The 230,686-nt window shown below is 40.4% G+C and carries 213 protein-coding genes, 3 tRNA genes and 2 pseudogenes (2 of these 218 only partly in view); 113 read left to right on the top strand and 105 right to left on the bottom strand.

Features of this window, described 5'->3' with window-relative positions; translation table 11 throughout:
* Positions 1-242, top strand: partial view of a sensor histidine kinase gene (locus IT970_RS08695; protein WP_206770745.1) — the end only. 730 nt of this gene lie to the left of the window's left edge; 242 of the gene's 972 nt are visible here — the last part of the coding sequence; its start codon lies beyond the left edge, outside the window; the stop codon is at positions 240-242.
* A complete protein-coding gene (locus tag IT970_RS08690; RefSeq protein WP_180310873.1) occupies positions 239-1,030 on the top strand; it encodes a LytR/AlgR family response regulator transcription factor in 792 nt (263 codons plus the stop codon). The genes IT970_RS08695 and IT970_RS08690 overlap by 4 nt, the downstream gene beginning before the upstream one ends.
* 69 nt (positions 1,031-1,099) lie before the next feature.
* Here the strand turns inward: IT970_RS08690 and IT970_RS08685 are convergent, their stop codons facing one another.
* The 15 genes and pseudogenes from IT970_RS08685 to IT970_RS08615 form a co-directional block, all read right to left on the bottom strand.
* On the bottom strand, positions 1,100-1,756 hold the full coding sequence (locus IT970_RS08685; protein ID WP_074989381.1) for a LysE family translocator: 657 nt from the start codon (positions 1,754-1,756) through the stop codon (positions 1,100-1,102).
* A gap of 32 nt (positions 1,757-1,788) precedes the next feature.
* Positions 1,789-2,559, bottom strand: a complete 771-nt coding sequence (locus IT970_RS08680; protein ID WP_196857787.1) for a class I SAM-dependent methyltransferase — start codon at positions 2,557-2,559, stop codon at positions 1,789-1,791.
* Between the two features lie 191 nt (positions 2,560-2,750).
* On the bottom strand, positions 2,751-3,092 hold the full coding sequence (locus IT970_RS08675) for an NAD(P)H-dependent oxidoreductase (protein ID WP_196857212.1): 342 nt from the start codon (positions 3,090-3,092) through the stop codon (positions 2,751-2,753).
* A 166-nt stretch (positions 3,093-3,258) separates the two neighbouring features.
* Positions 3,259-3,954: a DUF4336 domain-containing protein gene (locus IT970_RS08670; protein ID WP_075593515.1), complete on the bottom strand. Its 696-nt coding sequence runs from the start codon at positions 3,952-3,954 to the stop codon at positions 3,259-3,261.
* Positions 3,955-4,106: 152 nt separating this feature from the next.
* Positions 4,107-4,511 (bottom strand): MerR family transcriptional regulator, encoded by a 405-nt coding sequence (locus IT970_RS08665; protein ID WP_196857211.1) that lies wholly within the window; start codon positions 4,509-4,511, stop codon positions 4,107-4,109.
* A 110-nt stretch (positions 4,512-4,621) separates the two neighbouring features.
* The gene (locus IT970_RS08660; protein WP_196857210.1) at positions 4,622-5,623 is read right to left on the bottom strand and encodes a LacI family DNA-binding transcriptional regulator; all 1,002 of its coding nucleotides are present in this window, start codon (positions 5,621-5,623) and stop codon (positions 4,622-4,624) included.
* 34 nt (positions 5,624-5,657) lie between these two features.
* Positions 5,658-7,190, bottom strand: a complete 1,533-nt coding sequence (locus IT970_RS08655; protein ID WP_196857209.1) for an MFS transporter — start codon at positions 7,188-7,190, stop codon at positions 5,658-5,660.
* Between the two features lie 17 nt (positions 7,191-7,207).
* A complete protein-coding gene (locus IT970_RS08650; protein ID WP_196857208.1) occupies positions 7,208-8,536 on the bottom strand; it encodes a GH1 family beta-glucosidase in 1,329 nt (442 codons plus the stop codon).
* A 409-nt stretch (positions 8,537-8,945) separates the two neighbouring features.
* A pseudogene (locus IT970_RS08645) lies at positions 8,946-10,431 on the bottom strand (tryptophan halogenase family protein).
* Positions 10,432-10,440: 9 nt separating this feature from the next.
* Positions 10,441-11,967, bottom strand: a complete 1,527-nt coding sequence (locus IT970_RS08640) for a tryptophan halogenase family protein (RefSeq protein WP_196857207.1) — start codon at positions 11,965-11,967, stop codon at positions 10,441-10,443.
* Between the two features lie 201 nt (positions 11,968-12,168).
* Positions 12,169-15,141 carry a TonB-dependent receptor gene (locus tag IT970_RS08635; RefSeq protein WP_196857206.1) on the bottom strand — a complete coding sequence of 991 codons (2,973 nt, stop codon included), beginning with the start codon at positions 15,139-15,141 and terminating at the stop codon, positions 12,169-12,171.
* A gap of 578 nt (positions 15,142-15,719) precedes the next feature.
* A tRNA-Val gene (locus IT970_RS08630) sits at positions 15,720-15,796 on the bottom strand.
* 26 nt (positions 15,797-15,822) lie between these two features.
* Positions 15,823-15,899 (bottom strand) — tRNA-Val (locus IT970_RS08625).
* Positions 15,900-16,012: 113 nt separating this feature from the next.
* The gene (locus IT970_RS08620) at positions 16,013-17,032 is read right to left on the bottom strand and encodes a DUF3080 family protein (RefSeq protein WP_196857205.1); all 1,020 of its coding nucleotides are present in this window, start codon (positions 17,030-17,032) and stop codon (positions 16,013-16,015) included.
* Positions 17,010-18,365, bottom strand: a complete 1,356-nt coding sequence (locus IT970_RS08615) for an MATE family efflux transporter (RefSeq protein ID WP_196857204.1) — start codon at positions 18,363-18,365, stop codon at positions 17,010-17,012. The genes IT970_RS08620 and IT970_RS08615 overlap by 23 nt, the downstream gene beginning before the upstream one ends.
* 97 nt (positions 18,366-18,462) lie before the next feature.
* On the opposite strand from IT970_RS08615, the gene IT970_RS08610 reads away from it, so the two are divergent.
* On the top strand, positions 18,463-19,092 hold the full coding sequence (locus IT970_RS08610) for a riboflavin synthase subunit alpha (protein WP_074989372.1): 630 nt from the start codon (positions 18,463-18,465) through the stop codon (positions 19,090-19,092).
* On the opposite strand, the gene IT970_RS08605 is transcribed toward IT970_RS08610, so the two are convergent.
* Positions 19,089-19,292, bottom strand: a complete 204-nt coding sequence (locus IT970_RS08605; protein WP_036968072.1) for a CPXCG motif-containing cysteine-rich protein — start codon at positions 19,290-19,292, stop codon at positions 19,089-19,091. The genes IT970_RS08610 and IT970_RS08605 overlap by 4 nt on opposite strands.
* A gap of 212 nt (positions 19,293-19,504) precedes the next feature.
* Positions 19,505-20,365, bottom strand: a complete 861-nt coding sequence (locus tag IT970_RS08600; RefSeq protein WP_118844343.1) for a fructosamine kinase family protein — start codon at positions 20,363-20,365, stop codon at positions 19,505-19,507.
* A 111-nt stretch (positions 20,366-20,476) separates the two neighbouring features.
* Here IT970_RS08600 and IT970_RS08595 point away from each other — a divergent pair, with 111 nt between their 5' ends.
* The gene (locus IT970_RS08595) at positions 20,477-21,172 is read left to right on the top strand and encodes a hypothetical protein (protein ID WP_036968078.1); all 696 of its coding nucleotides are present in this window, start codon (positions 20,477-20,479) and stop codon (positions 21,170-21,172) included.
* Between the two features lie 47 nt (positions 21,173-21,219).
* Here IT970_RS08595 and IT970_RS08590 read toward each other — a convergent pair whose 3' ends face one another.
* Positions 21,220-21,582, bottom strand: a complete 363-nt coding sequence (locus IT970_RS08590) for a DUF3718 domain-containing protein (protein WP_036968081.1) — start codon at positions 21,580-21,582, stop codon at positions 21,220-21,222.
* 364 nt (positions 21,583-21,946) lie between these two features.
* Between IT970_RS08590 and IT970_RS08585 the strand changes: the two genes are divergently transcribed.
* From IT970_RS08585 to IT970_RS08575, 3 genes are all read left to right on the top strand, one after another.
* Positions 21,947-22,732, top strand: a complete 786-nt coding sequence (locus IT970_RS08585; protein WP_036968084.1) for a hypothetical protein — start codon at positions 21,947-21,949, stop codon at positions 22,730-22,732.
* A 113-nt stretch (positions 22,733-22,845) separates the two neighbouring features.
* Positions 22,846-24,228: an amidohydrolase gene (locus IT970_RS08580; protein ID WP_036968087.1), complete on the top strand. Its 1,383-nt coding sequence runs from the start codon at positions 22,846-22,848 to the stop codon at positions 24,226-24,228.
* A gap of 11 nt (positions 24,229-24,239) precedes the next feature.
* Positions 24,240-25,466, top strand: a complete 1,227-nt coding sequence (locus IT970_RS08575; protein ID WP_036968090.1) for an amidohydrolase family protein — start codon at positions 24,240-24,242, stop codon at positions 25,464-25,466.
* A 301-nt stretch (positions 25,467-25,767) separates the two neighbouring features.
* On the opposite strand, the gene IT970_RS08570 is transcribed toward IT970_RS08575, so the two are convergent.
* Positions 25,768-27,990 carry an NADP-dependent isocitrate dehydrogenase gene (locus IT970_RS08570; protein WP_196857203.1) on the bottom strand — a complete coding sequence of 741 codons (2,223 nt, stop codon included), beginning with the start codon at positions 27,988-27,990 and terminating at the stop codon, positions 25,768-25,770.
* Between the two features lie 560 nt (positions 27,991-28,550).
* Positions 28,551-28,766, bottom strand: coding sequence for a cold shock domain-containing protein CspD (cspD, locus tag IT970_RS08565; protein ID WP_036968098.1), 216 nt, complete (start codon positions 28,764-28,766; stop codon positions 28,551-28,553).
* Positions 28,767-28,975: 209 nt separating this feature from the next.
* Between cspD and clpS the strand changes: the two genes are divergently transcribed.
* Entirely contained in the window at positions 28,976-29,284 is a 309-nt protein-coding gene (gene clpS, locus IT970_RS08560; protein WP_174403847.1) for an ATP-dependent Clp protease adapter ClpS, read from the top strand.
* 70 nt (positions 29,285-29,354) lie between these two features.
* Positions 29,355-31,619, top strand: a complete 2,265-nt coding sequence (clpA, locus tag IT970_RS08555) for an ATP-dependent Clp protease ATP-binding subunit ClpA (protein ID WP_036968105.1) — start codon at positions 29,355-29,357, stop codon at positions 31,617-31,619.
* A gap of 174 nt (positions 31,620-31,793) precedes the next feature.
* On the opposite strand, the gene infA is transcribed toward clpA, so the two are convergent.
* The 4 genes from infA to trxB all read right to left on the bottom strand — a co-directional run bounded on the left by infA (position 31,794) and on the right by trxB (position 34,572).
* On the bottom strand, positions 31,794-32,012 hold the full coding sequence (gene infA / locus IT970_RS08550; RefSeq protein WP_002962494.1) for a translation initiation factor IF-1: 219 nt from the start codon (positions 32,010-32,012) through the stop codon (positions 31,794-31,796).
* Positions 32,013-32,102: 90 nt separating this feature from the next.
* Complete coding sequence (locus IT970_RS08545; RefSeq protein ID WP_036968108.1) at positions 32,103-32,807, bottom strand: arginyltransferase; 705 nt, start codon at positions 32,805-32,807, stop codon at positions 32,103-32,105.
* A complete protein-coding gene (gene aat / locus IT970_RS08540; RefSeq protein WP_036968111.1) occupies positions 32,800-33,516 on the bottom strand; it encodes a leucyl/phenylalanyl-tRNA--protein transferase in 717 nt (238 codons plus the stop codon). The genes IT970_RS08545 and aat overlap by 8 nt, the downstream gene beginning before the upstream one ends.
* Before the next feature lie 105 nt (positions 33,517-33,621).
* The gene (gene trxB, locus IT970_RS08535; RefSeq protein ID WP_036968114.1) at positions 33,622-34,572 is read right to left on the bottom strand and encodes a thioredoxin-disulfide reductase; all 951 of its coding nucleotides are present in this window, start codon (positions 34,570-34,572) and stop codon (positions 33,622-33,624) included.
* 288 nt (positions 34,573-34,860) lie between these two features.
* On the opposite strand from trxB, the gene pssA reads away from it, so the two are divergent.
* A complete protein-coding gene (pssA, locus tag IT970_RS08530) occupies positions 34,861-36,186 on the top strand; it encodes a CDP-diacylglycerol--serine O-phosphatidyltransferase (RefSeq protein WP_196857202.1) in 1,326 nt (441 codons plus the stop codon).
* 85 nt (positions 36,187-36,271) lie between these two features.
* Here the strand turns inward: pssA and ald are convergent, their stop codons facing one another.
* A complete protein-coding gene (ald, locus tag IT970_RS08525; RefSeq protein ID WP_036968120.1) occupies positions 36,272-37,393 on the bottom strand; it encodes an alanine dehydrogenase in 1,122 nt (373 codons plus the stop codon).
* A 142-nt stretch (positions 37,394-37,535) separates the two neighbouring features.
* Here ald and lrp point away from each other — a divergent pair, with 142 nt between their 5' ends.
* The 7 genes from lrp (at position 37,536) to IT970_RS08490 (ending at position 46,055) form a co-directional block, all read left to right on the top strand.
* Complete coding sequence (gene lrp / locus IT970_RS08520; RefSeq protein ID WP_036968123.1) at positions 37,536-38,015, top strand: leucine-responsive transcriptional regulator Lrp; 480 nt, start codon at positions 37,536-37,538, stop codon at positions 38,013-38,015.
* 141 nt (positions 38,016-38,156) lie between these two features.
* A complete protein-coding gene (locus IT970_RS08515; protein WP_036968127.1) occupies positions 38,157-40,649 on the top strand; it encodes a DNA translocase FtsK in 2,493 nt (830 codons plus the stop codon).
* Entirely contained in the window at positions 40,649-41,275 is a 627-nt protein-coding gene (gene lolA / locus IT970_RS08510; RefSeq protein WP_036968132.1) for an outer membrane lipoprotein chaperone LolA, read from the top strand. The genes IT970_RS08515 and lolA overlap by 1 nt, the downstream gene beginning before the upstream one ends.
* A 3-nt stretch (positions 41,276-41,278) precedes the next feature.
* Positions 41,279-42,616, top strand: a complete 1,338-nt coding sequence (locus tag IT970_RS08505; protein ID WP_065979978.1) for a replication-associated recombination protein A — start codon at positions 41,279-41,281, stop codon at positions 42,614-42,616.
* On the top strand, positions 42,609-42,995 hold the full coding sequence (gene crcB, locus IT970_RS08500) for a fluoride efflux transporter CrcB (protein ID WP_074989576.1): 387 nt from the start codon (positions 42,609-42,611) through the stop codon (positions 42,993-42,995). Before IT970_RS08505 ends, crcB begins: the two co-directional genes overlap by 8 nt.
* Positions 42,996-43,003: 8 nt before the next feature.
* On the top strand, positions 43,004-44,308 hold the full coding sequence (gene serS / locus IT970_RS08495; RefSeq protein WP_196857201.1) for a serine--tRNA ligase: 1,305 nt from the start codon (positions 43,004-43,006) through the stop codon (positions 44,306-44,308).
* Between the two features lie 202 nt (positions 44,309-44,510).
* A complete protein-coding gene (locus IT970_RS08490) occupies positions 44,511-46,055 on the top strand; it encodes an arylsulfatase (RefSeq protein ID WP_196857200.1) in 1,545 nt (514 codons plus the stop codon).
* Positions 46,056-46,194: 139 nt separating this feature from the next.
* Here the strand turns inward: IT970_RS08490 and IT970_RS08485 are convergent, their stop codons facing one another.
* A complete protein-coding gene (locus IT970_RS08485) occupies positions 46,195-47,394 on the bottom strand; it encodes an Nramp family divalent metal transporter (RefSeq protein WP_065979976.1) in 1,200 nt (399 codons plus the stop codon).
* Between the two features lie 1,112 nt (positions 47,395-48,506).
* On the opposite strand from IT970_RS08485, the gene IT970_RS08480 reads away from it, so the two are divergent.
* A complete protein-coding gene (locus IT970_RS08480) occupies positions 48,507-48,923 on the top strand; it encodes an MAPEG family protein (protein ID WP_036968147.1) in 417 nt (138 codons plus the stop codon).
* Positions 48,924-49,039: 116 nt separating this feature from the next.
* On the opposite strand, the gene IT970_RS08475 is transcribed toward IT970_RS08480, so the two are convergent.
* Positions 49,040-50,887 carry an ABC transporter ATP-binding protein gene (locus tag IT970_RS08475; RefSeq protein WP_075593678.1) on the bottom strand — a complete coding sequence of 616 codons (1,848 nt, stop codon included), beginning with the start codon at positions 50,885-50,887 and terminating at the stop codon, positions 49,040-49,042.
* Positions 50,888-51,045: 158 nt separating this feature from the next.
* Here IT970_RS08475 and IT970_RS08470 point away from each other — a divergent pair, with 158 nt between their 5' ends.
* The 6 genes from IT970_RS08470 to IT970_RS08445 all read left to right on the top strand — a co-directional run bounded on the left by IT970_RS08470 (position 51,046) and on the right by IT970_RS08445 (position 56,765).
* Positions 51,046-51,873, top strand: coding sequence for an alpha/beta hydrolase (locus IT970_RS08470; RefSeq protein WP_196857199.1), 828 nt, complete (start codon positions 51,046-51,048; stop codon positions 51,871-51,873).
* Between the two features lie 4 nt (positions 51,874-51,877).
* Positions 51,878-52,273: a VanZ family protein gene (locus IT970_RS08465; protein WP_182394912.1), complete on the top strand. Its 396-nt coding sequence runs from the start codon at positions 51,878-51,880 to the stop codon at positions 52,271-52,273.
* Positions 52,274-52,340: 67 nt separating this feature from the next.
* Complete coding sequence (locus IT970_RS08460; RefSeq protein WP_196857198.1) at positions 52,341-53,252, top strand: diguanylate cyclase domain-containing protein; 912 nt, start codon at positions 52,341-52,343, stop codon at positions 53,250-53,252.
* Between the two features lie 208 nt (positions 53,253-53,460).
* A complete protein-coding gene (locus tag IT970_RS08455; RefSeq protein ID WP_196857197.1) occupies positions 53,461-54,855 on the top strand; it encodes a M28 family metallopeptidase in 1,395 nt (464 codons plus the stop codon).
* A gap of 97 nt (positions 54,856-54,952) precedes the next feature.
* On the top strand, positions 54,953-56,305 hold the full coding sequence (gene gdhA, locus IT970_RS08450; protein ID WP_196857196.1) for an NADP-specific glutamate dehydrogenase: 1,353 nt from the start codon (positions 54,953-54,955) through the stop codon (positions 56,303-56,305).
* Between the two features lie 106 nt (positions 56,306-56,411).
* Complete coding sequence (locus IT970_RS08445; RefSeq protein WP_196857195.1) at positions 56,412-56,765, top strand: DUF1428 domain-containing protein; 354 nt, start codon at positions 56,412-56,414, stop codon at positions 56,763-56,765.
* Between the two features lie 97 nt (positions 56,766-56,862).
* Here IT970_RS08445 and IT970_RS08440 read toward each other — a convergent pair whose 3' ends face one another.
* The 3 genes from IT970_RS08440 to IT970_RS08430 all read right to left on the bottom strand — a co-directional run bounded on the left by IT970_RS08440 (position 56,863) and on the right by IT970_RS08430 (position 60,336).
* Entirely contained in the window at positions 56,863-58,578 is a 1,716-nt protein-coding gene (locus tag IT970_RS08440) for an AMP-binding protein (protein ID WP_196857194.1), read from the bottom strand.
* 236 nt (positions 58,579-58,814) lie between these two features.
* Complete coding sequence (locus IT970_RS08435; protein ID WP_036968178.1) at positions 58,815-59,261, bottom strand: DUF3010 family protein; 447 nt, start codon at positions 59,259-59,261, stop codon at positions 58,815-58,817.
* A 64-nt stretch (positions 59,262-59,325) separates the two neighbouring features.
* On the bottom strand, positions 59,326-60,336 hold the full coding sequence (locus IT970_RS08430) for an endonuclease/exonuclease/phosphatase family protein (protein ID WP_196857193.1): 1,011 nt from the start codon (positions 60,334-60,336) through the stop codon (positions 59,326-59,328).
* Between the two features lie 257 nt (positions 60,337-60,593).
* Between IT970_RS08430 and thrS the strand changes: the two genes are divergently transcribed.
* The 10 genes from thrS to IT970_RS08380 all read left to right on the top strand — a co-directional run bounded on the left by thrS (position 60,594) and on the right by IT970_RS08380 (position 70,871).
* Positions 60,594-62,504: a threonine--tRNA ligase gene (gene thrS, locus IT970_RS08425; RefSeq protein WP_036968184.1), complete on the top strand. Its 1,911-nt coding sequence runs from the start codon at positions 60,594-60,596 to the stop codon at positions 62,502-62,504.
* Between the two features lie 57 nt (positions 62,505-62,561).
* Complete coding sequence (gene infC / locus IT970_RS08420; protein ID WP_074989585.1) at positions 62,562-63,125, top strand: translation initiation factor IF-3; 564 nt, start codon at positions 62,562-62,564, stop codon at positions 63,123-63,125.
* 206 nt (positions 63,126-63,331) lie between these two features.
* Positions 63,332-63,532 (top strand): 50S ribosomal protein L35, encoded by a 201-nt coding sequence (gene rpmI / locus IT970_RS08415; RefSeq protein WP_004587840.1) that lies wholly within the window; start codon positions 63,332-63,334, stop codon positions 63,530-63,532.
* A gap of 15 nt (positions 63,533-63,547) precedes the next feature.
* Complete coding sequence (gene rplT, locus IT970_RS08410) at positions 63,548-63,907, top strand: 50S ribosomal protein L20 (RefSeq protein ID WP_036968189.1); 360 nt, start codon at positions 63,548-63,550, stop codon at positions 63,905-63,907.
* A 199-nt stretch (positions 63,908-64,106) separates the two neighbouring features.
* Positions 64,107-65,897, top strand: a complete 1,791-nt coding sequence (locus tag IT970_RS08405; RefSeq protein ID WP_118844334.1) for a M14 family metallopeptidase — start codon at positions 64,107-64,109, stop codon at positions 65,895-65,897.
* A gap of 5 nt (positions 65,898-65,902) precedes the next feature.
* Positions 65,903-66,544 carry an MBL fold metallo-hydrolase gene (locus tag IT970_RS08400; RefSeq protein ID WP_036968195.1) on the top strand — a complete coding sequence of 214 codons (642 nt, stop codon included), beginning with the start codon at positions 65,903-65,905 and terminating at the stop codon, positions 66,542-66,544.
* Positions 66,545-66,641: 97 nt separating this feature from the next.
* The gene (locus IT970_RS08395) at positions 66,642-67,100 is read left to right on the top strand and encodes an Lrp/AsnC family transcriptional regulator (protein ID WP_036968198.1); all 459 of its coding nucleotides are present in this window, start codon (positions 66,642-66,644) and stop codon (positions 67,098-67,100) included.
* A 164-nt stretch (positions 67,101-67,264) separates the two neighbouring features.
* Positions 67,265-68,821 (top strand): SulP family inorganic anion transporter, encoded by a 1,557-nt coding sequence (locus tag IT970_RS08390; protein WP_036968200.1) that lies wholly within the window; start codon positions 67,265-67,267, stop codon positions 68,819-68,821.
* A gap of 155 nt (positions 68,822-68,976) precedes the next feature.
* A complete protein-coding gene (locus IT970_RS08385; protein ID WP_036968201.1) occupies positions 68,977-70,050 on the top strand; it encodes a sensor histidine kinase in 1,074 nt (357 codons plus the stop codon).
* Positions 70,047-70,871 carry a LytR/AlgR family response regulator transcription factor gene (locus tag IT970_RS08380; RefSeq protein ID WP_036968204.1) on the top strand — a complete coding sequence of 275 codons (825 nt, stop codon included), beginning with the start codon at positions 70,047-70,049 and terminating at the stop codon, positions 70,869-70,871. Before IT970_RS08385 ends, IT970_RS08380 begins: the two co-directional genes overlap by 4 nt.
* A 63-nt stretch (positions 70,872-70,934) precedes the next feature.
* On the opposite strand, the gene pyk is transcribed toward IT970_RS08380, so the two are convergent.
* Positions 70,935-72,368 (bottom strand): pyruvate kinase, encoded by a 1,434-nt coding sequence (gene pyk, locus IT970_RS08375; protein ID WP_036968210.1) that lies wholly within the window; start codon positions 72,366-72,368, stop codon positions 70,935-70,937.
* A 421-nt stretch (positions 72,369-72,789) separates the two neighbouring features.
* Between pyk and gndA the strand changes: the two genes are divergently transcribed.
* Positions 72,790-74,163, top strand: coding sequence for an NADP-dependent phosphogluconate dehydrogenase (gndA, locus tag IT970_RS08370; protein ID WP_075593539.1), 1,374 nt, complete (start codon positions 72,790-72,792; stop codon positions 74,161-74,163).
* Positions 74,164-74,233: 70 nt separating this feature from the next.
* Here gndA and ansA read toward each other — a convergent pair whose 3' ends face one another.
* A complete protein-coding gene (gene ansA / locus IT970_RS08365) occupies positions 74,234-75,244 on the bottom strand; it encodes an asparaginase (RefSeq protein WP_036968216.1) in 1,011 nt (336 codons plus the stop codon).
* Positions 75,245-75,302: 58 nt separating this feature from the next.
* Positions 75,303-77,168, bottom strand: a complete 1,866-nt coding sequence (gene sppA, locus IT970_RS08360; RefSeq protein WP_196857192.1) for a signal peptide peptidase SppA — start codon at positions 77,166-77,168, stop codon at positions 75,303-75,305.
* 198 nt (positions 77,169-77,366) lie between these two features.
* Between sppA and IT970_RS08355 the strand changes: the two genes are divergently transcribed.
* The 7 genes from IT970_RS08355 to IT970_RS08325 all read left to right on the top strand — a co-directional run bounded on the left by IT970_RS08355 (position 77,367) and on the right by IT970_RS08325 (position 82,588).
* Positions 77,367-79,328 carry an oxidoreductase gene (locus IT970_RS08355; protein ID WP_196857191.1) on the top strand — a complete coding sequence of 654 codons (1,962 nt, stop codon included), beginning with the start codon at positions 77,367-77,369 and terminating at the stop codon, positions 79,326-79,328.
* 62 nt (positions 79,329-79,390) lie between these two features.
* Positions 79,391-80,092 (top strand): HvfX family Cu-binding RiPP maturation protein, encoded by a 702-nt coding sequence (locus IT970_RS08350; protein ID WP_196857190.1) that lies wholly within the window; start codon positions 79,391-79,393, stop codon positions 80,090-80,092.
* 61 nt (positions 80,093-80,153) lie between these two features.
* The gene (locus IT970_RS08345) at positions 80,154-80,702 is read left to right on the top strand and encodes an NAD(P)H nitroreductase (RefSeq protein WP_074989591.1); all 549 of its coding nucleotides are present in this window, start codon (positions 80,154-80,156) and stop codon (positions 80,700-80,702) included.
* Positions 80,703-80,902: 200 nt separating this feature from the next.
* Positions 80,903-81,280, top strand: a complete 378-nt coding sequence (locus IT970_RS08340) for a hypothetical protein (protein ID WP_036968230.1) — start codon at positions 80,903-80,905, stop codon at positions 81,278-81,280.
* 73 nt (positions 81,281-81,353) lie between these two features.
* Positions 81,354-81,444 (top strand) — tRNA-Ser (locus tag IT970_RS08335).
* Between the two features lie 53 nt (positions 81,445-81,497).
* On the top strand, positions 81,498-81,899 hold the full coding sequence (locus IT970_RS08330) for a hypothetical protein (protein WP_051501762.1): 402 nt from the start codon (positions 81,498-81,500) through the stop codon (positions 81,897-81,899).
* Positions 81,900-81,970: 71 nt separating this feature from the next.
* On the top strand, positions 81,971-82,588 hold the full coding sequence (locus IT970_RS08325) for an FKBP-type peptidyl-prolyl cis-trans isomerase (RefSeq protein WP_036968233.1): 618 nt from the start codon (positions 81,971-81,973) through the stop codon (positions 82,586-82,588).
* Between the two features lie 62 nt (positions 82,589-82,650).
* On the opposite strand, the gene fur is transcribed toward IT970_RS08325, so the two are convergent.
* The 5 genes from fur to IT970_RS08300 all read right to left on the bottom strand — a co-directional run bounded on the left by fur (position 82,651) and on the right by IT970_RS08300 (position 85,193).
* Positions 82,651-83,094: a ferric iron uptake transcriptional regulator gene (gene fur / locus IT970_RS08320; protein WP_036968236.1), complete on the bottom strand. Its 444-nt coding sequence runs from the start codon at positions 83,092-83,094 to the stop codon at positions 82,651-82,653.
* A gap of 190 nt (positions 83,095-83,284) precedes the next feature.
* Positions 83,285-83,812 (bottom strand): flavodoxin FldA, encoded by a 528-nt coding sequence (fldA, locus tag IT970_RS08315; RefSeq protein ID WP_036968238.1) that lies wholly within the window; start codon positions 83,810-83,812, stop codon positions 83,285-83,287.
* A 14-nt stretch (positions 83,813-83,826) separates the two neighbouring features.
* Positions 83,827-84,105: a LexA regulated protein gene (gene ybfE, locus IT970_RS08310; protein WP_004586673.1), complete on the bottom strand. Its 279-nt coding sequence runs from the start codon at positions 84,103-84,105 to the stop codon at positions 83,827-83,829.
* A 2-nt stretch (positions 84,106-84,107) separates the two neighbouring features.
* Positions 84,108-84,329, bottom strand: a complete 222-nt coding sequence (locus tag IT970_RS08305) for a DUF2788 domain-containing protein (RefSeq protein WP_036968243.1) — start codon at positions 84,327-84,329, stop codon at positions 84,108-84,110.
* 96 nt (positions 84,330-84,425) lie between these two features.
* Positions 84,426-85,193, bottom strand: a complete 768-nt coding sequence (locus tag IT970_RS08300; RefSeq protein ID WP_065979962.1) for an alpha/beta fold hydrolase — start codon at positions 85,191-85,193, stop codon at positions 84,426-84,428.
* A gap of 131 nt (positions 85,194-85,324) precedes the next feature.
* Here IT970_RS08300 and seqA point away from each other — a divergent pair, with 131 nt between their 5' ends.
* The 7 genes from seqA (at position 85,325) to IT970_RS08265 (ending at position 93,186) form a co-directional block, all read left to right on the top strand.
* Entirely contained in the window at positions 85,325-85,921 is a 597-nt protein-coding gene (seqA, locus tag IT970_RS08295) for a replication initiation negative regulator SeqA (RefSeq protein WP_036968250.1), read from the top strand.
* Positions 85,922-85,937: 16 nt separating this feature from the next.
* The gene (gene pgm / locus IT970_RS08290; RefSeq protein WP_036968253.1) at positions 85,938-87,575 is read left to right on the top strand and encodes a phosphoglucomutase (alpha-D-glucose-1,6-bisphosphate-dependent); all 1,638 of its coding nucleotides are present in this window, start codon (positions 85,938-85,940) and stop codon (positions 87,573-87,575) included.
* An 81-nt stretch (positions 87,576-87,656) separates the two neighbouring features.
* Positions 87,657-88,712 (top strand): succinylglutamate desuccinylase, encoded by a 1,056-nt coding sequence (gene astE, locus IT970_RS08285; protein WP_065979960.1) that lies wholly within the window; start codon positions 87,657-87,659, stop codon positions 88,710-88,712.
* Between the two features lie 269 nt (positions 88,713-88,981).
* On the top strand, positions 88,982-90,196 hold the full coding sequence (locus IT970_RS08280; RefSeq protein ID WP_036968259.1) for a thiamine pyrophosphate-dependent dehydrogenase E1 component subunit alpha: 1,215 nt from the start codon (positions 88,982-88,984) through the stop codon (positions 90,194-90,196).
* Positions 90,196-91,173, top strand: coding sequence for an alpha-ketoacid dehydrogenase subunit beta (locus IT970_RS08275; protein ID WP_036968262.1), 978 nt, complete (start codon positions 90,196-90,198; stop codon positions 91,171-91,173). The genes IT970_RS08280 and IT970_RS08275 overlap by 1 nt, the downstream gene beginning before the upstream one ends.
* Before the next feature lie 8 nt (positions 91,174-91,181).
* On the top strand, positions 91,182-92,753 hold the full coding sequence (locus IT970_RS08270; RefSeq protein ID WP_196857189.1) for a dihydrolipoyllysine-residue acetyltransferase: 1,572 nt from the start codon (positions 91,182-91,184) through the stop codon (positions 92,751-92,753).
* Positions 92,754-92,847: 94 nt separating this feature from the next.
* The gene (locus tag IT970_RS08265) at positions 92,848-93,186 is read left to right on the top strand and encodes a DUF805 domain-containing protein (RefSeq protein WP_065979958.1); all 339 of its coding nucleotides are present in this window, start codon (positions 92,848-92,850) and stop codon (positions 93,184-93,186) included.
* Positions 93,187-93,240: 54 nt separating this feature from the next.
* Here the strand turns inward: IT970_RS08265 and IT970_RS08260 are convergent, their stop codons facing one another.
* Together IT970_RS08260 and IT970_RS08255 are read right to left on the bottom strand one after the other, a co-directional pair.
* Positions 93,241-94,413 carry a putative manganese transporter gene (locus IT970_RS08260; RefSeq protein ID WP_196857188.1) on the bottom strand — a complete coding sequence of 391 codons (1,173 nt, stop codon included), beginning with the start codon at positions 94,411-94,413 and terminating at the stop codon, positions 93,241-93,243.
* A 71-nt stretch (positions 94,414-94,484) separates the two neighbouring features.
* Positions 94,485-96,111 (bottom strand): annotated as a pseudogene (locus IT970_RS08255) (M28 family peptidase).
* A gap of 111 nt (positions 96,112-96,222) precedes the next feature.
* Here IT970_RS08255 and IT970_RS08250 point away from each other — a divergent pair.
* The 4 genes from IT970_RS08250 (at position 96,223) to IT970_RS08235 (ending at position 102,232) form a co-directional block, all read left to right on the top strand.
* Positions 96,223-97,035: a DUF3025 domain-containing protein gene (locus IT970_RS08250; RefSeq protein WP_036968279.1), complete on the top strand. Its 813-nt coding sequence runs from the start codon at positions 96,223-96,225 to the stop codon at positions 97,033-97,035.
* Positions 97,032-97,820 carry an ABC transporter ATP-binding protein gene (locus IT970_RS08245; RefSeq protein ID WP_036968282.1) on the top strand — a complete coding sequence of 263 codons (789 nt, stop codon included), beginning with the start codon at positions 97,032-97,034 and terminating at the stop codon, positions 97,818-97,820. The genes IT970_RS08250 and IT970_RS08245 overlap by 4 nt, the downstream gene beginning before the upstream one ends.
* Positions 97,813-99,021 (top strand): ABC transporter permease, encoded by a 1,209-nt coding sequence (locus tag IT970_RS08240; RefSeq protein ID WP_182394876.1) that lies wholly within the window; start codon positions 97,813-97,815, stop codon positions 99,019-99,021. Before IT970_RS08245 ends, IT970_RS08240 begins: the two co-directional genes overlap by 8 nt.
* A 172-nt stretch (positions 99,022-99,193) precedes the next feature.
* A complete protein-coding gene (locus IT970_RS08235) occupies positions 99,194-102,232 on the top strand; it encodes an ATP-binding protein (RefSeq protein ID WP_196857187.1) in 3,039 nt (1,012 codons plus the stop codon).
* Positions 102,233-102,237: 5 nt separating this feature from the next.
* On the opposite strand, the gene IT970_RS08230 is transcribed toward IT970_RS08235, so the two are convergent.
* The 6 genes from IT970_RS08230 to IT970_RS08205 all read right to left on the bottom strand — a co-directional run bounded on the left by IT970_RS08230 (position 102,238) and on the right by IT970_RS08205 (position 109,115).
* Positions 102,238-103,071, bottom strand: coding sequence for a UDP-2,3-diacylglucosamine diphosphatase (locus IT970_RS08230; RefSeq protein ID WP_036968287.1), 834 nt, complete (start codon positions 103,069-103,071; stop codon positions 102,238-102,240).
* Positions 103,072-103,215: 144 nt separating this feature from the next.
* Positions 103,216-104,940, bottom strand: coding sequence for a proline--tRNA ligase (locus IT970_RS08225; protein ID WP_036968292.1), 1,725 nt, complete (start codon positions 104,938-104,940; stop codon positions 103,216-103,218).
* 113 nt (positions 104,941-105,053) lie between these two features.
* Positions 105,054-105,758, bottom strand: coding sequence for a tRNA (N6-threonylcarbamoyladenosine(37)-N6)-methyltransferase TrmO (tsaA, locus tag IT970_RS08220; protein ID WP_036968295.1), 705 nt, complete (start codon positions 105,756-105,758; stop codon positions 105,054-105,056).
* A gap of 98 nt (positions 105,759-105,856) precedes the next feature.
* Positions 105,857-106,429 (bottom strand): outer membrane beta-barrel protein, encoded by a 573-nt coding sequence (locus IT970_RS08215; protein ID WP_036968298.1) that lies wholly within the window; start codon positions 106,427-106,429, stop codon positions 105,857-105,859.
* A gap of 207 nt (positions 106,430-106,636) precedes the next feature.
* Complete coding sequence (locus tag IT970_RS08210; protein ID WP_036968300.1) at positions 106,637-107,101, bottom strand: acyl-CoA thioesterase; 465 nt, start codon at positions 107,099-107,101, stop codon at positions 106,637-106,639.
* A gap of 367 nt (positions 107,102-107,468) precedes the next feature.
* Entirely contained in the window at positions 107,469-109,115 is a 1,647-nt protein-coding gene (locus IT970_RS08205) for an electron transfer flavoprotein-ubiquinone oxidoreductase (protein ID WP_036968302.1), read from the bottom strand.
* A gap of 194 nt (positions 109,116-109,309) precedes the next feature.
* Here IT970_RS08205 and IT970_RS08200 point away from each other — a divergent pair, with 194 nt between their 5' ends.
* Positions 109,310-110,059: an electron transfer flavoprotein subunit beta/FixA family protein gene (locus tag IT970_RS08200; RefSeq protein ID WP_036968304.1), complete on the top strand. Its 750-nt coding sequence runs from the start codon at positions 109,310-109,312 to the stop codon at positions 110,057-110,059.
* Positions 110,060-110,986 carry an FAD-binding protein gene (locus tag IT970_RS08195; RefSeq protein ID WP_182396384.1) on the top strand — a complete coding sequence of 309 codons (927 nt, stop codon included), beginning with the start codon at positions 110,060-110,062 and terminating at the stop codon, positions 110,984-110,986.
* 318 nt (positions 110,987-111,304) lie between these two features.
* Here the strand turns inward: IT970_RS08195 and IT970_RS08190 are convergent, their stop codons facing one another.
* Both IT970_RS08190 and asnS read right to left on the bottom strand, forming a co-directional pair.
* Positions 111,305-112,234 carry a PstS family phosphate ABC transporter substrate-binding protein gene (locus tag IT970_RS08190; protein WP_065979950.1) on the bottom strand — a complete coding sequence of 310 codons (930 nt, stop codon included), beginning with the start codon at positions 112,232-112,234 and terminating at the stop codon, positions 111,305-111,307.
* 160 nt (positions 112,235-112,394) lie between these two features.
* On the bottom strand, positions 112,395-113,792 hold the full coding sequence (gene asnS, locus IT970_RS08185; protein ID WP_036968310.1) for an asparagine--tRNA ligase: 1,398 nt from the start codon (positions 113,790-113,792) through the stop codon (positions 112,395-112,397).
* 272 nt (positions 113,793-114,064) lie between these two features.
* Here asnS and IT970_RS08180 point away from each other — a divergent pair, with 272 nt between their 5' ends.
* Positions 114,065-114,499 carry an ATP-binding protein gene (locus tag IT970_RS08180; protein ID WP_036968312.1) on the top strand — a complete coding sequence of 145 codons (435 nt, stop codon included), beginning with the start codon at positions 114,065-114,067 and terminating at the stop codon, positions 114,497-114,499.
* Positions 114,500-114,527: 28 nt separating this feature from the next.
* On the opposite strand, the gene bioA is transcribed toward IT970_RS08180, so the two are convergent.
* Complete coding sequence (gene bioA / locus IT970_RS08175) at positions 114,528-115,820, bottom strand: adenosylmethionine--8-amino-7-oxononanoate transaminase (RefSeq protein ID WP_196857767.1); 1,293 nt, start codon at positions 115,818-115,820, stop codon at positions 114,528-114,530.
* Positions 115,821-115,917: 97 nt separating this feature from the next.
* Here bioA and bioB point away from each other — a divergent pair, with 97 nt between their 5' ends.
* From bioB to htpX, 5 genes are all read left to right on the top strand, one after another.
* Positions 115,918-116,958, top strand: coding sequence for a biotin synthase BioB (bioB, locus tag IT970_RS08170; protein ID WP_196857766.1), 1,041 nt, complete (start codon positions 115,918-115,920; stop codon positions 116,956-116,958).
* A 7-nt stretch (positions 116,959-116,965) separates the two neighbouring features.
* Positions 116,966-118,099 carry an aminotransferase class I/II-fold pyridoxal phosphate-dependent enzyme gene (locus IT970_RS08165; protein ID WP_196857765.1) on the top strand — a complete coding sequence of 378 codons (1,134 nt, stop codon included), beginning with the start codon at positions 116,966-116,968 and terminating at the stop codon, positions 118,097-118,099.
* Positions 118,096-118,890: a methyltransferase domain-containing protein gene (locus tag IT970_RS08160; RefSeq protein WP_036968326.1), complete on the top strand. Its 795-nt coding sequence runs from the start codon at positions 118,096-118,098 to the stop codon at positions 118,888-118,890. The genes IT970_RS08165 and IT970_RS08160 overlap by 4 nt, the downstream gene beginning before the upstream one ends.
* Entirely contained in the window at positions 118,887-119,570 is a 684-nt protein-coding gene (gene bioD / locus IT970_RS08155) for a dethiobiotin synthase (protein WP_196857764.1), read from the top strand. The genes IT970_RS08160 and bioD overlap by 4 nt, the downstream gene beginning before the upstream one ends.
* A gap of 175 nt (positions 119,571-119,745) precedes the next feature.
* Positions 119,746-120,606 (top strand): protease HtpX, encoded by an 861-nt coding sequence (gene htpX / locus IT970_RS08150; protein WP_036968332.1) that lies wholly within the window; start codon positions 119,746-119,748, stop codon positions 120,604-120,606.
* Positions 120,607-120,672: 66 nt separating this feature from the next.
* On the opposite strand, the gene IT970_RS08145 is transcribed toward htpX, so the two are convergent.
* The gene (locus IT970_RS08145; protein ID WP_036968335.1) at positions 120,673-120,879 is read right to left on the bottom strand and encodes a hypothetical protein; all 207 of its coding nucleotides are present in this window, start codon (positions 120,877-120,879) and stop codon (positions 120,673-120,675) included.
* An 80-nt stretch (positions 120,880-120,959) separates the two neighbouring features.
* Here IT970_RS08145 and IT970_RS08140 point away from each other — a divergent pair, with 80 nt between their 5' ends.
* From IT970_RS08140 to IT970_RS08125, 4 genes are all read left to right on the top strand, one after another.
* The gene (locus IT970_RS08140) at positions 120,960-121,439 is read left to right on the top strand and encodes a GNAT family N-acetyltransferase (protein ID WP_196857763.1); all 480 of its coding nucleotides are present in this window, start codon (positions 120,960-120,962) and stop codon (positions 121,437-121,439) included.
* Between the two features lie 84 nt (positions 121,440-121,523).
* Complete coding sequence (locus IT970_RS08135) at positions 121,524-121,955, top strand: DUF3859 domain-containing protein (RefSeq protein WP_196857762.1); 432 nt, start codon at positions 121,524-121,526, stop codon at positions 121,953-121,955.
* A gap of 17 nt (positions 121,956-121,972) precedes the next feature.
* Positions 121,973-122,383: a GFA family protein gene (locus IT970_RS08130; protein ID WP_180310836.1), complete on the top strand. Its 411-nt coding sequence runs from the start codon at positions 121,973-121,975 to the stop codon at positions 122,381-122,383.
* A 5-nt stretch (positions 122,384-122,388) separates the two neighbouring features.
* Positions 122,389-122,700 carry an antibiotic biosynthesis monooxygenase family protein gene (locus IT970_RS08125; protein WP_196857761.1) on the top strand — a complete coding sequence of 104 codons (312 nt, stop codon included), beginning with the start codon at positions 122,389-122,391 and terminating at the stop codon, positions 122,698-122,700.
* Positions 122,701-123,236: 536 nt separating this feature from the next.
* Here IT970_RS08125 and IT970_RS08120 read toward each other — a convergent pair.
* Both IT970_RS08120 and IT970_RS08115 read right to left on the bottom strand, forming a co-directional pair.
* The gene (locus tag IT970_RS08120) at positions 123,237-124,445 is read right to left on the bottom strand and encodes a porin (RefSeq protein WP_196857760.1); all 1,209 of its coding nucleotides are present in this window, start codon (positions 124,443-124,445) and stop codon (positions 123,237-123,239) included.
* Between the two features lie 171 nt (positions 124,446-124,616).
* Positions 124,617-125,138, bottom strand: a complete 522-nt coding sequence (locus IT970_RS08115) for a TetR/AcrR family transcriptional regulator (protein WP_196857759.1) — start codon at positions 125,136-125,138, stop codon at positions 124,617-124,619.
* A 205-nt stretch (positions 125,139-125,343) separates the two neighbouring features.
* Here IT970_RS08115 and IT970_RS08110 point away from each other — a divergent pair, with 205 nt between their 5' ends.
* The 7 genes from IT970_RS08110 to IT970_RS08080 all read left to right on the top strand — a co-directional run bounded on the left by IT970_RS08110 (position 125,344) and on the right by IT970_RS08080 (position 133,813).
* Positions 125,344-126,930: an ABC-F family ATPase gene (locus IT970_RS08110; RefSeq protein ID WP_196857786.1), complete on the top strand. Its 1,587-nt coding sequence runs from the start codon at positions 125,344-125,346 to the stop codon at positions 126,928-126,930.
* Between the two features lie 195 nt (positions 126,931-127,125).
* Complete coding sequence (purE, locus tag IT970_RS08105; protein WP_065979940.1) at positions 127,126-127,608, top strand: 5-(carboxyamino)imidazole ribonucleotide mutase; 483 nt, start codon at positions 127,126-127,128, stop codon at positions 127,606-127,608.
* 1 nt (position 127,609) lies between these two features.
* Positions 127,610-128,758, top strand: coding sequence for a 5-(carboxyamino)imidazole ribonucleotide synthase (locus IT970_RS08100; RefSeq protein WP_196857758.1), 1,149 nt, complete (start codon positions 127,610-127,612; stop codon positions 128,756-128,758).
* Between the two features lie 137 nt (positions 128,759-128,895).
* Positions 128,896-129,126 carry a DUF2798 domain-containing protein gene (locus IT970_RS08095; protein ID WP_036968356.1) on the top strand — a complete coding sequence of 77 codons (231 nt, stop codon included), beginning with the start codon at positions 128,896-128,898 and terminating at the stop codon, positions 129,124-129,126.
* Entirely contained in the window at positions 129,123-130,055 is a 933-nt protein-coding gene (locus tag IT970_RS08090; protein WP_036968358.1) for a YeiH family protein, read from the top strand. Before IT970_RS08095 ends, IT970_RS08090 begins: the two co-directional genes overlap by 4 nt.
* Complete coding sequence (locus IT970_RS08085; protein WP_036968360.1) at positions 130,052-131,215, top strand: endonuclease/exonuclease/phosphatase family protein; 1,164 nt, start codon at positions 130,052-130,054, stop codon at positions 131,213-131,215. Before IT970_RS08090 ends, IT970_RS08085 begins: the two co-directional genes overlap by 4 nt.
* A gap of 105 nt (positions 131,216-131,320) precedes the next feature.
* Positions 131,321-133,813, top strand: a complete 2,493-nt coding sequence (locus IT970_RS08080; protein WP_196857757.1) for a prolyl oligopeptidase family serine peptidase — start codon at positions 131,321-131,323, stop codon at positions 133,811-133,813.
* A 72-nt stretch (positions 133,814-133,885) separates the two neighbouring features.
* On the opposite strand, the gene IT970_RS08075 is transcribed toward IT970_RS08080, so the two are convergent.
* Together IT970_RS08075 and rrtA are read right to left on the bottom strand one after the other, a co-directional pair.
* Positions 133,886-134,479, bottom strand: coding sequence for a hypothetical protein (locus IT970_RS08075; RefSeq protein WP_118844321.1), 594 nt, complete (start codon positions 134,477-134,479; stop codon positions 133,886-133,888).
* 78 nt (positions 134,480-134,557) lie between these two features.
* Positions 134,558-135,172 carry a rhombosortase gene (gene rrtA, locus IT970_RS08070; protein ID WP_374027194.1) on the bottom strand — a complete coding sequence of 205 codons (615 nt, stop codon included), beginning with the start codon at positions 135,170-135,172 and terminating at the stop codon, positions 134,558-134,560.
* A 54-nt stretch (positions 135,173-135,226) separates the two neighbouring features.
* Here rrtA and ggt point away from each other — a divergent pair, with 54 nt between their 5' ends.
* The 5 genes from ggt (at position 135,227) to IT970_RS08045 (ending at position 141,405) form a co-directional block, all read left to right on the top strand.
* Positions 135,227-136,984: a gamma-glutamyltransferase gene (gene ggt / locus IT970_RS08065; protein ID WP_196857756.1), complete on the top strand. Its 1,758-nt coding sequence runs from the start codon at positions 135,227-135,229 to the stop codon at positions 136,982-136,984.
* A gap of 175 nt (positions 136,985-137,159) precedes the next feature.
* Positions 137,160-138,854 carry an NAD-dependent malic enzyme gene (locus IT970_RS08060; protein WP_036968366.1) on the top strand — a complete coding sequence of 565 codons (1,695 nt, stop codon included), beginning with the start codon at positions 137,160-137,162 and terminating at the stop codon, positions 138,852-138,854.
* Positions 138,855-139,741: 887 nt separating this feature from the next.
* Positions 139,742-139,975: a hypothetical protein gene (locus IT970_RS08055; RefSeq protein ID WP_036968368.1), complete on the top strand. Its 234-nt coding sequence runs from the start codon at positions 139,742-139,744 to the stop codon at positions 139,973-139,975.
* Between the two features lie 71 nt (positions 139,976-140,046).
* Positions 140,047-140,541, top strand: a complete 495-nt coding sequence (locus IT970_RS08050) for a nuclear transport factor 2 family protein (protein ID WP_196857755.1) — start codon at positions 140,047-140,049, stop codon at positions 140,539-140,541.
* A 147-nt stretch (positions 140,542-140,688) separates the two neighbouring features.
* Positions 140,689-141,405, top strand: a complete 717-nt coding sequence (locus tag IT970_RS08045; protein WP_036968370.1) for an SIMPL domain-containing protein — start codon at positions 140,689-140,691, stop codon at positions 141,403-141,405.
* Positions 141,406-141,409: 4 nt separating this feature from the next.
* Here the strand turns inward: IT970_RS08045 and IT970_RS08040 are convergent, their stop codons facing one another.
* Complete coding sequence (locus tag IT970_RS08040; protein WP_065979934.1) at positions 141,410-142,759, bottom strand: DUF2254 domain-containing protein; 1,350 nt, start codon at positions 142,757-142,759, stop codon at positions 141,410-141,412.
* A gap of 131 nt (positions 142,760-142,890) precedes the next feature.
* Between IT970_RS08040 and IT970_RS08035 the strand changes: the two genes are divergently transcribed.
* The 4 genes from IT970_RS08035 (at position 142,891) to IT970_RS08020 (ending at position 145,178) form a co-directional block, all read left to right on the top strand.
* Positions 142,891-143,265 (top strand): MAPEG family protein, encoded by a 375-nt coding sequence (locus IT970_RS08035; protein ID WP_196857754.1) that lies wholly within the window; start codon positions 142,891-142,893, stop codon positions 143,263-143,265.
* A gap of 112 nt (positions 143,266-143,377) precedes the next feature.
* Positions 143,378-144,016, top strand: coding sequence for a sulfotransferase (locus IT970_RS08030; protein ID WP_075593563.1), 639 nt, complete (start codon positions 143,378-143,380; stop codon positions 144,014-144,016).
* 49 nt (positions 144,017-144,065) lie between these two features.
* The gene (locus tag IT970_RS08025; RefSeq protein WP_075593564.1) at positions 144,066-144,638 is read left to right on the top strand and encodes a tRNA-(ms[2]io[6]A)-hydroxylase; all 573 of its coding nucleotides are present in this window, start codon (positions 144,066-144,068) and stop codon (positions 144,636-144,638) included.
* A gap of 168 nt (positions 144,639-144,806) precedes the next feature.
* Positions 144,807-145,178: a hypothetical protein gene (locus tag IT970_RS08020; RefSeq protein ID WP_036968379.1), complete on the top strand. Its 372-nt coding sequence runs from the start codon at positions 144,807-144,809 to the stop codon at positions 145,176-145,178.
* On the opposite strand, the gene IT970_RS08015 is transcribed toward IT970_RS08020, so the two are convergent.
* Positions 145,167-145,886 carry a metallophosphoesterase gene (locus IT970_RS08015; RefSeq protein WP_075593565.1) on the bottom strand — a complete coding sequence of 240 codons (720 nt, stop codon included), beginning with the start codon at positions 145,884-145,886 and terminating at the stop codon, positions 145,167-145,169. The two genes, IT970_RS08020 and IT970_RS08015, sit on opposite strands and share 12 nt — an antisense overlap.
* Positions 145,887-146,131: 245 nt before the next feature.
* Here IT970_RS08015 and IT970_RS08010 point away from each other — a divergent pair, with 245 nt between their 5' ends.
* On the top strand, positions 146,132-147,703 hold the full coding sequence (locus IT970_RS08010) for an ABC-F family ATP-binding cassette domain-containing protein (RefSeq protein ID WP_196857753.1): 1,572 nt from the start codon (positions 146,132-146,134) through the stop codon (positions 147,701-147,703).
* A 216-nt stretch (positions 147,704-147,919) separates the two neighbouring features.
* Positions 147,920-148,075 (top strand): hypothetical protein, encoded by a 156-nt coding sequence (locus IT970_RS08005; protein WP_196857752.1) that lies wholly within the window; start codon positions 147,920-147,922, stop codon positions 148,073-148,075.
* Between the two features lie 35 nt (positions 148,076-148,110).
* Here the strand turns inward: IT970_RS08005 and IT970_RS08000 are convergent, their stop codons facing one another.
* Together IT970_RS08000 and IT970_RS07995 are read right to left on the bottom strand one after the other, a co-directional pair.
* Positions 148,111-148,950 carry a DUF2971 domain-containing protein gene (locus IT970_RS08000; RefSeq protein ID WP_196857751.1) on the bottom strand — a complete coding sequence of 280 codons (840 nt, stop codon included), beginning with the start codon at positions 148,948-148,950 and terminating at the stop codon, positions 148,111-148,113.
* Positions 148,951-149,012: 62 nt separating this feature from the next.
* Positions 149,013-149,231, bottom strand: coding sequence for a hypothetical protein (locus IT970_RS07995; protein WP_196857750.1), 219 nt, complete (start codon positions 149,229-149,231; stop codon positions 149,013-149,015).
* A gap of 510 nt (positions 149,232-149,741) precedes the next feature.
* On the opposite strand from IT970_RS07995, the gene IT970_RS07990 reads away from it, so the two are divergent.
* The 5 genes from IT970_RS07990 to IT970_RS07970 all read left to right on the top strand — a co-directional run bounded on the left by IT970_RS07990 (position 149,742) and on the right by IT970_RS07970 (position 155,290).
* Positions 149,742-150,122: a response regulator gene (locus IT970_RS07990; RefSeq protein WP_036968390.1), complete on the top strand. Its 381-nt coding sequence runs from the start codon at positions 149,742-149,744 to the stop codon at positions 150,120-150,122.
* A 22-nt stretch (positions 150,123-150,144) separates the two neighbouring features.
* The gene (locus tag IT970_RS07985) at positions 150,145-151,038 is read left to right on the top strand and encodes an AAA family ATPase (protein WP_180311563.1); all 894 of its coding nucleotides are present in this window, start codon (positions 150,145-150,147) and stop codon (positions 151,036-151,038) included.
* A 150-nt stretch (positions 151,039-151,188) separates the two neighbouring features.
* Positions 151,189-152,001, top strand: a complete 813-nt coding sequence (locus tag IT970_RS07980) for a DUF58 domain-containing protein (protein ID WP_196857749.1) — start codon at positions 151,189-151,191, stop codon at positions 151,999-152,001.
* A 2-nt stretch (positions 152,002-152,003) separates the two neighbouring features.
* Positions 152,004-153,959 (top strand): transglutaminase family protein, encoded by a 1,956-nt coding sequence (locus IT970_RS07975; RefSeq protein ID WP_196857748.1) that lies wholly within the window; start codon positions 152,004-152,006, stop codon positions 153,957-153,959.
* Between the two features lie 8 nt (positions 153,960-153,967).
* Entirely contained in the window at positions 153,968-155,290 is a 1,323-nt protein-coding gene (locus IT970_RS07970) for a Na+/H+ antiporter family protein (protein ID WP_196857747.1), read from the top strand.
* Positions 155,291-155,568: 278 nt separating this feature from the next.
* Here IT970_RS07970 and IT970_RS07965 read toward each other — a convergent pair whose 3' ends face one another.
* The 3 genes from IT970_RS07965 to IT970_RS07955 are packed head-to-tail and all read right to left on the bottom strand — an operon-like array spanning position 155,569 to position 157,680.
* On the bottom strand, positions 155,569-156,006 hold the full coding sequence (locus IT970_RS07965) for an acyl-CoA thioesterase (RefSeq protein ID WP_036968399.1): 438 nt from the start codon (positions 156,004-156,006) through the stop codon (positions 155,569-155,571).
* Between the two features lie 5 nt (positions 156,007-156,011).
* Complete coding sequence (locus IT970_RS07960; RefSeq protein ID WP_180311559.1) at positions 156,012-156,830, bottom strand: M23 family metallopeptidase; 819 nt, start codon at positions 156,828-156,830, stop codon at positions 156,012-156,014.
* Positions 156,823-157,680, bottom strand: a complete 858-nt coding sequence (locus IT970_RS07955; RefSeq protein ID WP_196857746.1) for a 6-carboxytetrahydropterin synthase — start codon at positions 157,678-157,680, stop codon at positions 156,823-156,825. The genes IT970_RS07960 and IT970_RS07955 overlap by 8 nt, the downstream gene beginning before the upstream one ends.
* 207 nt (positions 157,681-157,887) lie before the next feature.
* On the opposite strand from IT970_RS07955, the gene fabA reads away from it, so the two are divergent.
* Complete coding sequence (gene fabA, locus IT970_RS07950; protein ID WP_036968405.1) at positions 157,888-158,403, top strand: bifunctional 3-hydroxydecanoyl-ACP dehydratase/trans-2-decenoyl-ACP isomerase; 516 nt, start codon at positions 157,888-157,890, stop codon at positions 158,401-158,403.
* A 65-nt stretch (positions 158,404-158,468) separates the two neighbouring features.
* Here the strand turns inward: fabA and rmf are convergent, their stop codons facing one another.
* Positions 158,469-158,639 (bottom strand): ribosome modulation factor, encoded by a 171-nt coding sequence (gene rmf / locus IT970_RS07945; protein WP_036968408.1) that lies wholly within the window; start codon positions 158,637-158,639, stop codon positions 158,469-158,471.
* Between the two features lie 360 nt (positions 158,640-158,999).
* Between rmf and acuR the strand changes: the two genes are divergently transcribed.
* The 4 genes from acuR to gloA all read left to right on the top strand — a co-directional run bounded on the left by acuR (position 159,000) and on the right by gloA (position 162,142).
* Positions 159,000-159,632, top strand: coding sequence for an acrylate utilization transcriptional regulator AcuR (gene acuR, locus IT970_RS07940; protein WP_180311557.1), 633 nt, complete (start codon positions 159,000-159,002; stop codon positions 159,630-159,632).
* Between the two features lie 69 nt (positions 159,633-159,701).
* On the top strand, positions 159,702-160,694 hold the full coding sequence (gene acuI, locus IT970_RS07935; RefSeq protein ID WP_196857745.1) for an acrylyl-CoA reductase (NADPH): 993 nt from the start codon (positions 159,702-159,704) through the stop codon (positions 160,692-160,694).
* Positions 160,695-160,787: 93 nt separating this feature from the next.
* Positions 160,788-161,204, top strand: coding sequence for a VF530 family DNA-binding protein (locus IT970_RS07930; protein ID WP_196857744.1), 417 nt, complete (start codon positions 160,788-160,790; stop codon positions 161,202-161,204).
* Positions 161,205-161,608: 404 nt separating this feature from the next.
* Positions 161,609-162,142 (top strand): lactoylglutathione lyase, encoded by a 534-nt coding sequence (gloA, locus tag IT970_RS07925; RefSeq protein ID WP_036968417.1) that lies wholly within the window; start codon positions 161,609-161,611, stop codon positions 162,140-162,142.
* 82 nt (positions 162,143-162,224) lie between these two features.
* Here the strand turns inward: gloA and IT970_RS07920 are convergent, their stop codons facing one another.
* The 15 genes from IT970_RS07920 to IT970_RS07855 form a co-directional block, all read right to left on the bottom strand.
* Positions 162,225-162,437 carry a CPXCG motif-containing cysteine-rich protein gene (locus IT970_RS07920; protein WP_196857743.1) on the bottom strand — a complete coding sequence of 71 codons (213 nt, stop codon included), beginning with the start codon at positions 162,435-162,437 and terminating at the stop codon, positions 162,225-162,227.
* Between the two features lie 121 nt (positions 162,438-162,558).
* Positions 162,559-163,665, bottom strand: a complete 1,107-nt coding sequence (locus tag IT970_RS07915; protein ID WP_075593574.1) for a serine hydrolase domain-containing protein — start codon at positions 163,663-163,665, stop codon at positions 162,559-162,561.
* A 121-nt stretch (positions 163,666-163,786) separates the two neighbouring features.
* Complete coding sequence (locus tag IT970_RS07910) at positions 163,787-164,131, bottom strand: lipoprotein (protein ID WP_227006818.1); 345 nt, start codon at positions 164,129-164,131, stop codon at positions 163,787-163,789.
* A 56-nt stretch (positions 164,132-164,187) separates the two neighbouring features.
* Positions 164,188-164,658: a DUF6624 domain-containing protein gene (locus tag IT970_RS07905; protein ID WP_231387326.1), complete on the bottom strand. Its 471-nt coding sequence runs from the start codon at positions 164,656-164,658 to the stop codon at positions 164,188-164,190.
* Positions 164,603-164,785, bottom strand: coding sequence for a hypothetical protein (locus IT970_RS16030; protein WP_231387325.1), 183 nt, complete (start codon positions 164,783-164,785; stop codon positions 164,603-164,605). Before IT970_RS16030 ends, IT970_RS07905 begins: the two co-directional genes overlap by 56 nt.
* 186 nt (positions 164,786-164,971) lie before the next feature.
* Complete coding sequence (locus tag IT970_RS07900) at positions 164,972-165,517, bottom strand: DUF7010 family protein (RefSeq protein WP_196857742.1); 546 nt, start codon at positions 165,515-165,517, stop codon at positions 164,972-164,974.
* A gap of 513 nt (positions 165,518-166,030) precedes the next feature.
* On the bottom strand, positions 166,031-167,851 hold the full coding sequence (locus IT970_RS07895) for a protein kinase domain-containing protein (protein ID WP_036968435.1): 1,821 nt from the start codon (positions 167,849-167,851) through the stop codon (positions 166,031-166,033).
* A gap of 58 nt (positions 167,852-167,909) precedes the next feature.
* Positions 167,910-168,398 carry a hypothetical protein gene (locus IT970_RS07890; RefSeq protein ID WP_196857741.1) on the bottom strand — a complete coding sequence of 163 codons (489 nt, stop codon included), beginning with the start codon at positions 168,396-168,398 and terminating at the stop codon, positions 167,910-167,912.
* Between the two features lie 95 nt (positions 168,399-168,493).
* Positions 168,494-169,255, bottom strand: coding sequence for an SDR family oxidoreductase (locus tag IT970_RS07885; protein ID WP_065979917.1), 762 nt, complete (start codon positions 169,253-169,255; stop codon positions 168,494-168,496).
* Positions 169,256-169,264: 9 nt separating this feature from the next.
* On the bottom strand, positions 169,265-170,155 hold the full coding sequence (gene mmsB, locus IT970_RS07880) for a 3-hydroxyisobutyrate dehydrogenase (RefSeq protein WP_075593580.1): 891 nt from the start codon (positions 170,153-170,155) through the stop codon (positions 169,265-169,267).
* A 5-nt stretch (positions 170,156-170,160) separates the two neighbouring features.
* Positions 170,161-171,303: an enoyl-CoA hydratase/isomerase family protein gene (locus IT970_RS07875; RefSeq protein WP_196857740.1), complete on the bottom strand. Its 1,143-nt coding sequence runs from the start codon at positions 171,301-171,303 to the stop codon at positions 170,161-170,163.
* Complete coding sequence (locus IT970_RS07870; protein ID WP_065979914.1) at positions 171,303-172,082, bottom strand: enoyl-CoA hydratase; 780 nt, start codon at positions 172,080-172,082, stop codon at positions 171,303-171,305. Before IT970_RS07870 ends, IT970_RS07875 begins: the two co-directional genes overlap by 1 nt.
* A gap of 10 nt (positions 172,083-172,092) precedes the next feature.
* Positions 172,093-173,250 carry an acyl-CoA dehydrogenase family protein gene (locus IT970_RS07865; RefSeq protein WP_036968447.1) on the bottom strand — a complete coding sequence of 386 codons (1,158 nt, stop codon included), beginning with the start codon at positions 173,248-173,250 and terminating at the stop codon, positions 172,093-172,095.
* 99 nt (positions 173,251-173,349) lie between these two features.
* Positions 173,350-174,840, bottom strand: coding sequence for a CoA-acylating methylmalonate-semialdehyde dehydrogenase (locus tag IT970_RS07860; RefSeq protein WP_065979912.1), 1,491 nt, complete (start codon positions 174,838-174,840; stop codon positions 173,350-173,352).
* Positions 174,841-174,925: 85 nt separating this feature from the next.
* The gene (locus tag IT970_RS07855; protein ID WP_036968453.1) at positions 174,926-176,107 is read right to left on the bottom strand and encodes a thiolase family protein; all 1,182 of its coding nucleotides are present in this window, start codon (positions 176,105-176,107) and stop codon (positions 174,926-174,928) included.
* A gap of 341 nt (positions 176,108-176,448) precedes the next feature.
* Between IT970_RS07855 and IT970_RS07850 the strand changes: the two genes are divergently transcribed.
* From IT970_RS07850 to IT970_RS07810, 9 genes are all read left to right on the top strand, one after another.
* A complete protein-coding gene (locus IT970_RS07850) occupies positions 176,449-176,883 on the top strand; it encodes a MerR family transcriptional regulator (protein ID WP_036968456.1) in 435 nt (144 codons plus the stop codon).
* 50 nt (positions 176,884-176,933) lie between these two features.
* Positions 176,934-178,109 carry an isovaleryl-CoA dehydrogenase gene (locus IT970_RS07845; protein WP_036968459.1) on the top strand — a complete coding sequence of 392 codons (1,176 nt, stop codon included), beginning with the start codon at positions 176,934-176,936 and terminating at the stop codon, positions 178,107-178,109.
* A gap of 11 nt (positions 178,110-178,120) precedes the next feature.
* Positions 178,121-179,728: a carboxyl transferase domain-containing protein gene (locus IT970_RS07840; protein ID WP_036968463.1), complete on the top strand. Its 1,608-nt coding sequence runs from the start codon at positions 178,121-178,123 to the stop codon at positions 179,726-179,728.
* A 10-nt stretch (positions 179,729-179,738) separates the two neighbouring features.
* Complete coding sequence (locus IT970_RS07835) at positions 179,739-180,509, top strand: enoyl-CoA hydratase/isomerase family protein (protein WP_036968466.1); 771 nt, start codon at positions 179,739-179,741, stop codon at positions 180,507-180,509.
* Positions 180,510-180,517: 8 nt separating this feature from the next.
* Complete coding sequence (locus tag IT970_RS07830) at positions 180,518-182,485, top strand: acetyl/propionyl/methylcrotonyl-CoA carboxylase subunit alpha (protein WP_180311550.1); 1,968 nt, start codon at positions 180,518-180,520, stop codon at positions 182,483-182,485.
* Positions 182,482-183,387: a hydroxymethylglutaryl-CoA lyase gene (locus IT970_RS07825; protein ID WP_196857739.1), complete on the top strand. Its 906-nt coding sequence runs from the start codon at positions 182,482-182,484 to the stop codon at positions 183,385-183,387. Before IT970_RS07830 ends, IT970_RS07825 begins: the two co-directional genes overlap by 4 nt.
* 11 nt (positions 183,388-183,398) lie before the next feature.
* Entirely contained in the window at positions 183,399-184,097 is a 699-nt protein-coding gene (locus IT970_RS07820; RefSeq protein WP_036968475.1) for a CoA transferase subunit A, read from the top strand.
* Between the two features lie 11 nt (positions 184,098-184,108).
* Positions 184,109-184,765 (top strand): 3-oxoacid CoA-transferase subunit B, encoded by a 657-nt coding sequence (locus IT970_RS07815; RefSeq protein ID WP_065979908.1) that lies wholly within the window; start codon positions 184,109-184,111, stop codon positions 184,763-184,765.
* A 388-nt stretch (positions 184,766-185,153) separates the two neighbouring features.
* Positions 185,154-186,032: a LysR family transcriptional regulator gene (locus IT970_RS07810; protein ID WP_036968484.1), complete on the top strand. Its 879-nt coding sequence runs from the start codon at positions 185,154-185,156 to the stop codon at positions 186,030-186,032.
* Positions 186,033-186,096: 64 nt separating this feature from the next.
* On the opposite strand, the gene IT970_RS07805 is transcribed toward IT970_RS07810, so the two are convergent.
* The 4 genes from IT970_RS07805 to IT970_RS07790 form a co-directional block, all read right to left on the bottom strand.
* The gene (locus IT970_RS07805; RefSeq protein ID WP_196857738.1) at positions 186,097-189,564 is read right to left on the bottom strand and encodes an ATP-binding protein; all 3,468 of its coding nucleotides are present in this window, start codon (positions 189,562-189,564) and stop codon (positions 186,097-186,099) included.
* Between the two features lie 10 nt (positions 189,565-189,574).
* Positions 189,575-191,857 carry an ATP-binding protein gene (locus tag IT970_RS07800; protein ID WP_083202821.1) on the bottom strand — a complete coding sequence of 761 codons (2,283 nt, stop codon included), beginning with the start codon at positions 191,855-191,857 and terminating at the stop codon, positions 189,575-189,577.
* A gap of 9 nt (positions 191,858-191,866) precedes the next feature.
* Positions 191,867-193,135 (bottom strand): ABC transporter substrate-binding protein, encoded by a 1,269-nt coding sequence (locus IT970_RS07795; RefSeq protein ID WP_196857737.1) that lies wholly within the window; start codon positions 193,133-193,135, stop codon positions 191,867-191,869.
* A 71-nt stretch (positions 193,136-193,206) separates the two neighbouring features.
* Positions 193,207-194,130 carry a GGDEF domain-containing response regulator gene (locus IT970_RS07790; protein ID WP_065979906.1) on the bottom strand — a complete coding sequence of 308 codons (924 nt, stop codon included), beginning with the start codon at positions 194,128-194,130 and terminating at the stop codon, positions 193,207-193,209.
* Positions 194,131-194,999: 869 nt separating this feature from the next.
* Between IT970_RS07790 and IT970_RS07785 the strand changes: the two genes are divergently transcribed.
* Positions 195,000-195,419, top strand: a complete 420-nt coding sequence (locus IT970_RS07785) for a hypothetical protein (protein ID WP_036968496.1) — start codon at positions 195,000-195,002, stop codon at positions 195,417-195,419.
* A gap of 386 nt (positions 195,420-195,805) precedes the next feature.
* Here IT970_RS07785 and IT970_RS07780 read toward each other — a convergent pair whose 3' ends face one another.
* The 12 genes from IT970_RS07780 to IT970_RS07725 form a co-directional block, all read right to left on the bottom strand.
* On the bottom strand, positions 195,806-196,111 hold the full coding sequence (locus IT970_RS07780) for a hypothetical protein (protein ID WP_196857736.1): 306 nt from the start codon (positions 196,109-196,111) through the stop codon (positions 195,806-195,808).
* Between the two features lie 129 nt (positions 196,112-196,240).
* The gene (locus IT970_RS07775; RefSeq protein WP_196857735.1) at positions 196,241-196,642 is read right to left on the bottom strand and encodes a hypothetical protein; all 402 of its coding nucleotides are present in this window, start codon (positions 196,640-196,642) and stop codon (positions 196,241-196,243) included.
* Between the two features lie 106 nt (positions 196,643-196,748).
* Positions 196,749-197,195 (bottom strand): hypothetical protein, encoded by a 447-nt coding sequence (locus IT970_RS07770; RefSeq protein WP_196857734.1) that lies wholly within the window; start codon positions 197,193-197,195, stop codon positions 196,749-196,751.
* Positions 197,196-197,274: 79 nt separating this feature from the next.
* A complete protein-coding gene (locus tag IT970_RS07765; RefSeq protein WP_196857733.1) occupies positions 197,275-197,520 on the bottom strand; it encodes a hypothetical protein in 246 nt (81 codons plus the stop codon).
* 145 nt (positions 197,521-197,665) lie between these two features.
* Positions 197,666-197,929, bottom strand: coding sequence for a hypothetical protein (locus IT970_RS07760; RefSeq protein WP_196857732.1), 264 nt, complete (start codon positions 197,927-197,929; stop codon positions 197,666-197,668).
* A 97-nt stretch (positions 197,930-198,026) separates the two neighbouring features.
* Positions 198,027-199,349: a hypothetical protein gene (locus IT970_RS07755; RefSeq protein ID WP_196857731.1), complete on the bottom strand. Its 1,323-nt coding sequence runs from the start codon at positions 199,347-199,349 to the stop codon at positions 198,027-198,029.
* A gap of 87 nt (positions 199,350-199,436) precedes the next feature.
* Positions 199,437-199,895: a hypothetical protein gene (locus IT970_RS07750; protein WP_196857730.1), complete on the bottom strand. Its 459-nt coding sequence runs from the start codon at positions 199,893-199,895 to the stop codon at positions 199,437-199,439.
* A 73-nt stretch (positions 199,896-199,968) separates the two neighbouring features.
* Positions 199,969-201,168, bottom strand: a complete 1,200-nt coding sequence (locus tag IT970_RS07745; protein ID WP_196857729.1) for a HEPN domain-containing protein — start codon at positions 201,166-201,168, stop codon at positions 199,969-199,971.
* Between the two features lie 121 nt (positions 201,169-201,289).
* Positions 201,290-201,739, bottom strand: a complete 450-nt coding sequence (locus tag IT970_RS07740; protein WP_196857728.1) for a hypothetical protein — start codon at positions 201,737-201,739, stop codon at positions 201,290-201,292.
* Between the two features lie 478 nt (positions 201,740-202,217).
* Positions 202,218-202,607 (bottom strand): hypothetical protein, encoded by a 390-nt coding sequence (locus IT970_RS07735; protein ID WP_196857727.1) that lies wholly within the window; start codon positions 202,605-202,607, stop codon positions 202,218-202,220.
* Positions 202,608-202,814: 207 nt separating this feature from the next.
* A complete protein-coding gene (locus IT970_RS07730) occupies positions 202,815-202,958 on the bottom strand; it encodes a hypothetical protein (RefSeq protein WP_196857726.1) in 144 nt (47 codons plus the stop codon).
* A 108-nt stretch (positions 202,959-203,066) separates the two neighbouring features.
* Positions 203,067-203,453, bottom strand: a complete 387-nt coding sequence (locus IT970_RS07725) for a hypothetical protein (protein ID WP_231387324.1) — start codon at positions 203,451-203,453, stop codon at positions 203,067-203,069.
* Between the two features lie 397 nt (positions 203,454-203,850).
* Here IT970_RS07725 and IT970_RS07720 point away from each other — a divergent pair, with 397 nt between their 5' ends.
* Positions 203,851-204,270 (top strand): hypothetical protein, encoded by a 420-nt coding sequence (locus IT970_RS07720; protein WP_036968511.1) that lies wholly within the window; start codon positions 203,851-203,853, stop codon positions 204,268-204,270.
* Between the two features lie 106 nt (positions 204,271-204,376).
* Here the strand turns inward: IT970_RS07720 and IT970_RS07715 are convergent, their stop codons facing one another.
* Both IT970_RS07715 and msrA read right to left on the bottom strand, forming a co-directional pair.
* Positions 204,377-205,147 carry a substrate-binding periplasmic protein gene (locus tag IT970_RS07715; RefSeq protein ID WP_065979904.1) on the bottom strand — a complete coding sequence of 257 codons (771 nt, stop codon included), beginning with the start codon at positions 205,145-205,147 and terminating at the stop codon, positions 204,377-204,379.
* 76 nt (positions 205,148-205,223) lie between these two features.
* Positions 205,224-206,450 carry a peptide-methionine (S)-S-oxide reductase MsrA gene (gene msrA / locus IT970_RS07710; protein ID WP_231387329.1) on the bottom strand — a complete coding sequence of 409 codons (1,227 nt, stop codon included), beginning with the start codon at positions 206,448-206,450 and terminating at the stop codon, positions 205,224-205,226.
* A 199-nt stretch (positions 206,451-206,649) separates the two neighbouring features.
* Between msrA and IT970_RS07705 the strand changes: the two genes are divergently transcribed.
* The 5 genes from IT970_RS07705 (at position 206,650) to IT970_RS07685 (ending at position 213,896) form a co-directional block, all read left to right on the top strand.
* Positions 206,650-208,173, top strand: a complete 1,524-nt coding sequence (locus IT970_RS07705; protein WP_036968514.1) for a leucyl aminopeptidase — start codon at positions 206,650-206,652, stop codon at positions 208,171-208,173.
* A 153-nt stretch (positions 208,174-208,326) separates the two neighbouring features.
* Positions 208,327-208,992, top strand: a complete 666-nt coding sequence (pxpB, locus tag IT970_RS07700; RefSeq protein WP_196857724.1) for a 5-oxoprolinase subunit PxpB — start codon at positions 208,327-208,329, stop codon at positions 208,990-208,992.
* Positions 208,989-209,930, top strand: a complete 942-nt coding sequence (locus tag IT970_RS07695; RefSeq protein ID WP_196857723.1) for a biotin-dependent carboxyltransferase family protein — start codon at positions 208,989-208,991, stop codon at positions 209,928-209,930. The genes pxpB and IT970_RS07695 overlap by 4 nt, the downstream gene beginning before the upstream one ends.
* Before the next feature lie 391 nt (positions 209,931-210,321).
* Entirely contained in the window at positions 210,322-211,989 is a 1,668-nt protein-coding gene (gene asnB, locus IT970_RS07690; RefSeq protein ID WP_196857722.1) for an asparagine synthase B, read from the top strand.
* Positions 211,990-212,318: 329 nt separating this feature from the next.
* Entirely contained in the window at positions 212,319-213,896 is a 1,578-nt protein-coding gene (locus IT970_RS07685) for a BCCT family transporter (RefSeq protein ID WP_036968526.1), read from the top strand.
* A gap of 63 nt (positions 213,897-213,959) precedes the next feature.
* On the opposite strand, the gene IT970_RS07680 is transcribed toward IT970_RS07685, so the two are convergent.
* From IT970_RS07680 to trhO, 5 genes are all read right to left on the bottom strand, one after another.
* Positions 213,960-214,667, bottom strand: a complete 708-nt coding sequence (locus tag IT970_RS07680; protein WP_196857721.1) for a 3'-5' exonuclease — start codon at positions 214,665-214,667, stop codon at positions 213,960-213,962.
* The gene (locus tag IT970_RS07675; RefSeq protein ID WP_118844240.1) at positions 214,667-216,565 is read right to left on the bottom strand and encodes a DUF294 nucleotidyltransferase-like domain-containing protein; all 1,899 of its coding nucleotides are present in this window, start codon (positions 216,563-216,565) and stop codon (positions 214,667-214,669) included. The genes IT970_RS07680 and IT970_RS07675 overlap by 1 nt, the downstream gene beginning before the upstream one ends.
* An 82-nt stretch (positions 216,566-216,647) precedes the next feature.
* The gene (locus IT970_RS07670) at positions 216,648-219,725 is read right to left on the bottom strand and encodes an efflux RND transporter permease subunit (RefSeq protein ID WP_081759716.1); all 3,078 of its coding nucleotides are present in this window, start codon (positions 219,723-219,725) and stop codon (positions 216,648-216,650) included.
* Between the two features lie 2 nt (positions 219,726-219,727).
* Entirely contained in the window at positions 219,728-220,744 is a 1,017-nt protein-coding gene (locus IT970_RS07665; protein ID WP_036968538.1) for an efflux RND transporter periplasmic adaptor subunit, read from the bottom strand.
* Positions 220,745-221,075: 331 nt separating this feature from the next.
* Positions 221,076-222,083 (bottom strand): oxygen-dependent tRNA uridine(34) hydroxylase TrhO, encoded by a 1,008-nt coding sequence (trhO, locus tag IT970_RS07660; protein ID WP_118844238.1) that lies wholly within the window; start codon positions 222,081-222,083, stop codon positions 221,076-221,078.
* Between the two features lie 197 nt (positions 222,084-222,280).
* On the opposite strand from trhO, the gene IT970_RS07655 reads away from it, so the two are divergent.
* A complete protein-coding gene (locus tag IT970_RS07655; RefSeq protein WP_065979896.1) occupies positions 222,281-223,606 on the top strand; it encodes a DEAD/DEAH box helicase in 1,326 nt (441 codons plus the stop codon).
* Positions 223,607-223,608: 2 nt separating this feature from the next.
* Positions 223,609-224,439: a CvfB family protein gene (locus IT970_RS07650; protein ID WP_036968547.1), complete on the top strand. Its 831-nt coding sequence runs from the start codon at positions 223,609-223,611 to the stop codon at positions 224,437-224,439.
* A gap of 444 nt (positions 224,440-224,883) precedes the next feature.
* On the opposite strand, the gene IT970_RS07645 is transcribed toward IT970_RS07650, so the two are convergent.
* Together IT970_RS07645 and dkgB are read right to left on the bottom strand one after the other, a co-directional pair.
* The gene (locus IT970_RS07645) at positions 224,884-225,468 is read right to left on the bottom strand and encodes an NAD(P)H-dependent oxidoreductase (RefSeq protein ID WP_065979895.1); all 585 of its coding nucleotides are present in this window, start codon (positions 225,466-225,468) and stop codon (positions 224,884-224,886) included.
* 1 nt (position 225,469) lies between these two features.
* Entirely contained in the window at positions 225,470-226,270 is an 801-nt protein-coding gene (dkgB, locus tag IT970_RS07640; protein ID WP_118844237.1) for a 2,5-didehydrogluconate reductase DkgB, read from the bottom strand.
* Between the two features lie 107 nt (positions 226,271-226,377).
* Between dkgB and IT970_RS07635 the strand changes: the two genes are divergently transcribed.
* Complete coding sequence (locus tag IT970_RS07635) at positions 226,378-227,283, top strand: LysR family transcriptional regulator (RefSeq protein WP_065979893.1); 906 nt, start codon at positions 226,378-226,380, stop codon at positions 227,281-227,283.
* A gap of 193 nt (positions 227,284-227,476) precedes the next feature.
* On the opposite strand, the gene IT970_RS07630 is transcribed toward IT970_RS07635, so the two are convergent.
* Complete coding sequence (locus tag IT970_RS07630; RefSeq protein ID WP_118844236.1) at positions 227,477-228,364, bottom strand: LysR family transcriptional regulator; 888 nt, start codon at positions 228,362-228,364, stop codon at positions 227,477-227,479.
* A 125-nt stretch (positions 228,365-228,489) separates the two neighbouring features.
* On the opposite strand from IT970_RS07630, the gene IT970_RS07625 reads away from it, so the two are divergent.
* On the top strand, positions 228,490-228,981 hold the full coding sequence (locus tag IT970_RS07625; RefSeq protein ID WP_118844235.1) for a VOC family protein: 492 nt from the start codon (positions 228,490-228,492) through the stop codon (positions 228,979-228,981).
* Between the two features lie 421 nt (positions 228,982-229,402).
* Here the strand turns inward: IT970_RS07625 and pyrF are convergent, their stop codons facing one another.
* Both pyrF and lapB read right to left on the bottom strand, forming a co-directional pair.
* The gene (gene pyrF / locus IT970_RS07620) at positions 229,403-230,107 is read right to left on the bottom strand and encodes an orotidine-5'-phosphate decarboxylase (protein WP_036968566.1); all 705 of its coding nucleotides are present in this window, start codon (positions 230,105-230,107) and stop codon (positions 229,403-229,405) included.
* A 33-nt stretch (positions 230,108-230,140) separates the two neighbouring features.
* Positions 230,141-230,686, bottom strand: the final stretch of a protein-coding gene (gene lapB / locus IT970_RS07615; RefSeq protein ID WP_065979890.1) for a lipopolysaccharide assembly protein LapB. It continues 591 nt past the right edge of the window; 546 of the gene's 1,137 nt are visible here — the last part of the coding sequence; its start codon lies off the right edge, out of view — the gene reads right to left on this strand; the stop codon is at positions 230,141-230,143.

Raw genomic sequence — 230,686 nt, 5'->3', positions numbered from 1 at the left:
ATAAAACAATGGCTATAACAATCGTAATTGAAAAGAGTAAAAACACCCTAATAATAAAGGTTTCAGACACCGGCAAAGGCTTCACACATAATGAGAGTACTAAACGTGGAATAGGCTTGGCAAACTGCGAGCAACGTTTGAAATTAATTTATGGTAAAGCTCAGCGGATAGAAAAAGGCAATCATTCATCTGGTGGAGCTTGGGTATGTATGACATTGCCAATTAATGGTCTTATTAAATGATTCAGTTAAAAACGTTATTAGTTGACGACGAGTATAGTGCAATTGAAGGCCTACGTATTAGGTTAGAAGAATTTGCTGAGATTAACGTCATAGGCAGTGCAAGCAGTGTGGATGACGCAATTCAGTTTCTGAATGAACATGAAGTAGATTTAATTTTCTTAGATATTGAAATGCCATCAAAGTCTGGCTTTGAATTAATAAAACATTTTCAACCTGAAACCTGTCCTGCTGTTATTTTTGTCACTGCATTTCATCAACATGCAGTGCGGGCTTTTGAAGTCAGGGCAATTGATTACTTATTAAAACCAGTCAAACTCACTAGGCTAGCAGAGGCCATAGACAGAGTGGTTAATAATGTAAAGCTATACCAAAAAAGTGAATTAATAGAAGTACAACAAGAAATAGACAAAGCAGAAGAATCAACATTTGAAAAATCAGCGCAGTCAGATTATAAGTTTGACGATGAAAACTTGGTTATTAGAGATGCAAAAAGCCCAATTCAAATAATACCTTTTGCAGATATTCTATGGATTGATGCGGCGGGTGACTACATGTGTGTCCACACAGAAACGGAAACCTATGTAATGCGAGCCAGACTAAAAGAGCTTGAAAGCAATACCTTGCCAGAGGCATTTTTGAGAATTCATAAATCGACGATCATCAATCTAGAGTATGTAAAACAGCTTGATCCCTTGCGTAACTCTGAGTACATGGCAACACTACACAACGGGAAAACACTAAAAGTAAGCCGTACTTATAGTAAACATCTAAAGGGCTTATTTAAATAATGACGTGATAATAGTTGCTGACACTGCGTAGATTGCGAGTGGCAGCAACGATGATTAATACTTATCACATTACTGTTTTGACCATACTGATTTTACAATATTAAAACCAATCACACCGAGAACAGCACCTGTAACTTTATCTATAAAATAAGACGCTTTAACAAATTTTTCCCTGACTCTTTGTTTGGATAGCATGTAAATAATGGCAACATCCCATATAAAAACAATCAGGGTCATCCACACACCTAAAATCACCTTAAAGGTAATGCTAACCTCAGGAGTGAGCGCGACCGTAAACAAGCTCAGATAAAATAAGAGATTTTTTGGATTAAGAATACCTGAGAGGAATCCAGTCGCAAACTCTTTACAAAAGCAGGTGAACGAAAACGCAACCGAGCTGTGAGCTGCGATAACAACATTATTGTAAGCGCTCTTAGGTGCTTTCAACGCGTGAAAAGCGATATACATTAAAAACAGCCCACCAATCACTTTAAGTGCGATCATTAAGCCAACAGACGTTGATAAAATTGCCCCAACACCAATCAAACATAACCCTATATAAACTGCATTTGCTATCGCAATTCCGAGGGCGACGCCAATAGCGTTCTTTTGGTTTCCTTTTAGTGCACTTTTCACTACCAGCACGAAATCTGGCCCTGGGCTGAGTAAAGCAAGGAAATGAGCTAGTGCCACAGAAATAAAAATACTCAGTAAACTTATATCCATATATACCTCTGTTAAAAATTATCTAGATTTAATTAGCGCTTAAGGGCTTTGATTGAAAAAACCAATGGAACCTGTTGCCCGTTATGTAATAGTTGATAACCAGCGTGGGGAATATATTCTAGGCCATCAAAGCAATCATAAGGGCTGAAAGGGTATTCATCGCATGCTTCTATACTTAATCCCGCTTTTAGTAATGAGCTGATTACTTCACTTATTGAATGACTCCAACTGACTGTTTTGGATTTCGTGCCATCGCAGTTTTCGGTGTATGTTCCTTCCTCTTCAATATCAGGTGCTGATTTAGGAAAGTAACTGTAGCCATCAAAAAGTCCTTGAAAAGGATGAAATTCAATTAAGTAGAATTCACCACCAGCCTTCAAAGCATCGGCAATAACCTGTGCCCAGTTATCTAAATTTGGCAGCCAGCTAAGCACCCCATAAGACGTGAATACAATATCGTATTGTGTATCATTGAACTGACCGAACTGGTAAATATCACTTTCAATGAAATGCGCATTTAAAGCAAGAGAGTCTTTGAGTTTATTTGCCTGTTCGATAGCCGTTGATGATAAGTCAACGCCAGTTACATTAGCCCCCAATCTTGCCCAAGACAAAGTATCTTGGCCAAAGTGACATTGTAAATGCAGAAGTGACTTCCCTTTAACATCACCCAAAAGTGAAAGTTCTATGGGATTTAGTGACGTTTGGCCTTCTATAAATGCGGGGAGATTGTAAAATTTTGATGCAATGTGCAATGAGGTCTTGTTGTTCCACGCCTCTTTATTAATTTTAATATAATCCATCATTATTCCGTTTAAATATATGCGAATATTTAGCGGGGCTCCCTCATAAGAGCAACGCTAAGCATAGAGTATAATAGCCTGTACTTTTTAATATAAGCCTTTAGTCACAGTGTGAACCCCGTTTTATAATATCATTAAGCCAGTGTTGTTTTTGGGTATCGTCACATAATATGACTGAGCGTATTCTGCAGCTAGCTCTGCGGGTGTGTCCATTGTAAGAATGACTCTTGCAGTTTTCCCTTTGAGGAGTTGAGTCGCGAGTAAGTTGCTATTTTAAAATTTAAAAGTTGAGCACGGTAAAAATGCGCTATCAAATAAGCCCAATGAAGAGATTTGCTAAATTCCTTTAAACATGGCGCAAGCGGTTGGTCATCATCATAACCACACATTAAATTTGGATCAAAATCCATTTCGGGTAGATTAACAATACGAATGTTCGCGGACTTGCGTGCTGCCTGTGCATATTTATCAGTAATACTCGATGAAAAGCTGTTCTTTTTAGGATTGCCATTTACTAATATAATATTTTTCACAATTACCTCTCATGGATAGAAAATAATTGTTATTTTAAAGTCTCCCCTGTGGTGGAGAGTCAATAGGCTTTCATTATAAAGAGTGTTTATTAGCAAATATTTATAATGTGAAATATTAATGTACTTGTATGGGGTCTTGGCAAAATTGCATTACGGGTAGCTGCGGCTATTTATTTTTTACCAACCAGTTAAAAGATTGTCGCAAAAAGTCTGTTGCGTCTTTCTTAATTATTTCACCATGCGCCATAATTAGCATATCTGCCTCCCAGGCAAATATCTTTCTAATATGTTTACTCGCTTGTGTTTTATTAAACATAAAGCTTAAGCGCCAGTCTATCGGCGTTTTTCCCTTTGGCGCTAAAATACCTGCGCCTTTAGCCAGCCATTTTTGCCAAAAGTTAAAATCGTTACCCGAAAAGTTTTCAACCAAATCGGTGACTATTAGGGTGTTAGATTGCTTATGAAAGAAGACACATTCCTCCATTAATGCTGAACCGGTGAATAATATCTGTGCAATGTCGTGTGACCAAGGGTATGACGTTTCATTATTTAATGATGCGTTGAATGAAATGTCATTGCGTTTCTTTATAAGCTCTTGCGTGCCATAAACTTTAGCGTCGCTGTATGCATCTATCCATTGTGGTAAAAACAAATGATGAAGGTGGTTAGGTGCAATTAAAAACGTTACTTTTCCTAAGCTATCTACTTGCTGCTGCAAAGCCTCTGTTAATTCGATAGGACTGTGTACCCACAACTCATTATTTGAAAGCTTGATTATGGTCATACGCGTAGAAAAGGGTAAGCCTAAAAACGTGACACTTTTGCCATTAAAGATCCAAAGGTTTTTTGCTAAATTTTCCATGTCATTCCTTACAGTTAGAAATCACTTATAAACAACGCAGGCAAGGGCCTGAAAGAGTGGACTACAAAGCGAATTTATCTATTCAAAAACATACCAATTCAAAAACTAACCGATTAGTAAACGGATAAGCAGTTTGTTTAAAATGGTTTGATTTATTTCGTTATCGCGACCTTTTGTCCATCATACACTCTCTCGTTAAGGGGAGAGTCAAGAGGTGTTTGCTGATTGATTATACTGATACATGAATCTATTTTGGCAATTTTTGCTGCGGTTGCGTTTATTTGCTCTGTTAGACGTTCTTTTAGTATCACTAAAAACTCACTAATTTCTGACCAGTTAGCCTTTGAATCCTTAAATTTAATTAATCCATTAAGTTCAGACAATGTGACGCCTAGGGTTTTAGCTTCAGAAATTAGCTTTAATATTTCAACGTGATCGTCTGTGTAGACACGGTACTTTCCTTGTCTTAGAGGTACTGGTATTAGACCTTTTTCTTCATAAAATCGGATTGTTTTGACAGTTAATTGTGTCTTCTTTGATACTTCACCAATAAACACCAACATCTCCTTTATCATATTTAGATATTAGTTGAATGTAACAAGTAGAAACGAAGACGTTGTCAACGCTCTACTTATTTATATTAGATAATACTCTCAAGGGGTTACCGTTAATTTGACCTTGGCGTTGAGTCTCGCATTATAAGATTGGGCGAAAAGATATGTTCTATATCGGCACGATTTTGTTTATAAATATCTTTTAAAACTAAATTAGCGGCCATTTTCCCCATTTGTTCAACGGGATTGTCAATCGTCGTGAGAGTAGGGTACAAATAACTTGTAAAATGAACATTATCGAAGCCAATAATTGCGAGATCTTTAGGAAGTTCAAAATTATGTTCTCGCGCACATTTCATCACGCCCGACGCCATTTCGTCATTAGCACACACGATGGCAGTAAATTGCTTTTTGTTTTCAAAAAAATGCTTTAAGCCATTGTATCCGCCCGTTTCCTTAAAATCGCCAACGTACAGAGATTGCTCATCAAAATGGATATTGTATTCGTTGAGAGCCTTTTTATGCCCTGTCAGACGGTCCGCTGCATCTGGCTTAAACAAGGGCCCTGCTATGTAAGTTATATCGCGGTGCCCTAAGTCTAGTAGGTGCTTGGTTGCTAAATAACCTCCCATGACATTATCAAGGCTGATGCAGTTTTCTTTCATTTGCTCAACATATCGGCTGATTAAGAAAATAGGGGTTTTTCCTTTATTTAGCTCAACTAAATAATCATCAGTAACAGCCTCAACATGGGCAATAATGGCGTCACAGTTTCGAGAGATCAAAAATTCTAAACCATTTTTTTCTTTGTCTTCTTCACTGTGCCCCGGCGTGATTATGACATGCTTACCTGCCGCTCTTAGTTGGGCTTCAATGGCAGACATCATTTCTCCAAAGAACGGACCGTCGAGCTCTGAGACTAACACGCCAACACTATTTGAACAGTTTGAAGCAAGAGAACGAGCAATAGAGTTAGGCTGATAGCCTAGCTGTTTCATTGCATCAAGCACTTTTTGTTTTGTTTTTTTACTTACATAGTCGTTTTCATTCAACACGCGAGAGACGGTTGAAAGAGAAACACCTGCAAGCTCAGAGACCTGATAAATAGTTGCCATAATGATAATTTAATAAATACCTTTGTAGATTAATTTACAGACTTGCACGTCTAATTGCCAAGTCTTCTGTAATTTTTTCTTTCATCTCAGTGGTTAATGGATATAAGAGCATGAGTGCGGCCGCTAAAAGTGCAAACGCTGCGGGTAACCAGCTCATAAGCAATTTCATACCTTCTAAAGATTGAGCGATTGTTGTTTCATCCATACCGTTATAGCCGTAGCCCGCGAGTACGACTAAAACAAGCGCACCGGCGAATCCACCGCCTGTCTTTTGCACAAATGTACCTGCAGAATAAATAAGGCCAGTAGCACGGCGGTTATTTTTCCACTCAGAATAATCAGCACTATCACCGAGCATCGAGAAAAACAGGGTAGGCATCATGGCTGCAAAGAACTCGGCACTACAACCAAGAGCAAAGATCAGCGGGATGTTGTCACTTGGTAGCCAGAAAAAGGCAATTGTAAACAGGGCGCTTAGAATTAATGAAAGAATAAATAAAGTGCGTTTTCCAAATATTTCAGCCAGCTTCCCCGTTAGTAAAGCCCCAAAGATAGAGACAACTAACAAGGCAATAAAATATTGTCCGGCCATCAGCTCATTACCCACATAATATTTAAAGTAATAGGCAATCACACCGTACTTTATGCCATTAAACATCATGGTTAAAAAGCCCATGCCTAATAATATAAGCCACGGTTTATTGGTTAATAAGTCCACCATATCCTGCTGAGAGCCACTGAGTTTACTGTGATCTTGAGACAGCAATTTACGAATGACAATTGTCATTAAGCCCATTGTTACTGCAAAGAAAAGGCCTGAATAAAGTTCACGATAATAAAAAAACAACGTAGTTGCTAATAATGGAAGCACTATAAAAGGTAAGCTCTTACTTAAATCTAATAACTCATATTTTAATGAGGTCTGTTTTTTTAAAGCGGGTTGAACGCGCTCTTTCGTACTGGCAAAGGTGATCAGCATGAGTATTGTGAGTAAAGCAGCGAATAAATACATAGTGTATTGATAACCTTGCGCACTGTTTCCTTGGCCAAAGTAAGCAACTAAATCCGGCAAAAAACCCATTACTAATAGTCCACCAGTGAATGCTCCAGCAAAACGGAATCCAGAGAGTTTTGCCCGCTCTAGGTCATCCCCTGTCATGACTCCCATTAAAGCTGAATAAGGGACATTACTTACTGTGTAAGCTAATGTGAGTCCGATATAAGTAAAGTAGGCGTATATTAGTTTTGCGACTGGGCTAATGTTGGGGGTGGTAAAGCACAGTACCATGAATAACGCTAAAAAAGGCGTCGACCACAAAATCCAAGGACGAAATTTTCCTAGTCGCGTTTGCGTGCGGTCAGCTATCATTCCCATAATGATATCGGTGACACCATCGGATAAACGTACGACTAGAAAAAGGAGGGCAGCGGCAGACGCTGAAATACCAAACGTGTCAGTATAAAAAACGGCTAAGTAGGCTAATGCGCCACGCCACACTAAGTTGGCGCCCGCATCACCCATTGCGTAGCCTATTTTTTCATGTAAGGGCAGAGTGTTTTTTATCATTATTGGTATCTTTATTATTAGCGGTTTTTAATTAAGTGACTGTATGCGTTGCCACTGTCTTTAATAACACGTTGCTGGGTTACATAGTCGACATAAACAATACCGAAACGTTTTGAGTATCCTTCTGCCCATTCAAAATTATCCATTAAGCTCCATGCAAAATACCCCGAGACAGTAACACCTTGCTCCATTGCGTCGTTTACAGCATTTAAGTGGCTATTATAATAATCAATTCTATCTTGATCATGAACCTCTGAATTAATCATCTTGTCATCCATAGCTGCCCCATTTTCAGTAATAAAAACAGGAGGTAGCTGGTATTTTTCATGCAGCGATACTAATAATTCAGTGAGCGCTTTTGGGTATATCTCCCAGCCAATATCGGTCATTGGTGCTTGGTGAGGCATTTCTTCATAATAATCAGTTTCGCTCGCTTGATAGTGTAATCGCGTGTAAAAATTGACACCTAAAAAATCAAGTGGTTGAGCAATTGTTTCCATATCCCCTGGTAATATGTCAGGTTTATGAGCCTCAGGTAACTGCTCTATAATGTCAGGGTACGCTCCGGTCATTACCGGTTTCATGTACCATTGATTTATATAGTCATCAGCAAATGCTGTGGCAGCTAAATCGGCATCACTATGAGTAACCGGGTAACAAGGGGTGAAGTTAAGTACAATTCCATTGAGCGCGTGTGGGCTATTTTTATTCAGAACCTTCATGGCTAATCCATGGGCAAGTAATAGGTGATGCGCTGCTTTTCGGCCAAATTCACGGCCTTTTATTCCAGGAGCATGAACACCAATTTCATAGCCTAAGTATGAACTACAGAAAGGTTCATTCAATGTCGCATATGAATAAACCTTATTACCAAATGCTTTACTTATTAAATCAACATAGCGTTCAAATTCAAAGGCGGTTTCTCGATTTAACCATCCCCCTTTGTCTTCCAAGTGTTGCGGTAAATCCCAATGGTAAAGCGTCACAAAGGCTTTTATATTACGACGTGCTAACTCATCTAGTATATCGGTATAAAACTTTACACCATCATGATTTAAAGTGCCGTCTAAGGTTATGACTCGTGGCCAAGAAATTGAGAGGCGATAAGCATCCACTCCCAAAGAGTCAATGAGAGCAATATCTTCACGCCATTTTATGACATGTTCACACGCACGTTCACCATTCGAATTATCGGCGATTTTCCCCGGGGTTGCGCAAAAAGTGTCCCAGATGCAGGGGAGGCGCTTATCCGCAGAACCTTCAATTTGAAACGAAGCCGTAGCGACGCCATAGATAAAGTCTTTGCTAAGCATAGGTGAGTTTTTTGGTAACGTGAGCTGAGTCATTTAAAGAAACCTTTGGTGAACAATTGCAAGTTAAATGGTGACTAATTCTTTTCTACTGAAAGCGCTTCCATGTTTTTTCAAAAAAAACACGCAAAATATTGGGTGTTTATGGTAGCGCTTCCATATTTAGGTTAGAGACTAATTTGGTTATGGTCAATAGTTTATTTTAATAACGGGTTTAATACGGTGTTTTTTGCATTTTAAAAAACAATAAAGCAAGTGTTACTGCTTGCTTTATAAAAGAAAAAACGATTAATAATTCCACATCTCTGTTGACACTCGCTGTAATAGTATGACCTTATAAAACGCGTATACTTACCAAACATATTTAACGAGGTATGAGTACTGACACAGCATACAGACTCTATGCGATATGAGCCTAAAAAGTGCATGGCAATCAGTCAATACACTAATTGTTCTGTGAGCAATACTTACTTACAAACTCTTTATGGTTAGGCAATTGCGCAAGGCGATGTGCTATTTGCTGTTTAATACCGTGTAAAAACTGCATTAATTCTTGTTCACTCATTAAGCTGGCTACATGATGATATTGCTGTGGCTTTATTCCTTGACCAAGCATTACCTGCACCCATGAATCAACGCGAAATATGTCACCGTCATCTAAAAAAACGCGCCCTGTTTGTTTAAATAATGCAATTTTATGGCTGAGTGTTTGAGTGATCTCCATTGTTTTGCAATGACGCCAAAATTCACTATCGTCGCGGTCGGTTACCCTGTAGTGCAGCACGATAAAATCACGAATGCTCTCGAGTTCAGATTTTAATTGTTTGTTGTATTCATCAATTGCATGTTGGCTGATATGGGTGAACGGGAATAATCGTATAAAGCGGATTATACCGGTCATAATAAGGTGAATACTGGTTGACTCGAGAGGCTCTAAAAAGCCACTTGCGAGACCCAAAGCGAGGCAGTTTTTATTCCAGCCTTTTAGACGACGCCCCGTTTTAAATTTTATGACTTTTGGGTCTGTTAAAATCTCGCCACTAATATTGTTGAGTAATAGGTGTGTGGCATCCGCATCAGTCAAATAGCGACTGCAATACACTAAGCCATTACCTGTACGGTTTTGTAATGGTATTTGCCACTGCCAGCCCGATTGGTGTGCGATTGAGCGTGTATACGGGAGAATTTCATCTGAGCCTGTTGTTTGTACAGCGACAGCGCTATCACACGGTAATAAGTGTGACCAGTCTTCAAAGCCTGTATGCAAGGCTTGCTCTATAAGTAAGCCTTTAAAGCCAGTGCAATCAATAAAAAAATCCCCCGAAACGATGGTGCCATTTTTTAACGTGACTCTTTCAATGAAGCCATTCGTTGCAGATTTGTTGATGTGCTCTATCTTTCCTTCTATGCGTTTTACGCTGTGTTGTTCAGCAAAATCTCGTAAAAATAATGCATAGCGATTGGCATCCAAATGAAAGGCATAGTTGATTGGGTTTTGCTTGTTGAAGCCAAATTTTCCGTGTTTTGCAGCCTGCAATTCGTAACAATAGTCGCCAAAATCATCTTTAACACCTTGATTTTGAGCATGTAACAAGTGATGGAATTCGCCAGCCCAGCATTCTTTGCCTGTCATGCCAAACGAGTGAATATAGTCACTGTTTGGTTTGTGCCAATTTTCAAAACTGATCCCGAGTTTAAAAGTCGCCTGTGTTTGTGTCATGAAGCGCTGTTCATCTATACCCAGTAACTTATGAAAGGTGCGAATAGGGGGGATTGTTGCCTCGCCGACACCGACAGTCCCCAATTTCATCAGATTCAATTAAAGTGATGGTTATTTCATTGCCTAATAATTTAGCTAACGCAGCTGCGGCCATCCAACCGGCGGTACCGCCCCCAGCAATAACGACATGTTTGGTAAAGTGATTTGTCATTCTTAACCCTTACTTAGCTAATAGTTGTTGGAGTAATAAGCGGTTGCTAGGTAAATTTTTTAAGTAGTGCCCAATCCGCTCTCGATTTAGCTTACACAGTTGCTGCGCAAATTCTTGCTGTTTTGTGCTCATATGAGCGGGTAAACGGGTGTGAAAACCCATGCCATAAAGCACATATTGATAACTAGCCGAAGGGAATACTTCTTCATTTTCAATTAAGTCAAACCGACTTGGCGGTTGATAACACCATAATTCGAGTAATTTCTGTAACGCGGTTGGAATTGTATTCGTTTGGCGGTTATCGAGCCAGTATGGGCTATCATTGCGTTTGCTAAGCACATAATGGAGTTTTAAGAACTCGATGACTTTTTGCCAGCGGTAGTTAAAGCGCTCATTAAAACGTGCGCTTAATAAAGTCATATGTTGGCGGTTTGACGGCATTTGCTCGCTTAGCATACTAATACTTAGCTCCACCATCGCTAAAGCTGACGCTTCCAAGGGCTCAATAAAGCCTTGTGACATACCAACAGCGACACAGTTTTTATGCCAAAACTCTTTTCTGTATCCTGGTGTAAAGCGCAGCGTTCGAGTATCAAGTTGCTCCGCTAGTTTGGAGCCAATAGATTGCTCTGCATAGTGTTTTAAGGTCTTTATTGCCGTTGCTTCGTCACAATATTTATCACTGAATGTGTATCCTATGCCCCGTCGAGTAGGTAATCCAATATCCCATATCCAGCCTGCTTGTTGCGCAGTGGATAACGTTGCTGACGCGATATTATCGTGTGGATCCTGATAGGGAAGGTGGGTCGTGACGGCGCAATTATTGAATAAAATGTGATTATGATTTAAGTACTCTATTTGGTAGTGCTTTGCAATTAATAAGCCTGCACTACCTGAGCAATCAATAAATAAATCCCCAGAAATAGCTGCGTTACTGAGCGTATTTACGCTTTGAATATAGCCATGACTATCATTATTTGCATTCAGTACATCATCAACAATGTGTTTTACATTAAGCTTGTTAACACAATGATGCGCTAAAAAGTGAGCAAACTTATGTGCATCAAGGTGGTATCCATAATTTGTAACAGCTGCATAATCAGGTGTTTGGGCTTGCTTTGGGGCGAGAGCGGCCTGACAAACAAAGCTTTGCATGTTTACAGTGTCAGCGTATTTATGCTCTGGGGATAGGTATTGCCATGCCGCATGAATATCACATTCGGTATAGCCTTGAGGCACCATAAAAGGGTGATAGTAATTATCGCCTTCTAATTCTGTTTGCCAGTTAATAAATTTAGAACCTTGTTTAAACGAGGCGTCGCAATGACGTAAAAAGTCAGTTTCTTTAATACCGATGCGTTGCAGTGTGTTTCGCATCGACGGCCATGTGCCTTCTCCAACCCCAGAGATCCCAATATTAACTGACTCGATTAACGTTATGTTTTTATCAGGGTGTTCGCTTGCCAGTAATCCCGCTGTTAACCAACCTGCGGCGCCACCACCCACGATGACTATGTTATTTATGTGTGTATTCATAGCATTACTTTAAATAATAAAAGCCGCTCCAAACAAGGAACGGCTTGCGGGCATAAAAAGGGTTCAGCTAAATATGCCTCTGACAACAAAGCTAATTCTCATTACCATGAGCAATAATTAACCAGTGGTTCACACTGAAACACGTACGGTGTTTGTGCATCAAGAGACTGGCTAAAAATGCATCACGATAAGAGATAGTATCTAGAAGTTATAGCGCATACCGACATTATAACGCGCGCCATTTTGTTCTAAATTCCATAACTGTGCTTTGTAGCGACCATGCTGGCGGCTATTTTGTTCTGTGATGTTAATCCCTTCTATAAAGAAAGACATTTTTTCACTGTAGTTATATGCCACATTAAAATCGACTTGATAATATTCTTCTGTGAATGCTGGTTCGTTAACATATCGTGCAGCACTGTTTAAGAACTTATCTCGCCAGTTATAGGCAATACGCGCTTGGAATTTATCATTTTCGTACATGGCTATGATATTTGCTGTATCACTTAAACCGACTAATGCAAATTGTGTTGTTGTGGGATCTGCTGCAACGTTAAAATCAATATCGCCATTTACAATGGTGTAGTTGGCTTGAACACCAAACCCAGAGTCACCGAAGAAGTGCTGAATCGCTAATTCATACCCGTCTATTTTGGCGTCTTTATTGTTGGTTGGCACTTGAGCTGTAAATTCCATTAACGGATCGTCACCATTAGGCAATATATCATATGCGGCTTCGAATTCTTCGTAGCTCATTGAGTCAAATTCAACCCCATTTTCCATTGCAGCCACCATTTGGAATAGGTTTGAATCTGTTATTGCAAGTCCTCTGGCTTGTAATTCAGCAATGGCCGCTTGTGCACGAGGGCCAGCTGAGACATCACGTAAGTCATAGTAGTTTTGTGTCATGGGTGTTAAACCAATAAAGTTGTCGACTTTTTTATTGTAATAACCAACAGATACATAACTGACATCACTGTAATACCATTCAACAGACACATCAAAATTGTCAGACTCAAGCGGGACTAACCCCGGGTTACCTGTTGATGCTGGTGCATTCGTTGTTCCCGGAATAAGTTTTGGACCTGTAGGTACGCCGACAGTCGCTGCAGAACTTAAATTATCATAAGTAGGGCGGGCGATCGTGGTGCTGTATGATGCTCTCACTTTTACATCATCAACCACGTTTATATCGAAATCGATACTCGGTAAAAAATGGTTGTAGTCAGAACTGAGAGAGTAATCTTGTTTATCTGTACCATAACGCACATTGAAGTCATTATTGCCTTCCCATGCAACAGCATTAGGTAAATCAATATTAGCAGTTGATGTGACATCTGTGGTTTCGTAACGCGCACCCACTAATAGGTTGAATGGCATATCACCTATTTCACCTTGATGTTTATATTGTACAAAGGCTGCTTTAATTTCTTCTTTTATTGTTCGGTTGGTCGCGAATGCACCGTCAGCAGCAAAGTTAAAACCGTACTGTTGTGCAGCCCAATAACCAATTTCAGATGCACTGCCAGTAAACCCTTGATCAAATGATCCTGAGGTATCGTAGTCATCAAATTCATTTAAAAAATTAGTCGGGTTTAAATAACCATCAGGAAGTTCCCCTGGGTTTTCGATACCCCAGTTACCCATTGTGTTTCGAGTAAGAGATTGTAATGAATGACTTTCCATTGAACGAGACTCAATACCAAAGTCAATCACGCCCGTTTCTATTTCATATTTACCGAGTAATCGGAATTCATCGACCGTTGATTCTTGACGAGCAAAGTTACTATCAAGAATAGAAGTACCTACATCGCTTTGTTCCAAAGCACCACTGCAGTTTAGGTTAGTTCGCGAGCAATCATCAAAATTGATAACCATCGAAGGAAGATCGCGGCTAAAGTCAACTTGCTGGCCTGCAACTATATTGGCACCTAACCCCGCATTTACCCAGCTGCCGTAGGGGGCATCGGGTTCACTTGTTGCTTTTGAGCTATGTGCGTCAAAAACAAAGCTGAGTTGATCATTAAAAAAGTACTCAAGGTTTAGGCCGATAGAGTCATTTTTATTTACTTGATTTAACTCTTGTAGAGCCAAACCTATATCTCGAGTTGATAAATCACGACGCTCTTCTTGGTAATAAATAGGCGTTTTTACGGCATTATCGTCAAATATTAGGTGGGTTTTATAGTTATCCATCCATATTGACTGCTCTGCGCGTGCTTCATATAAGTCTTGTTGCGAATAGGTATAATCAAGTGTTGCTGTTAATGATTCGACGGGACTATATTGTAAAGTTAATTGAGCGTTCGTACGTGTTCTTTCGCGGTCCGCAATTGTATAGCGAAGATCAGATGGCATTGAATAATACTGGCCCATAGCAGGGGCGTTCTCAACAATAATGTCATCAGCTGCTTGTGGAATTGTTCCATCGTATGCTGTTGTGCGCCATTCGTTGACAAATGCACCCGTTGCAGAGCTATCACGTTTTTGCATACTCGCGGTGAGTGATACGCCAAATTTGGCATCGGCATCAGTCCAACTAAAAATACCTGATATCTCTGGAGTGATATCATCAGCAACACGATTTGTTGTATCGTGCATTGCTTTTACACCCACGTTTGCAATTAAACCAGGGTTATCTAATGGGCGAGTTGTATTAATGTTGATTGCTGCACCAATTCCACCTGAAGCAATGCTTGCTTTACCTGTTTTATAAACTTCGACTGATTTAACACTTTCAGAGGCTAAGTTTGCAAAGTCATAAGCTCTTGAGTTAGGTGTTCCTCCTCCCGCTGGTAAGGAAGCTGCTGGCATAGTACGGCCATTGAGGGTAACCATATTATAATCAGGACCAAAACCACGCACAGTAACCTTCGAGCCTTCACCATTACTTCTATCAATTGATACACCCGTAATGCGTTGTAATGATTCTGCTAGATTCGTGTCTGGGAATTTACCAATATCTTCAGACGATATTGCATCCACAACACCGGAAGAGTAGCGTTTTAGTTGCGTTGATTCTTTTATACTACCTTTAAAACCAGTAACTTGAATAACTTCAATGTCGCTGTTGTGTTCATTTTGTTCTGCGAAGGCCGGTAAACAGGTACTTGCACCTAAGAGCAAAGATAAGCTAGTTGCTAACTTTGTTCTTTTAAAGTTATGGCTTGACATTAGGTTTCCCTCGTTCTTTATCATTGTTATTCACGCAGCAAGTGCATGCTATTGTTGTCTAAATATGCCTTTTCATAAATATGGAAGCGCTACCATAAATAACGAAAAAGAAAACGCTTCTGAAAGCGCTTCCAGAAAAGGGTAGTGCTAATTTTCGTTTACGTCAACAGTTGATTTAAAAAATTGATTAAAAAATAACACAAGCCATTTACCGTTATTTATTAATTCGTTTTCATTATTACCGTTTACTTCATGTAGTAATTAAATGATAAATAAGTGCGGTAACTAACAGAGTCATTGCGATTTTTAATTATTCTACGACTCGCTTAAAGCTTGCAGTATCTGGCGTGGGCTAGGAGCAGTGACCGTGATATAACCAACAGTGCTAAGGGAGATATAATTAAGAGTGGGTGTGTTTTAAGTAACTGGGCTAATTATTTTTATGAAAAAATTTTGGAGAGAATTAATTGATACGACCGAGTGGATACGCACCACAGACCACTGGACCGGGTCATTAAGAGTGGGTGTGCTTTAAGTAACTGGGCTAATTATTTTTATGTAAAAATTTTGGAGAGAATTGGTACGACCGAGTGGATTCGAACCACCGACCCCTACCATGTCAAGGTAGTGCTCTAACCAACTGAGCTACGGTCGTACAATAAAGAAATATCCAATAAATCGTGGTACAACCGAGTGGATTCGAACCACCGACCCCTACCATGTCAAGGTAGTGCTCTAACCAACTGAGCTACGGTTGTATTTTGATTTAAGCGGTTGTTTAATTGGCTAAACAACGGTGGCTAATATATAGCGACTGGTTACTTGAATCAAGCTGCTTTAGCTATTTTTGTGTTAAGTGCTGTTTTTTTATTCATAATGGACTAATTTCACACTGCTTATAAAAGTTTTGCCACCAAATAACGTGTTGTTTTGCTGAAAATTTAAGCTGTGTAAGAATGTTGCCTTCATGGCTGCTATCAACATAATGACCTAACGTTGGGTCTTGCCATATTTTTTCGTACAAAGGTAGCAGTGACTCGAGTTTACCTGTTAAGAATGATTGATAGGGTTGTAACTGCTCTAAATAAAACTTTTTAAAAATATTACTGAGCTTTTGTGCTTTCTGTTTATTTTTGTTAGCAGGGCAGAGTGCGTCTATTTCATATTGCTGCAATAACGTTGTGAGTTGCTCATTATAATGAATTTGTGTTCTTACGGCAGACACTAATAAGGTGTTGTATTTAAACTTATTTAATACTTCTAACGCGTTTATAAGCGACGCTGTATCAATTTCACTAATGTCACCGGTTTTAATTTGTTCGTTTAACATCGCGAACATGCTCATAGCTTGCTCGGTTTCTGTGAAGCCTGCCGTGTGTTCATCTAAGTTAGATGACGTAAGTTGCCAAATAACTTTGAATTCTCTTTCGTTCGTTATCATTGCTTCAAAATACTGCGGGAGCGTTTGTTGTTTTTGCTCAGAAGCTTGGGCAATTTTTGTATACAGTGGATTGTCAGGCGATAGGGTATCTAAGCACTTTTCAGCGGCTTGAATAAATTCAATTTGATAGCTAAGCACACCCGCAGCAGTGGCTGTTTTACCTAATTGATTATTATGCTCTGCAATTAACGTTGCGAGTTCACATTGACGTAACTGCGCAAGTTCTAACATGCCAATGGTGTGAGCGCTGCCTGAAACGATATCAAAATGAACGGGCTCAATGCGCGCGGGTTTAGTGAGTTCAAATTCTTTAAATGCAAGAACATTATTGAGCCTTTCGGCATATGTTTTGTTTATATCACTGGCTGAGGGTGAGCAACCAAATAGCACAAGGCTCACAGCACACACTGTGAGCTTAAATAAAGACTTAGTTTTGCTGAAAAGGTGCATAGTTAAATCGCCTATGAACTGTGTACATCAACATGATGGCCGCAGCACTGAGGCCAACGATAATACCTATCCAAAACCCATGAGGCCCCATCGCTGGCACAATTAAATCTGTACGAGCAAGTACGAACCCAAGTGCAAAACCGATCAACCAATACGACACGAAGGTAATATAACCAATTGGGGCGGTATACTTTAAACCACGTAAAATTCCATTGGCAGAAACTTGTAATGCATCAGGTAATTGGTAAATACAGGCAAGTACCATGATTGATGAGGCAAGCGCTAAAACCTCAGGATTATCTGAGTACAGTTGGCTAATAATATCTCGCGCAAAGAAAGTCACACTCGCCAATAAAAAGGCAATAATAGCGGCTAAAATATAGCTTGTACTCACCGCACTTCTTAATTGTTTGAAATGCTGTTGTCCAAACAAATTACCAATACGAATACTAATAGCTATAGATAAACTCAACGGCATCATGAAAAGTAAAGTGGTTACACTTGCCGCTATTTGATGGCCTGCGACAGCAACAGCACCTAAATGTGCAATAAACAGCGGAATACAAGCAAACAGTGTCACTTCGAAAAATGTGGCCAATGAAATAGGAATGCCGACTTTAGTGATTGCCCACATAGTGGCAGGCTGTGGTAACGAGAAATTCGCTAATAACGCCTTCGCATTAATTTTTTTATCAAAATGGCAGTATATCATTTGTGTGATAGCCATCGCCGTAAAGACTAACGCGGTTGCAATACCACAGCCTGCACCGCCATACGCATTAAAACCTAAATGACCGTGTATAAACACGTAGTTAGCAGGAATATTAACGGCTAAGCCAATTAAGCTTATGTAAAAAGCAGGTTTGGTCATGCCCATACCCTCAGTGATATTGCGATAAACACTAAAGAGTAAAAAGCCAAAAATGCCCCATTTTACAAAATGTATATACTGTTCAGCGAGCGTTGTAATCGCCGCTGTTGTATTTAAATGAGAGAGAATACTGTCTGCTATAGTAGCAAGCCCTAAGCCAATGACACTAAGCACCAGCGCTAAATATAGGCCTTGTTGAAAATAATGGCTTATGCCGTGTTTGTCATTTGAGCCCGAAAACTGCGCAATAATTCCCGTCAGTGCAAGCAGGATACCTTGAAGCGCTAACATTAAGGGGTTCCAAATACCTGTTGCGATTGATAAAGCAGCCAGATCTGTTGCACTCACTTGTCCTGCCATTACGGTATCAACAACCGTCATTAATATCAGGGTCACTTGCGCCAAAAATACAGGGATGGCTAAAGAAATTAACCGTTTGGCTTCCCAACTACAAAAAGACATAAAATACACAACTAAAAAAACAGGTTGTCATTGTAATCTATTCAAAGATCAATAAAAATCGCAGATATGTATTTTGCGAATAAAAGAAGACGCCAAGATGTTTACTGGAATTATACAAACTCAAGCCATTGTCGAACACACAAAGCTCGAGGGTGGGGTACTAAGGTTAACCTTAAAAGTCGCTAATGAGTATGCGCAAAAACTGACTATGGGTGCCAGCATTGCAATTAATGGCTGTTGTTTGACTGTTGTCGAATTTAAAGCACTTCAGGACAGTGATTTTACACTTATTCATTTTGATGTGATTGATGAGACATTAAAGTTGACTAACCTTGGTCAATTGCAAAACGGACAGTGGGCCAACTTTGAGCGCTCCGTAACGGTAGGCACTGAGCTTGGGGGGCATATTGTATCGGGCCATATTCACTGTATGGCAAACATAACGTCTATTATACATGAACAAAATAACTGCAAAATGCATCTTGCAATCGATCCAAAGTGGCAAAAATATGTATTGTACAAAGGGTTTGTCAGCGTAAATGGTGCAAGTTTAACCGTGGGTGAGGTTGATGAGCGTGGTTTTTGGTTACACCTCATACCTGAAACTCTCGCGATTACTAATTTAGATAAACAACGCGAAGGCAATCTACTCAATATTGAGGTTGACCAACAAACTTACACAATTATAAACACGGTTGAAAACTATTTGGCACGACAAGCAAATTAAAAAATTTGCTCGTCGTCACTGTCAACATGTAATTCTAATTTGTTGTGTGCGTAGTCAATGTGCATGTTTAAATGAATAGGGTTACAGCATGCGCTACATTCTTCGTAATAATCTTGGTCGCCTTCGCTGGCATCTAATGCCACGAATATATGATGTCCACAATGAGGGCAGGATATACGTTGAGAAAAGTTATCTTTCATCAGCTTTTACCTTAATCAGGCATGCCTGAATTCGTTAAATTGCAATCTTATAAAATCGTAATCTAATGGTGATGAACGCAAATTTAATAAGATTGATATAACTTACACACTAACCGCTAAACAAGCGGCTAGCACCCGTATATAAACGTGTTCTATTTACACTATAGTCCTGTTCTTGCGTTTATGACATTCGTTTTACAGCAATTTAAAGTTTATTTAAGCAGCAAATCAATTTGTTGTTTAGCTTCAGTCAGATAGTGTCCGGCAAAAATATTAGCGTGATTTAAAATAGGGTATAGCTGATAGATCAATTTACGCTGTTCATAGCCATTTTGCAGGGGGTATTGTTGATTGTATGCAGTATAAAAAGCATCAGGAAGCGGTGCGAAAAGTTCGCTCATAGCGATATCGCATTCCCGGTCACCATAATAGCAAGCAGGGTCATACAGACTAGGAACCGCTTGTATAAAGCCCATATTTCGTCGCCAAAAGTCGCCATGCAGTAATGAAGGTTCGACATTATGGCCGTGCAAGGTGTCTTTAATAAAAGCGATAAACATATCTTGATCAACGAGTTCAATGCCTTTTTCTTGCAAGAGTTGAAGTTGCCAACCAATCCGTTCTTCTGCAAAAAAAACATCCCATTTTTTGTGCCATCGGTTTGGCTGGACTGTGGGGCCTAAAAAGTTGTCATGATCAAAACCAAACATGGCTTGCGTATGCTTTTGATGAAGTGTGGCTAAATGTTCGCCCATCGTATGCCAATTTGAGTGAGGAAGTTTGTCCAGTTCTAACCACTCTAAAATGATGAATGAAAATTCAATATTGCACCCTGTGGCAATGCAGTCGGGGATCATAAATAAGCTTTCTTGCGTTAAAAGCTTTAAATTAAAGGATTCGCACTCTAATCTTTCTAAATCACTTAAGTGAGCCACCTTGACAAAAAATCGGTGATTTTCATCGCGCAGTTCAAAGTATTTATCGCTGTTGGGCGATTGCAGTTGGCGTTTAAAGGTATGCTTAAAATCAAAGTGCATAGCTTGGCTTATCTGTTCATTCACTGAATTCCACATAATATCGCTCACCTTTTAACCATGTAGTTAAACTATGGCAAAAAGTCGGTGAATTAACAATCTCATAGCGTTAATATTATTAAATATTTTGCTGTGTGCGTGAGGATTTAAATGAATAAAAGTCTTGTTACTAATTTAGTGGCTTTGGCCTTCGTGTTAGTTGGATTTTTGTTTGATCAGGCGATTGTATTATCTGTGGGATTATTTGCTTTGTCTGGCGCTGTAACAAACTGGTTAGCGATACATATGCTGTTTGAAAAAGTACCTTTCTTGTATGGCTCAGGTGTCATTACGCTAAAGTTTGAGTCGTTTAAAGCATCCATCAGGCAGTTAGTCATGACGGAATTTTTCGCGGCAGAGAAAATAGATCAAGTGATGGCTCTTGCGAAACCTCAAATAGAATTAGAGCCTGTTATTGCTGAAGTAAACCTAAGCCCAGCCTATGACTCATTAATCGAAGTTATTGAGCAATCGCAATTTGGCAGTATGTTAGGAATGTTTGGTGGACGTGATGCCTTAGAGCCAATGCGTGAGCCGTTCATAAATAAAATGAAACAGGCCGTCATTGATATTTCTCACAGTGACGAATTTAAAACAATACTCGATGAAAAGCTGTTTGCAAACTCGCACATTGGTGGCTCGTTACATAACACGGTAGAAAGGTTAGTGGATGAGCGTTTAAACGAACTAACTCCCGTCATGGTAAAAGATATCATTCAAACAATGATTAAAGAACATTTAGGCTGGCTGGTTATTTGGGGTGGCGTGTTTGGTGGTGTATTTGGCTTAATTGCTGCGCTTTTATAAAAAGTGTGTAGCAGACCTATACAAGGTCTGCTACATCAAATCTGTCATTATTTAGAACCCGAAATGACGTAGACGGTGTTATCACTGACTTTAGCGATATCTTGAATACTTGTTTTTGTTTGTTGCTCTAAATTTAAGTAGCTTGCTGATTTATTAAAGCCATAGGTGCTGGCAAACTGTGCCGTAGACATATCATTGCACTGTAACTTGTCTGAGATGACGCGTTTGTTTAAGCGTAAATCACGCATTGTTTGAGCAAGGTTTATGGGTTTATTTGACACAATAGCCATACATGCTTGTGTCCCAGCAGAATTATCTGCAGCTACAAACTGTGCGGCGTTTGCATCTGTTGCTGCCATTGAAGAACCGACAATAAGTGCTGTACCAAATGCTAATGTTAATGTATTCATCTTTCTCTCCAGTTGTTTGTCCATGTGACATGAAAGTCGTGCAACCTCGCGTGGGATACTTCACAATTCCTATTTGCTAGGCACCATTAAAGTATTACCCTAAATTTGATTGATTGCTGTTAATGAAAACGGACAAGATGTAAGCAAGTATGTAGATGTGTACCCCAATATATAACCGTTTGATTAGACATATTTTAAAGTATGAATTTTGACACAAATAACGAGAAAATAATTTCATTTTAGAGCAAACTGAGCAGGTTTAGAGAGCGTATTTTCTATTTGTTTTACGGTATTGCTACATTTACGTTTTAACTCTAATTTAAATGTTCACTATTAGACACTGAATAAAGTGTAAGGAGTTTAAGTGACCACAAAATTATCAGGCTATTATCAACAAGCCTATGCCTCACATTCTAAGCATTTTAATCAATGCTTTTATTGTGGTTGTGAGGCAACTGAGCGCGACTATTGCCCCCCTCTTCATATGATGCAAAGTATTATTGATTTAGGTGAAGACGCTGAATTTATTTCAATACCAGCGTGTTATGAATGTTTTGCGCTACTTCATAATGAGCGAGTGTTAACGATTGATGGCCGATTCACCAAAGTAAAAAAGAAAATAGCCAATAAATATGCCAAAGCGCTGCGAGTATTTCACATGTGGCACGAAAATGAGCTTGATGATATGAGTGATGAATTTGTTCATAGCATTAAAGCGGGAATGAAATTGGGCGAAGAAGCTGCACAGCGGCTTGATTTTCAGGGCTACAGTTATTCGACTGAAGATGCCCGCGTTACTATTCGCGAAAAACGCACTGAATTTGATGTGCAAGGAATAGTCTTTTACGACTTTAAAGAGGCGCTAAATTACTGTATCAACGAGCTTAGCGTCGATAAAAGTGACTTTTATAAATTAGTCGTTGAAGATTATAACGGCGATTTTAATCGTGCCTTGAGTCAATATCGCCACCGTCATGAAAAAGTAACGGCAGCCACTGATGCCAATACTTTAATCAAAAGCTTTGCTAAACAACATAAACAAAACTCTGATTTCGTAACCCGTACCGTGACGCATTTTATTAATAAAGATCCTAGCCTCACGACCGAAGGTGCATTAGAGAAGCTCTATACGAATTACATTAAAAAATAAGTAACGGAAGAAATAACGTAATTCGTCTTACTTAAACGTCACTTACCTCGTTTGTTAGCATTGCTATTAACATTTGATTAAAGTTATATAATAAAAAAAGGAGAAACAACAAAATGCATAAATTTGCACCATCCTTGATGGTTATTTCACTTGGTATCGCGCTTGCGGGTTGCCAAGATAATGGCCCACAAGATCCAAAAGTAACGATTGATAAAAACCCATACCCAAGTACTTATAAGCCACTGGCATCAACAAGTACTCTTATTACCAATGCAACGGTACTAACAGGCACCGGTGAGCGTTTAGATGAGGCTGATGTTTATTTTGTTGATGGTAAAGTACAACAAGTAGGCAAGGACTTATCTGTACAAGCAGATAACACCATTGATGCACAAGGCAAGTGGGTCACGCCCGGTATCATCGATGTGCATTCGCATTTAGGCGCATACCCAACACCGTCTGTGGCATCGCATCAAGATGGTAACGAAATGACAAGCCCAGTGACTGCTGAAGTATGGGTTGAACACTCTATTTGGCCGCAAGACCCTGGTTTTAACCGTGCTCGTGAAGGCGGCATTACGTCATTACAAATTTTACCAGGCTCAGCAAATTTAATTGGTGGCCGTGGTGTTACTTTAAAAAATGTTCCTTCACATACAATGCAAGGTATGAAATTCCCTGATGCACCCTATGGCTTAAAAATGGCTTGTGGTGAAAACCCAAAACGTGTTTATGGAAGCAAAGGGGTATTACCTTCAACACGTATGGGTAATATGGCGGGCTACAGAACAGCATGGATTGATGCAACGGAATATAAGCGTCAGTGGGAAAAATATGACAGCGATTACGCGGCAGGTAAAAATCCTGAAATTCCTCACCGTGATATTAAGCTAGACACGCTAGCGGGTGTCCTTGATGGCGATATTCTTATTCATAACCACTGTTATAAAGCAGAAGAAATGGCGATGATGATCGACCTAGGCAAAGAATTTGGTTATCACTCAGGCACTTTCCACCACGGTATTGAAGCGTACAAGATTGCCGATTTACTCGCTGAAAACGGCAACTGTGCAGCACTGTGGCCAGATTGGTGGGGCTTTAAAATGGAAGCCTATGACATGGTTCAAGAAAACGTGGCTATTGTCGATGCGGTTAAAAACTCATGCGCGATTGTCCACTCAGATTCTGATACAACTATTCAACGCTTAAACCAAGAAGCAGGTAAAGTGATGTACCGTGCAAACGATGTTGGTTTTAATATTTCAGAACAACACGCTATTAAGTGGATCACAGCAAACGCTGCTAAATCACTGGGTATCGATGATAAAACAGGCTCACTTGAATCGGGTAAACAAGCCGATGTTGTTATCTGGAATCAAAACCCTTTTAGTGTGTACGCAAAAGCTGAGCAAGTATTTATTGATGGTGCCAAGGTATACGATCGTCATGATGAAAAATATCAAGCACAAAGCGATTTCATGCTTGGTCAACAGTAGGAGTAACATTGATGACAAAATTAACTAAAACATTTTCGCTCTCTTTAGTTGCTGCTGGTTTATTTTCGTCGGTAGCGAGCGCACAATCGATTGCAATTATTAATGCAACCATTCACACATCAACAGAACAAGGTGTATTAGAAGGTGCTAGTGTCGTTATTGACGAGGGAAAAATTGTTGCAATTAATCCAGAATCAATAAATGCAGACACCACTGTTGATGCTCAAGGTCAAATCGTGACCGCAGGGTTTATCGGTACGATGAACCAACTTGGCTTAGTTGAAGTAGGGGCTGTTGCGGGTTCTCGTGACGGCGGTGATGATAAAGCGAGTATTGATTTCGATCCTAGTCTTGCTTTTAACCCACGCAGTAGCTTAATTCCTTATGCTCGAAAAGGCGGGATTACTCAAGACGTAATCGTGCCAAATGGTGGTGAAAGTATTTTTGCAGGTCTTGCCTCTGTTGTTGATTTATCGGGTTCATTCGATAGTGTAAATCAAAAACAAGTTGCCCTTGTGGTTCATTTAGGTGAAAAGCGTAAAGGCTCACGTGCAATGTCGATGAAAACACTGATCGACAAGCTTGAAGGGCACAAGTCAGCTAAAAAAGATGATAAAAAAGACCCCACCACAGAGCAAAAGATCCTTGATAAAGTACTCTCAGGTGAAATGCCACTGATTGCCAGTGTACAACGCGCGTCAGATATCTATGAATTAGTGAAATTAAAAGACACGTTTGGAATTAATTTAGTAATTCATGGTGGTGATGATGCCGTTGTTGTTGCGGATACTTTAGCAAAAGCTAATGTGCCGGTGATTATCAGTTCTATGGCAAATTTACCGGGTAGCTTTGATTCAATGCATGCTAACTTAGCCAATGCAGGCAAACTCGAAAAAGCCGGTGTTAAAGTGATTATTGGTGTTGCAGGGGACTCGAGTCACAATGTTTACCAGTTACGTTTTGATGCGGGTAACGCTGTGTCGTATGGTATGACACAACAAGGTGCATTGAATGCGGTGACCAGTAATATTGCGGATGTTTTTGGCTTGAACTCAGGAGCAATAGCAACAGGCAAACGTGCGAACTTAGTAATGTGGTCTAATGATCCATTTGAATTGAAATCACACGTAAGTAAAATGTGGATCAATGGTGAAGAGGTTTCAACTGAAGCGCGTCAAGATAAATTGCGCGAACGTTACACAACCGAATCAGCGATGCCAAGAGCGTACACAAAGTAATTTTAATAAGAAAGGCCGCCTATGCGGCCTTTTATACCAATTAGCTTAATTAACTGGTCTTTTTTTCACGCAATAAAACCCCGTTTATACCAAGGCAAAAATGTCGTTAGCTAGTTGTTCTCGGCAATTGCTCCTGCATTGCTCTATCTCCTGCATCCATGCTGTCGTAAATTAGACATTTTTAACGCAGGTAGCGGCAGGTTTAATCACTCAAAATAATTAAGTCGTATTGCGGATTGGTATTATCGCATTCATAAAAAAAGCGCTCAATGAGCGCTTTTTTAACAGATTTCAATAACAATTAAACTAATTTAGCTAAAATGTCATTGAATGTTGTGCTTGGACGCATTGCTTTAAATGCTGCATCGTCATTTGGTTGGTAATAACCACCTACATTCATTGCTGGACCTTGTGCATCGTTCAACTCAGTAACGATTTGCTCTTTTTGTGATTCAAGGTCAGAAGCGATTTGCGTGAACTGTGCTTTTAACTCAGCGTCATCGTTTTGAGCAGCAAGTTCTTGTGCCCAGAATAATGCTAAGAAGAAGTGAGAACCACGGTTATCAATCTCTTTCACTTTACGTGAAGGTGATTTGTTTTCAGCAAGGAAAGTACCTGTTGCTTTATCTAGCGTATCAGCAAGTACTTGTGCTTTCTTATTACCAGTATTAACGCTTAAGTGCTCTAAAGAAGCCGCAAGTGCTAAAAACTCACCCAGAGAATCCCAACGTAAGTGGTTTTCTTTTTCGAATTGCTGTACATGCTTAGGAGCAGAACCACCCGCACCCGTTTCGAATAAACCACCACCATTCATAAGTGGTACGATTGACAGCATTTTAGCGCTTGTACCTAGCTCAAGAATAGGGAATAAGTCAGTTAGGTAATCACGCAGTACGTTACCTGTTACAGAAATCGTATCTTTACCTTCTTTAATACGCTCAAGTGAGAACTTAGTCGCTTCAAGGGGTGCTAAAATACGGATATCTAAACCATCAGTATCGTGATGTGGTAAATACGCATTTACTTTTTTGATTAGCTCGGCATCGTGCGCACGATTTTCATCTAACCAGAATACCGCGGGTGTATTTGTTGCGCGAGCACGATTAACAGCAAGTTTAACCCAATCTTGAATTGGTGCATCTTTTACCTGACACATACGCCAGATGTCACCTTGGTCAACAGCGTGCTCAAGTAATGTTGTGCCGTTTGTATCTACCACGCGAACAGTACCTGCTGCTGATACTTCAAACGTTTTATCGTGTGAGCCGTATTCTTCCGCTTTTTGTGCCATAAGGCCTACGTTAGGTACGCTACCCATGGTTGTAGGATCGAATGCACCATTTTCTTTACAGAAATCAATAGTTGCTTGGTATACACCAGAATAACAACGATCTGGAATGACAAAACTTGTGTCTTGTAATTTACCTTCGCTGTTCCACATTTGACCGCTTGAACGGATTGCAGCAGGCATTGATGCATCAATGATCACATCGCTTGGTACGTGAAGATTAGTAATACCACGGTCTGAGTCAACCATCGCGATAGCAGGGTTGTTGTCATAAACAGCTTGGATATCGGCTTCGATTTCAGCTTTTTTAGCAGCATCTAGTTTTTCGATTTTAGCAAATACGTCACCAAAACCGTTATTCACATCAACATCTAACTCTTTGAAAAGGTCAGCGTGTTTGGTAAATACATCTTTAAAGAATACTTTTACTGCATGACCAAAGATGATTGGGTCAGATACCTTCATCATCGTTGCTTTCATGTGTAGTGAGAACAATACACCTTTTTCTTTAGCAGTCTGAATTTCTTTCGCTAAGAAATCTTGTAATTTTGCAACGCTTAGACGAGATGCGTCAATCACTTCGCCTGCTAGAAGCGGTGTGCTTGCTTTAAGTACTGTAACGTCGCCATTTTCTGCAACGTGCTCAATACGCACATCAGTCGCTTCTGCAACAGTCACTGATTGCTCAGAACCAAAGAAATCACCTTCTTCCATACTTGCAACATACGACTCAGAATCTTTGCTCCAAGCACCCATGGAATGTGGGTTATTACGAGCATACTCTTTTACAGAGCTAGGTGCACGACGGTCAGAGTTACCTTCACGAAGTACAGGGTTTACAGCACTGCCTTTGATTTTGTCGTAAGTCGCTTTAATTTTTTGCTCTTCATCAGTTTTTGGCTCTGATGGGTAGTCAGGTAGTGCGTAACCTTTTTCTTGTAGCTCTTTGATTACAGCGCGTAGCTGTGGAACCGACGCACTGATATTAGGAAGCTTGATAATATTTGCTTCAGGCGTTTTAGCCATTTGGCCTAGTTCAGCAAGTGCATCATCAATACGTTGCTCTTCTGTAAGGTACTCAGGGAAGTTAGCAATTACACGACCTGCTAATGAAATGTCGCGAGTTTCAACTTCAACACCTGCCGCGTTAGTATACGCCTGGATGATTGGTAACAATGAATACGTTGCCAGTGCTGGCGCTTCATCTGTTTTAGTGTAGATAATTTTTGATGTCATCATCATTCCTAGATAGTTGGCGTAATGTTTGGCAGTTACTGCAAGCAGCCACCCTTAATTAGCCATATTCAACAATGCAATTATATTGCTATCGAATAATACCAACTCGCCATAACATTTGCTTTATTCGAGAATAAACCGCACCTAACAGCATTGCAGCGCTTATTTAGAATCACTAAATAACGACTTTTGCTGAGTTATCGGCAAGATTTTCCTCAATATCGCTCATTTAATTAACTGAATTGGTATCATAGCAATCAGTCTGTTAGCTGTTGCAACTTAATACGGGGTATCAAAATAACCACAGCTGACAGACTGTAAAATTCTTATAGCCTAAATAGGCATAAAATGAAATTAGCCATAAGCCTTAGGTCAAAATGACGAAAAAGCTAAATTTAAGCAACAAGAGTGTAACAAGCTTGGCTCTAAAGGGCTAATAACAATTAAACAATTGGGATGAAGAAAAGGAATTTCAAGGATAAATATAAGATATATTAGTGGGAAGAGAGTAAGCGAGGAACTTAACAAGGTCGCTCGCTTGATACTCGAATAGGTAATACCTAAGAAATTTCATCGTTAGGCGCAATATTCGTTGCGTGTAACCCTTTTGGACCTTGTTGCAATTCGAATGTTACATCTTGACCAGCTTTAAGTGTTTTATAACCGTCCATTACAATCGTTGAGTAATGAGCGAATATATCAGTCTCGCTACCGTCTTCTACGATGAAACCAAAACCTTTGGCATTGTTGAACCATTTGACTTTACCACAAGCCATACTTCTACATCCTTCTATAAGTTGACTAATTTAGTTATTCTAAACCGTGTAATTTGCTAGACTGACTAAGGTTTAATCAATCTATAATTGACTGTAGTTTATTTAGGCAGTCAGTCAAGTGTTTTGAACTATTTTTTAACAATTTATTTATTTTTTTATTCAAGTTTGCTTGAGTTCTAAAGACAAGACTATATTTAATTATGAGTGGTATGAAAGATTCTGGTGTTATTGAAACGGTTCGCGATAGTGAAAAGCAAAAACTGCAACCACCGCGAAAATATAAGGTCATTTTAAATAATGATGATTACACGCCAATGGACTTTGTGATAGAAGTACTAATGACGTTTTTTAATATGGATAGCGATAGAGCAACAGATGTGATGCTTCAAGTTCATCATAATGGCAAAGCAATATGCGGCATTTATAGCGCTGATGTTGCTTACACCAAAGTTGAGCAAGTTAATCGTTACGCACGAGACAACGAGCATCCACTGCTATGTAGTTGTGAGCAGGAATAAATACCAAGGTAGGGTGAACATTTAGCCCATCACAACGGTATATAAATATTATCTCAGTAAGGGGTTGCCAATGCTAAACAAAGACTTAGAACTAACCTTGAATGCGGCGTTTCGCGAAGCAAGAACGCGCCGACATGAATTTATGACCGTCGAGCATCTTTTACTCGCGCTGCTCGATAACCCTTCTGCTGGAGAAGCGCTTAACGCCTGTGGTGTAGATATGAGCGCGTTAAAAGTTGAGTTATCAGATTTTATCGACGAAACAACGCCGGTTATTCCTGACTTAGAAGAAGACAGAGAAACACAGCCTACATTGGGTTTTCAACGTGTGCTTCAACGCGCGGTGTTTCATGTGCAATCGTCAGGTAAGAACGAAGTAACAGGCGTAAATGTACTTGTGGCTATTTTCTCTGAACAAGAAAGCCAAGCTGTTTATTTACTTAAAAAAGCGGATGTAAATCGTTTAGACATCGTTAACTTCATTTCGCATGGTATTTCGAAAGCCGATGATGATATCGGTGGCGATGACCATGATGATATTCATGAAGAAGTACAAGAGGTGCAAGGCGAAGAGCCGACTAAACTTGAAAACTTTACAACAAACCTCAATCAGCAAGCGATTGAAGGAAATATCGATCCGCTTGTTGGCCGTGATAATGAAGTCGAGCGTACGGTACAAGTATTATGCCGTCGTAAGAAAAATAATCCATTGTTGGTTGGTGAAGCAGGGGTAGGTAAAACAGCCATTGCTGAAGGCCTTGCTTATCGTATTGTGAAAAACGAAGTGCCTGATGTAATAGCCGATGCGGTTGTTTATTCACTTGATATGGGCGCATTATTAGCCGGTACAAAATACCGCGGCGACTTTGAAAAACGTTTTAAATCGTTACTAAAAGAGCTGCAAGCTAAACCGCATTCAATTTTATTTATCGATGAGATACATACCATTATTGGTGCGGGTGCTGCGTCTGGTGGTGTAATGGATGCGTCTAACTTAATTAAGCCGTTACTTTCAAGTGGTAAATTACGTTGTATGGGCTCGACCACTTACAACGAGTATAAAAATATTTTTGAGAAAGACCGTGCTCTGGTACGTCGTTTCCAAAAAATTGATGTACTTGAACCAAGTGTGGCTGATACAACGAAAATCCTCAATGGCTTAAAAGAGCGTTACGAAGAGCATCATGGTATTCGTTACACGCAAAAAGCCCTTAAGGCAGCTGCTGAGCTGAGCGCAAAATACATTAATGAGCGTCATTTACCTGACAAAGCGATTGATGTGATTGACGAAGCCGGTGCAAATCAGCGCCTACAACCGATATCAAAACGCAAAAAAACCATTGGTGTAGCTGATATCGAGTTAATTGTGTCAAAAATGGCGCGTATACCACAGCAAAGCGTTTCTTCAAGTGATAAAGAAACATTGAAGAACCTTGATCGTAACTTGAAGATGCTTGTATTTGGTCAAGATCAATCAATTGATGCATTAACTTCGGCTATTCGTTTATCTCGCTCTGGACTCGCAAATGAAGATAAACCTGTGGGGTCGTTCTTATTTGCAGGCCCAACGGGTGTTGGTAAAACAGAGGTCACTAAGCAGTTAGCTAAGTGCATGGGGGTTGAGTTTATTCGCTTTGATATGTCTGAATACGTTGAACGTCACGCAGTAAGCCGTTTGATTGGTGCGCCTCCAGGCTATGTTGGCTTTGAGCAAGGTGGATTATTAACCGAAGCCGTTATCAAAAACCCGCACGCGGTGGTGTTGCTTGATGAAATTGAAAAAGCGCATCCAGATATCTACAACATTTTATTACAAGTGATGGATCACGGCACCTTAACGGATAATAACGGCCGTAAAGCCGACTTTAGAAATGTGGTAGTGGTAATGACAACCAACGCCGGTGTACAAGAGACTGTGCGTAAATCGATAGGCTTTACAGAGCAAGATCATTCTCACGATGCCATGACTGAGATTAACAAGGTCTTTTCACCTGAATTTAGAAACCGCTTAGATAACATTATTTGGTTTAATCACCTTGAAAAAGACGTTATTTTGCAGGTTGTTGATAAATTCATTGTTGAGCTTCAAGCTCAGCTAGATAAGAAGTCTGTTAATCTTGAACTGACATCTAAAGCACGTGAATGGTTGGCTGATAAAGGTTACGACAAAGCAATGGGCGCACGGCCAATGGCGCGTGTGATTCAAGACGAGCTCAAAAAGCCGTTGGCCAATGAAATTCTATTTGGTGAGCTGGCCGCGGGTGGTTCAGTGAAAGTGTCGGTTAAGGACAAGAAAATTCACTTTGAATATGAAACAAACCTCGAAACAGCGTAAGGTTTAAAAGGCAGAAAACAAAAAGCCCAGCTAATGCTGGGCTTTTTGTTTATTAAATGGAATTGAAACTAGGGTAGTTTGAACACCATTTAATAAACGCTTTTAGCTCTTTGTAATAAACACACCTGCCCATTCAAAGCAGCAAAAAGCTAAATCTCTCGTTATCGCACTAACTTAGCGAGCACGGAATACGATGCGACCTTTCGATAAATCGTAAGGAGTCATTTCTACGGTTACTTTGTCGCCAGTTAAGATGCGGATATAGTTTTTGCGCATTTTTCCAGAGATATGAGCCACAACTACGTGACCATTTTCTAGCTCAACTCGGAACATTGTATTTGGTAAAGTATCAAGGACCGTACCTTGCATTTCGATTACGTCTTCTTTCGCCATGTTTAGCGTAACACCTCTTTAATAGTTAAACGCTGCAGATTTTGCCGAAAATACAGCAATAAGTAAAGCTACAGGGCTCAAATTTGTAAATTAAATCGCCAACCAGTGATCGCCAAGATGCTTTTCTGCGGGCAAAAATTGGGTTTTGTATTTCATTTTGTCACATTCGTCGATTTGATAGCCCAAATAGACAAATTGTTTTGCTTGTTGTTTAGCAAACTTAATTTGCTGCATGATCATGATACTACCAATGCTGTACTTCTCATAATCGGGATCAAAAAATGTGTAAATTGCGGAAACTGCATTGTGCATGCAGTCGGTGACTGCTACAGCAACGAGCTTGTCACCTTCTCGCAGTTCAATAAATGTCACAGGCAACCATTGGCAAAATAAAAAGCTTTCATATTGGTTCTGATCAGGCGGAAACATAGAGCCATCTTGATGTCGTTGCGTAATGTACTTGCAATAAAGAGGGTAATATTCTGCGCGTTCATATTCACTGTAACTAACCGTAAAAAGTTTGTCTGCTTTGTTTAGTTTACGTTTTTGTGATTTAGAAGGCGTAAATTGTTGCGCTAAGACACGCACTGAATTACAGGCGTTACAAACAGGGCAGTGAGGACGATATATTTGGTCACCACTGCGCCTAAACCCCAATGCTAACAATTGTTCAAATTTATCAGGGCAATAGCAACTTGGGTCCAATATAACGAGGAGCTGCTCTTGGCGATCCGGTAAATAACTGCAATCAAATTGCTGGCTCAAACCAAGCCTAGCGGGTAAATGCTCAGTCATAAATATTTATCAACTCTTGTGGTTGCCACATGTCTGCTGTGGGAACATAGTTTTTTGCTAACTTAAGTCTAGTTAAAAATTCACTACGTGGGATAACTTTTGCACCTAAAGTTAGCAAATAAGGGTTCTCTAACTGACAATCAATAAAATGAGCATTGTGTTTCTTTAGCCAGTTAACGAGTGCCCACATCGCTAGTTTTGAGCCGTTTGATACTTGGTGAAACATCGACTCTCCACAAAATACGCCATGTTGCATAATGCCATAGAGACCGGCGACTAACTCATTGTCATGCCAAATCTCGACACTGTGTGCAAGACCTTGTTGATGGGCTTGAATGTAAGCATCCATCATTTGCTCAGTGATCCACGTACCTTCTGCGTCTAAGCGTTGTTCACGGCAAGCTGAAATCACGTGAGAAAAAGCATGATTAATCGTGACGCGAAACGCAGAGCGCTTTAAATATTTTTTTAAGCTACGACTAACATGAAACTCGTCAAGTTCAATGATGCCTCGCAGGCTAGGTGACCACCACATAATCGGCTCATAATCACTAAACCAAGGGAATATACCGGATTGATAGGCGTTCTTTAAGCGCGCAACAGATAACCCACCGCCAATTGCTAAAAGGCCATCAGGCTCGTCAAGGGCATGCTCAGGGTTGGGGAAATCAACACCTGATTCAGGAAGTTGATAAATTTGCTTTGTCATTGCAGCGGATTCATTATTATTTTTGATAATTTTAGCAAAATTTTTGCCTAAAAAAAGGGGCTGTATAGCCCCTTGGTATTTTAAAAAGGTGTTTTAAATCGCTGGTTACAGATTGTCTAGGAAGCGCTCTGCATCAAGTGCTGCCATACAGCCTGTACCGGCTGATGTGATGGCTTGGCGATAAATATGGTCACATACATCACCCGCAGCAAAAACACCCGGTACGCTTGTTTGTGTTGCGTTACCGTTTAAGCCAGATTCAACCACTAAGTAGCCGTCTTTCATTTCAAGCTGACCTGCAAACATATCCGTGTTTGGCTTATGACCAATTGCAATGAATACACCGGCAAGATCTAAATTCTCAGTCTCATCAGAATCCGTGGCTTTAATGCGAATACCGGTTACACCCATTTCATCACCTAATACTTCGTCTAGGGTACGGTTATAGTGTAAGACAACATTACCATTTTCAGCTTTTTCTTTAAGGCGGTCTGCTAAGATTTTTTCACTGCGGAAGCTATCACGGCGATGAACCACGTGAACTTCTGCTGCAATATTTGATAAATATAACGCTTCTTCAACAGCCGTATTACCACCGCCTACAACAGCAACCTTTTGACCACGATAAAAGAAACCATCGCACGTTGCACAGGCTGAAACACCACGACCTTGGAAGTTTGTTTCAGACTCTAAGCCTAAGTATTTAGCTGATGCGCCTGTTGCGATAATAAGTGCATCACACGTATACGTACCAGAATCACCTGTTAGAGTGAAAGGACGCTTAGATACATCTACTTTGTTAATGTGGTCGAACACAATTTCAGTTTCAAAACGTTCAGCGTGTTCTTTCATACGTTCCATTAATGCTGGGCCTGTTAGGCCGTGAGCATCACCCGGCCAGTTTTCAACTTCAGTTGTCGTTGTTAATTGACCACCTTGTTGAATACCCGTGATAAGAACAGGGTTAAGGTTTGCACGTGCAGCATATACAGCAGCAGTGTAGCCAGCAGGGCCAGAACCTAAAATTAGTAATTTACAGTGTTTTGCGTCACTCATGGTTTTTCCTAAAAACGTTTTGATACGATGTCTATGCGCCCGATTCTAAGAAAAACAAGGCGGAAGTAAACAAAAGGGCGGATTATTTTTTTAAGTAAATCGCGAAGCTGTCAAATAATCCTTACTTAATAAAATTTAAATGCCTCTTTTTGCTTATAAAACGAGCTAATAGTGAAGTATTAGCGTAGCAAAGTGCGTTAATTCATGACCAAGCAATATTTTTTTGGTATGTTTTAGCTAATTTTGATATTAGCTTAGACTTTAGGCTAGATAAATGAACAGGCAATTATGGTATTTTGGCAGGAAAAGCCCGCATTTGGGCTGACTACAGAAGACGTCCAAGTCTTAACCAATGCGAGAGAGTATCGCACTGAACTATTGCGTCTAATTCGTTCGGCGACGAAAAGAATTTATATTACTGCTTTATATTTGCAAGACGATGAAGCAGGTCAAGAGGTTTTAACAGCCTTACATGAGGCGTCTTTAGCGAATCCTGAGTTGGAAGTAAACGTGTTAGTAGACTTTCATCGTGCTCAACGGGGCTTAATTGGTGCTGCCAAGTCTGATGGCAATGCCAGCATGTATTGTGATTTTCAAGAAAAATATCAGTCAAACGTTAAAGTGTATGGTGTACCTGTAAAAGCGAAAGAGCTTTTTGGGGTATTACATTTAAAAGGCTTCGTAATTGACGACACCTTACTTTACAGCGGTGCGAGCTTAAATAATGTTTATTTACAACAGGATGATCGTTATCGTCTTGACCGTTATTTTTTAGTTCACCAAGCAGGCTTGTGTAATTCGGTCATCGAATTTATTAACACACATTTATTGAGCTCTGCAGCTGTTCCACGCATTGATACGCGTCCGTTAACTCAATTCAATGATATCAAAGTTGCTCAAAAGCAATTAATGAGAGATCTAAAATCAGCAAGTTATGACAGTGCGGCTGAGGCAAGTGCAGGTGAGTTAGGGGTGCGTTTGTTTTTGGGTTTAGGTCGGCGTAGCAATAAGCTAAATCGCTTAATCAAATCATTATTTGATACAACAGAGCACGAACTCATTCTTTACACGCCGTATTTTAATTTCCCTGCACCGTTGATGCGCTCGTTACGTCGCCTATTAAAACAAGGTAAAAACGTGACCATTGTGGTGGGAGATAAAACAGCAAACGACTTTTACTTACCGCCATCTGAGCCGTTTAGTAAAATTGGTGCGCTGCCATATTTATACGAAACCATTTTGTATAAATTTTTAAAATCGCAAAAGCGTCATATCGCCAATGGTAACCTTAACGTTTATCTGTGGAAACACAAGAGCAACTCATTCCATTTAAAAGGGATTTGCTCTGACAAGCGTTTGCATCTGTTAAGCGGGCATAATTTAAATCCGCGTGCATGGGGGCTTGATATTGAAAATGGTATTTTAATTGACGATCCGCAGCAGCATATACTAAAGCAAATAGAGCAAGAAAAGCAGGCGATATTAACTCATTGCCGACGCTTATCAGGCCCGCAAGATTTAGAAACGATGGATGACTACCCAGCGCCTGTAAAAAAATTACTGGGTCAGGCCAAACGTGTGAAAGTTGATTTTATAATCAAACGATTTATCTAACTATCAACCAGATAAACAGAGTCTTGTGTTTTTTGAGACGAAAAAAAAGCAGCGATATCGCTGCTTTTTTTTTTCACAATGCTAATTAAGCATTTTCAACTGCTGTACGTGGGTCAACATATTCCATGTTGAATGCTTCAGCTACTTCTTTGTAAGTAACTTGGCCTTTAATCACGTTTAAGCCTTTTAAGAAGTGTGCATCGTCAAGAAGCGCTTTCTTATAGCCTTTGTTAGCAAGGTTGATGATAAACGGTAATGTTGCGTTATTAAGTGCGAACGTAGAAGTACGTGGAACAGCACCTGGCATGTTTGCAACACAGTAGTGAACAACGTCATCAACAATGTAAGTAGGATCAGCGTGTGTCGTCGCTTTTGAAGTCGCGATACAACCACCTTGGTCGATTGCAACGTCAACGATTGCAGAACCAGGCTTCATTGCTTTGATGTGTTCAGCTGTCACTAATTTAGGCGCTGCAGCACCTGGGATTAGTACGCCACCGATCACAAGGTCAGCTTCTAGTACGTGTTTCTCTAGCGCATCAGCGGTTGAGTAAATCGCTTTCACTTTGTTACCAAACTGAGCGTCTAGTGCACGTAATACATCAATGTTACGGTCTAAAACAACCACATCTGCACCTAGGCCAACTGCCATTTGTGCTGCACTACGACCAACCATGCCGCCGCCGATAACAACAACTTTAGCTGGCTCAACACCTGGTACACCACCAAGTAACATACCACGGCCGTGGTTCGACTTTTCTAGCGCTTGTGCACCAGCTTGGATTGACATACGACCAGCAACTTCACTCATCGGTGCTAGAAGTGGTAAACCGCCACGAGCGTCTGTTACTGTTTCGTAAGCGATACAGATTGCGCCACTCTTAACAAGGTCTTCAGTTTGTGGAAGATCGGGTGCTAGGTGAAGGTAAGTAAATAGAATTTGGTCTTCGCGTAACATTGCACGCTCAACCGCTTGTGGCTCTTTTACTTTTACGATCATTTCAGCTTTTGCAAAAACGTCAGCTGGGGTAGGTAAAATTTCAGCGCCTGCTGCAATATAATCTTCGTTAGTGAAGCCAATGCCCATACCTGCATCAGTTTCAACGAACACTTGGTGGCCATGGTTTACTAGTTCACGAACACTCGCAGGAACCATACCTACACGGTATTCATGGTTTTTAATTTCTTTTGGTACACCAATAATCATAGTTTTTCGCCTTAATAGAACGGGATAAAATTTTCGACTATTATATTCATGACATGGTAGTGTGTCTCACCTTTTTTAAGTTCATTTGCAGTGATATAATCTAAAAAATATATTTTAACAGTGTAAAACTCTGGTTTGGCGTATGCATCAATTACTTGACAGAATAGACCGAAAAATTTTAATGGAATTACAGCTTGATGGAAGGCTCTCTAACGTAGAGTTAGCAAGGCGTGTAGGCTTAAGTGCGACTCCGTGTTTAGAGCGTGTAAAGAAGCTTGAAAGAGAAGGCTATATACTCGGGTACAAAGCAGTTGTTGATCCTGCAAAATTGGGTCAGGGGTTGTCGGTGTACGTTGAGGTCACGATTACGAAAACCTCACCTGATGTATTTGAAGAATTTAATGCGGCGGTAAAAAAGCACGATGAAATAATTGAGTGTCACCTTGTTTCGGGTAATTTCGACTTTTTATTGAAGACCCGCGTTAATGACATGTCAGAATACCGTAACGTACTGGGTGATATCTTACTTAAGTTACCTAATGTAAGTGAGAGCCGTACCTACGTCGTGATGGAAGAAGTAAAAGGTGAGCAAGGGGTGATTATTCGTCCTTATATTGCATAAACTGTTAAAATAAACAAAGAGTAACAAAAACTTGTTCATTATCAGTCCATCATGGTTAAGATAAAGTGCAACAAACGGCATTTCCTGCTAAGGTATTTCACTGCTAATCGATGAGTAAAGAATAATAAGGAATAGGGAGCTATGCGCCTAAATGGTGTTCAAAGACTGTTAGAGACTGGGCTAATTATCAGCACCTTTGCTGCAGTATTTATTTTATGTGCATTAATCAGTTTTGATCCTGCCGACCCATCATGGTCGCAAACCGGTGAATTTGTTAATGTAAAGAATATTACCGGCACAGCAGGTGCGTGGATAGCAGATATCTTATTGCTTACATTTGGCTGGCTTGCCTATTTGGTGCCAGCGGCTATTCAGTTATTTGGTTACTTATTATTTAAGCAGCCCCATCGCATATTCCAACTTGATTACACCACGCTGGCTTTAAGAATCATTGGTTTTGCTTTATTTATTACCTCTGCAACCGCGATTAGCAGCATCAATTTTGACGATATTTATAATTTTTCATCGGGCGGGGTAGTAGGGGACGTTATTGCCTCGGCGATGATGCCGACCTTTAATTTTACTGGCACATCTATTTTATTACTGTGTTTCTTTTTCGCAGGCTTAACGCTTTTAACGGGTGTGTCATGGGTGCAATTTGTTGACTTCTTAGGTGATTGGGTAATGCGTGCCTTTTATTTTACACGCAAGCACTTGTCGGCCTGGCTTCAACGCGAAAAAGACGCAAATAAAGCTGTTCTTTCATCAGAACCCGATGCGAATTTTGTCGAGCCTGATAGTGAGCCTTCAATTGGTTTTACCGAACCCGATGTAAACCAACCTGCTCAAGAAAAAGCGGCTGCAAAACCAGCTAAAAAAACAGAGTCTGAATTTAATGGTTTTGATGAACTTGACGATATTTTAGATCAAGAAATCGGTTTTAGTGCGCTTGATGATGAATCGTTTGACACTGTATCAGCTCTCAATGCGCTTGATCAAAGCCCCGTTGTTGAACCTGAAAAGCCAACGACAACGGTTGTCTCTCCTGCACGCCCAATGCCAAAGGCAAAGCCTGCGTATCAGCCACCTCCTACTGCAAAAGAAAAATTTGAGGCCTTATTAGAAGAGCAACCGCCAGCAACCCCGTTACCGTCGCTGGAGCTGTTAGACCGCCCAGATAAAGCGAAGAACCCATTATCGCAAGAAGAGCTTGATGGCATTTCACGTTTAGTTGAAACCAAATTGCTTGATTTTAATATTCAAGCCACGGTTGTCGGCGTATACCCAGGCCCTGTTGTTACGCGTTTTGAACTCGATTTAGCACCGGGTATTAAAGTGGCGAAAATCACCGGTCTTGCAAAAGATTTAGCGCGCTCGCTGTCTGCTGTCAGTGTGCGTGTTGTTGAGGTTATTCCGGGTAAAACCTATGTAGGTATTGAGTTGCCGAATAAACACCGCGAAATCGTGCGTTTAAGCGAAGTAATCAATGCCCCTAAGTTTGAGTCAAACCCATCACCATTAACCATGGTATTAGGAAAAGATATTGCCGGTGAGCCTGTGTGTGCTGACTTGGGTAAAATGCCTCATTTACTTGTCGCTGGTACCACTGGTTCAGGTAAGTCAGTGGGCGTTAATGTAATGATATTAAGCTTACTGTACAAATCAGGGCCTGATGATGTACGTATGATTATGATAGACCCTAAAATGCTTGAACTTTCTGTGTACGAAGGTATTCCGCATTTATTGTGTGAAGTGGTCACAGACATGAAAGAAGCGGCTAATGCACTGCGTTGGTGTGTGGGGGAAATGGAGCGTCGTTATAAGCTGATGTCGGCACTGGGTGTGCGTAACTTAAAAGGTTACAACCAAAAAGTATTGGATGCGAAAGAGGCCGGTCAACCGATCCTTGATCCACTTTTTAAAGACACTGACGGCATGGCTGATGGCCCTGAAGAGCTGGGTAAACTGCCTAGTATTGTCGTGGTGATTGATGAATTTGCTGACATGATGATGATTGTCGGTAAAAAAGTAGAAGAGCTAATTGCACGTATTGCACAAAAAGCCCGTGCAGCAGGTATTCACTTAGTGCTTGCAACACAGCGCCCGTCGGTTGATGTTATAACGGGTTTAATTAAAGCGAATATTCCAACGCGTATGGCGTTCCAAGTATCAAGTAAGATTGACTCGCGCACCATTTTAGACCAACAAGGTGCTGAAAACTTACTGGGTATGGGTGATATGCTTTACTTACCGCCTGGCACCAGCGTGCCTGTGCGTGTTCACGGTGCATTTGTTGATGATCATGAAGTTCATGCCGTGGTCGACGATTGGAAGAAACGGGGCAAGCCAAATTACATTGATGAAATTTTAAATGGTGATGCCACAGAAGAAATTTTACTACCAGGAGAAACCAGTGAAGACGGTGATGAAGAGTCAGATCCGCTTTATGATGAAGCAGTATCATTTGTGATAGAAACCGGCAAAGTGTCGGTATCGAGTGTACAACGTAAGCTTCGCGTTGGTTATAACCGCGCAGCACGTTTAGTGGAACAAATGGAAACGTCAGGCATTGTCAGTGCGCCAGGTCATAATGGTGCCCGAGAAGTATTAGTGCCCAATGGTGGAGCAAATTAATGAAAAAAATTACAGTGTTAACCCTAATAGTAGGGTGTTTATTAAGCGGTCAGAGTCGTGCTGACGACAGCCAAGCATTGCAACAGCAACTTGGCACAATTAACAGTTTTAAAGCGCAATTTATACAAAAAGTAACCGATGCACAGGGCGAAGCCATTATGCAAGGTGAGGGCAATATTGCGCTCCAGCAACCTATGATGATTCGCTGGCAACAGCAAAGTCCAGATGAAACGTTATTTGTTTCTAACGGCGAAAAAACCTATTATTTTGATAGCTTCGCTGAGCAAGTTACCATAATGAATACCCATAGTCTGATAGATTCAACCCCGTTTGTGCTACTTACATCAAAAGACCCTGAGCAGTGGGCTAAATACCAAGTATTGGCCACCGATACAGGCTTTAGTGTTACACCAAATAAAGGCATAGAAAGCCAAGTTGAGCAACTTGATATTGCATTCAGTGATGATAAACAGGCTTTATCTTCATTGACCGTGATGGATACCTCGGGTCAGCAATCGTTATTTACCTTTAAAGATGCTCAGGTTAATCAACCATTGGCTACGACGACCTTTGAATTTATCATTCCTGAAGGTGTTGAAGTTGATGATCAAAGCCAAGGTGAATAGGGCTTGAGTAATCTAGGATTTAATTTTGGTCCTGATGTGCGCCCACTTGCGGCGCGCATGCGACCTGAAACATTGAATGACTACATTGGTCAGCAACATCTTTTAAGCCCTGATAAACCGCTATACCAAGCAATTTTAGCTGGGCGCTGCCACAGCCTGATTTTGTGGGGCCCGCCGGGGGTTGGCAAAACCACTCTTGCGCAAATTATTGCTAATCATGCAGATGCAAGTCTTATTCAAATGTCTGCTGTCACCGCTGGCGTAAAAGACATCCGTGAAGCGGTCAATGAAGCCAAAGCTAACCTTGCTGGGCGAGGTCAGCGTACGCTATTATTTGTCGACGAAGTACACCGTTTTAATAAATCACAACAAGATGCCTTCTTGCCTCACATAGAAGACGGCACGTTTATTTTTGTTGGCGCCACCACAGAAAATCCTTCGTTTGCACTCAATAACGCCATACTTTCACGTGCGCGTGTTTATGTACTTAAAGCGTTAGAGCAAACCGATTTACACAATGTGATTGAGCGCGCATTACGTGATGATGTAGAGCTAAGTGAAAAAAACATCGTCATTGCCGATAACGCAAAGCAGGCACTTTGCCAAGCCAGCGACGGTGATGCCCGTAAAGTACTCAATTTACTTGAACAAGCCGTTGATTTAACCACTGAAAAACAAGGTAATTACCTAATTGATCAGCATGTTTTAAGTCAAGTGCTGCCAACGCATTTAGCGAAATATGACAAAGGGGGCGATGAGTTTTACGATCTAATCTCTGCGTTTCATAAGTCTGTACGAGGCAGCTCACCCGATGGTGCTTTATATTGGTATTGCCGTATTTTAGCGGGGGGGGGCGACCCGTTATATGTTGCAAGACGTTTATTAGCCATCGCGACAGAAGATATCGGCAATGCAGACCCTCGCGCTATGGAAGTTGCACTCAATGCATGGGATATTTATCAGCGAGTGGGGCCAAGTGAAGGTGAACGTGCCATAGCGCAAGCCACGCTCTATTTAGCCAGTGCGCCTAAGAGCAATGCTGTGTATATGGCTTTTAATCAGGCCAAGCACGATGCGCAAAATGAACCTAGTTACCCTGTACCAGAGCACCTGCGTAATGCACCTACCAGCCTAATGAAAGATTTGGGCTATGGTGCTGAGTATCGTTATGCGCATAACGAAGAAGGCGCATTTGCCGCAGGCGAAAAATATTTTCCTGAAGCTATTAGCGATAGGCAGTATTACTTTCCTACGGATCGCGGGCTTGAGCAAAAAATAAAACAAAAGCTGGATTATTTAACGCAGCGAAATGAGCAAAGTGATTTTAAACGTTATGAATAGTTTAAAACTTTACATGATGATTGCATTGGGTGGCGCATCAGGCGCTTGCTTACGCTATTTTCTTAGCGAAACAATGCTAAAACTGCTGGGTAGGGGATTCCCTTTTGGCACGTTGACAGTTAATATTCTTGGTTCATTGTTAATGGGCATTTTATACGGCTTGATTGAAAAAGAAATAATCGCTGTTAGCCCTGCTAAGACCTTAATTGGTATTGGCTTTTTAGGTGCATTGACCACCTTTTCAACATTCTCAATGGATTCGTTGTTGCTGTTGCAACAAGGTCACTTTTTTAAAATGGCCCTCAATATCACCTTAAACGTGGTGGTGTGTATATTTATGGCTTGGCTGGGCCTTCAGCTGGTAATGCAAAAAGGTTAAAAACTAACATGTTAGATTCTAAATATTTACGTCAAGATATTGAACAAGCGGCTGCGCGTTTAGCAACACGCGGCTTTGAACTTGATATCGATGCAGTGACTGCACTTGAAGAAAAACGCAAAACATTACAAGTAAAAACGCAAGAACTTCAAAGCGAACGTAACGCAAGTTCCAAAGCTATCGGCCAAGCTAAAGCCAAAGGCGAGCACGATAAAGCACAAGCTTTGCTTGATTCGGTCAGTACCCTTGGTGATGAACTAGACAGCGTAAAAGCAGAACAAGACGCAGTGCTTGAAGAGCTTAAGCAAATTTCCCTTGCCATTCCAAACTTACCAGATGAGTCAGTTCCTGTTGGTGAAGATGAAGAGCAAAACGTTGAAATATCAACGTGGGGTACACCAAAATCATTTGACTTTGAAGTAAAAGATCACGTTGATGTAGGTCAAGACGTAAAGGGTCTTGATTTTGAAATGGGCGTGAAGATCAGTGGTGCACGTTTTACTGTGATGCGTGGCCAAGTTGCGCGTATGCACCGTGCATTAACTCAATTCATGCTTGATACGCACACCGATAAAAACGGTTACACAGAAATGTACGTACCTTACCTTGTTAATAGCGCAAGTTTGTACGGTACAAGCCAACTGCCTAAGTTCGCAGGTGATTTATTCCACACATTAGGTTTAGTGGATGACGAAGGTCAACAACAACCTGGTTTTAGCTTAATTCCAACAGCTGAAGTACCCCTTACGAACTGTGCCCGCGATGAAATTTATGACGAAAGTGACTTGCCAATTCGTTTAACCGCGCATACTCCATGTTTCCGCAGTGAGGCCGGCAGCTATGGTCGTGATACACGTGGTCTTATTCGTCAGCACCAATTCGACAAAGTTGAATTAGTACAGCTAGTAAAACCAGAAGACTCAATGCAAGCGCTAGAAGAGCTAACAGGTCACGCAGAGCAAATCTTACAAGCATTAGAGCTTCCTTACCGTAAAGTGATTCTTTGTACCGGCGATATGGGCTTTGGTGCTGCGAAAACTTACGATTTAGAAGTATGGTTACCTGCACAAAATACCTACCGTGAAATTTCATCGTGTTCAAACATGGTTGATTTCCAAGCACGTCGCATGCAAGCGCGTTTCCGTCGTCAAGGTGAGAAAAAACCAGAACTATTGCATACACTTAATGGTTCAGGTTTGGCTGTAGGTCGTACATTGGTTGCCATTTTAGAAAACTATCAACAAGCTGATGGTTCAATTGTTGTGCCAGAGGTATTACGCCCATACATGGGAGGCTTAGAGGTTATTAAATAAGTTTTATTAGCCTAATAAGTTAAAAATGCCGCATAGGGAAACCATGCGGCATTTTTGTTTGTTTTTTAACTAATTAATTTGCGGAAGTGTAAACATTTAGTAGACTAAAAAGGTACCTTTAGTACTCAATACCAATCTACATTAATACTTAATCATTTAGTTAAGTGGATTGTGATACTCCAAAACACGAAGGATTGCTGTTATGAAAAGATTTCTCGCCGTCGCATCTGCTGCTTTGTATTTAGTAAGCTCAGTGGCGTTCGCTAAAGATAAACCCAATATTCTTATAATATTCCCTGATGATGTAGGGTGGCAGAATATAAGTGCCTATGGTTTGGGTACAATGGGCTATAAAACCCCAAATATTGATAAACTCGCCCATGAAGGCACGATGTTCACTGATCATTATGCTCAACCGTCATGTACTGCTGGTCGCGCGGCCCTTATTACCGGACAGTACCCAATCCGTAGTGGCATGACAACTGTTGGCAGACCCGGCGCAGAGCTTGGTTTAAAAGCGGGCTCCTATACTCTTGCTGAAGTTCTTAAAGAGCAAGGTTACGCTACGGGTCAATTCGGTAAAAACCATTTAGGTGATCGCAACGAGCACTTACCAACCGTTCATGGTTTTGATGAATTCTTTGGAAACTTATATCACTTAAATACCCAAGAAGAGTTTGAGCAAGTTGATTACCCTAAAGATCCTGAATTCTTCAAAAAATACGGTACACGCGGGGTTTTACACACTTATGCAACTAATGTAGATGACAAAACAGTTGATCTACGATTTGGTAAAGTTGGTAAGCAAAAAATTAAAGACACAGGCCAGCTTTCTCGCGAGCGAATGAAAACGGTTGATAAAGAATTCATGGATGCAAGTTTAGACTTTATCAAGCGAGCACAAAAAGAGAATAAGCCGTTCTTTGTGTGGTTTAATCCAAGCCGTATGCACATGTATACCCGTTTAAGTGATGAAAGTCGTTATTTAGCTGCCAAGCACACTACAGAGCACGATTTGTATGGTAGTGGCTTAATTGAGCATGATCAACAAGTGGGTGAATTGATGGCTGCACTTCAAGACATGGGTGTGCTAGATAATACGATCGTTGTTTACTCGACAGATAATGGTCCAGAACACAGTGCGCGTCTTCATGGTGGTACAACGCCATTCCGTGGAGAAAAAATGACAACCTACGAAGGCGGTGTACGTGTACCAATGATTGTTCGTTGGCCAGGTAAAGTACCCGCAGATAGAATTTTAAACGGTATTCAAACACACATGGATATTTACACCACTTTGGCAGCTGCTGCGGGTGAGCCTAATGTGGCCAAAAAAGCACTCAAAGAGCATAAACAGCCACTTGATGGTGTAAATAACTTAGATTACTGGTTAGGAAAAACAGATGACAGTGCACGTGACCACTTTTTCTATTATTACGAATCAAGCATTAAAGCGATTCGCTATAAACAATGGAAGCTGCATTTTGAAACAAGCGAAAACTACTATGCGCAGTATGAAAAACAAAAGTTCCCCATTTTCTACAACCTTCGCATGGATCCGTTTGAAAGCTTTGATGGTTTGACTGACCGCTCTGATATAGTTCAGGCTAAACAATGGCTTAACGAACCTGTACAACACTTATTAGGTGAGCATATTAAGTCGCTTACTGAATACCCACCGCTACAAAAAGCGGCAAGCTTTGACTTTAGCCAGCTTATGGAACAGTTAATGTCAGGTAAGCAATAAGATAAAGCGCATATACTTGAGCGCATAAAATTTAAGCCGCATAGGGAAACCATGCGGCTTTTGATTAAGTAATATTGCGCTGGTATAGACGACTAACCTGTTATAAATGGTTTTTATTTTACCATTTCGCACTATCACTCTAGAAAATCAAACTGAATAATTTATAAATACTTAAACTAAAAATGAGTAACAAGACAGGGAAAACAACAACATTAACAAAAACAGAGTTAGTGTATTCTCCCATAATTGATTTTTGATTCACCAACCAAACAAGGTAGCAAGTCACAATCGGCAGGAGTAAGCCATTGGCTGCTTGCGCAAAGATGATCACCGCAACAGGGTCAAGTCCGAGAGACGCCACAACCGCACCAAACGCTAGGATAATAATTGCCACACCTTTAAAGCGTGTATTACTCATTTTTGTTGACCAACCCAACATACCACACACGGCATATGCACCCGCTAGAGGAGCCGTTATTGCACTGGTGAGGCCCGCAGCACATAAGCCAATAGCAAAAAAGTAGTGAGCCATTCCACCCAACAAAGGCTCTAGTTGTACGGCCATATTGGCTGCAGAAATTTTACCCGCATCGGTGCCATAAAATGCCACGGAAGCTGTTGATAAAATTGCTAAGGTAATAATACCGCCAAGGGTTATTGAGATACTGGTATCTACATTAGTTTCTTTAATTACCTTTTCAATATCTTTATTTTTGTCATGTTTTTGGGCAAGAACGCCTGAATGTAAAAACAGATTATAAGGAACAATGGTGGTGCCGATTAAGGCTAATACCGTGGTAATGGAGTTATCAGGTAAACTTGGTATAAAGCCCTTTAAAACGAGAGTTAAGGGCGGCGCAGCCATTATTAATGTCGAAATAAAGACCAAGCTCATCAGCACAACTAAAACGATCAATGCACCTTCAATTACTTTATGCTTTCCGGTATACAACAGCACGGCACTTAAAATTGCAATCAAAGGTGTCCAAATCAAAGGATTAAACGAGGGCAATATTTCTTGTAAACCCAGGCTTGCTCCAGAGAGGTTGCCTGCTTCATAGGCTGCACTGCCAATTCCTATTGCGCTGATCACTAAAAACGCGGCTAATAACTTAAACACAGGCGTTTTGATGGTTGTTCTCAGTGCCGTTGCTAAGTCTTGTCCCGTTGTAACACCGAGTCTAGCAGCCATAGATTGCAGCAAAATAGTGGCGATAACCGAAAATAAGAGTGTCCAAATTAAAGCAAAACCAAAGTTTGCCCCTGCAACGCTTGCGGTGGTAATGGTGCCTGGGCCTATAAAGGCAGCAGTGACAAGAAGTCCGGGTCCTAAACGCATGTAAAACCTTTTTATTATTAGAATAGTGAATTTTAGCTAATCAACTCATCGCTAGGCAGCAAAGCCACCGTGTGAGAAGTGCTGTCTGTAGATGCTCACGATATAATGTGTGGTTCTGAGGGTAAAGTAAAAACGGTGAGATTTGAGGGGGCAAAACGAAAACTACTTCAAAAGTGCAAGTAAATTGATAGTTAGTATACTTAATTATGATTATTTGAATGAATTTATTTACTCTTTTTTAGTGTTTTAACGTTCTTTAATTAAATCAATATAGTAAAAATGAGCACAATAAAAAATATTCTTGTTTATTTTGCGACGCTGTTTGCGGTATTACGTCATACACACATTCATTTAGCGCAGTGAGATAAATGGCAGTGTTTGTTGAGTGAGTTAATTTTATCAAAGCGTGTTCAGCGCATTCTCTGGTCATGTTAATTACGCACAGTCATTTGGTTTTGCAACTAAAGAACAGAACTTTAATGTCACCAACAACACATTGTAAACTGGGTTCAATCTCTAATGAATGCAAAGCAACAGTGATTGCCCGAGTTGCAGCACAAGCAAAGCTTACGGTGCACTACTAATATCGGACTTTTCAATTCAGTGACCGCTGACAAGCGTATAATAGTATATAGCGCATCCGCTTGGTGACATAGGCAGCAAGTAGCCAGCCTGTTGGTCATTCATTACAGCAGCAAAGCGCGCTCGGCCCGCGTTGGTACATCGCAGGAGCTGGGGCATTTTATCGACAAAAAATGATATGTCTGATTTTACTTTATTTAGCTCTTCGAGAAAGCAAAATACTCTTTAAACAGTCTTGATAAGAATGTTCGCGCCTTGAATAAATGAAACAGCGGGTTATCAGTGTTTTTATGGCAATGCTAGGGTACTTTATATTTTAGGGCATAAGGTTGGGCACTTAATGAAGTGGTCGCGGGAAATAAGCGCATATTGCATGTGGCACACACATTGTAAAATTTATACACAGTCCGTACTAATTATGCAGCTTTAAGATTTAAAAAAATTAATCTCATTAAAAATCAGTGGGTTATTTTGGTTGGCTTTTTGCAAAGTTAAAAGAATTCGTCTTATTTTAACAAAAGGAATTAACAATGCCTGAATTAACCTTGTCTGCTTATTTTGCTGTCTATGTTTACTTAATCATGCTTATTGTTCAATGGGGTGTGGCTGCGGTTGTTAAGGCAAAACAACCCGGTGCTGTACCTGGTAAGTTTAACGCATCTTTGGGTCATGAAAGCTTTGTATTTCGTGCGCATCGCACGTTTATGAATAGTTTAGAAAATAGCCCGTTGTTTTTAGGTGCGGTATTTTTAGGTTTTTTTCTAAATGTGAATAGTAATGTATTCGCTCTGTGTATCTGGGTGTATGTGATAGCAAGGATTATTCACATGCTGCTGTATTACGCTATTGCAACAGAAAAGAACCCAAGCCCGCGCAGCTATTTCTTTTTGATTGCAGCGATTGCCAATATAGCCCTCGTGGTATTAATAGGGTTACGTTTAGTGTAGTGGTCATCATTTTTTAAGCCTAATGTGCTTTGTTTTTAAACCACATTAGCGAAAAAAAAGAGGCATTGAATGAATTATCAATGCCTCTGCGATTAAGCGTTTAAATACGCGATTTACTACTCAACACCTATAAAGCCACCGGTTTGATGAGACCATAAGGCAGCATAAATACCGCCTTGCGCTATTAATTGTTCATGGCTGCCTTGTTCAACAACACCGCCTTCATCCAGCACGATGAGTCTGTCCATTTGCGCAATGGTTGATAAGCGATGGGCAATTGCGATGACCGTTTTACCCGTCATTAAATCATCAAGGCTGGTCTGTATAGCTGCTTCGACCTCGGAGTCAAGCGCACTGGTTGCTTCGTCTAAAATGAGAATGGGTGCATCTTTAAGTAGTACGCGTGCAATGGCGATTCGCTGGCGCTGTCCCCCAGATAGTTTGACACCCCGTTCACCCACTTGAGCAGCAAACCCTTTATTGCCTTTGCTGTCTTCTAAATCTTCGATAAACTCAAGCGCTTTTGCTTGTTTTGCTGCGGCTAACATTTCATCTTCTGTTGCATCCGGTCTACCATATAAGATGTTATCTTTTACAGAGCGATGCAGTAGTGATGTGTCTTGCGTCACCATTGCGATGTGTTTACGTAAGCTCTCTTGGCTTACCGTAGCAATATTTTGGTTATCAATGGTGATATTTCCGGAATCAACATCGTAAAAGCGAAGAAGCAAATTAACCAACGTTGATTTACCGGCACCTGAGCGGCCAACTAGGCCAATTTTCTCACCTGCTTTAATGTTTAAATTTAAACCATTAATAACGGGGCCACGGTGCGTTTCATTTGCTGCTTTACCATAATTAAACTGCACGTTTTCAAAGCTGATTGCACCTTTCGATACTGCAAGCGTTGACGCGTTGGGTTGATCGTCAACCTCGATAGGCGCCGATAAAGTCTTCATACCATCGGCAACCGTGCCAATGTTTTCAAATAGGCTGCTAATTTCCCACATGATCCACTGTGCCATCCCGTTTAATCGCAATGAAAGACTGACAGCAATAGCGATTGCACCAACAGAAATAGCGCTAATCGACCACAGGTATAAAGATAAGGCAGCAATACTAAAGACCAGTAAATAATTTAAGGTATTGATCGAAAAGTTAAGGCTCGTCACTAAACGCATTTGCTTATAAACAGGTTGTAAAAACACATCCATGCTGTCTTTGGCGTATTGCTCTTCTCGCTGAGTATAAGAGAACAATTTGATTGTTGAAATGTTGGTGTAACTATCGACTACACGGCCTGTCATTTCTGAGCGTGCATCAGCTTGAGAGCTGGCAACACGCTTTAGCTTAGGAACAAAGTACAGTTGAATGGCGGCATATAATAGTAACCAAACTAATAGTGGGATCATTAAACGCCAGTCAGATTCTGCGACTAAAAATACCATCGCGCCAAAATACACCACAATGTACATCAAAACATCGAGCAGCTTCATCACGGCCTCGCGAACTGCAAGAGAGGTTTGCATTACTTTAGTCGCAATGCGGCCCGCAAACTCATTTTGATAAAAACTGATACTTTGCCGAAGTAAGTAGCGGTGAGCTAACCAACGTATAGACATTGGGTAGTTACCTAGGAGTGCTTGGTGTAAAACCGCAGAGTGAAAAAACACCACGATAGGCAACACAACAAGCAGTATCACAGCCATTCTGATCAACTCAGATTTTTGCTCAACAAATAAAGTCTCTGGTGTGTATTGGCCTAGCCAGTCAACTAACTGACCCATGTAACTAAAAAGAGAAACCTCTAAAATAGCTAATGCAGCTGCACTTAATGACATAAAGAATAATGACAGCTCCATGCCTCGCGTATAATGGCGGCAAAAAGCAAACAAACTATTGGGCGGCTGAGAAGGCTTTTCTTTAGGAAATGGATTGGTCATCCGTTCAAATATACGATACATAAGCGACGCTTTTATAAAATTAAGTAGTGGTACTATATCATTGAGCTGGCTTTTTAGCAGAGCATTTACGATAAAAATAACGTTTAAAATACAACATTTATTCATGTATTTACATGTATTTAAATTAATGAAAACATAGCAGGAAAAAGGACGCCATCATGAAAAAATTACTCTGTGCATTGTCGCTATTAGTGTGTTTGCCTGTCAGTGCGTATCAGCTCGAAACCGTTACGTTTAAAGGTCAAAAAACAGCGATTGAAAAGCCGCTGACTGTCATTCTACCGCAGGGTTACAATTCGTCTGTACGTTATAACGTGGTGTACGTATTGCACGGCTTTAGCGGAAACCATACCGATTGGTCAAACCTGACAGAGATAGAAAGATTAGCAGATCACTATAACGTCATTATCGTCAATCCGGATGGTAACTATGGTTCGTGGTATGTTGATTCTGAAGTTGATAACGCATCTCAATACGAAACATACATTGCAGATGATGTCGTTAATTTTATTGATAAAACATATGCAACGAATGCCAGTAAATCAGGCAGAGCAATAACGGGCTTGTCGATGGGAGGGTTTGGTGCATTGCATATTGCAATTAATAACCCTGAAAGGTTTGCTGCGGTATCGGGTATCTCAGCTGGGGTTGATGTAAGGCCGTTTTCGGCAGAATTTGACTTAGCAAATGTGCTGGGCAGTTATGCACAAAATAAAGCCCGCTGGGATGATATTGCCATAATAAACAACCTTCATAAAATAGCTGGGGGCAATACGGCTTGGAAAAAAGGCGATGACAGTTTAGCGATTATGCTCGATATAGGGGTTGATGACTTTTTTATTGAACAGAATCGTGCATTACACCACGCTATGCTCGCAATGCGAATCCGCCATGACTATATTGAGCGTGCTGGAAAACATGACTGGCATTATTGGCGTCGAGTGATCCCTTATCAGTTTTTATTCTTAACATCTCATATGGAGTAATAACATGTTACAACGCGCACTGGTCGTTTTAGCTGCTGCTTTTTTTATTTTTATCGGCTGGGTAATTTACCTCGCTAATACGGGTCAAAAAGCGGTGTTTTTTGATCTCGTTGCTGCCATTCCTTACGGTGATAAAGTAGGCCATTTTTGTCTGTTCGGGTTACTTACTTTGTTTATTAATCTTGCCTTTAAATTTAAAACGTTTGTTGTGGCCGGGTACACTATCTATTATGCCGCAGCAATCGTGACAACGTTCGTGGTGTTAGAGGAGTTGAGTCAATACTTTGTTGAAACTCGGACGTTAGATTTTATTGATTTAGTCGCTGATTTTATGGGCATTGCTTTTTTTAGTGGTATTTCTGTTTGGTTATCTAAGCGCTTATACCCGATCAAAAATTAATTTTAGTGGTTTAGTGACTCGCTTGGTTTCGGCTATACTCAGAGTAGGGGTTGCTTAGAAGTCGCTTATGAATACAAAAACATCTGAATATTTGCCTGATATTGTTGAGCTTTTACTAGACGCTGTGTGTGTTGTAGATGTTAAAGGTTGCTTACTTTTTACAAATCCTGCCTTCGAAACTATTTTTGGTTATTCACCTGGCGAAGCAATTAATAGACAAATGCTCGATTTTGTTTACCCCGAAGACAGAGCAAAAACCATACACGCAATTAACCAAATAATGAACAACAATCAGCATCCACGGTTTGAAAATCGTTGGGTAAGAAAAGATGGCCGGATCGTGCATGTTTTGTGGTCAGTGTATTGGTCACAAGAGAAGGAAGTGAGAGTCGCCATTGCGTATGACATAACAGAGCAAAAAAATCTCGAACAAAAGCTTATCTATTTAGCAGGGCATGACCCGCTCACTGACTTACCAAATCGAAGCTTTTTAATAAACCAACTTGAAGAATCACTGTCAATCGCTAATACGCTTTCGTCGGTGCTTGGGGTGTTGTTTATTGATATAGATGGGTTTAAGCAAGTTAATGATATTCATGGTCATGCAGCAGGTGATAAATTATTAAAAACCATCGCGATGCGAATTCGTCATGTGCTTAAAAAAAATGACAGTGTTGGTCGCTTAGGGGGCGATGAGTTCGTTGTCATTTTAAACAGTATAAAGAACAAGCAAGACATTCTTATGTTGGTCGACACGTTAAAGAAAGAGATAGCAAAGCCACTTGAATTTAACGATGCTGAGCTTGCTTACTCCCCTAGTATGGGGGCCGTAATGTTTCCTGAATATTATGGAGATGCAGAGTATTTGATTCAATGTGCTGATAAAGCCATGTACCGTGCTAAGCATTCGGGGGGGAATCAAGTTGTGTTTTATAACGATGATATAAAGCTACCCGGCGCTCAAAGTATTAAACCATAAGTAAAAGTTCAACTGCGACTCAGGCCATCAAAATAGGTCTTTAAATAGACACATATTACAAAAAGCAATCGCCTTTATTTAATAGAGGCGCTTAATACCTATCTGCTGTGTTAAAAGTTTTAACCTAATAATCTGTCTTCTAACTCATTACTATTGCTTGAAGCGAAATATTAGTTAGCCTTGAATGATTCATTGAAGGAGTGACACTATGTTAAAGCGAAAAACAATAACAACGAGCAGTGTTTTGTTTGGCTCATCATTACTATTAGCAACGGCTGCACACGCCACAACGCCTGAAGTTAATAACCAACGAGCGTTGCATGAAATAGCGAGTGCAGTTTCAAAGACCCGTATAGAGCAAGATATTCAAACCTTGGTTGATTTTGGCACGCGACATACTTTATCAGAGACTAAATCAAATACTCGTGGTATTGGGGCTGCAAGACGCTGGATAAAAGCGGAGTTTGAAGCAATTTCAAAAGCGTGTGGCCAGTGCCTTGAAATCATTGAGGTCAAAGACACTATTTCTGGCGAAAAACGTATTCCAAACCCTGTTGAAGTGGTAAATATAATTGCCATTCAGCGAGGACAGGTTGACCCTAATCGGATGGTTATGATGTCGGGTGATATCGATTCTCGTGTCAGTGATGTGATGGACTACACCTCAGATGCACCGGGTGCGAACGATAATGCCTCAGGTGTAGCGGGTGTGATTGAGTCTGCGCGAGTGTTGTCACAATACACATTTAATGGCTCGATTGTTTATGCCGCACTATCAGGTGAAGAGCAAGGATTGTTTGGTGGTAAAATATTAGCGAAATACGCGCAAGATAATAACTGGCGAGTACATGCTGTCTTAAATAACGATATGATCGGTAATTCTACCGGTATTAATGGTGTAACAGATAACACCACCGCACGTATTTTCTCTGAAGGCACACGGGTTATTGAAACCAAAGAACAAGCCCATAAGCGTCGGTTTACCGGGGGAGAAGTCGATTCTGCGAGCCGCAACCTCGCACGCTACATCGATACAATCGCCGACAAATACATAGAAAATCTTGATACCATGTTGGTGTATCGATTAGACAGGTTTGGGCGTGGAGGGCATCACCGCCCATTCAACGATGTTGGCTTTGCTGCTGTTCGTATAATGGAAACCAACGAAAATTATAATCAACAACATCAAGACTTGCGCACCGAAGATGGCATTACATATGGTGATACAATTGATCATGTTGATTTTGCATATGCTGCAAAGTTAACGTCATTAAATGCAGTGAGTCTTGCGTCAATGGCATGGGCGCCAGCACCACCAACGGGAGTCAGTATTTCAGGGGCCGTTAAACCAAGCACCACCTTATCGTGGCACCACAGTGATGATCCTACAATTACAGGCTATAAAATTTACTGGCGTTATACCAGTGAACCCCAGTGGCAATTTAGTCGTGATGTTGGCAAAGTGACAACAGCGACGTTAAAAAATGTGGTGATTGATAACTACTATTTTGGTGTTGCAGCAGTAAATAAAGACGGTATTGAATCACCCGTTGTTTTTCCGGGAGATGTGGGTGCATTCGAATGGGAGAATAATGAGCCTTAAAACTTAATAACACGTCTTTATTATAAAGTGATCGATTTGTCTCATCAGTGAGTTTAAAACTAGTGAGACATTTCAATAGCTTGAAAAAGGAGCTGACATGCAATATCTAGAAAATATGCTGCAAACTGTAAAGGATTCTAACCCACACGAACAGGAATTCCATCAAGCCGTTGAAGAAGTGCTTACCTCATTAACCCCAATTCTTAAAGAAAATGACGTGTATCAACATAATGCGATTGTTGAGCGTTTAGTTGAGCCTGAAAGACAGATAATGTTTCGCGTGCCTTGGTTAGACGATAAAGGAAACGTGCAAGTTAATCGGGGATTTAGAATCGAATTTAGCTCTTCTCTTGGTCCTTACAAAGGGGGATTACGGTTTCATCCGAGTGTTAATTTAAGCGTGGTCAAATTTTTAGGCTTTGAGCAAGTTTTAAAAAATGCGTTAACAGGGCTTCCTTTAGGCGGTGCAAAAGGAGGGGCTGACTTTGATCCAAAAGGAAAGAGTGATCATGAAATTATGCGTTTTTGTCACTCTTTTATGACAGAGTTGTACCGACATATTGGTGCACAAACCGATGTGCCTGCAGGTGATATTGGTGTTGGGGAGCGAGAAATTGGCTATCTATTTGGTCAGTACAAGCGGATTACAAACCAATATAATGGGGTACTTACAGGTAAGCCCACTCTGTTAGGGGGCTCTTCATTAAGAGTCGAAGCAACGGGTTATGGTATCGCCTATTTTCTTAGTGCCATGCTTGATGCTAAAAATGATTCACTAAAAGGTAAACGTTGCTTGGTGTCAGGGGCTGGAAATGTTGCCCTGTATTTAATGGAAAAACTGTCACAATTCGATGCGATTATTTTGACCTGCAGTGACTCAAAAGGCACCTTATATTGTGAAGATGGCCTTGATGTTGAATTAATAAAACACTTAAAAAAAGAGCAGGGCGCTGCGCTGCGTGATTACTTGAACGAGCACCCACAAGCAGAGTATATCCCTGTGAGTCAGTATCCAAAAGACGGTCACCAAGTTTGGCACTTTAACGGCGATATCGCATTACCGTGCGCCACACAAAATGAAATAACTAAAAAAGATGCCCAAGCGCTTGTCGATAATGGCTGTAAAATTGTCTGTGAAGGTGCAAACATGCCAACGACCGCTGAGGCACACGCTATATTTCAAGAACACGATGTATATTTAGGTCCAAGCAAGGCTGCTAATGCTGGTGGGGTTGCAACGAGTCAATTTGAAATGGCGCAAAATGCAAGCTTGCAAACATGGCGGCCACAGCAGGTTGACGAAAAACTGCAACAAGTAATGAAAAACATTTTTGATAGAGTATCAGCAACGGCAAAACGTTATTCAAGTGAAGACGACCTGTCGCTCGGTGCAAACATTGCGGGGTTTGAACGGGTTGCTCAGGCGATGCTTAAGCAAGGCGTTGTTTAACTCACAGAACAGCTTATTAATGTTAAGAATGCGCTGTTAATGAAAATAGCTAGCCACTTTTTTGCAATTAGACTATGTTTAACATGCTTATTAAAGGAGTTAACTTATGTCTTATGCCGACGGTTTTGTAGCTGCTGTACCCACAGTAAATAAAGAAAAATACCTTGCACATGCTGAATTTGCAGCCGAAATATTCAAAGAATACGGTGCATTAAAGGTGGTCGAAACCTGGGGGAGTGATGTACCCGAGGGTGAAGTCACTTCATTTCCCATGGCTGTAAAAGCGGATGAAAATGAAACGGTGGTGTTTTCATGGGTCATCTGGCCTTCAAAAGCTGTTCGCGATAGCGGCTGGCAGAAACTAATGGAGGATCCGCGTATGAGCCCTGAAAACAACCCCATGCCATTTGATGGTAAGCGTTTGATTTATGGTGGTTTCGATATTATATTAGACAAATAAGAAGCGTGTATGTGGGCGTGTTTAAGCCCATTGAGTTTTTCTGTCTGATTGCCTATTTATGTAAAGCTCAGCCTTGCTGAGCTTTACTGCATCTAAACTACGAAAATGCCTTTTCGTTGAGTAGTTCTTGCATCTGTTCACGCATTTTGAATTTTTGCAATTTGCCTGTAACTGTCATCGGGTATTCGTCGACAAAGCGAATGTGCTTTGGCACTTTAAAATAAGCCAGCTTGTCTTTTAAAAAATCACGAATGGCATCTTCATCAAGTACGGCATCCTCTTTTGGTTGGATCCACGCACACACTTCTTCACCATATTTTTCATCACTGATGCCAAAAATCGCTGCATCCTGAATACCTGAGTAGGTGTATAGTACTTCCTCTATTTCACGAGGGTAAATGTTTTCGCCGCCGCGAATGATCATATCTTTAATACGACCAACAATCGCTACAAAACCGTGTTCGTCCATCACACCTAAATCGCCAGAATGTAACCAGCCGTGTTCATCGATAGTGGCATTGGTTTTTTCTTCATCGTTCCAGTAACAACGCATAATACCCGCACCTCGGCTACATACTTCACCGGGCACACCAATTTTTTGGATATCGCCAAGTTCATCAATAATTTTCACCTCGGTATGGGCAAGTGCTCGTCCTACTGTTGTCACTTGTTTTTCCAGTGGTGAATCTGTTTCGGTTACATTGTTAATCGGGCTGCATTCAGTTTGTCCATAACCAATAACCACCTCTTTCATGTGCATTAAGGTCTGTACTTTGCGCATGACTTCCTCTGGGCATGTGGAGCCAGCCATAACACCTGTACGCAGGCTTGATAAGTCATAATCAGCAAAGTTTTTTAGTTCAAGTTCGGCAATAAACATAGTGGGTACGCCATGAAGTGCTGTACAGTGTTCTTTTTCAACAACATCTAACGTTGTTTTCGGATCAAAGGAATCACCCGGAAAAACGGCAGTAGCCCCTTTACTAATACACACTAAATTGCCCAGTACCATGCCAAAACAATGATATAACGGAACTGGAATGCATAATTTATCAAGATGGGTTAGTTTCATGGCTTGTGCCATTAAGAAACCATTATTGAGAATGTTTTTATGCGATAACGTTGCGCCTTTAGGGTTTCCTGTCGTACCCGAGGTAAATTGAATATTGATATCTTGATCAGCTTTTAATGTTGCACTAATCGCATCAAGCTCAAGTTTATGTGCATCGGTCGCATGTTGCATTATGTCGCTAAAACAATACATTCCCGCTGTAGGACGTTCGCCAATGCGAATAATATTTTTCAAATGGGGAAGTGCTTTAAGATCTAAATTGCCTGCATCTGCATTTTTTAGTTCAGGTGCAAGTTCATTTAGCATGTCGATATAATTACTCGATTTAAACTCATCAGCGGTGATGAGTGTTGAGCATTCGACACTGTTTAATGCGTATTTTAGCTCGCTTGGGCGGTAGGCAGGGTTAATACACACCATAATGGCACCTATTTTCGCCGTGGCAAATTGTGTTAAGCACCATTCAATGTTATTGGGTGACCAAATACCCACACGATCACCGGGTTTAACGCCAATTGACAGCAAGCCCATCGCAAGTTGGTTTATCTGTTGCTGGTATTCTTTATACGTAAGGCGGATATTTTGATGATTAACAACAATCGCGGGGTGTTCTGGGTGATTGTCGACAATGTTATCTAGGTACTGACCAATGGTTTGCTCTATGAGAGGAATGTCAGTGCGACCTTTAAAATAGCTTTGTGTTAATGGGAGACTGTTATTATGTATGTTCTTTGCTTGCATTGTTTTCTCCGTGTCCTATTAAAATGTTGTCATGGACTTGATGCGAAAATAACAAAAATGAATACACTGCGTGTTCATTTAGTGTCAGTTTACAGTTTTAACTAAGCATAGATTGTCGACAAATAAAAGTCTTATAAGACTAATGTACAGTGATTGCAGTTAAATTAAGAGAAAAGAATGGTTTTTGGCAGGCATAAAAAAACGTGCCGTAGCACGTTCTTTTTAAACAAGATAAATTACGCTTGATCTTGTTTATAGGTTTTTCGCATTAAGTACACATAGGCACTGATAAACGCGTTTTCTTGAAACTTTTTCAGTCCAGTGTCTTCAAATTCGATAGGCAGTGGATTGCGTTTAAGCTGCTCTTTAATTGTTGTTGCGCTGAAAATTTGCACATCTAACTCTTCAATAAGTTGAATGGCTGTTTCCATTTTGAAACCTTTAGCACTGCCTGCAAATTTACCTTTAGGTTGACGCTCTTTAATTGCAACAGAATCAATTTGGTAATCTTGCATCAGTTTTCTAAAATCAAACTGAAATTTGCGCATAACTTCTGTGTCATTACCATCGCCTAACGTAAAGCGAGTTTGTCTTACATCACGGATATCAAACACGTCGTTATCTTTCGTTAAAATACACAGTAGTACATCGCTACCTGTAATTTCTACACCGCATGTTCTCATAGTTAATCTCTAAATAACTTAATTTGCGCAATTATAGCAAGTAACGTCCTGAAAAACAGTTGCTTTAAAAATGAATTTTAATTGCAATCGAACTATGGTCACTTACTGTAATATCTTCTACTGCTTGGTGGGGGGTTAAATGCGCATCATAGCTTTCGTATTCCAGCTTTGAGACCTTTGATAGTGCGCATTGTGGATTAAAATGCGCAGAGACCAAAATATAATCGAGCACGTTTCCCTTGCCGTGATAATAGTGGCTAAACGGCTTTGTGTTGTTCTCACTAGCAGCGCAAAATAGGTAGGCGTCTGTTAAGCCGACGACGGGTTCATTATTTGCTATACAGGGCTCGCAAAGAGTCGGGTGAAAGCCTTGTGTCATAAATGATAATGTGGGGCTTGTCAGCACGTCGTTAAAATCGCCCATCACCAAGGTGGCACATTGTTTTTCACGCTGTGTTTTTAACGCATCGTAATAAACAATAGACGCTTCTAATGAGCGTGATATTTGCGATTGCATTGCGCCAACTGTTTGGTGCAGCAACTGCAATAAGGGATCTTCAAGGTTATGTATGTTGAGTATGTGCGCCATAGATTGCACACGTTGTGATTTAAAATGCACAACATAACAGCACACCTCACCAAATTCAGGAAAGTCCAAGAAACACTTTATAGGCGTTCGATTAAACTTAAAATCACTTTGGTTGTTGAGGTATTCAAGCAATTCTGGGCAGGGAGTCAAAGGTTCGACACAAGTGAAAGGGTATTTACTGGCGATAGCAACAATAGGATTAAACAGCACTTGAGGGTACAGCGCATCGTGCGAAGGGCAGTCAACGGTTTCAAAATAATCATAACCGGCTTCTTTACACTGTATTTCTAATGCGTGAGCACTAAAAACCTCTTGAAACGCGACCACATCGGCTTTCGAATCAAACAGAAAATCACGCACAAACTGCTGCTTTTGCTGCCACTGCGTGTTGTTATAGCGTTCATGCTGTTGGTAAAACGAATAAGGGGGAGCAGTGTAGTTAAGTAAATTCAAACTAGCAAACTTGAGCGTATGCGTGTGTGGCATCGTGATCACCGTTAAAGTACTGACCTATTAAGTATGAAATGACTTAAGTAATTGTCAATTTACTCACCTAAATACTTGTATTTGAGGACTCTAGCGGCGACAATGGGCGCTTGTATTTGCGAAGACTCAGTAAATACACGTCTTTTAGGCACCAAATGGCAATGCTTATTCGTAAAAGCGTTGCAGAGTTACTCAAAATTTATTTAAAAAATTACATGTGATGCATTGTAGGCATCACCACTGTATAAGGATTTATAATGCCAGTTATTACCCTTCCTGACGGCAGTCAGCGTAGTTTTGAAAACCCAGTAAGTACATATGATGTTGCCAGCGATATTGGCCCAGGTTTAGCGAAAGCAACCATAGCCGGTCGTGTAAATGGTAATCGTGTTGATGCATGTGACTTAATTACCGACGATGCGCGCTTAGAAATTATTACTGCCAAGGATGACGACGGTTTAGAAATCATCCGTCACTCTTGTGCGCACCTTATTGGTCACGCAGTTAAGCAACTTTTCCCTGACGCGAAAATGGCAATTGGTCCAACGATCGACAATGGTTTTTACTACGATATCGATATGGATCACTCATTAAGTCAAGACGATTTAGACGCCATCGAAAAGCGTATGCTTGAACTTGCAAAAACAAACTACGATGTGGTTAAAAAGACCGTAAGCTGGCAAGAAGCGCGTGATACATTCGAAGCACGTGGTGAAACATACAAAATGGAAATCTTAGACGAGAATATCGCAAAAGATGACCGCCCAGGTTTATACCACCACGAAGAATACATTGACATGTGTCGTGGCCCACACGTACCAAATATGAAATTCTGCCAACATTTTAAAATAATGAAAGTGGCGGGTGCTTATTGGCGCGGTGATTCTGAAAACAAAATGCTGCAACGTATTTACGGCACAGCATGGGCAGATAAAAAGCAACTTAAAGCGTATTTAAAACGTTTAGAAGAAGCTGAAAAACGTGACCACCGTCGCATTGGTAAAGCACTTGATTTATGGCATTGGCAAGAAGAAGCGCCGGGTATGGTGTTTTGGCATAATGACGGCTGGAGCATTTACCGTGAGCTTGAAGACTTCGTTCGTGAAAAACTACGTGAGTACGACTACGAAGAAGTGAAAGGCCCATTAATGATGGACCGAGTTTTGTGGGAAAAATCAGGGCACTGGGATAAATACGCAGATGCCATGTTCACCACAGAATCTGAAAAGCGTGAATATGCTATTAAACCAATGAACTGTCCTGGTCATGTGCAAATTTTCAACCAAGGTCTAAAATCATACCGTGACTTACCATTGCGTATGGCTGAGTTTGGTTGTTGTCATCGTAATGAGCCATCAGGTGCATTACATGGCTTAATGCGTGTTCGTGGTTTTACACAAGATGATGCACATATATTCTGTACTGAAGACCAAATTATGGATGAAGTATCAGCGTGTATCAAAATGGTTTACGACACGTATGAAACGTTCGGTTTTGAAAAGATCGTTGTAAAACTGTCTACTCGCCCAGAAAAACGTATCGGTGAAGACGAAATGTGGGACAAAGCAGAGCTTGCGTTAGCAGAAGCTCTGAAAGTAAACGACATTGAGTTTGATTACTTACCGGGTGAAGGGGCGTTTTACGGTCCGAAAATTGAATTTACATTATATGATTGTTTAGACCGTGCATGGCAATGTGGTACAGTGCAATTAGATTTTGCATTACCAGGTCGTTTAGGTGCGACATACGTTGCAGAAAATAACGAACGTCGTACACCAGTTATGATACACCGTGCTATATTAGGTTCGATTGAGCGTTTCATTGGTATTTTAACTGAAGAATACGCCGGATTGTTCCCGACATGGCTTGCACCTAAGCAAGTGGTGATCATGAATATCACGGATAAACAAGCTGACTATGTGCAAGAAATTGTACAAAAATTAAATAAACTTGGAATTAGAGCCGCTGCTGACTTGAGAAATGAGAAGATTGGCTTTAAAATCCGTGAACATACGTTAAAACGTATTCCTTACTTACTTGTTGTAGGCGACAAAGAAGTTGAACAACAAGAAGTGGCAGTACGCACTCGCACAGGTGAAGACCTAGGCAAATTTAATGTTGATGATTTCATTGCAAAAATTAGCGACGAAATAAAAAATCGACAATAAATCATGAGCGTGTAGGGCATAACAAACAGCCAACTACACGCTTTTTATTTTATATTCTTGGAGGATCGTACCATTAGAGGCGGCAAGAAAGGGCAACAAACAGCTCAAAAAAATCGTATCAACGAAGATATTACAGCTAAAGAAGTTCGTTTAATTGACATTGACGGCGAGCAAGCTGGCATCGTGTCATTAAAAGAGGCGCAAGCTATGGCTGATGATGCGGGTGTAGATCTTGTAGAAATCAGTCCTAATGCTGAGCCACCTGTTTGTAAGGTTATGGACTACGGTAAGTTCATCTTTGAGAAAAGCAAAGAACTAAAAGAACAAAAGAAAAAGCAAAAGCAAATCCAGGTGAAAGAAATCAAATTCCGTCCAGGCACGGATGAAGGTGATTACCAGGTTAAGCTTCGCAATTTGCGTAAGTTCTTAGAAGCGGGTGATAAAGCTAAAATTACTATTCGTTTCCGTGGTCGTGAAATGGCTCACCAAGAAATTGGTATTGAATTATTAAATCGTGTTAAAGCTGATTTGGAAGATGTTTCACAAGTTGAATCTTTCCCAAATCGTGTTGAAGGTCGCCAAATGGTTATGATGATGGCACCTATTGCTAAAAAGCAATAAACAAGCGATAATACGCACCGAATTTATCTCAGGTCATCAAGTAACAGCTTGCTGTTCACCTGAAATAACCGGTTTAAGTAAAGTTGCAGTGCATTAGTACTGGGCTTTCACCGGATAATGGCGGTAAGTTAGGCCTTGAAAGAAGAGCTATTTATATCTCTCGCCTGCTTGCCATATTGTTGAGCAATACATTTGGAGTTATTGCAATGGCTTACAAGCTAAAATCACACAGAGGCGCAGCTAAGCGTTTCAAGAAAACTGCTTCTGGCGGTTTCAAGCGTAAACAAGCGCATCTTCGTCACATTCTGACTAAGAAAACTTCTAAGCGTAAATTACACTTACGTCCTAAGATGATGGTTCATAAGAATGACCATGGTCTAGTTTCACGTATGTTACCATTCGCTTAATAGGAGTCTTCAGAAATGGCAAGAGTTAAACGCGGTGTTATCGCACGTGCACGTCACAAAAAAGTTTTAAAACAAGCTAAAGGTTACTACGGAGCACGTTCACGTGTTTACCGCGTAGCTTTCCAGGCAGTTACTAAAGCGGGTCAATACGCTTACCGTGACCGTCGTGCTAAGAAACGTACTTTCCGTCAACTTTGGATTGCACGTATCAATGCAGCAGCTCGTCAAAACGGTCTTTCATACAGCCGTTTTATCAATGGTCTTAAAAAGACATCTGTAGAAATCGATCGTAAGATCCTTGCAGATATCGCTGTTTACGACCAAGTTGCATTCGCAGCGCTTGTTGCAAAAGCTAAAGAAGGCCTAGCGGCTTAATTTTCGCTTTTGATACAGTTTAAAAAGGAGCCTAGTGCTCCTTTTTTTGATCTTAGAACTCCTTGAACCGTGAATCTTTAAATAATCACGTCCTGTCATTTGCTCCATTTTTTTGTTGAATCACCGCAGTTTACGCAATCTATTCTAATTAGTTGTTATAATTCCCGTTAATAGAATAAGTACCGCACTTGAGAGTGATATGTTTGCCAGTTTAGTGTTTTTATCTACTGTAGTGACTTTAGACAGCCACCTACCTCCTTTGTTACCGTGGCAAGGTAACAGTGTGTCATTAATGCAAGAAAAAGGGCCATTAACGACTGATTTTGAATTAAGTGATGGCACCTTATCGCCAAATTATGCAGACACAATGGCTTTTGTAGATCGACTCGTTGCGGCTAATCCTACTCAATTTAAAGTAAAAACGATTGCCACAAGTAGCAGTGGCCGCGCAATAAAAATGCTTGTTGCTAATGAGCAAGGGTTGTTTGAGCCAACACAACTTGTTGCAGATACCAAACCAACTATCTTTGTTCAAGCGGGTATTCACAGCGGGGAAATTGACGGTAAAGATGCCATGTTTATGCTATTACGTGATATTGCGACCGGAAAGCGTCGTGATATTTTAAGTAAAGTAAACATACTGTTCATTCCAATTCTGAATGTAGATGGTCACGAACGTAGCAGCCAATTTAACCGTATAAATCAACGCGGCCCAGCAGAAATGGGATTTAGAACTAACGGTCTAAATTTAAACTTAAATCGTGATTATACCAAGCTTGATACCCCCGAAATACAAGGGGTTATGCAGGTTATAAATCAATTCAAACCCGACCTTTATATTGATGTACATGTAACAGATGGCGCTGATTACCAATACGATGTCACGTATGGGTACAATCCTGTGTTCTCAAGTGAGTCACCAAGTGTGTCAGAAGCGCTAGACACCCTGTTTAAACCTGTCATTGATGCCAAATTAGAAAAAGCAGGGCACATACCTGGGCCATTGGTGTTTGTTATGGACAAGCGCGATTTCAAAAAAGGCTTAGCAGGATGGGTTGCGACACCTCGTTATTCGAATGGGTGGGGTGACTTACGTTCATTGCCTAGTATTTTAGTTGAAAATCACTCTTTAAAACCTTACAAGCAGCGTGTGTTAGGCACTTATGTGTTTATCGACGGCGCTATTGATGCGCTTGCAGCTAACGATAAAGCATTAAATGCCGCTGTAAAAAAAGAGCTCGATTTTAAACCGAGACAACTCGTTGTTGAGCGTAGTTACGCAAAGCAACCCGACACAATCGCATTTAAAGGCATTGCCTATTCACGCAGTGAAAGCGCGCTTACAGGGCAAGCTGAAGTTAAATACCTCGGTGAAGCTAAAAACTATGAGTCATTGCCGATTTTTTGGCAAAAAGACGTTAAGAAAACGGTTCATGTTCCTCGTGCGTTTTACATTCCACCTGCGTATAGCAATATAATCAAAAAACTTAAGTTACACGGTATCGACGTTACTCAGGTTGATAACACGCCAACGGCAGTGATGACACAGGCAAGCGTAGTCGACTATACATTTGCTAAAGCTCCCTTTGAAGGGCGTTTTCGTGTAGATGCCAAATTTGACTATGCCCCTGTGCAAGTAGATGTACAGGGCTGGTATAAAGTCTCAACGGCGCAACCCTACTCAGAATTGGCAACACATTTGCTGCACCCTGAAGCCCCTGATTCATTTTTTTCATGGGGTGAGTTTAACACCATTTTTCAACGTACTGAGTACATGGAAAATTACGCGCTTATGCCATATGCTCGTCAGATGCTAAAAGAAAAACCGGCCCTTGCATTAGAGTTTGATCAGAAAATTCGTGAAGATAAACAATTTGCGAATGATCCAGAAGCGCGTCTGAATTGGCTTTATGAGCGTACCCCATTTTATGATCAAGCGTATTTAAAATACCCAATTTTAATGACGTTTGAGACACCTGAACAAGGATAAAAACGATGAAAGTCATTACAGTCCCTGTGACGGGGTTTGCACAAAACTGCCGCATAATTATTTGCCAGCAGACGAATAAAGCAGCATTAGTTGACCCTGGCGGTGATGCTGAAAAATTATGCGCTCAGCTTGCCTCACTTGGTTGTGAATTAATTGCAATTTATCTAACCCATGGTCATTTAGATCATGTTGGTGCGGCTAAACAGCTTGCCGATAAGTTTAATGTTGACATTATTGGTCCACACATTGACGACAAGTTTTGGTTTGATTCACTGCCAATGCAAGCTCAAATGTTCGGATTTGCACCCATTTCACCTTTTTATCCAACACAGTGGTTAAACCATGGCGATGTGATTAGCGTGGGTAATAGCCAGTTATCGGTGCGCCATTGTCCAGGCCATACGCCAGGGCACGTGGTCTTTTATGATGACGAGACACAGCAGGTCATCGTCGGAGATGTTATTTTTCAAGGTTCAGTAGGGCGCACAGACTTTCCAAAAGGCGATAGTGCGCAGCTGCTTGCATCAATTAAATCAGAAATTTTATCGTTTGCAGATGAAGTTGCCATTTTACCTGGTCATGGTCCAAACACTACCGTAGGGCATGAGCGAAAAACGAATCCATTTATTAGTGGACGCTTTGGCTAAAATTGCATTTTTTTCGCATAAATAATAGAAAATAGGCAGACTGACATTCAAATCAGTTATATAATTTACTCAGTATTTTTAAAGAAAAAGAAATAAAATGTCTCTAAACCAAGTAGATCGCCAAATTTTGGCATTATTACAGCAGGATGCTAGCTTATCAACGGCAGAAATTGCCGATAAAGTTGGTTTATCTCAATCTCCTTGTTGGCGTCGTATCGCTAAACTTGAACAAGATGGTTATATCAAAGGTAAAGTTGCTTTGCTTGATGAGAAAAAGCTTGGCTTTGATATGTTGGTTTATGCACATGTTCGCTTATCAAATCATGGCAGAACAAACTTAGCTGAATTTGAACGTTTAATCATGAGCTACGACGAAGTGACCGAGTGCTATAGTATGGCGGGTACTATGGACTTTATGCTGCGCATTATTTCTAAAGGAATTGAAGGGTATGAGCAGTTTGTTCGCGATAACCTTCTAAATCTTGAGTTTGTGCAAGAAGTACACTCAAATGTGACGATGACTTGTGTGAAGCGAAGTACATCTTTACCTCTTTAACTATACCTTCTTCATTTAGCTTTTTATTGACAAACGGTTAGTGCTTTTGCGTGCTAACCGTTTTGTTGTCTGTGTGTTTACGGTTGTTGCTGATTGTTAACGTAGGCAGTTTTTGCTAGAATTCTGCGCCTTGCCAAAATGCATACACTTGAAAGAGGATCTTAATGTTTAACTTACTCAGCAAAGCGCCAAGCTCTGCTAAAAACGATATATTATCGGGCCTGACAGTCGCACTGGCATTGGTGCCAGAAGCCGTTGCTTTTGCTTTCGTTGCTAATGTAGAGCCTTTAGTAGGCCTATATGCCGCATTTATTGTTGGTTTGATTACGGCTATTTTTGGTGGTCGCCCTGGAATGATATCAGGTGCAACCGGCGCATTAGCCGTCGTAATGGTAAGTTTAGTATTAGACCATGGCGTTGAATATCTATTTGCGACGGTATTATTGATGGGGATATTACAGATCCTCGCAGGTATATTTAAGCTTGGTAAGTTTATTCGCATGGTACCTCACCCCGTCATGTTAGGCTTTGTGAATGGTCTTGCTATCGTTATTTTCTTAGCCCAACTAGGTCAATTTAAAGTACCAGATGGTATGGGCGGCCAACAGTGGATGGAAGGTCAAGCGCTTTACATAATGCTTGGTTTAGTCGCGTTAACCATGGCGATTATTCACTTTTTACCTAAGCTAACTACCGCGGTACCTTCATCATTAGTTGCTATCGTGACAGTCACGGGTATTGTGATTGGGTTTGACCTTGAAGCACGCACTGTGCTTGATTTCTTAAAAGGGATGACGGGTAACGAGCAAGCAACTATCGCAGGCGGTCTGCCGCAATTCCATATTCCAATGGTGCCATTTACCCTTGAAACGTTAAAAATAATTTTTCCGTATGCATTAATTCTAGCGGCAATTGGTTTAATTGAATCATTGTTAACACTCACGCTTATAGATGAAATTACAGAAACGCGTGGCCACAGTAATAAAGAGTGTATTGGTCAAGGTGCTGCTAATGTAACCTGTGGTTTCTTTGGTGCAATGGGCGGGTGTGCAATGATTGGCCAATCAATGATTAACATTAACTCGGGTGGTCGCTCGCGTTTATCAGGTATTAGCGCAGCCTTACTCCTATTGGCTTTCATTATTTTTGCAGCAGGCTTAATCGAAATGATCCCGCTGGCGGCACTGGTTGGTGTAATGTTCATGGTGGTACTAGGCACATTTGAATGGGCAAGCTTTAAAATGATGAAGCGCGTGCCAAAGTCTGATGCATTTGTGATTGTATTAGTGTCTGGTGTGACTGTTGCCACTGACCTTGCAATTGCTGTGTGCGTAGGTGTGATTGTGTCTGCACTGGTATTTGCTTGGCAGCATGCTAAACACATTTATACAAGCAACTATATCGACCAAGAGGGCTCAAAAGTCTATGAATTGCATGGCCCACTGTTTTTTGGCTCGGTGAAAAACTTTGCCGAATTATTCGATGTAAAAAGTGATCCCCAAGACGTCATTATTGAGTTTAAACATAGCCGAGTGGCAGATCACAGTGCGATTGAAGCCATTGATAGTTTAGCCGATAAGTATGCTAAAGCGGGTAAAAAATTACATTTACGTCATTTAAGCCCAGATTGTATTCAGTTGCTTCATAAAGCACGCGATCTTGTCGAGGTTAACGTGATTGAGGATCCTAAATACAAAGTAGCCTCTGATAAATTGGCGTAATAAATTGCCGATTAAAAAGCGAAGGCCGTCAAAGTCTTCGCTTTTTTAATGCCTGTAGAATGCGGTAAGGCTATTAAAAATTAAGATAGGTGGCAGTGCTTTGCATGAGTGACTATCGGTATAATAAAAATAACGACGAAAGGTAACTTGATATTTTGAATTGGCAATCATTAGTTGATAATCGACAACGCTTCTTCTGGGTTTTGCAAATAGCAGGCTGGATAGGCTACGCGTTGGTGAATTATATCGGCTCAAAAGTATTTGAAATGCGTGATATTTACGTATTTGTTATTGTATTAAACGCCTATGCAGGGTGTTTAATGACAGTACCACTGCGTTATATGTATCGCAAAGTTTGGAATGCATCGCCATGGGTTCTTATGCTTGTTGTGTTTGGGGCATCCTATATCACGGGTACGTTATGGGCGGTCGTTCAAAAATTCAACTTATGGGAAATTTATCGACACGGTTACCGGCCGAATGAATGGTTTTATTATTTTCAGCAGGGATTAGACTCTGTCTATATTATTCTGTGCTGGAGTGGTTTGTATTTTGGTATAAAGTATTACCAACTACTGCAAAGTGAGCGTCAAAAAGCCTTAAAAGCAACAACAATGGCGCACGAAGCACAGTTAAAAATGCTGCGCTACCAACTTAATCCGCACTTTTTATTTAATACACTGAATGCAATATCAACCTTAATTTTGGTGAAAGAGAATAAAGATGCGAATTTAATGGTCTCTAAATTAAGTGACTTCTTACGCTACACACTCAATACTGATCCCATTAAAAAGGTGCCTCTAGAGCAAGAAATACACGCACTCATGCTGTATTTAGAGATTGAAAAAGTACGTTTTGATGAGCGTCTTCAGGTCAATGTTGATGTTAGCGAGCAAGCGAAAGAGGCATTAGTACCGAGTTTGATCCTCCAGCCCATTATTGAAAACTCAATCAAGTATGCGATAGCGCAGCTTAATGAGGGGGGAGTGATTGATATTAAAGCACAAGTTTTTGCAAATGAACTATTATTGGAAGTAGGCGATAATGGTCCTGGTACTGAGTTAATAGATGGTCAACTGGTTAATTCTCAAGGCGTTGGCATAGCAAATACAAAGGACCGATTAAAAACACTTTATGAGAACAACTATTCGTTTGTACTCTCTGACAATTCGCCAAGTGGATTAAAAGTTAATCTGCGTGTTCCGTTTGAAAAGGCTGTTAAGAAATGAGCAAAATTAGAACTTTGATCGTTGATGATGAACCATTAGCTAGGAAAGGCTTAGCGGTTCGACTCTCTGAGTTTGACGACATAGAAGTCATTCGTTTATGTAGCAATGGTCAAGAGGCAATAGATGAATGCCTTAGTGGTAACATCCAATTAGTTTTTTTAGATATTCAAATGCCAAATATGAATGGTTTTGAAGTAGCACGTGCGTTAAGCGAAAGTGTGAACCCTTTACCTGCAATTGTATTTGTAACGGCGTTTGATCAGTTTGCTGTAAAAGCATTCGAGATTCATGCATTGGATTATATTCTTAAACCAGTCGATGACAACAGACTAAAACAGGCGGTAGAGAAAGTGCATACCTATTTAAAGACGCAACAAGATAACGCCCATAAGAAAAAACTAGCGAGTTTTGTCGCGGGTATAACAGGCAATAATTGCGAAGAGATTTTAAAAAAGCTGGCCACAGGTGATAGCTTAGCCGACCGTCGTTATCCGGAGTCACTGGCTGTAAAAGAGCAGGGTGAAATAGTCCGTGTGCCTGTTGTTACTATTCAATGGGTTGACGCTGCTGGTGATTACATGTGTTTACATTGCCAAGATGGGCAAACACATATCTTACGCAAAACAATGAAAGAGCTTGAGCAAGAGCTTGATCCCCAGTTATTTGTGCGAGTACATCGCAGTGCGATTGTTAATACAAAACAAATCAGCAAACTTGTTACTCAAGTCAGCGGTGAGTACTTATTAGTGCTCGATAATGGCCAAGAGTTAAAAGTAAGCCGCAGTTATCGCGATAAAGTAAAAGCAGCACTGGCAAGCTGATACGCTATTTTAAACAAAAAAGGCGCAAAATTAATTTTGCGCCTTTTTTCGTTATATTGGTTTTTAAACCGTCACAATTTTCATCGTGTTAGTTGCACCAATGGTTTCCATAGCGTCACCGTGAGTTAATATTACAGTGTCACCTGTGGCTAAAGAGCCTTGCTCAACAAGCGTGTTTAACGCATCACGAACCATGTTGTCTTTTTCACATTTAGTTGAGTCAAAGTATACAGGGTAAACGCCACGATAAAGTGCTGTTTGGCCTAATGTACTTGCATGACGAGACAGCGAATAAATAGGTAAACCAGAGCTGATACGCGACATAAGTTTAGCCGTGCTACCAGATTCAGTCAGTGTGATAATCGCTTTCACTGAGTCAAGGTGGTTAGCAGCATACATGGCTGAAAGTGCAATAGATTCAGCGTTAGAAGAAAAACGGCTATCTAAACGGTGTTTAGAGACGTGCGTTTCTTTTTGTGACTCGGCACCTAAACATACACGCGCCATGGTTGCGACAGTCTCTTCTGGGTAGTCACCTGCCGCTGTTTCTGCTGATAACATAACAGCGTCAGTCCCATCAAGCACTGCGTTGGCAACGTCCATAACTTCTGCACGTGTTGGCATTGGGTTATCGATCATTGATTCCATCATTTGCGTTGCCGTTACTACTGTACGGTTTAATGAGCGAGCGCGTCTAATAATAAGCTTTTGCTTACCCACAAGGGCAGCATCACCAATTTCAACACCTAAATCACCACGCGCCACCATTACAGCATCAGAAGCTAGGACGATATCATCAATTGCTTCAACGGTTTCAACCGCTTCTGCACGCTCAATTTTAGCGAGTAACTGCGCGTTCGAACCTGCCGCTTCGGCTAGTGAACGTACATAGCGCATGTCATCACCACTGCGTGGGAAAGAAACTGCAATATAGTCAACACCAATTTCGGTTGCTGTGATTAAATCTTCTTTGTCTTTCTCGGTGAAAGCCGGGGCCGTTAGACCACCGCCTAAACGGTTGATGCCTTTATTGTTCGAAAGCACGCCACCCACAGTGACTGTGGTATGCACTAATTCACCTTCAACAGAGTCGACAGTAAGTTGAATTAAGCCATCATTTAACAGTAGCAAATCACCTGATTTTACATCGTTTGGTAATTCTTTGTAGTCAATACCCACAGCGTTTACGTCGCCTTGGCCTTTTTCCATTTTTGCGTCTAGCGTAAATTTAGCACCTACTTCTAAGTTTACTTTGCCATCTTTAAATGTAGAAACGCGAATCTTAGGACCTTGTAAATCAGCAAGTATTGCAACGTGCTTGCCTAAACGCTTTGCTATATCGCGTACAGCTTGAGCACGGTCTTTGTGATCTTGAGCAACGCCATGTGAGAAGTTCAAACGAACAACATTTGCACCTGCACGAATAATTTTTTCTAGGTTGTTATCGCGATCGGTTGCCGGTCCAAGTGTCGCAACAATTTTTGTGCGTCTTAGCATCAAATTCTCCTGTGCGCTTAATCGATGTTAAGCGAATTGATGGTTTACTATTAAAAAGTCGTGCTAAAAGCCTTGCTAATGGGCTTATACAACGGCACGGTGTAGAACTCATAGGTAAAAATGTGTTTTTTAACTATGAGTATCTGAATCCATGTATTATTGAATCATAATACAAAAATTGAATGACGATATTATGACACCGGTGTCAGGTAGCGTCAATACACTTAACTTTTAAATGGGTATTATAAAAATCTGGTCCGATGCCTGCGTTATTTTGATATAATTTGAACAACGTCGCTTTTAAACACACTGATTTTTACCAAGTTGGCTTGGATGCTCGCATTTTTGGGCTGCTTGGGTATAATGCGCGCGTATTTATTTTGATTAACTAACCAATAGTTGTTACCGAGGAGGACACTAAATGCAAGTTGCATTAGTAGGGTTAGGCGTTATGGGTAAAAATCTTGCCCTCAACCTGATTGAAAAAGGGCTGACATTAGTAGCGTACGATAAGAACCCTGATGCGGGTGCTGAGTTACTAAGCTGTGCGAAAGCACTCGGATTGGCAGACCGTTTACATATTGTGTCTGATTTAAATGATATGGTTAGACGTTTAGAGCCGCCTCGTTCAATTTTACTTTTAGTTCCTGCTGGTGAATTGGTTGATAAAGTATGTACTGAGCTTGCGGAAGCAGGCGTCGAGTGTGATGACATCATCGTCGATTGCGGCAATAGTAACTATAAAGACGGTATTAGCCGTAAACTTAAGTTCCAAAATAAATTTGAATTCGCCACAATGGGGATCTCAGGGGGTGCCGAAGGCGCACGCCATGGTCCTGCAATGATGGCCAGTGGCTCAGAAGGCGGCTGGGAGCGTGTTGAGCCGTGGTTTGAAAAAGTTGCAGCAAGTTACAAGGGTGAGTCGTGTTTTGCGCGTGTAGGGCAATCTGCAAGCGGTCACTTTGTAAAAATGGTGCACAACGGTATCGAATATGCGTTGATGCAGCTTATTGCAGAAATGTATCAACTGCTTCGTTTGGGCACTAATCGCACGCCAAAAGAAGTTGCCGACATTTTTAATGATTGGTCTGAAGGAACATTAAATAGCTACCTACTATCAATCTCTAGTCATATTCTTAGCCTTGAAACAACTGAAGGTGAGCCTTTAGTTGACTTAATTGACAATAAAGTAGGGGCCAAAGGCACTGGGTTATGGACAGCACAAAATGCGCTTGAGTTAGGCATTGCAGTGCCTTCACTGGTTGCTGCGGTACAAGCTCGCCATTTAACAAATACATGTGATACGCATGCTGCAAAAGAAATGACCTATGCAGCCAAAGCAACTAACACTGTTGAGTTAGACCTAGAAGAATTAAAAGACGCGTTTACGTTGGCAAGTTTACTGGCTTACCGTCAAGGTCTTGCGCTTATCAAAGGTGCATCACGTGCGCACCAATGGAAAGTTGATCTTGCTAAAACGTTACAAACGTGGCGAGCGGGTTGTATTATTCGTGCCGATTACTTAGATAATGTTGCTGAAGGCGTAGAGTTTATTGATTCTATGCAGCGTGAATCAGCTGCACTTCGTAAAGTGACAGGGGCGGCAGTTGCTTCTGGTCTTGCATTCCCTGTGTTAACTGCAACACAAACGTATATTGCAACACTTACAACACCAAGTAATGGACATTTGGTTCAGGCACAGCGTGATTACTTCGGTGAGCACGGTATCAAAACACACAGTGGTGAAGTTTGCCATTTAACTGATTTAGTCGATATTGACGAAAAAGTCCGTTAATGAGTTGAATTACTCACCATCATGAAAAAAGGCACCGTACGGTGCCTTTTTAATATCTAAAACTTTAATTTTATCGACTCAACTCGCCACGTAGGTTGTCTTGCATAAGATGGCGCACTGTTTCAACCTCAAGCTTTTGGCTAAATAAGTAATGTAACTTTGTTAAACAGGCTTCTAAAGTCATGTCATAGCCACTGATAACACCACAGTTGAGTAATGCATTACCGGTGGCATACCCGCCCATGTTGACATGTCCTTTTAAACACTGGGTAAGATTAACAATCACCATGCCACGCTTACTAGCCTCATTGAGGATGTCTAGAAAGGCAGGGTCTTGTGGTGCATTGCCAACGCCAAAGCTTAATAATACAAGCGCTTTAATGTTATCGTTAACCAAGCTTTTTACAACCTCAGGACTGATCCCCGGATACAAATACAGCACGCCAATTGGTTGTGGAGTGATGTTAGATACTTGCAGTTCGTTATCGACATACGGGCTCAATTGCCCCTTGATTAATTGTATATTGATACCTGATAACGCTAACGGTTCAAGGTTAGGTGAAGCAAACGCGTCAAAACCATCTGCGTGTGCTTTTGTTGCTCTATTACCACGGAAAAGTTGGTTATTGAAAAACAGGCTGACTTCAGCAATAGGGTAATTCGCTGCTAAGTACATGGCGTTTAGTAAATTAACTTGACCATCAGAGCGAAGCTGTGACAAAGGAATTTGTGAGCCTGTGACAATCACGGGTTTGGTCAAATTTTCAAACATAAACGATAAAGCCGATGCCGTGTAGGCCATTGTGTCAGTGCCATGTAATACGACAAAGCCATCATAGTCTTGGTATTTACTTTTGATATCGTCAGCAATAAGTTGCCAATGTGCCGGTGACATATCGGATGAATCAATCAAAGGGCAGTATTCGTGAATATCAAATAAAGGCATTTCATCACGATTAAACTCAGCATTGTTGACCACTGTTTCGGTTAAAAAGCCTTCAGCAGGAACATAGCCTCGGCTCGATTTTTTCATCCCGATTGTGCCGCCTGTATAGGCGATATATATACGTTTACGTTTCATAAAAAAGCCCAGTAAATTAACTGGGCTTAGTATACCTAAAATCGCGTTAGTTAGTAACTTATTGAATTACATTACACACTAAACAGCGTGCATAGACACCTTGTGGGTCGTTGTAATCTTTTAAATTATCAATTTCACTACTCAACTGCTTAACAAGGCTTTGTAAGTTAGCTTGTGTTGCAAGCACAGAGTCAGAAGACTGCGACTTAGCTAAGAATGCTTGTACAGCAGCGGTACCAAAAATATCCTGTAGCATTTGCTCTTGGGGTGTTAAAGATTGTTTGATGGTTTTAACATCGTAATGCTTTAATTTTGCAAGTTCTGCTGCCGCTTTAATTGCATCTTGTTTGTCACCTAGTTTATCAACTAAGCCAAGCTCTTTCGCCTGAGTGGCAATCCACACACGCCCTTGGGCAATTTTATCAACTTGCTCAGGAGTCATATTTCGCGCTTCGGCTACAACGTTTAAGAAGCGTTTGTAGGCATTTTCTACACTGAGTTGAATGATGTCGGCCATTTTTTCATCCAGTGGGCGAGCAATAGAGAAGCCTGCTAAATCAGTGGTTGCAACACCATCTGAATAGATACCTAACTCAGCCATGGTGTTTTCAAATGTCATGAAAGTACCAAAAACACCGATTGAACCTGTAATCGTACTTGGCGCTGCCCAAATCTCATTTGCAGCAGAGGCAATCCAATACCCCCCCGAGGCCGCAACAGAACTCATTGACGCAATAACCGGTTTTCCTGCGGCTTTAAGTGCCAGAACTTCAGCACGAATAACCTCAGAGGCAAACATACTACCACCGCCAGAGTCAATACGCAGAACCACAGCTTTTACTTTATCATCTAAGCGCGCTTTGCGAAGTAGGGCTGCGGTAGAATCACCGCCAATTTCACCGGCTTTACGTTCACCATCAACAATCGTGCCTTTTGCTACGATTACCGCTACTTTTTCAGTAATAGGGTTATCAAATTCGATAGGAGGTTTAACCAGCGATAAATATTCACGGAAGCTCACTTGCTTAAATGTTTTACCGGTTTCTTCTGTACCGACTAGGTCAATAAGTTGCTGGCGAATTTGTTGAGATGTTTTTAGTGAATCAACCCATTGATTGTTTAAGGCATAGTCACCTGAATTTCCATCCACTGCTTGCATTTTTGCAAGGTAAACATCCATATCTTCGTCAAAGTTACTTTCATCAAATGGGCGAGAAGCGGCAACATCTGACTTATATTCGTTCCAAAGTGCAGTTAACCATACTTGGTTGGCTTCTTTTGCTGCATCTGACATATCATTACGAATAAATGGTTCAACTGCTGACTTGTACGTACCTACACGGAAAATATGCTGTGTTACTTTTAGCTTTTCAAGGGCGTCTTTAAAGTAAAGCGGGAACATGCCGTAACCTTCAATGCTTACACCACCATAGGGGTGCATAGACACTTCATTGGCATGTGCTGCAATATAGTACTGTGCTTGAGTGTAGTAATAGCCTGTAGCAATAACTTGTTTACCAGCGTCTTTGAACTCATCAATCGCTTTTGTTATTTGTTTAAGCTTATTGATATGCGCGCCTGGCATTTTTTGAAGATCAAGCAACATAACAGAGATACGGTCATCTTTTGCAGCTTGGTTGATAACTTCAATAATATCATCAAGCAAAATCTCTGAAGGTGCTTCTTTGCCCATAGTCGCATCATTAATGGCTGCTTCTACAGGGTCAACATAGGTTTTCTCTTCAACGATAGGACCATTTAAGTTCAGGCGCAGTACGGTTCCATCCGCGACTTTAACTTTGTCTTCTTCGCTAGTAATAGCGACAATAAAGAGTATTACTAGTATTAAAAATAATAGGTTTAGAACCAAACGGCGGGAAAAGTTTATCCCAGTCCATATGCCTTTAAATATCTTTGCTAGCAAAATAATTCCTTAATTCAGTACAGCTTAGTAGTAATCCCATCTTAGCTTAGAATAATCTGAAATTTAACTGTTAAATAGTAACAGAGTGTTTAAAACGAGAAATTGCGACAGTTAATTACTCGCTAAAAGTTGATTATTCTGGGTTATTACCGCAGAATCTAAACATCATAGAGGTTCGACCAGTTAACGGGGCAGACAATGTTAGAACAAAAATTACAATTACCGCATACCGAACTTCGTAATCGTTTGGTTATGGGCTCAATGCACACCGGTCTTGAAGAGGGCTGGCATAATCGTAAACGGTTACGCGCATTTTATGAAGCACGTGCAAAAGGAGGCACAGGCTTAATTATTACCGGCGGGTATAGTCCGAATTTACGCGGTAAACTTACTCCATTTGCATCAACGTTTAGCTCATATTATGACGTTGTTAAACACCGTGCTTACACTGAAGCAGTACACCAGCATGGTGGGAAAATTTGTTTACAGCTTTTGCATGCAGGGCGTTATGCCTACCATCCATTTAATCATGCTCCTAGTGCGATTAAAGCGCCAATAAACCCATACAAACCAAAGGCGATGTCGCTTGGTGCCATTAAAAAAACCATAAAAGATTTTGCAAGCTCAGCGCGCTTAGCCGAAAAGGCGGGCTACGATGGTGTTGAGATCATGGGCTCAGAAGGCTACTTAATTAATGAGTTTATGGCGAATCATACTAATAAGCGTAATGATGCTTATGGTGGTAGCTTAGAAAACCGAATGCGCCTAGCTGTTGAAATAGTGAAAGCAGTACGCGCAAAAGTCAGTGAAAAATTTATTATTATTTTTCGTTTATCAGTGATGGACCTAGTTCCTGACGGTTCTACTCCTGATGAAGTAAAGCAACAAGCTTTGGCGCTAGAAGAAGCCGGCGTTGATATCTTTAATACAGGTATAGGTTGGCATGAGGCTCGCGTTCCAACGATTGCCAGTATGGTTCCTCCTGGCGCATTTAAAGAGGCGTCAAAACGTTTAAAAGACACGGTCTCAGTTCCTGTGGTTGCGGTAAACCGTATTAACACCCCACAGATTGCTAATAGTATTTTAGCGGCAGGAGAGTCAGACCTTATTTCGATGGCAAGACCACTTTTAGCTGATCCTGAGTTTTTTAATAAATACGTAAATAATAAAACTGAGCAGATAAATATTTGTATTGGTTGTAATCAGGGCTGTTTAGACCATGTATTTAAAAATAAACGTGCGACCTGTTTAGTGAACCCTCAAGCTGCATTTGAGCTTGAATATAGCCTAGAAAAAGCCGCGTCATCACGTTTAGTGTTAGTGGTAGGTGCAGGACCAGCTGGCCTTGCTGCGAGTTGCTATTTGGCGCAAAAAGGGCACAAAGTAACGCTCATTGAGCGTAAAGAGCAAATGGGCGGCCAGTTTAATTTAGCCATGCAAATACCCGGAAAAGAAGATTTTAATCACACGCTAAATTATTTCACTAATGAACTTAAGCGTTTAAATGTTGAATTAAAATTGGGCACTGAGTTTTCAGATAACATGCTAAATCAATACGATGATGTTGTCTTTGCGACCGGTGTTAGACCTCGTGAAGCTAAAATTGAATGTGCTGATGGTAAGCGTGTTTTTGCCTACGATGAAGTGATTAGAGGTGAGGTTGAACTGGGTGAAAAAATTGCGATATTAGGCGCTGGAGGTATCGGTTTCGATATGGTGGCCTTTTTAAGTGAGCATAAAGATCAAACCATTGAAGAGTTTAAAACTCAATGGGGAATAGAGTGTGAGCCACAACCACACAAAGATAATCGCCAAATTTATATGCTAAAACGAAGCTCAGGTCGCTTTGGCAGTGAGCTGGGTAAAACGACGGGTTGGATCCACCGCCAAGTAGCAAAACAGCATGGTGTTAAACAAATTGCTGACTGCCAGTACATCAGTTTTGATAACCAAGGGTTAAAGATTACCGTAAAGGGTGAGGAACAGATACTTGATGTTGATACAGTGATTGCCTGTATTGGTCAGGTGTCTAATAGCGAACCATTTGCAACTGAGGCTGAAAACGCAAAAGTGCATGTGATAGGTGGTGCAAAACTCGCCGCGGCCATTGATGCAAAACGCGCTATTTTTGAAGCATTGCAAGTCGCACGCAAAATCTAACTGAAAGATAACCACATTGTTAGCGGTCTTATTTATTAATCTATTTTAGTCATGAGATCGCTATGCACATTACACATACCTACCAAACAATCTTCAAACGTCTGCAGTGTTTAGAGGGGATGCCCGCTTTACTTTTTCGCTTAATCTTAGCGCCGGTGATGATAATCGCTGGATTTAACAAGTTAGCGTTGAGCGGAGATGTCTCGCATTTTTACCAATATTTTCTCGCATCTGATGACATCATTACATGGTTTGGTAATAAAGAATGGGGCTTAGGTTTACCGATGCCTGCGCTACTGGCATTTTTGGCCGCTTGGGCAGAGTTTCTTGGCGGTATACTGCTATTTTTGGGGCTGTTTACACGTCTTACCGCTATTCCATTAATGATTACGATGTGTGTGGCTGCGACTAGCGTGCATGGTGATAATGGCTGGTTTGCTGTCACGCCTACAGATGCCAGTACCAGTCCTGCAAGAGTATTAAGCTGGCTACAAATACCAGGTGCACAAGCAAGCCTAGATAACTCCTCAGCGGCAGCTGAGCGCTTAACAAAAATGCGCGACTTATTAGAAACCCACGGTTTTACTGATTATTTATATGAAACAGGACGCCCTGTGATTTTAAATAACGGAATGGAGTTTTCTGTTATTTATTTTGCGATCCTGTTAAGCCTATTTTTTACAGGCGGGGGACGTTATGTCAGTCTCGATTACTGGTTTAGCAGAAAGTACCGTAATCGCTTTATTGATAATGAACTTAAATGATAAGCTTACATTTTATTGCCTGTATTAACGGGCATCGTATTTAAGAATTTACGGAAAAATAATGGACGCTTTAACGCTTTTACAAACACGACAGTCAGATCCACGTTTAATTTCACCGGGTCCAACAGAAGAACAGCTTTCAATTATTCAGCGCGCTGCGATTAAAGTCCCCGATCATGGTTGTATTGCGCCGTGGCGTTTTATCGTGGTGGAAGGCGAAGCACGCCATAAATTAGGTGAGATCTATCACCAAGCCGCTATCGAAGAGCAGCAAGATGACCGCGTAATTGAGCGGGCAAAAGAGCTCCCCCTCAGAGCACCCATGGTGATAATCGCGATTGCCGATGTAAAAGAAAACCCTAAAGTACCGCGCATAGAGCAGGTGCAAAGTGCTGGGTGCGCTGTGTTAGCAATGCAACAAGCTGCATTCGCTCAGGGATTAGGTGGCATTTGGCGCACAGGCTACTTTGCGCAAAGTCCAGCTGTTAAACACGCGCTTGGTTGCAAAGCAGAGGATGAAATTGTCGGCTACTTGTATATAGGCACACCTGAGGTAGATATTAAAAAGCCCATTCGTCATAAACCAGACACTTTTTTTGAGAAACTGTAAGTTAAGGGAACTTTTTAGCATCACAAGAGTCATACCTGATTAAGCTTGCTTATGTTACTTTTTTTCAAGTTGTGGCTTTGCTGTAAGAAGCGCTTGGATGCAAAAACTTAATTATTCTTCTTCAGTATGTTTTTTAATCGGTTGTTTTTTGTTAACGTATGGATAGTCTTAGAAAAATAACGATAAAGAAGACGAGAAAAATGGGAAACTTATTTTTACGTGAAAAAGAAAATTGGTTCGCTTGGTCTCTTTGGGGCATTGTTGGTGCAGTGATCACTTTGTTTGTTGCACTCTCGACAAAAGCACCTCAGTTTTTAGGTTTATCAGCGGTCGGTGTTTTGTTTCTACTTACCTGGTGGATGCACAGTACAAAACGTTTTGATTTTGGGCGTGCGTTTAAAGTCTGTTGTTATGTTTTAACGTTTAGCAGTCTACCGGCCTTTTTACTGGTGATTGTGCCAAATCACAATATGAATAAAATAGACATTATTGTTCAAACACTCGGCTTTGCACTAATCAGTTTATTCGTCTGTTTAATTTGTTCATGGATTGCCCGCAGACCAAAGCAATATTATTGATTTAAATTTTTTAGGCTTTTTTACAGTTAAGTCTTTACAATGAAAGCTGTAAGCACTATTATGCGCGCCGTACGGAGAGATGGCAGAGTGGTCGAATGCACCGGTCTTGAAAACCGGCAGGGGTTTGTAGCCCCTCTAGGGTTCAAATCCCTATCTCTCCACCATTATTTTTAAAAAACCGCCTACAGGGCGGTTTTTTGCTATCTGGAGATAAGTCATGTCAACAAGCGAGTCTTCGTCTACTTTTAAACACCTTATAAAACATATTCTGCTTTGGAGTGTTTTTTCTTATTTTTATCATAGCGGCGTGAATGTTCTAGTTGCTATGGCACATGATGCAAAGCCAGAGCATGGTTTACTCACATCGATTGCTTATGGCATCGGTTTTAATGTGCTGGTTGGTCACTTAATTGGAAAATATGATAAGCATTGGCCTGTTATAGCTGCACTGTATATCGCATCAGTTGGCTTGTTAATTGTGCCACTTGTTATACTCGGTAAAGCAGGATTGATGGATGTTTATTTTATTGTCGCAATGATCTTAAGTTTACCAACGTCAACCTTTGTCATTGAAAAAATAAAGCAGCGAATTAGTTTAAACACTGAGCAAACGCAGTAAACTAAGCATTATTCGTTGTTTTTTTATGTTAGTATAAATGCATCTTTTAACTAATAAACGTGAATTTAAACATGTCAGATATTTTTACAACAGACGCTGAAAAAGCAAGCTACGGTATTGGTTTACAAATGGGTGAGCAACTTAAAGCTAACCCTTTTGAAGGTTTAAACCTAAACTCAGTTTTTGAAGGTATGAAAGACGCATACGCAGGAAGTGATTTCCAAGTTGAGATCCCTGCAATTCAAGCTGCTTTCGAAAAAATCAATGCAGAAATCCAAGCTCGTCGTGAAGAAGAAGCTAAAGTACTTGCTGCTGAAGGTGTTGCGTTCTTAGAAGAAAATGCAAAACGTCCAGAAATTACGGTAACTGAATCAGGCTTACAGTACGAAGTATTAACAGCGGGTGAGGGTGAAAAGCCAACTGCTGAGTCTACAATTCGTGCTCATTACCACGGTACATTAATTAACGGTACTGTTTTTGACAGCTCTTATGAGCGTGGTCAACCTGCTGAATTCCCAGTAAGCGGTGTTATCAAAGGTTGGACTGAAGCGGTACAAATGATGGGTACTGGTTCAAAATGGCGTTTATACGTACCACACGAACTTGCCTATGGTGAGCGTGGCGCAGGTGCTGCAATCGCACCTTTCTCAACATTAATCTTTGATGTTGAGTTACTAGAAATTATCTAATTAATTTCTACAGACATAAAAAAACCTGCTTAATGCAGGTTTTTTTATGTCTAAATCAAATTTTAACTATTTGATTCAGCGAACTCTTTGCACTTAGCAGTGTCTTCGCATTCACCATAAAGGTAAAGAGAGTGGTTTGTTAGTTTAATACCGTTCTCTTTTGCGATTTCTTCTTGGCGACGTTCAATCGTATCATCTTCGAACTCAACAACTTTACCACATTTTAAACACACTAAGTGGTCGTGGTGAGTACTACCCGATAATTCAAAAACTGACTTGCCACCTTCAAAATGATGACGAGACACAATACCTGCATCGTCGAATTGGTTTAAAACACGATAGACAGTTGCAAGACCAATCTCTTCGCCAATGTCTAACAGAATTTTATAGACATCTTCAGCGCTGATGTGTTGGTTGTCTGGAGATTGTAGAATCTCTAAAATTTTAATACGCGGCAGTGTTACTTTTAACCCTGCTTTTTTTAATTCCAAGTTGTGATCAGTCATTAAATCTGTCTCAATTTTATTTATTTATACTAGGCATCATAAAGATGCACACGACACATTAGCAAATATTAGAATAACGTGCCTAGTTACTAAGTGCAAAGAACAATTCGTTTAATTGCCGATTTTTTAGACAAAAATGAACTGGTTGTGCATCTTTACATCAGCTAGTAAATGCGAGTAGTACTTGTTATTAATCAGCAAGTTCTGCTAAACACATTTCTTCATAAACTTGAGCACACCACTCTTTAACACGCTTTTCAGTAAGTTCTGGCTGACGGTCTTCATCAATGCCTAGGCCTACAAAGTGATTATCATCAATGACCGCTTTTGAGGCTTCGAAGTCGTAACCTTCAGTAGGCCAGTGACCCACAACTATAGCACCACGTTCAGTAACGATATCGTTGATCATGCCCATCGCATCTAAGAAATACTCAGCATAGTCTTCTTGGTCACCGCAACCAAAAATAGCAACAAGTTTACCATCGAAGTCTACTTCTTCTAACTCAGGGAAAAAATCATCCCAGTCACATTGCGCTTCGCCATAGTACCAAGTGGGGATACCGAATAACAATAAATCGAATTCAGCAATCTCTTCTTTAGAACTTTTTGCAATATCGTGAACAGCAACGAGCTTTTTACCTAATTCTTTCTGAATCATTTTTGCTACGTGTTCAGTATTGCCTGTATCGCTTCCGAAAAAAATACCTACGCTTGACATGGATTTAAAACCTTCTATCTATCAATAGCCAATCTTTCTTGTAAAATTGTTTCAATCAACGCGCTACGGCTAATATTCTGCGCATCGGCCATATCGCTTAGTGCTTGATATAACTGTGATGAAACCTTAAATTCTACACGCTTTAAACCACGTGCTTTGTCTCGTTTTATTTGATTACGTTTGTTGACTTTCAACTGCATGTCACGTGGTAGGGGATTTGTTTTTGGTCTACCAGGACGCTTTTCGTATTCAAATAAATCGGGTGTTGTTCTATCTGTTTCTGACTTTGCCATGCCTAGCCTACACCTGCGCCTTGCCAGAAGACTTGAATAAGTCCTTTTGCTATAAAACCAGAGCAGCCTAAAAATAGCACTAACCAAACGATGTATCGGCCAAATCGGGGCACGTCACCTTTCTTTAGTACGTCTTGAATTGCCATACCAATAAAAAAGAAAATGCCGGCTAAGCCAAAATACAACCCTAAGGTATCAAATTCGTTAATTAACTGACTGACCATCAACGTATAAACCTTCAAATTAAACGGCGCGTACTATACCACACAAAATCGTATTAATTTAGTGCGTACGATCAAAAACAGTGAATTTTATCGACGTTAATTCGAGGCTAAAAAATCACTGATTGCTTTATTTACAGCAAGCGGTTTTTGAGCATGAAGCCAATGACCCGCACCATGAATTATTTTTGCCTTTGAATTTGGAAATAACGCCATAATAACAGGGCGATGTTCAGCTAAAATATAGTCTGAATCATTCCCTTTAATGAATAAAGTATCACATAAACAAGAATCATTTTCATCAAGTTGTGCTAAAATATTTTCATATTGTTGGTCTAAAACAGCTAAGTTAAACCGCCACTGATACTGGCCTTGTTCATTTTTGGCAAAACTTTTTAATAAGAATTGGCGTACGCCAAGCTCGGGAATCTGTTTGGCAAGTATTTCGTCGGCTGCTTTTCTATCTGTAACGGCAGAATTAGCAACGTCGTTCAAACCTTTGAAAATAGCGCCATGGCGAGGTTTGTTAGCCACTGGCGAAATATCCATAACCACTAGTTTTTCAACGCGTTCTGGGTAGCTAAGTGCTAATTGCATAGCCACTTTACCGCCCATTGAATGGCCAACAATATGTGCTTTATTGATATTTAAATGGTTCAGTAACTCTAAAACATCGGCAGCCATTACCGTGTAGTTCATGCTATCACTGTGGAATGATTTACCATGATTACGTAAATCGATATTGGTCACTGTGTAATTTTCTGACAGTGCTTTCGCGATGACATTTAAGTTTTCTAGCGAACCAAATAATCCGTGGATCAAAACAACATGCGAACCTTGGCCGCTTTGCTGGTAATTTAATAGCATTTTTAGCTCCTATTTTAAGTGGCGCTATTTTGCCTAGTGAAATAACAAATTGCAAAACATAGAGAATTGCTGCGAGCTTAGGTATAATCATTGCGAACTTTTAAAATGTGACCCGTAAAGACAGGAATAACATGAAAAAAATCGACATAGACGACGAGTTATATCAATACATCGCGAGTAATACGCAAAGTATTGGTGAAAGTGCATCAACCATTTTGCGTCGTTTATTAAACCTTTCTGATGGCACTTTAACGACCAGTCATTCAACGACGACAAACACTGAACAAGAAATCAGCGTTGTTGAATCAGAAGAAGACACGGAACAACACACAGAATCAGCAGCGCCTGAATCAAAAAGCCAACCAGCTGTCACAGCAACGACATACGCTAAAGGTAATGTATTCAATGTGCTTAATAAAGAAGAGCTAGCGATGCAAAAAGGCGTTGTCGGCCGTTTCTTATTTATTTTGGCTGCTTTGTACAGAACACATAAAGACGATTTTGTTAACGTGCTTGAAATTAAAGGACGTGACCGCGTTTATTTTGCCACAAGTAAAGAAGCGTTACTTGAAAGTGGCAGCAGTATGAACCCGAAAAACATCACTGATACAGAATACTGGGTGATGACAAACTCTAATACTACGCGTAAAAAAATGATGCTTCATGAAGTCGCCTTGTGCCTTGGTTACACGGCTGATGAAGCAGAAAAGATTCGTGATTACTTATAATCAATAAGGAAATATTATGGCGATTCATCCAGATGCAGGTAAAACTGCACCTCAAGAAAGCTTAGTCAATGTACCAAAGCTGGTTTCAGCCTACTATTTAAATGAACCAGATCTAGAACAAAATCCAGAGCATTGCGTTGCCTTTGGTACGTCTGGCCATCGTGGTTGCTCGTACGATGTAAAGTTTAATGAGTCGCATATTTTAGCGATCACCCAGGCTATTTGTGATTTTCGTAAAGAAAACGATATTTTTGGACCACTTTTCTTAGGTAAAGATACACACGCATTAAGTGAAGCGGCATTTAACTCTGCAATCGAAGTCCTTGTTGCTAATGAAGTACAAGTGATTACGCAAGAGAATGATGAATACACACCAACGCCGGTAATTAGCCACGCGGTAGTGTCACATAATAAAGTGAACCAAAATGAGTTAGCAGATGGGATTGTTGTTACACCTTCTCATAATCCACCCGAAGATGGCGGTTTCAAGTATAACCCGCCAAATGGTGGCCCAGCAGATACAGACGTTACCAAATGGATTGAAGACAGAGCAAATCAACTCTTATTAGAAGACCTTGTTGAGGTGGAGTTATTTCCTTTTGCAAAAGCGTCTCGCTCAGGCTTTATTAAATATCAAGACTTGATCACGCCGTACGTTAATGATTTAGAGAATATCATTAACTTGAAAGCCATCAGTGACGCTAAAATTAAAATTGGTATCGACCCACTAGGGGGTTCAGGTATTAACTTTTGGCCAGTGATTGCCGAAAAATACAATTTAGACCTAACGGTCGTAAATAAGTCAGTCGATCCACGTTTTGCATTTATGCCGCTTGATAAAGACGGTAAAATTCGTATGGATTGCTCGTCACCTTACGCCATGGCGAATTTAATTGCCCTGAAAGACGATTACGATATCAGTATTGGTAATGACCCAGATTACGACCGTCACGGTATTGTGACACCGGATGGTTTAATGAATCCGAACCATTTCCTTGCTGTTGCGATTGATTATTTATTAAATCACCGCGATTGGTCTGCAGATGTGGCAATTGGCAAAACGCTTGTTTCAAGCGGCATGATTGATAAGGTCGTTGCGCGCAACAACCGTAAAGTAAAAGAAGTGCCGGTTGGCTTTAAATGGTTTGTTGAAGGGTTAAGTAGTGGCGCTTTAGCCTTTGGTGGCGAAGAAAGTGCAGGTGCCTCATTCTTGCGCTTTGATGGTACCGTGTGGAATACAGACAAAGACGGTTTCATTCTTGGCTTACTAGCCGCTGAGATCTTAGCGGTAACAGGCAAAACACCTTCAGCGCTTTACAAAGAGCTTGAACAAGAGTTTGGTGCGCCGATTTATAAGCGTATCGATGCGCCTGCGAATGCTGAACAAAAATCGCGCCTAAAAGCGTTATCAGCTGACGATGTGAAAGCCAATACACTTGCAGGTGATGAAATCATTCAAAAGCTGACCCATGCACCGGGTAACAACGCGGCGATAGGTGGTTTAAAAGTCGTAACTGAAAATGGTTGGTTTGCTGCGCGGCCTTCAGGTACGGAAGATATTTATAAAATTTACCTTGAATCATTCAAAGGTGAAGAACACCTCGCATTACTAGAAAAAGAAGCCAAAAAATTAGTTGATTCTGTTATCCGCTAATTTATCTTTCTTTTTTATTATAACGGCTGATTTAATCAGCCGTTTTTGTATTCTACTCTCACGTAATATTAGGATCAGACCATGAGCTACTCATCAGCTACTTACCTGGATGCGCTTAAAGCGTCGGGTGATTTTCTAAGCTTAACTCGTGAAAACGAATTTTCATTACCTTATTCATCATTCACGTTAACGAATGGGACAAATGTGACTGTCCATGACACGGGGATTATCGAGTTTCAGCCTGCAACAGCAAGCAATAAAGATATTGTGTTATCAAGTGCGATACACGGTAATGAAACAGCGCCAATTGAAATTTGCGATCAGTTAATTAGTGCAATAATTAAAGAAGAGATGACCTTAAAACAACGCGTGCTGTTTATTTTTGGTAACCCAAAATCAATAAATATCGGTAAGCGATTTGTTGAAGAAAACTTAAATCGTTTATTCAATGGTCATCATACCCAAGAGGGCATTGCTTCAAACCCTGAGCGTGTGCGCGCAAAACAATTAGAAGATGTTGTCAGTGACTTTTTTAGTCGTGGCAGCGAAGGTAGCGCACGTTGTCATTATGATCTGCATACTGCTATTCGTGGTTCAAAAAATGAAAAATTTGCTGTGTATCCGTACTTACATGGCAAACCGTGGAAAAAATCACAATTGCAGTTTTTATTAAGCTGTGGCGTAAACACCGTATTAATGATGAAGTCGGCAGCGACAACCTTTAGCTACTACTCGTCATTTGTCCATGGCGCTGACTCATTTACCGTTGAGCTCGGTCAAGTTAAAGCGTTTGGTGAGAATGATATGTCACGCTTTGCGAAAACCAAAGAAACTTTAATTGCATTAATTAGTCAAGAAAGTGTTGAATATGGTGAGTTTAATGCATCTGATTTTGAGCTTTTTTCAGTTTATAGAACAATAAACCGAACGTGCGAAGACTTTAGTTTTCCATTCGCAGATGACGTAGAAAATTTTACGGGCTTCGCGAAAGGTGAATTATTAGCAACTGATGGTCAGACCAGGTATGTGGCTGAGGTTGAGGGTGAAGCTATAATCTTCCCAAATGCTGATGTAGCCTTAGGTCAGCGTGCATTATTGACGGTTATTCCAATGCAAGTTGATAGCAACTTTATTTAAAATAGTTGCATTTACACCCACCAAAATACAGTTAACTATATGATATTAAATAAAATTTATTGTTGTATAGTTAACTTTCCATGCATGTTTAGCGATTTATCGACTATTCGTCTATGATTAGTTGAATAACAACTTACGTTAACGTAAAGTGTCGGCAGTTTAATTTAAATAGATTGAAAATTACGCAAACTTTATCCTTACAGCTTTTGCTGATAAAAATTCAAATAAGGGCAGTTGCGTATGTATCTGACAACGAAAGAAGGTAGGTTATGAGTAATCCAAATAACGTATCGCTGAATATTAATCATGAACTGTCATTTATTGATGGTCACGCATTAAAAATCCCTACATTAAGCATTCTTAATGAGGAAGGCGACATCTATGAAGGTGCAACAGCACCTGATATCGACAAAGACACCGCAATTCGTCTTTATGAGACAATGCGATTCATTCGTGCGCTTGATGAGCGTATGCAAGCGGCACAGCGTCAAGGTCGTGTTAGTTTTTATATGCAATGTTTAGGCGAAGAAGCGGCGGTGACTGCCTCGGCTGCAGCGCTTGATCAAAATGACATGATTATGGCGCAGTACCGCGAACAAGCAGCATTACGTTATCGTGGTTTTAGCCTAGATCAATTTATGAATCAGATGTTCTCGAATGAGAAAGACTTAGGTAAAGGTCGCCAAATGCCAATCCATTATGGCTCTCGCGAACTTAACTATATGACTATATCGTCGCCGCTAGGGACACAAATCCCGCAGGCTACGGGTTACGCATACGGTCAAAAAGTACGTCACATTGATGCAGAAACGGGTGATTTAAACAGCACGATTGATAACATCACTATTTGTTATTTTGGTGAAGGTGCTGCCTCAGAAGGTGATTTCCATGCCGGTTTGAATATGGCTGCGGTTCATAAAGCGCCTGTTATCTTTTTTGCACGTAATAATGGCTATGCGATTTCAACGCCTGCAGATGAGCAATTTAAAGGTGACGGTATTGCATCACGCGGTGTTGGTTATGGCATTAAAACTATTCGAGTTGACGGTGCAGATGCACTTGCTGTCTATGCTGCGACTAAGAAAGCACGTGAAATCGTTACAACTCATGGTGAGCCGGTACTGATTGAGTCGATTGCTTATCGACTAGGTGCACACTCTACGAGTGATGATCCAAGTGGTTACCGCAGTAAAGACGAAGAAGCCAAACATCAAGGTTGCCCAATTGAGCGTTTTCGCAAGTGGTTACTTAAGCAGGGGTGGTTAGATGAAGCCCAAGATGCGAAAGATAAAGAAACCATTCGTGAAGAAATTTTAGCGGCACTTAAACGTGCAGAAAAAGTAGCGAAACCAGCGTTAGAAGAACTTATCTCTGATGTATACGATACGCCAATTCCATCACTGCAAAAACAATACGAAGAATTAAAACAACACATTTTGCAGCATCCTGATGCTTATCCAACGACTGCAGGGAGATTAAAGTAATGGCTAAAATGAACATGCTTCATGCAATTAATTCTGCCCTTGATATCACCATGGCAGAGCACCCAAATGCCTGTATTTTTGGTGAAGATGTTGGCTATTTTGGTGGTGTATTCCGTGCAACCTCAGGCTTACAAGAGAAATACGGTAAGCATCGTGTATTTAATACACCTTTGACTGAGCAAGGTATTTTAGGTTTTGCCAATGGCCTTGCTGCATTCGGTGCGCCTGCATTAGCAGAAATTCAATTTGCTGATTATATTTTCCCTGCATTTGACCAAATTGTGAATGAATCAGCTAAATTCCGTTACCGCAGTGGTAATGAATTTAACGTGGGTAATTTAACAATTCGCACGCCGTATGGTGGCGGGATTGCAGGTGGTTTATATCATTCACAATCGCCTGAAGCTTATTTTGCACATACCCCAGGTTTAAAATTGGTTGTGCCACGTAACCCTTATCAAGCTAAAGGTTTATTACGTGCATCAATCAAGGACAACAACCCGGTTCTTTTCTTTGAGCCTAAGCGTTTATACCGTGCATCAACCGGTGAAGTGCCTGAAGAAGATTACAGCATTGAGCTTGGTAAAGCCGAAGTTGTTCAAGAAGGTACTGACGTTACCTTACTTGCTTGGGGGGCGCAGATGGAAATCATTGAAGACGCAGCGAAAAAAGCAGCTGAACAGGGTATTAGTTGTGAAGTTATTGACTTACGTACAATTTTACCTTGGGACGTTGAAACAATTGCTAAATCTGTTACTAAAACAGGGCGCCTAATTGTTAGCCACGAAGCGCCAATTACCAATGGTTTTGGGGCCGAGATTGTTGCGACTATTCAACAAGAGTGTTTCTTACACTTAGAGTCGCCAATTGCGCGTGTGTGTGGTTTAGATACGCCGTACCCACTCGCCCTTGAAAAAGAATATGTGCCAGATGCGCACAAAGTGCTTGCTGCGATTAAGCAATCAGTTGAGTTTTAGGAGTCAGTATGTCTAAAGATTTTATCTTACCAGATATCGGCGAAGGCATCGTAGAGTGTGAAATCGTTGAATGGTTAGTTGCAGAGGGTGATACGGTAAAAGAAGATCAGCCTATTTGTGACGTAATGACCGACAAAGCACTTGTACAAATTCCAGCAGTGCACGATGGTGTGATCAGCAAGTTATATTACGCAAAAGGTGATATTGCAAAAGTGCATGCTCCTTTATTTGCAATGGATGTTGATGGTGAAACGCCAAGCCAAACAGTTGAAGCAGCAGACGATACCGCTGCACAGCCAACACCGCAACCTGCAACCTCAGGCTCGTTTTTAGAAGACTTTATCTTGCCAGACATTGGTGAAGGTATTGTTGAATGCGAAATCGTTGAGTGGTTAGTCAGCGAAGGCGATGAAATAGTAGAAGATCAAGCTGTTTGTGATGTGATGACAGACAAAGCTTTGGTTCAAATTCCGGCTAAATACACGGGTAAAGTCGAAAAGCTTTACTATCAAAAAGGCGATATTGCTGCGGTACACAGCCCGTTATTCCAAATGAGTATCGAAGGCCATACTGCCGAGCCCGATGTCAGCTCAGCGGTTGTTAAAGCACAAACTAACGCGGCCAATAAACCTTCAGAAAAACCAGCAACGCCTGCTGCAAATAAACAGCTTAACAAAAAAGCAGTTGCATCACCGGCAGTGCGTCGTAAAGCCCGTGAGCTAGATGTTGATTTAACGCAAGTGCCAGGTTCGGGTAAAAATGGCCGTATTTATAAGCAGGATATTGAAGACTTCTTAAATGAGGGTCAAAGCCAAGCACGTACTGAAACTGTTTCGTCAGCAACATCACAATCAACACCTGTGGTAGTGACAGGCGGAAGCCGTGTTGAGCCAATTAAAGGCATTAAAGCAGCGATGGCTAAGCAAATGGTTGCGTCAGTATCGACAATTCCTCATTTTACATTCTGTGACGAAATCGATTTAACAAAACTTATTGCACTGCGTACTGATTTAAAAGAGCAGTATAAACAGCAGGGCGTTAAGCTCACTATGATGCCATTTTTTATCAAAGCGTTGTCGCTTGCAATTAAGCAGTTCCCAGTGCTTAACTCGCAAGTAAACGATGAGTGTACGGAGTTGACGTACTTTGATGATCATAATATTGGTATGGCAGTAGATTCGAAGATTGGTTTATTAGTGCCTAATATTAAATCATGCCAGTCGAAGAGCATTGTTGATGTTGCAAACGAAGTTACTCGTTTAACAGAAGCCGCTCGTGATGGTCGTGTATCACCTGATGACTTAAAGGGTGGAACAATCAGTATTTCTAATATTGGTGCGATTGGTGGCACAATTGCTACCCCGATCATCAATAAGCCTGAGGTGGCAATTGTCGCATTAGGTAAATTACAGCATTTACCGCGCTTTGATGAAAATGGTCATGTGGTATCGGCAGCTATTATGCAAGTGAGTTGGTCTGGCGACCACCGTGTTATCGATGGCGGTACTATTGCTCGATTCAATAATTTGTGGAAATCTTACTTAGAAGATCCCGCAAAAATGATGATGGCAATGAGCTAATTTATTCGTTATTAAAAAACCAGCTTCGGCTGGTTTTTTTATGTATGATGTTTAAGTGAATGTGTATAAATAACGATATCTTATAAGGAATTAAATGGAGCACTTTAAAGAAGCGTTGAATAGATATGCCGACTTTACCGGGCGCATACGTCGTCAGTCATATTGGATGTTTATCCTCTTTTACCTGCTATTTGCGATGCTTTGCGGCTTAATTGATAGCTTACTGGGCGAAGAGATTATTAGCAGTATTTATGCATTAGCGCTTTTTATACCATCATTAAGTGCAACCACCAGACGTCTTCATGATACTGGCCGGTCAGGTTGGTGGCAGCTTTTGTATTTATTACCTGTTGTTGGTGTACTTATCGTTATTGTGTTCTGTGTTTTAGACTCAGAAAAAGAACACAATCAGTACGGCCCATGTCCTAAATAGCACTCGTCACACAATGCCCTGTTTTCATAGGGCATTGTGGGTTTAATCTCTACACTAAAGACCGTAAAAATATAAACCGTAACCAACAATCAAGGCTGGGATAGACGAATAAACAGTGGCGACCACTGCGGCTCGTGGAGCCAGCGCTATTGCAGGGAACAGGGCATCACCATCATTAGAGATTGCGTTTGCAGCCATCGCGCTAAACGGAATAATGCCTTGAATATAAAGAGTCATAACGACAATTTGTGGTCCGCAACCCGGAAGCAGTCCTATGGCAACAGCTATCAAGGGGGCTAAATAGGCATAGTTAGAAAACCAACCAGTCAGGTCAACACCCACCACATTAACAAAAATCTCAAATACCATAAACGAAGCGACAACCCAGGCAGTAACGAAGTGTGTATCCATCAAGACTTTCGTTAACTTTGAAGGTGGGGTGCAGGGCGCTTCTTCGCTGGTAATTTGTTTGTAATTTTGACCTTTTGACGACAACGCCCAGATAACAACCACAAATAAGGCCATTATCGATCCAAACACACTGATGATATCGATAATAGGTTGGCTAAAAAGTGTTTGCTCAACATTCATAGCAATTAAAAAAGCGATGATTACACTTGGGATCAGTGAAAACTTCCAAATAGGTCGGCTAAATTGGATTGCTTTTGGCTGACATTGTGGCTCTTCAATATAGTCGCTTGGCTGTGAAGGCTGAAAGCGGTGCCGACTATGAAAAAGGTTAACGATTTGTCCGCTGATAATGCCCACACACACGCCTAAAAGCATCATAATAAGGCCATCAAGTGGGCGGGTTGCGAGTAGTAAAAATGCAGCATCACCCATTGTGGCTGTTAATACCGCAACCACAGAACCAAAGCTTGCTTGTCGTTTAGTAAATTGAGTGACAACAATGATTGCGCCGCCACAACCGGGTAATGCGCCCAATATAGAGGCAAAGCTCACCTCTAAAAAACCAGATCTTGCGCGTAAATAGCTTAATTGCAGTTGGGGAAGGCGATCAATTAAATAGTAATAGATTAATAGGGTTGCGGCTACGAAAACAGAAACCTGAAAAAAAGCATCGCTTAATGCTTGTAAGGTAAACCCGCGAGTTGCTGGTACAACAAGGGCAATAAGAATTAAAAGGGGCAAGAATAAGCGCTTATTGTCCGTAATATAACACCTCGCTTTTTGAGAAAAGAATCTCGATTGTGTTAATAAAATCATACAGTGCAACCTAAAAATTAATCAGATTACACTGTATTATTACTTTAAATGAAAATCAATATCATTTGCATCTATTTGCGTTGGAATTCTGAGCTCTCATTCCATTTAGGCCATTCTTCACGCTCAGAGATATCAAAACCAACTTGATAGAATAACTGAAGGTCTTGAACTGCGCCCGAAAGATCCCATTCATCACGGTAACGATCGCAAGGTTGATGATAACAACCACGAAGCACTAAACTCATGCGCTTGCGGTAAGTGGCCGTTTCTTCATCAAAAGCAACACTTCCACCGCCTGAATACATTGCAGGCACGCCCATGTTTGCAAATGCAAAATGATCTGAGCGGTAGTAGCCACCTGATGAAGGTTTAGGATCGCCCGAAACAGTTCTATCTTGTGCCTTAGCTGCCGTTTCTAATAACGTGTCCATTTCTGACTTACCAATACCAACAACACTGATATCTTTTACTTTACCGAGCAAGTTCAAGCTATCCATATTAATGTTAGCAACAGTATTTTTAGCAGGAATAACGGGGTTAGCAGCGTAATACTTTGAGCCAAGTAAGCCTTGCTCTTCAGCGGTAACAGCTAAAAAGGTCATTGAGCGACTAGGGTGCTTCGGTAAACTTGTAAATGCTTCAGCAACCTCAATTAAACCCGCAGTGCCTGTCGCATTATCGTGTGCACCGTTATAAATCTGATCACCTTTACGGGTTTTATCAGTGCCTAAGTGATCCCAGTGAGCTGAGTATATAACATGCTCGTCTGGTTTTTCGCTACCAGGCAAAGTCGCAATGAAGTTATATGAAATTGACTTTTTAATCGTATTATTTACAGTTACGCTCGCGGTTAAATCGCCCATATCAACATGGTATGCACCTTTTGCTGCGTTGGCTTTCATGGTATCGAAGTCTAAGCCTGCTTTTGTGAAAAGCTCTTTAGCGACATCTGTCGTTACCCAACCTTCAACCGCAACACGGTCCATATTGTTGTTTTCTTTTTGAAAACCAAACTGTTCGCCACTCCATGAGTTTTCAACCACAGACCAAGGATAAGAAGCCGGAGCGGTTTCGTGAATAATAATTGCACCTGCGGCACCTTGGCGGCTCGCTTCTTCATATTTATACGTCCAACGACCATAATAAGTCATCGCATCGCCGGTAAATAGCGCCGGATCTTTTGTAGCAAAACCAGGATCGTTGACCAGCATAACCACTGTTTTACCTTCAACGTCTAAGCCTTCGTAGTCATTCCAGTTATATTCAGGGGCGTTAACACCGTAACCAACAAACACGAGTTCAGAATCTTTAATGCTTTGTTGTGCGCTGATACGGCTACTGCCCATGACCATGTCTTTTTTATACTCATAATCTTTACCACCGATAGTAAGGACCATGTTAGGGTCGGCTTCAAGGGATACCAGAGGCACTTCTTGTAAGAAGCTATCACCATTACCTGGTTGGTAACCAAGCGCTTTGAATTGCTCTGTTAGGTAAGCAAGGGTTAATTCTTCACCTTTTGATGAAGGTGCACGACCACCAAACTCATCTGAAGCAAGCACTTTAATATGCTCAGCTAATTGTGCTGAATTTAATGCTTTGATAGGCTTTTTCTACATCATCAGAAGTAATACTTGTTGAAGCACAGCCTGCAAGAATAGCGCTTGCGAGTACTGTCATTGGAAAATAGCGTTTCATAATAGCTCTTTTTTTGTTTTAAGATGGCAATAGTATATGAGGTTCTATTAATGAGAACCAGTTTTTACGGTAAACTAGCGTAAAGCTTCAAGAAGTTAAATGTAATAGCCCATGAAACGATTTACACCGCCAGAGCAGTGGTCAACACAGTATTTAACCACCGGCGCATTTGCCGACTTAGCCGATTTATTCAAAATTCATGAATTGACTGATTGGCCGAGTTGCCAATGGTTTTCACAATTTTTAAATGCCACAACGTCACAAGGCCAAGCTATTCGCTTTGTTGAAGACGAGCAGTTTGCTGATGAAAGCCGTTACTATGAACAAATTATATTCGAAACGGGCCACGTGCCGACGCGGCAACAGAATTGGCACGATCTCTTTGGTGGGTTTATTTGGTGTTTGTTTCCAAAAACAAAGTCACTGATAAACCATCAACATATTGAAGAAATTAAACTACATGGTCTAAAAGAGCGAAGTAAACACCGAAACGCCCTAACATTGTTTGATGAATGTGGTGTTGTGCTTGCAATTACACACACGCAATGGCAGCAACAATTGCGTGATCATCAATGGGAACATGCATTTGTTGATAAGCGCGAAGAATGGGGGCGCACTATTCGTCCTTATATGTTTGGTCATGCAAATTACGAAATGCTCACTCAACCTTATATAGGTTTGACAGGCAAGGCGTTGTTTATCGTTGTTCCTGATGACATATTTTGTAAAGATTTAAGCAGTCAATATGCATATCTAGATCAACGCCTTTATGAGATGATTAAGTTTGATGATTGTTTGCGCGATAATAAAAACTTATCGCCACTCCCTTTGTTAGGTGTGCCAGGGTGGTGGACCGACAATGAAAATCCAGAATTTTACAGTAATACAGATTACTTTAGACCGAAACGAAGGAAACGAACATGATTGAAGTAGCAGGGCTTAAAAAGAAATTTAAGCTGACGAAAGATCATAAAAAAAACAACACGGATAAAATCGATCCCCGTGAAGATAAGCAATTTTTTCACTCTGTAAGAGATGTCAGTTTTCACTGCGATAAAGGTGAAGTATTGGGTTTGCTTGGTCCAAATGGTGCGGGTAAAACAACGACACTTAGAATGATTTCTACCGCATTGAAACCAGATGAGGGCAGCATTACTATCTCTGGTCACGATATTGTTAAAAAGCCATTGATTGGACGAAAATCAATTGGCTTTTTATCAGGCAGCACTGGGTTGTATGGGCGATTAACCGTCAAAGAAAATGTAGAATACTTTGCACGCCTGCATGGTATGAATAAAAAACTGATTGCATCACGTTGTGACGAATTGTTTACTTTACTCGATATGCACAGTTTTATTGATAAACGCGCCGAAAACCTTTCTACAGGTATGAAACAAAAAGCCAATATAGCGCGTGCAGTGATCCACCAGCCAGACGTCGTCATACTTGACGAGCCAACCACTGGCCTTGATATTATGACCACACAAACCGTTATTAACTTTATTAAAGGCCTGAAAGAGCAGGGCACGCCGGTTATTTTTTCAACGCATCATTTAGATGAAGTCGCCTTGTTATGTGACCGTGTCGCAGTTATTAATCAAGGGCTTAGCTGCTTTGATGGCACGTTAGATGAATTTAAACAAACAGGACAAAGTGACGTGCTGAACCAAGCGTTTATGAATATTTTAACGGAGAGTCGTGATGTTTGAAGTATTTAAAAAGGAATTAAAAGAGCTATTACGCGACCGTAAAACACTCATATTTGTGGTTGCGCTACCTGTTGCTATTTTTCCATTGTTATTTGCAATTATGGCCTTTATTAGCTCGCAGGCTGCGTTAGAGGCTGAGCAAGAAGTGCATACCTACGCCATTATTAATGGTCAATACGCACAAGAGTTCACAGACAAAGTTTTTTATCATAAAAGCTTTTCACAGTATAAAGGCGAAGAATCGTTCAATTCAGTTGAAGATTTAACAAATGCAGTTAAAGCTGGCACGATTGACATGGGGATATACTTACCCTCAGATGCCAAACAAACATTAGATAATGCCAAACAGAGTGAATGGCAAGTCGTGTATAACGATGCAAAAGCGATTAACTTTTTGTTTGACCGTGTAAAAGAACTTGCCAAAGAGTATGGCGATAAACTGCGTACTACTAAGCTGTTAAGTTTTGGTGTATCAGAGCAGCAACAGGCTGCGATTATCGAGCCTATAAAAGTCGTGAAAGTGGATACGGCTGATAAACGTGAAAATCTGGGTGAAAAAATTGGCGGATTTATTCCTTATTTATTGATCCCACTTGTTTTAATGGGCGCAACCTACCCAGCGATTGATTTAGGTGCGGGAGAAAAAGAGCGCGGAACGCTGGAAACTCTTTTACTTACGCCAATCACGCGTACGCAGCTGGTTCTTGGTAAATTTATTACATTACTCGCTTCATCTATCGCAACAACGACGATTACGGTACTCAGTATGGGAATTTGGGTGTCTGTTGCTATCGCATTTGTTGATTTAGCCGTTGTTAAAACAGCATTTAGCTCATTAACTGTGTTTGATTTGGGATTGATTTTTATATTACTCGTTCCAATTGCGGCCATTTTTTCATCGCTTGCGCTCGCGATTTCTATTTACGCACGTACCTTTAAAGAAGCACAAAACTACATGGCACCGCTGAGTATTGGGGTTATTTTCCCGATTATGATTGCGCTAATGCCTAACGTAGAGCTCACCAGCAAAACGGCGTTTATTCCGGTAACGAATGTTGCTTTAGCGATTAAAGAGATTATTAAAGGCACTGTTGATTACACCCTAGTTGGGCTCATTTTCTTAGCCACCGTTATTGTGGCGGGGGCGTTATTGGCTTTCTGCGTTAAGTGGTTTAATAAAGAAGACGTGCTATTTAGATAGTCAATAAGTCAGTTATTTATACGATTAAAAGCACCGTTTTGGTGCTTTTTTCGTTTCTAGCGAACGCTGCTGTAGGTAGTCATAATTAATTATAATTTTTTATCTTTCCCCCATCTTTATCATGAAATTCTCCTATACTATTTACAAGGTGGTAAATAAGGCTTTTTGTTCAATGGATTCTGAAAAATTATCGCGTTTAATAGTGCTACACAAGTTACCTATATTTGCATTTATTGTCCTTGTCATAATGGCGTGCTTAGCAACCGTAAAATATGAAATTGATACGCGTGAAGATGTCTACAAACGAACTTATGAGCAAATGCAGCGAGAGCTTTCAGCAAAAAAGTCGACCTTTACTACGACGTTAAGAGAGAATATTTCAGCTTTAAACTTCCTTGATGCAACCCCGCCGATCATGGCGATTATGCGGGCCACAAATGAAAATAATATCGACCCTGTGTTAGGCACGCCCATTTCAGCCTGGAAAGACCGCTTAGCTAAAATATTTAGCGGGTTTATGGCAACCGACAAAGATTTAGCGCAAGCACGCTACATATATGTCGCTGATAACGGCAAAGAGGTTGTACGTGTAGACAACATAAACGGCAAAGTCAGCCGTATTGCTGAGCAAAATTTACAGCACAAAGGTCAGCGTGATTACATGCAAATCACCCGTCAATTAACTAATGGCCATATTTATGTGTCACCTATTAATTACAATCGTGAAAACGGTGCACTTCAAGTTCCTTATGTAAGCACGTACCGAGTCTCTAAGCTGATTAAAGATGCCAATGGTGACCCTTTCGCGGTGTTAATCATTAACTATTATGCAGACGATTTAATTCAAGGCTTAATAGAAGGAACCCCGCGAAAATTTAATGTTTTTCTTTTAAATGCAAAACAACAATTTATCTATCATCCAAATGAAGCATACCGTTTTAGTTTTGAAAAAGGCGATGCGCATTTTTGGTACGAAGAATTTAATAGTAATCATGATATGGCGCACGTTGATCTCTTTGACGTGGTGAACTTACCTGACAGGCTTTTTTTGAAAGAGGAGATAGCGTTTCAAAATGGTATTCAAATGGAGCCGTTAACGATAGCAGTGGCAATTGATACTGAAAACTTACTGTATGAAATAAAGCAAAAGCGCTATAGATTTATAGCCATGCTCTGTTTGATCATTGTAGTAGTCGTTATCTTGTTCATTATTTACCAGCGAGATATTAATCGTAAACTCGAGCTAAGCTTTCTTAAGGAGAAGAATAGCAAAATAATCGAAAGCTCATCCGATGCCATTATTATGATAAAAGCAAACGGTGTTATCGATAATGCGAATAAAACAGCGAAAGAGTTTTTTGGTATTGAAGAGCAACACACCCAATTTGATGAATTATTTAACTACAATGACGAAGATTTTCAGGGCATTGCTCAGGCACTTAAAGAAGGAAAACGGTGCTCATTCGAAGCGATACATATTGCCGATGAAAATACCCACTACTTTTCGATTACCATGGCTCCTATTTTTGATGCGGCTAATCAAGAATTTCAAATAGCGGCAATATTACGCAATATTGATTCGCTGAAATGTGCTCAACATCAGCTTGAAAAGCTCAATGGTTCACTGGAAGAAAAAGTAAAGATGCGCACAGCCGAGCTTGAAGAAGCAACCGAAAAAGCATTAGCGGCAAGTAAAGCTAAAAGTCAGTTTGTTGCCAATATTTCCCATGAAATTCGGACCCCGATGAATGGTGTACTCGGTATGCTAGAAATGCTTGAAGAAGAACTGCTTACCCCACAGCAAAAAAAATATTTACATTACGCGAGTAGTAGCGCTAATTCTTTAATGACGCTGATAAATGATATTCTTGATTTTTCTAAAATCGAGGCAGGCAAACTCGATTTAGACTGTCACGAATTTGATGTGGTATCTGTGTGCAGTGATTTAGTGACATCGATGGCAGTGCAAGGACAGAAAAAAGGCATTGAAGTACTTTTTGATTGCAGTGGCATTACACGAAGAACGGTTATGGGTGACAGTCATCGACTAAAACAAATCTTAAATAACCTGTTAAGTAACGCTTTTAAATTTACTCACCAAGGGCATGTTAGCCTGACAGTTACACAGCTGTCTGTTGAGAAAAATGAGTTAATGTTGAATTTTTCGGTGTGTGATACTGGGATTGGGATTTCAAAAGAGAATCAAGATAAGCTATTTGAGGTGTTTACCCAAGAAGACTCGAGTACAACGCGTCATTACGGTGGAAGCGGCCTTGGTTTGTCAATCAGTCGCAAGTTATCGCAACTTATGGGCGGTGATATCATAGTAGAAAGCGAAAAAGGTAAGGGCAGCTGTTTTATCGCAAGTGTTTGTGTCGCACCTTCAGACATATCCATACAACACAGTGTTATTGCAGCATTACCTGAAAAACGGATGGGTATCGCGGTGCAGTACGATAAATTGGCAACCAACCTTGAAAAACAACTTACTATGCTATCAGAGCCTGCACCCAAACAGCTACTTAGGTTAAATAACGTGACAGAGGCAGAACTTAAGTTACTTGATCTAGTGATTGTTGAGCACAAACATCCCTTATTCGAGCGAGTGTTGAATTGGGCGAGAAATCATCTGCAAAAACATGCACTCATCTTAGGGGTTATGTCGTCACTTGCCAAAAAATATGACTTACCAGCTAATGTAATGGTGATTGCAAAACCCATTACGCCTGATGAATTAAGCTATCGATTAGCGCTATTATTGAATAATAGTCAGCAGTTTGTTGAGCATGTTAAAAGCACAGATAAAGAGCAAGTTAGAATTGATTTGAGCGATAAACATATTCTTATCGTTGATGATAATTTAATTAATATTGAAGTGAGTAAAGCCATCCTTCGCGACAGCAATGTAACTATTGAATCAGCCAATGATGGCTTTGAAGCATTAGAACTTTTGAAAAATAGTAAGACAATATTCGATTTGATTTTAATGGACTGTCAAATGCCCAACTTAAATGGTTATGACTGCACAAAGGAAATCAGACAAGGTAAAGCAGGCGATGCTTATCAAGATGTGATCATCATTGCGATGACAGCCAGTGCCATGGCTGGCGACAGAGAAAAGTGTTTAAGTGTTGGCATGAACGATTACATTACAAAACCCATTAAGCAAGCCACATTACGCAATAAATTGTCGATGTGGCTCAAAGGTTAAACAGCTTATGCCGCATCTTGGCTTTTGTCGAAGGCGGGGGTTGGGTTTAGTTTGCTGATATCTGCAGAGTGAATGACTTTTTGTGTTTCGCTCCAATGTAGCAGCTCGATTTTCCCGCAACTGTTTTCAACAAGCGCTGTGCAGTTTTCTATCCAATCTCCGTCATTGCAATACACAATATCATCGACAATTTTCACCGCAGGGTGATGAATATGGCCACATATAATGCCATCAACGCCTTGTTTTTTTGCTTCATGAATTGCTGCATTTTCAAAGGCTTCAATTGCTGCACGCGCTTTGTGTACGCGTGCTTTGATCCACGAAGCAAGCGACCAGTAATTCCCTCCAAACAAACGTCTAATTCGGTTTGTCCAGCGGTTTAAAAATAGTAAAAAATCGTATCCAGCATCACCCGCTATACTAATTAGCTTGTTGTAACGGGTTGCTGAATCAAAGTCATCACCGTGCAAAAGTAAAAAACGTTTATTCGCCTTCGTGGTGTGTATATATTTTTTATGAACTTCTATACCAAATAATGACTCGTTGGCGTAATGACGAAAAGTTTCATCATGGTTTCCTGGTATGTAAATAACACGCGTGCCGTCTTTGGCTTTTTTTTGAATAAGCGCAAGTACATCATAGTGACTTGGGTGCCAGAAAAACTGCCGTTTCATTGACCATAAATCAACTATATCGCCAACAAGGTAAAGTACATCACATTCGATAGAATTTAAAAAGTTTAATAAATACTGAGCTTGGCAGTCTTTGTAACCTAAGTGAACGTCGGAAATCCAAACGGCAGGATAGTGAGTTTTATTACTGCTAGTTGTGTTATTCATGGCATTTACTCATGGTGTAATAAGCTAAATGCTAGGGATAGAAGGTGACATTAAAAAGACGGTTTAGCGAAACATCTATGACAAAGTGCACATGATCAAAAAAACCGCCGAAGCGGTTTTTTTAACTGAGATAGCGTAAAAGGTTTAGCCTTTTACTAATGCCGCAATTTCAGCGATTGCAGTGTCTAAATCAAGCATGAGCTTTTCACCCGTACGACGGTTTTTAAGCTCAACTTTATTCTCATCTAGGTTTCGTTCACCAATGACCAGTGTGTAAGGCACACCGAGTAATTCCATGTCGTTGAACATAACACCTGGGCGCTCTTTACGGTCATCAAATAACACATCGATACCTTGCGCTTTTAGACCGTCATATAAGTTGTTTGCAATATCAGGAATACGATGAGATTTATGCATGTTCATAGGAACGATGGCTAAATCAAACGGTGCAATAGGTTGTGGCCATTTAATACCGTATTCATCATTATTTTGTTCAATGGCAGCGGCAACGATACGCGATACACCAATACCATAACAACCCATTGTCATGATCTGATTTTTACCTGACTCGCTTAATACACCTGCTTTCATTGCTTCAGAGTATTTAGTACCCAGTTGGAAGATATGACCAACCTCAATACCGCGTTTAATTTGTAACGTACCTTGGCCACATGGGCTAGGATCGCCTTCTACAATATTACGAATATCGGCAACTTCATAGTTTTCAACATCGCGGTCCCAATTAATGCCGCTAAAGTGCTCGCCATCTTTGTTTGCACCGGCAACAAAGTCAGCCATTACATTGGCAGTGCGGTCTACAATAATAGGCATGTTTAGACCAACAGGGCCTAGTGAGCCTGGTTTCGCGCCAATCGCCGCAACGATGTCTTCTTCTTTAGCCATTTCAAGAGGTGAATCAACAAGCGGGTGTTTCTCTGCTTTTAGTTCATTTAATTCATGATCACCACGTACAATAAGAGCCACTAAACCACGTTGTTCGTTTTCATCAGGTGCGCCATACACAATCAGTGTTTTAACGCCACGATGAGGTTTAACCCCGTAATGCTCTTTTAGCTCAGCAATTGTTTTTGCATCTGGCGTAGGGAATGCCTTAAGCTCTTTTGTCGCTGCTGGACGTGCATCTGTTGGTGCAAGCGCTTCAGCTTTTTCGATATTTGCTGCGTAATCACTTGCATCACTGAATGCAATGGCATCTTCACCAGATTCAGCCAGTACATGAAACTCATGCGACACGCTGCCACCAATAGAGCCGGTATCAGCAATAACTGGACGGTAATCAAGACCCAGACGCTCAAAGATATTGCAGTATGCTGTGTGCATTACTTGGTATGTTTTTTCTAAACACTCGTCACTTAAATGGAAAGAATACGCATCTTTCATGGTGAATTCGCGTGCACGCATCACACCAAAACGAGGACGCACTTCATCACGTACTTTTGTCTGTACTTGATAAAGAGTCAGTGGAAGTTGTTTATATGAGCTTACTTCTTTACGAACGAAATCAGTGATAACTTCTTCGTGCGTCGGACCAAGTGCGAATGGGCGATTGTGGCGGTCATTAATACGCAGTAATTCAGGACCAAATTGCTCCCAACGGCCCGATTCTTCCCATAAGTCAGCTGGCTGGATAATCGGCATTAGCATTTCGATTGCGCCGGCTTTATCCATTTCTTCACGTACAATGTTTTCTACTTTTTTCAGTACGCGTAAACCAGAGGGCAACCACGTGTATAAACCCGACGCAACGCGGCGGATCATGCCAGCTCGTAGCATTAATTGATGAGAAACAATCTCAGCATCAGACGGAGTTTCTTTAAGTGTTGCGAGTATATATTGACTGGTACGCATCTCTATTCCAAGTAGTGTTAAAATTATTATCGTTTACTCAAATCATTTGAGTAGTAACAAGGCGCTCAGTTTACCAGCGGAAGCGGTGACACTAAAGCGCTAACTGTTAAAAACTAGCATTTTTCGATACTGGTTACAGTATTATGGTCGCCAGTAACAAACCAACGAATATTAAAATCATATAATGTCATGCCGTAGCTTTGTGTTGATTCACGTTGCTTTTTGTAAGCAGGGCGTGGGTCTTGCTTTAACACATTGCTGATAAAGGCTTTTAATTCGGGATAATCGGTTTGTTTAGCGATAAAAGCAAGCGATTCTTCGCTAAATTCTACACTCATATCTGTTTCTGGGCGGGTGTCGGCAAAGCCAGCACTGGCCTCATGCATTGCATCTGAGTAAGGTAAATAGGGTTTGATGTCTAAAATAGGCGTGCCATCAAGTAAATCAATACCCGATAACAATAAGCTCAACTGGCCATTTTTGTATTCAATGCCTTCAAGTTTTACGGCACTCATACCGATTGCGTTGGGTCTAAACGTGGCACGCGTTGCAAATACACCTTTACGCTCGTTACCCCCTAAGCGAGGAGGGCGTACCATAGCTGAATAGCCTTTGTCTGCTGTTTCATGAAATCTAAATAGCAGCCAAATATGACTAAACTCATCGAGGCCACGCACAAATTCTTCACGATTGAAATCAGCTGTAAAAACGAGTTTTGCTTTTGCTTCGGGTACTAAACGTGGTTGCCGTGGTATGGCAAACTTTTGTTTATAAGGAGAATGGATATGCCCGACAGCCGTTAATTGATATTCGCTCATAATGCGTTGTAATTAGAAAAAACTGCCATCATTTTACATGCAAACACAAAAAAAGGCAGTCTGGGCTGCCTTTAAACATTTAAACTAAGTGGTTTAAATTAAAACATGTACTGAAAAGAGACCGATGCGACATCCATATCAGGGTCAATATCATCTTCAAGCTCATAACGCTCATACTCAAAACGTACTTGCATATTGGTAGTAAAAGCATACTCAATACCTGCGCCATAAAATACATCGCCGCCATCTGTATCTGCACTAATGCTGCCAAGATCACCTAAATCTTGTTCCACTTCGGCATCCCATTCAAGCCACCCGCCTTTCGCATACACTGAAAAGCTCTCAGTAATGGGGGCAGCAAGCCTCGCTGCGAGGGAAATACCATCAAGCTCTACTTTTGAATCAATGTCACTTGCTTCATCAAAGTTTTGATAGGCAAGCTCTAGGCTCAAGTACTTATTGAACTGTGTCCCTATGTAGCCTTTAAGCATTTGTGAATCATCATCGAAATCGGTGTCGTTTTCACTGTCTTCAAATTGGAAAGAGTATTGACCATAACCAATACCAGTATAAATACGAGGAGAATCCATTTCGGAAGTATCTGCATGGGCAGCGTTATTAAAACCAAGTAGTGCTAAAGAAAGTGCAGAAATTGAAATTACTTTAATCATTTAATAGCTCCTTTAAAAAATAAATAAACGATGTATTCATATCGCTCGTAGGAACTATTGCACTGAATATGCCAATATATTTTATACGCTTAAAGTATTGGTTTTAACGCTGTTTTAGGCTTTTTTTGCGCAGTATGATTAATCAGTGATCAGCTGTTCAGTTTCATACGCGCAACAATTTCAATCAGCTATGTAGAAGTTACTTAACTACGCTTTTTGCAGTAAGGTTTCTGTTTCAATGGCAATCTCTTTCATTTTAATTGCGTAGTTTTCGATTTTCTTTTCTTCATCAGTTTCAGCTGTGTAGGTCGGTACCGCGATAGGGTAACCCGCTTCATCCATTGCTATGAAACTAATAACACAGTGATTTGTTTCGACTAAGTTTTGTGTTTTAGGGTCGCCGCAACGCACTTGAATAAAAATTTGCATACTTGTTTTACCGGTATGCGCAATACTCGCTTTAACTTCAACAATTTGTCCGACAAGAATAGGGCGCTGGAATTTAACACCAGCAACAGACACGGTGACACAGTAGTGACCGCTCCAACCCGCTGCACAGGCATAGCCTGCTTGGTCTATCCATTTCATTACAACACCTCCGTGTACTTTACCTCCAAAGTTCACATCAGTAGGCTCAGCTAAAAAACGAAAAGTTACACTTGATGACGGCATATATCACTCACTATAAATTTAAACACGACTAAGGGTTTGCTTACCTTTCAAGGTTAAATTTGCAGCAGTCTGTGTGCGATTCAGTCAAGGCAGCGGCTATAGCGTGTGGTTATCCCCATGAATAGCCGATAACGCAGCATCAAAACCAAACAGGCGCTCCCCTTTGAGTTATGCTTAGGGGCGCTTTACTCTTTGTTGCTCGGTTTTTACTTAGCTCACTAGGTTACAAACCACGCGCCGTGATTTAAGCGTCCCAAGTTTGAACAAATCTTAATCTGCAAAGGTAAACAGATCTTAAGCATAGACTAAAAAAGGGGCCGAAGCCCCTGCAATTTAGGATAAATAGTAATTAAATGAGTAACGTGCGTTACATATTAGGGTAGTTTGGTCCACCCGCACCTTCAGGCGTGACCCAGCAAATGTTTTGACTTGGATCCTTAATATCGCAGGTTTTACAATGCACGCAGTTTTGTGAATTGATCACAAACTCTTTTTGGCCTTCGATTTCTTGAACTTCATAAACCCCTGCAGGACAATAACGTTGTGCTGGTTCGTCAAACTTCACTAAATTTACGTTAATTGGAATGCTGTTGTCTTTGAGCTTTAAGTGACAAGGCTGAGATTCTTCATGGTTCGTATTTGATAAAAACACCGACGATAATTTATCAAAGCTCAGCTTGCCATCGGGTTTGGGATAACTAATCTTTTCGGCTCTGCTTGCATCAACAAGTGTTGCATAGTCAGGTGTATTGTCTTCAAACTTGAAAGGAAGTTTCCCTGCAAAGATATTTTGGTCAAGTGTGTTGTATGCGCCACCCAAAAATTTACCTAACTTGTGCATAACAGGGCCAAAGTTGCGTGATTGATACAGCTCTTTATAGGCCCAGCTTTGCTCAAATGCGGTTGCATATTCAGCTAAATCGCTATTTTCTTTGCCTTGAGCAAGCGCCTCAACAATCACATCGGCAGCGACCATGCCTGATTTCATAGCCGTGTGATTACCTTTAATTTTAGCAAAATTCAGTGTGCCGGCATCACACCCGACAATTAAGCCACCAGGAAAATGCATTTTTGGTAAAGAGTGCAGGCCGCCTTTTGCTATCGCACGAGCGCCATACGCAATACGTTCACCGCCTTCTAATACGTCTTTAAAGATTGGGTGATGTTTCATGCGTTGAAATTCATCAAACGGACTCAGGTGCGGGTTTGAGTAATTAAGGTCGACAATTAAACCAACCACAACTTGGTTGTTCTCGCTGTGATACATAAACGCACCACCGCTTGTATCACCCGTTAGTGGCCAACCAGTACCATGAACCACAGTACCTTGTTTATGTTTGCTTTCGTCAACGTGCCAAATTTCTTTAAAGCCTAAGCCGTAGTGCTGTGGTGATGCATCTTTATCAAGAGCAAAATGATTAATAAGCTCTTTGCCTAAATGACCACGGCAACCTTCAGCAAATACTGTGTATTTTGCTCTTAATTCCATGCCCGGCATATAGCCGTCTTTTTCATTACCGTCTTTATCAAGACCCATATCGCCGGTAATAATCCCTTTCACGGTGTCATCTTCGATAATTAACGAGTGCGCACTAAATCCGGGGAAAATTTCTACCCCTAGATTTTCTGCTTGTTCAGCTAAAAATCGACATACATTGCCCATCGAAACAATATAGTTGCCATCATTGTGGAACGTTTTCGGGCTCGCAAAGTGGGGGATGCTGGTGGCTTTCTCACTGTTATTAAACCAGTAAATGTCATCCTGAGTCACTTTTGTTGAAACAGGCGCTCCTAATGATTGCCAATCTGGGAGTAGCTCATCAAGTGCGCGTGTCTCGAATACTGCACCCGATAAAATATGCGCGCCCACCTCAGAGCCTTTCTCTACCACACAGATCATTAATTCTTGTTGTTTTTCTTGTGCTTGTTGTGCCAATCGAATAGCTGTTGATAAACCCGCTGGGCCTGCGCCTACGATAACAACATCAAATTCCATGGTTTCGCGTTCGACCATATAAACCTCTTATCAGTGACGGACCTGCATTAAAAGAACCGTATTTCATACTTGCAAATGAAACGTTACAGGCTGTGAATACTTTAAGGTTATTTTAGGTTGACGTTTACGTCAACAGGAAGTAGTCTGAAATCATAAAATAAATAAGTTGACGTAGACGTCAGCTTTAAGAACACACAATTGATGGAGTCACGATGAAAATCCTCGTTCCAATTAAAAGAGTAATTGACTATAACGTCAAAGCACGCGTTAAAGCAGATAAATCGGATGTTGATTTAGCTAATGTAAAAATGGCGATGAACCCGTTTTGTGAAATTGCAATTGAAGAAGCTATTCGTTTGAAAGAAGCAGGCACGGCAACAGAAGTTGTGGCTGTAACTATTGGTAATAAATCATCTCAAGAGCAATTACGTACAGCATTAGCACTGGGTGCAGATAAAGCGATTCATATCGAAACTGAAGAAAAACTAGAGTCGCTACACGTAGCGAAGCTATTAAGTAAGATTGTTGAGCAAGAGTCACCCGAGCTGGTTATTTTAGGCAAACAATCGATTGATTCAGACAATAATCAAACAGGTCAAATGCTCGCTGCTTTAACAGGACGTGGCCAAGGTACTTTTGCCTCTAAAGTTGATGTGCAATCAGGTACTGTGAATGTTACGCGTGAAGTAGATGGTGGTTTACAAACTGTCGCGCTTAAATTACCTGCCATTGTAACGACAGATTTACGCCTAAACGAGCCGCGTTATGCATCGTTACCAAATATTATGAAAGCAAAGCGCAAACCGTTAGAGGTCATTGCTGCAGATAGCTTAGGTGTTGACCTTGCTCCGCGCATTCAGCTTGTTGAAGTTAATGAACCTGAAAAACGTTCAGCCGGTATTATCGTTGAAGATGTGGCGACGTTGGTTGAAAAGTTAAAAACAGAAGCGAAGGTGATCTAAATGAAAACATTAGTGATAGCTGAACACGACAACGGTGTTCTAAAGCCTGAAACACATAAAACAATGACCGCTGCTGTTAAATTAGGTTTTGACGTTGATTTATTATTAGCTGGTGAAAATCTAGCGGCTATGAGCGAAAAGGCAGCGTCGATCGCCGGTGTTAGTAATGTACTAGTCGCTGACGATACCGCTTACGCTCACCAATTAGCTGAGAATGTGGCTGATCTTGTTTTATCTCTTAGTGACAATTATTCACACATTGTGGCAAGTGCTACGACAACGGGCAAAAACTTTATGCCACGTGTTGCGGCCTTATTAGATGTTGCGCAAATCTCAGAAATTATCGATGTGATTGATGCTGACACGTTCAAGCGTCCAATTTATGCGGGTAATGCAATTGCAACCGTTAAATCACTCGATACTAAAAAAGTAATCACTGTACGTGCAAGCAGCTTTGATGTGGCCGCTGAACAAGCCCCTGTTTCTGTCTCAGCGATTGATAGTAAAGGGTCTGTAGGCTTAAGCGAGTTTGTATCACAAGAACAAACTGAATCAGAGCGTCCTGAGCTCACGGCAGCACCGGTGGTAATTTCGGGTGGCCGAGGTATGCAAAATGGTGAGAATTTCGCGTTATTAAACGGTATCGCTGACAAACTAGGTGCGGCAATTGGCGCGTCTCGTGCTGCAGTTGACGCGGGCTTTGTGCCAAATGATATGCAAGTAGGTCAAACGGGTAAAATTGTTGCCCCTGATTTATACATTGCAGTAGGTATCAGTGGGGCCATTCAGCATTTGGCGGGTATGAAAGACTCAAAAGTCATTGTTGCAATAAATAAAGACCCTGACGCACCTATTTTCCAAGTGGCTGATTATGGTTTAGTTGCTGACTTATTTGATGTATTACCCGAGCTTGAAAACGCACTGTAATACATAACGATTCTGGTTGTTAAAAGCTGTTCACCTTCTAGGTGCGCAGCTTTTTTTATACTCGTTTCTGTCTGAATACGAGTAAGGGCGTTATAAATGTAACTAACGCGCGACTTTTCTTTATCGAAAATCGGCATGTTACATAAACTTGCTTTGGGACTTTATTTGCTCTGATTAGCTTTACCGGCTTTAACTGTTCCTTAGTACGGTTTAGACGAACTTTTACTGAGCTCAATAGACTGTTTTATTCGCCTACAAGTTTATGCGCCTTCAAGTTGTTTTTTAGACATAAGAGGTCTTCTATTGGTTACACCTCTATTAATTCACTGCTAAATACCCTTGGTTGCTCATTTTGGCTTGGACTTGTGGAGACTTTAAGAGCATTACTAGCTTTTCGCCAATCAGCTTAGAGCGGGGCGATTGGGTATTAACTATCAGAATTAACGGTCTTACAAATTCATAATCACCATTTTCTATCGTTTCTTTGGAAGGTTTAACGTTATTAATTGATAACAGTGTTACTTTATTAATGCGTCTATCGTCTTCGAGTTTACTTATCGCACCGTAAGAGTCGTAGGCAATCGCGTTTGGAATCCGTTGAACAATGCCCAGCGCTTGGTTGAAATGGTCATATAGGCTCACTCGCTGGTTAGAAAACAAGCCTCTGTTGCCTGCATTTTTTAGTCTTATGTAGTTTGTATCGGGGTCTTTAATGTAATCAAGTTCGAGAAACTCTAAAAACACATCAAAACTGCCGTGATGAGTCCCTTTACTAAAAAGTAGGATCTCATCATTTTTGTTACTTAATTTTGGTGTTTTTGATGACAGGCTAGACCACGTGTTTATTTTACCTTGGTAGATGCTTCTAAGCTCATTACTGGTCAGGTTGTCGATATTCAATGAACTATTGATGAAAAAAGCAAGCGCATCTTGTGCAATCACAATTTGCTTTAAATAAGGCCACTTCTCTTGTTCAATCTTTGTCAGGTATCGTGAACTGCTGCCAATATCAATCACATTGTCGGCAATGGCTTTTATGCCTTTATCACTGCCCATGGGTCTAATTTGTATTGAGTTGCCAAAGCCATTGTGTAACTCGTCCTTAATTTCTACAAGCAGCTCTGTAACGGTCGTTGATCCTGCGATTAAAATCGGTTTCGCATTAATGGGTTCTTCAAGGGCAACCAAGCGGGGCGATAAGGTAAAAATAGCGGTGAGGGTTAATATCTTAAGAGAGTGTATGAGCATGTCTGATAATAGCTCCTTTATAAATCACTAACGTTGACTATAGAGTATAGATTGGCTTTTGTAATTATTATGCTGGTGATTTAATTGAGAAGGCTGCGTATTTACAGGTATAAAAAAACCAGCCAATTGGCTGGTTTTTAACACTAACATTTAAGCTTGCTTAGTAAGTCGCGCTGCCTTTAGTACGTGGGAATGCAATAACGTCACGTACGTTACCCATACCCGTTACATAAGCGACTAAACGCTCAAAGCCTAGGCCAAAACCAGAATGTGGTACTGTGCCGTATTTACGTAGGTCACGATACCAGCTGTAGTCTTCTTTATCTAAGCCCATTTCTTCTAAGCGTTGGTCAAGTACGTCTAAACGTTCTTCACGCTGTGAACCACCAATGATTTCGCCGATACCAGGCGCAACAACATCCATTGCTGCTACTGTTTTGCCATCTTCGTTTTGACGCATGTAGAAGGCTTTAATATCGCGTGGGTAGTTTTTAATAACAACAGGCGCATTAAAATGTTCTTCTGCTAAGTAACGCTCATGCTCTGATTGTAAATCTACACCCCATTCAACAGGGAATTCAAACTGTTTACCACAGGCTTTTAAAATTTCGATAGCGTCAGTGTAGTCAACTTGTGCAAAGTCTTTGGTTACAAACTCTTCTAAACGTGAAATGGCCGTTTTCTCAACACGTTGTGCGAAAAACTCCATGTCGTCACGGCGCTCAGTTAATACGGCATTAAAGACATACTTAAGCATATTTTCAGCAAGCTTTGCGATGTCTTCTAAATCAGCAAACGCAACTTCAGGTTCTACCATCCAAAATTCGGCTAAGTGACGCGATGTGTTTGAGTTCTCAGCACGGAAAGTCGGGCCAAAGGTATAGATTTTAGACATAGCAGACGCATACGTCTCACCGTTCAACTGACCAGATACAGTTAAGAATGCTTCTTTACCAAAGAAGTCTTCACTGTAATCGATATCGCCTTTATCTGTGCGTGGTAGATTTTGCATATCAAGTGTTGATACACGGAACATTTCACCGGCACCTTCACAGTCACTTGCTGTAATGATAGGCGTACTGATCCAGTAAAAACCTTGCTCATGATAAAAACGGTGAATAGCTTGTGCTAAACAGTTACGAACACGTGTTACTGCACCCATAATGTTAGTGCGTGGGCGTAGGTGCGCATGCTCGCGAAGGTATTCAATACTATGACGTTTAGCTGACATAGGGTAGGTGTCTGGGTTTTCTACCCAGCCTAATACTTCAACCGTGTTTGCTTGAATTTCAAACGACTGACCTTGGCCAGCAGATTGCACAAGCACACCTGTTACAGAAACAGAACAACCCGCCGTTAAACGTGTAACTTCATCATAATTATTAAGTGAATTAGGTACTACCGCTTGAATAGGATCAAAACACGAACCGTCATGAACGGCTAAAAATGAAATTCCTGCTTTTGAATCGCGGCGTGTACGGATCCAGCCTTTTACTGTTACTTGGCTGTCTACCGCAACCTTGCCTTTTAATAGCTCTGAAATCGCTAAATGGCTCATCTTCACTCCAATGATATAAGTTGCCTAATATTATAATGCTGTGCATTGCACTTGAATCGACTATCTTACCTTCGTAAATCAAATAAAAAAACTATTCCGGCACACTCTTTAGAAGTTTTTCTTCAATTGGATAAAATAGCATCAATATTTTGCGTTAAAATGACGATTATTTAAATTCTCGCTGCGCTAATTGGTTATTTTGTGGCATTATTATCAATCCTAAACAAGAAATCGTTTCTTATTGTTTTTAACTTATTTGTATTACAGGTGCTATGAAACAAGTTTTTATTCTTCGCGGCTTACCCGGCTCAGGTAAATCATATTATGCGCAAAGCCTTGCCGATGAATTGGTGGCTGGTAATGAAAGTGATTATGTTGTGTGCGCAACCGATGATTATTTTTATAACAGCGAAGGTGTCTATCAATTCGATAAATTTAAGCTCCCTGAATATCATAATTTAAACTTAGCGCGATTTATTAATGCCTTAGCTGAAGAAATCCCCTTGGTGATTGTAGATAACACCAATATAAAAAAATGGGAATTTATTGCCTATGCACAAGCTGCTACGGCGTTAGGTTATCAGGTTAAAGAAGTGATTGTAGGTGAAATCAAAGACAAGTCACTTCAGCATTTATATGCTAAACGCTGTGAGCACAAAGTGCCGCTAAGAATGATAAGCAAAATGGCTTACATGTTTGAATGGTAAAAGGAAGCATACGCTTCCTTTTTTGTGTCTAGAACATATTTTGGCTAATGGCGTCATCAATTGCGCCACACAATTTTTCTAAGCAAGTTTCGCTGCTAATGTACGGTGGCATTAAGTAAATAAGTTTTCCAAATGGGCGGATCCAAACCCCTTTTTCTACAAAAAACTGTTGTATTTTAGCCACATCAACACGGCGGTTTAGCTCTACCACACCAATTGCACCAAGTGTTCGTACATCCACCACATTGGCATGTTGCTTACATTTGCTTAGCTGCTCAGTAAGCACCTCATTAATATGCACAATTTGCTCTTGCCAAGGCTGCTCTAGTAATAAATCAATACTTGCACAGGCAGTTTCACAGGCCAGAGGATTCCCCATAAATGTGGGGCCATGCATAAGTACACCGGCTTCGCCTTCACTTATGCCAACGGCCACCTTTGATGTCGTTAATGTGGCTGATAACGTCATCATCCCTCCGGTGAGTGCTTTACCAATACACATGATATCGGGCTCAATGTCGGCATGTTCAACGGCAAAAAGTTTGCCAGTACGGCCAAACCCAGTGGCAATTTCATCACATATAAGCAGTACATTGTACTGATCGCAAAGTGCTCTTATATGGCGAAGATACTCAGGGTGGTAAAAGTTCATCCCCCCTGCGTTTTGTACTATAGGTTCAATTATAAAAGCGGCGACGTCTTGATGATGCTCTTTAAAGTAAACCTCGAGTGTTTCTGCTTCATGTATATCAAAGGTTTCATTAAAGCGGGAGACGGGGGCGGGTACAAACACATGCTCAGGTAGAAACCCAGAGTACATACTGTGCATAGAGTTAACCGGATCGCATACGCTCATTGCTGCAAAGGTATCACCATGATATCCCTTAAGCGGGGTCATTAATTTTTGTTTGGTTTTAATACCTTGGCTTAACCAATACTGCAATGCCATTTTGATAGCCACTTCGACACTTACAGAGCCGCTGTCTGCTAAAAACACTTTATCTAATGTTGATGGTGTGATCTCAACGAGCTTTTTGGCAAGTTCAACCGCAGGTTTATGGGTTAAACCACCAAACATAACATGGCTCATTTTACCTAACTGTTTGGTAATGGCTTCGTTTAGTACAGGATGACAATAACCGTGAATCGCACTCCACCACGATGCCATACCGTCAATGAGTGCTTCGCCTGTTTCTAAAAAAATGCGGTTCGCTTTTGCATGGCTTACAGGGTAAACGGGAAGCGGGGTGGTCATGGACGTATAAGGGTGCCAAATATGTTCACGATCAAAATCTAAATCAATTGTTTGTTTATTGTGCATATGTAAACTTTGTTCTGCTTGGATTCGTTGACAATGTTACGTCAAGACGTAGACTAAGCCAATCAGACCGTCTTAATAAATTTAAAAAGAGAAGATTATGGAGCACGCAATTGTCCGTCACGATTGGACCCACCAACAAGTAAAAGCATTATTTGATATGCCATTTAACGATTTACTGTTTAAAGCGGCCAGTGTTCACCGCGAAAATTTCAATCCTAATGAAGTTCAAATTTCAACGCTACTTTCTATTAAAACGGGTGCATGCCCAGAAGACTGTAAATACTGCCCACAATCAGGACATTATAAAACAGATCTTGAGCGTGAGCGCCTTATGGAAGTAGAAAAAGTTGTTGAGCAAGCGCGTGCCGCAAAAGAAAAAGGGGCTACGCGTTTTTGTATGGGCGCTGCGTGGTCAGATCCTAAAGATCGTGACATGCCTTACATCGAAAAAATGGTGCAAGAAGTAAAAGAATTAGGCCTTGAAACATGTATGACTTTAGGCATGCTCGATAATCAAAAAGCGCACGCCTTAAAAGAAGCAGGACTTGATTATTACAATCATAACCTAGACACCTCACCAGAATATTACCAACAGATTATTACCACCCGTACTTATCAAGACCGTTTAAATACAATAGACAACGTACGCGATGTAGGCATGAAAGTATGTTCTGGCGGTATTGTTGGCATGGGTGAACAAGCCGCAGACCGTTATGGTTTATTGATGCAACTCGCAAACTTAGATCAGCAACCAGAGAGTGTGCCTATCAATATGCTGGTAAAAGTAAAAGGCACGCCACTGGAAGATGTCGATGACCTTGATCATTTTGAATTTATTCGCACCATCGCTGTGGCACGAATTATGATGCCAAAAAGTTATGTACGTTTATCGGCAGGGCGTACTGCGATGAACGAGCAAATGCAATCGATGTGTTTCTTTGCAGGCGCTAATTCTATTTTCTATGGTGATAAGCTACTCACAACAGAAAACCCAGAAGCGGATGCCGATATGATGCTGATTAAAAAGCTGGGTATGAACCCTGAAAAACGTGAAGATTATTCAGATGAAGCTGTCGCGGCGTCACTTTCTTCAAAAGTGGCCGACAAAGCAACATCAGAACTATTTTACGAAGCTTAAACACGTTATGCCTTTTGAATTTATTGCACAGCATCTTCAAGCGCGTAAAGAAGATGCTTTACTTAGGCAGCGCCAACTGGTCGAAGAGTCAAACGGACGCTTTATTCGTATTGCAGGAAAACAGTACTTAAATTTTGGCAGCAATGATTATTTAGGCTTCGCTGATGAACTCGTTACAGTGAGTGAGCTGCCACTAGGCAGTCACAGTTCAGCATTAGTAAATGGCTATAATAAACCGCAACAGGCTCTTGAGCAGCGCCTATGTGAGTTACTCGGTTATGAAAGTGCCATGCTTTTCAACAGTGGCTTTAGTGCAAATAGCAGTGTGTTAAAAGCCTTGTTTAACGATAAAACTGTGGCGCAATCTGCCGCAATTTTTCAAGATAAACTCAATCATGCTAGTTTGATTGATGGCGGTCTCCATTCTCAAGCGGCGATGGTGCGGTTTAATCATAATGATTTAAAGCACTTAGAGTCACGCATACAAAAATCGAAAGCTAAACATAAACTCATTGTGAGTGAAGGCGTGTTTTCGATGGATGGTGATAAAGCACCTGTTGCACAGCTGTGCGAACTTGCGCATAACTATAATGCCTGGCTAATGATTGATGACGCCCACGGGTTTGGTGTGTTAGGTAAGCACGGGCTTGGTAGCTGTGAAGTGCACAAACCCGATTTATTGATCATTACATTTGGTAAAGCCCTCGCTAGCAGTGGTGCATGCTTGCTGGCGAGTAAATCGGTTATTGATTACATGCTGCAATTTAACCGTGATTATATCTATTCAACAGCCATGTCGCCTGTGATGGCAAGTAGTACGCGTGTACAACTAGAAAAAATACTGGCCGCTGATAATAAACGTATGCAGCTTTTTAAAAATATTGCGTATTTTAAAACATTAGCAAAAGCGAAAAACTTAGCGCTTATGGATTCAGATACAGCAATACAACCATTGGTACTCGGTGATGCCGCACAAACGGTTGATGTGGCGAATAAGCTAAAACAGTGTGGAATTTGGTTAACAGCCATTCGTCCACCAACCGTACCTTTTAATACATCGCGGTTAAGAGTCACACTTAGCAGTGCCCATCAGCTCGATGATATAAACACGTTGGTAGATACGTTAGTGGAGTGCTTATGAGCCAATTAGCACACAGTACTGCTCACGTCGCAAAAGATCACAAGCTGTCCACAGCGAGTCAGTTTTCGAAAGCGGCAGCGCATTACAACAGCCATGCTAACGTTCAAAAGCAAGCAGCAGCGCATTTAATCAAACTGCTTGCGAATAAAAATCAACAGGGCGTTTGCCTCGATTTAGGTGCAGGACCGCTGGTTAATACAGCCCTATTGCAACAATATTTTGCAACGGTAGTGGCGATGGACTTAAGCCACGCCATGTTAAACACCGATAAAAGTCGTGAATATTTAAAGCTGTGTGCCGATATGGATAATTTGCCACTGCAAAAAAACAGTGTTGATTGCGTATTCAGTAATTTTGCCGTGCAATGGTCGGCAGATTTACCCTTGCTTTTTAAACAGCTGTTTGCCGTGCTTAAAGACAATGGTCGGGTGTATTTAAGTTGTGTTATTGCAGGCTCATTACACGAAATTAAACAGGCTTTTTCCTGTTTAGATGACCAGTCTCGTATTAATCAATTTCACTCATCCGACAATGTCACACAGTATGCGAAGGCTGCTGGATTTAAGGTGAATTTTGCAGTAGATACCTGTTATACCGACGCTTATAAAAGCCCACTTGAGGCAATACGTTCAATTAAGGCCATTGGCGCTACGTCATTACACAGTAATAAAAAGCGTCAGGGTCTTTTAACAAAGCAAGCATTGAATAACGTGTGCAAGGCATATCCTCTGGTTGATGGGCATGCTAGAGTGAGTTATCACGTCGTACTTTTAGAATTAGAAAAACAATGAAAGAATTTTTTATCACTGGCACGGACACCGATGCCGGTAAAACCCATGTCACCATTTTATTATTAAAGCTGCTAGCACAACATAAACAACGAGCGGTTGGTTACAAACCTATTGCAGCAGGGGCTGAGATGGCTTTTGGTGAGTTGGTAAATGAAGATGCGCTTACCTTAATGGAAAGCTCGTCTGTTGGCGCTAAGTACACAATTGTGAATCCGTTTACTTATGAACCACCAATTGCTCCGCACATTGCCGCAGCGAAAGTTGGCGATAGACTCACCTTTGAGAAACTAGATAGCGCGTATGAGAATGTGAAAGCACTCAATACTGATTATATTCTGACAGAAGGGGCCGGTGGTTGGTGCTTACCCATTAACGAAACTGACTTGTTATCTGATTGGGTTAAACAGCAAAACCTTAATGTTATTTTGGTTGTAGGCATGAAACTGGGTTGTTTAAATCATGCTTTATTGACTGCCGCTCATTTTAAAGCATCGGGCGTAAACTGTGTAGGGTGGATAGCAAATCATGTTGACCCCACCATGCAAGAACAAGAGGCTAATTTACAGACCCTTAAAAATACTTTACCGTTTCCGCTATTAGGTATTACCCCCTACACAGAAAAAACCCCTAAATTAAATATTTATAAAACCTTACTTGAAATTTTATCCATTCACCCATAATAATTGAGTTGTTACTTTTGACATACTCTGTCACAATTGGTTGCAATTAGTTCCTTGTAACCAATTGCTTTAAAACTAAACTAAAGGTAGTAACAAGCTCAGTTAATTTTATTAACTAACGGTTTTTAATCATGCCGTTAGTTAATACAATTGGTATGTTTATTCTGAGGTTTTTATGAAGCGTGTATTCTTGTTTCTACTGACTAACTTAGCGGTCATGCTAGTGTTAGGCATTGTGTTGTCTATTGTGATGAGTGTACTGGGTATTAGTCATCGCAGTTTAGGCGGCATTCTAGTCATTTCGACCGTATTTGGTTTTGGCGGCTCATTTATTTCGTTATTTATGTCGAAATGGATGGCTAAAAAGTCAACGGGCGCTCATGTTATTGAACAGCCTCGTTCAGAAACTGAACAATGGCTTGTTTCAACTGTGGCTGCACAGGCTAAAAAAGCAGGCATTGCAATGCCTGAAGTGGCCATTTACGACAGCCCAGAAATGAACGCATTTGCAACCGGGCCCAGTAAAAACAACTCGTTAGTTGCTGTGAGTACAGGTTTATTACACAACATGAATCAAGACCAAGCGGAAGCTGTTTTGGCGCATGAAGTATCGCATATTGCTAATGGTGACATGGTCACGCTTACGCTTATTCAAGGCGTGGTGAATACCTTTGTTATCTTTATGGCAAAAGTATTGGCAGGTATTGTTGATAACTTTATCAATAGCGATGAAGAAGAAGGTGGCAGTAGCTGGACTTACTTCTTGTTTGATATGATTTTCCAAATGTTATTTGGTGTATTAGCGAGTGTGATTGTGGCCTATTATAGCCGTAAACGTGAGTTTTCGGCGGATGCAGGCGCTGCAAAACTTGTTGGCGCAGATAAAATGCGCAGCGCACTTGAGCGTTTAAAGCAAAACCACCCATCGCAACTAGAAGGTTCAATGATGGCATTTGGTATTGCAAGCGGTAAAGGTGTCGCTGAGTTATTCTCATCTCACCCGCCACTTGATGAGCGTATTAACGCCTTACGTTAGATAAACTGATAACGTGAGTTTCTAATTAACACATTAAAAAGCCAGCTTATTGCTGGCTTTTTGTTTTTATTCACTTTGACTTTTTTCTCTTTCGAGTTGCTGTGGTAGTAATACTTCAACGATTTCTCTGGCTGGCAGTGTGTATCTCACACCGTCAAACATGACCGATGTGTGCTCATCAATACTCGTGATGCCTGTTAAGGTCCAGCCTTCGCCTCGTTCTTTGCAATAAACAGTGGTGGTTGGTTGAATTACTTTAAATTCTTCACTCATCGTACTAAACCTAATTGCTTGTAATTGCGCTTATAGTAAGACAATAATGCCTGCTCATAAAGTAAAAAGAAGAAATAGACGTGTCTTGTGATGACAACTATGCCTACGATTTAAGGCCCATACGCCATAAAGATTGCCAAGCAATATGGGAGATTTTAAAAGATCCTCAAGTGCAGTCATTTAATGACTATAAAAGTGATTTAACAAAAGGTGACGTATACGATTTTATTCAAGGTGATATCGAAGGTTTTTATAACCAGCAAGGTATACGTTTAGTGATTGTTTTACGAAGCAATGGCTTAGTAATTGGCAGTATTGGGCTATTTAACATAATAGATGGGCAGGGTGTGTTAGGCTTTGAACTCGCATCTCACTACTTTGGTAAGGGGATAATGCAAAAAGTGCTGTTAGAGTTTTTTCAAAAACTAAATGTGTTTATAACACCCCCTGTCGATAAAGTGCATGCAATTGTTCAACCCGAGAATACAGCTTGCATAAAGCTGCTTGCAAAATGTGGTTTTGAACTTAGCAATGAGCTATGGACAAAACACATCACTTAAAGGTGTTATTATAGTACAAGCTTGTTATGGCAAAATGGCTACTATAAAATGAGCGCCTGTTTAATGAGAGGACCTTAAGTCGGTATGGCCAAAGCTAAACCTGTTTCGACTATTGAAAGTTATGGCATCTACAGTCATTGGGATGCAAAAGAAAAAGACCTACCACAAATCACTGAATTTACCACGGATGTGCCAGCCGAGTTAGATATCGAATTTGGCTTTATTGTTAGTATCAAAAAAGCAAAAGGCCAAAAAATTAAGTTCTGTGTGTATCATCCAAATATTCCCGATGATGACGGTGAAATAATGCCGCCATTTGAAGGTGAAGAGTATGTGAAAACAAACGACTGGCAGTTTTACTTAGGCGATACTATCTGGGCGCCTGTTGATAATAAAGTGGGTATTTGGCGCATGACTATTGAGCTAAATGGCCATATAATTGCTGATAAATCGTTTAACTTACTGAAACCAAGCGAAGGCTCAGCCAACGATTTTTGGAAGCATCGCGGCTATTAAAAACCACAAGAGGGAATATGTACCAAGGAAGCTGTTTGTGTAGCAAAGTAACGGTAACAATTGCTGGTGGCATAGATTCAATTATTCATTGCCATTGCTCACTATGCCGTAAAAATTCGGGTACCGCTTATGCGACGAATGGGTTTATTCGCCGTGATGGGTTTGCAATTACACAAGGTAAGCAGTATCTGAGTGCGTTTGAATTTAAAGCCGGTAGAATACGTTATTTTTGTCGCTGTTGTGGCTCGCCTATTTACAGTGAAAATAAAGAGGATATGAGTCGTTTGCGTATACGCTTAGGTCTATTGGACAGCGATATTACAGAGCGTCCGATTAGTCATAACTTTGTCAGTTCGAAAGCCAATTGGGATACCTTCGACAGTGATATTCCATGCTATGATGGTTTTGAACCAAGCAGACGTAAGTAACCATTATGATAGCCACGACGCCCAAACCCCCGTATTACGCAGTTATATTTACGAATACCTTATCTGAGAACACCGCAGGCTATGAAGAAATGGCTAACCGTATGGTTGAGCTTGCCGAGCAACAACCTGGTTTTTTAGGCATGGAATCAGTGCGTGATGGTGTAGGGATTACCGTTTCTTACTGGCAAAGCCTAGATGCTATTAAGTCGTGGAAACAACATGTTGAGCACCTCAACGTTCAACAACTTGGTCGCGATAAATGGTATAACGCATTTACAACACGTATCGCAAAAGTAGAACGTGAATACTCGCTGTAGAATAGCAGTAACAATAAGAACACATCATACTCTATGTTTGTTAATTACACTCTCAGCAATTGAGTGGGGAAGTATAATAGTTAATCGCAAGAACGATGGTTCAAGCCCTAAGTAACATCTAATTTAGTTGAATTAACTTTGCAGAGCTGAGTTAATTTTGTTTATCTTTTGCATTTTTGTCGCTTCTTTATTACCAATAACATGTCTTAATTTCGTGCATAAACCCCTGTTGCATTTTGCACCCAGTTACCAGCAAGCCGCATACGTAATATCAGAACAGTGACTTAATTTCTCCCCATGACATCGACAATACGTTAGGTATGAAAAGCTCGCAAAATAGAGGAGTAGGGAAAAAATAAGAGTTTTCACAATGGTGTTATCGATAACATCTTTTATGTGTATGTATTTATATTCAATTAGCTTTTAATGATTTGAATGTAATTATCGTTATTGCAGTGTCGTACAGGGTACGTTGGCAGAGAGTTATTTATCTAAAAAATAAAGCCCACGCATGTGGGCTCTAAATTAAAACTTAATTACAATGTGTAATTGAAGCCGATGGCAATACCATCATCTTCGGTTTGCGACATTTGAGCTTCTTGCTCTGCATCATTGCTTGAAAAGTCACTAAAGTCTTTACGCGCTTCGATATACAAAATCGTGTCTTTGCCCATGAAATAGTGTGCGCCTAAAACTGCAAACTGACGCTTGAACACATCCTCAGGATCTGCATTAAAGTTTGGCTGGATCACGTAATCGTCACCGGCATCAAACACGTTATAGGCAACAAAAGTACGTAAATTATTGTCGAATCGATAACTTAAAATTGATTCTAACCCGACAGCGTCTTTTATTAAGCGGCCAATGTTATCGGTGTCGTGGTTTTCGTTTTTGTTTATGTTGGCCGATGCATACCAGCCCGGTTTATAAAAGTCACCATAGGTAATGCCCGCACCATAAATTAGATCAGTGACCGATTGATTGCGCCCACCGGCGTATAAAACATCAAATTGTCCACGGTTTACACCCGCTGTTAATTTTAAATTATCAGTAGCAAAATAGGTGAGGACAGCACCATAGGTTGAATTAAACTCTACTTTTTGCGCAGCGTTATTGCCTTGGTTCCAAAGCACTTCACATGAACTTCGTGATATATCGGCAATATCACATGTATAAAAATCATCAGATTTTAACTGGGCTTGCAGTGCAACATGAAACTTACCCCATGTATTACGGTATTGCAGTACTTTATCACCTCGACCGGTGCCGTTTACTGCACCATCGTCTTTATTATACGTATACACGCCAGCTGCGTTACCATCCCACACTAAACTAAAATTAGTGTTATAAACAACGTCATACCAAGCACCCCATTGTTTACCCAGCGTAATTTGACCATAGTCATCGTGCTTAATACCGACATAACCTAATCGGTTATATAAAAACTCATCCTGAATTGATTCAAAGCGATTATTATAAATAATGTCACTACTGCCTACCGGGTTTACGCCCCATTCTAGTAATGCAAATGCATGCCATCCATTTTGTAATTGGCGCTTAAAATCAAAATTAATGCGTGACGCACCATTAACAACTTCTGTCTGACCTTGCGTGTTTATAATACGCGCATCGATAAAGCCGCCTACTGTGACACTGTTCGTTTCATCTTTGTATATTTCGATTGCATCCACAGTGTAACTTGTGAATAAACCAGCAATCAGTGTGGCAGCGAGTGTTCTTTTCATAGAGTACCTTGTTTTATTATTGTCCCTAAGAGGTATAAATTAACTAAAACATGAAGACTATCAAAGCTAAAATAAGGTAAAAAGTGAAAAAATATCATGAAAGGTACAGCCTTTGTGGAATATTTATTCATTTTCAGTTCACTTCATTGAATAATCAACGTGTTAGTCAGACTAAAAAATAGACACTTTTTGACTAAGTGTTCTTAGCATTAATTTAGTATTGGGTGTGTCTGCACCTAATCCATACAATAAAGTCATAAAATAACAATCAAGCAAGATTGCGGCTTTTACTTTGTTAAATTGTGGTTGGTCAGCAAAAACTAATGAATGCATTAGATCCATATGCTGCTGTTGAAATGTTTGCGAAAACAATCGTTGGCTAAAAAGCACTTTATAAAAACGATGGTGCAAACAATAAAATTGATAAAAATATTGTGCATAGTGATTAAGCTTAAGTCGGGGAGGGCGATGTATATCGGTCTCTTTTGCACGCTCTAACACATCTTTAAAACGCATGCCTAAACACGCCTCTAAAATTGCCACCTTATCAGAAAAATGATTAAACAAAGTGCCAACAGCAATACCGCTTGCTGTAGATATTTGCCTGGTTGACGTGTCGTTAAAGCCACTTTCAGTAAAGAGACTCCACGCTTCGTTCAGTATCCGTGAGTGCGTTTGATCGTGCTTTGTCATGTTTAGCCCATTGATTTATATTGCTAAATTTTTAAATGAGCGCGCTCATAAATAAAAGTGAGCACGCTCATTAAAGGTAGACTGCCCATTTGAAATTGTAAAATCACTGCGCTTATTTAAAGAAACTTTCATGGCGTGCAAAGCGGCTTTAGTTTAAAATTGCACGCAGTTTTATTTTTACTTTTACCCGCTGGAGGGTACCGCTATCATTAGTACAGCTAATATCACCATGCAATTTGGTGCTAAACCTTTATTCGAAAATATCTCAGCTAAATTTGGCGATGGCAACCGCTATGGTCTAATCGGTGCAAATGGCTGTGGTAAATCAACGTTCATGAAAATCCTCAGTGGTGAGCTTGAGCCATCAGCAGGAAATGTCAGCACAGATCCAAACGAACGTATCGCAAAACTAAACCAAGACCAGTTTGCTTACGAAGAGTTTTCTGTTATCGACACGGTTATCATGGGTCATAAAGAGCTGTGGGAAGTAAAAAAAGAGCGTGATCGTATTTATAGCTTACCCGAAATGAGCGAAGAAGACGGTATGAAAGTAGCCGATCTTGAGACCGAATTTGCTGAAATGGACGGTTATTCTGCTGAAGCTAAAGCAGGTGAGTTACTTATTGGCGTAGGTATTGGCACTGAACAGCATTACGGTCCAATGTCTGAAATTGCCCCTGGCTTTAAACTGCGTGTGTTACTTGCTCAAGTACTGTTCTCTGACCCAGATATCATGTTACTGGATGAGCCTACCAATAACTTGGATATTTACACTATTAAATGGTTAGAAGACGTGTTAAACCAACGCGACTGCACCATGATTATCATTTCGCACGACCGTCATTTCTTAAACTCAGTGTGTACACACATGGCTGATATCGATTACGGTGAATTACGTATTTACCCAGGTAATTACGATGAATATATGTTTGCTGCAACACAGGCTCGCGAACGTTTACTAAGCGAAAACGCCAAGAAGAAAAGCCAAATTGCTGAACTTCAACAATTTGTATCGCGTTTCTCTGCAAATGCTTCTAAAGCAAAGCAAGCTACATCACGCGCTAAACAAATTGATAAAATTCAGCTTGAAGAAGTAAAAGCGTCATCACGTCAGAGCCCGTTTATTCGCTTTGAACAAGAAAAGCAATTATTCCGTAATGCACTTGAGTTAACTAACCTTGCACAAGGCTTTGACGAGATGCTTTTCAGCGGCCTTGAGGGCTTAGTGGAAGTGGGCGAGCGCATTGCGATTATCGGTGAAAATGGTGTTGGTAAAACAACACTTTTAAACACTCTAGCTGGGCGTTTAGCACCTAAGCAAGGTGAGTTTAAATGGTCTGATAACGCGAACATTGGTTATTATGCACAAGACCATGCAGATGAGTTCGAAAAAGACATGAACTTGTTTGAATGGATGGAACAATGGCAACAAGCAGGCGATGATGAGCAAGTTGTTCGTGGTTTCCTTGGTCGTATGCTGTTTTCACAAAACGACATCAAAAAATCGGTAAAAGTCATTTCAGGTGGTGAGCAAGGCCGTATGTTGTTTGGTAAAATTATGATGCATAAACCAAACATTTTGTTAATGGATGAGCCAACCAACCACATGGATATGGAATCTATCGAAGCGCTAAACTTAGCCCTTGAAGCGTACGAAGGTACATTATTGTTCGTTTCACACGATAGACAGTTTGTATCATCACTTGCAAATCGTATTTGGGAGATTAAAGACGGTAAAATTATCGACTTTAAGGGAACATATACTGAGTACCTAGCAAGTAAAGAAGCGTAATCGTTAAGTTACTGCTTAAAAGCCATGCAAGTCATGGCTTTTTTGTGCTTCTAGAGTCGCATCTTTATGTGACTTAGGTATATAATACACGCCACAAAATAAGGACAAAAGTCCGCTTTTATACCAATTTGCATGATTAAATTATCAGTTGGTATTAATCGCTTTTTTATAAAATAAATTGATTGAGGTGTAAATATGACTGTTGGCATTATTATGGGTTCCAAATCAGATTGGCCAACGATGGAACATGCGGCGTTAATGCTTGAAAAATTCGGCATTGAATACGAAACCAAAGTTGTTTCTGCACACCGTACTCCTCAATTACTTGCCGATTATGCAAGCTCAGCTGCTGAGCGTGGTATAAAAATTATTATAGCGGGTGCCGGTGGTGCTGCGCACTTACCTGGTATGGCTGCAGCGTTTACCTCGCTACCTGTATTAGGTGTGCCTGTTAAATCTAAAACGCTAAACGGTGTTGATTCATTATTATCTATCTGCCAAATGCCTAAAGGTGTTGCTGTAGGTACGCTTGCTATTGGTGAAGCCGGTGCGGCAAACGCGGGTCTACTCGCTGCACAAATTTTAGGTTGCCAACAGCCTGAAATCTTCGCAAAAGTAGAAGCATTCCGCAAAGAACAAACAGAGACTATTTTAGCTAACCCAAATCCTGCAGAGTAATATGAATATTTTGATTTTAGGTGCAGGTCAGCTAGCTCGTATGATGAGTTTAGCGGGCGCACCGCTTGATTTAAACGTGGTTGCTTACGATGTAGGCAGTGAAAAAATTATTCACCCTTTAACGGGTGAAGTTCACAGCAGCACATTACAACAAGCAATCGATAATGCAGATGCTATTACCGCAGAGTTTGAGCACATTCCCGATGATGTATTAACACTGTGTTGTCAAAGCAATAAGTTTTACCCGGGCAAAGCAGCCATAAAAACTGGCGGCGACCGTGCATTAGAAAAAGCGTTACTCGATAAAACACACGTAGAGTGTGCGCCTTATCAATTAATCACCGAAAAAGCACATTTAATTGCCGCAGTTGAACGTTTAGGCAAACCGCTGGTAATTAAAACTTGCCAAGCTGGTTACGACGGAAAAGGCCAGTGGCGTTTAAAATCAGATGACGAAATTGAACAAATCTGGTCTGAAATGGCAGACTTTATTGCTTCAGGTACTGACTCTGCGCCACATTCAATCATTGCTGAAAAGATGATCCCATTTGACCGTGAAGTATCAATCATTGGTGCACGCGACAAAGCAGGGAACACGGTTATTTACCCATTAACCGAAAATCAGCATACCAACGGTGTATTAACGCTATCTGTTGCTGGCAAAGAAAAAGCGGCCATTCAAGAGCAAGCTGAGCGCGCGTTTAATAAATTAGCGCAAGAGCTTGATTATGTAGGTGTGTTAGCGATTGAATTCTTTGATGTGCAAGGTACATTGCTCGTTAATGAAATTGCGCCACGTGTGCATAACTCGGGTCACTGGACGCAGCAGGGCACTCACTGTTCGCAGTTTGAAAACCATATGCGCGCAGTGGCGGGTTTACCTCTTGGTAGCACGGAGTTACTTCGCCCAACAGCGATGATTAACGTATTAGGCCAACCGTCTATTCCTCAATCAGTGCTGGCTACACAAGACGTTACGAGTCATTGGTATGGCAAAACAGCAAAGCCGGGGCGCAAAATGGGGCACATTAATGTCTCTGCAGATAATCTTCATCAACTGGGTGAGCGTTTAGCGGCCCTTGCCGAAATTCTACCAGAAGAAGATTACCCAGATGTCGCAAACACCAGTACACAGTTGATTTTAAACTAATCAGTTTAAATTGCTAAAAGCCGAGCTCTTCTCGGCTTTTTAATGCCATTACATGTATTTACGTCTCTTGTCTCAAAGAGCTTGCGTCTATAAATTCTTCCGATAGACTCCTATTTTTATACTAATATTAGCGTGCTATGTTCCATCCACGATTACAAACAGTCGTATTTGCGTTTTTTATGGCGTTATTTATGTCTGGTTTTATGTCATTGGTGATCAGCATTTTTAACGTTGGTTTTGTCGATAATATTGTGATTCTTTGGTTAAAAGCATGGGCTTTTGCTTTTTGTGTTGCATTTCCTACTGTGATTTTAATCGCGCCTTTGGTGCATAAATTAACAAACAGACTGATAAGAGCCCCGTTGTGATTGCTGAACGTCCCAAACAACTTCTTTTTATTGCGTTATTCTTAATCTCGGCTATTCCTTTTGTAGGTTCTGCTACATCGCTCATTGTAGGGGCTTTATTTGCTATTATTTTGGGTAACCCCTTTGCAGCTCTCTCTCAAAAATTGAGTAAGATAATGCTCAAAATTGCTGTCATAGGTTTAGGATTTGCTGTTGATTTTAATCAAGTTATTGAAGTAGGGCGCAGCTCTATCGTACTCACCATTGTTAGCATTACAGCCATAATTGGCCTTGGTGAAATTTTATCTCAGTTATTTAAACTGAATAAAAATACTGGGGTATTGATATCGTTTGGTACGGCAATTTGTGGTGGGAGTGCGATAGCAGCTATGGCCCCCGTAATAAAAGCAAAAGATCATGAAGTCGCCATTTCACTCGCGGTTGTTTTTTTATTAAACGCGCTAGGTCTGGTGCTATTTCCAATGATTGGTCACTATCTTGGTCTAACAGAACAGCAATTTGGTGTATGGGCCGCACTTGCAATACACGATACCAGTAGCGTTGTTGGTGCATCAGCTGCTTATGGCGCATCAGCATTAGCGATTGCAACCACCATAAAGTTAACCCGAGCAATGTGGATTATTCCTTATACAAGTATTGCGGGAGTTTTTTGGAAATCCGATGAAAAAGCAAGTATCCCTTTGTTTATAATTGGATTTTTAGCAGCAGCACTGATAAATTCAAGCTTACCAGAGTATCAACCTCTTTGGCATGCATTGAATATTGGCGCGAAACAAATATTAGTTATGACGCTATTTTTAATTGGCAGTGGCTTATCTGTTACAGTGCTTAAGCAAGCTGGTATTAAACCTTTTATCATGGCAATGATCTTATGGATCATCGTCAGTAGTATTATTTTACTTTTAATAGTAGATGGATTTATTTCATGAAAAACGCCTTATTAACGTCTTCGATTGCACTTGCAACTGGTTTATTTGCAACTAACCTTGTTGCTGCCGACTTACGCGTTGCGACTTTTAACGTCAGTATGGACGCAACAAACTATGCAAGCAAAGGCGAAGCAATCGATAAAGACGCGCTCAGTAAAGCGCTTGCAAGTAACCACCAGCAAATTCGTAATATCGCAGAAATTATTCAACGCGTCAGACCTGATGTTATTTTACTCAATGAATTTGATTACATCGATGCAGATAAAGGCATTAATGTTTTTCGTAAAAATTATCTACAAGTCTCACAAAATAAGCAGGTTGCTATAGATTACCCGTATGCTTTCATTGCGCCTGTTAATACAGGTTTACCCACTAATTTTGACCTAGATAAAGATGGTGTAAAGGGGCATTACAAAGGTGATGCGCACGGTTTTGGCTTCTTTGAGGGGCATTATGCGATGGCAGTACTTTCGCGTTATCCTATTGATTTAGAAAAAGCCCGTACACTGCAAACATTCAAATACAAAGATATGCCAAACGCACAAATGCCTATCGACCCCAAAACAGGTAAAGACTGGTATTCAAAAGAAGCGTGGCAAGCTATTCATTTAAGCTCAAAATCGTTTTGGGATTTACCCATAAATGTAAAAGGGAAGACATTCCATTTATTAGCTTCGCATCCTACGCCACCTGTATTTGATGGTGATGAAGACCGTAACGGCAAGCGCAACCATGATGAAGTTAGACTGATTGCTGATTACATTAACAACGAAAACTACCTCTATGATGATAAAGGCCAACAAGGTGGCTTAAAACCGAATAGTCGGTTTGTAATTGTTGGTGATTTAAATGCTGCACCAGAAGGGGATAAAGCACGCCCAACGACAACGGATCAAATATTAAAAAATCCACATGTTAATGCGTCGTTTACACCATCGAGTAAAGGTGCAAAAGAGTCTTATAAAGACAGTTACGCTAAAAATTACACCGCGTATTGGCAAGCACGTGCTGATTATGTACTGCCATCAAATTACGGTATTGAAATTAAAAATGGGGGGGTATTTTGGCCAACCAAAGACAGCGAACTGTACCGTTTAATTAAAGATCGTAATGCGTCTTCTGATCATCGCATGGTGTGGCTCGATATTTCGTTAAAATAAGCTGTTATTAAACGGAAAAGTTTGGCTGTTTATCCTATTAAAATTGCTATTTCATCAGTGCTTCTGCTTAAATAAGGCGAATTATAATTACCTGTAAGAAGCACTATGAAATTCAAAACCACTGCTAACAAAACGTTAGTGGCTCTCGCAGTCGCATCTAGCTTCATGCTAGCTGGTTGTCAAACAACCGCCTCAACTGCAACAGAAGTAAGTCCTACTCAAGTTGCTCCAATGGTTGCTACACCCGTAGACACTGGTTCATCTGAAATTACATTAGAGCAAGCTATGGCTCACCCTGATTGGCTTGGTCGTCAGCCTGAGCGCGCTTTTTGGAATGGTGACTCTAAAAGCATCGTTTATGCTCAAAAGCAACAAGGTAACGAATTACGTGACTTATATGTTCAAGCGGTTAATAGCCAGTCTGCATCTCAAGTTGCGTTAAATAAACTACACACTGTTGGTGCAAAAAATGCTGTTTATTCAACAGATAAAAAGCAACAGGCCTATGCATTTGAAGGCAATATTTTTGTTAAAAACTTGAGCTCAGGTCAAATAACGCAGATCACACACGACAGTGCACAGCAATCAAAACCGCAGTTTTTAACCGACGGCAATCTTGCTTACCGCCAAGGTAATGCATTTTATAAAGTTGATTTAGCGACAGGTCGTCAAGTAGAGCTTGTAAATCTGCACTTAGACGATGCACCAAAAGGTGTTCAAGAGCCTGACACGTATATTGCAAAAGAACAGCATAAATTAATTGATTACATTGCACTTACGCACAAAAATAAAAAAGATCGTGAAGCGCGTGAAGAACAAATCAAAGAGCAAAACGACAGCATTGCAAATTCACAGTTTTATTTAGGTAAAGGTAAGCGTTTAGCCGATGTGCAGCTTTCACCAAATGGCCAAGCATTAGTTGCAGTAACCACCGAAAGCCGTCCATGGCGCGATGAAGGCGATATTATGCCTAATTACATCGCTGATGATGCGCGAGTTAAAGCAGAAAAAGTACGTCGCCTTGTTGCAGATGAAAAACCAATCAGCTCAGATGTTATTTACATTGACCTTAAATCGGGTGAGCAAACAACACTGGCGTTCGACACATTACCAGGCTTTGATGAAGATGTGCTTGCCGCGGTAAAAAAAGAAAACTACGCCCGTGATGGCAAAACTTACAAGTCTGAAAAAGCACCACGTGCAATTAATCTAATGATGGACTGGGGTTGGGATCAAAGTGCAATCCAATGGAACACCGATGGCTCAAAGGTTGCGCTTATGCTTGAAGCATGGGACAACAAAGACCGTTGGTTAGCAACTGTTGATACAAAGAATAACACACTTGTTTCTCAACACCGCTTACACGATGATGCGTGGGTTAACTATGCATACAATGACTTTGGTTGGTTAAATAACTCAGATACGCTTTACTACTTATCAGAAGAGTCTGGTTACAGCCATATCTATAAAAAGCCGCTAAATGGTAAAGCAACACAACTTACTAAAGGTCAGTTTGTTGTTTCAAACCTAACATTAACCGCGGATAACTCAGCGATTTACTACAAAGCAAATGTTGAGCACCCAGGTCTATACGAAATTTACCGTGTAAATCCTGCTAACGGTGAGTCTGAGCAAGTGACTAACCTAGACGGTATGACTGATTACCAGTTAAGTCCAGATGAAAGCAAATTACTGCTAACTCACTCAAAAATTATGTCGCCACCAGAGCTATATGTTGCTGATGCAAAAGCAAATACACAAGTAACTCAGTTAACGCATACGGTGTCTGACGAGTTTTTGGCTAAGAAGTTAATTGCGCCTAAAATTGTTGCTGTGCCTTCAAGCCACACTGATCAACCTATTTACGCAAAAGTGTATTACCCCGCTGACTATAAAGAAGGCGAAACCGGTAAAAATCGTAAAGCAGTTATCTTCAACCACGGTGCAGGTTACTTACAAAACTCCCACATGGGGTGGTCTGGTTACTTCCGCGAGTTTATGTTCCATTCACTATTAGCATCTGAAGGCTATGTAGTCATGGATATGGATTATCGTGCGTCGAAAGGGTATGGCCGTGATTGGCGTACTGCAATTTATCGTCAAATGGGCACACCAGAGATTCAAGATTTAGCCGATGGCGTAAGCTGGATGGCTGAAAACGCAAATGTTGATACACAAGCTGTTGGCACATATGGCGGTTCTTACGGTGGCTTCATGACGTTTATGGCGCTATTTACCCAACCTGATTTATTTAAAGCGGGTGCTGCACTTCGTCCAGTGACCGATTGGGCTCATTACAACGGACCTTATACGTCTAACATCTTAAATCATCCAGATGTTGACCCGATCGCCTACGAAAAAAGTTCACCAATTTACTTTGCTGAAGGCCTGAAAAGTCATTTATTAATTAATGCGCCTATGGTTGATGATAACGTATTCTTCCAAGATTCAGTACGTTTAGTACAACGTTTAATTGAGCTTGAAAAAGAAAACTTTGAAACAGCCATCTTCCCAGTTGAACCCCATGGTTTTGTACAGCCATCAAGCTGGTTAGATGAATACCGTCGTATTTATAAGCTATTTAAAGAAACGCTTTAATACTATTAAGTAATTTAAAAACAGCCACTTTAAGTGGCTGTTTTTATTTACATTATGATTATTTCAATGGCTCTATTTGCAGTGAAATGTGCTTACATTGAGCACTTTTGTATACTGCTCTGATTCGCCTTTAAAAATTAAATCATCGCTCACTAAGCTCATCTTAAAGTTCTTTATCCACGATAGCTTGGCTATAAACTCTAATTCATAGCGATTAAAGGATGCAGGGCACTTTAAATACACATAATGATGCGCTTTGCCAAAAGCACCGGGGTCCGCTGTATAGACATAGAAAGTACGGTCATTAAGTGTGTGTTCTTGATAAATGTAGTCTTTATGTGAGCCGAAGGTCGCATCCAGAAACATAACTAAGCCTGCCCCAGTAATCATCAAGCAAGCATACAAAAAACTCAATATAAGTGTGATGTTTGCGATTATTCTATTTTTAAAAAGCGCACTTACTTCCTGGTATTTCATGAGTAATAAGGTGAAGCCCAAAATAGCTGAGGCAAATACAATAATATTTTTTACCTGAGAGACATCCCTCATATACCTTGGCGATATAAACTGTAAATTAATAAATGAGCTTAAAAAGCTAAGCAGTAAAGGGCCGTAAAGGCAAAGTGCGATGAGACCAAGATAAAAATAGCCATTATTCTTTATCATTTAAAATTCCTTTTTCGTATTAACAATTTTTCGTGTTAAAAAAGAACACAGCTAAAAAAAGCGAGCAAAGTTATGAAGTTACTCGCGATGTTTAATAACTTTAATCAGTACAGGCAAAGCCAGCACAGTGCCGCCAACCGCACCGATAAAGTGAGCATCAATGGCAACATTTGACGCAATCAATTGGCTTACTGATTCACTAGGGCCTGCAACTTGCTCCCACACTACTTTTGCCCAGGTGCCTATAAATAACAACCAGCCACTTAGCATACCTGCTTGCACATCTTTGACAGCGCCCCAAATAATAACACCGTGCAAGAGTGCACTCAGTCCAGTGTATATTTTTATATCAGGGCAAAATAACCATACGCCTAAACCACACCATAAAGCCAAAACAGCGGTATTAAAAGCGTACCGAGCAGGGGAGGTATGTTCTGCATGCAATGCCCATATTAATAAAATTCCGGCGCAATTTAAGGCTAAATGCGGCCAATTTGCATGTACAAATTGACTCGTGAAAATACGCCAAAATTCACCATCTGCAACTAAATTACGGTTAAATTCTAAATAATCATTTAAGTTAAACGCAGCAAAAAGGGTACTAATCAGCATTAAACACAGTGGCGGCAGTACATATTGTGGTTTCAGAGGAAGGTTGATCATGTTATTTTTGTTGTATCTTAAATTTTGCATATTGTGCACGTTTAATTTTAAGATGCCAATTAAACACCGGGATTAAGTTTATTTATGTTATTCAAAACAAAAGCACTTATTGTGCTCTCTTCGTCATTAATTTATACAACGTCAATTTTTGCAGCCCCAACTAAGGTTGAAACGCGTGAGCCTGAAGCCGCAACAGGCTTTGCGCATAAACAGGTCGTTGAAGGCACTAAATACATGGTTGCTGCTGCAAATCCGTATGCAGTAAAAGCCGGTCAAAAAATGTTAGAAATGGGCGGCTCAGCGGTAGACGCAGCCATTGCAACTCAACTGATACTTACACTGGTTGAGCCGCAATCATCGGGCATAGGTGGTGGGTCGTTTTTGATGTATTTCGACAACAAAAACAAAAGCCTAACCACTTTTGATGGTCGAGAAACAGCGCCAAGCCATGCTGATGAAACTCTTTTTTTAGACAAACATGGTAAAGCAGTAAAATGGATTGAAGCAGTTGTGGGTGGTCGCTCAGTGGGTGTACCAGGGATTTTACATGCCTTTGCAAGCGCGCATAAACGTTATGGTAAATTGCCATGGCACACGCTGTTTCAACCGGCAATTGAGCTGGCAGAGCAGGGGTTTGTTGTATCCCCTCGTTTGCATAAGTTGCTGGCAAAAGAGCTAAACCCTGGCGTTACAACGTTACCCGTCATTCGTGATTACTTTTTCCCTGATGGTAAGCCACTGGCTGTCGGGTCTGTAAAAAAGAACCCTGAATTAGCGGCTCTTTATAAAGACATAGCATCGCAGGGTATTGATGCCTTTTATAAAGGTGAGAATGCCAAACAATTAGTGCATGCAGTACAAAACTCAGTGGTTGCACCAGGCACGTTAACAGAAGCAGACCTTGCTAACTACCAGAGTAAAGAGCGTGCCCCTGTGTGTGTGGATTACCGTCAATACGAAGTATGCTCAATGGCCCCTCCGAGTAGTGGGGGTGTTGCGGTATTACAAATTTTAGCGTTGCTAGAACACAAAAATATGGCCAAGCTTGCACCTAACTCAGTACAAGCATTGCATTACTTTACCCAGGCATCACGTTTAGCGTTTGCAGACCGTAATGTATACATGGGCGATCCTGATTTTATGGCTATTCCAACGGACGGTTTATTAGATAAAAATTACCTAGCAAGCCGTGCTAAGTTGATTACCGAAAAAGATGCCCACGCAGAAGCTGGAACGCCTCCTAACTCATTGGCCTATGCGCAGGATGACGCTTATGAATTACCGTCAACGTCGCATGTATCAATTGTAGACAGCGAAGGCAATGCTGTATCAATGACCAGTTCAATTGAAATGGCTTTTGGTTCAACAGTTATGGTGAACGGGTATATTTTAAACAACCAGCTTACTGACTTTGCTTTATCGCCAACGAAAGATGGTAAACCACTCGCTAACCGTGTTGAGGCAGGTAAACGTCCGCGTAGTTCTATGTCGCCAGTAATGGTATTTAACAAAGACGGTAGCTTACGATTAGTCGTGGGTTCACCGGGTGGAAGCCGAATTATTGATTATGTAGCGCAGGTTGTTGTGGCTGTTCTTGATTGGGATTTAGATGCACAAGAAGCAATTAATTTGCCACGTATCACAAATCGTAATAATTACACCAGTCTTGAAAAAGGCACCGAACTTGCCAACCACGAAGCCGATTTTGTTAACCGAGGCCACCAAGTTCGCATCTTAGATTTAAACTCTGGTTTACATGCTGTTGAACTAAAAGACGGTAAACTTTATGGTGCTGCAGATCCACGCCGTGAGGGCATCGCTTTAAGTGATAAAAGCCACTAAAAATAGGCTCAGCAGCCTTAAAGCTGCTGAGTTTTCATGTATACTTAGCCTTATGCCTTTTAGAGCATAAAATTCATTTTCTTCAATGGTCTGACAAGGTGGATTGTCATTGCAATTTAACCTTCAACAGTAATAATGTCAGATCATAATTATGACGCCATCAAAGCTTGGAAATATGACTACAAATACCGATCCGAATTATCTTTATATTCCTTATTCAGGCCCAGGTCTGATCGAAACGCCACTATTAAATAAAGGCAGTGCATTTTCACAAAAAGAAAGGGAAAGTTTCAACCTAGCCGGTTTACTGCCACCGCGTTATGAAACAATTGAAGAGCAAGTTGAGCGTTGTTACCAACAATATTCAAGTTTTAGCGACAACTTAAACAAACATATTTACTTACGTGCTATTCAAGATAACAACGAAACACTTTACTACCGTTTAGTGCGTGACCATCTTGAAGAAATGATGCCGATTATTTATACCCCGACAGTGGGAGACGCTTGCGAAAAGTTCTCTGATATTTATCGCAGTGCACGTGGCTTATTCATTTCGTACGAAGATCGTTTCCAAATCGACGATATCTTGCGCAATGCGACGAAAGGCAAAGTAAAGGTTATCGTTGTAACTGATGGTGAGCGTATTCTAGGCCTTGGTGACCAAGGTATTGGGGGCATGGGTATTCCAATTGGTAAGCTGTCGCTTTACACCGCATGTGGTGGTATTAGCCCAGCATACACATTACCTGTTATGCTTGATGTGGGTACCAACAACGAAAAACTACTTAACGATCCTATGTACATGGGTGCTCGCCATAAACGTATTTCGCAAGAAGAATACGACGAGTTCCTTGAGCTATTCATTAAAGCAGTAAAACGTCGCTGGCCAAGTGTGCTACTTCAATTTGAAGATTTCGCACAACCGAATGCAATGCCATTGCTTAAACGATACCGTGACGAAATTTGTAGTTTTAACGACGACATTCAAGGTACTGCAGCTGTTACAGTTGGTTCATTACTTGCGGCGTGTCGTGTTAAAGGTGCTAAGTTATCAGAACAAAAAGTTGTGTTTGTTGGCGCAGGTTCAGCAGGGTGCGGTATTGCAGAGCAAATCATCAGTACGATGGTTGCTGAAGGCATTTCTGACGAGCAAGCGCGTTCACAAATATACATGGTCGATCGCTTTGGTCTACTAACAGAAGGAATGGAAGGTCTTCGTGATTTCCAAGATGCTTTATCGCAATCAAAAGAAAACTTAAAAGACTGGACTTACAGTGGCGAATTCGCCTCGCTTCTTGATGTAATGCACTGCGCTCAACCAGATATCCTTATTGGTGTATCGGGTCAACCTGGCTTATTCACTGAGCAAGTTATTCGTGCAATGCATGCCTCGTGTGCGCAGCCAATTATTTTCCCACTTAGCAACCCGTCTAAGCAGGTAGAAGCACTGCCAGCAGATGTTATAGAATGGACCGACGGACAAGCCATTGTCGCCTCAGGAAGCCCATTTGAACCGGTTGAATACAACGGCCAGTTATTCCCAATCCCACAATGTAATAACAGTTACATTTTCCCTGGTATTGGTTTAGGTGTAATTGCTGCAAAAGCAACCCGTATCACAGATGCAATGCTTATTGTTTCAAGTGAAACGTTAGCAGAGTCTTCACCACGTGCAAACACAGGTCAAGGTAGCTTATTGCCAGCACTAACTGAAATACAAGCATTGAGTAAACGTATTGCGTTTGCTGTTGCTAAAAAAGCGATGGAAGAAGGTGTGGCACTAGAACTAACAGACGACGCGCTGTGGGCTGCTATCGAAAAGAATTATTGGTTACCTGAATACCGCAACTACAAGCGACGTAGTATTTAAACTAAAGCATTTAAACTTAAGTATTTAAACTTAAAATATTAATAGAAACCAAAGCCTTCGCGCTTTGGCTAAATGACAAAGGGGACCTAAAATAGTAGGTCCCCTTTTTTTGTATAAAAATACATGCACTCAACACCAGTAACACCAATACCAGTAACACAATTGTCGAGCTAAGATGAGTCGATACTGGACTAATTGCTATTAAGTAACGCAATTTCATCGGCTTTTATTTTCTGCTAAACAGCTTCGTTAAGAGAGTAATCAAGGATTCAAAGGGATAAAATGCGTGCCTGTAGAACAATTCCTCCATTGTGAAATGTATAAGTTAGTAAGCTATGCCAACTAAACAATCGGCCTCACAAAACCTAATATTTTTATTAGAGTGAACCATATTCTATTTACTATATTGTTAGTTTTTTAAATTTATCGAGTAAAGATCTGACCTGTTTTGTTTATTACAAAAAGATTGATTGGAATTAATGTCTTTTCTTCAGGTATCGCTGTAAGGTGGTTAATTATTACTCGTTCTTATTAAAGTAACGTCGTTTGGGTAACCCCATGTTTAATTCGAACTTTCATCTTACTTATCTACAACATGCATCCCTAGCCAAATAACAACGTGTGCATGGTTTCTAGTTTGCTACATCACGATTAGGTGACATACATAGTTATTTTACGGATAACAGTAATACATAGAGTATTTTTAAGTCTTTAATTTTATGGTCAATTTACTGAATTATAAATTAGCCAGACTGTAATTTATTTTTAAATGATACCTAGCAAGAATCCTATTAAGTGGCTGCTGCCAGCCCAAAACACTGGGCGCTTTTTTTGCCGCAGAGCCATGCATTAAGCAACTAGCCGATTTTTTAACTCAGGAGAGTAAAATGAAGAAGGAAATGATCCAAACTGCAGTCATTGGACTGATAGCGATATTAGCATTCAGTGCAGGTGCAGTAGATAAACCAATTTCGGCTTCGGCGAAAGACAAAGATCTTAAGTGGGGACCTTGTCCGGCATTTTTTCCAACAAAGTGCGACGTGAATATAAACTCTAAAGCTTGCACGAATTTAAAGCGCTACGGCAAACAGGGTGCTCTGTTTCTCTCAGCTTCATTTTAGCCACATTTTTGCCCATATTAAGGGCAAGAAATACATGAACATTCTGACAACAGCGTGTATAGGAGAAATATATGAGTACAGGGAAAATAGCGATTAGAGTTTTGTTGTTTGTAATTTCCATAACTCTTGTAGGGTGTGAATTAAATGCAAAAAGTAGCGCAGAAACTGCTTTAGAGGAATCTAACTTAAAGAAGGCGCTGTATTGCATGGAAATCCTCGAAAATAGACCAGATCTTGAGCCTAAGCATCGAATAGATATTTTGCGTAATGAATGTTACAGCGAACATTTTATTGAGCATTCACCAAACATACCTGATGGCCGTGATGCGCTGTTGAGTTTGTTTGAGAGCCGTTATAAAAAGTACCCTAAACTTTCAATGTCCATTAAGCGAACTGCTTCTGACGGTGATCTTGTTTGGCTTCACCTTCATGTAAAACATACACCTGAATCACTTGGCGGTGCAGCAATCCAAATATTTCGGATGGAAGAAGGTAAAATTGTTGAGCATTGGGGGGTTGGGCAGTCTGTTCCAAAGGAATCTAAAAACAGTAATACAATGTTTTAATCCTGATGTGTAAATAAAAAGCGCATAAAATAATGTTGTTCAAAGCCGTGTTGTTTCGAGCGTTAAGCTTCTAGTTTAAGCTTGTTCATTGCTAATTAACCTTATAAGGTATTTAATAGTTCACGTTTATACAAAAGGAACAAGGTTATGAATAAATTTGTTTTTTCATCTATTGCCGCATTTATGAGTTTTAATGTTTTTGCCTTGGCAACGCCAGACGCTCCGCATATTTATATTCAAGGTAATGCGTCTATCACCACAATCCCCGACAACGTAAAACTAACGGTCGCAATTGTAGAAATTGATAAAGACTTAATCGCTGCTAAAAATAAAGCCGACAATACAATGGCAAAAGCTATAAAGCTTGCAAAGTCAAAAGGGGTAGAAGAAAAGGGCATTTATGCGTCTAATATTTCTATTCAACGCGAAACGGAGTATAACCGTGAAACAGGCAAACAAAACTTCGTTGGATACCGTGTAACTCGTAATTTATCACTCACGCTCACTGATACAAAACAGTACCCTGTTTTACTTCAACAACTCGTAAACTCAGGTATTAATGAAATAAATCAAACACAGTTTGTATCGAGCCGATATGAAGAGCTACAAAAGCAGGCACAAAAACTGGCAATTAAAGATGCCCGTGCCGCAGCAAAAGAGTTTGCCAATGATTATGGTGTTGAGTTAAAAGGCCTTTATACGGCTTCAAATAGCCCACTCGACACGGGAGTGCAACCCTACATGAGAGCTGAAAAAATGGTTATGGCTGATGCAGCACCGAGTAACTATGTACCTGATGCATACAATGGGGGTGAAATAACCATCACTGCAAGTAGCTATGCGGTTTATTATATCGAAAATTAAACAGTTAGTTGGTGGTAAACTTTGCCACCAACGCCTTTCCTTTGTGTTCTGAAATACGCGCAATAGCCTTGAGCATATTGGTTACTTGCTGACGGTCGTATTCATTCGTTATATGCTTATTAATGTCTTCAACAATAGCCTCTAAATAAACAAATAAGCTTTCTGTCGCTTTACTGCTATCAGCCGATCTAAACAAAATATTTTTAAATGCTTCAAGTACATTGACCATCACATAAGCATCGCCTTTTGCATAATTTCTAATCGGTGTGAAGTTATCATGCAGTAATTCATCAAACGATGTCTCGTGCAAGTATAAATAAGGTTGATTATTCGTTGAATGCTTTAGCGAATAATTCACATCGCTTATTTTAAGGCGTTCTATCAGTAAAATGCTTAACATATCAATGGCCTTAACCGCAGTGCCCGGATCATTAATACCTGGGCTCATTGCTTTTACGGCAATTTCAGAAATTTGCGTCATACCATAGCGATAATGGTCACTTATGTATTCTTCAATATAAAAAATAAAACAGTTGAGCAGGGCATCAACAAGTTCAGGCATGTCTGATAAATCTTTATCACACTTTAAGAATGGGTAGCCTTTAACAGTGAAAAAACCTTGTTTAACCGCAATATAAATTTTTATATCGTGCTCTTTACACAGCGCACATAATTTATCACTGTGAGCCCCTTTAAAATAACCTTCTGTTTCACTCTTAATGTTGTGCCATTCATCAAAGTTAGGAAACTCATTAACATCGGTATCTTTTTGCATTGCGACAATGCAGGTGAGTTCATTTTTGGTATTTTTAAATAAATCGTTAAGTACATTATCAACTTGGATAGCCTTTGAGATTGAATGAATAAAGTAAACAAAAAACCCCAACGACACTAAGCCAAACAGCAAAGAAAAGAAAATACCCAAAGAGGGGATCCCCATTTCACCGTTTTCCATCGCGCGTATGTTTATCAACATAATGATGGTGTAAATGATACTGCCTAAGTAAAAACCTAAAACAAGCTGATGCGATTTACGAGTGATCAAACCAGGTAAAACTCGCGGTGACAGGCTCGCACTGGCACTATTAAGTACCACCATTACCATTGAAAAGCTAAACACGGTTAGCGAAATGATACTGCCGGCAAGGGTACTCAATATGGTTCGTGCGTTTTCTTCACTATCGACTAATAGCACAGCAAAAAATTGCTTAACTTCCATTGTGATAGCTGCGTATTCAATCGCAGTTGTGATTAAAGCAAACAAAAGAAATAAAACGGATAGCATCGATGGGTAAAACCCAATACTGCTGATCATCTCGCGGTAATTGTCTGCAATTTTTCTTGGCGTAAACATGCATATCCTTTAAGAACAGTTAGACATTAATCATTATCGAGTCATAATAGTGTGCTAACTTAAATACCTATTTTATAGCCTAGCAACAAATAGTGCTAAGCGTCTAACTTTAAATAAGAATTGGAAATACAGTGATCGTTTCAACCTTTGCCGCCATATTGGCGATTTTATACATTCAGTTAAGTTTTCGTGTTATTAAAATTCGTAAAGCCAAGCAAATTTCACTAGGCGATGGCGGTGATGCATCTTTGCAAGCAGCAATTCGTGCGCATGGAAACTTTATAGAGTATGTGCCATTTACTTTGATCTTATTGTTATTGGTTGAGTACCAAGGTCTATCAAGTCATTATTGTTATATTTTAGGAAGCATGTTGCTACTAGGTCGATTTTGTCACAGCTACGGGCTTGCTGATAACGTAATTAAATTACGTGCTTTTGGTATGATACTTACCTTTTTAACACTGGTTATCAGTGCTTTCATGTTATTAGTTACACAAGTTATGTAGGTAAAAGCGGGTGTCATTGCTAACGTTAGCAATGGCACTAAAATGACTGGGTTAAAACGCCACTCATTAAGCAACCCCAGTTCTCATGCCAACATAATTAATACGAATTAAGATGAAGAATAAAATTTTTATAATAGGTCTGCCGCGCACAGGCACTACCAGTATTTGCTATAGCTTTTTACAATTAGGCTATAAAACGGCCCACACAGCGTATACACAAGCGGCAATTGAAAGTGCAGAGGTTATAGCTGACACTCCCGTCTTTAGTGAGTTTCCGTTACTTGATAAGCATTACCCAAACAGTATTTTTATTAATTTGCAGCGTGATTTATCAAAATGGATCCCCTCAATAAGACAACTGCTTGCGCGCATGCATACTAATTTAATGCGCGAAGATGGCGGCTTTAATAGCCATTTAAAACGCTGTTATTTAGAGGTGTTTGGCCACTACACACTGGCAGATATCGAATCAGATGAGTACCTTATTGCATGTTACAAGCGGCATCAACAGCAAGTGCAAAACTATTTTAGTGATAAAAAACAGCAACTATTAACACTTGATGTTGCAGACGAGCATAGCCCTGACGCACTCAAAGCATTTTTACAAACCGAGCAACCAATTGTTTTTAAACAACTGAATATGGCCGGTAAAGTAACGGCTTGGAATGACATAAAACACCCCGACAAAATAGCCTCAACCCGCAATGGAAAAATAGATAAATCCCTTGGTTACAATCACAAGATTTTATAACCAAAATGCGTTAAAATCGCCGCCATTATAAGTTAAGTTGTTCCTTATCATGTTTGAATTAAAATATCACACTCCCTTTGAATGGACAGAAGGTGTCTTAGCGGACTTCAACACCTTTTTACAAGACCATGCTGCCGCTGAAAAAAAAGCATCGGGTATGGCTATGTCAATGCTGTCGCATTACCCAGATCGTCGTAAACTTGTTAAAGCTATGACCGACTTAGCGCTTGAAGAAATGATTCATTTTAAGCAAGTTCTCAAGCTATTAATGGAACGCGATATTTCATTGGGTAACGATCAAAAAGACCCTTACATTAAGCAAATTCGTGGCTTATTCAGAAATGGCCGCGACGAGTTTTTAATGGACCGTCTACTCGTTGCGGGTGTTATTGAAGCAAGAGGGCATGAACGCTTTTCATTAGTTGCCGAAGCGCTACCTGCTGGCAAAGAAAAAGAGTTTTATGTGGCCATCGCGAAATCTGAAGAAAAGCATAAAAACTTATTTGTCGAACTTGCCTACGAGTATTTCGACAAGCATGAAGTAGATACACGACTAGAAGAAATTCTTATTGCTGAAGCCAAAATCTGTGAAAGCATTCCGTTTACAGCCGCACTTCACTAAATGGTATCACGCGCATAGGGCTCAGTGAGCTCTATGCGCAAAATAGGTACTTAGAAAACAGTAATTAAGTATTTTGAAAATACTTTTTCGAACTGTGATTGATTAAATAAACATCAAACATCTCGCTTTCCTCCTATAGTTAAAGTAATCAATAGTGAGGATAAAAGCATGAAATGGATGATGACTCTCACAACGCTATCGTTAATTGGTATCGTAATTACGGGTAACTCAATTTACTCTGAAGTGAAAATCTTTCAAAGCAACGATAAGCCAACCGAAATAACCGCCAGTATGTATCGTTCTCTTATTTGGCACAGTGAAGTGTACAAAGACGATGAGTTTCTAACAATTTCAAATAGTTACTTTAGCGATGGCAAAATTGATACCCGTGAATATTCTAAACTAACCAGTTTAGCAAAGAAAAATACCGGTCCACTTATTTACCTGCAAGAATCTGATGAACAGCTTTGGCACGCAAGGTATAAGTACAAGCAGTATCTCGAAGAAAACATTCCCTCTGAACTTGCTTCAATCCATTGAATGGGCTTGTTTAAAGTCGCTTATTAAAGAACTCAGCTCGACAAGTGTTGGCTCACCGCCTAAATAATTTGTATCGATGTGATAAGTGTTCCCAATCCAATAGGGCCGAGGGGTCGAGTTATGGCCATGAATAGAAAAGTCGACGCCTTGGTTGTGCAAAACCTTACCTTGTTTTGTAATAGATCTATCCCAAAGTAAGCCGGTAACGGCTTGAGAATGATTGCGAGGAATATTTTGCCAATGCCAATTTTGTGGCACCGTGTGCGACAAACCAATTGTCATGCCTGCATATTCAATAAGGTAAGAAAGAGGGCAATTTAGGAGTTGCAGGCAAACATCCATACGTTCAGCCTCGCTTAATTCGTAATGCCAACGCCCGCCATTTTCAACCCATAACGCGTGATAACCACTATCTTGGGCAAGAACTGATTCGAGCATCATATGTTCATGATTACCCAGAGTCATATAAACACTCAGCTCTTTAAACCTCTGTAATAGAGCAACACTGTGTGCACCTCTATCAATAACATCGCCAAGTGCAAATAATACATCGTTTGCTGCATTAAAATTTACCGATGCTAACGCACGTTCAAACTTGGGTAGGTCGGCATCTAAATCACCAATAACAAAAACACGTTTTTTAGCATCAAGTGTCAGTTTTACTTGCACAGTATTATTGAGAATGGCTTGGCAATTAACTAAATTCAAAATGCACTCCTTTCACGTTCTATGAATATTAGCCTAACATAACTCGTTGCCTTTTTGGCAAGGGCTGGATATTATCTAGTCTCATTATTTAGGAGCACGCGCCAACATGAACAACTAAACCTGTTATCCAATTTCATTTTTTCTTTGGACCAACAGGGTTAGTAGGCGTTGCTCACTATCACTTTACACGCGTAAAATATCTTTGCGTTACCAACGCTTTCTGCCCCTGTATTACAGGAGGCACTATGCCACAACTTCACGCTTTTAACCTTTGCTTTCAGCATGCCAATGGCAAACGTCTGTTTAACAATATAACACTGTCATTAACAGCAAAAACAACCGCACTTGTTGGTCGCAATGGCAGTGGTAAATCAATTTTAGCATCGTTACTTTGTAAAGAGCGCTCGCCAACGTCAGGAACAGTAAACAGCAGCGGCGTAATGGGTATATATAAACAAGTCGACGACATTAAACGGTTAAATACCCTCACAGTTGCTGAATCTATAGGGCTTGATCATTACTTCAACGCCTTGCAGGCCATTAATGAAGGCCAATTCACAGAACACGACTTAACATTAGTGGATGGTTATTGGGATTTAGAACAACGCTTTAATTCTGTATTAAATAAATTAGGCCTTAAAAACATCACTGCCACTGCGCGTGCGAATTCCTTAAGTGGCGGGCAACTCAGTCAATTAAAATTATGGGCTTTATTTACCTTAAAGCACGATATTTTGATTCTCGATGAGCCTTCAAATCATTTAGATAATCAGGGTAAAGCATGGTTAAAAAATCAAATTGAATCATATCCAGGGCAAATATTACTGATCAGCCATGACCGAGAGTTACTAGAAATTGTTGATGAAATATGGGAACTATCGTCACTGGGGTTAGTTGTTTATGGTGGCAACTTTACAGATTACACCCGCCAAAAACAGCAACATGTTACAGCATTAGAAAACAAGCTTAATACAGCGACAAAACAACAAAGTAAGCTTGAAGCTCAACAGCACGTTAATAAACAAAAAGCAGAAAAACGCGCGAATAAAGGCACAAAGCTTCAAAAATCAGGCAGCCAGCCCAAAGTGCTTCAAGATGCTAAAAAAGACAGAGCCTCAGCAAATCAATCATCGCAAAGTAAAAACGCAGCAAAAAGAGAGGCGCAAATCACTAAAAATAAGCAAGTGCTTATATCTCAACTTGAGCAAATAAAACCCCAACAGTTCTATTTAAATCAAACAGAGTTTAAACGCCAAAAAGCAGTAACACTCGAGAACGTTGTATTGCAGTATGGTTCGCACACCCCCTTAAATTTATCGCTTTATAATGATGAAAAAATACATTTATCGGGCGCCAATGGCACCGGCAAATCAACACTTTTAAAAACGATGATGGCTAAATTGCCAGTTAGAGCAGGGCAGATACATGTTAATCAACCACTCTATTATTTAGACCAACATTTTTCATTAATAAATAATGACTTAACCCTGCTTGATAACCTAATGTTCTATTGCCGCGAGTTAACCCACAATACAGCCCGAACACTCCTTGCTAGTTTAAACTTCAGAAAAGACGACGTTTATAAACAAGCCGCACAGTTAAGTGGTGGCGAAAAAATGAAACTCGCAATGTGTATCGTAAGCCATATTGAAAAGCATGTTTTTTTGTTACTCGACGAGCCCGATAATCACCTAGACCTTGAATCAAAACAGCTTTTAGCCGATGCATTACACGCATTTAATGGCGGGTTTATCATAGTCAGCCATGATCACTATTTTATAGAGGAAATTGGTTGTCATAAGAAAATTGCATTATAAAACAGATGGATAACCTTGCATTATAAACGCTGAAATCATAACGATAGCGGCCAAGGGGTAGGGTATGGCCATCGGTGCAAACTCAATCAATGTGTTATTCGTAATCATTGTGCAAATTGGTGGCGCGTTCGCCACCGCAATGCAAACAGACATTACTTGGATAAAGTAAGTCATCAAAAAACACGGTGAAGATATTACTAAACTACAGGATAAATTATGATAGCGACATTAGGTAAATATTTAGCAGCTAAATTGCTAACCGAAGCATTTATAAAACGTGTCTGTTTAGCTACGGCTAAGCACTTAGCTAGCAAGTCTGAAAACAAGCTTGATGATGAATTAGTAAGTGCGTTATCAGAAGCATTAAAGTAAGGTTAAGTCACCAATGCCCGCTTTATAAGCGGGTTTTATTTTATTTCTTCAAAAACTAACTCGAACTTTGATTTAGATAATTTTGCTTGGAATATTTTAGGCGTAAATTTACTTTCACGAGCTATTTTTATTGCTGTTTCTTTCTCTTCATCCGATATGCATGCTCCTAAAGTAACACTCTTAATTGCGCCTTCATCTAAATTTAAGTATTTGGTACCTATAACAAACTGAGGGTTATTCTCTCTTAATGCAATTCTAAATTCCTGTTCATATTTCCATTCCTTAGATTTTGTTAAAACAGGAACTACTGAATCTAGTTCAGATGGAAACGGATAAACCACAGAAGGGTACGTATCTGTGTATTTTACTTTTCTAGCACCATTCATAGGTGGATATGCGCAATCAAATTCTATGCATATCCCCTTATGTGACTTAGCATAATGTGACCAAAATAGTAGATTATCTCGATTAGGTGAAAAACAGCAAATTCGACTCTCTTGAAAAACCTCTATAAGACTCTTATTTATCAAATTGTCAACTGCGTCATGATCAGTGATAAACTTAGTTGCAATTTTATTAGCGGCGTCATAATTAAATTTGGTTCTATTTCTTCTAGCACTTTTTCTTGCTTCAATTAATAGATACCTTCGAAGCTCAGGAACATTTGTGTTAGACATTGAGAAATGAGGCTTGCATTCAAAAGGATCATTGAACATTGAAGGAGTAGACAAGAACAAGTAACCATCGGTCAATAAGCATTCTAAATACCTTGCATCTTTTGTCTCATCAGAAACAATTGGCATGAATCGATATAAAGAATGATGTCCGCACTCAACTGCAGACGGGTGAGCTATTTTAAAATCATTTATATTCATTTATTTCTGCAAATAATACTTTAAAGTACTATGATGCCGCACAAATAAATGTGCGGCAAATTCTATGCAGTTTTTTTGTCTCCATACTTCAAAACAATATCTTTAAGAGCAAGCTGATCACTCATTTTGATTAGGTCATTACCAATGATTTTAAGGGTTTCACTGGCTTCAACTAGGTCATACAAGTGTTCTATTTGAGCTTGTAGGGCATCGACGTGGCTTTCGTTATAACGAACAGAGCGTTGTAAAAACTCAATCCTGTTGATGAAATTATAAGGCACATAAGATTCAACGTGTGATATCTAAAAACAACCATCTCTAAAAATTAATAAATAACCAGACCGTGCAAACCGTAACGCTAGTAAAGCAATGTGTATTTAAACAGACAAACAGTGTAGTGACAGATTACCACTTAAATGAGAGTGAGTGTAAATCAGTTCGTTTAAATTAAACGTGGTAAAAATGACAAATACAAATTGGTTTATAACTCACAATGTAAAAGAGCATCTTTGTACAAAAGCAGGTGAAAATACGTTAAATCTACAAGGCAATGAACTTAATTATATAAATATTTATGCTATTTAACATAATATAAATTATAGGAAGTAATGGTTTGTATCTATCTGAGCGCTGTCTTCAGTGATACTAAGTCCAATACTAGACGGTATCGGACATTAGGTGGTTGTTTTGCTATATAATCCATTTAATTATCGACTGTTTCTTGAGCTTAGGTATTGCATGGCATATATTAAAACTATCAAACTAAGATGTAACGATAAGATGTAAACAATATGGAATTTGTGAAACCGTTAGAACCCATTTTGATAATTGATGATATGCAAGATATCAGAGACTATCTCAATCAGATATTAACAGGCCTTGGCTTTGAAGATATTTTAGAAAGCCGAGATTTTGAATCAGCTAAAACAGTTATTGAAGAAAAATCGCCTAACGTCATCTTTCTCGATATAGAGCTCCCCAACACAGACGGCACAGAGATTTTAGAATACTTAAACGACAACTACCCACACACACATGTTGTTATGTGCTCTGGCCACAACAGTCTCGAAAATGTACAAAACACGTGGGAACTTGGCGCGAAAGGTTTTATTGCTAAACCATTTAACGCAAAAAAAGTCGATACTGTTATGAAACGTCTAGAATTGATGTAAACCATAACAAATTAAGAAGTTTATGAATTCGACTATTGAACGCGTTATAGATGACCTATCGACAGTAATATTTGGTAAACAACAACAAATTAAGTTGGCATTAGCCTGTTTATTCAGCCAAGGTCATTTGTTAATTGAAGACTTACCAGGTATGGGTAAAACCACTTTATCGCATGCACTTGCGGCGGTTTTAGGTTTATCGTATCAACGCATTCAATTTACCAGTGACTTACTTCCGTCAGATATATTAGGAACAAATATATTTGATGCCAAAGCACACACTTTTTCATTTCATCAAGGGCCTGTTTTTAGCCAAGTTGTGCTTGCAGATGAAATAAATCGCGCGGGTCCTAAAACACAAAGCGCTCTGTTAGAAGCAATGGAAGAAAAGCAAGTCACGGTCGACTCTGTTAAACACGCCCTGCCATCGCCTTTTTTTGTGATTGCTACACAAAACCCAGTAAATCAGTCTGGTACATATCCTTTACCTGAGTCACAGTTAGACCGCTTTTTTATGCGAATTAGTTTAGGGTTTCCTGATAAACAGGCTGAAAAAAACTTAATTTTGGGTTTAAATAATCGTAACTACGACGATTTACCCGTGCGTATAACAACTGAGCAACTCTCTATTATTCAAACAGAAATTACTCAGGTCACACTCAGCAATGCCGTTGTTGATTATATTTTAGAGTTAGTTGCATTTACTCGCCAAGACAAGCACTTTGTTAATCCTTTATCGCCAAGAGCATCTATTGCGCTTTCTCGTGCAGCTAAAGCATGGGCCTACATTGAAGGACGTAATTTTGTTTTACCTGAAGACGTTCAAGCGGTGTTTGCAAGTGTGACCGATCACCGTCTTGGGTTGAATAAAGATGACAGTGCTTATGCACTAAAACATGTTCCTGTTAGCTTGTAAAAGATGCTTAAGCGCCCTACTTTTGCAACTCGTGTTACGCACTTTTTTATAAATAAGTTATTAAAAAATAAGCATAAAACAAACGAGATTACACTGCGTCATAATACAATTTACGTTTTGCCATCGCGCTTAGGAGCTAAATTTCTATTTGTGGCACTGTTAAATTTTGTGATGGGTATTAATTATCAAAACAACCTTATTTTAGCGATGGCGTACCTCATGGTTGTTTTATTAGTGTTCGCCATTTTAACGGGTTATAAAAATCTACGTGGTCTCAGTGTAAAGTTTAATCACGTAATGCCATGCTATGCACCCAATCAACCAAGCGCTCATTTTTCTATAAAAGCTAAGAGCGCGTGTCAAGGTGTTGCGCTTGGATATAAAAATACAAAATCACAGCTCATTGATGTCGGTAATAACGAAGTAGTAAATACGCATATTTCGTTAAACTTAGACAAACGTGGGCGTTATTGCTTCGAAAAAGTCCAAATTTATAGCTCTTTTCCTTTTGGGCTTGTGTCTGTATGGAGTTATATTCAGCCCAGTGATGCAATTTATATATACCCAGAGCCAATCGATGACCCTAGTTTAGTTTTTGACACACTGGAATTAGGCGATAGCGAAGAGCATGAAAGCCAACAAAAGCCGGGATCGGATGATTTTCACCAACTGTCTCCTTTTATCCCCGGTACAGCACTTAATAAAGTATCTTGGAAACACTACGCAAAAACTCAGCAGTTACTCAGCAAGGAGTTTACGAGTCATTCGTCTGCCAAAATGGCACTTAACTTTAATAAGTTAAACGGCAATACTGAAACTAGGCTCAGTCAACTATGTTATTTAGTCAATAAGCTCACTGAACAGCACGTTACATTTTCTTTAACGTTGCCAAATAGTGAGGTTGCTTCGGGTTGCGGTTTAAAACATCAAAAATCATGCCTTCAAGCGCTGGCGGAGTTTTAAATATGCTGAAGATGCATAATGCAGGCTTAATAAATTCGGCACTTTCATTCATATTCATCATTATGAGTGGATTTTTGTTTACTGAAGTCCCTGCTCTTTTTCTCGCCATTTTAATTTCTTTAAGCTGCCTTAATTTATTAATTGGAAAGTTCTATAAAAAACTCAATGGTAAGGTGGCTAATATTTTAGCTGCGGCCTGTCTAATCGCTTTATTTGTTGTTGTCGGTGTGTCTGACACAGTTAAGTTATTTGTTTCAATGATGCTACTTGCAAGTACATTTAAACTATTGCAAGCGCGAACAACCAAGCAATATCAAACCGTGTGTTTACTCGTGTTTTTTAACTTATCGACCCTGTATCTCTTTCATCAAGGTTTACTCGAAACATTGCTGGTAAGCAGCTTATATATCGTTAATTTTGCAGTCCTTGGCTATTTAGACAGCCCTAATAGCTTTAAAACGGCTAATAAACAGAGTGTTAAGACCATTTTGTTCGCTTTACCTATTGCTGCATTTCTAATTTTATTTTTACCAAGACTTCCTGCTTTTTGGCAATTACCGGGGCCAAAGCTTGCTAAAACAGGTTTGTCTGAACAGGTAAACCCGTTTTCTATTGCCAAATTGGCAGAATCAGACGAGCTAGTTTTTAGAGTTGAAGAGCCTAATAATACAGCTCTGCAGCCCCCCTATTATTGGCGAAGCCTTATTCATGATGAGTTTAATGGTAACGAATGGTTAATATCGGACATTTTAAAATCTCAACAGTTTAACCTTACTCGCAAGCCAGTTGCCCCTCAAAACTACGTTCAATATCAAGTTATTGCAGAGCCTTCATCGGCTAATTGGTTATATGGTTTGGGGTACGCAACAAGTGATAATACGGCTGTAGTCTCCACCTATAATGGTTTGCTAAAACGCAAAGGCAATTTAAATAAGAATATAAAATACACCGTTAAAAGCGGCTCATTAAATAATGTTGTTCTGTCTGACTTTGAAAAAAGACTGTATACGCGACTTCCTGGCAACGTGAACCCTAAAACGCGCACACTGTCATTATCTCTCGCTGAAAAAAATACCAACGAAGAAGCCTATTTTAATGCTTTATTGCGCTATTTTAATGAACAAGCATTTAGCTACACACTCACACCAACAGCAATGACTGGCGAGAATACAATTGACCAGTTTGTATTTGATAATAAACGTGGCTTTTGTGGACATTACGCAAGTACAGCAGCCTTTATGTTCAGGGTTGCCAAAGTTCCTGCGCGTGTAGTTTCTGGTTACTTAGGCGGCGAACAAAAGCAAGGTTCAACACTCAACGTCTATCAATACGATGCCCATGCCTGGGTAGAAGTACATTTTAATAATGCGTGGCATGTGTTTGATGCAACCGCGGTTGTTGCTCCAGAGCGGTTAAATGGCTCGTTATCACAATTAAGCGAATTAAATGAAAGCTTTAATGAAAATTTAGGGTTTGGCCTAAAACGCTGGAGTCACTTTAAAGCAATAAATTGGCTTAGAAATCACCTTGAAGAATTAGATTATAAATGGACAAATTGGGTGCTGACATTTGATCAGCAATCACAACAAAACTTTTTAAAATCATTATTTGGAAATAAAGCGAACTGGATAACACCACTTGTAGTTTTGGCTACGCTGGCCTTTGTTTTTCTAGGTTACTTTTTCTATTCAAAGCGCACGCCTCTCTCTAATGAGCCACTTATTAACGAAATAGAACAGCTTTACCGTTGGGCGAATAAACGGGGTATTGAAACAGATGTCACTCTTACTCCTTTGCAAAACATTGCAAATATAAAAAAACAAAAGCCCCATTTATCCAGCGTATTGGCTAAATTTGAACAGATAATCATCGAAGTGCGCTATCAACAGCTCGCATTTACTCAAAAACGTAAAACCACTGCTCGAGTTCTGTTAAACTCTCTCAAAACAGCAAAATAGAGAACAATATGAATGCAGTAATTGTTGGCGTTATATTAATGCTGGTACTGACACTTTGCCGTATTAATGTCATTGTCGCGATGACACTAAGTGCCATTGTTGCCGGTTTAACGGCTGGGCTTGGCTTGTCAGATACGCTTAATGCATTTAACGATGGGTTATCGGGCGGCGCTGAAATAGCACTAAGTTACGCAATGCTAGGTGCATTTGCTGTGGCTATTTCTAAGTCAGGGTTAACACGTATTTTAGCAGCCAAATTGCTCAAGCAAGTGAATGATAACAGCCACAAAGGCGAAACAACCCTAAGCTACTTAATTTTAAGCATCATATTATTGTGTGCGATTTCGTCGCAGAACTTAGTCCCGGTACATATCGCATTTATTCCTATATTAATTCCCCCGTTACTTATTGTATTTAACACGCTACGATTAGATAGACGTGCCATTGCCTGTATTTTAACTTTTGGTCTTGCAACCTCTTATATGGTTCTTCCGTATGGGTTTGGTGGAATCTATTTATATTCAATTTTACATAAAAACCTCACTGAAAACGGTTTAGAACTTGTGAATACACAAGTCCCTATCGCTATGATAATTCCTGCGCTTGGCATGTTAGTTGGGTTAATTATCGCGGTATTTGTTAGCTACAAAAAGCGACGTCATTATGAGGCTCACGCCCTAACAGAAAAACAGCAAGACGTCGTTATCGAACAACCAAAAAAGGTATTGGCTGTTGGTATTGCTGCCGTACTTTGCTCGTTGCTGGCTCAAAATGTGAGTGGTTCTATGATTCTAGGTGGCCTTGTTGGAGTTATGATATTTAGTCTGTTTGGTATTGTTAAGTGGGAGCAGAACAGCGACGTTTTTAGTAAAGGTGTAGCCATGATGGCAATGATTGGCTTTATTATGATTTCGGCACAAGGCTTTGCTTCCGTTATGAAAGCAACTGGCGACGTTACCTCATTAGTAAGCTCTGCTGCTGGTATGATAGAAGGAAACAAACCGCTTGCCGCTGCACTCATTTTATTAGTTGGCCTATTGATCACCATGGGCATTGGTAGTTCTTTTTCTACGGTGCCAATTATTGCGACCCTTTTTGTACCACTGTGCTTAGAACTTAACTTTTCTGTTATGGCAACGGCTGCACTTGTTGGTACTGCTGGGGCATTAGGTGATGCGGGCTCCCCTGCTTCTGATTCTACCTTAGGACCAACGTCTGGATTGAACGCCGACGGCCAACATGATCATATTTGGGATTCAGTGGTACCCACATTTATTCACTTTAATATTCCGCTACTGATATCGGGTTGGATAGCAGCAATGGTACTTTAAATTAAAACACTGTACTGCAACTTCAAAAGTTATGCTGTTAGTTAAAAAGACGATAGCCCTGCATATGTGGGGCTTTTTATTACCTTGTTACGGGCAATTTTAAACACTTTTTTGCTTTTCTCTTAAATTGCATATTCAGGTATCCCCTGTTTAATTTAAGGCAAAGTATTCATAAGTGCCGAGTAATACATATTACAATATATAGTATGATGTGTTCTTTTGAGTGGATTAAATAAGTACCCGCAGGTACTTATTTATTTTGGTTATCTTTAAGTGTGTTAGCTGTCGAAACCGTAGATCATTTTATCGCACACAACCGGTGTTGGTCTGTGGTTATCATCAACCGCTACAAACGTAAAACTACCCGAGATAGCAAGATGCTTATCGTCTTTATGCATCCTCTCTAAAAATATCTCTACGTCTACTTTTAGGCTGGTATTACCAACATAGACTACTTTAGAGATAAGTTCTGCAAACGTACCGGCAGGAATCGCTTCTTTAAAGTCAACACGGTCAGACGAAATCGTTACTAAAGGTTTACGACAAAAACGAGTTGCAGCAATAAAAGCAACTTCATCCATCCACGCTAACGCATCACCACCAAATAAGGTGTTGTGGTGGTTAGTACGGCCAGGAAATACTGTTTTTGTTACCGACGTTGTTGAGTCAGCAATACGCTGGGCAATAATAGCGTCACGATCGATTTGTTGTGTCATAGTCTCTACTTTTCATTAGCTAATGTGTCTTGCATCATTAGCGCAGGGTCAAGGCGTTCATTTTTCCAATTAAAACGCCAGTCTAAATGGGGTCCTGTTACTCGGCCCGTTGCACCTATCTCAGCGATTTTATCGCCTCGGGTAATGGTATCCCCTACTTTTACATCTAATTTGCTTAAATGAATATAAGTCGAAGTCACACCATGGCCATGGTCAAGAATCAACGTGCCACCAGAGTAATATAAATCAGGCTCAGCAAAAACAACGGTACCACTGACAGGCGCATACACAGGGCTGCCAGTTTTATTTGCGATGTCTAAACCAAAGTGTGGTCTACGTGGCTCACCGTTAAAGTAACGCTGGCTGCCATACACACCCGAAATACGGCCTTGTGCTGGCTTATAAACCGGATCTAAAAAATAACGGAGGTCAGAATTAACTTCTCGCGCTTTTCGTACAGCAACCGCTTCACGAGAAATTCGCTCAGATACCTCTTTGGGCGGCGAAACATACTTTTTTGCCACGCCTGTAATTTTGTCAATCTTGTATTCGCGCTTTGTAATAACAATGGCTTGCTCATGCTCGACACCGTCATTATCAACCCACGTTAATGTGTGCTCTGTGTCTGCGTCACGGCCAAAACCAAATACAAATTCACCTTGAGGCGACAATTTTAAGTTTTCACCGTTAAAACTCACACTTTTAACGTTTTCAAGTTGGCCTGTGACTAAACCACCTTGGGTTAAATGTCCTTTTAGTTCAACCGCATTTACATGTATAGACAACAAACTTGCCAACGCGGTTAGCAGTAATCCCTTACGCATAGCTAATTGATCCTTTGCCGACCCCTTCGTACGCGGTGATTTTCACCTCAGACTCTGGGTATTCGTTTTTAACTTGCGTGCTAAGATAGTCAGCTATGCATTCAACCGTGGTATCGCAAGGTAAAATGTCGCAACGCGATTCAGCAATGGCCATTTCAAAGTAGCCTTGCTGCGATGTATACGCAAAGCACACATCGTTATCTTCTGCTGTAACATGTTTTAACTCTGCTTTGCTGACTTCGTCTTCAGCTGTCGCTAAATAAATATCTTCCCATTTATCGGCCCACTCTTTTTGCAAACGCGGCATAGCCATGCCATCAAGGCTAATACCAATTTGCGAACGGTGACCATGAATAATGCGCTGACAATTGCCATCATGCTTTTTAAGACCATGGCTGTAGTGGTAGTAAAAACTTTGGCTGCGCTCAGGGTATAAATTAATTTCAATTTTTTCGATGTTGCTAGGCAATTGCGGCATTATCGTTTTAATTAAAAACGCGGTTACTGAGTGCTCATCAATCACGTCGGCATCAATTAAACAAAAGGCTTGGTTTGGTGCGCTCATCGCTAAGTGATGGTTGTCACCAAAATGACAATCTAATACGCTGTGCTCATCGTGTTGAGTAAGTGAACCGTTTAGTTTCGCAGGCACGGCAAGTTTGTGATCAATACATTCATCAATAATGCCTTTGATTTGTTTTTTAACTAAACCAAAATCAAGCACCATAGACTCATCATTAAGTTGGCCATGCAGGGTTAAATCAACAATCCAGCTCTCGCCAACTGCGCCGCGTTTATTACACAAGTAAGAAAAATCAATCACTGTCAGTGAGTTTACAAAAAGGATCATAAATTTCCTTTAGACTGGTTAAAGAATCACAGCAATTATAATGATTTTTAATACACAATGCGCGGTTTTATCTCCCTTTAACAGCAACAGTTTAATTAAATGGTCATAAAACAAACGAAAAATAGCAAAAAATTAACTGCTCCGAGTTGTTTAGCGTACAAGTGTACGCTAAAGTACGGGGCAATTTCTAAGCGATGAAAAAGAGTTATGGAACCTAAAAACAGCTATACAAAAGAAGAATTGGTCCTTTGTGGTCAAGGTGAAATGTTTGGCGAAGGCAATTGTCGTCTTCCAAGCGATAACATGTTAATGATGGATCGTATCGTTTCTATCACTGCCGATGGTGGTGAACACGGTAAAGGTCAAATCGTTGCTGAACTTGATATCAACCCTGATCTTTGGTTTTTCGACTGCCATTTTAAAGGTGATCCAGTAATGCCGGGTTGTCTTGGTTTAGATGCAATGTGGCAATTAGTTGGCTTTTTCCTTGGCTGGTCAGGTGGCCCAGGTCTTGGTCGTGCACTGGGTGTAGGTGAAGTTAAATTTACTGGTCAAATCTTACCAACGGCTAAAAAAGTAACTTACCGTTTAGATATGAAGCGTGTTATCAAGCGTAAATTGTTCATGGGTATGGCTGACGGTACTGTAGAAGTAGACGGTCGTGTAATCTATGAAGCAAAAGATCTTAAAGTAGGTCTTTTCCAAGATACAACTGCATTCTAATAACCCCATAATGCAGAAACAAAAAAGCCCCTTTGGGGCTTTTTTGCGTAAATAAGATGCCTATTTTAAGTTTTGAACATATTTCGGTTTTCTATTGCTTCTCGCCATCCACCTAACCATTCTGATTTAGGATCAATTTGTTGATAAGGGCATTGTTCTTTGGAACGGCCTGCCAAGCCTGCTTTATAACCTTGAGAATGAGCTCTTTCTAAACGATCTCTTTTCTGTCTCTTCATAGGTAATATCCTCACCTTTTATATTTATAGATATGTAGCGAAATTGACATCTACATTTAATGAATAGTTAATAAAACTGTTAAATTCAAATGACAAAAGCAATTAAATAAATTGACAATGAGTAACGTGCTGATGATCAACTGAATTAACATTTAAAACCTTTAAGTGGTCATACCTCTATATTTCAAACCACCTATAAATACAGTAAAAACGAGCTATAAATTGCATAGCCATTATTTGTGACACAGGCTATTTCAGTAAAGTTCCCCATTAATTTGTAATTATGACATTTTTATTATGATTACAATTTAAACAACAAATTGCTTGCATGTTAAAAACCGATCGGTCTAATATTGAGCTATGGAAACAAAAATAATACAGCCAAGCCGTCGTGGCAGGCCCCCAAAAATTGAGCGCACAAATGCAGATACCCGCGCACTGCTAATTAATACAGGGTTAGCTGTATTAACTGAAAAAGGCTTTAGCGCCACAGGTATCGATTTAATTTTAAAGTCGGCGCAAGTGCCTAAAGGCTCTTTTTATCATTACTTTAAAAGTAAAAATGATTTTGGTTTAGCCTTAATCGATGCTTACGACAGTTACTTTCAAGCAAAGCTTAAACGCCATCTCACTAATAGCGCCATTAGTCCACTTGAACGCGTTGTTTTATTTGCTAACGATGCCAAACAAGGCATGGCAAAATATGCGTTTAAACGAGGGTGCCTTATTGGCAATCTTAACCAAGAGCTCAGCCACCTTGATGACGCAATGATAGCCCGCATTAAACAAGCGTATACGCATTGGCAGCAATTAGTTGAGCAGTGTTTAATTGAAGCGAAAGAACAAAAACAAATCGCAAAATCAACAGACTGCAAAATGCTTGCTGAATTTTTTTGGATTGGCTGGGAAGGTGCCGTTATGCGCTCAAAGCTTGATAAATCAAGCGAACCTCTTACCCTTTATACAGCACAATTTTTACGTTTAATCTTATAAAGCCGTTATAAATCAATTAACGGTTTTAATTTAACCATTAAAAGACGATCGGTCTAAAAGGAGTCAACCATGACAACATCAGCCAAATCGATAGTTATAAATAAAGATGATCAAGGCTATCACGCCAAGTACACAGATTTTCCTGTTGAGAGCATCCACCAGCATAATGTTAATATTGATGTTGACTACAGCACCCTAAATTATAAAGATGCTCTGGCGATAACGGGTGCAGGACCAGTGGTAAGACAATTTCCTATGATCCCAGGTATTGACCTTGCAGGCACGGTTAGCGAGTCCGATTCTGACGAATTTAAACCGGGCGACACCGTATTATTAAATGGCTTTGGTGTTGGCGAAAAGTATTTAGGCGGTCTTAGCGAAAAAGCCTCAATGAAGAGCGATTGGCTCATTCCCCTCCCCGCTAATTTAACCCCTAAACAAGCAATGCAAATTGGCACCGCAGGCTACACCGCAATGCTGAGTATTATTGCGCTTGAAAAGCACGGTATTAGCCCACAAAGCGGCGAAGTATTAGTGACAGGAGCAAATGGTGGAGTGGGAAGTTTTGCCATCTACTTACTCAATAAGCTCGGTTTTGACGTTGTAGCAACAACGGGTCGTATGAACGAGGCCCAACACTTACAAAAACTTGGAGCAAAACGTGTTTTATCACGCGATGAGTTCTCCACTGCTGGTAAACCACTTGCCAAAGAACAATTTGCGGCAGCCATTGATTCGGTAGGTAGTCATACACTGGCAAATGTCTGTGCATCAATTAACTATGGGGGTGTTGTTACAGCTTGTGGTTTAGCACAAGGCATGGATTTCCCAGCAACCGTTGCGCCATTCATTCTTCGTGGTATCAGCTTAATAGGTATAGACAGTGTCATGCGCCCTAAAGCTGACCGTATCGAAGCATGGCAACGTCTGAGCGAGTTAGTTGAGCCTGAGTATCTAGATACAATTTCGCGAGAAATTCCATTATCAGACGCCATTAGCCATGCTGATGCGTTATTAAAAGGCGAAATACGTGGCCGTGTTGTGGTTAACTGTAAAGAATAACCACTCAAAATACAGTTTCTTGCTTCGTTAGGTATAAAACTAGGGTAAAGGCAATTATACTTACCCTAGTTTTGAGAAATACCGGACAGTCGAATGAGTAATAAAGAAATTTTCAGCAATAACCCACTACAGGGTGTGGGCATTGAGCAGGTTGTCACTGAACTTGTTGACCAGTATGGCTGGGAATTACTCCATGCCTACCTGCGTTTAAACTGCTTTAAAAATAACCCTGATGTAAAATCTGCCGTTAAGTTTTTGCGAAAAACTCAATGGGCGCAAGAAAAGGTCGATAACTTTTATCTGTACCGCCTAAAAAACTTACCGCGCCCTGATGACGTTAACTACGAGCTACCACCACGCGATCGCGTGATCCCAGCAGATCAAAAACCTGGTGAGCCGTGTGAGCTTAGTTTTACTGATGCAAAACGCATTCATGAGAAAAAAGAAGCGAAACAAAAAGCCCGTGCGCGTAAACAGCGTTCAAGCGCGAGCAACCCTTGGGGTAATTAATCTAGCTTCATGTTTTAAGTTTAAATGAGCCGTTTTAAGAGCGGCTTATTTAGGTTGTTTCTCTGCTTTTTTACGACTAATCAAAAGTAGTTGTTAAAAAGTACCAGTTAAAAAGTATCTGTTAAAAAAGTACTAATCAAAGTTCCAATCAATTTAAGTCAATTTGTTAGACGTTTTCGTAAAACCTACATCGTTATTTCTTCCTTGGTTTATAAATATCTGCTCAGTCTTTAATAGCATCGGCCCGTGTATTAAGTGACATAAACAGATACACCTATTTTAAAGAAAATAGTTCACTTTATTAGATAGCCTTTACGTATCATGGTTTAAATTTCAATGAAGGTTGATTATGATTACTACACTACATTTATGTTTTTTCACCTCTCACTTTTCAAAGGTCATGTATGTCTGACTACAATGAATCGCCAGAACAAATCGCAAATGCGACACAAGATTATGTAATGCAACAAACAATGCTGCGTATAAAAGATCCTAAGCCTTCATTAGAGTTTTACCAAAACGTTTTAGGAATGAAACTATTAGGCAAGTACGATTTTCCGGCAATGGAATTTACACTGTACTTTTTAGGCTATGAGCAAGCTATACCAAAAGGGACTGATAAAGAAAAAGCACAGTGGGTATTTCGCCGCCCAGCGCTTATAGAGCTTACACATAATTGGGGCACTGAAAACGACGACAGCTTTGAGGGTTACCATAATGGTAATAACGAACCCAAAGGGTTTGGTCATATAGGTATTAGCGTGCCTGACGTATACGCAGCCTGTGAACGCTTTGCTAAATATGATGTTGAGTTTGTGAAAAAGCCTGATGATGGCTCAATGAAAGGCTTAGCCTTTATTAAAGACCCAGATGGATATTGGATAGAAATACTCTCGGCTGAGGGGATCACTGAGATCATAGAAGCTCAGAAGCCATAAAACTTTAACATTCAAAAACCTGCAATATGCAGGTTTTTGTTTAATGTAGCGTTAAGCATAAAAATAGCTAACAATCCGTAATCTAATAAGACGCAAACCCATAACCAGCATCATCACTGGATACTGTCACTGAAAGCGTTTCATCAGCGCTTTCAAAAACCAAAAAATTAATAGGCTTACAACAAGCTTGGCAATCTTCTATGTATTGCTGATCAACATCAGCGGGGTCTAATAATACATCAATGTATTCACCACAATACGGACACGTAATCGTTTTTTCAGTTAATTGATTCATCAGTACGACTCCCTATTATTGAGCTCTATACTAAATAGATTGTTATTATCTCTATGCTTTTCAACATAACCACCTTATTAAGTATCAAAAATACCTATTAAGTAAGCTTAGTTGCTATAAACTACTCACTTTTAGGCTTGCGCAGTTTAGATAAAATAAGATTATCAATATCATTACTAACGCTTCCTATGCTGCTATTGGTAAGTATAACGTAGCCTCTATTTTGGTCTGTAATCGACCGTGTTAACGCTATCCACCCTTGGTTAAATCCAGCGAACCCTAAACTTTTATTTTCTGAATCGACAACATAACTCATACTCCAGCGACCCCCTGTATTTGCTACAGGTGTAATCATTTCTTTAATTAGAGCTTGTGATATAAAACGAGAGCCATTGTATTTATTTTCCTTATTTTTAAGCACGGCTAAATTAAATCGTGCTAAATCAATAGCAGTTGTTTGTAAACCCGCAGCGGCTTGCTCAGCAAAGTAGATCATGGATGTTTTCTTTGCATTTTCATCATACGGTGTTGCTGATTTACTCATAACAGCAGGTGTTACATTAAATGTTGAGTTATTCATTCCAAACGGCTTAAGTACATTTTTCTGCATATAGTCTTCAAAACTTAAACCCGATACATCTTCTATGAGTAACTGAACAATAGAGTACCCACCACCTGAGTATGACCATTTTGTATTTGGTGTATGTATTATTTTTACATCGCCTGCACCATTATTCTTGCCATTTAATGAATCTACAATCGAAGGAACATCTGTCGGTGAGCCCCAGCCAAAATAAGGACCGAGAGACAAGCCCGATGTATGCGACAGAACATTTCTTAACGTTACATTTTCAGTTCCAAACTCAGACTTAGGTATCTTCCAGCGTTTTAAATAATTATTTATTGGTTTATCAAGTTCAACTTTACCTTGATCCACCAACTGCATAACCCCCCACGAAGTCACTACTTTTGATATTGAGCCTACATTAAACATGGTATTTTCTGTAATGGCTTTTTGACTTTCAATATCTGCAAAGCCATAAGAAAGAAATCCGGTAACCTCTTCGCCTTGAACAAAGGCAACGGCAACACCAGGGGCTTTATGCTTATCTAAAATCTTTGGTACAGCCTGATCAAGCTCGGCTTTTAGTTCTGAGAAATAAGTCGCGTCAGCTGCTTGAGCATTACTAATAACGAAAAAAACAATAAAAAATAATAATTTATTCATAACATCCCTTTTGAAACACTAAATAACGCAAATACACGCTTCTAAAGTAAGAATCTCTTATAATAAAAACAACCTAATATTAATTATTTAAGTAAGTTCCTATAAATATTTACAGCAATATCTAATAACCTTGGTTTTTTGTTAATCTCACGCCATCAACAACCATTACCCATTCGTCACCAACCAAATGTGGTGCTTCTGTCACATCGAAATTAGAGGTTAAAAAAGCCACACCTACTACAAAGTCGTCTCCTATAAACTCTTTTAACGGCGCGTTTATAGATGTTGACCCACCATCTTGGACCCTCTCATATACCACCGTACCGTCTTGATGGATAAGCAAGTACATTTCTTTGCTTTCCCACTCACCTACGTAAGATAACTTATCCGCTGGCAAAGGCTTGCTACAAGAAGTCAAAGTAAGCACAGCTAAAACCAGTAAAATAAACTTTTTCATTTCTACCATTAAGATCCCACCGAAAACCTGTCTTAAAAGAGCTTAATTTTGCTTTTATCGTTGTATTAATTAAGATCTATTTCAGGGTGATCTTTTATACCGTACATTTCTTCCATTAACTTTTTATAAAAATCGAGTGGTGGCATTTTCATTTTTGCTCGACGTTTATCAACATTAGCCTTGTTTTCAATAGGACTAAATACAATTTGACCCTCGATTAAGTCAGCCTGAGTGCCATAGAGTTGCTTGTTGCCCTGAGCAATAATGACCCTATCAGTTAGTAAGGCAAGTTGCTGTCCCGTTATACCTTCATTATTTAAATATGACGTCTCTAAATACGGGAGCATTTTTGCTTTAAATTCAATATCTGATGAATGCTGAATTATTAAAAAAGCAGCACTCACTCCTTCAATACCGACCAATTCTTTTGTTAGCCATGAATGTTCTTTGATAATAGCTTTTAGCTTAGTTGTATTAGCTTCATCTATTATCTTTAGCTGGTTTATGAGTTCTTTGGGGGGATTTTGCCAGCCCAACTTTTCCTATTTTATTGCGGATACTTTGATCTTGAATTTCCATTTGCATTAATTCCTTTTTTAGTTGTGTATTGCTTTCAGCTAAAGTAAAAAATGGAATAAATAAGATAAGTATTAAATAACGCATAATTTTTCTCTTCCTTGTAAAATGAGTTTTATCGCTGTGGCATGAACGACAACCGATTTAACTATAAACAGCGTTTTAATAAGGGTTCAGAGCGACCGCTATTGTAAACGCTATTTCTAGGTAAAGTTCTTCCATGTTTCTCCAATCTGTATAACTGCCAGTTAAAATTCACACTAGCAAGGCGTGTTATGTTGTTTTTAGATGCAATTTTTTTGATTGATTTAAAATAACGACCGCAAACACGATTTCTAATGCAGCCCCTGTAAACGCACCAATTACAAAATGACTTGCGAAAAATATGCACAGCGCGCCAGATATCATAAGCAGAGCCCCTAAAATCCAATACACTTTTGTGCCATATAAAGTATTAAAAATTAAATAACGTACACCAATTATCATTAGCATAATTGGATAAAACCATTCAGGCTTTAACGTTGCTACAGCAAAGGCAATAAACAACCCAACAAATAAAATTATCGTACTTTCTAAAGCAAGTTTTCCGAGCGGATTATTAGCATTATGTTTTCCTGAACGCTTCAGTGCTTTTGATAAAAATATAGCGATAGGATGTATAAACATGCCACCAAAAAAAAGCGCGAGCATGCTTGATTGATATGAGTATTGAAGTGCAACTATCCCCGCTAAACACCAGATAACCCCAGATGCTAAAACGCCGGTTCCGCCAGCACAGTAAGAAGTATTCATATCTTTTTGTGCATCTTCAAATGTCATAATTACTCCTTACATGCCCTTTAATACCCAACCACTTTACTGCTTCATAACGCATTTGATGGCTTGTTTTTTATACACCCATCTTTCTACACATAAACATCTTTGTAAACACATAATTAAAAAGCATATTTAGACTTCAAAAATCCATTTCAAAACAGTGTACTTAATATTATTGGGCACAAGCACTCATAACTGTATATAAACACAGTATCATGTAAATTACCGTGCCTGCACCTGAAACCCATCAATTAAAACTAAGTCTTAAGCCAATTTTGCTCCCTTTAAATCAGTGCATTGCACGTAAGAAAATTGTACCAATTCGCTAAATTAAGTACTCTTGAGACAATAAAACAGCGTTGATACCAAAATGATGATCTATTACTGCGGATTGATATTGGTATTAGAAATGGCTAAGTGAGCGGTAAAACAACTTACGCGACGTCTTTATAAAGTGGCAGGTAAAAAAGTGAGTTCTGTATTTTGGCTTTGTTTGGCTATGTTAAGCCCAGCGCATTACAGAGCGACTCTTTTTGGATCTCGTGGGTAGAATTCATCGGGTTGTTTGGCACATAAGTCAAATTCACGGGTGTTTTTATACGGGAGTTTCATAAAACCAGCAACGCCTACATCGGTAATGCTAACAGCATATTGCATCAACTTACTTAGTAAGCGCTTAAATTCAGGTTCTTTACTGGCGTCAAGTAAGCGGTAGTAATGGTGAATTTTCATTCTATCTGGCAAAGCTTCAAAAATGATACAGCCTGTATGATGTATTTGGTTTAGCTCAAATACGCATTTAATCACTTTTTTAGGCAGTTGTAGTTGCTCATCAGGGTCTTTGCCGTCTTCAAAGTACGAGTGTGGTCGCGTTACATCAGAGGCCTGTACATCCATCACTTCGTAATCAAGCTCTGGTAAATGTTCAAACTTAAAGGCCCCTGTGCCGTCACGTTCTAATTGAATAGTTTTACGCGCATCGAATAAGCAACACTTAAACAGACCTTTTTGTTCAATACCTTGAGCAAGCATCACGGTATTATTTATAGCGTCTGTAAAGGCAGTGCCTAAGCTTTCATCATGCAAAATTAAGGATGACTCAACAAACACGGAGTTTTCTTTCCAGTGAAAACTTAAGCCCCCTACTACCGGGTATTTAGCTAATCGACTGATTGCCGCCAAAAATGCTTTTTCGGTATCACCGGTATCAAATAAGAACTCTTTATAGTATCTATCAAGCTGTGCATCATTTACATCGAGCAGTTGTTGATTATGATCAGCTTGGCGCAAAAACTGTTTACGCGAGCTGTATACTACGGTATCAGGGTGCTCGTCTATGTCGCTAAACCAGTAAGGAATATAGGGGCGTATCACCTCACGCGGTAGCTCTGGTAAATATGCTTTAGCCATGGTTGGCATATTACGCATAAAGTAATCGCCCGCACCATCTCGCGTTGCTTTATCTTTTGAAAGCATGCCATCAATTACCCGTGCAAGCTCAATGGGTAAGTTAAGACTGGTGGCAGGAATAACTTTAGCGCCAAAGCGGCATGATTGCGCAGATGCTAATGCATACAAGGTTGATGCAACGCCTTGCTCGTCAAACCGTGGCGATGATTGACCGCCCGACATCTGCTCATCACCAATAAAATACACATCGCCCATACGTGCGTTGGTGGTGCTTATATCTGCCGACATTAAATCCATAAAATTGCTGGCAACCGGATTCCCTTCACTGTCGATTTGGGCATACACAGAACTGCCCCAATCAACCAAAGATAATTTATTACTTTGTTCGTCATACACGATATTAGAAGGCTTAATATCACCATGCACAATGGGTTGTGGGCTAATGCCATTTTTGTGCTCACGCAAATCAACCAGCACATTCCTGAGCTTAAGCGCGAGCGACATAATTTTTGCTGCACTAAAACGCCCTTGCTTGATTGATATTTTTTCTAAATCTTCGCCAAGGGCGCGCTCCATCATTAAGATGCCTTGCTTTTTTATTCTTTCAAAGGCGTAAAACTTCGGCACCAAGGGGTTATTTACTTGAGAAAGCATGTAAGCTTCGTCTTCTAGGCGGTCACGAACGCTTTGTGCCAGTGTTATCCGCGAAAACTTAAATACCCATGGCACGCCTTCATCATCAATCCCCGCAAAAACAAAACCAAATGCCCCTGAACCAATTAGTTCAACCTGCGTGTAACCAAGCAAGGTTAATTGCTTAATACATATGTTGAGCCATCGACGGTGCTTTTTTGCATCATGATGAGACAGTAAGTATACAGACTGTTCTTCGTTGATATAAAAATTGCGGATTTGTTTGGGATTCACTGCATCTCTCAAAATAAAAACGGCATTGTTAGCCGTTTAATTATTGAATGTTGGTAAGTTAATTACAAGGATTTTGCTTTTCAATGGTCCAACCATGTTGTTTAAAAAACAGTTCTGAAACTGTTAAAATGATGCCCGCAAGAATAATTAACTCCATCACACTTATTACGTCGCTCATAAACATCCAACCCAGAGCAAAAAATGCCATAAGTTGAATCGCTTTAAAATACCATGCAACTTTTCGTATTGTACCGTACTTAAGCTGATAGCTTTGCTCTAAAACGCCATCACACATTAATGAAATGACTGCGGTGGATTTTCTAAAGGGCTTTACGATTACATCTAGCTTGCAGGCTTTACCATCAATATCAAATTCATGACAAGAGGAAGTTTTAAAACTACGGGCTTCTTTTATTAATTCACCATCGACTTTTAAACTCTCTTTACCGGTATAGGCTGACCCCCAATATTCAATAACATGCTTGCCTAGCGTAAATTGTGCAGTTATTCCCTTCATTAGTGAAGCTTTTACGTTCTCTGTTGTCATTGTAATTTCCTTATTAATCAGAAACTCACCCTAATCTAAAAACAAAAAAACGGCAAGCTTAGCTTACCGTTTTGGTATTCAATGGGTAATTGAAATTAAAGTCGAATACCGCCGTCGATTTCAACAACACGGCCTGTAAAGAAATCGTTTTCAACAATGTACTGTGCCGTTTGTGCAATTTCTTCTGCTTCACCAAAGCGACCCACAGGGGTTACAGCCATCATGCGCTGTTTTGCTTCTGGCTTCATAGCATCGGTCATTGCAGTGCGAATAACACCCGGTGCAATTGCACCCACACGAATTCCAAAGCGGCCTAGCTCTTTTGCCCAACCAGTTGTCATCGCAACAACACCTGCTTTAGAAGCAGCATAGTTTGTTTGGCCAATATTACCTGCTCGTGCAACGCTCGACATATTAACGATAACGCCACCTTTACCAGACTCAATCATGTGGCTTGCTGCTTCACGTCCGGCTAAAAACACGCCCGTCAGGTTCACATCAATAACAGACTGAAATTGGGCAAGCGACATCTTATCAACCACTTTGCCTTCTTTCGCTTTGATAAACATACCATCACGTAAAATACCCGCATTGTTGATAAGCACACCAATATGACCAAAGTCATTATTAATCGTGTTGAATGTTGTAACGACTGCATCTTCATCAGTCACATTTGCAACATAGGCTTGTACTTTTGTGCCGTATTTAGCCAAGGCAGATACCGCGGTATCGAGGATGTCTTGTTGCATATCAATCAGCGCAATATTTGCGCCAAGCGATGCAAACTTTTCGGCCATCGCAAAGCCTAAACCTTGCGCACCACCAGTAATAACGATGTTGTTGTTTTTAATTTCCACAACACACTCCTACTTCGAGAATAATTTAAAAATGGCACTAAAATCATCACTGCCTGCACCTTGGTGTTGCAGCATGGTGTATAAATTTTTAGCCATTGACCCCATTGGGGTTGATGAATTACTTTGCTGGGCTGCTTCCATAGCAAGACCTAAATCTTTTGCCATTAAATCAACCATAAAGCCCGGTTTATAATCATTACTAGCCGGTGCGGTTTCCATCACACCTGGGCACGGGTTATAAAGCTCTAAGGTCCAGTTACGGCCTGAGCTGGCGGTCATAATGTCACTCAATACTTTGGGGTCTAAGCCATTATTAATGCCCATTTGCAGAGCTTCACTTGTCCCTGCCATCAAAATACTAAGCAGCATGTTGTTACATATTTTAGCCACTTGGCCTGCACCAATATCACCCGCATGGAAAATATTTTTGCCCATATCAACCAATGCAAGCTTGGCTTTTTCAAAGTGACGCTGCTCACCACCGACAATAAATGTCAGCGTACCCGCGGTTGCACCTGCAACACCACCAGATACCGGCGCATCAACAAAATCAATGCCTTTTTGTGCCAGTTCGCTGCCTACTTGACGAGCTGATTCAGCATCAATGGTTGAGCAATCAATAACCAGTGTTTTACTGTCTAGTAAATTAATTAAGCCCGTTTCACCAAGATAAAGCGACTTAACATGCTTGCTTGCTGGTAGCATACTAATAAAAATATCGGCACCAATAGCACATTCAGCTGCATCGCTTGCGGCCATTGCGCCTTTTGCTTCAAGCTCGCTGACCGCCGCTTTATTTAAATCAAATACGCGTACTGTGTGGCCGGCATTAACTAGGTTAGCCGCCATTGGGCCACCCATATTGCCTAAACCAATAAAACCTATTGTTAATTTAGCCATCTGTATTACCCCTTGGTTAACACATTGAGTGGGTGAGTTTGCTCATCCCAGCGTGATGTAAAAAAGCTTTCTAGTAAATCAGGTTCAATGTCTGATAGTGACTTAAATTGCCAATTAGGTGCGCCATCTTTATCGATTAATAAAGCACGCACACCCTCTTGAAATTCACCTACTTCACCGCATCGTACCGACATACCAAGCTCCATTTTAAAACACTCGGCAAGTGTTTTGCCTTTCGATGCAGCAAGTTGACGCTCTACCAATGCACAACTCAGCGGGCAACCATGTGCCAACGATTTTTGAGCACGTGACAGCCATTTATCTTCTGTGTCGATTGCTTGTATATAGTCAATTTTGTCTTCTAGGGTTTCAAACTCAGCAAGCTTTTGAATAGCTGCTAAGTTAGCTTTCACATTCCCCTTTGGTACTCGACCGGAAAGGTTATCAATAGAGACTAAAATTTGAGTCAGCTTTTCATGGTTTAATGAGGCTGTTTTACCCCATTTTTCAGCAGTGATAGCAGAAAAAATGGCATCAAATTTATCGGCCGTTGCATAATGATCGGCTAAGTTTACAAATAATGCATCTTCGGCATTAATAGAGGCCGCCGTTAAACCTAAAAATAGGCCTACTTGATCTGGCATTTTATGTAAAAAGTAACTGCCGCCAACATCTGGGTATAAACCAATAGTGAGTTCAGGCATCGCGATTCGAGAAGTGTCAGTTACGACTCGATGACTTGCCCCCGCCATTAAGCCAAGGCCCCCGCCCATCACAATGCCGTTACCCCATAACATAATGGGTTTTTCGTAGCAGTGTATTAGGTAATCAAGCTTGTACTCTAGCGCGAAGAAATCTTCAATGTAGCTGGCAGGCTCACCTGTGCTCATCGCTTTGTGTAAACTCACCACATCGCCACCGGCACAAAACGCTTTTTCACCTGCACCTTTTAAAATAACCATCGCTACTGAGTCATCGTCAGCCCACTTTCTAAGCTGTGGCTCAAGTAACTGGATCATGTCGTAATTTAATGCATTTAACGACTTTGGCGCGTTAAGTGTTGCAATTGCAATGAGGCCGCTGGCGGCCTCTGCAGTTTCGAACACCACTGGCGCATCTTGATGATTTAGTAGTGTTAAATTACTCATTAGCCGTTTACCCAGTTTGCTTTACGCTTTTCTAAGAATGCGTTCACACCTTCGCGTTGGTCTTTGCTGTCGAAAAGTTGAACAAACAGTTCACGCTCAAGTGGTAATGCATGAGCCATAGGCTGAGTACGGCCTTTTTGAATGAGTTCTTTACACGCAGTAACAGCAACAGGGCTCTGTTCAGCTACTTGATTAGCCAGCGCCATTGCTGCATTTAAACTTTCGCCTTGTGCAACAACTTCTTCAACAAGTCCAATTTCAAGTGCTTTGTCGGCTTTTAAACGCTCACCACATAAGATCATGCGTTTTGCCCAACCTTCGCCCACTAACCACGCAAGATTTTGCGTCCCGCCAGCACAAGGCAGTAAGCCTACTTTTGCTTCAGGTAGCGCCATTTGTGCTTGTTGCTCTGCAATACGAATATCGCACGCAAGGGCAACTTCAAGACCGCCGCCCATGGCATAGCCATTTATTGCAGCAATTGAAACACCACGGAAGTTTGTTAATGCTTCAAATGCATCACCAAATACTTTTGACATGGTTGCCGCAACGCCTTTATCGCCACTTGCAAACACATTTAAATCGGCACCGGCACTAAAAAACTTCTCGCCTTGACCTGTGATAACCAATGCATACACGTTTTTATTGGCATTTAACTCTGTCACCGTGTCTTTTAAGGCGGTAAGTGTATCGTGTGTCCAGGTATTCGCAGGCGGGTTATTCATTGTTAACACCGCTACGTTGCCTTCAATAACAAGATCGATAGATGGATTAGACATAGTACGCTCCTTATAGAATGTCGTTAGCTGATTCAGCTAAAATACGGCGCGCAATAATCACACGCATAATTTCATTTGTACCTTCAAGTATTTGATGTACTCGCACATCTCTAAAATGACGCTCTAGTGGGTATTCTTTGATATAGCCATAGCCACCGTGAATTTGCAGTGCATCATCACATACTTTAAAGCCAACATCAGTGGCAAAGCGTTTTGCCATTGCACAGTAAGTGGTTTTTTCGCTGTCGCCCGTATCCAGTTTAAACGCCGCTAAACGTACCATTTGACGCGCAGCTACAAGCTCCGTGTTCATGTCAGCAATTTTAAATTGCAACGCTTGGAAAGCGGCTAAAGGCTTGCCAAATTGCTCACGCTCTTTTAAATACTCGCGCGCTGTATTAAGTGCAGCTTGCGCCGTACCTAACGAACACGTTGCAATATTAATACGACCGCCATCTAGGCCCTGCATCGCAAATTTAAAACCTTCGCCTTCTTGACCCAGTAAGTTTGCAGCAGGAATACGCACGTCTTCAAAGCTAATTAAGCGTGTTGGTTGTGCATTCCAGCCCATTTTTTCTTCGGCTTTACCATACTCAACGCCGGCTGCATCTGCAGGAACCACAAATGCCGAAATACCTGCAGCACCTTCACCACCGGTGCGTGCCATAACCACTAATAAGTCAGTTTCACCCGCTCCAGAGATAAACATCTTAGAGCCTGAAATCACATACTCGTCGCCTTCTTTAACGGCTTTTGTTTTAAGTGATGCAGCATCAGAACCTGAACCCGGCTCGGTTAAGCAATACGAGGCAAGTAATTCACCCATGACAAGTTGTTCGCAGTATTTTTCTTTTACTGCATCGGTACCGAAGCTTGCTACCATCCAGGTTGCCATATTATGAATCGTTAGCATGGCGGTGGTTGCTGTACAACCCATCGCAAGCTGTTCAAAAATAATGCTTGAATCAAGGCGAGATAACCCTAAACCACCCGCTTCTTCTGGCGTGTATAAACCACAAAAACCAAGCTGACCCGCTGCCTTAATGGTGTCTTTTGGAAAAATGTGTTCTTGATCCCATTTAGCGGCGTAAGGTGCCAGTTCAGACTCTGCAAACTGACGGGCTGTTTCAGCAAAGGCTTGCTGATCTTCGGTTAAATTAAAGTCCATAGTAGACCTCTTAAATTGTTGTCTTATTCTTTGTATAAATCGGTGTTTTAAGAGCGAGGAGAGCCTCGCTCATTCCTTATAAAGCGCGCTTACCGGCGCTTATTTAAGGTTAATACTCATGTTTGGACCCGAGGCAATATCGTCCTCAAACCAACGAGACGTAATGGTTTTCGTTTCAGTGTAAAAACGAATACCTTGTTTGCCATACGTGTGTTGATCACCATAGAAAGAGCCTTTCCAACCAGTGAATGAGAAAAACGGCAGTGGCACCGGAATTGGCACGTTAATGCCTACTTGGCCTACTTCGATTTCGTGTTGGAATTTACGCGCGGCTGCGCCGCTTGAGGTAAATAATGACGTACCATTACCGTATGGTGAGTTATTAATTAGCGCGATTGCTTCTTCAAGTGTATCAACAAACATACACGCTAATACTGGACCAAAGATTTCTTCTTTGTATAAATCCATCTCGGTTGTCACATCAGTGAATAACGTTGGACCAACCCAGTTACCTTGCTCATACCCTTCAACAGTAAAGTCTGAGCCATCAATTAAACAGGTTGCACCTTGTGCTTTACCGCCAGCAATAAGCGATAAAATACGGTCTTTTGCCGCTTTTGATGTTTGCGGACCATATGCTGCATTCGCATCATCCCACACACCTGGGCGCACGTTTTCGAAACCCGCTTTAATTTCATCAACCCAGTCTTTCGCTTGACCAACAAAAACAGCAACCGAAATACCCATACAACGCTGACCCGCAGCACCAACCGAAGCACCTACTAGGTTGTTTACAACATGTGATTTACTCGCATCAGGCATGATAACCATGTGGTTTTTGGCGCCAACACAAGCTTGAACACGTTTAAGATTCGCAGTGCCTTTTGAATAAATATACTCACCGACTCCACACGAACCCACAAATGAAATTGCACGTACAGCAGGGTCTTCTAGTAAGCGGTCTACTTGTGGTTTAGTACCATGAACAACTTGTAAAACACCTTTAGGGGCACCCGCTTCAACAAACAGCTCGGCTAAACGCATTGGTGTAAGTGGGTCTTGCTCTGATGGCTTAAGAATAAACGTGTTACCACACACAATAGCCAATGGGAACATCCACAATGGGATCATCGCAGGAAAGTTAAACGGCGTAATACCAGCACACACACCAAGCGGTTGCATATACGAATATGTATCGATTTTACGCGCCACGTTTTCCATGGTTTCGCCCATCATTAACGAAGGCGCATTTGCGGCTTGTTCAACAACTTCGATACCACGCCATACATCACCTTTCGCATCTTCGAATGTTTTGCCCAGTTCATGACAAATAATCGTTGCTAGCTCATCGTGATTTTCTTTTAATAGCGCGGCATATTTCATCATAATGCGCGCACGTTCAGAAATAGGTACTTCTTTCCACGTTTTAAACGTTTCTTTAGCCGAAGCAATTGCGGCATCCATTTCGGCATCTGTTGCACAAGGCACTTGTGCTAAAACTTCTTGGTTTGCAGGATTAATAACATCAATAAGCTGCGTTGAACTTGATTGGGTAAATTCGCCGTTGATAAATAAAGGTACTTGGTGCATGAGGCACTCCTCCCCAGTGGGTATTAAGAGGCCGCAACATGATAGTTTTTAAAATACGTTGCGGCTGTGAGAGACTAAAAAATGCTTAAATAGCTTCGACTGCCATCGCAACCGCTTCACCACCACCAATACACAGTGAGGCAACGCCTTTGCTTAGACCACGATTCTTTAATGCATGAATTAGGGTGACTAAAATACGTGCGCCGCTGGCACCAATTGGGTGACCTAATGCACATGCACCGCCGTTAACATTCACTTTGCTTTCGTCGAGTTTAAGCTCGTTGATTGCAAGCATAGTTACCATGGCAAATGCTTCATTAATTTCCCAAAGGTCAACGTCTTCTACAGACCAACCTGCTTTATCTAGTAAAGACTTCATTGCACCAACAGGTGCTAATGTAAACTCGCTAGGAGCTTGTGAATGTGTGCTGTGAGCAACAATGCGACAAAGCGGTGTTAAACCTTGTGCGTGTGCGTCAGACTCACGCATTAATACAAGAGCAGCAGCACCATCAGAAATTGACGACGAGTTAGCCGCCGTAATAGTGCCATCTTTTTTGAATGCAGGACGTAAGCCTGGGATCTTATCTGGGCGAGCATTACCTGGTTGCTCATCAATAGAAACCGTTACATCGCCTTTACGCGTTGAAATAGTGTGTGCAGCAACTTCGCTCTCAAACGCACCTGATTCAATGGCGGCATTGGCTTTGGTTAACGAGCTTAATGCAAAGTTATCCATTTGTTCGCGGCCAATTGAGTATTGATCAGCGGTGTCTTGTGCGAAACAGCCCATTGCTTTGTTGTCATAGGCATCTTCGAGGCCATCACACATCATGTGATCTTTCACTTCACCGTGACCCATACGCATACCACCACGTGCATTAGGTAGCATGTAAGGCGCATTACTCATGCTTTCCATACCACCAGCAACAGCAACATTAATAGAGCCAGACTTAATTAGATCATGCGCGAACATCGCCGCTTTTAAACCTGAGCCACATACTTTATTGATCGTCGTTGCACCGGTGCCTTGATTTAGGCCCGCTTTTAACATTGCTTGACGCGCTGGTGCTTGACCTAAACCTGCCGGTAATACACAGCCCATAATCACTTCGTCGATTTTATCCGCAGATAATCCCGCGTGCTCTAAACTGCTTTTAATGGCAGTCGCCCCTAAATCAGTTGCGTGTGCGCCACTAAGTGCGCCCATAAACCCACCCATAGGTGTGCGTTTTGCGGCAACAATAACAACGGCTTCAGTAGTCATAATTGGCTCCATGTTAGTGGTTATCATCATGTGTTCAAATCATGTGTAACCAAACAGTTAATTTGTTATAGTTTAATTTCGATTTAATTCAGCATACATAATATTTACGTTTACGCCAACGTAAATCTAAAATCAACTTTTTTGCGGCCGGTAAAACTGTAAACTTATCTGTATTTTGCTGTATTAAAAATCAAACATTTCCTCACAAAGCCATATAAATAAGGCGCTGCAATAAATTTTAAGCGCTAACCTTATAAGTCTAAAGTATAACTTCACAATGACACTTTACCTTTACGTAAACTTCACTTATATTGGTGTTATTCGAATGAGGTAAATAAATCATGAAACAAGACAATCAAACAAACTTTGAAAGTGCAGCAGTCGAGCCTGCCAGCAATGAGCAAACGTTTAGTATCAGCGAACTAGCAAAAGAATTTGATATTACAACGCGCTCTATTCGCTTCTATGAAGACCAAGGCTTGATCTCACCTGAGAGAAACGGTCAAACCCGTATTTACTCGAAACGTGACAAAGTAAGGCTAAAACTGATCCTACGAGGTAAACGCTTAGGCTTTACACTTGCCGAAACCGGCCGTTTGTTTGAACTTTACGACGCAGATAAATCAAGCGCTAAACAGTTAGTGACTATGCTTGACCTTATTGCAGAAAAGAAAGCGGATTTAAGCCAACAAATGGACGACATTAAAGTTGTTCTTATGGAATTAGTCACCGCTGAACGTCGCTGTCGTGAAACCCTCAATAACCTAGACGAATAACCTGACACCCTTTTTATACGCGTCAACAGACTCTCACAGGAACACATATTATGAGCACTATTTCACTTTATAAAGAAATGAACTTCGGACTTGGCGAAACCGCAGACATGATCCGTGATCACGTTAATAGCTTCGCAAGCCAAGAGATTGCCCCTCTTGCTGAACAAACAGATTTAGACAACACGTTCCCAAATCAACTTTGGCCACAACTTGGCGAAATGGGTTTATTAGGAATGACAGTAGCTGAAGAATTTGGCGGTGCGGGTTTAGGCTATTTAGAACATGTTATTGCCATGGAAGAAATTAGCCGTGCAAGTGCCTCAATTGGCCTAAGTTATGGTGCTCACTCAAACTTATGTGTAAACCAAATAAACCGTAATGGAACACAAGCGCAAAAAGAAAAATACCTACCAAAGCTTATCAGCGGTGAACACATTGGTGCGCTTGCTATGAGTGAACCCAATGCAGGTTCTGACGTAGTATCAATGAAATTAAAGGCCGAGAAAAAAGGCAACGTATTTGTTCTTAACGGTAACAAAATGTGGATCACCAATGGTCCCGATGCTGACACGTTCGTTATTTATGCCAAAACAGATTTAAATGCAGGCCCTAAAGGGATCACTGCTTTCATCGTTGAGCGCAACACACCAGGATTTTCTACCGCACAAAAACTAGACAAACTGGGTATGCGCGGTTCGAATACTTGTGAACTGGTATTTGAAAACTGTGAAGTACCAGAAGAAAACATTTTAGGTAACTTAAACGAAGGCGTAAAAGTCTTAATGAGTGGCCTTGATTACGAGCGTGTTGTATTAGCCGCGGGTCCACTTGGTATCATGCAAGCCTGTATGGACATTGTTGTACCGTACATTCATGAACGTAAACAATTCGATAGCCCAATTGGTCAATTCCAATTAATTCAAGGCAAAATTGCCGACATGTACACGCAAATGAATGCTGCGCGTTCATATGTTTACACGGTAGCTCGCGCATGCGATCGCGGTGAAACAACACGTAAAGATGCGGCTGGTGCCATTTTATATGCGGCAGAACTGGCAACTAAGATGGCATTAGATGCAATTCAGATCTTAGGCGGTAACGGTTATATCAACGAGTACGCGACAGGCCGTTTATTACGTGACGCTAAACTTTATGAAATTGGTGCGGGTACTTCTGAAATCCGCCGTATGCTGATTGGTCGCGAATTATTCACTGAAAGCCGATAAGGATTAAAGTTATGACGATTTTAAAATCGAGTGTTAATCCACACGATCCGCAATTTCTGCAAAATCACGATAACATGGCTGCCCTTGTAAACGACTTACGTGAAAAAGTGGCCGATATCCGCTTAGGCGGTGGCCCTGCTTTAATCGAACGCCATGTTGGCCGTGGTAAGTTATTTGTACGCGATCGTATCGAAACATTATTAGATGAAGGTTCGCCGTTCTTAGAGATTTCTCAATTTGCGGCGTTTGGTGTTTACGAGCAGGCGATTCCATGTGCAGGCGTTGTTGCGGGTATTGGTCGTGTTAAAGGCGTTGAATGTATGATTATCGCCAACGATGCCACTGTTAAAGGAGGGACATACTTCCCACTAACAGTGAAAAAGCATCTGCGCGCACAAGACATTGCAGAGCGTTGCCATTTACCGTGTATTTATTTAGTTGATTCGGGCGGTGCAAACCTGCCTGAACAAGACGATGTATTCCCAGATAAACTGCATTTTGGTCGCATTTTCTATAATCAAGCACGTATGTCGGGTAAAGGCATTCCGCAAATTGCGGTGGTAATGGGCTTATGTACTGCTGGCGGCGCGTATGTGCCTGCAATGGCAGATGAAAGCATTATCGTAAAAGAACAAGGCACTATTTTCTTAGCGGGTCCACCGCTTGTAAAAGCCGCAACAGGTGAAGAAGTTAGCGCTGAAGAGCTAGGCGGTGCCGATGTGCACTGTAAAACATCGGGTGTGGCCGATCACTATGCTGAAAACGATGCACATGCACTGTCTATTGCACGTCAATGTATTGAGCGCATTAATTATCAGCGCCCTACTGCACCATTACTTGAAGACGTAAAACCTCCACGTTACGACATTAACGAGATTTACGGCATTGTTGGTACTGATCTTAAAAAGCCATTTGATGTACGTGAAGTCATTGCACGAGTGGTTGATGACTCATCGTTTGATGAGTTTAAACGCTACTTTGGTGAAACCTTGGTAACGGGCTTTGCGAAAATTTTTGGCCACCCTGTTGGTATCGTTGCTAACAATGGCATTTTATTTAGTGAATCAGCTCAAAAAGGTGCGCACTTTATTCAGTTGTGCGCGCAGCGAAATATCCCTTTAGTCTTCTTACAAAATATCACCGGCTTTATGGTGGGTAAAAAGTACGAGGCAGAAGGTATCGCAAAACACGGTGCAAAAATGGTTACCGCGGTATCGTGTGCTGACGTACCCAAATTCACCGTGTTAATTGGTGGCTCTTATGGTGCGGGTAACTACGGTATGTGTGGCCGAGCGTTTGAACCAACAATGATGTGGATGTGGCCTAATGCCCGTATTTCGGTTATGGGTGGCGAGCAAGCAGCTGGCGTACTTGCTCAAGTGAAGCAAGACGGTTTAGCCCGCAAAGGCGAAAGCATGACTGATGCGCAAATTAGCGAATTTAAAAAGCCAATTATCGAGCAATACGAAAAACAAGGTCATCCTTATTATGCCAGTGCACGACTATGGGATGATGGCATTATCGACCCTGCCGATACACGAAATGTGTTAGGTCTTGCTTTAAGTGCTGCTAAAAACGCCCCAGAGCGTGATTCTCAGTTTGGCGTATTTAGAATGTAATGGAGGCCGTATGTCAGTAACACTACAAATAACAAAATCAAATGTGGCTGTCCTCGTTTTAAACCGCCCAGAAAAACACAATGCATTTAATGAAGACGTGATTAGCGAACTCATTCAGTGCATTGAGCACGCCAATAGCTGTGATGTACGTGCTTTGGTATTAAAAACACAAGGTAAGCATTTTTCTGCAGGCGCTGATTTAAATTGGATGAAGTCGATGGCTGGCAATGACTTTGCAGAAAACTTCGCAGATTCAAAGCAACTCGCCAAATTAATGCATGTTCTTGCAACAAGCCCTCATCCAACGCTATGTGCCGTACAAGGGGCTGCATTTGGTGGTGCTTTAGGCCTAATAGCCTGTTGTGATATTGCTATTTGCCAAGACGATGCACAATTTTGTTTAAGCGAAGTGAAGTTAGGTTTAATTCCAGCTGTGATTAGTCCGTATGTGATCAAAGCGATTGGTGAGCGTGCTGCACGCCGTTACTTTTTAACCGCAGAAATCTTTGATGCACACACAGCGAAACAATTAGGTTTAATTCATCAAGTGACCGGTGACTTACAAACAGCATTAGACAAGCACTTGCAAAGCCTTGTTAATAATGGGCCTATTGCAGTGAAAGCAGCCAAACAGCTAATCAATGATGTTGCGGGTAAAGCCATTGATGAAACACTAATCGATTTAACAGCAGAGCGTATTGCGCGTATTCGTGTATCAGACGAAGGACAAGAAGGTCTTAGCGCATTTTTTGAAAAACGCAGCCCAAATTGGCAGAAATAGGATCCATTATGACAACAAAAACGTTGAAAAAAATTCTCGTTGCAAACCGTGGTGAAATTGCCTGCCGAGTTATGCGCACAGCAAAACAAATGGGCCTAACTACGGTTGCTGTATATTCAGATGCAGATAAACACGCGCAACATGTAAAGCTGGCCGATGAGGCTTATCACATTGGTCCTGCACCAAGCAAAGACTCATACCTAGTCGCAGATAAAATTATCGACGTTGCAAAACAAACCTCCGTTGATTGCATTCACCCCGGCTACGGTTTTTTATCTGAAAACAGTGAATTTGCCCTAGCCTGTGAGCAAAACGACATTGCATTTATTGGTCCTCCAGCATCAAGTATTGAAGCAATGGGTTCCAAAACGCGTGCAAAAGAAATTATGCACGAAGCCAATGTCCCTTTAGTGCCGGGCTATTATGGCGATAACCAAGACACTGAGTTTTTAAAAGCCGAAGCAGAAAAAATTGGCTACCCTGTCCTTATCAAAGCAGCCTTTGGCGGTGGCGGTAAAGGAATGCGTGTAGTAGAGCATGCAAAAGATTTTATCAGTGCGCTTGAAGGGGCAAAGCGTGAAGCTAAAGCCGGCTTTGGTAATGATTTAGTGCTTCTAGAGCGTTACGTTACTAAACCCCGTCATGTTGAAGTACAAGTATTTGCAGACAATCATGGCAACTGTGTTTATTTAGGCGATCGTGACTGTTCTTTACAACGTCGCCATCAAAAAGTAATTGAAGAAGCACCGGCACCGGGTTTATCTGATTCGCTACGAAAAGAAATGGGTGAAGCCGCTGTACGCTGTGCACAAGCAATTAACTATCGTGGTGCAGGTACTGTTGAGTTTTTACTGTGTGGCGATGAGTTCTTCTTCATGGAAATGAACACTCGTTTACAAGTAGAGCACCCGGTAACCGAAATGGTCACTGGCGTTGACTTAGTAAGCTGGCAAATTAATGTGGCTGCAGGTGGAAAACTGCCGCTGTCACAAGCGGATATTCAGCTGCAAGGTCATAGCTTTGAAGCACGTATTTATGCAGAAGACCCAAGCAATGACTTTATCCCGTGTTCTGGCCGTATTGATGCCCTGTTCACCCCGACTGAATCAGAGTTTGTACGCATAGACACTGGCATTGCCGCTGGCGATGAAATTAGCCCGTTTTACGACCCAATGATTGCTAAGCTCATTGTTCACGATGACAACCGTGAGGCTGCGCTTGGTCGTTTATCAAAAGCACTGCAACAATTTCATTTAGCTGGGTTTAGTTGTAACGTTAACTTTTTACACAACCTTGCTAACCACCCTACGTTTCAAGCTGGTGCGCCTGATACACACTTTATTGAAGATCAAGGTGCGCAATTAGTCGCTAAAGACGAGCAACAACATACGCTCGCGACAGTAATCGCTGCATTTGCTTACATGAGTACACTAAAAGGCAATAGTGCGAGTCCATGGCAGCAATTAACTGGCTTTATGCTAAACAGCGCTGCGCTAACAAAAATCCCATTTACTGATGTTGCGGTGCAAGCTGAAAAGTGTGCCGATGGTTTTAAAATCAACCTCAACTCAGTTGACTATACAAGTTCAGGCACTGTTGAAAATGGCCTTGCTCGCTTAGTCATTAATGGTGAAAAAGTTGTCGCGCATGTTATCCAAACAGACACGCATATCACTGTAATGTATAACGCTCAGCAAACAGTGATTGAACTCATCGATAAACACTACATTAGTGAACATGAAAGTGATGCACTTCCTCTTGCGGCCCCATTAAACGGCACAGTCGTTAAACACCTTGTTGCTGTGGGTAGCGAAGTTGTTAAAGGCGATGCGGTTGTAATTATCGAAGCAATGAAAATGGAATACACGCTTAATGCTCCACATGATGGTGTATTAACCAGCTACTGTTTTGGTGAAGGTGAATTAGTGAGCCATGGCGATATGCTCGCCATAGTCGAGGAACAGGAGGCGGTATGACACAGTTCCCTGCGTGTGTACGTATTGTTGAAGTGGGTGCCCGTGATGGACTGCAAAATGAAGCAGCCGTCACCAGCCACGATAAAATCGAACTAATTAACGCCCTAGCCAACGCGGGCCTTAACGATATTGAAGCGGGTGCATTTGTATCACCTAAATGGGTGCCGCAAATGGCTGACTCACGTGATGTGATCAACGCATTAAACTTACCTAATGTTAATTTAAGTGCGCTAACCCCTAACTTACGTGGTGCAGAAGCCGCTCATCAAGTGGGCATTCAAGAGTTTGCTATATTTACCGCAGCCAGCGAAGCATTTTGTCAAAAGAACATTAACTGCTCGATTGATGAAAGTATTGACCGCTTTAAAGAGGTCATGGACTTTGCGAAAGAAAATAATATTCGTGTTCGTGGCTATGTAAGTTGTGTAATGGGTTGCCCTTACCAAGGTGACGTTGACTACGCTGATGTATTAAAGGTGTCGCAGCGTTTATTAGACTTAGGTTGTTACGAGATTAGCCTTGGTGACACAATTGGTGTAGGAACAGCAAAAAAAGTGGACGAGTTATTAGATTTATTACTGCAACATATTGATAAGTCAAAACTCGCTGTACATTTTCACGACACCTACGGGCAAGCGCTCACAAATATTTACACCGCGCTAATGCGAGGTATTTCAACCGTTGACAGTGCCGTTGCAGGCCTTGGTGGCTGCCCTTATGCCAAAGGAGCGTCAGGAAATGTTGCCACTGAAGATGTAGTTTACTTACTGCAAGGGCTTGGCATAGAGCATGGAATTGATTTAGAAAGACTGGCGAAAGCTGGTTGGGCTATTTGTAGCGCATTAAATAAACAACCTGTCAGCAAGGTTTCACTTGCTCTAAAGAACACGCAGAATAATTAAGGAGTAGGCTCATGGCCGGTTTTGATAAAGTGGTTTCGAGTTACGAAGCTGCGATGGAAGGTTTAAAAGATGGCGATACCATTATCGCTGGTGGCTTTGGTTTGTGTGGTATTCCTGAAGGACTTATCGGTGAAATAAAGCGTAAACAAACAAAAAACTTAACGGTTGTATCTAACAACTGTGGTGTTGACGACTTTGGTTTAGGTATTTTGCTACACGACAAGCAAATTAAAAAAATCATCGCCTCTTATGTTGGTGAAAATGCCTTATTTGAACAACAGTTACTTAATGGCGAAATTGACGTAGTACTTACGCCACAAGGTACACTTGCTGAGAAAATGCGTGCTGGTGGTGCGGGTATTCCTGCATTTTACACTGCAACTGGTTACGGCACCCCTGTTGCACAAGGCAAAGAAGTTAAAGAATTTGATGGCCGCCCATACATTCTAGAAGAATCAATTACAGGTGAGTTTGCGATTGTTAAAGCATGGAAAGCCGATCGCTATGGCAACCTCGTGTTTCGTCACACAGCTATGAACTTTAATCCAATGGCTGCAACCGCAGGTAAGATTACCGTTGCTGAGGTTGAAGAAATCGTAGAGCCGGGTGAACTGGAGCCGAGCCAAATTCACACCCCAGGCATTTATGTTAATCGTGTGATCAAGGGTAACTTTGAAAAACGCATCGAACGTGTAACGACTCGCGATTAAGGAGCATTAAAATGGCATTATCACGTGAACAAGTAGCTATGCGCGTTGCACAAGAGCTACAAGACGGTTATTACGTTAATTTAGGGATTGGTATCCCTACCCTTGTCGCTAACTATGTACCCGATGGCATAGAAGTCATGCTGCAATCTGAAAATGGTCTGCTAGGAATGGGTGCGTACCCATCTAAAGACCAAGTTGATGCAGATATGATCAACGCGGGTAAAGAAACCGTGACAGCAGCAACAGGTGCAGCAATATTTAATAGTGCAGATAGTTTTGCCATGATACGGGGTGGTCATGTAGACTTAACAGTATTAGGTGCATTTGAAGTTGACCAGAACGGAAACATCGCATCGTGGATGATCCCAAAAAAGCTGATTAAAGGCATGGGTGGCGCGATGGACCTTGTTGCTGGCGCGAAGAATATTATTGTTACGATGACGCATGCAAGTAAGCATGGCGACTCTAAGTTATTAGAAAGTTGCACTTTACCGTTAACTGGGGTTAACTGTGTAAAGAAAATCGTAACTGATTTAGCCGTACTCGAAGTCAAAGACGGCGCTTTTCATCTACTAGAGCGCGCACCAGGCGTGTCAGTAGATGAAATCATAAGCAAAACGGCAGGAAAATTGCTTATTGAAGGTGATGTCCCTGAAATGGTTTTCTAACCACTGACATCCCAATGTACCGACCTCATTCCCAGTGCCAATGGCGCTGAGTTACCCAAAATCCCTCGCAAGAGGGATTTTTTTTATCTTTTATATCCCCCTCACTGCACCAATTTGTCACACAATTAGTATAAAATGCCCTAAACTTGTGAGTAACACGTAAGGAGCACTTTACTTGTTACCAATAAATAAAAACTGCTACACTCGCCTTTTTTGCTTTTTGAGGCGAAAAACTAGATTAAACAAGCAATTAACGCTTAATTTTTAGGCGTTATCGCAAAAGTTAGCTATATTCACCCTTTAGTCTGTTAGTTTTTAAATATTGGGATAATAATTGCTTAGCTCTTAACTTCATAAAACGCGCTATTGAGAATTACTGAAATTAACTATGCAAACACCTATTCGTGGCCTACGCTCATTTTGTTTCGCTGCTCGCACACTGAGCTTTAAAGATGCAGCAAACCAACTTTATCTTACGCCATCAGCCGTAAGCCATCAGATCAAGCAATTAGAAGAGCAATTGGGGATTGAGCTATTCGAACGTCAAACTCGCTCTATTCGTTTAACCGCTGCGGGTAAGAACTTTTATGATTCAGTGTCACCTCTAATTAAAGCTCTCGAAAAAACCATTAATGAATTTAGTCAGTTACAAGAAAATATCACTATAAGCATTACCCTGCCTGAGTTTTTTGCCAGTGAATTATTAATGCCAAAGTTGAGTGAGTGGACCGCCGATCATCCAAACACTAACTTACAGCTAAACACCTTAAAAACGCGCAAAGAACTGACCAAGCAAAGTGACTTATCAATTGTATTATCGTCATCTAAGCCACACGAAGGGGTTGTACACGAATTATTTTCATTGTCGTATACACCGGCATGTAATAAAGAAAACTGGCAAGCATGGCACGAAAACCCTTTTCAAGCCCTTAATGAAGTGCCCCTAATACTGCATAAAGCACGTCCTTGGGCATGGCACCAATGGGCTGAACATGCAGGTATTGAAGACTTCGCACCAAAACAAATTATTCAGGTTGATAGTATGTTCGGGGTTGCGCGTGCTGCACAGCAAGGGATGGGAATTGCACTTATTCCTTTGCCAATCAGTCAAACCTGGTTTGAAGAGCAATGGCTATTTAATTTTACTGATATGCCATTAAAAACCAAAGACAAATACTATTTAGTCCAGCACGAACCGAGCGAAACTAACGCACAGCTAGAGTTATTTATAAAGTGGATGATTGATACGTTTAAGCATTTAAAATAATCACTTATCTGGATGCCTGTGTATAACACAGGCATCATTCACACGGGCTCTGTCGTGAGTAATTTCATCTTTCTAGCGATTCTAACCACCCTTTTATCTCAGCCATTAGTTGTGGCAACAGGCGCTCTAGTTTTTGAAGTGTGTCTTTGATTTCGAGGTTTTGCTCGCGTGCTTTTAACTCAATTTCTTCACATAATTTTCTGAGCTTATCGGCACTCAGCTCACCACACATCCCTTTTAAAGCATGCGCAGTTTGATGTACTTCCGCATGATTTTGCACTGCAAACTGATCTTTTAAATCAGTGAGTTTTTTCGGCGCGTTGATCATAAATATTTGGCATATTCTTTTTAGTAAAGCCTCTTTATTAAGTAACCGTACAAGCGCTTCTTGACGATTCCATAATGACTGCGCTTCATCTACTGTGCTAACGTGTTCTTCTGTTTGCTGTTCATGATCAGATAAAATCCATTTCACAACTTTTGATAGCACATCATCTGCTTTAATTGGTTTGCTAAGATAATCATTCATACCGACTGATAAACATTTTTCTTTTTCGCCCATCATCGCACTCGCAGTCATGGCAATCACAGGCACATTAATAAAAGCGCCACCAGCCTCACCTGAACGTATTTTTTCAGACACTTGATAGCCATTTAAAGTTGGCATCTGACAATCGAGTAGTACACAGTTTACAGGCGCTCCGCTTGCTTCGCTCTGCAATAAATGTTCAATGGCTTCTTGGCCATTGTTGGCCGTGAGTATTTCAATGGGTAGCTCGTCAAGTGCCCCTTTCGCTACTTCTAAGTTAATTTTATTGTCATCGACAATAAGTACCTTACTGCCTTTAATTTGTGATAAACGTTCATTTGAAATTGCGAACTCACCATCACTGTTGTCATGTAATAACGTGTGTGTTTCGTTATCACGCAGCTCAACCCCTGCAACGCGTAATAGGGCTGTTTGTGTAAGGGGTTTACTTATTTTACTCACTTTGCCCGCTTTGCTTTTTGGTATTGAAGTATCAGACTGATGCAATAAGACAACGTGAGTGCTGCTATGTGTTTCATGCAGGTGATCTAAGCTCGTATTATTATTGATTTCTTCGTCGTCTATGATGGCAAAATCAATGTTCTCATCATCGTGTAGGTCTAATTCACTAAGCGATGAAACGCTTACGTGCCCGCCATATAAAACAACCAATTTTTCAATTATTTCTATAATATGTGCATTTTGACTACACACTAAAACATGTTTAGAGGAAAAACATCTCTGTTCTTGCTTTAAGTTTCTTTCACTTGCGCGTGCCTTAATATAAAAGCTAAATGTACTGCCTTGATTTAAAGTTGAATCTAAGTAAATTTCTCCACCCATTGCATGACATAACTGCTTACAGATCGATATTCCTAATCCCGTCCCTCCAAATTTCTCGGTAATTGCACTACTCGCTTGTTGGAATGCACCAAACAGTCGTTTTTGCGAAAGAGGATCAATGCCAATTCCTGTATCTTGTACACTAACCCTTAATTTATATTCATTATTAGCAACATGCTCCGAACTCACTTTAATTTTAATAAACCCTTTTTCAGTAAACTTAATGGCATTACTAATCAGGTTATTAATAATTTGAGTTAGTCTAAGGGGGTCTACTTCTAGCTTATCGCATGTAAGTTCTGTGGTGTCTAAGTACACATCAACCCCTTTATCGAAGGCTCTGACAGCACACGAGCTCACCAAACTTTCAATCAGTAGCAGCGGGTTTATCAACTGAATATTTAAGTCGAGTTTTCCTGCCTCTATTTTCGACAAATCAAGAATATCGTTAATTAATAAGTTTAAGCTTGATGCGCTCAACTCCATCATATCAACAAGCTTGCGTGACTTATCTGTTAGCGCTTCTCGTTTCAAAATATTCAGCGTGCCAATGACACCATTTAATGATGTTCGCAATTCATGGCTCACATTCGAAATAAATGCACTTTTAACCTCGCTGTGTTTAATTGCTTCGTCTTTTGCTTCTGCAAGTGCGTGTGTACGTTTGCGCACTTTGGCTTCAAGCTCAGAGTTAAGACGTTTAACTTTAATTTCAGCCTGTTTTTCTTTACTAATGTCTCTAATTATTAAAGCCAAACCACTTAGGTTACTGTGCTCAGAAAAAACAGGACTCACTGAAATAGCGTAATGCGCGATATATTCACCTTGCACGAATGAGCACTCGTCCTTTATTTGAGCTCTAGAACTCTGTATTTTTTTTACATATTCATCGATTGGTAAATTAGATAGAAATTCAATTTCTTTACTCGATTTCCCTACTGCCGCTTTACTTGAAATGAGCAATAATCGCTCTGCAGTATGGTTTAAACTGGTCAGATACCCTTTTAAGTTAAGGGCAATAATTGCATCGATAGAACCATCGACAATTGCTGATGCTTCTTGTCTGGTTTCTGCGAGTAATTGGCTTCTAATCGCATTACGATAAAATGTAATTAAAAGAATTGATGTGAAAACAATCACTGCAAATAACAGACTGTAGGTGATCAAGCGTTTTTCATTGATCAAATTATCCACATATTCTTTAGGTGCAAGTAGGTTAAAATTAACAAAACCATATTTATTACCTGATCTGGTATACAACTTTTCTGAACGTACATAGAACTGTTCTTCGGTATTCGCTTTTGACTTTATTAAATAGATACCGTTGTACTTTATGTTTTCGGTGTAAACAGCCTGCCAATTTACACTGGGATTTAAATCTCTAGAAAATTGATAGCTTTCAAGTGGATGAATAATAAAATCTCCATCAGAGCCACTAATAATAAGTTGTGAGGTATCAAACACTGTTTCTTTAAGGTTATTAAGTAATGTACTGGCATTAACATTCATAATTAAAAAAGCAAAACGCTTACCGTTCTCACTGTATATTGGTATCGAAAACCGAATCATCGGTTTAAAAGGAAATTCAATTTCACCAAACTCACGATTTAAAGACAGTGGTGACATATACACTTGCTTTGGTTCAAGCAACGTACTGGGCAAGAAATAAGGCTCGCCACTTTTAGATTGTAATGAATAATCCGCAGAGGCTTCTACAGATGCGCCAACACGCTGAACACGAATAAGTTCGTTACCTTCAGCAGTCACCGCAATAACACGCACCTGTTCAACGGCGAGGTTATTTTCCATAAAACCAATAAAAATAGTTTCTAATCGCTCTTTCCATTGCTGATAACTAGTGCCATCGTATGGGTCTATTCCATTGTTAAAATGGGCTCTTGGTAAGCCTGAAATTGGCGGGGTTGAATACAAAAACCGTAAATCTGATTTATATTCTGACAGTGTCGTTGTTACAATTTCTTTTAGCCTTTGATTCGTTTCGACGAACTCTTGGTCTATCGAGTCTAAAACATCTTCTTTTACTTGCCCTTCAAAAAAGCTAACGGCGATTGCTATAAAAACAACAAATACTATCGACACTAAAGCAAAGTATGGGTTCAATGAGGCTGCTTTTTTATTTTCTTTTAGTAAAATATTCACTCAGCTCCCCTTACCGTTCATCAGCTGCTTTTGTGCACCATTTCAACAAAATAGCTTTAACGCACTCATAATTAATTGGTTTTGCAATAAAGTCATTCATCCCGGCATCAATACAGCGTTGTTTGTCGGCACTTAATACATTGGCAGTTAAAGCAATGATGGGAGTGTTTTTATAGGAAGGCATCTCTCTGATCCTTAATGTCGCTTGCGGCCCATCTAAGACAGGCATTTGCATATCCATAAGAATGAGATCAAACGCCCGTGTTTCACACTGAAGAATAGCTTGCTCGCCATTATCGGCAATATTGATAGAGCTGATATTAAACTCACTCAACATCGCTTCAATAACGATTTGATTGATTTCATTATCTTCGACAATCAGCACATTCAGCCAAGAGAAATCAATTGCTTGCTCATGGGGTTCTTGCATGCGCTGTTGTTCACTATAAACAGACTCATTCGCTCGGATAACATTGAGATCAAAATGAAAGTCTGAGCCAACACCATACTCACTTTCAACGTGCAATGAAGTCCCCATTAATTTTAATAGCTTACTAGAAATGGCTAAACCGAGTCCTGTACCACCAAACCGTCGTGTAATTGAGGCATCTGCTTGTGAAAAGGCCTCAAACAAGCTATTAAGCTGTTCCTTCGCTATGCCAATTCCGGTATCTGAAACGTGGAATGTAATGCTAAATTCATCATTAGATAGCTGATGAATACTCACATTTAACGATACACTGCCTCTTTCTGTAAATTTAATTGCATTGCCAATTAAATTAATAAGCACTTGTTTAAGGCGTGTTTCATCCCCTAAAAATATAAAATTGGGGTCCTCAGGCAACACTGAAATAAACAGTTCGACTTGTTTATTATTAGCTTGCGCTTTAAATAAATGTGTTAGCTCATCGAGTAATAAGTTTAATGCTATTGGCTGTTCTTCCAGTTCAATTTTTGAGGCTTCGATTTTACTTAAATCTAAAATATCATTGATAATTACTAATAAGCTCGCACCTGAAGAGTGTATGATGGCCAACATTTTTTCTTGTTCTGCATTTAATGGTGTACGACTCAATTGACGTGCCATACCCAAAATACCGTTCATAGGCGTTCGTATTTCGTGGCTCATATTCGCCAAAAATTCTGACTTAACTTTAGTGGTATGTTCGGCGGTTTGTTTGGCATCTGATAAATCTTTACTTAAAATTCTGAAGCTATCTGCCGCTTTTGCAAGTACACCTATTTCATCTTTTCTATGTAAGTCATAAATTGGTGCTGATAAATCGCCATTAAGAAAGTGTTTAAAGCTCACCGTAAGGCGTTTAATAGACTTGGAGATCTGCAAATGGAAAAAAGCAGACAAGGCAATAATGTAAATTAACACTCCCCACGCGAGTAGCTTTAAAATACGTTCTGTTTTAGAAACTGTTTTTTCTGCTTCTTCCTTGATACGGCTTAACCTTGTTAATGATTGCTCTCTTAGTTCATTTGCTAAAGTACTAAATTCAATTGCGTCACCGGCCATTACAACATTGACTAAACTTAAATAATTGCGATTTGCTTGAATACTCCTCGCAAATGCCTGACTATAAGTATCTGCCATTTTTGAAAGTTGGTTAATTTCAGAGCGGTATTCACTTTTTTGAATATGCACAGAGGCATTTAATTTCGTCGAAATCATTCGTAAAGCATCGTTAACTGACGCTCTTTTTGCATAATCTTTTTTGGTTAAAAACAAATACGCATCTCGATGCAACGAATGCCACAGATTGAGATACTCAGAAATAAATAACTTTTCTTCAACAGTGGTTACTTTTCGCATTAAGTTATCAAGGTGTGTCGTTGCATCAGCGTAAATTCGGGGTAATTCTTTTTCTGTCAATGTTGCTCTTATTTCGTAGCGCTTGGTCAAGACCTGTAAATTCTCGCCGTACCTCTTTACTAGTTCAGACATGGCGTTGAGGTAAATTTGACTCTCATTCTCTTCATTTTTAAGCTCAACATCGCTTAGACGTGTTTTGATACTTTGAAAATTTTCGACGATTTTTTCAAACACAGCACTGCTTCCACTCCCGCCATACACAGAGATATCGCGTTGCATTTCGACTATGTCTTTATTGATCCTAAGAATACTTACAGCGTAATTACTGATTCGGCTTATATCGTTAAAAGCAACCTCTATTGTATTTAGGCGTTTATTCATAACGTAGTAACTGGCGCTCATAGCAAGTAAAATTAGCATCAACGCTAATAACATTTTTGCAGCAACAGAGCGTGAGAAAATATTCGACAAGGCAGTTCCTTAAGAATTAAGCAGTTCAAACCACTTATCTAAACTGTAATCATAATTTGGCATGACGGTATTCCAAACCGCGATATTAGAAAAGCGCTTAATGTAGCTGCCTCCATCCCTTAACTGCCCAGCTTGAACAGAGATTTTTCCATCAGTGCCAGTTAAGTCTGTCACCGCTTCTTTACCTTGATACCAGTAATTCCACTCTGGTATAGACATAAGAGGCTGACTTCGTTCTGGGTTAGAAATGTAATAGCCCTGACGCGCTATAAATGCACCGGGATAGCCAGACAACCACCAGTTCATGTAATCGTACGCTGCATCTTTTACATGCCCTTGCGTATTGGCCGATAAACACATAACCCCATGCCAAGCACGATAACCTTCTTTGGGCGAAGCATACACAACAGGGATACCTTGTCCTCTGCATGCACTTACTCCCGGTGAAAACATACTTTGAATAGTCACACGGTTAGTTTTCATAAAGTCTATCGACTGTGGAACCGATGTCCAAAATCCAGCGAAGTGACCCTGCCTTTTTTTCTCGAGCAAAATTTTAAACAGCTGATCAATTTCTGTAATACTCATATTTCCTAAGTCATTGAAACTCATCAGCCCTTGGGCCTGAACAGCAAGTGCGGCGTCAAAAATACCTATGGTGGGCGCATTAACTAAGCCTACTTTCCCTTTATTTTTCTCGTCGAGCAACCATGCCCACGATTCGGTTTCATAGGGAATACCTTGCTCAATAAATTGCGTGTTATAGCCAAAGGAATCAACATTGTGAACATACGGCATATAACTGATTTTTTTGCTAGGCGTCGTACCGAGGCGACCATCAGGCTGAACATACAAAAGCTTATTGGGTGAATCCCCCGCCCCTATTTTTGCTTCAGGTATTACACGCCCGGTTTTAGTTAGTGGGTTAATTTCGTTCCAATAAATAAGCCTATCAATATCTAATGGTTGGATAGCCCCAGCCTGCCACAAAATATTAATTGAATCAGACCACTGTTCGTACAAATCAAAAGAACTTGGATCCGCTGCCGCCTTTTGTAAAACAGCAGCACTGCCCATTGGAGTAAATTCGATATTAATGCCAAGCTCACGCATTGCTCGTTGACGTAACTCTTCTTGCAAGGTGACATGTGTGCCCATCACTCTCAAAGTGACAGTGTTTTTTGCAAAAACATACGGTGCTTTAAATGCCAGTGTTGAAGCAGCGACTCCCACACCCATTTTTTTTAGAAAACATCGACGGTCTTTTAAGTTAGCCATACATATTCACCTAGTAAATAAGCAACTATGAGTATAGATGAAATTTTTAACGTTAAAATCTCATTATTTCATCAGTCAATTGCATGTAATTTAAAGCAATTTCTACCCGCATTTTTTGCTTCATATAATGCTTCGTCAGCTAATGAAACAAGTTCATCAAACTGTTTCATCTCTTGGTGAGAATACACAACTCCCCCAATACTGACTGACACCCTATTTAAAGAAGATTCTTCGTGACGAATATTTTCGCTCGCTAGTTCATGATTAATTCGCTCGCAGACTTGCTTTACTCCATCAAAATCTGTGTAAGGCAAGAGCACAAGGAACTCTTCTCCTCCATATCGTACAACCGTATCTTGCGGGCGTTTAACTGAACGATTTAATACCTCAGCAATCTTTTTAATACATACGTCGCCTTGTGGATGGCCATAATGGTCGTTATAACGCTTGAAATGATCGATATCTAACATCAGTAGGCTAAAAGCTCTTTTGTCACGTATAGCTTGCTTAAAAACATTAGAGACTTCTAAGTCTAGGTAATGGCGATTAAACAAACCTGTTAGAGAGTCTTTGTATGTCAATTCAACCAGCTTTTCGAGGCGAAGTTTATTCTCAATATGATTCTTCGTGCGGTGTATTAATGTTGAAGCAGTGATGGGTTTTCCAATGAAATCTGTTGCTCCGGCTTCCCAACATGCATTTTGTGAATCGGTATCGTAGGTCGATGTAATAAAGACAATAGGAACATTTTCAAAGGCAAGATCGTCTTTTATTTGCCTACATACATTTAACCCATTGATATCAGGCAAATTCACATCTAACAAAATTAAATCAGCAGTGTTTTCTTTACAGTATTCTAAGACACTATTTCCAGCGCTAAATGGTAAAACAGTAAAGTGCTCTTCTAATATTGTTTCAAGTGTAAGTCTGATCATTTCATCATCATCAACTACGAGTATTTTACATTCTGACAATAGTTTTAGAGTTAAAGGCATATAAATTCTTCATCTTTATTATTGTTTAGTTTCGCTTTGCAGCAGCTCTTTAAGGCATAATCGCTTACTAACTTACCTTGTAACTTTTGAAAACATACTATTCATGAGAAGGTCACTTTAGTATGTTATTAATTCTGCAACTAACTGTTAGTTCAATAAGTTTTAACAGTAATTATAGTCAAAGCCCTATTTAATGCTTAACTATTTTTCATTATTTGTAGTATAAAAGAATGATGGCTATTTATTGCATGCGCCATGTACTTAAGCATAAGGTCATTACAATGAATGGATAGCTAATCCTGTCATGAAGTGGGTTTATCATATCGTTTTTGTTTTTTACGTTGTTCGTGCTTTGCTTTAGCCACATTTTCAAATACAGGGGGGGGAATAGGAAATAGCGAAAGAAGTGGGAATATGGCCATAAATAAATATGCCCCTTTTGGCATCTTTTTAGCCCAGAGTACCAGCTTAAAGAGCAGATTAAACAATGTATTTAAACAATACAGTTCCGCCACACAGTGTACTAATAACAACCCGTGCTATAGTGATTAAATCCATTTACCTTTCCATTAATAACCTTTAAAAGATAAATGGGGACAATGCTACTTTTTTAAACGTATTTAATGTGTTAATCATAAAAACGAAGAATATAATTTTTTTGATACTGCCCTCTCCTGATACAGCTTAAGCCTTGCAGCAACACTATTCTTAGCATGAGAGCCTCACTTTTCAAGCCTTTTATTCGACTAAAGTCTATAGGTTAAATTTATTCACCTATTGGGTGTTTATTTATCGTTTGTTCGATTTTCCTCTCTCAACTAAAGTTGAATTGTCGGTAATAAATGCCGACTCTAACAGAGGAAAAAATTATGTTTAGTACACTTATGAAACGCGTTGCACTTAGCTCTTTATTAACTTGCTCAGCGATGGCAGTGGCTGATCAGGGTGACTACAAATTAATGGTGATTGACCAATCTACAACACTTGCAGAACAAAGCAATCAATACGAATTAGCATTTAATCAGTGCGCATTGAGCGTTAAAGAAAAAGACTTTGCGGCAGCCGAAGCACTCTGCTCTAAAGCAATTAACTTGCTAACGACAAGTAAAGTCCCCGGTCATAAACGTCGTGAATTAACATCATTTGCATTAAGTAACCGTGGCGTTGCACGTATCATGTCTGAAAACGAGACAGCCGCATTATCTGATTTCTATGAAGCCGTGCAGATTTCAAGTAACGATTTGGTAGAGCACAACTTAACTCGCGCCAAACAGAACTTAGCATTATAAGTTCATCCGCATTATTTCATGAAACCCAGCTTAGGCTGGGTTTTGTCGTTTTGGAGTATCTAAATTTAAGCACTTAAATTTGAAAACTTAAATTTTAATAAGTCTTAACGTAATCCATCAGACTATCCGGGAAAATTATTAGTGCTTAAGTAAGACAATCTGTTACGAGCTGCAAACCGTTAAAGCAGAAATCAACCTTTTCGCCGTTTTAGAATTAAAACAGACACGAACGTAAGTTATTGTTGGACAATTGTGAGTTAGAATCGACAGTCAGTTCTATGCTATGGCCAGACATAGGTAACGCCCTACTAATGTGCAAAAAATTGTTGGCTAAAATGTTAGGAACGAAAACAGCAAACTGTTTTTTGTTCTTATTAATTAACTTGTTATACGTTTTTTAACTGGTTTAGAATTGTATTACATGCACTGATCACATCTGCTCTGTAGAACTCTATAGTTTCAGCTAACTCTTTATCTGATTTAGCGAGGAACTCAGAAGAACAATTGGCTCGTACGTGCTTCAAAGGTAAATGATCAGTATCAGACTCAATTACACCAAATACTTGAAACTCAGTATCCCAACATTGCTCATATTTATTATTGCCAATTCGCCAGAGCCATATGACATTATCTAAATAATCCTCATCACTCTCTAGTAATTTTGTAGCAAGTTTTATTGCATCATCAGACATTTTATTAACACCAAACTCTAGAAACGTATAACGCCTCAAACACCGGCTTGGTGAAGTTGACGGCTTTTTTTGGGAACGAAAAAGGTGACAGATTTACCAAGTCCGAGTGCTTTGACTTGTTAAACATTGCTACCACCATTTTGCAAAACTCTCTATGTGCTCAATATGCTGGATCACCAATTCACGATCAAAATCACTCTTGAACTCCATATAGCCAGATCCGATTTCACTATGTATTCGGTGAACTGACAATTGAATTTCTTCCTTAGTGAATGAAAGCACTATTTCTCGGTCCATATCATAGAATTCGGCTTTACCGGCGTCTCCGGTTTTCAACCGTTCTAGCTGCACTAGAAACTCGTCAAAAACGGAGCACTCAAACCAAATATCCTTGGCAGAATATGAAAATATTCCTCTGGGCATTTCAAGTTTCAGCTCCACCTCGCAGCCAATTGATGGCAAGCGATCTTCGCTTTCATTGATCTTTATTCCAAACCAAAACGGGTTGGGTAGTTCGATATCGTAGCTCATAATATTTGATGCTAAACGCCCGATTATGGGGCGGAAAATGCTTGGCTAAAATTAGCGACGAAAGAGCACAAGCCAAGCTTTTTGCGTCCCATCCATAAACCGTTTGTTATGTGTTGCTTGCACTTACTAGCAGAAATTCACTAATTTCATTACGTAACTCAAGGTTACTGCACCTACGAGCATTTTCATCAGCCTTATTTGCCCATGATATTGCTTCACATTTATTACCTGTTTCCAAGAAGCGCTCAGCAATGGCAAGTTGTGAAGAAGCAACATATTCACTTAAATTTAAGTTTGTTGCGACCTCTATTGCAATTAAATAGATATTTAAAGCTTGCTTGTTATTTCGGGTGTAATCGGCAAGAGCTTCCCATTGAAGGGGATGATCCTTGCTTGTTCCCTTATGCATTTCACATAATTCATTTAGTTTTTGATAAGCATGCCAATAATTTTGAGTTAACTCAGCACTGGAAGAATTAACCAATTCACACGCTAAATCTAAAACTGAATTATAAATCGATTGATCAACCATAAAAACACATAATGCTTGCATAGCAGGCTAAAATTAGCGACGAAGGAACGCAAGCCTGCTGTTTTGCGTCTCTTGGTTTAGGCACTTGTTATGTTTGAGATTAGCTCAAACGACCGATTATTTTTGCTGCCCAGTTATCAAGAAGTCTGGCTGGAGCAAATGATAAAAACAGACCTAATATTGGAAATAAAGCACTAAATATGGCAACCACAATTTTGTCCGTTTGATCTTTTGTCGAAACACAATTGATTTCAATAACAGCATAAGGGTCTAGTACAGCTTGAACGAAAACGAATACCAATATGCTGCCAACAATAATCAATGCACCACCTGCAAGGTGACTCAACCCAACTACAACATCTACTTTTTCTTTAAATTTTCGTCCATACCTGACTCAAACATACCCCCCAAATAATGGGCAAAAAATAGTTGGTTAAAATAGCGACGCTGGAGCAAAAAACAACTGTTTTTTGTCCTGATTAATTTGCTTGTTAGTTTTTAGAACTGAAATCGAGCTTAATAGCTTTTATCAAAAATTTTGGCAAAACATCCAAAAACTTACCCGGTATATAGCCTAAATAGCACACAGGACCGAAAACAATTAAGAGTAAAGCTATTTGTAAAGTAAGATCTAAAGGAAGGAAATTACGCAAAGTGAAGGTATTTAAAGCTAACATGAATATTATTAATATACATAACAAAGCCCCTAATCCTCTAATCAATTTACTAATTTTAATATCTGCTTCCATTCCCATTTTAAACTCCATTATTGCCATGTACGATTAAAACTAACGCCGCGCTCTGCGGCAAATTTGGAGCGCAGCTGAAAATTTATCCGACAGCAGCGCTTTGTTAAATGCTTGATATCAAGAGTTTGAGATCAAACCCATTAAACTTATGATTTGGCCAATGCTCTACAACCAAGGTGATTGTCTTATCCTCAACTTTCTCAGAATATGAGTTACAACCTGAAATAGCACTTTTCATACCATTGGATAAAGGTAGGTTTAAGCTAGAGATACTCAATGCTTCTGCCATAGCCTCTAACTTTTCACATGCCTGATGGGTTCTGGAAGCATCATTCACGTTCACTTTAAGCTTCAGTACTTTTGCAACATCTTCAAAACCTTCAACATAATAAGCGATATTGTCCGGGATAATACCATCACTAAATTCTTCCATTGGGGATGATGCAAGCCATTCTTCTTCGAAAGATTTATTATAGAATCCGGTGCTCAGCCCTTCGTTTACGAGAAATTCTTTAGCTTTGTAAGGGCTCCAACCTTGCTCTTTTGGCACTTCCTTTGGATTTTTCTCAGAATATCTCACTTTAAATATATATTTAAAGGTATCAATCAGATCCGAGTGTGACTCTATGTTTGCTTTGGCGACTTGAAATGACCATCGTTCAAGCAGACTGAGCCGAACATTAAACAATATAAATGCATAGAGTTTAGCAGCATATCTATGGAACCGGCTTTGTATTGAAAACCTTAGACGAACAAAGACCTGCTCATATGTTGAATAAACCAACATAAAGAAAACGAATGGTAAGTAACAGAGTGTCAGCAGTGGTGGAACAAAGAAGTCGTACGCAGTTTTTTCTTTCCCAAATTCACCAAAATTAGTTATTAACATGTACAAAGTGTAAACGATTAAGACTGCCCCGAAAGAAGATAGGCAATATTCTAGAAACACCTTTACCTGATGATGTTTTCTGTCGGTTTCTGCAATAGCAAGCATAGCTCCCAATAATGCTAAAACAGGAACTAGCAGAACCTCGACCCAAAGAGTGAAAGTATATACACCAACGACAAATTGAAGAATCGCTAGTAGTTTCAAGTTATCTATAACTGAATGCTTGAAAAAATGCTTATCTTTTTTGATTTTTTCAAGCTTAAATAGCGAGATGAAACCAACAGAAACGCACCAAAAAACAGTATTTTTTAGCTGTTCAAAATTCCATAGCCCCAAATCAGAAAGCCAGTAAATGACAATTACCATGTAAGCAACCATCAAACAAAGAACAGACATTATTTGCCGAACAAATAAAGCTGCCATGACGTCTTTGAAGGCGTTTCTGACCTCTGCCATTTTCGAGGAAGAAAAAATGTAAATCGAAATTGCCAGAAGCCATAACGCAATTGCAATTTCTCGATTATTTAGAATATCCATGAGCTTCCTTGGGCATTTTACGCCGCCAGCAGGGGGTGACAAAACCAGAGCGAACCGGCGGTTTTGGCATCCCTCTGGCTGGCCTAGTTACGTATTTTTACGAACAACCGTCTGATTAACGATTCTCCAGTTAATTTTTTGCTTCCAAGCAAGCTGCTTCTCTGAGAGTTTACGCTTACGCCTTGTTTGCATTAAAAATTGATACTCTTTTTCGTAGATATAGCCCAGCTGATAAGCGTGAAGAATCAGATCTTCATTTGCATTAGCTGAGTTATCTTTTGCAATACGTTTCAACCCTGCGAATAAATTACCTGTTTGGATGCCGATGAACTGGTTTACACAAACATTTCCAACATACGTTTTGTTGCCATTAAATTGATTTTCAATGTAACAAAGCTCTTTAATAGCTTGGCCACATGGGCAATTATCCCAGTCTTCCTGTATTTCTACGCCTACAAGTTTCCATTCATTCTTGGCAGCATAGAAATCCTGCGAATTTGAAAGCGGCAATATATGTGCCTTCAACCTCTCAAAATTGTGTTCCATTGCTACTCCTTTGCACGAATTGACACGTAACGCCTCATTCAGGTGCGCCGTAGGCGTCACCTGGAATGACTTGTTACATGCCTAATCTCTCGACAAAAAACTCAATAACTCTGTCTATATCTTTAGAATAAATCATGATTTCCGACTCAGTAAAATATTGCTCTGTTTCGTGAACCATGATGTTTCTCACTTTGTTTAGAGTCTTGATATCTTTATACATTTTAGAATCAATTAAACCATTCTGTATGAGAGCCTCTTGATTCTTATACAGCATTATCTTCTCTCTTTTAGAGAGCTTGGAAGGAAGCAAACCTTCTACAACTAATAGTTTTATAATTAGAGATTCTAGAATCTTCCATTTTTGGATAAAACTTCCAAACGCTGCGCTGGAGTTACTGGCTACTATCTCCGCGAGATCTTCCCTTTCGTCATCACTGATTGTAATTTTATCAAGCGATTGTATAGCAGATACAAGTTTTGATTTTACCTCACCGACGAGCTTGTCTGTTAACTCGAAATCAGGCTTTGTGAACGTATTGTTATGAGCAATCTTACATCGGAGCCTATATAATTTCTCCCAGCGAGCTTTCAAATACGCTCCCTCACAATCAACATTGGATTGGAAATATCTTTCCCAATTTGATTTAGGAATGAAATCAATGATCTCTTCTACTCGAACAGTATCAGTTTCGATCTCAGATAGTTTTTTAATTAGCGCTGCTATATCAAGCGTCCGGTATTCGTCGAAGAGGAAATTCGAAAGTTGAATAAAATCTGTTTCGTAAAGGTAATTAATGTTTGTATCTATATTGTCAGTACGGGACGACTTTTTTAGCTCTTCAGGGACTGTTTCTTTAGTCCAGCCAAGACCGACAGTCGTTAGCATGAATTTTGTGATTAGCTTACGCATCAGGTTCTCTATTTCGTAGATCATAGGATAACTACGAGAAGAGTAATAGAAGCTAATATCATCCCACAGCGTCTGAACGCTATTGTTAGAATTCATGTGTAAAAGCTTCTTCATTGAACGGCAGAGATCGGTAAATTCAGATATATATTTTTCGTCACAAATAAGTTTGATATGAAAGAATTTGTGATTATTGTCTGCGTTTTCACCTTCTTGAAGCTCGTAATCAATTGAAACCCCGCGAAACTTAAGCTTCTTTCCGCTGATGTCTATTTCTGCATCCGATTGTAAGAAGCTCTTAAATGACTGAGAATCTCTACAAAAAGTACTCTCTGAGTCAATAATCACTAAATACTCAACTTTCAAGCTTTTCTCCCTAACTTTGGTTGCATGTAACGCCGCAAATATGGGGCGTATTAAGCTTGGCTAAAATTAGCGAAGAATGAGCGTCAGCCAAGCTTAATACATCCCACGCATAATTGCCTTGTTAGGCTACCTTTCTGATAAAGAATGTTTGTTCATCTTCACTTTGGAAAACACCAATTTGGTGTGTATCTAAGTTAACAATACTTTCTAATTCTTTATTCTCAGTATCCCAAGTTACACCTTCATATTTATATGGAAACTCTGATGAATTTGGATTTTCACTGTGAATATAAATTGAGTTATCCATTGTGTCTTCTTTTATGATAGCGAAGCACTGGATTTCATTGCTTCTATGGTTAGTTAAAGTCTCTGCCTTGACTAAAAAACGAAAAGTAAATTCAATGGCTCGTTTCCTGTTTTCTGGTCTCGAATTTCCTTTGCCATCCCAATCAGGATGAGTATGCCAAAGATCAAACCAATCATTAGGGTCGATTCTTGATAAGGCATCCTCACATTGTTTTTCCATTTTTGACCAGTAGCGATCAATTCTTTTTTTATAACGCCTATCCATGATGTTTCCGTGGTAGCCTAACATTTTAGTATTTATGCAACACGCAGTTTGTGATGCATAATCGCTTGTTGGACTGAGCCGCTACCTGCTCGGTGTGTCAGAGTTGGTGTTGTTTATGCTATGGACTTACTTAGAAAAATAGGCTTTTTAAAGGCTCTAACTTTCCTAGCTAATTTAATCAGCTTAGCTGTGTTATGTAAGCTTTCCCTGCATTGCTCAGCGCTTATTATGTATTCATTAAATCTAAATTTTTCTTAATACGCAATTATATTTTTACGCATACAGAGGCTGCTACCTAACTTCTCAGTCGTTCTGTTTTGGGTAACTTCCGTAGTTCGTTCAAATTCGACTCTAGAGCATCTGCTCTGAATTGTTTTGGGGCAATAATGAGTTAGAGCCAAAGGACGGCTCTGTGCCACTTCCAACATAATTAACACCTGTTTGTATCTCAGCAAGCCCGAGGGCGCATAACTTTTTGTTAGCTGCCAACCCAAATATTACTTAAGTTTGCAGCATTAATAAAAAGCCCAATCGCAATAGGAGCAGTAAACAAAACCATTAAACTGTAGACAAATAATAGCTGGCGTTTACTAAGTTGGTGTAATTGCTGACTTGTAGTTTCACTTCGTAAACGTAACACGGTTGATAGTAAAATGAGAAAAAGTACAAACCACCAAAAGCCTTGATTTAATATAGGGACATTATAGGCAACAGCGAAAATACCAACGCAACTTATAGCAGCAATGAACCATTCAGCTATCCAGCTTAATTGAAAGTACCCGTCTTTAAAATACCAATATAACCTAATGCTTAAAGTAACAATTAGATATATGACTAGAACTATAAAAATATATTTGAATACTTCCATTTTCCATCAATGCCTTACGAAGGAGCGCAAACCAAGCGTTTTGCGTGCTTTTGAGTAACTTGTTATAAGCCGTATACAAGAATGAGATAAATAAGCTAAAAAACGATGCTAATGCTACAATTAAATGCGTACCTTTTTAATATGACAGTCTAACCCTTTATGGTACATGGAAAAATTTTTAGGGTTACCAAATAACATGCCCCAATACTAATCTTGGTAACCTAAGTATTCAACCAGCTTATTTTTACGCTCATTTGTGTATTTATGCGCGGCTTCTTTGTATGCTGCCATCTGCATGTTAAACACAATAAAGGTAATCGCTACGACTCCAAACAGGATGATAAATACCATTGCTACCCTTAGGCTTATAAGACCCACTTAAGCAGACAAAAATTGCTGGTTAAAATGTGAAGCGAAGCGGAACCTAGCCAACTGTTTTTGTTCCGTTTGAAGTGCTTATTATACAGCCTTACGCTTATTTTTATGTAAAGAAAACATTAGTAGTGCAGCAAGTAATGTTGCAATAATATCACCAAGGTCAAAAAACATTGAAGTCCAGTATTGTTCAATTTCATATGTTAATGCACCGGCAGTAAACATTAAAACTGACTTTTTAAATGTTTTAATGTCAATCTTTGGCTTAACTATTGGAATGAGAGACAAGATTCCGAATAAATAGAAAAAACTTGGGGAAGATCCTATAAAGGTATCTAAAAAACTATTTATACCAAATATGTCAGATCTCGTTAGCTTCACAATAATTGCGAAAGCACCACATATAATGAAGCTAGCTATATAATACTTTTGTTCTCGAAACAACAAACCAACTCCTTGGCAATTTAACATGTTTATAGCGAGCGAATAGCACGTTTTCTTACCACACAAGCCGCACTTCTCTCAAAGTTTATTAGTAACAAAGTTATTAACTGATTGCCACATATATTAAAAGTTGGCAGTAACCATTACCTAAACTTAATAAAAGCGAGTCATTAGGTCGTGTTATTGATTATGTAAGCGCCCACACAAAAACTGTATATAAAAACAGTTATCAGGTGTTACTCAAAAAAATGATTAAAAAGACACAGTCCCCTACTTTTCAGCCAACCACTAATTTTGAGTAATTACTCTATAGATTAAATTTCTTCATCTATCAGGTTTAATTTAATCGTTTGTTTAGCTTTGGGGAATATTTTAAAGTTCACTCGTTGGCAAGAAACACCAACTTAACCAAAGGAAATCTATCATGTTTAAAACACTTGTAACCACTATTGCACTTAGCTCTTTATTAACTTGCTCAGCGATGGCAGTAGCCAACCAAGCTGATTATAAACTGATGGTTATCGAGCAAGCTCACTCTTCAAACGACGTAAACAGCACATACGAAAATGCTTTCAACCGTTGTGCATTGAGTGTAAAAGAAAAGAATTTTTCAGAAGCTGAAAGCCTGTGTACCGAGGCAATTTCACTTCTTAGTACAAGTAAAGTACCTGGATACAAACGTCGCGAATTAACTTCGTTTGCATTAAGTAATCGTGGTGTTGCACGCATCATGTCAGAAAACGATACTGCAGCTCTTTCTGATTTTTATGAAGCAGTTCAAATTTCTAAAAACGAACTTGTAAATCATAACTTAACTCGCGCAAAGCAAAACTTAGCGTTGTAAAGTTACCCCACCAAATTGTTGTCGAAAGCCCGGTTCTTGTGTGTTCTGACCGGGCTTTTTTTCGCGCCTGATTTACATGATAAACCAATAAGCAAACTGTAACCCCCTATTGGCCGATACTAAATTTCTCTTTCAGTTCTTGAATTTCTTCACTATACGTAGCTAAAAATTGGTTAAACTGAGTAATAATCTCTGGATGATTAATCGTCGATACATGAAAGTCTTGTACATCTACACCGAGCAATTCATGGAAGTAGACATCGGTCGTTACATTTAACTTTTTCCGTAATTTATAGTTAAGAACATCCCGCGAGATATAAATACAATTTATTCGGTTCAATAAAAGCAAAGAAATAAGCTCCGTTGTATCCGCAGTTTCGATAACGGCAATTCCCTCTTTTTCAAAATATGCTTTAAAACGTTGTGAGGTGAAACCACGCACTTTACCAAACCGGGTGCAATCAGATAATTGTGTATCAGGATTAAGACTCGCAATACCGGTTACAGTTGTTAGAAAAGGCTTTGAATAGACTATTTGCTTGGTTTTTGTGTAGATATCTTTAAAACTTTTTTGCCATTGCGGGTTATCTGGGTATTTAAAATCAAGGTAACTTTGCGTAATAAAATCTTTATAAAGGCGGTTTAGAGGCGTTGGGTAAAACACTATATTATAGTCGTATTTACGACCGAATAATTTTAATAACTGTGCGCTGTATCCAGTGAACCGTGAGTTATTGTTATCGCTCCCTTCGTAATAAGGTAGATATTCAATGTTCTCTACGCCTACTACATACGAGGCTCTTTCTGCGCATAATAACTGCAACGAAAATAAGCTTACTACAACAGCACTCAAACCACTTATTAGATTTATTTTCACATTTCAAACGTCACTTTTGGGCATACACACAAGCTTAGGCTAAAAAATGACTTTGAACTAATAGCGTATCGACATTTTACTCTGCTGGAACAAATTCAAGCACCGTAGCATTAATACAATACCTATCTTTACCTTGTGGGCCTTCACCTGGGAATAAATGGCCTAAGTGGATCCCTGAACTTTTTGATTTTAATTCAATACGCTGCATACCAAAACTGTTATCTTCGTGCATGGTGACGCTGCCTTTAACGGCTTGAGTAAACGATAACCAACCTGTACCAGAATTAAAGCGATCTCGGGTATCAAATAATGGGGCACCACTGAGTTTATCAATAAAAACCCCCTCTGGCGTATTTTTAAAAATATCATATTGCTTACAATATGGACTGTCGGTACGAGCATGAAATGCAACCCTAAACGCCTCACTGTCACCCAACTTAAACGCACCGAGCGCTTTGTAAAATTCATCTTTACTTACATACCCTTGACGGCCATACACTTCTTTACCATTTTCTATAAACAGTAAAGTTGGCGTTGCCCAAGTTGGGGTCTTAATTGTCAGCCCATCGAGCTCATCGGCATAACGAAAGGTCATGGGAATAGTACCTTGGTAGTTATTGGCAACTTCTTTTTTGAACTTTTCACAGTATGGGCAATACCCTTTCGCATCAATAACCACAATCTGTTTATTTGTCAGTAATGCACTATTATCAACGTTGGGTTTGTTGGTTGAATCAAATACCACGCCTGTTGAATGATCAGGACAATACCCATTCGGGTTTTTCTTTAAATAATCTTGATGATAATTTTCTGCTGCGTAAAATTTCTTGAGCGGCTTAATTTTTGTGACAATTGTTCCGTAGCCTGCGGCCGTTAACTTTACTTGGTACGCCTGTTTTAATTCAATGGCTGTTTGTTGCTGCTGTTCGTTGCTGGTAAGAATTGTAGAACGATACTGTGTACCAACATCATTACCTTGGCGATTAAGCTGCGTAGGATCGTGATTCTCAAAATAGTGCTTAAGGAGGCTTTCAGTGGTTATTTCATTGCTGTTATAAGTGACTTTTACCACTTCAGCATAGTTATTGTCGTCGAAACGACGTGATTGACGGGTAATATTTTTATACGTTGCTTTAAATCCCTCACCATCTGCATAGCCTGATACAGCATCAATTACCCCATCCAGTGCTTCGTAGCGTTTTTCAGCCCCCCAAAAGCAGCCAGAGCCAAGTACAATAGTTTCAATATGCTGCGTGGCGTTTTGCATAGTGTCTTGTGAATACACTTTACTTGCAGTCATCATGGCACTACTGGTCAGTAATATCAGTAACATTGACTTAATTGTCATACTAATTTCCTCATTAAAGCCTGTATATTTAAAAGACCGGCGAGTTTAATAAATCATTTCACCTTAAACGCGTCTAAGCTGTGATTCACCGCTAACAATTTAACTCTTTTGTATATTTAAGGTAAAAAGCACCTTTTTACATTGGGATATAATAATGAGAATTGCACATAGCCTAACCGCTCTCGCATTGGGTATAACACTTGCTACGCAAGTGAATGCAGCTGAGTTCACTTTCGCACAATCTATTAAACCAACTGACAACACATTAGTGCTGTTTTTTGATTCAAAAACAGGTGTTTCTGATTTCAATTACCTAAGCGCTGAAACGCAAGCCCACTTAGATAAAGTGGTAAACTTTGCAGACTTTAAAGCCAAGTACGGAAAAACATTAGAAGTCATTGCTCCAAACAACAGTGAACATCAACGTATTTTACTTGTTGGGCTTGGTGAGCAAGCAGAACTCAATGCTGCAAAAATGGCAAAGCTAGGAGGTAATGTTCACGCTAAGCTTCACAGTGCGAAACAAGCTTCGGTTAGTCTTGATTTTTCGGTGTTGAAAGAAACAGACACAAACGCCAAATATGCAGCCGAGTTTGCTCATGGTGCTAACCTACGTGACCACCGTTTTGAAGAATACAAAAAAGAAAAAGACACCCATGTAGTTAATTACACTGTCGACGTTGAAAATATAGACCAAGCGGTCAAAAACCACACTTTACTACAACATATTGAACAGGGTGTATTTTTAGCACGCGACTTAACCAGTGAAGTAGCGACAGAGATGACTCCAGCTGACTTTGCTAAAGCCGCAAAAGAGCTTAAAAAGTTAGGTGTTAAAATCACGGTTCTAGAACCTAAACAAATTAAAAAGCTGGGTATGGGTGCGCTCGAAGCGGTTGGCCGTGGTAGTGAAGAAGGTTCACGCCTTGTTGTTGCCCATTATCAAGGTAATAAAAACACACCTATCGCGTTAGTAGGTAAAGGTATTACCTTTGATTCTGGCGGTTATAGCCTTAAAACTGGCGCTTCAATTGCACGTATGAAATCAGATATGGCGGGTGCTGCAGCCGTACTAGGCACTGTAAAAGCAATGGCGTTAGCTAAAGCCGACACCAATGTTGTTGCGGTCATGGGGATGGCAGCAAACATGGTTTCACAATTTGCTGTTGCACCGGGTGATGTTGTTCGCACAGCTGAAGGTTTAAGCGTTGAGATTGTAAATACAGACGCAGAAGGACGCTTAGTATTAAGTGACGCTATGTGGTATGCACGCGATAAGTTCAAACCCTCTATTATGATTGATGTTGCAACGCTAACTGGCTCAAAAATTGGGGCTGTTGGCAACGAATACGCCGCCGTATTCTCAAAAGACGATCAATTAATTGAGCAATTAACACTGGCTGGTAAGCAAGTAAACGAAAACCTTTGGCGCTTACCGCTGGGCTACGACGATGCGTTAAAATCTGACATTGCAGACTTAAAAAATATTGGTTCTCACGGTCCTGGTGCAACAACAGCGGCAAGTTTTTTACAAAACTTTGCGGGTGACACACGTTGGGTACACATCGATATCGCGGGTAACGCACTTAACAATAAAGCAAAAGATGAACTCGCTGAAGGCGGTACTGGCTACGGTGTACGCTTATTGTCTAACTGGTTACTAAACAACAATAAGTAGCCTTTTCCTTTACTCTCTGCCAAGCTGTTATCATTATTTTATAACGGCTTGGCAGTGTTGAGTTTTTAATTAACGCTAAAGACTCATTTACATCTTCACTACTGGGCCTATATGCTAATTATCATCAACAAATAATAAAAAGTGTGACATACAATGGCTTCTACTCAACGACCACAGATCACAGCACTGACTACGCATTGCATTTTTTTCGATGTCTATGAGTCAGGGCAAGATGTGCTTGAAACACAAAAAAAGATTTGGGCACTCGCGCAACTTTGTCAAAATTCAGGGGACTTTATTGATGTGGTGTCTGCGAATAATAACCTCACCCTTTACTTAAAAGAGTCATCTCTACTTGCTAAGTGGCAATCTTCATTACTTAGTCACTGGCATGAGATTAAAAGCAATGATTTTACCTCTACGCATCATAAGCTCGCCACGGTGTATGGTGGCGATTATGGCCCCGATATTTCAGCGGTTGCTAAATACCATAATTTAACCATAGACGACGTGGCTCAAATGCACAGCAGTGCAACGTATCATGTTTTGTTTTTGGGCTTTCAACCCGGATTTGCATACCTAGCAGGCTTAAACCCCCAGTTATACACGCCGCGACACGAAAAACCACGCATTCATGTCCCTAAAGGCGCGGTTGCTATAGGCGGTGAGCAAACTGGCGTCTACCCCGAAGACTCTCCAGGTGGTTGGCAAATAATAGGTCATACAGATTTCAAACTGTTTGATATAAATGCACAGACACAGTGTGCAATTGCACCGGGCGATACGTTAGAGTTTGTTATTCAGGAGGTGCTAAAATGATCACCATACTCAAGCCCGGCATGCAAATGTCTATACAAGATCAAGGCCGCGTAGGTTCTCGCCATTTAGGCATTGGTCAATCAGGGTGTGTTGACCCTTATGCACAAATCATCACTAATCGTCTTGTTGGCAATCCCGATAACCATCCCGTGATTGAGATCACGCTTGGGCTTGCCGAAATACAGTTTGATAACGACTATTACATCGCCTTACATGGCACCGACATGCAAGCCACTGTGAATGGCAATGCAGTTCAACCGGGCTGGAGTTTTTATATAAAAAAAGGCGATATACTAAAGCTAAACGCAGCCCGACATGGGTTTCGAAACTATTTAGCTATTGGTGGTGACTGGCATTTACCAACGGCTATTTTAGACTCTTACTCAACTGATATTGCAGCAGGCTTTGGTGGCTTGCATGGTCATGCTTTAAAGGCGGGTGATCGTTTCGATATAACACCTAAGTATGCAACTAAAATCGGATTAGGTGCCATGTTACCGCCAAAGAGTACACATATTCGTATTCTTGCCGGTCCGCATGCCTCAATATTACCTGATAATACATGTGATAAGTTTACAGAGCATTCATGGCATATTTCGCCTAGCAGTAACAGAATGGGCGCACGATTATTAAGCGATGAGTGTAAATTAGCGCATTCATTGTCGCTGCCCTCAATGGCAGTTATGCCTGGAAGTATTCAATTACCACCTAATGGTGAACCCATTGTTTTACTGAATGACGCGCAAACAACGGGTGGGTATCCAATAATTGGTACTGTTATTGAGGCTGACTTGCGTCATTTTGCTCAGCTTAAACCCGGTGACTTCTTACACTTTGAGTTTGTTAGTCTTGAGCAAGCTCATTCAGCCCAGCAAAAGCTCGTTGCTCATCTAAATCAACTTGCAATTGCTTTAAAGTATAAAAATGCCAAAAGTTAACAGTCTAAAATGCCCTGTGTTTAAACTCGTTTGGCGTTTAATAAATGACTACCCCCTAAACTAAGTTGTCTATACAAGAGTGTATTTACTTTTTGAGACATTGTTTACAGTGATATAAATTGTTTTTGCTGCGCCAAATTGGTGCAGCAAAAATAATTTTTACGTCGCTTATTTCATCAAATTTCTTCATTTTTACTAAAAATAATTCGTTCACTATTGTTCATACAAAGCTTTTGGATCAATCTGGTGCAAAGCCTGTGTTTTCGGTGCATAGATTATTCTTAAATAATTAAAAAACCTGTGTGACTTAGGTAATTATTTCTGTTAAAACAAAGATTCGCAGTTTTAAAATTATTGTTAACTGCGCACATAATTGGAATGAGGAGTCACTATGTGTTCAATTTTTGGGGTATTAGATATTAAATCTGATCCTGCCCAATTGCGAAGCCAAGCAATTGAGATGTCAAAACTATTAAGGCACCGCGGACCCGATTGGTCTGGCGTGTATTCATCAGAGAAAGCAATTTTAGTTCATGAACGACTTGCCATTGTTGGTGTGTCAAGTGGTGCACAGCCGCTTTATAATCCAGAGCGTACACATATTCTCGCTGTCAATGGTGAAATCTATAACCATAAAGAACTAGCGGCAAATTTAGAAACCGATTTTACCTTTCAAACTCAATCTGATTGTGAGGTTATATTAGCCCTGTACAAACAAAAGGGGCCTGAGTTTTTAGATGATTTAAATGGTATTTTTGCTTTTTGTTTATACGATGAAGAGCAAGATGCCTACCTAATCGGTAGAGACCACATTGGTATTATTCCGCTTTACACAGGTCATGACGAACATGGCAACTTTTATGTTGCGTCAGAATTAAAAGCACTATCGCCAATTTGTAAACATATTGAAGAGTTTCCACCGGGGCATTTTTTATGGAGCAAAGACGGTCAGCTACGTCGTTATTATTCACGTGATTGGCAAAGCTATAACGCGGTAAAAAACAATGATGCAAAAGTGAGTGATGTTAAAAACGGTTTAGAAGCAGCCGTTAAACGTCAATTAATGTGCGATGTGCCCTATGGTGTATTACTTTCTGGTGGGTTAGATTCGTCTGTTATCTCTGCAATTACCCAACGCTTTGCAGCAAAACGTATTGAAGACAACGACGAGTCAGACGCGTGGTGGCCTAAACTTCACTCTTTTTCGGTTGGGCTTGAGGGCTCGCCAGATTTAGCGGCAGCGCAAAAAGTAGCCGATATGATTGGCACTATTCACCACCCTATTCACTTTACCATTCAAGAAGGTATTGATGCACTGCGTGAAGTCATTTACCACATTGAAACGTATGACGTAACAACCATCCGTGCATCAACCCCCATGTACTTAATGGCACGTCAAATTAAGGCAATGGGCATTAAAATGGTGCTTTCTGGCGAGGGAGCTGATGAATTATTTGGTGGCTACTTGTATTTCCACAAAGCCCCTAACGCACAAGAGTTTCATGAAGAGCTAAATCGTAAAGTCTCTAAACTTAATATGTTTGATTGCTTGCGTGCGAATAAATCAATGGCGGCATGGGGTGTTGAAGCTCGCGTACCATTCTTAGATAAAGAGTTTGTCGATATTGCAATGCGCATTAACCCAGAAGCCAAAATGTGCAAAGACGGTAAAATTGAAAAACACATCATTCGCGAAGCATTCGATGGTTACTTACCTGATGACGTATTATGGCGCCAAAAAGAGCAGTTTTCTGATGGTGTAGGTTATAACTGGATAGATACCCTTAAAGAATATGTGAGCATGCAAGTTAGCGATCAAGAACTTGCCAACGCAAAATATAAATACCCTATAAATACACCGGATTCAAAAGAAGCGTATTTTTATCGCAGTATTTTTGAAGATCATTTCCCTGGAGATGCATCAGCAAAGTGTGTTCCTCATGGGAAATCTGTTGCATGTTCAACACCTGAAGCACTTGCTTGGGATGAATCATTCCAAAATAATGCGGATCCTTCGGGTCGTGCTGCTGGCGTTCACAACGACGCTTATAAAAAATAATAGCGAGAGCTGCAAGTCACAAGCTTGCAGCTTTTTTAGTATTAATCTGTTCGTTCTGAAACAATACTGTCATTAAACTTTTTTACTTTTTTCTTAACTTTGTTTAAAAACCCATCAAAAAACTGAGAAAATTGATTTTATTCGGCTATTTAGCGCCTAAAGCATTTACATTTTCCCTCTAACTCCTACACTAAAGACTACTATTTGGTACTAAATTGATTTGTCTTCAAACTATTTTCACGTTTATTGCGTAAAAATATTCTTTGGGCAAACGTGTTCCAACCGGCCATTTAGCTTTCTGCTAGATAAAATTACAACAAGAGGTATTCATGAGCGAACATCATGACAAGTACAGCATCGACAATACGGATTACACTGTCGGCCAAGACAATGTACAAAAATGGGGGTTTGATGTTCACAACCCTGTTTTTGGCATTAGTGCAGGTTTAATTGCAATCTTTTTAATTGCAACACTTGTTTCAGACCCCGAAATTGCAAAAGCAACCCTTAACGGTATCAAAAACGACATTATTAATAATTTTGATGGTTTTTTTATGTGGTCAGCAAACTTATTCGTATTGTTTTGCTTTGCATTAATCATTTCACCCTACGGTAATATTCGTTTAGGCGGAAATGAAGCTCGCCCTACTCACTCGCGTATTTCATGGCTTGCCATGTTATTTGCGGCCGGTATGGGGATTGGTTTAATGTTTTGGGGCGTTGCTGAACCGGTTGCTTACTACACTGGTTGGTATGAAACACCACTCGGTGTTGAAGCAAATACCCCTGAAGCCGCAAAAATGGCTATGGGTGCAACCATGTTTCACTGGGGCCTTCACCCGTGGGCTATTTATGCAGTCGTTTCACTATCACTAGCGTTCTTTTGTTATAACAAAGGTTTACCTTTATCTATTCGCTCAATTTTCTACCCTATCTTAGGCGATAAAGCATGGGGATGGCCTGGCCACCTTATTGATATTCTGGCTGTGCTTGCGACCTTATTTGGCCTTGCCACTTCGTTAGGTTTAGGCGCTCAGCAGGCCTCTGCCGGTATTAATCATGTATTTGGGACTGATGCAGGCATCGGTTTGCAAATTGGCGTTATTACTGGTGTTACCTTGCTTGCGGTGATTTCGGTCATACGTGGTATTGATGGTGGTGTTAAGCTGCTAAGTAATATCAATATGGTGATTGCCTTTGTACTGCTTGTATTTGTTGCTATTGTTGGTTTTGCTGCAGCCTTTGGTAATATACCGAATACGGTGATGGGTTATGTCGAAAACATTATTCCACTGAGTAACCCACATGGCCGTGAAGACGAAACATGGATGCACGGCTGGACTGTATTCTACTGGGCTTGGTGGATTTCATGGTCACCGTTTGTAGGTATGTTCATTGCGCGCGTATCTGAAGGACGTACAATTCGCGAGTTCTTAATTGCCGTATTACTCGTTCCTACTGTTGTTACTATCTTCTGGATGTCAATTTATGGTGGTATCGCAATTGAACAAGTGGTTGATAAAGTCGGTGTACTAGGTGAAAAAGGCCTAACCGATGTACCACTGGCTATGTTCCAAATGTTTGAAGCATTACCTATGTCTCAAGTGCTGTCGTTCATTGCTATTGTGCTGGTGTTAGTGTTCTTTATCACGTCTTCTGATTCAGGTTCATTAGTTATCGATTCGATTACCGCAGGCGGTAAGGTTGATGCCCCTGTACCACAGCGCATTTTCTGGGCAACCATTGAAGGCGCAATTGCGGCTGCATTAGTATGGATTGGTGGAACACAAGCCATAGAGGCGTTACAAGCTGGTGCAGTATCAACAGGCTTACCTTTTACATTCGTGCTGTTGCTTATGTGTGTGAGTTTAGTGCTTGGGCTTAGAACAGAGCCAAGAACTCGCTAGACAATATGGTATTAAAAGACGCCGCAATTGCGGCGTTTTTTATTATGAGAATTATTACTTTAGTTAAATTAGTAACGCTCGTAATGGCGTGTCTGGTCGATAATGATACGCTAATTGTGCCTGCAAAAGCTCAGCGGTTGCGATTGCATCCGTTAAGGCGTTATGATTTTGATATGCAGGTAACGAATAACGAGTTCGTGAGTCAGCTAATCTTACCGAGCCAAGTTTGGAGTTAAATAACCGACCAAGTAATCCCTGTTTCGCTTTAAGCGCTCTTCTTTCAAGTTCTAAGGTGTCTATTACTGCAAACTCTAAACCTTCACCTAATCGTGCGTTTAACGCTTGATACAGGAAGTGGCGTTCAATAGGCGCAAAATGCACAACAATCACTTTACCAGCTAATGCGGCTAATAACGGCTCGATTATCGACGAGAAGTCAGGCGCGCCAGTTAACTCGGAGTGTGTAATGCCATGAATGACTATTGACTCTTCATCGAGCTTTTGCCTTGGTTGAACAAGCCAATGTGCACTGTCTTTGCAATAAATTCGTTTTGATGTGAACGGCACCAGTCCGACACTAACAATATCATCTTTATCAAAATTTAGACCGGTCGTCTCAAAATCTAACGCAACCAGTGGTACTTCACTAATCGGTAAATTAAGGTCGTTTACCGCACTTTGATAAAAATGTTGTATACAAGGATGACGACTCGTCGCTGATAGCGCTTTATAACGCGCAGGCCAGTTTTGTTTTGCGCTATTAGAGGTCATTACTTCACACCTGAATTAGCTGAATAACGGAATTTTAAGAAGTTCTGTGCTTTATCTAAAATCGCAAACGCTTCTTTTAAATTTCGCTGTTCAAAAGGCGATAGCAAATGTGGCTCTAAATCGTTGTCGGGCGCTTCATCTAGCTTTTCTATTTGCCAAGCCTGATGACGAATACGGATCATGGCGATATATTCAAGGGCATCTCGTAAGTCTTGCGCTTTTCCTTCTGGTAATAACTTGGCATCAATTATATCTTCAAGTCGTTCAAATGAGTTTTGCTTACGGCTGCCTATCGCTAAAGCATGCACACGGATTACATCAGACAAAGGGGCTGTGCCACGACGTTTTAAGTTCATTGAGCGTTTATGTTGACCATTATGCTCTAATACAAAGTCTTTAAAAAAGCCCAGTGGAGGCGTTCTATTACGTGCGTTAGCTGCCATATTCGCTAAGAAACGCTTATTGCTGCGCCCTTCTTTAGCAATAAACCGTTTTAGTTCCTCTGCCCATTTGGTTTTGCCGTAAACACCATCAAGATCAAAAAATATTGAACTGTGCAATAATGCTTGTGGTTTTGGCTCTGCTATCCAACTAGCAAATTGTTCTTGCCACTGCTCCCGCGTTAAACGCCATTTTTTAAATGACGCCATAATTTCACCATCGCAGTACTTATAACCACACTCAGCCAAGCCATCACAGACAAAGTCAGCAAGTTTTTGAAAATATTCATCATGTAGAGATTCATCAAAACTATTGTCTAGAATAATGGCGTTGTCTTGATCTGTAACGATTAATTGCTCATCCCTTGCCATTGACCCCAGTGCAATGAAGCAATAAGGCACAGGAGGCGGACCAAACTTTTCTTCGGCTAAATCGAGTAGACGCTGTTTAAATGTTCGCCCTATCACCGCCATGGCAGTGCCAATCATATGAGAATTCGCATCTTCATTAACCATTCGCACAAATACATTAGGCAACTGGCGCGCATAATAAGCTAAGTCTTCAACAGATTGCTGAGCAAGAATGCCACGCACCAGTAATAAACTACTTTGCGATTCATAGCGCAAAATATCTGATAACGAAATAACCCCAATGGGTTTTTTCTTAATAACAACGGGTAAGTGATGAATATTATCTCTGAGCATCGCTAGTACGGCTTCAAACACGTAGGCGTTGCTATCGAGTAATACAAGATCAGTCTGCATTATTTGCTGAGCATGAGCTTCGTAACTTAATCCTTGTGCAATAACACTGGAACGTAAATCGCGGTCAGTTATGATGCCAACAACTTGGCCATCGTCATCATCAGGGTCATCGCTAATGGGTTTATCAGCATCAGTAACCAATACTGACGACACCGACTCTTGTGTCATCAACTGCGCAACAAACTGAACTGTTGCATCTTTTGCGACCGTGACCACATCTCTGTGCAGTAATGACTTTACTTTTGCGGTAGTTAAATCATTGCTATCGGCTTGCTCGACGATAGCTTGGTGCAAACGTACATTACCATCAGCCTCAAAGAAATCTGCAAATGGCTCGTATTCGTCGCAATACTGGTTAAACAACTCCACATTAATGCAATAAACAAGTGTGTCTTCGAGTGCTTTTGCCGGAAAACGTACTTTACGATTCATTAGCAAACCCATTTGGCCAAATATGCCCCCCACCGTTAAGCGGTTATATAATTCACCATCACGGCGATACATTTCCACGGCACCGGTACGAATAACATATAAATCGGCTATGTCGTCACCGTAATTTAATATCTCGGTGCCAGCACGAAAATAAGCAATTTCAATTTGCGACGCTAATTTATTTATTGCCTCTTCTGGTAAGTCATCAAATGGAGCATGATCACTTAAAAATTGTGCAATATCGATGTGTTCGGCTTGCATACGCATACCTAGATTGGGTGTTTTTATTGATTGTGGAGGTAATTGGCTATTTTTTCAAAGAAAAATAGCCAATTAAGGTCGATTAAGCGTTTTCTAACTCATCGGCAAGGTGTTTAGACTCATCACCACGAGGTTTGGTAAAACGTGCTAAACCAAGGTAAATAACGGGGGTTAAATAAAGCGTGAATAATACCGCTAAGGCTAAACCACCAAACACCACCCATCCAATGGCATTACGCGCTTCGGCACCAGCTCCTGTCGACAAAATAAGCGGCAACGCACCCAGTAAGGTAGATACCAACGTCATAGCAATCGGGCGTAAACGAACTAACGCAGCTTCTTCAACAGCGACCCTCACTGAGCGACCTTGGTCACGTAATTGGTCAGCAAACTCCACCAGCAGTATCGCATTCTTAGCAATTAAGCCAATCAACATAACTAAGCCTATCTGCGAGTAAATATTTAATGACGTACCCGTTAAATACAAAGCCAAAATAGCCGACGTGATACCAAAAGGCACCGTGATCATAACCACAATCGCACTGTTTACGCTTTCAAATTGTGCCGCGAGCACGAGTAAAACAATTAAAAAAGCCAATACGTAGGTTAACAGTACTTCATTAGCGGTTTCTTCAAATGTAAGTGCTTCGCCTTTAAAGGCAAGGCTAATACCATTCGGTAAGTTAGTCTCGGAGATGTCACGAATTTTGGTGACCAATTCAGCGATAGTGACATTTTCGGGTAGTTCCATACTTAGCTCAATTGCACGACGCTGTGCGTGGCGCTCAAGCTCAGCTGCCACGCCTTCTTCAGTAATCGTTGCAACACTGCTGAGCGGCACAAGCTGACCATCTCGCGCCCCAACGTATAAGTTGGCCAGATCATTTGGATTAGTAATGGTTTGATTTTGTGCCTGCAACATAATAGGAATTGATTGATCACCAATGTTTAAATCAGCAATATCATCACCATTTATCGCCGCTCTTAACGTGATTGAAATATCACTTAAAGACACACCAAGCTCCTCTGCACGGCGTCTGTCTATATTAACCCGTAACTGTGGCTGCGACGGTTGGTACGAAATTCTCACTGGCGCAACCTCTGGAATTGCGTTTTCTATTTCAGCTGAGAATGCCTGCGCTGCTTTAAATATTTCTAAATAATCTTGGCCAAGCAGCGCCAGCTCAATGCCACCCCCTTGACCACGCAAATTTAGACTGTTTGAACCACCAGGGTAACCAGCTGCACCAGGAATATTACCCAGCGGTCCACGTATTTTATTAATGATTTCTTGCTGACTAAAGTGACGCTCATCCCAATGCTTTAAAGGCACGGTAATGAATACAATATTGGGATCCCATTGCCCAACAACGGTATATATTGACTCAATTTCGCCACTTTCTACAAAAGGCAGTAATATATCTTCCATTTGCACGGCTTGCCTATCCATAAAGTTAAGGCCGACCCCGTCGGGGCCACGCGCAAAAATTCGAATTTTGCCTCTGTCTTCTGTGGGCAATAATTCGTTATCAAGGTTCATATACAGTGCACCTGAGCCCGCAGCGACAATTAAGCACACAAAAAATGTAATCCATGCATGGTCTAATACACCATGAATCGTGCGTTTATAAACAGCCGCTAAGCCATGCCCAAGTTTTGCAAATGGATGAAATCCCCCTTGCTTTAATTTAAGTTTAGAGGTTAATGCAGGGACTAAAGACAATGCGACAAAACTAGAGATAATCACTGCGCCCGCGAGCACTCCACCAAATTCACGAAACAACCGCCCCGCTGTTGATGGTAAAAACGCAATAGGTACAAATACTGCGGCCAATACAGCCGTGGTGGCCACCACCGCAAAAAATACTTCGCGAGTACCAATTACCGCAGCGGCTCGCCGCCCAAGTCCTAGGCCGCGTTGACGTTGAATATTTTCACTCACCACAATCGCATCATCAACAATTAAACCTGTCGCTAATACTAAAGCCAGTAACGTTAATATGTTGATTGAGAAACCCAACGCCCATATCAGCGCGAGCGATCCAATTAAAGCAACGGGAATCGCAAAAGCAGGCACCAGTGTTGCGCGCCAAGAGCCAATAAACACCCACAGCGTTATAACAACTAGCAACACGGTGAGTAACAACGAGTTGATTACTTCGTCTACTGAGCTGCGAATAAACTGTGCGTCGTCGGAGGTGAGCGTAAATTCCATTTCGGGGAATCGCACACGCATTTTTTCAATCAGTGTTAATACTTCATCTGAAATTTCAATGGTGTTCGACTGGGCTTGACGAATAATCTCCATGCCAATAACAGGTGTGCCATTTAATCTTACGAACGAACGAGGATCTGCAGGGCCAAAATACACAGCGGCGACATCGCCGATACGCGTGTCATCACGAACAATAATATCTGCGACTTGTTCTGCTGAAATTGAAGTGGCATCAGCACGGACGATGACTTGTTGATCGCTCGACTTTAAACTCCCTGCCGGAACATCAAACGGCGCTTGGCGTAATACATTAGCAATGTCGGGCACAGTGAGATTAAAGCTACTTAATTTAAGGGGATCGATTCTAACCCTTAAAACTCGTTCACGGTCACCATTTAAACGTACATCAGCCACACCGGGAATGGTTAAAAATTGCGGGGCTAAGTCTACATCAACGCGTTCGGTCAGTGCTTCAAGAGATAATGTATCACTCGAAACAGTTAGTGACACAACCGCTTCAGCGTCGTTGTCGGCCTTAATAATTGATACCCGTTCAACTTCTTCGGGAAGTTCGCGTTGTACCCGTGCAACCGATTCACGCGTTTCGTTTGCAGCATCATCTAAGTTAACACCCGGGCGAAATTCGACCACGATACGTGCGTTGTTTTCTTCACTTTGCGCTCGAATCGACTTTACCCCACTTACACGTGCGACTGCACCTTCAAGTTTACTTGTTACTTCGGTATCAACTGTTTCAGGTGAACCACCCGGAAACGACGCTGACACCGTAATGCGTGGCCTGTCTACATCTGGAAGCTCTCGTACTTCTACGCCAGCAATCGCAGCAATACCCGCAATAATGATCAATAAGTTCAACACCACTATTAAAACAGGTCGGCGAATTGCCATTGACGGCAAGTCTTCCATCATTGGTTGTTGCTTCATCATTACTCCTTGGCAAGCTTAACGTCGTTAGCAAATGTCAGCTCTTGGTTAGGGCGTAATCGTTGTACCCCCTCTGTCACTAACAAGTCGCCTTTATTTAACCCCCCTGATACGAGCAATCGCCCTGCTAAACGCTGCTCAATTTTTACATCAACACGGGTTGCTTTTTTATCGACACTTTTCCATACATACGGACCTGCGGCACCCCACATCATGGCTGCTTCTGGGACTACAGCATATTCATCGCCTCGAATATTAATGTGCACGCGAAAGCTCATGCCTGGCATAAACTGCTTTTCATTGTTATCTAGTTTTGCTTTGGTTCTTATCGTGCGTGTTTGTGCATTGATACGTGAGTCTAACTCAGCCACTGTTGCGGTATACACTTTATCACCTAACCATGGAATAACCTCTACCTCAGACTTCTGCTTAAGCACAGAAATTGCGGCCTCAGGCGCATTAAAATTAATATACAGCTGAGAAATGTCATCGATGGTCGCTATTGCAGTTTGTGCGGTGATCCTGTCCCCAACTTCTACATCGGTAAGGCCCATTACGCCGCTGAAAGGCGCCCGGATCTCACGATCTTCACGTTCAGTTTTAGCGTGCATTAACTTTACTTTTGCTAGTTCATAAAGGGTTTTAGCATCATCTAAATCGCTTTGCGGAACAGCACCTCGGGCATGACTCTCTTCAAGCCTTTTCATGGTGCGCTCGGCATCTTTTAAGGTAATTTCAGCTTCTTTAAGGGCGGCTTGTTGTCTGCGTGAGTCTAGTTCGAGTAATAAATCACCTTTTGACACATTATCGCCCGGTTTAAAATACACCGCGGTCACTCTGTCACCCACTGCGGGGTACAACGTAACTGAATGAATCGCCTCTGCGTTTCCAACGGCTTTAATTTGCTGTTTTGCTTTTTCAGTTGTAACGGGTTCAACAACCACATTGGCCGCCTGTGCAACAGATATGCAGGAAATACAGGCGATTAAGGTCCATGAATATAATTTGCCAATTGTCAAAAGTTCACCTAAATAAGAATCGTTTTAATTGTTACGAAGTGTAACAGCTTTGTGATCAATAAAAACAAGACTTCGTTTAATAAACAAAATGATGAGGCGAAATTAATAATACCTGTGCTTATATTCAAGTGCTCTGCTTCAAGGTAATAAATCCTATCGAAAGCGATGTAAAACAGTGCACCTATTTAGTCGTTAAATGGGGTGTGTTATCACGGTGATATTTAGCCACTTACTGGCATTAATTAGCTGTATGAGTGGCAAATAATTTTTAGGTCATAAAAAAGCCCCAGACTATGCTGAGGCTTGTATATTATGCATTAGAAGTGGAAACTTATTGTTGGCGCTGTGCTTCTTTTTGCGCTTTTTTAGCTTCTTTACGTTTACGAAGTACTTCTTGAGCTTCGTTGCCAATGTGGCCTTCGCCACGAGCTTGTGCTAATTCGATTTGCTTTTGACGCTCAGCAAAACGAGCACGCTGCTCTTCTGTTAGGCTGTCGTGACAGTGATGGCACGATACACCTTCCATGTATTCTGGCTTTAACTTTTCGTCTTCTGTGATAGGCATACGGCACGCATGACATTGGTCGTATGAACCTTTTTGTAAGTCGTGATTAACCGCTACACGGTTATCAAATACAAAACATTCACCTTCCCACATGGTTTCTTCTTTTGGTACTTCTTCTAAGTACTTAAGAATACCGCCTTCTAAATGGAAAACTTCGTCGAAACCTTGTTCTTTCATATACGCCGTTGATTTTTCACAACGGATACCACCCGTACAGAACATAGCCACTTTTTTGTGCTTTTCAGGGTCAAGGTTTTCTTTAGCCCACGCAGGGAATTCACGGAACGTTTTAGTTCGTGGATCGACCGCGTTTTGGAAAGTACCAATTTCGATTTCGTAATCGTTACGCGTATCGATTAAGATCACTTCAGGGTCTGAAATTAATGCATTCCAGTCAGCTGGTTTTACGTATGTACCCACTACTTCACGCGGGTCGATACCTTCAACACCCATGGTTACGATTTCTTTTTTCAGTTTAACCTTAGTGCGGTAAAACGGACATTCATCGTCGTATGACTCTTTAGTCACAATGTTGTCTAGGTTTGGTTGTGTATCTAACCATGCAAGTAGATTGTCGATACCTTCTCGCTTTGCAGACACCGTACCGTTAATACCTTCAGCCGCTAATAACAAGGTACCGCGTACTTCATTTTCTTCCATCACATTGAGTAATGGTTGGCGAATTGCTTCAAAATCTGGAAGGGCTACAAATTTGTAGAGTGCGCACACAACGAAGTGTTCGCTGGTTACATTGTCTTTATGTACAGCAGTCATAGGTTACCTTTTGCTTTAAATGCCATAATTGGCGTTAACCGAATCGCAAATCCGGCGCATTGAGGGCGCGTATTTTACGCGAATTAACACTAATTGCAAAAACTCTAACGAAATAGCTGTGTTTTTACTGTCTCCAACTATGGCAAGTACGTTATAATAAACACGATTTACTAATTTTGCTCATCGGAGATTAAGCATTGCATTTTACTGAACTTGGGATTGATACACGCCTCGAAAAACAACTTGCGCATCAAGGCATCACCCAGCCCACCGATATTCAAGCTCACGCGGTACCAACAGCTATCGCGGGCCATGACATTTTTGCACAGTCAAAAACAGGGTCGGGCAAAACGCTGGCGTTCTTATTACCCGCTGTACAGCGCGTAATGAAACAAAAAGCACTCAGTAAACGAGATCCTCGCGTTTTAATAGTGGCCCCTACTCGCGAGCTGGCTACTCAAGTGTATAGCCAACTTAGGCTACTAATTGCTGGCACAAATATAAGCGCGGTGAAAATTTTAGGTGGTGAAAACTTTAACGACCAAATTAAGGCGCTTCGTAAAGACCCTCATTTTGTTGTGGGCACACCGGGTCGTCTTGCTGACCATTTAGGGCAACGCTCATTGCAGCTTTCGGGCCTTGAATTACTCATTTTCGATGAAGCAGACCGTATTTTAGATTTAGGCTTTACCGAGCAAGTTAAAATGATCAACGAACTTGCCGATCATCGTTTACGTCAAACTTTATTGTTTTCGGCGACGCTAGATCATGCACAGGTAGATGCTCTATCACGTAACTTATTACGTTCACCAAAACAAATTTTATTAAGTGCCTCTAACGAGCAGCACAGCGACATAACGCAAAAGCTTTATTTAGCGGATCACCTTGATCACAAAGAAGCCCTACTTGAGCACTTTGTAAAACAAGACGATGTTGGTCAGTGCATTATCTTTACTGCAACCCGCGCCGACACCCAACGTTTAAGCCAATGGCTAAATGATAAAGGCTTTAAAGCGCAAGCGCTTGCTGGCGATTTAACGCAAACAAAACGTTTGGAGATCATGGACGCTTTCAGTCGTGAGAATTTTAAAATATTAATTACCACCGACGTCGCATCACGTGGTCTTGATTTATTAAGTGTTACTCACGTCATTAACTTTGATTTACCTAAACATGCCGAAGAATACGTTCACCGTATTGGCCGTACAGGACGCGCCGGTTTTAAAGGCACTGCAATATCGCTTGTCGGTCCAAAAGACTGGCCTAGCTATAAAGCAATTAAAGCATTCTTAAATGATGAACTTAGCTTTTTCACCGTCGAGGGCTTAGTAGGTAAATTTAAAGGCCTACGCGAGAAAAAAGCGGATACTGTTTGGAAAAAAGCAGAAGAAAAAATATCTGCAAAACCAGTGAAACCTAAACGTAAAGCCGCTCCTAAAAAACCAAAAGCGCCAGTTAAACCCCCTATTGATGTGGATGGTTTTTCACCTATGCGTCGTAAGAAAAAACCAGAACAGGAATAATAATGAGCATTCTTGGAACTACCCAAACATTATTCGTTAACGAAATATCAAACGAAGGCGCCTATTTAGATGGCCGCGATTTAGGTGAAGTGTTTTTACCTAGCAAAGAAATTGAATACGAAATTGAAGCTGGCGACAGTGTTCAAGTATTCATTTACCTTGATCATGCTGGCCACCCGACTGGTACCACTAAAAAGCCACTTGCTCAAGTTGGCGAATACGCCCTATTGCGCGTCAAAGCAATTAACAACACCGGTGCATTTATGGACTGGGGTTTAGAGAAAGATGTGCTTGCACCATACAACGAACAAAAGCCAAAAATGAAAGAAGGCTTTTCGTATTTAGTACGCTTATACCTAGATAACGCCAGTCAGCGTATTTGTGCATCAAGTAACTTTAATAAGTTTTTATCAAAAGATGAGCCTAACTATGCACCAATGGAAGAAGTTGAGTTAATTGTTGCGGGCAAAACAGACCTAGGTTACAAAGTACTGGTTAACGAAGCACACATTGGTGTGGTGTATTACAACACAGTATTCAAAAAGTTATTCGTTGGCCAACGCTTAACTGGTTACATTCAAAAAGTACGTGAAGATGGAAAGATTGACGTACTACTCGAAAAACCAGGCATGGGTAAAGTAAACGACCTTAGCGAAAAAATTCTAGATAAATTAAAAGCCGAAGGCGGTATTTTACACCTAGGTGACAAATCTGACCCAGAAGCAATTAGAAAAACCTTTTCGACCAGTAAAGCAAACTACAAAAAAGCCATCGGCGGTTTGTTTAAACAAGGTTTGATTGATATTGAAGCCACGTCAATTAGGTTGAAATAAGCTACGAGCTACGAGCTACGAGCTACGAGCTACGAGCTACGAGCTACGAGCTACGAGCTACGAGCTACGAGCTACGAGCTACGAGCTACGAGCTACGAGCTACGAGCTACGAGCTACGAGCTACGAGCTACGAGCTAACAAGATTATTGATATATATGAAAAAGAGTAAAGTGAAAGCTTTACTCTTTTTTTATTGGTTTTGATAGCTGTAACAAATAGGCGCGGTAAATTTTCTAACACTATAATGCCCCTTTATGTGTTTCGACTGCGCTTTACCTCAGAGTATGGTTTGAAGTTTGACCTACTTTTACTATCACCAATACATCGAGTAATGTGTACAAATTATCTCATGCCTAACCCCCATCCTCTCTGTATATAAGAGGATGGGTAGATTGTAATCCTGTACAATCAGGTGCAGCCAAGAGGTGACTGTATTGTTCTAGATTAACTTGAAAACACTTCTTTCAAGTGTGCTTTATACCTATCAAAGTCGTTTTCTACCTGAGGGTTTTTAATGACATCATTACACATAAAGGTGCCCAAAGGAGACATGCCCAAAAACTGATGAGCTTTATGAAATGGCAAGTACACACCGTCAACACCTACCCCTTCAAAAAACTGAGAAGGATCAGTAAACGAATCTTGTGGGGCATTCCATGTAACCGAAAGCATATACTTTTTGCCTTGAAGCAACCCACCAGAACCATATTTTTTGTCGCTATCACTTCTTGTTCTCCCATCGCTTTGATACAAACGACCATGACCAAGGGTAAACACGTCATCAATATACTTTTTCACAATCCAAGGGGCTCCCATCCACCATGCAGGATTTTGGTGGATTACGACATCTGCCCATAACCATTTTTCAATTTCAGTTTCTATATCGTAGCCACTATCGACTTCAGTAACTTTGACATCATGGTTTAACTCGATTAAACATCCATGTGCTAGTTCTACCAACCTACGATTAAGTGTTCCTTCAGAGTGAGCAAACTTTTTACCGCCGTTGATAATTAATACATTACTCATTTTAATCATCCCATTCTGGAGCAAGACCATCAGGGCTCACTTGACGCCCATTGCGTTCAAGACCATCGATCAAATCAATGTCTTCAATCGTCAATCCGAGTTGCTTTGCTTGCAGGTTGCTGATGAGATTTTCGCGTTTGGTTGACGATGGGATCACGGCAAATTCCTTGGCTAATGCCCACGCCAACACTACTTGCGCTGGTGTTGCTTTGTACTTACCTGCAATATCAATAATCAAAGATTCCTTTAAAACTTCACCATAGGCTAATGTCATGTAAGAGGTTACTTGTATACCGTTTTCTCGCATATATGAGACTAATTTCTGGTTTTGCAAGTATGGACTTAGCTCAATTTGGTTTGTAGCAATATTTTCTTTGCCTACTGCATCGAAGGCTTTGTGTAACAACTCAATATTGAAATTTGACACCCCAATTTCTTTAGTTAGCCCAAGGGATTTTGCCTCTAGCAGAGCCTGCATATACTCTTCGATATTTTCACTCTCACCAGGCCAGTGAATTAGTGTTAGATCCACATAGTCCATTTTCAGTTTCTCTAGACTTTCCTTGAGGCTTGGGATGAGTTCAGCCTTAGACATATTGTCTACCCAGATTTTGGTTGTGATGTACAACTCTTCTCTAGGTATGCCAGAATCCACTAATGCTTCTCCAATGCTCGCTTCATTACCATAGATTTGAGCAGTATCAATCGCGCGATAGCCAACTTCTAATGCGTTTAATACTGAACTTTTTACCACCTCGCCCTCTAAGCGAAAAGTGCCTACACCAAATGAAGGTACTGTCATAACGTCTCCAAAGTTTTTATGTTGTTGCTGTGAGTACTAACTTTACTTGGCAGGACTAATTCATTAAAGTTAATATTAATCAATTTTTAATTTACAAAAGGTAACGAATGAAATCGACTTTGGATGAGATGAAGGCACTAGTCGCTGTTGTAGATACAGGAACGGTACGAGGGGCGTCAGAAATTCTTTCTATTACACCAGCTGCAGTGAGCAGAACTATCTCAAGACTGGAAACAAAACTAGAAACTACGTTATTGAGTCGTACTACTCGTAGGTTAAGTGTTACGTCAGAAGGAAGAATTTACCTAAAAAGAGTTCGAAAAATACTCGAAGAAGTTGATTTCGCAGAGGATCAATTAAGAGTCCAAAAAGATAAGCCTTCAGGTCTTTTACGAATTAATGCAGCAACGCCCTTCGCAATTCACGGACTTGCACCTTGTATTACCCATTACCAAACGCTGTACCCTGACGTTGAAATCGAACTGAATACAAGTGAAGAGAATATTGATTTAGTCGGAAAACAAACGGATATTGCTATCCGTATTGGTCAACTTAAAGATTCAACATTGAGAGCTGTATTTATTGGTAGCAGCAGAATACGCATTGTTGCTAGCCCTGAGTATCTAGAGAAATTTGGTGCGCCAAGTTGTATTGATGAACTATCCAGCCATAGGCTATTGGGATTTAGTAAGCCTGAGATTTTGAAAAATTGGCCACTCATGAATGAAAACGATAAGGTTTTTAAAGCAACGAGTAACTTGCAAGCAGATAATGGTGAGGTAATTCGACATTTAGCGTTAAGTGGAGCAGGCATCGCATGCTTATCTGATTTTATGACATATAGAGATAGGAAAAATGGCAGTTTGGTAGAGCTGTTCAAGGATTCTTCTCTCAGAATAGAGCAACCTATTCATGCCATTTACTATAAAAACTCAGCAACATCTCTGCGAATTTCATCATTTATCGAGTTTATCAAAAGTAACCTTAAAATTGATAATAATGAGTTCATGTAGCTCTTCCTTATCACCAGAGCTACACATTAGATTGAGTGATTTTCCATACTTTTAGTAATCCGTACGTTACTAATTTAGTGATGTCACTGACACGAAAATGTCCATCTTCGTTTCAACTATTCTGGCTGAAACGTTTTTGTCCAAAAACCACTGAGTAAATGCTCTATAGGTTGGCTTTGAGTGAATAGCGAACCTAAGCCCATGTCTGCCGAATAATTGAATTAAAAGTATCATAACGAGCAGGTAATACTCTGTTTTTTTTACAGACCAAATATAAACTTTCTATTACTGGTTGTTTAGGTTTGAAAACCTTTAAACGTTTAGGGAGATAAAAACTGTCAACGGCACTTTTGGGTAATACGGTAAAGCCAATGCCTTGAGCGATTGGTTCTAAGATTTGGCTAATTTGGTTAATTGAACCGACAACAGGAATTTTGCTAACATCTAGTTGTGTTAATTCTTGTTCTAATGATTGCTTAAAATACAAAGACAAATAATGTTCGGCATCTGGATGATTGATTAGCCCTAACTCTGAAAATAATCGCTCCCAGCTATTATTAACATTAGCTTTTTGGGGCAAAATCAAACACAGCTCTTCTTTGCCAAGCTCTTCAAAATCAAAGAAACTTTCATTGGGTATATTGGTCACAATTCCTTGGTCAATATGTCCGTTTTTGATATCAGCCAAAATTTGATGATTAGGGGCTGCTTTAATATTAATGTGAATGTTGGGATGTTGATTTTGAAGTGGTAATAACCTTGGGTAAAGTAGTAACGCCACTGAACCAGAGCAAGCTAAGGTGCATTCTCCTGATAAAGGGTCATCAAAGCTTAGTTGCTCAAAGAGAAACTTTTCATTCCTTATTAACGCTTTCGCATGGTTGTAAACCAACCGACCTTGCTCAGTAATTGAAAATGACTTCTTCTCTCTTTTAATTAACTTACATCCACACGCCTCTTCGAGTTTGTTGATGTGCTGGCTAACTCCCGGTTGAGTCATATAAAGTTTTTCGGCGGTTTGTGTAAAGTGCCCAACATCAACAAGCGTTATAAACGTTTCTAACCAAACAGGATTTAGCATACTACCCTTTCATAACTTTAAATTATCATTTTCATAATAATCGATAATTTCATTTTATCAATAAGCGTTCATATAATTTACTCATTAATTAGATTTTATATTTCAGCAATATCTAGGAGAAAATTATGAAAATGAATCATGTTGGTATTATGGTTGGCGATATGGACAAAGCGGTTGAGTTCTACACTAAAGCGCTAGGCCTTAGAATTGTAATGAATAACATCAGAGTTATAGAAGAGCGAAAATCAGCAATCGGTCGCATGTGTATTGCGGTATTCGGTGAAGGCTTCAAAAGTTTTAATATTGCTCACTTAGTAACTACTGATGGTATCGGTGTTGAGCTGTTTGAAATGGTTGACCGCGAAGAGCGCCACAACGTTGATTTCTCGCGCCTTGGTATCTTCCATTTCTGTTTACAGTTACCAAAGGAGCAGTTTGAAACAGCAATTAAACGTGTTGAAGAGTATGGTGGCAGAGTTCGCATGGATATCCACCGTTATCATCCTGAAGATGAACTAAAGCAAGCGCAAATGGTTTACCTAGAAGACCCATTTGGCAACCTATTTGAGTTTTACTCTCACTCTTACGAAGATACTTATGCTTCAGACTACGAATAACATAAAGGAGTAGAAAATTTTCTACTCTTTGTTTGTTGTTTCTGCAGAGGTGTTTGTTCATTTTTGTTGTTCATGTGTTGTTTAAAGTAGACGTACACTACTTGTTAATTCTGCATGGTCACAACGTGTATACAGCACGCAATAGTAATTAAAGGCTTATATCATCGGAGACTTTGGAGTTTAAGAGCAAGACTGAATAATTTTGAAATGAAGTGAGTCAATAGATGAGTAAAATCACTATTCATGAATTAGGCTAATTATTAAGCAACTTTTGTTTCATAAAATCAATAAATGCACGGTTTTTATTAGTCATGTATTTACTTTGCACAAACTGTAAGCAAATATCCCCCTGATAATTAAGCCCTTAAACAAAAAGAGCAAAGTAAAAACTTTGCTCTTTATTCAGATTAAATAACGCAGGTTATTTTAGCGAGTCATTAATTTCTTTTAGTGTTGCCACTGGGTCTGCAGATTGGGTGATTGGGCGGCCAACGACTAAATAATCGCTGCCATCTTCAACAGCTTGCTTTGGTGTCATAATGCGTTTTTGGTCACCAGCATCGCTACCTGCAGGGCGAATACCTGGGGTAACCAGTTTAAAGTCTGCGCCTAGCTCTGCTTTTAACTTTTTCGCTTCTTGCGCTGAGCACACTACTCCATCAAGGCCTGATTCTTTAGCTAGTTTTGCTAGGTAGATAACCTGCTCTTCAGGTGTTTTATCTACACCTAAGCGAGTAAGTTCGGCGGCATCCATGCTGGTTAATACTGTTACTGCAATCAATAATGGTGCGTCATCACCAAACTGCTCTAATGCTTGCTTTGCTTTGGTCATCATTTCAACGCCGCCAGAAGCATGCACGTTAACCATCCATACACCCATTTTTGCAGCTGCTGTAACAGCTTTTGCAACGGTGTTTGGAATATCATGAAATTTCAGGTCTAAGAAAACATCAAACCCAAGATCTATTAGTTCTTTTACAAAGCTAGGGCCAAAATACGTGAACATTTCTTTGCCTACTTTAAGGCGACACGTTTCAGGCGATAATTGCTTTACAAACGTAAGCGCTGTTTGTTGATCGTCATAATCAAGGGCAATTAATACTTTTTTTGAATCTTCGACAGACATAACTTTCCTAAAAAACTAATGGACTAATATGAATTAAAAACCGTCTATGCCACGGCTTGGAACAATTGTTTCCCAGTGTTTACAAGATGGACACACCCAATAGATGGTATGACTGGTAAAGCCACAATGCTGGCACTGAAAATCAGGTTTGGTTGCGATATAAGAGGTAACCAATTTATCAATTTGATCTAATACATCTTTAATATCGTTATTTTGTTTCGCGAGCAGTTGTAATAAAAAGCTGAAACCACGGATCGTGGGATGGCGCTTTAAACTGTCAGTTAAAAATTTAATGGCTTGCTCAATATGCCCTTGTTCAAGGAGTGCTTGGCAATGCTTTATTTTTATTAATACTCCCCCTTTTTCGAGCAGTTCATTCAGTAAATCATGAAATTGATGCGTTAAGTTAAGTTTGTCATAACTCATCGCCAGCTCTTCAATAAACACAGGGGCAAAAAAGGTAAACTGGCTAATTAGCTCTCGCCAGTAGTAAATTGCTTTCACATAATCTTCTTTGGTAAAAGCGCTGTGGCCGAGCTCATACAAAGGGCGAATAGCTTTGTGGTTTAAGCTAATCGC

The sequence above is a fragment of the Pseudoalteromonas sp. A41-2 genome, assembly GCF_015767615.1.
Classification (GTDB): Bacteria; Pseudomonadota; Gammaproteobacteria; order Enterobacterales; family Alteromonadaceae; genus Pseudoalteromonas; species Pseudoalteromonas lipolytica.
The sequence above is the reverse complement of the archived record's forward strand: the minus strand, read 5'-3'. Positions and strand labels throughout refer to the sequence as shown.

Excerpts from the sequence above, each read along its gene's own strand:
- rrtA (WP_374027194.1), bottom strand. The coding sequence starts at position 135,172 with ATGCAAAATTTAAGATACAACAAAAATAACATGATCAACCTTCCTCTG.
- IT970_RS08440 (WP_196857194.1), bottom strand. The coding sequence starts at position 58,578 with ATGCAAGCAAAGAACATACATAATAACAGTCTCCCATTAACACAAAGC.
- IT970_RS07840 (WP_036968463.1), top strand. The coding sequence starts at position 178,121 with ATGACGATTTTAAAATCGAGTGTTAATCCACACGATCCGCAATTTCTG.
- IT970_RS08025 (WP_075593564.1), top strand. The coding sequence starts at position 144,066 with ATGTTTGAATTAAAATATCACACTCCCTTTGAATGGACAGAAGGTGTC.
- bioA (WP_196857767.1), bottom strand. The coding sequence starts at position 115,820 with ATGCACAATAAACAAACAATTGATTTAGATTTTGATCGTGAACATATT.
- IT970_RS08045 (WP_036968370.1), top strand. The coding sequence starts at position 140,689 with ATGAATAAATTTGTTTTTTCATCTATTGCCGCATTTATGAGTTTTAAT.
- IT970_RS07960 (WP_180311559.1), bottom strand. The coding sequence starts at position 156,830 with ATGCGTAAGGGATTACTGCTAACCGCGTTGGCAAGTTTGTTGTCTATA.
- clpA (WP_036968105.1), top strand. The coding sequence starts at position 29,355 with ATGCTAAACAAAGACTTAGAACTAACCTTGAATGCGGCGTTTCGCGAA.
- IT970_RS08615 (WP_196857204.1), bottom strand. The coding sequence starts at position 18,365 with ATGTCTTTTTGTAGTTGGGAAGCCAAACGGTTAATTTCTTTAGCCATC.
- IT970_RS08230 (WP_036968287.1), bottom strand. The coding sequence starts at position 103,071 with ATGAATAACACAACTAGCAGTAATAAAACTCACTATCCTGCCGTTTGG.
- IT970_RS08200 (WP_036968304.1), top strand. The coding sequence starts at position 109,310 with ATGAAAATCCTCGTTCCAATTAAAAGAGTAATTGACTATAACGTCAAA.
- IT970_RS07785 (WP_036968496.1), top strand. The coding sequence starts at position 195,000 with ATGTTTAGTACACTTATGAAACGCGTTGCACTTAGCTCTTTATTAACT.
- lrp (WP_036968123.1), top strand. The coding sequence starts at position 37,536 with ATGCATCAATTACTTGACAGAATAGACCGAAAAATTTTAATGGAATTA.
- IT970_RS08145 (WP_036968335.1), bottom strand. The coding sequence starts at position 120,879 with ATGAGTGAAGAATTTAAAGTAATTCAACCAACCACCACTGTTTATTGC.
- IT970_RS08485 (WP_065979976.1), bottom strand. The coding sequence starts at position 47,394 with ATGCGTTTAGGACCCGGACTTCTTGTCACTGCTGCCTTTATAGGCCCA.
- rpmI (WP_004587840.1), top strand. The coding sequence starts at position 63,332 with ATGGCTTACAAGCTAAAATCACACAGAGGCGCAGCTAAGCGTTTCAAG.
- IT970_RS08245 (WP_036968282.1), top strand. The coding sequence starts at position 97,032 with ATGATTGAAGTAGCAGGGCTTAAAAAGAAATTTAAGCTGACGAAAGAT.
- IT970_RS08670 (WP_075593515.1), bottom strand. The coding sequence starts at position 3,954 with ATGGAAAATTTAGCAAAAAACCTTTGGATCTTTAATGGCAAAAGTGTC.
- IT970_RS08545 (WP_036968108.1), bottom strand. The coding sequence starts at position 32,807 with ATGACTGAGCATTTACCCGCTAGGCTTGGTTTGAGCCAGCAATTTGAT.
- IT970_RS07910 (WP_227006818.1), bottom strand. The coding sequence starts at position 164,131 with ATGGTAGAAATGAAAAAGTTTATTTTACTGGTTTTAGCTGTGCTTACT.
- IT970_RS08250 (WP_036968279.1), top strand. The coding sequence starts at position 96,223 with ATGAAACGATTTACACCGCCAGAGCAGTGGTCAACACAGTATTTAACC.
- asnS (WP_036968310.1), bottom strand. The coding sequence starts at position 113,792 with ATGAGCCATTTAGCGATTTCAGAGCTATTAAAAGGCAAGGTTGCGGTA.
- IT970_RS08270 (WP_196857189.1), top strand. The coding sequence starts at position 91,182 with ATGTCTAAAGATTTTATCTTACCAGATATCGGCGAAGGCATCGTAGAG.
- IT970_RS08470 (WP_196857199.1), top strand. The coding sequence starts at position 51,046 with ATGAAAAAATTACTCTGTGCATTGTCGCTATTAGTGTGTTTGCCTGTC.
- IT970_RS08605 (WP_036968072.1), bottom strand. The coding sequence starts at position 19,292 with ATGAAAGATAACTTTTCTCAACGTATATCCTGCCCTCATTGTGGACAT.
- IT970_RS07890 (WP_196857741.1), bottom strand. The coding sequence starts at position 168,398 with ATGACAACAGAGAACGTAAAAGCTTCACTAATGAAGGGAATAACTGCA.
- IT970_RS08660 (WP_196857210.1), bottom strand. The coding sequence starts at position 5,623 with ATGGCAACTATTTATCAGGTCTCTGAGCTTGCAGGTGTTTCTCTTTCA.
- infA (WP_002962494.1), bottom strand. The coding sequence starts at position 32,012 with ATGGCGAAAGAAGACGTAATCGAAATGCAAGGTACGGTCCTTGATACT.
- fldA (WP_036968238.1), bottom strand. The coding sequence starts at position 83,812 with ATGTCAAGCGTAGGTATTTTTTTCGGAAGCGATACAGGCAATACTGAA.
- IT970_RS07780 (WP_196857736.1), bottom strand. The coding sequence starts at position 196,111 with ATGTCTGATGATGCAATAAAACTTGCTACAAAATTACTAGAGAGTGAT.
- IT970_RS07790 (WP_065979906.1), bottom strand. The coding sequence starts at position 194,130 with ATGCCTTTAACTCTAAAACTATTGTCAGAATGTAAAATACTCGTAGTT.
- rplT (WP_036968189.1), top strand. The coding sequence starts at position 63,548 with ATGGCAAGAGTTAAACGCGGTGTTATCGCACGTGCACGTCACAAAAAA.
- bioB (WP_196857766.1), top strand. The coding sequence starts at position 115,918 with ATGGAGCACGCAATTGTCCGTCACGATTGGACCCACCAACAAGTAAAA.
- htpX (WP_036968332.1), top strand. The coding sequence starts at position 119,746 with ATGAAGCGTGTATTCTTGTTTCTACTGACTAACTTAGCGGTCATGCTA.
- IT970_RS08300 (WP_065979962.1), bottom strand. The coding sequence starts at position 85,193 with ATGCTATTAAATTACCAGCAAAGCGGCCAAGGTTCGCATGTTGTTTTG.
- IT970_RS08100 (WP_196857758.1), top strand. The coding sequence starts at position 127,610 with ATGAATATTTTGATTTTAGGTGCAGGTCAGCTAGCTCGTATGATGAGT.
- IT970_RS08640 (WP_196857207.1), bottom strand. The coding sequence starts at position 11,967 with ATGAATACACACATAAATAACATAGTCATCGTGGGTGGTGGCGCCGCA.
- IT970_RS08445 (WP_196857195.1), top strand. The coding sequence starts at position 56,412 with ATGTCTTATGCCGACGGTTTTGTAGCTGCTGTACCCACAGTAAATAAA.
- IT970_RS08235 (WP_196857187.1), top strand. The coding sequence starts at position 99,194 with ATGGATTCTGAAAAATTATCGCGTTTAATAGTGCTACACAAGTTACCT.
- IT970_RS08475 (WP_075593678.1), bottom strand. The coding sequence starts at position 50,887 with ATGTATCGTATATTTGAACGGATGACCAATCCATTTCCTAAAGAAAAG.
- IT970_RS08635 (WP_196857206.1), bottom strand. The coding sequence starts at position 15,141 with ATGTCAAGCCATAACTTTAAAAGAACAAAGTTAGCAACTAGCTTATCT.
- IT970_RS07685 (WP_036968526.1), top strand. The coding sequence starts at position 212,319 with ATGAGCGAACATCATGACAAGTACAGCATCGACAATACGGATTACACT.
- IT970_RS07755 (WP_196857731.1), bottom strand. The coding sequence starts at position 199,349 with ATGGATATTCTAAATAATCGAGAAATTGCAATTGCGTTATGGCTTCTG.
- IT970_RS08225 (WP_036968292.1), bottom strand. The coding sequence starts at position 104,940 with ATGCGTACCAGTCAATATATACTCGCAACACTTAAAGAAACTCCGTCT.
- asnB (WP_196857722.1), top strand. The coding sequence starts at position 210,322 with ATGTGTTCAATTTTTGGGGTATTAGATATTAAATCTGATCCTGCCCAA.
- IT970_RS08275 (WP_036968262.1), top strand. The coding sequence starts at position 90,196 with ATGGCTAAAATGAACATGCTTCATGCAATTAATTCTGCCCTTGATATC.
- IT970_RS07645 (WP_065979895.1), bottom strand. The coding sequence starts at position 225,468 with ATGAGTAATGTATTAATTATCAACGGCGGTAAAAAGTTTGCTCACTCT.
- IT970_RS07695 (WP_196857723.1), top strand. The coding sequence starts at position 208,989 with ATGATCACCATACTCAAGCCCGGCATGCAAATGTCTATACAAGATCAA.
- IT970_RS08120 (WP_196857760.1), bottom strand. The coding sequence starts at position 124,445 with ATGAAAAGAACACTCGCTGCCACACTGATTGCTGGTTTATTCACAAGT.
- IT970_RS08435 (WP_036968178.1), bottom strand. The coding sequence starts at position 59,261 with ATGAGAACATGCGGTGTAGAAATTACAGGTAGCGATGTACTACTGTGT.
- IT970_RS07920 (WP_196857743.1), bottom strand. The coding sequence starts at position 162,437 with ATGAATCAATTAACTGAAAAAACGATTACGTGTCCGTATTGTGGTGAA.
- IT970_RS07930 (WP_196857744.1), top strand. The coding sequence starts at position 160,788 with ATGAGTAATAAAGAAATTTTCAGCAATAACCCACTACAGGGTGTGGGC.
- fur (WP_036968236.1), bottom strand. The coding sequence starts at position 83,094 with ATGACTGATCACAACTTGGAATTAAAAAAAGCAGGGTTAAAAGTAACA.
- aat (WP_036968111.1), bottom strand. The coding sequence starts at position 33,516 with ATGACAAAGCAAATTTATCAACTTCCTGAATCAGGTGTTGATTTCCCC.
- pssA (WP_196857202.1), top strand. The coding sequence starts at position 34,861 with ATGGTATTTTGGCAGGAAAAGCCCGCATTTGGGCTGACTACAGAAGAC.
- msrA (WP_231387329.1), bottom strand. The coding sequence starts at position 206,450 with ATGATGACTGCAAGTAAAGTGTATTCACAAGACACTATGCAAAACGCC.
- IT970_RS08210 (WP_036968300.1), bottom strand. The coding sequence starts at position 107,101 with ATGCCGTCATCAAGTGTAACTTTTCGTTTTTTAGCTGAGCCTACTGAT.
- IT970_RS07990 (WP_036968390.1), top strand. The coding sequence starts at position 149,742 with ATGGAATTTGTGAAACCGTTAGAACCCATTTTGATAATTGATGATATG.
- IT970_RS07975 (WP_196857748.1), top strand. The coding sequence starts at position 152,004 with ATGCTGAAGATGCATAATGCAGGCTTAATAAATTCGGCACTTTCATTC.
- IT970_RS08115 (WP_196857759.1), bottom strand. The coding sequence starts at position 125,138 with ATGACAAAGCACGATCAAACGCACTCACGGATACTGAACGAAGCGTGG.
- IT970_RS07860 (WP_065979912.1), bottom strand. The coding sequence starts at position 174,840 with ATGCACCAAGTACCTTTATTTATCAACGGCGAATTTACCCAATCAAGT.
- IT970_RS08325 (WP_036968233.1), top strand. The coding sequence starts at position 81,971 with ATGTCAGATATTTTTACAACAGACGCTGAAAAAGCAAGCTACGGTATT.
- IT970_RS08280 (WP_036968259.1), top strand. The coding sequence starts at position 88,982 with ATGAGTAATCCAAATAACGTATCGCTGAATATTAATCATGAACTGTCA.
- IT970_RS08075 (WP_118844321.1), bottom strand. The coding sequence starts at position 134,479 with ATGATAAAGAATAATGGCTATTTTTATCTTGGTCTCATCGCACTTTGC.
- IT970_RS08265 (WP_065979958.1), top strand. The coding sequence starts at position 92,848 with ATGGAGCACTTTAAAGAAGCGTTGAATAGATATGCCGACTTTACCGGG.
- gndA (WP_075593539.1), top strand. The coding sequence starts at position 72,790 with ATGCAAGTTGCATTAGTAGGGTTAGGCGTTATGGGTAAAAATCTTGCC.
- IT970_RS08430 (WP_196857193.1), bottom strand. The coding sequence starts at position 60,336 with ATGCCACACACGCATACGCTCAAGTTTGCTAGTTTGAATTTACTTAAC.
- lolA (WP_036968132.1), top strand. The coding sequence starts at position 40,649 with ATGAAAAAAATTACAGTGTTAACCCTAATAGTAGGGTGTTTATTAAGC.
- IT970_RS07750 (WP_196857730.1), bottom strand. The coding sequence starts at position 199,895 with ATGGAACACAATTTTGAGAGGTTGAAGGCACATATATTGCCGCTTTCA.
- IT970_RS07760 (WP_196857732.1), bottom strand. The coding sequence starts at position 197,929 with ATGGGAATGGAAGCAGATATTAAAATTAGTAAATTGATTAGAGGATTA.
- IT970_RS08405 (WP_118844334.1), top strand. The coding sequence starts at position 64,107 with ATGTTTGCCAGTTTAGTGTTTTTATCTACTGTAGTGACTTTAGACAGC.
- IT970_RS08570 (WP_196857203.1), bottom strand. The coding sequence starts at position 27,990 with ATGACATCAAAAATTATCTACACTAAAACAGATGAAGCGCCAGCACTG.
- purE (WP_065979940.1), top strand. The coding sequence starts at position 127,126 with ATGACTGTTGGCATTATTATGGGTTCCAAATCAGATTGGCCAACGATG.
- IT970_RS07730 (WP_196857726.1), bottom strand. The coding sequence starts at position 202,958 with ATGGTATTTATCATCCTGTTTGGAGTCGTAGCGATTACCTTTATTGTG.
- IT970_RS07680 (WP_196857721.1), bottom strand. The coding sequence starts at position 214,667 with ATGACCTCTAATAGCGCAAAACAAAACTGGCCTGCGCGTTATAAAGCG.
- IT970_RS08340 (WP_036968230.1), top strand. The coding sequence starts at position 80,903 with ATGGGAAACTTATTTTTACGTGAAAAAGAAAATTGGTTCGCTTGGTCT.
- IT970_RS08515 (WP_036968127.1), top strand. The coding sequence starts at position 38,157 with ATGCGCCTAAATGGTGTTCAAAGACTGTTAGAGACTGGGCTAATTATC.
- IT970_RS07850 (WP_036968456.1), top strand. The coding sequence starts at position 176,449 with ATGAAACAAGACAATCAAACAAACTTTGAAAGTGCAGCAGTCGAGCCT.
- clpS (WP_174403847.1), top strand. The coding sequence starts at position 28,976 with ATGAAAGATTCTGGTGTTATTGAAACGGTTCGCGATAGTGAAAAGCAA.
- pyrF (WP_036968566.1), bottom strand. The coding sequence starts at position 230,107 with ATGTCTGTCGAAGATTCAAAAAAAGTATTAATTGCCCTTGATTATGAC.
- IT970_RS08330 (WP_051501762.1), top strand. The coding sequence starts at position 81,498 with ATGTCAACAAGCGAGTCTTCGTCTACTTTTAAACACCTTATAAAACAT.
- IT970_RS08130 (WP_180310836.1), top strand. The coding sequence starts at position 121,973 with ATGTACCAAGGAAGCTGTTTGTGTAGCAAAGTAACGGTAACAATTGCT.
- IT970_RS08390 (WP_036968200.1), top strand. The coding sequence starts at position 67,265 with ATGTTTAACTTACTCAGCAAAGCGCCAAGCTCTGCTAAAAACGATATA.
- IT970_RS07675 (WP_118844240.1), bottom strand. The coding sequence starts at position 216,565 with ATGCAAGCCGAACACATCGATATTGCACAATTTTTAAGTGATCATGCT.
- pgm (WP_036968253.1), top strand. The coding sequence starts at position 85,938 with ATGGCGATTCATCCAGATGCAGGTAAAACTGCACCTCAAGAAAGCTTA.
- IT970_RS07820 (WP_036968475.1), top strand. The coding sequence starts at position 183,399 with ATGGCCGGTTTTGATAAAGTGGTTTCGAGTTACGAAGCTGCGATGGAA.
- IT970_RS08400 (WP_036968195.1), top strand. The coding sequence starts at position 65,903 with ATGAAAGTCATTACAGTCCCTGTGACGGGGTTTGCACAAAACTGCCGC.
- thrS (WP_036968184.1), top strand. The coding sequence starts at position 60,594 with ATGCCAGTTATTACCCTTCCTGACGGCAGTCAGCGTAGTTTTGAAAAC.
- IT970_RS08055 (WP_036968368.1), top strand. The coding sequence starts at position 139,742 with ATGAAGAAGGAAATGATCCAAACTGCAGTCATTGGACTGATAGCGATA.
- IT970_RS08010 (WP_196857753.1), top strand. The coding sequence starts at position 146,132 with ATGCCACAACTTCACGCTTTTAACCTTTGCTTTCAGCATGCCAATGGC.
- IT970_RS07635 (WP_065979893.1), top strand. The coding sequence starts at position 226,378 with ATGAAATCGACTTTGGATGAGATGAAGGCACTAGTCGCTGTTGTAGAT.
- IT970_RS08180 (WP_036968312.1), top strand. The coding sequence starts at position 114,065 with ATGAAACAAGTTTTTATTCTTCGCGGCTTACCCGGCTCAGGTAAATCA.
- IT970_RS08455 (WP_196857197.1), top strand. The coding sequence starts at position 53,461 with ATGTTAAAGCGAAAAACAATAACAACGAGCAGTGTTTTGTTTGGCTCA.
- IT970_RS07900 (WP_196857742.1), bottom strand. The coding sequence starts at position 165,517 with ATGACATTTGAAGATGCACAAAAAGATATGAATACTTCTTACTGTGCT.
- gloA (WP_036968417.1), top strand. The coding sequence starts at position 161,609 with ATGTCTGACTACAATGAATCGCCAGAACAAATCGCAAATGCGACACAA.
- IT970_RS08190 (WP_065979950.1), bottom strand. The coding sequence starts at position 112,234 with ATGCTCATACACTCTCTTAAGATATTAACCCTCACCGCTATTTTTACC.
- IT970_RS08050 (WP_196857755.1), top strand. The coding sequence starts at position 140,047 with ATGAGTACAGGGAAAATAGCGATTAGAGTTTTGTTGTTTGTAATTTCC.
- ansA (WP_036968216.1), bottom strand. The coding sequence starts at position 75,244 with ATGAAACGTAAACGTATATATATCGCCTATACAGGCGGCACAATCGGG.
- IT970_RS07775 (WP_196857735.1), bottom strand. The coding sequence starts at position 196,642 with ATGAGCTACGATATCGAACTACCCAACCCGTTTTGGTTTGGAATAAAG.
- IT970_RS08355 (WP_196857191.1), top strand. The coding sequence starts at position 77,367 with ATGTTAGAACAAAAATTACAATTACCGCATACCGAACTTCGTAATCGT.
- trhO (WP_118844238.1), bottom strand. The coding sequence starts at position 222,083 with ATGACTGCTGTACATAAAGACAATGTAACCAGCGAACACTTCGTTGTG.
- IT970_RS08260 (WP_196857188.1), bottom strand. The coding sequence starts at position 94,413 with ATGATTTTATTAACACAATCGAGATTCTTTTCTCAAAAAGCGAGGTGT.
- IT970_RS07970 (WP_196857747.1), top strand. The coding sequence starts at position 153,968 with ATGAATGCAGTAATTGTTGGCGTTATATTAATGCTGGTACTGACACTT.
- IT970_RS08690 (WP_180310873.1), top strand. The coding sequence starts at position 239 with ATGATTCAGTTAAAAACGTTATTAGTTGACGACGAGTATAGTGCAATT.
- dkgB (WP_118844237.1), bottom strand. The coding sequence starts at position 226,270 with ATGACAGTACCTTCATTTGGTGTAGGCACTTTTCGCTTAGAGGGCGAG.
- IT970_RS07735 (WP_196857727.1), bottom strand. The coding sequence starts at position 202,607 with ATGGAAGTATTCAAATATATTTTTATAGTTCTAGTCATATATCTAATT.
- IT970_RS07835 (WP_036968466.1), top strand. The coding sequence starts at position 179,739 with ATGTCAGTAACACTACAAATAACAAAATCAAATGTGGCTGTCCTCGTT.
- crcB (WP_074989576.1), top strand. The coding sequence starts at position 42,609 with ATGAATAGTTTAAAACTTTACATGATGATTGCATTGGGTGGCGCATCA.
- IT970_RS08490 (WP_196857200.1), top strand. The coding sequence starts at position 44,511 with ATGAAAAGATTTCTCGCCGTCGCATCTGCTGCTTTGTATTTAGTAAGC.
- IT970_RS08380 (WP_036968204.1), top strand. The coding sequence starts at position 70,047 with ATGAGCAAAATTAGAACTTTGATCGTTGATGATGAACCATTAGCTAGG.
- IT970_RS08460 (WP_196857198.1), top strand. The coding sequence starts at position 52,341 with ATGAATACAAAAACATCTGAATATTTGCCTGATATTGTTGAGCTTTTA.
- IT970_RS07845 (WP_036968459.1), top strand. The coding sequence starts at position 176,934 with ATGAGCACTATTTCACTTTATAAAGAAATGAACTTCGGACTTGGCGAA.
- IT970_RS08085 (WP_036968360.1), top strand. The coding sequence starts at position 130,052 with ATGAAAAACGCCTTATTAACGTCTTCGATTGCACTTGCAACTGGTTTA.
- IT970_RS08395 (WP_036968198.1), top strand. The coding sequence starts at position 66,642 with ATGTCTCTAAACCAAGTAGATCGCCAAATTTTGGCATTATTACAGCAG.
- IT970_RS08040 (WP_065979934.1), bottom strand. The coding sequence starts at position 142,759 with ATGTTTACGCCAAGAAAAATTGCAGACAATTACCGCGAGATGATCAGC.
- IT970_RS08205 (WP_036968302.1), bottom strand. The coding sequence starts at position 109,115 with ATGGTCGAACGCGAAACCATGGAATTTGATGTTGTTATCGTAGGCGCA.
- IT970_RS08125 (WP_196857761.1), top strand. The coding sequence starts at position 122,389 with ATGATAGCCACGACGCCCAAACCCCCGTATTACGCAGTTATATTTACG.
- IT970_RS08465 (WP_182394912.1), top strand. The coding sequence starts at position 51,878 with ATGTTACAACGCGCACTGGTCGTTTTAGCTGCTGCTTTTTTTATTTTT.
- IT970_RS07705 (WP_036968514.1), top strand. The coding sequence starts at position 206,650 with ATGAGAATTGCACATAGCCTAACCGCTCTCGCATTGGGTATAACACTT.
- ybfE (WP_004586673.1), bottom strand. The coding sequence starts at position 84,105 with ATGGCAAAGTCAGAAACAGATAGAACAACACCCGATTTATTTGAATAC.
- IT970_RS07985 (WP_180311563.1), top strand. The coding sequence starts at position 150,145 with ATGAATTCGACTATTGAACGCGTTATAGATGACCTATCGACAGTAATA.
- IT970_RS08590 (WP_036968081.1), bottom strand. The coding sequence starts at position 21,582 with ATGAATACATTAACATTAGCATTTGGTACAGCACTTATTGTCGGTTCT.
- acuI (WP_196857745.1), top strand. The coding sequence starts at position 159,702 with ATGACAACATCAGCCAAATCGATAGTTATAAATAAAGATGATCAAGGC.
- IT970_RS07795 (WP_196857737.1), bottom strand. The coding sequence starts at position 193,135 with ATGGCTAACTTAAAAGACCGTCGATGTTTTCTAAAAAAAATGGGTGTG.
- IT970_RS08650 (WP_196857208.1), bottom strand. The coding sequence starts at position 8,536 with ATGACTCAGCTCACGTTACCAAAAAACTCACCTATGCTTAGCAAAGAC.
- IT970_RS08195 (WP_182396384.1), top strand. The coding sequence starts at position 110,060 with ATGAAAACATTAGTGATAGCTGAACACGACAACGGTGTTCTAAAGCCT.
- IT970_RS08005 (WP_196857752.1), top strand. The coding sequence starts at position 147,920 with ATGATAGCGACATTAGGTAAATATTTAGCAGCTAAATTGCTAACCGAA.
- IT970_RS08620 (WP_196857205.1), bottom strand. The coding sequence starts at position 17,032 with ATGCACCTTTTCAGCAAAACTAAGTCTTTATTTAAGCTCACAGTGTGT.
- IT970_RS08480 (WP_036968147.1), top strand. The coding sequence starts at position 48,507 with ATGCCTGAATTAACCTTGTCTGCTTATTTTGCTGTCTATGTTTACTTA.
- IT970_RS08345 (WP_074989591.1), top strand. The coding sequence starts at position 80,154 with ATGGACGCTTTAACGCTTTTACAAACACGACAGTCAGATCCACGTTTA.
- IT970_RS07740 (WP_196857728.1), bottom strand. The coding sequence starts at position 201,739 with ATGGATAGGCGTTATAAAAAAAGAATTGATCGCTACTGGTCAAAAATG.
- IT970_RS08030 (WP_075593563.1), top strand. The coding sequence starts at position 143,378 with ATGAAGAATAAAATTTTTATAATAGGTCTGCCGCGCACAGGCACTACC.
- IT970_RS07725 (WP_231387324.1), bottom strand. The coding sequence starts at position 203,453 with ATGTTAAATTGCCAAGGAGTTGGTTTGTTGTTTCGAGAACAAAAGTAT.
- IT970_RS08135 (WP_196857762.1), top strand. The coding sequence starts at position 121,524 with ATGGCCAAAGCTAAACCTGTTTCGACTATTGAAAGTTATGGCATCTAC.
- mmsB (WP_075593580.1), bottom strand. The coding sequence starts at position 170,155 with ATGGCTAAATTAACAATAGGTTTTATTGGTTTAGGCAATATGGGTGGC.
- IT970_RS08305 (WP_036968243.1), bottom strand. The coding sequence starts at position 84,329 with ATGGTCAGTCAGTTAATTAACGAATTTGATACCTTAGGGTTGTATTTT.
- IT970_RS08160 (WP_036968326.1), top strand. The coding sequence starts at position 118,096 with ATGAGCCAATTAGCACACAGTACTGCTCACGTCGCAAAAGATCACAAG.
- pyk (WP_036968210.1), bottom strand. The coding sequence starts at position 72,368 with ATGCTAAGACGCACAAAAATTGTTGCGACACTTGGACCGGCAACCGAT.
- IT970_RS08240 (WP_182394876.1), top strand. The coding sequence starts at position 97,813 with ATGTTTGAAGTATTTAAAAAGGAATTAAAAGAGCTATTACGCGACCGT.
- serS (WP_196857201.1), top strand. The coding sequence starts at position 43,004 with ATGTTAGATTCTAAATATTTACGTCAAGATATTGAACAAGCGGCTGCG.
- IT970_RS07625 (WP_118844235.1), top strand. The coding sequence starts at position 228,490 with ATGAAAATGAATCATGTTGGTATTATGGTTGGCGATATGGACAAAGCG.
- IT970_RS07915 (WP_075593574.1), bottom strand. The coding sequence starts at position 163,665 with ATGAATAAATTATTATTTTTTATTGTTTTTTTCGTTATTAGTAATGCT.
- IT970_RS07870 (WP_065979914.1), bottom strand. The coding sequence starts at position 172,082 with ATGTCTAATCCATCTATCGATCTTGTTATTGAAGGCAACGTAGCGGTG.
- IT970_RS07810 (WP_036968484.1), top strand. The coding sequence starts at position 185,154 with ATGCAAACACCTATTCGTGGCCTACGCTCATTTTGTTTCGCTGCTCGC.
- tsaA (WP_036968295.1), bottom strand. The coding sequence starts at position 105,758 with ATGAGCGAATATCAATTAACGGCTGTCGGGCATATCCATTCTCCTTAT.
- seqA (WP_036968250.1), top strand. The coding sequence starts at position 85,325 with ATGAAAAAAATCGACATAGACGACGAGTTATATCAATACATCGCGAGT.
- bioD (WP_196857764.1), top strand. The coding sequence starts at position 118,887 with ATGAAAGAATTTTTTATCACTGGCACGGACACCGATGCCGGTAAAACC.
- fabA (WP_036968405.1), top strand. The coding sequence starts at position 157,888 with ATGGAACCTAAAAACAGCTATACAAAAGAAGAATTGGTCCTTTGTGGT.
- IT970_RS07670 (WP_081759716.1), bottom strand. The coding sequence starts at position 219,725 with ATGAAGCAACAACCAATGATGGAAGACTTGCCGTCAATGGCAATTCGC.
- IT970_RS08350 (WP_196857190.1), top strand. The coding sequence starts at position 79,391 with ATGCACATTACACATACCTACCAAACAATCTTCAAACGTCTGCAGTGT.
- gdhA (WP_196857196.1), top strand. The coding sequence starts at position 54,953 with ATGCAATATCTAGAAAATATGCTGCAAACTGTAAAGGATTCTAACCCA.
- IT970_RS08685 (WP_074989381.1), bottom strand. The coding sequence starts at position 1,756 with ATGGATATAAGTTTACTGAGTATTTTTATTTCTGTGGCACTAGCTCAT.
- IT970_RS07825 (WP_196857739.1), top strand. The coding sequence starts at position 182,482 with ATGACACAGTTCCCTGCGTGTGTACGTATTGTTGAAGTGGGTGCCCGT.
- astE (WP_065979960.1), top strand. The coding sequence starts at position 87,657 with ATGAGCTACTCATCAGCTACTTACCTGGATGCGCTTAAAGCGTCGGGT.
- IT970_RS07955 (WP_196857746.1), bottom strand. The coding sequence starts at position 157,680 with ATGATCCTTTTTGTAAACTCACTGACAGTGATTGATTTTTCTTACTTG.
- trxB (WP_036968114.1), bottom strand. The coding sequence starts at position 34,572 with ATGAGTGACGCAAAACACTGTAAATTACTAATTTTAGGTTCTGGCCCT.
- IT970_RS07855 (WP_036968453.1), bottom strand. The coding sequence starts at position 176,107 with ATGACTACTGAAGCCGTTGTTATTGTTGCCGCAAAACGCACACCTATG.
- pxpB (WP_196857724.1), top strand. The coding sequence starts at position 208,327 with ATGGCTTCTACTCAACGACCACAGATCACAGCACTGACTACGCATTGC.
- IT970_RS08595 (WP_036968078.1), top strand. The coding sequence starts at position 20,477 with ATGAATAAAAGTCTTGTTACTAATTTAGTGGCTTTGGCCTTCGTGTTA.
- cspD (WP_036968098.1), bottom strand. The coding sequence starts at position 28,766 with ATGGCTTGTGGTAAAGTCAAATGGTTCAACAATGCCAAAGGTTTTGGT.
- ggt (WP_196857756.1), top strand. The coding sequence starts at position 135,227 with ATGTTATTCAAAACAAAAGCACTTATTGTGCTCTCTTCGTCATTAATT.
- IT970_RS07720 (WP_036968511.1), top strand. The coding sequence starts at position 203,851 with ATGTTTAAAACACTTGTAACCACTATTGCACTTAGCTCTTTATTAACT.
- IT970_RS07630 (WP_118844236.1), bottom strand. The coding sequence starts at position 228,364 with ATGCTAAATCCTGTTTGGTTAGAAACGTTTATAACGCTTGTTGATGTT.
- ald (WP_036968120.1), bottom strand. The coding sequence starts at position 37,393 with ATGATTATTGGTGTACCAAAAGAAATTAAAAACCATGAATACCGTGTA.
- IT970_RS07650 (WP_036968547.1), top strand. The coding sequence starts at position 223,609 with ATGAGCATTCTTGGAACTACCCAAACATTATTCGTTAACGAAATATCA.
- IT970_RS07875 (WP_196857740.1), bottom strand. The coding sequence starts at position 171,303 with ATGAGTAATTTAACACTACTAAATCATCAAGATGCGCCAGTGGTGTTC.
- IT970_RS08580 (WP_036968087.1), top strand. The coding sequence starts at position 22,846 with ATGCATAAATTTGCACCATCCTTGATGGTTATTTCACTTGGTATCGCG.
- IT970_RS08020 (WP_036968379.1), top strand. The coding sequence starts at position 144,807 with ATGAAATGGATGATGACTCTCACAACGCTATCGTTAATTGGTATCGTA.
- IT970_RS16030 (WP_231387325.1), bottom strand. The coding sequence starts at position 164,785 with ATGCGTTATTTAATACTTATCTTATTTATTCCATTTTTTACTTTAGCT.
- IT970_RS08000 (WP_196857751.1), bottom strand. The coding sequence starts at position 148,950 with ATGAATATAAATGATTTTAAAATAGCTCACCCGTCTGCAGTTGAGTGC.
- IT970_RS08610 (WP_074989372.1), top strand. The coding sequence starts at position 18,463 with ATGTTTACTGGAATTATACAAACTCAAGCCATTGTCGAACACACAAAG.
- IT970_RS07865 (WP_036968447.1), bottom strand. The coding sequence starts at position 173,250 with ATGGACTTTAATTTAACCGAAGATCAGCAAGCCTTTGCTGAAACAGCC.
- IT970_RS08095 (WP_036968356.1), top strand. The coding sequence starts at position 128,896 with ATGTTCCATCCACGATTACAAACAGTCGTATTTGCGTTTTTTATGGCG.
- IT970_RS08215 (WP_036968298.1), bottom strand. The coding sequence starts at position 106,429 with ATGATTAAAGTAATTTCAATTTCTGCACTTTCTTTAGCACTACTTGGT.
- IT970_RS08060 (WP_036968366.1), top strand. The coding sequence starts at position 137,160 with ATGACTACAAATACCGATCCGAATTATCTTTATATTCCTTATTCAGGC.
- IT970_RS07770 (WP_196857734.1), bottom strand. The coding sequence starts at position 197,195 with ATGCAAGCATTATGTGTTTTTATGGTTGATCAATCGATTTATAATTCA.
- IT970_RS08600 (WP_118844343.1), bottom strand. The coding sequence starts at position 20,365 with ATGTGGAATTCAGTGAATGAACAGATAAGCCAAGCTATGCACTTTGAT.
- IT970_RS08165 (WP_196857765.1), top strand. The coding sequence starts at position 116,966 with ATGCCTTTTGAATTTATTGCACAGCATCTTCAAGCGCGTAAAGAAGAT.
- IT970_RS08080 (WP_196857757.1), top strand. The coding sequence starts at position 131,321 with ATGAAATTCAAAACCACTGCTAACAAAACGTTAGTGGCTCTCGCAGTC.
- IT970_RS07830 (WP_180311550.1), top strand. The coding sequence starts at position 180,518 with ATGACAACAAAAACGTTGAAAAAAATTCTCGTTGCAAACCGTGGTGAA.
- IT970_RS08655 (WP_196857209.1), bottom strand. The coding sequence starts at position 7,190 with ATGATAAAAAACACTCTGCCCTTACATGAAAAAATAGGCTACGCAATG.
- rmf (WP_036968408.1), bottom strand. The coding sequence starts at position 158,639 with ATGAAGAGACAGAAAAGAGATCGTTTAGAAAGAGCTCATTCTCAAGGT.
- acuR (WP_180311557.1), top strand. The coding sequence starts at position 159,000 with ATGGAAACAAAAATAATACAGCCAAGCCGTCGTGGCAGGCCCCCAAAA.
- IT970_RS08575 (WP_036968090.1), top strand. The coding sequence starts at position 24,240 with ATGACAAAATTAACTAAAACATTTTCGCTCTCTTTAGTTGCTGCTGGT.
- IT970_RS07815 (WP_065979908.1), top strand. The coding sequence starts at position 184,109 with ATGGCATTATCACGTGAACAAGTAGCTATGCGCGTTGCACAAGAGCTA.
- IT970_RS07965 (WP_036968399.1), bottom strand. The coding sequence starts at position 156,006 with ATGACACAACAAATCGATCGTGACGCTATTATTGCCCAGCGTATTGCT.
- IT970_RS08680 (WP_196857787.1), bottom strand. The coding sequence starts at position 2,559 with ATGGATTATATTAAAATTAATAAAGAGGCGTGGAACAACAAGACCTCA.